Origin of the sequence: Neorhizobium sp. T7_12, assembly GCF_002968535.1 — a bacterium.
Classification (GTDB): domain Bacteria; phylum Pseudomonadota; class Alphaproteobacteria; order Rhizobiales; family Rhizobiaceae; genus Neorhizobium; species Neorhizobium tomejilense.
Genome location: NZ_PVBK01000009.1, coordinates 1 through 230686 on the forward strand (window position 1 = coordinate 1; position 230686 = coordinate 230686).

The following is a 230686-nucleotide window of genomic DNA, read 5'->3' on the forward strand; positions in this document are numbered from 1 at the left end:
CCCGCAAGGATCCCGACCCCCGCCGGATCGCTGGCTGGATTGGCATTTCCCACGGTCACGTCACGTGCTGTTCGACGAAGTATCGCTTTGATGTCGCTTGGTGACAGCTTGGCGTTTGCCTGCAGCAACAACGCGCAGAGACCAGCCAACTGAGGCGCGGCGGCCGACGTCCCGCTGAACACGCCCCATCCGTCAGTCGGACCCGTACTGTCATAACTTGAGCCGTCTCGATCGATCGCGCAGCCTGAAGGTATAGGTAGGGCAAGATAGTTGGCGTGCGGCAGCAGGCCGACCAGCCCGCAAACGTCGGGAACGCTGCGCCCACTGTATATCAGGCTTTGAAAGGCGCTCGCGTAGTTGGACGCTCGCATGGCGCCCGCCGCGTCAACGTAGACACCTCCAGCGGAAAGAACATCAGGCATTTGGCCTGGAAACGAATAGTGGCCGTTACCGGCCGAAAAGACGATGACCACACCTCGTTTCACAGCGGCTTGAATTTCCGCCTCCAGAGCAATCAGGCTGTTCGGCAGACGAGGTAGAGGCGAGTTGCCCGGCCCGCGAAGGTCATATCCAAGACTGACGGAGATGACGTGCGGATCGTGCTTTAGGGCTTCTTGCAGTCCCTCCAGGACCGATGCGCCGGAATCGGGATTAGCTTCGTTGTCGAGCTTGATGCCGATAAAAGTTACGCCGGGGGCAATGGCAAAGACGTTGGCGGACTCGCCGGTTCCATGACCATTCCCATCGACAGCACGGTCTGCTGCACCCGGGGCGAGAACCACGGAAGAGGAATAGCCGTTCGCCTTGAAGAATGGGTGACCGTGCGCGAACCCGCTGTCGATCATTGCGACACGAATTCCCTTGCCCGTGATACCTTTGAGATGGGCCTGCGTTGCATTCATCAATCGCGCTATGTCTGCCGGCGCGGTCAAATGGTAATATGGAATTGGTGGCGGAGCGGCGGTAGGAAGAGAGGCAGCGGCGCTAGCAACGCCACTGGCTTTGGATGGCTTTGCTGCCTTTGCCATGTAAATGTGTGGCCACTGAATGTATACGTCGTCCAGCAAGGCTTGCAGGGCTGGATCAGGATCCCAAGGCGCGCCGTCAGGCGGAAAAAGGACAGAGCTCATTTGGGCGGCGGAGCCGCCGGGAACGGGCATGCGCTCGAGCTTCGTCCTGAAAAGGTCCTCAAATGCGGCCTTCGTACACCGCATCGAAGCTGAGAGTTCGCCACGGCCTGTCAGCTTGAAGCCGCGTCGTGCAAGCTCTGCGATTGCGAGATCAGCGTCTGCGGGTTCAGGCCTGAAACTTGCAATCGTATCCGTGGACATGCGAGCACCGAACTTTGTCGGTCCCGTTTGTTCGCCCGGGCGGTTGAACGTCACGGCGACCCGGAGCAACTCATCCTTTGGGCCACGGCGAACTGGTTTTGTGGTCAGATCCTTCTCGTCATATGCTTTCATCGCACCCGTCCCCCCGACTATTCGAATGAAAGATGTTCCGGCGCCTCACTAATGGATTCAACAAACGGTTTAAGCTGCTCAGGAACCGTAAGTTCGCCCTCTGGCGATGACGAGAACAGCTTTTCAAATTCCGAATTCGGCATTCGGACCGAAAGGGTCGCGACGCCTTCCCCGCTCAATGTCATCCCGGCTTGTGTCGCGGCATGAATGGCAGCAGCTCGCGCATCGTCCGTACGACACGTTTCGTGCAGTAGGACTTGAAGACGCTTTTGTTGTCGCAACTCACTGGCCATGATCTCACTCGGACCGGCAGATTAGGCAGCGCATGCACTCATAAGCTTAGTAAAATGAAACCTATACTCAACTTTCTTGATACTCAACTGAAAATGGTTGCTAGCCAACAATTCTTCGCTCTTCAGTGGCCAACTCTCACCTCACTTTGCTGGCTAGACCCTCTAGGAAAACCTCGAACCGCTTCTCATCGTAAAGAAAGCCCATCTGGTGAGTTCCAGGGCGTGTTTTACCCCAACTCGCAATCAAAGCTCGTGCATTGCGTCGATATCGGCCCAGGTGCTCCAAATCCCCGTAATGAACGGCACCACAGGCAAGAACAATCTGACCGTAGTGGCTTAGCTCTTCCCCTTCCTGTGCCTCAACATCGCTCGCCAGTTCGCGATAAGCGGCTTTCGCAAGGCGCTGGAGCGGCTGATTGGAAAGCTGGAGAAGACCAAGGCTGATTAGATTGATCCTGCTTCGCCGGCGGATGGTTTCAAGCACCGACGCGCGCGCGGCTCGTTCTGGTCGGCCAACTTCACGTCCAACCGCTGTGCTAAGCTCTTCGAACTCTGCTGCCAGATGCAATATTTCGTCGTGATCAAACGCTTTTGTATCGAGCCAGCGCAACATCATCACGGAGTATCGCAAAGCGAGTTGTTCGCTCGCAATCCGCTCAGTGACGGGATCCAGTTGAGGATCAAGCTTGAACTCATCAAGCATGATCTTCTCGGCGTATGTTAGTAAGTCGGATGCTTTCGCGAGATCTTCAACGCTCCGCGCCAGATTACGACGACAAAAAGCTTCCAAATAGGAGGCTTCGCGCCCATTGGGGCCATGCCGCTTCAGTCCATTCTTCGTCTTTTCCGCATCCCCATTGGACCGCGCGTGTGCGCACAGAAATGCCGCAGAAGACCAATGTTGACCTTGGGCCAAGATATAGGCGACGACCATGACAAAGTTGTATCCAGAACGATCGGCTTCTTCGACAGCGGTCTTATGAGCCGCAAACGCCGCAGGGTCGAACAGTTCAGGCTTCGCCATCCAAGCTTCAGCGTCGCGAAGAAATCTTTCGGCCTGAGGGCCTTCTAGGCAGAGGCGAGGCGCATGTCGTTCCGGGCTTGCAGGATTTCTGACGAGCCCGATAAGAAACCGGACCTCCGTGAACGCTCGCACGCATCCTCGCCATGCCTCTTGGACCTCCTCCTCGATCCTGGGCATCCATCGATCGATGAATTCGCGTAATACCACGCCGGTGCTTTGATTCACCTGCTCGACTTCTCGCAGGTAGTTGGCATCTGCGAGCGTGGCTAATTCTGTCCCCTTTGCAAACTCGTCCCACCTGTTGAGCACATCCGCGTAGAGATCTGGACTTTTGGTCGCGACCCTCGCCACTGCCCCTTTTATACTGTCGTCAAGCTCGAACCGCACCTTGGTCCATTGGCCAAGAGGCTCATCGCGGTCCTGAAAATCGCCGAGCAAGAGGCCGAGCCAGGCACGTATTGAGGACCCTGTGCGGTTATATTCAGGATCGGACTGGCCAGGCCGAAGGACGGCCGCCCTGTCGAGAAAACTGCGAGGATGGCGAAGATACGCTTTGCGAAAGCTGGCTCCATATCGAAGCGCATGAGAGTCGGGAATCTCATTGTTAGCCGCAATTTGCAAACGTTCTGCTGCGATAAGAAGGGAGCTGTCGCTCGTGATGTATACTATCCGACTGGGCGGATTTAATCGTGCCAGCTGCTCATTCCAAATCTGGAGGTTCGCCATCGCTGAAGCATCACGTTCAAGTCGTATATCGTCACGCCTTCCAAGTTCTAGTAGGCTCTCGTGCCACGAAGTTCTTACATCAGAAAGCTGGGCCATGTCTTTAAAGACTGTGGGAGGGCGCATCACCCTGCACATCTCTGGTGAAAAAATGTCCGGATGCAGGTCAGCGTCGTCGGCACTTATGTAACGACCTCTTTCGACCAGCTCCATCATCCGCCGAGCCTTGTTCACGGATGTCAGTTTGGACGCCAGTACGCGGGCTGCATTATCGGCAATTGCTTGGTCTTGGCTTGCGAGGTTCTCAAAGAGGGAGCTCGAAGAAATGGCGCCGTCATAAGAAGCGCTGAGACCAAGAGCACGTTTGAGTGACGCCAGAGTCTCGGCTGCCGAAAGCGTGTCACGCTCCGCAATTGCGCGGAAGAGATCCACTTCTGCCGTTACTGGCGGTATGACGATTAGCGGAACATCGTTTTTTACGAGCTCGAACCAGATAAACCGCGCGAGCGCGGTCGCGATAGCCACCTTGCGCTCTGGCGGGTCGGATTGAAACACCTCTCCAAAGCCAATACGGTTTTCGATGCCGCTGGCACTGCCGCTGCTTGGTTTGATATGTAAGCCGAAGATATTGCTGTCGACTGCGTATAGGATTTTAAAGGTCGTCTCCGACTGGTCTATAACGTCCGCCTGCATAAGGTCGTGCTGGCCGGCCGCGTCGGCTACGAGGGCAACGAGTGAGCCTTCGCTTGCGTCTGCCATCGTCAAGCCTCTTCCAGTTCGCGTTCCGCAAACAATTCATTTGCCTCTGCTTCGTCTTCAGCGTCAACCAAGCCTTCTTCCACCAAATCGTCCCTGGTCTTAAGAGGCCCGGCAGTCGGGCGGGGGAACGGCTTTTGAATTGGGCGGGAAGGCTCGGCGGCGGACTGCTGGCTGGAGAGACCATATTTCCCCAGGAAATCCATGATCGCTTCGTCTTCGAGCGCTGATGCCCACCAGTCGTACTGAAGCGCTCGGCTATTCGGAGCTTCGCCTTGCGGTATCCGCCTTACCCAGTCCTCGAACGAGGCCACAAGATGGGCCGGGTCCTGTACGATTGCAATTACTTCCTTGACCCTGCGTTGCCGCTCATTCCAGCGCTGGCCTTTTATCGGCCGGCACAGGTGTGAAGCGTAGCGACCATGTAGAGGTCGCGCCAGAACGCGAAGGTATTCGCTCAACCCGGTAGGATCTGCCTTGCACAGCGCCGGTAGTGCGCGGCGGGCGTGAAGTTCACCGAAACCATTGGCATGAGCCAACCGCATCAGAACCTGACGGGTCTCCTGGTGTAAAACCATCGGCCATGCAGCGACCGCCTCCACCAGAGAGAATATCAGATCGCTGTTCCGTTCATCCTCCCTTTCCGGGTCTACCAGATGTGCAAGGACAAGGATGGCGCGGCGAATGCCAAGGACCGCGGCTAGGGACAACAATCGTTGAGCAAGGATGAAATCCTGTTTATCGCTGAGATCCAGTCGGCGCATAGCCTGCTGAGCCCGAACGCAAACTCTTCCTTCTCGGTATCTGCAAGGCGCGAGTAGATATCGGTGAGAGACTCCTCCAGTTGTTGCCAGGGATGGATCAGATGCTGTGCACCGGGAAATGGGTCCCGACCTGGCACATTGTCACCGAACTCATAGGCCCGAAGACCCACTCGCAACCAAGATGCGAACCAGCGCGCGTCATGGCCGACAAATAAAGGCTCTGGCCGTGCATCTTCGTCCATTGACGGTCGCTCACTCATACCGACGCGCCCAGGCGTTCTGCAAAACGTTTATCACCGATTCTATGGCGAGTTTTCAATTCACCGAGGAGCGTAAAGCTTACTTCAGAGCCTTTCATGTCTTCTTCCCATATCTGGTTGGACACGCGCTCGGGCGCTCCTCTGACGGGTTTGCTTTCGCTCTGGATGGAAGCAAGGTCGGCCGTGCGTCCCCAATGCAATTCCGGAACGCCCTCACTTTTATTGCGAGGAACCATGAAACGAGAATTGTCCAGCGAGTCGAAAGCGCTCGGTCGATAGTGACCGACTCGATCGGCAATCACACCGGGGAACCGGAGACTGAAAAGATATAGCGGGATATCACGCCCCGCTGGCTTCAAGTGTACCAATCCAAGTCGATCCCGGGACGCCTGCGCTCGCTTCTCGCTCGGACCATCGATGGAATCGTCGGGCATATCCTGCGCCCGCGTGAACCAAACAATACCGTTGGACAGCCGACCATTGGTCGGAAGCTTGAAGCGCCTTTCATCATCCGGCAAGGAGCCCAGTGCTTCGCACCATTCCCTGATGTCAACTTCCTTGGCGTTCCGCGGCAGAGGCTGCAGGTCCAGATTGGCAACCGCACGCTTTCGCCAGTAGCTGTGATCGATCAAATACATCAGGCTTGTATGAGGCACGACGCGGTAGAGAGTCTCCCCATCGAGACGTTCAGCATTGCTGAAAGCGCACGGAAAGATATTGTTCAAAGCGTTGACGCGTCTTTGCTCGGTGTCGTCGCTACCTGGTCCTGAATATCGCTTGCGCCGCACGATATCAGTGTAGGCCGTCGCGAGTTGCGATTTCGCACTCGAAATCTGCAGGGCGGATTCGTTAAGCTTTGGGAGAAAGTCGCAGGTCTTCGAGAATGTGAAAATGTCTTGGTAGGTATGAAGCCCAACCTCGATGCCCGCCGCGAGGTTCAATTGCAATATTCGCCAACGCGACAGGTGATCAGCAAGAGTTCCCAGCGACCTAGATAGCCCCATACATTCCCACCATCGCTATGTATTGCCCCCCGTAATTTCTACCCTGGAATGCAATGGTTCTGTCAAGGACTTTCGTAATATAGCGGCGGCGATACTCCCAAAGGGCGTAAATGAGACGGGTTTGACCTCATTCAATCACTTGAAGTGGTCATCTAGCGCGCGAAGGATACTTGAAAAGCCACGGCCTTGCGCATACAATAGCGTCCGATCCTCACGGTGTTCGCGGATGAACTCCGTGGCGGCATGTTTCGCGGAAAGCCAAGTCACAACAAAAATGTCTGCGTTCTCAGCCAAGGCCTTTAGACGCACCGATCCGCCATGATCTGCAGCACAATCGACGACCGCGGTTGGGGCCATTTCCTCTATGGCATTCTTGGCCTGGCGGCTCGATGTCTCTGTTAACGAATAGATCGCGATCCGCAACCCTTCCAATTTATGGCTTACGTCATCGTTCGATTCGGGTTCGACGCTCACGCCGAGTGCATCGAGCGACCAGCCAAGTTCGCCGGCGAGGCGCTTTACGGCTGTCCGTTGCAGGGTACTCAACCGCCCGTAAAGAGGTGCCGTCCTAGCGAGGATGCTGTGAAGGAAGGCTTCACGACTCTTGGCGTCCGGTGCGCTGGCCCGCATGAAGCTCTCGATCGTGTCGAGAACCCAGTAGATCATATCGATGCCAAAGGCTTGCCCTGCCAATTCATTTATATCAGCGATAAGTGATGCGTAATTCGCCTCGTTTACTCCTACTGTCAGGAGGGCCTCCACCAATACCTGGCTGGATTCATAAACCGATCCACCGCGCGTTGAGTTCAGCGCAAACAAGGTAAGGAGGCTCGAATAGACCGGCGCCATGGTAGGGGCGGGGAACGCAGGGTCTCGCTGAAGCCATGCCACAAGGAAAGGGAGCGCTTGCGCGGTCCGTTCCGATGCGAGCGGGTCGTCCTGCGCAAGATTGAGGGCCGTCACGAACGCGGCAACATGAGAAGGATCGCTCGTTGACGATTGAGCAGACCACTCATCTTTCCCGTGACGGGCTATCTCGAGAGCGTTGGTGAAGGACGGATCAGCTGTTTTTTCGAGCCATTCGATCCATGATGATGGCACACCGCCTGGAGCGTTTGCCTCGATAAGGCGAACGGCGGTGCTGAAGGGTTCGGCATCCCGAAGCAAAGCGAGTTCCGCCGGCGCGAGCTTCGCCAGTGCGGCGAATGCCGCAGCAACGTTGTCGACAGCCTCTACAGCATCCACCTGAACCAACGCGGCACGAGCATCGTCGAGCGGCGATGAAGGTGGCGTCGAGGTCGATTGAGGCGAGACAGCGCTCGGCCGGGTATCCAATTCGTCCGCAAGCCATTCCAATGAAGAATGGTTACCGGAGAGCGCCTCCTTGATATCTGACCGCGATGACGACGTCAGAAGTTCCAGGGCGTAGAGTTTCAAGCCGCCGGGTGTCAGAGTTGATGGCAACGGCACAGAAAGCAAAGGTTGAGCCAGGTCGTGCACGGTCGTTTGGTAGATTTCATAGACGCGGCTGCGATCGATGGCGTCGAACAGGTCGGCCAGATGCGTGCGGTAGAGCGCCTCCAACAAAAGCGCGGTGATTGCGGGAGGTCTGCGGGCGAGCCGCAAGCTGCCAAAGCCGGCCAGCGCGACGATCGCTGCCCAGTCGCCGAACGTAGCAAGGAGTTGAACCTCTAGGAACTTGGTATTCAGCGCATCGAGCCGCAGGTCACCCTTGAGCCGATCCAGAATAGCAGTCGCGGCGTCCCGACGGCCGACATTGAGATTATCTTGAAATCTTGCCAGCAACCAACTTGTCGGTTCTGAGACCGCGGATTGAAGATCGGGAGCACGGGCGATCGTTTCGCGGACGCGCATTAGCGCGCGCAAAGCCAACAAGACACTTTTGCGGTCTTGCGGGATTTGAATGACGCAGGTCGCGGCGGGCCGTGTCTGAGCGAGCCTTTGAGCTGTCGGTTCGCCGGGAGGGAGTGGCGCAGTGATACCGTTGAAGGACGTGATGGTCGGTCCCGCAAAGGCCTTTAGGACCGGCGCCAGCCGGCGCCAGGCCATCATTGTTGGCGCGGCGACCAAGATTTGCAGCCGACCGGCTGCATTTGTAACCGGGACAAGAGCGCCTGGAAACGCAGCATCTACAATAGTCGTGCGAAGCTGCCTGCAAACGTCCTCGACGTCCGGACCGAAGGTCGAGGTTGTTGAGATCGTTTCGAGATCAGAAAGAATGGTTTGTGCATCTGCCATATCAGAGCCAATCATTTCAGGAGCCCCTCCCAACGCGACTCCAATTCGATCGTCTGCTCCGCAACTGAAGCCGGATCTGTCCGGAGGACAAGGTGTTCTCCGTTAATGGATATTCCGTTTAGGGTGAGATTCATTGACCCGCTCAAGAAGTAGTCAGCGCCAAGAAGGCCCTTCGCGTGGAAGTCTTTTTCGATTGTCCACCGCACCTGATCCCCGAAGATTGCTTTCAAGGTCTGTAACTTCGCGATGAAGTATTCATTGTGGCCGTGCTCGCGAATGATCAGGCGAACCTGCTGGCCGCGCGACAGGAGCGCCCGCAGCACCTCGGATAATCTTATCGATGCGCTCGGCCAGTCCGGTTGGATCGACGCAAACTGTCGGGCAGAATTATCGATGACCTCGATGTCGGAAATCCATGCAAAGAAAAACCAGAGCTTCGGGCTAGGGCTAATCAACTCGGCTATGAAAAGGCTCTGAAAGAGATCGCGAACCGCGCGCGACTGGGCGGGACCATGCAGGTCACGTGAAGGTCCGAGCATCAGATTTGCTCCCGCAGTGTCAAGGTGGAAAGGATCCGACCTGATGCTCGGTCGATACGTTCGACGACCGGGAAGAACTGCAGGACCCCGACATTAATCGGCGTTGCCGCGAGAAGCACCATCGCTTCGCGTAGCGCCCCCGCATTTTCCGAAGCGGCGGCCAACTGGCAAACCCCATGGGTTTCGAACGCTTGGCTCAGTTGGGCAAACCAGTCGGGGGCGGCGAGTTCGACAGTTGGCGTCGATCTCGTCAGCACCACTTGGCGGACCAAAGCCGGGTCGGTGGTGCGCGCCTGCCGATAGGGATTATACGATTGAAGCGAGCGCAGCCTCACCTCTTCGGCCCGCGGCCAAAGCAAACTGGTGATGGCCGCCAGGACCGTGACGTTTCCGATCGCTGCCGCTGGTAGAGTGGCCGACAAAAACGAACGAACAGCTGACGACAATGCGGCGTCCTTGCTGCAAATGTAGGCGAATTCTCTGAGCCCGATCGACATCGAATATCGACCCTCGAGGAGGTCCCAGTGAGATTGCAGATCGAGCAGAAGCTGGTCCAGTTGAGGTCCGCTACCGGCGCGCAGAAGGCGAACGTTGAGGGATACGGAAAGCGCATGGCTAACATCGATCCCGCCCAGTCGTGTGAGGCGTTGGGACAGGGATCTCCAAAGAACAGCGCGCTCGCCATGCGAGTTGGTGGCACGCAATTGCGCAATTTCTCCCGCGACGTTCGGGTCATTGAGGGCGAGACGGAGGATCTGGCGAAGGCCAGGATCAACCAGTTCCAGGTCGGTTGGAGCGAGAGAAGCCTCTAGCGCTGTAAGGAAAATCTGCGGTTCGGATGCGAATTTTTCGGCAAAGGCTTGGAGGACTCCTGCCCCTCCCAGTGTCGCCTCTGTTATCCAGACGCTTGTCTCGCCGCTCTCATGGTCGTCACGGATGTCAACCAGAAGCGTGTCGACTGTTGCGTGCCGCGGTGCAGAGGAGATGCACGCCTGAAGCATTGCCTCTCCGAGCGTTTCCAGAACGAGAGTCCGAAGCCATGCACCGAACGCGACCGGATCCGGTTCCCAAAGGAGTTGCGCGATCATACGCATACGTTCTCGAACAATCGGAAGGCTGATCTGGTTCGAAAGTGCCTGTTGCAGCCGTCCCGGTCCTCGTCGCCGTTGAGCCGGCGGCGCGCCGTCGCCGTCGTTGTTTGCGGCTTCGTCGCGATCATCGCCGTCGCCGTCCTCGTCATCCGGAACGACAGGCGGCATCGCACCGAACAACTCGCTCATTGTGTCGTGAAAGACGCCTTCGAACCGAGGTTCGCCTAACACATCCGAAGTGACCTCCGGCAAGGAACGCTCTGTGTTGGCGGCATCCGCCAAAAGCGCTGAGACCATGATCTGGAAAAGCCATTCGCGCTGGAATGGATTGAGGTCGGCAGGAAGGTCCTGGTCTTTCTTGAAAGTGTCCCGCGCGAAATTCACCTTACTCGTCGCGAGCAGCGATGCGGGAAGGGAATTTGCCGCATCCTCGAAGCCTTCAGGCAGCCTCACATCGATCCGAAGGCCGTCAACCTCAAGCTCAAAACCAAGTGCGGCCGGGCGACCATCATCACTTTTAAAATGCACCGTAACGGGAAAATCATCCTGTAGGGTCCGCACATTTGCATGCCCGGTCGATGCAAACCTGCGCACGCTAACGCTTGATCGAAAGCGGTGAAGATAGAAGTCGACGGACCCAACCAAGCGGCGCCAGCTTGAGCGAGGCGGTATGGGGACATTAAGCGCATCGCCGTTCACAACGATGTCGGTTTGCCAGGCGAGTCTTGCGTTGCTGCTCGGGAGTGCGTCGCTCCGGGTAGCCTTTGTCAGGCGCACGGTCCAGGGACGAAATACAAGGACCGGTGCTGCGCCCACGTGGTCGTTGAATCGGCCAGCGAACTCTCCGACAAACTCGTGTTCTTCTGCGTAGTCGCTGATCCGGCAATCTTGTTCGGGATGCGAGGGGTCGATCGACACCCAATGCGACAACGCGCCCCGCTCAGGCGCAAACCGGCGCGTGACACGCCCAGGCGCCAATTGATTGAGGCCTTGGAGAATGGGCATCATCTCCACCCGTTCGACGTGATTTGCCGTTGCCGGGGGCAGGATAATTTTGATTTCCGGCAGGCTGAGGTCGCTAAAAAGGCTCCTAGGGACGAAATCTGGAAGAGGGTGATAGTCGGTCTTCAGATCGAATTCACCCATTTGACTTGGAAAAGCCAGGCGCCAGTCGCGAAATAAGCGTCGGACCAGTGTTGGGATTGCCTCGAGTAGAAGCGAGCGTGGCGGTTCCCAAAGCAAGGTATTGGCCGCGGCCGCATCAATGCCCAATGCTGACGTGAGGTGTCGGGCGAGGTCGTCTACAGTGACTTGATTGCCCTGAATGAGGTCGGAGAGGATCGCCTTGGTGCGTTCCAATACGGTCCGGACAGCCTGGCTGGGATTGTCCTGTGGTCGGCTCAGCAAGTCCCACTGCCACGCCTTCTCGTAGCCTGCTGTTCGCGCGGCCACCCAATCGAACATGGCATAAACGGCCTGGATTTTCAAAACATACGGGTTTCGGATCGGAAGGTTCTGCGGTTCGAGCGCGGGATCAAACAGGTGTTCGTACGCCTGATAGAAAGCCCGATCGCGTCCATAGTCCGACAGGACCGTAAGCGTGATGGGACGCATCGCTCGCGCACGGCCGGCGCGACCCTTTCGCTGCAGGAACGATGCCATGCCACGCGGGGCCTTGTGTTGGATAATAGCGCCGACGGTGGGATCATTGAAACCAACCTCGAGCGCGGTCGTGGCGACCACAACATTGGCGGACTGATTGACTCCGGCGTCTTGAGACGTCGTGCGACCTACAACCAGCCGTCTGTCGAGAGGATGATGACCGATATCTTCGCAAACCCTCCATCGCTGTCCATCGACATCACGCAGTGCAGCGTCACCGCCGTCGCCGCGCAACGCTGCAAGCGGGCGACGTTGATTGTCTGGTTGACCGAAAATGTTGTAGGCCTCTGCATCGCGCAGGTCGTCATAAAGTCGGTTTGTTACGTCGAGATCATCCGTAAACAAAAACGCGCGGCGGCCAAAAGCCCCGGAGACATCGGCTGCTCCTGGCGGATCGAGGAGGCGCGGTAAGAGCATCGCCGTCTGGATCGTGGTCGAAAGCAATGACGCGCGCGAGGTCGGATCGCCCCGGAGCAAGATCTGGTACTCGGCGCCTTCCTCGTCATATTCCGTCAGCGCCGGTGTGATCTCGACGACGCGATCGGGATGCGCGCCCGTCAGATCAGCAAAGAAATGCGACGCGTTGCCCAAGGTCGCCGACAAGCCGACCCAGGATATCGGCGACGCCAGCAGATGCCGCCATCGCCTAAGCGTTAGAGCGGCCTGAGCGCCTGATATGCCTTCATAGGTGTGGACTTCGTCAAGAAGACCAAAGAACGGGCGTTTGGCCTGGGGTAGACCCACGCCAAACAAGCTGCGCATCCAGGGGTCGGAGAGTCGCTGATTCAGCATTTCGGTCGTCGTGAACAGGATATCTGGCGGTTGGCGCTGCATCCGTTCGCGTGTGAGCACGATTTCCGATTCACTCACCGCCCCGCTGCACTCGGGTCGCGCACAGCCGAGACGCTCCCTTGCTGCCTCGATGTCGGCCCGTCGCCAGATCAGTTCGTTCGCGCAGGTCGGGCAGCGCAAGAAGGGGCAAACGAAGTCTTGTCCCCGTCGGCTCCATTCCTTGTCAGCGAGTTCCTTCTCGGTGGCACGTCGTGGTGAGGATCGAAACAATGCGCCGATTTTCATTGGCCGGCGCCCATGCTGCGCCAGCGCTCCTGCGACGGTACGGGCCATGCGGAACGCTTCACCGAACTGGTCCTTAAGCAGTTCGGTTCGGGGGTATATCGCAACCGCCTTGACCCAGTGGTCCGCGCCGATCGCTTCGCCGATCCTGATCATCGCCGGCAAATAGAACGCGATCGTCTTGCCGCTACCGGTGCCGGCAGTGACGATCGTACCGCCATCGTCGGTCGGAACGGTTAGCCTGACGGCGGCGCGTTCCTGAAAGGCCGCCAATTTCATGTCGGGCAGTGAGGTCAACGACCGAAAGAGATCTCGGCGCAGCGGGGTGGACGCAAGGATCGCGGCATGGTCGGTCAGAATCGCTTCCGGCAATCGATCACGCTTGGGAAATCGCCGTGGCCGCCGGTCAACACGGAAATCAGAGACAAGATGCGGTGCGCCCTGCCATGGCTTGTTCGGGAACAACTGACGGTTCGCCGCTGCCAAGCGCACCATTTCGCCGAAACGCGATCGCAACCGGATCTCGCCGCCCGGATTTTGCAACTCGAAGACAACACGGGCGGCAATCAATTCTTCAATGGCATCATCCGCTGCTGACGCGTTTCCGGCCGTGACCACCGATCTCGCCAGCGCGAGCACTTCACTTTCGCTCAGAAAACCGTCCGTAAAACCCCATTCAAGCGACCGCATTTCGATCGCTTCGATGAGATCCAGTAGCTTGGCTGCATTGAGCGAGAGCGCCATCAAACTTACCTACTTAAGCCGTATGCGGAACGATGCGATGAGATTTTGGTCATCAAGCCAATGTCTTACCTCATCAGAATAAGAGGCGAGGGAGGCCCCATCATTGGCAGCGTCGCGGATAAACTTGACAACACTCGCTGGAATATCCTTCGCGGAAAGTTCGGACCAGGACTTCTCATGTTCAGCCACCAGCGCGTCCAGCCTCGACACGATCGCCTTCGGATCGTCGGGGACTGTCTCACCCAAGGCTTCCACCGCGGCCCGGCATTGGCGTATACGGTTGACGCTTGAGCGGAATTGCGGGATAGCGGCGAGGGCGTCGAGGATGTCGGACGAACCGAACTCGGCCCGTTTGCGAACGTAAGACTTCCATGACGCCGAAATCATCCGGTCTGCCGCTGAGGCGATGCCGGCCAGACGGTCCAGAAATTCATACTTCAAATTTAAAGACGGTTCGTTGATCACAGACGGGTTTCCCGACATGGCGGTTCGAAGATCCTTCGCCCGTTCTGCAAGCGTTGATCCGTCGGAAGGCACGAAATCGACCTCGATGGCAGCATCTCGCATTTTTCTCAGAGCTTTTCGGGCGGATGAAAGCTTCTCGGATGCGATCTTCAATTGGTTGGCGCGCGACTGAAACTGCAGCGCTTCGTCACCCGCTGTTTTGAGCGTTTGGTATTGATTGATCTTGTCGGCTAACCCGGCGGCTCTATCAAGCAGCATTGGAGGCTCCCCCAGACGTGTCGTCCATCATTCGCAGATCGGTTTCGATCGCCTCCAATGCGCTATGGATCGAGCCGATGCTCAACACGATCGCGCTGTGCTTTGCATCCTGACTTTGGCTGTTGGCTGCGACAGTTTCATCAATCGCGTCCAGAAATGCCTTGGCGGCGTTTGCCAGCGCGCTTCCGGCCTCTACCCCGTTCCGTCGCCCGCGTCCAAAATGGCTAAGTGCCGATAGACCGTCGTCGAATTTGGCGAGACTGCGCGCGGCAGCCAATGAATCGTCGAAATTGACGTTGCGGATCCGCTCAAGAGCATCGGCGAGTGGCTTGGCAGTATTGTTCGACCCTACTCCTGCTTCAGAGGCCGCAACGTGTGCCTTTTCCAAAGCGGCAGCAATGGCCGACCGGGAGGCTCCCTCACCAAACGCTGTGTCCATTTCCTTGAGCCATTGGCTCCGGTCATTCATCTCCGCCGTTGCAGCAGCCGGGAGCGCTTCCTGTATGCGGCGGTAAAGGGTTGCAAGTTCGGTCCGGTCGTCGTTCGGAGGGACAAGCGCAAGGCGCCACTTCGATTGCCGGATATTCCGAATAATCGAGACCACCCGGCTCGGAGCGAGCATTGCACCGGCTTGTCCGCCTTTCATGCTGGATATCTGAAAGCGGGCCAGCTGTGCCACGGTCTGGCGCCCGTTCAGCAAACTGTCATAAACGTCTCTCATCTCCTTTGAGCGGCTGGCGCATTCTTGCGGCCAGGAGCTAAACGCGCCGTCGAGAAATTCCGCAATCGTCGCATCGGGCTTAATCTTTCCTCCGATTGCCGCACCGGCGCAGAGCAGTTCCATGGCGGCACGGGCCTGGCTCCAATCGGGCGTGGGATTGCACAATGCAAGCAACTGCGCTTCAACGCTACGCGCCCATACCGCGACGCAGTCCATAAACGCAGCAAGCATTCTGTCGCCGTTCTCGAAATCCCAGTTGAAGTCCCTTTTCGAGGCTTTCAGCAATCCGACGAGGGCAGCACCTGCCAAGGCGGGGCTCAATGTCCCGGGTATTTCCAGTTTGACGCCGAGATCGGAACGAACAAGGCTGGCTTGCCGCGCAAAGCTAATGCTGCCGCGCTGAAACGGGCGGCCAGTGGAAGCGTTCGCAAAGCCCGATTTGGCGAGGCCGAGCATATCCCAGTCGATCGTGTCTGAAACCGCCGAGAAAATGAGAATACGCAATTGCGTTGCGAGCGTCGTGTCGAGATCGCCGCCCTTGCTCCAGTTTTGAAGCTGGACCTCTTCACGGCTCGGGGCCGGTTTGTTTTTTTCAGCCGGTTGTTCGACCGCCTCGTCGACGGCAACCCGAAGAGCAGCACTTGCCCCTGGGATTTCCGGTACGTCGAACGCCTCCCTTAGTTTCGCGTCCAGATTCCTGATTTCGCCGGAGCCGTCATATAATTCGAGAAACGCTTTCCAGCGTCCGGCATATTGCGGGTTTCTGGCCTCAAGTTCCAGCTCGGCCGCAACGGGAAGAAGTTTAACGCCCTTGAGTTTTTCCAGTAACTGGAACGGGGGAAATGTCCCGGTGCGGATGCTATCACCATAATTATCCAACACCTCGACCAGCAGATCATTCTGAAGGATACGAGGGTTGAGACTTTCCGGTAGCGTGTCATTGGCACGTTGCGCAGAGTTCCACAGCGCACGGGGCGTAAACGGATAAAGTCCGTAGCCGTCCACCTCACCGAAGATCGAATGACAGTCGCTGCGGTGAGGGCACGTGGCACACCTCGACGGAGGATTGTCAGGGGCCGACGGATCGTTCGCCCAAAGATCAATGTCTGCCCGTCCAAGCCTGACCGCGTTGAGATATCGCGACGCGAACCGAGCGAGGGATTCGCTTGTCACCAAATGTCCCTCCGCCCGCCCGGCAGAACGATCCATATCGACAATATGCGTGGTTCGCATATAGGCCGTTGCCGCAACACTTTCAAAGAAGCCTGTCGTAACAGCGATGGCTGAGCGCATCCTGCACAAGCGCTCGTCACCATGGGATGTAATCGACTGAAGAAGCGCTCGGTCGATCCCCTGCAGGCGCGCAAATTCCTCGACAAGAAGGACAAGCTCTCGGCCTTGTACCTTCAGGTGCGCCCGCAATCGGGTCATCAGTTCCTCGACACGATCACTTGAGAAACTCAAGGTTCGGGCGATCGCCTTGTCGAGGTTGTCATTGATGATGTCGACCGCAAGTTGCGTGTGCTTTTCGGTGTCCAGCGCGATGATTTTCATCGCGTCCTGCGCCAGTTTCGAAGCGCTCGCGAAATCCAGACCACCAAGGGGAAGATCGCTGACCTCGAAGCTTCGTCGCGTTTCCGGACGATCCTGAGCGTTTGAAGGCGCGAAAATATGATCAACGATTTCGGAAATGACGGTTTGGTCGCCCAGAAAATGCGTCGCCCGCATATATGGGTCCTGGAAAAGATGCGGGAGATACGACGCCAGTTCTTGCTCCATTTCGTCGGCGTCTGGAGAGAGGACTCCCTCCCTTATCACCTGCGCTAGGTCGTTGAGTAGTTGCTGTTTTTGTCCGGCACGGGTCTGCGTGCCGTCGCCCGCCGACTGCAAGGTTTCCAGAAAGCTTCTCTGTTCATCGGCCGGAAGCTCGTCGATGATCATTTTCACGATCGCCCGCAAACTCGTTCCTGATTTCGGAACGAGCAAGACAAGACGCTCGTCATCGGACCGGATGTGAAACCGCATCCAGTGGACAAGATGCGATTTTCCAGATCCAGTATCGCCAAGAATCGCGGCGAGCGCGTGCGGCCGTTCATTGCTCAAGAAATCCGCCAGAAACTGGCGCTGGCTCATCTTGTCCCAGGAGGCATCGGGGATCGCCTGAAACTTCATTCCGACCGGCGGGGAAACGTTGAGGTCCCAGTCGCTGTGCACCGCCTTGAAGAGGCTGTCCGGCATATGTTCGGCAAAGGGATTGATGACCTGACGAACCGCGCCGGGATCCCAACAAACGACATTACGCATCAGTTGCTCCCCCGCAGGCCAATGTGGCTCACCCGGTCTTCACGAACGCCAAAATCAAGGATTCTGTCCGGTGCGTCAGCCACGCTTCTCATCGCCAAACGCTGTCGGTCCGCAAGCCTCTGCAGGGCGATACTCGTCGTGGCAGAAAGCCGCGTTTCGGCACCATTCAACGGAATGAGCCGCATCGCATTGAAGCGCTCCCAAACGCTCCCTTTCTCGAAGACCGGATAGATCGCGGCCAGTCGCGCCAGAAACGTCTCTACCGGAAGCTCATAGCCGTCGGCGAAGATTGCCGGAAGCGCGTAATCGATGGCGTTAACAGGGTCGGGTATGACCCGCCTTGAAGATCCGACGCCAACCACCGTCGCAAAACCCAAATATCGCGCCCAATAGAGCATGTTTTGGTAATTCAGCGCGATGGTGCAATCGGTTTTTCGGGCATTGTCCCCGAGCGTCATCTTGATAGCAGAATTCGGATCGTCGGTGAAACTCATTGGCTTGAGCGGGTTCGTGTTCAGGAGCCAGGTGAGAGCCAACATGAATGAATCCTGTTGTGTCTCCTCCGCCCGGATCGGGTCGAACAATGTGCGAAGCAAATAGCTGCGGAAATAGGCCTCGCTTCTTTCCCCCTTTTTCCCTCCGCCCCGGGCGTCTGCCGTCAATTGCAGTTTGTCGTCGATCTCCTCAACGAGGCCGATCCTGCGTGCCTCTAGCAGAGCATTGACGAACAGTTTCGTTGGCGATCCGCCGCTATCTTCCGTCGTATTTTTGAGTGACGGTGGCGTAGCCCAGGATTCCAAGCGGTCCTTCGCCTCTCCATTTTCAATGTCGAACAGCGAAGAGTATATTGCGTAGAGCCGGCTCGGGACCGCTTCAACGGTTGTGATAATGCTCACCGTGATACCCTTTCATTGAATTCTTCAAAGGTCAGGACGCGTCCGCCGAAAACATCACGCAGCCGCCGGCCGTCGGGAGCAGGTTGCCCGAGCGGCGCTAAAAGAATACGCGGCGAATCCGGGCGGCTGGTGAGATTTTGTTCCTCCAGGGTCTGACCGCGCCCGATCAGTACGATCTCCGGTCCCTTTGGCAACCGGGATATCGCGAGCGATGCCACGTCGCTGACAAAAAACGGCGTGTTCGCGGAGAATTTTAGGACCTGGTCCATGTCAAAGGTCTGCTGGCCAAGCAGTAGAAGCTTTGCCAGATTCATTCGTTGCAGTCTTTGGAATGTCTCACCCAGTCTTCGTGAAGCCGCTCGCGGCAGGCTGTCGGGCTGGTATGTGACAAGCAGCTTCAGGTTATTGTCGAAAAGCCTCGCCAGGGAGGGATGAAGTGGGAGCAACCACGGTGCGATCGGTTCGCCGACGGTCTTTCCGAGGTGGCGTTTGCCCGCGTCCAGCCGGCACCGCTCGCAGCGACTGCAAACTCGGGCCAATCGTTGCGCGCCGTACAACTCCTCGAAGATTTCGGCGGGACAGCGCTGGTCGTTGAGAAATTCTCGCATCAAATCGAGATTCCTCTTACTCGCGATCCAGTCGCCAGAGCGCACCAATTCGACTTTATCGGCCCAGATGCGCAACTCCAGATGGTGGTCATCAAGAACGGCGACTTCAAGCCAATCTCCTTCTTTCTGGACTGGTGGATAGGGTGTCCCCATGAGCTTTATAAGGCCGGCACGGGCCATGAGCGCCAACGTCCGCAGGTTCCAATCCGTGTTGGTCTCGCCGAACATGTCGATATCGCGCTCGTCTGCGCCTGGGCGGCCGTCCACTTGTACGGCAAATCGCCCATTTCCCAGGGACACTTTTCGAGTGAACATCGTGGACCACCGGTGAAGACCACGATCAACGCTGATGACCTGTTTGGCGTTGATCGCTTCGGCGATGGAGAAGTCTTTTGCCGATGGGATTGCCAGGGACAGGGAGACCATACCGTCTCTACCGCCGCGACCAACCTCCTGGTAGAAACGGTCGAGCGTTTCTGGAACGCACGCATGGACAATGCTGCGGGCATGGGCATAGTCGATGCCCAGGCCGAACGCAGAGGTCCCGACCACGATATCAAGCGCGCCGTCGCGCCATTCCGAAACGATGTGCTCGCGCTCGGCTCTGCCAGTCTTGCCATGGAGTTTGCGAACCCGCCGAAATCCTTCCTTGACAAGCCTGCGATACCAGGCCTCGGCTTCGCCAACCTCGGTCACATAAAGAACCGCTGGCCGCGGCGCATGATGCAGTGCTTCCAAAACACGCTCAACCCGAGTGGCCTCATCGGTGATCGGCGCAATCCAGTAGTCGGGCTCTGGCCGGAGTTGGACGGCAGACATGCTCCCGAATTCATCATCCGCACCGAACAGCATGCGAAGCGTTTCCAGGGAGGAATCCGTCAATGTCGCCGAGAGCAACACGGTTCTCAGACGGTGCTCTGGGGGCGCGGCACTTATAAGCTCGCGCCTTAGTCCGCTCAATTCCTGAAACTCACTCCGAAACCCGGTGCCCCACTGATCGACAAGATGTGCCTCATCGATCACAAGCGCTCGCAACAAGCCGGCTTCGGCGGCACGCCGCAAGGGATTGCGCAGTCGATGGCACGCAGCCTCCGGCGATACGAAACAGATGCCTTGCGAGCCATCCGCGATACGGTCGGCGATGATGCTATTCTCGGCATCGTTCCCGCCTTGAAAGGCTAACGGACGAGCGAGGCCGCAAACCTTGACGGCCTCCTGCTCATGGTTGACGCCCAACGCCACAGTCGGAACGATCACCAGCGTGACACCCCTTGTGTCGGGAGTGCCGCCAACAAAGCCGACTTTCTGAGCGAGTTGGAAGATCATGCTCTTTCCCTCGCCCGTCGGCAGGGCGACCACCAAGGTCGCGCCGGCTGGCGTCGAGAGTGCGGCGCGGACGGCGGCGCGTTGTCCGGGACTGCGGTACGAAGAACGGCCAACAGACTGAAGGAAAGGGTCGCCTTCCGTTCCCTCTGCATTGAACACACGCCGGACGCTCTCGGACGATGCCAGCGTTTCGACGCCTTGGCCATCGCCTTTCGACAACCAGTTCGGCTGCCATGTGCGGGCTGTGATCAGCACGCCGTTAGGCGATTGGACCGCCGCAACCCCGACCTTCTCCCATCCTTGAAACTGCGCTAGTTTTGGATGCGCGATGCGCAAGGTGGGAGAGACCTCGTAGGCGCGCCGCGCATACTCATGGATCAAGACCTGGCGCACGAGTACGGCGAGGTCGAGAACGCTTGCGTCATTGCCCGTATCGCAAAGTGCGGCGCGAAGCCGCTCAATCGCCGGGGATTCCCCGTGCCAAGCTTCACCATCGCCTATGCCTGCCAGCAGTTGCGAGATTGCCGTAAACGCTGCGTGCCCGCGTAAATTATCCATTAGGCGGACTCTTTGGCGCATGTTGTGCGACAATAAAACAACCCATCGCATCCAACCGAATTGAAGGCTGACGAATGGACCGGAGGATCGATTTCATTGCGTCGATATCCGGCTGCGCCGAGGGCCTGTCGCTCGAAATTCCTCGCATTATCCGCCGCTCTTGGCGCCCGAGGTCTGTTTCCGCCATCGTGACGGCACGCGCGACGGCAGAGGCAATTTCATCCGTCGAGGCCAGGCGCTCGCGCGCGGCATCGCGGATGGAGAGACAGATTGTCTGATAGGCTGAAGAATCGATGATGTCCGCAAGCAATTGCGGCCGGCTGCCGAGGTTGATGTCCTTCGGGAAGCCGTCAACCGGTCTGTCGGAATATCGCCGGCTAATAATAGCGATGATTTCCGGATTTGTGACCTCAACGCCGTTGAGGTCGATGTAGACGGTATGCGCGGTTGGCGCCAGATACCGTTGGGCGTGCCGCCACAAGGCCAGATCCGATCGGGAAGGGGCGAGGAAATCGGTGAACTCGATCTGCGGTTCGACGACGAAACACAGCTTGAACCCGATCCATATCTCGTCGTTCCAATCTGGAACCACGCGGTATGTCGCAAACGCCGTTCCCCGATCGTCCCACCGCGTGAACCGCTCAAGCGAGTCGAGCAGTGGCATTCCCGGCCGCAGAAGGTTGGCCTCATGCCGGTTCGTGACGACCCGTCGTCTCCAGGTCAGTGCCGTGGAATGGTCGATGTGAAGTTCCGATTGCCACGGGATCCGCGGAATCAAGGTGTGGCTGGTGGTCACCAACTTGAATGGGTCCTCCTCCGGCCATTTGAACGGCTGCTTGCGGATCTGAAGCGTTTCCACAAGCCATCCATCAACGGCGCGTTCGAGCGCCTCTTCGTCCTCCTCGGCGTCCTCCAAAGCTTCGATGAACGTTTCTACCCGCTCCTCAGCAAGCGTGATACGGTCGAGTGCATATTGCTCGTCTTGCGATTTACGCTCATCGGCGATTTGGGACCGAAGTTCGCCGGTCATGGCCCTCAGCGCGTCGGGACCATGTTGGAGAAGGGTTTCAAAGACTCGGATCTCCAATCGTTCCAGGAGAAACTGGATATCGCTTGTCGAGCGGTTAAAGGCCATAAAGCCGTCGGCAACCATCTCGAACCACGCTCTCCAAGGACTGGCATCTTCCTCAGACGGCAGCAGAAGACGATGGCGTATCGAGTTCTTCCGCCGCCCAAACCGATCCAGGCGGCCGATCCGCTGTTCGATCCGTGCCACGGCCATTGGCAGGTCGAGATGGACGATTGCATCTGCGAAACTTAAATTGAGGCCCTCCTCACCGGAACGATCCGTGACCAGGATCGACGACGCGCTGCGTCCGCTGAATTCCAGCGCAATTTTATCTGCATCAGCGGAACCGCTGGCCAGCAAATACGCGGTCGTCCCGTCCCCGTCGGTTTGGAAGACGTCATGAAAATGGCGCGCCACCCGCTCGCTAGACGCAAACACCACCACTTTGGGAAATTGTGCGTCGGGCCTGATCGCTTTGATCAACCGGGTCGTGCTCTCGACCATTGTCTCGATACGGGGACGATCGTCCTGTTTTTCCGCAATGGCACCGAGCGCGGCAAGGAGTTCCTCTTCACCGTCGAAAATCGGCTCAGCGTCTCTCAGCCAGCCTCGCAAGGCATCGGCACCCTCACTCACTGCACCGAGCAAGTCTCGGTATCGAAGCGCAAAGCGTGCTGTCCCGCCGTCGTCGCTGATCGACGACTCAGCGGCGCTGAAGCGCCAATCTTCTAGGGTCGTCAGCAGGGCCGACGCGATGTCGGCAGGATCTTCTTCGATTTTCACATGTGAGAGGACGGGTTCGCCGTCGGTGATCGGCCCCCGCGGGACAAATTCCCAACCTGCTGCATCCACACGGCGCGATCGGATGAGGCGCTGATGGATGCGATAGCTGTTGGCGATATGGTCCTTCAGCACCGAACATAGGTGTGTCAGATCATTGGAGGGGTCTTTCGCAGCCTCGATCAGCTGCGGTGCAAACTCCTGCACGATTTCATCCGATGGGAACGACCGCATCAGTTCAGCGCCGCGCTGCCGAAGAACAATGCGTGGCCCATCTGGAGACAGGCTCAGGAGCAACCGCCCAATCTCGCGTCGTTGCTCAAGCTTAACTTTAAACCCGCTCAAATCCTCGATCGGATGATTGATCGGATCAAGAAGGTTGAGGAGCGCCAGAAATTTGGCTTCTTCGCCGAGAGCGGGAGTCGCAGAAAGCAAAAGGAGGACAGGCACCTGTTGGCTGAGGACGCGCAATCGGTCGGCGGCAGGCAGGAGCGGACCGGCATCGATGCCCACGAGGTGATGGGCTTCGTCGATGACCAGGATATCTGGCACCTGCGAAACCTGGGCCAGATCGGCATGACCGCAGCACTCGAACCCTTTCGCGAACTGATCGAGCCGAATCTTGGCGACCAGTTCGCGATGCCATTGCCCGACGAGGTGGTCTGGCACACAAACCAGGACGCGGGTCTCGGGATTGTCGATTAGATGCTGGCGGATGATGAGCCCGGCTTCAATGGTCTTGCCCAATCCAACCTCATCGGCGAGGAGGTATCTCTGGATCGGATCGCTCAAAACACGTTTGACCGCCGCAACCTGGTGGGCGACGTAGTCGACGCTTGCCGATGGCACGGACGTGAGGCTCTGGGAGGCACTCCTCAGTTTGAGCAGCGCCCCCATTGCATCCTGTCGGCGGTCATGAAGGAATTGTGTTTCCGATGCTCCGATCGCAAGCATCTCGGCTGGATCTTCAGGAGCATTCCAAGGCCTAACCTGCAATGCCCTTTCGTTTAGATCCTCCGCTCTCCCATTAGGAAACTGAATCTCGTAGTCTATGTAGCCGTTCGCGGTTTGTGAAAAACCGATGACACGTCCCACCCGTGTTCGCCCACGCCCTGGAACATAAACGCGCGTATGCGGGCTTAGATAACCCCGCTCAAGCTGTGAAAGCTCAAACTCTAGCGTCTCCACATTACGGATCGATCGGTAAACTGTAACTGTCGAGATCCGGCCGGAAACAGCTTCAAGCTTTCCCAGACCCTTGCCGCCAGGCAACTCAACAAACATGCCGAGGTTCAGCATGCGCGTAACCAGTTCAAATGATTTTGCGTTGCCGGAACCCGCTCCTCCGCAACAAGCGACACATCATGCACTTATGCCCACCTCGAAAGGTGCCGAACCCCCGATTCGGCAATACCTAAGTGTGACATATATCTAGGTTGCAGGTTAAGGTTTGATTGCAATCTCCGTGATTACTGCCCAACAATTTCGGTTGAACCGGATGTTGCCGATAGAGCTAAATTTTGCCGCAAGATGAGGTCGTTGTTATGCAGGCAGTTAAATGCTGCAGTTGCCGCAATCATTTGCGAGTATCTCCCGCTAGGCTTGCTGCTGTCCAACGGTCGGCAAATCTCGCTTTGTCAGATCTGCGATGTCGCGCTACGCAGGAATCAGACCTAGATGCTTATCGCGGCTTCGAATCCAGAAAAGCACGGGGAGAGCAGCAATCACCATGATCGCTTTGCCGACAACCTGTCCCGCCAGGAAATCAAGCGACCCGAATGCCAACCACAGAAACATGACGCTGTCGACGATAAGGCCGGCAATACTGCTTGCCAAAGCGGCTTTCACCAAGCCCTTCTTCTGCAGGGGCGTGAACACTAGCAGGTCGGCGACTTCGGACGAGAGGAAAGCTGCGGCGGAAGCGAAGGCAAGCGCAGGAGCAGTGAACGTCGTTGAGAGCGCTGCTCCCACTATGATGGCTCCGAAAGCCCATGCCAGCCCAAGCCGCCGCTGCACCAGATCACGTAGCACCAGAGCAAGGCCGACCAGCAATACGCCACTTGGTGCCGTCAGACCGGGGCCGACCGGTATGATGCACGGCCCATCGGGGACACACACGGTTCCCACGTGGCCAATCATGTAGTTCGCCAAGGGAATGCAGGCCATGAAGCCGGCCAGGAAGAGGAATCCTTCAATGCGTTGTCTGCCCGTCGCGATCATCTCTTCGCCCTCGTTTCAAACCTGCTCTGCAACAAATCGCTGATATCCATTCGCCCGCAAATCGCAGGCGGGGCACGTTCCGCAACCATATCCCCAGTCATGAAGGTCGCCGCGCTCACCCAGATAGCAAGTGTGGCTTTCCTTCACGATCGCTTCGACGAGGCGAGAACCTCCGAGATCCTCCGCCAACCGCCAGGTGTCGGCCTTATCAAGCCACATCAGGGGTGTGTCGAGAACAAACCGCTTTTCCATGCCGAGATTGAGCGCGACCTGCAAGGCTTTGATCGTGTCGTCGCGACAGTCTGGATAACCGGAGTAGTCTGTTTCACACATGCCGCCGACGATGTGTTTTAGCCCCCGTCGATAGGCGAGTGCCGCAGCAAAGGTCAGGAAGATTATGTTTCTGCCCGGAACGAAGGTGTTGGGAAGGCCTGTGTCTTCCATTTCGATAGCGATTTCACTCGTCAATGCGGTCTTGGAGATCTCTCCGAGCGAGGCCAGCGAAATCGTGTGATCTTCGCCCAACCGCTGTGCCCACGCCGGGTTGATGGCACTGAGTTCCCGACGCAGAGTGTCACGGCAATCAAGTTCAATCCGGTGCCTTTGACCGTAATCGAAACCCACCGTCTCGACCCGCTCGTATCGATCGAGGGCCCAGGCAAGGCAGGTCGAGGAATCCTGACCTCCGGAAAACAGAACAAGCGCTGTCGACGTCATGGTCTTCTACCTCTCAATTGCCATCGTATTCAGCCCAGCACATGGGCGTCTCGAATACCTTCACCGAACTCAATTCAGGAAGGAGCGGGCGAACCCTTGTCCAGATCCATGTCGAAATGTTCTCAGCAGTCGGATTTTCCAGCCCCTCGATCTCGTTGAGGGTGTGGTGATCGAGTTGTTCAAGAAGAGGGCCGAAAGCCTTTTCCAGGTCGAAAAAGTCGATGACGAACCCCGTGTCCGGGTTGACCTTGCCGTCGAGTTGCAGTTCGACCCGATAGGAGTGACCATGCATCCGATGGCACTTGTGGGTCGCTGGGACGTTCGGCAGGCGATGGGCCGCCTCGAAGGTGAAAGCTTGGGTGATTTTCATGGGATTCCGATCATCTTGTGCGTTTGTAGCGAAAGGCGCCACTTAGGATGTTCCAGACAGTACGCGGTCACGGCGACCGTGTTTTCAGCCCGACGCGGCCCGTCCATTGGCTGCAGAAAATAGTGCTCGAAGCGCAGGTCCGGCAGTGCCTCAGGCAAAAGGTCCGGCTGAGGATAGACAAGCTTTAATTCGCTCCCAGCTCGCAGTTTCAAGGGCGCTCCTGCTTTAGGGCTGACGCAAATCCAGTCAACGCCGGATGGTGGCTCAAGCGTGCCATTTGTCTCAATCGCGATTTCGAAGCCTTGCCGGTGAACTGCCGCGACAAGCTCGTCATCGAGTTGCAGTAAAGGCTCGCCGCCAGTAAAGACGACGTAGCGGCGGTGGGCGGTTTCTCCCCAGGTCGAGGCGATCGCCACTGCAAGCGTCTCCGCGTCTTTGAATTTCGCCCCACCGATGCCGTCAGTGCCGACGAAATCGGTATCACAGAACTGGCAGACGGCCTGGTCGCGATCCTCCTCACGTCCCGACCAGAGATTGCAGCCGGCAAACCGACAAAACACGGCCGCCCGGCCGGCTTGGGCGCCTTCGCCCTGCAACGTCTTGAACATTTCCTTGACCGCGTAGCTCATCACATGCTCGCTTGATTCGGTTCGACATTTACGGCGCGACGGCGTTTGACGTCGGCGCGCACGATGCCGATAAGGTACTGCGCCAGGGTCACGATATCGCGGTTGACGTTCTGCACCGACTTCCAGTGCCGGCGATCATTCTCGCCAAAGTTCCATTCTCCTGACGTCCAGGCCGTATTGTCGACGAGGCACGCCAACCCTTTGGAGAAATCTTCCCAGGTTCTGGCGCCATCCAGCAAGGCGAGCACTTCCATGACGTAGCCCAGCGACATGATGCCGGCGCCGTGCACGAGCCGTGATGTTTTTGGCGTATGACCTTCCCACTCGTCGCGAAACACAAACTGGACGGCCCGGTAGAATTCGCTGATGAGGCGGAAGCTGAGATCGGCGCCATCCGGTTCGCGGATCAACTCGCGCATGACGCCATCGCTCATCGAGTTGATGACGACACGCTGGATGGCCGTGTCTCGTATGATCCCGGTCGGATTGGTATGCTGGTAGATCTTGCCTTTGAGCGAGGAGCCGTCATCGTAATTGAGGCGCGCTGCGAGATCCGCCGCGACCGAACGATCGCCCAACCGCCGCGGCAAGCCCCGAACGGTCGGCAGGAGTTCATAGATCAACGATTTCGGAAGCGGCCGCGTGTTGTTGATGAGTACGAACTGGCGCCGCAACTCTTCCTCGTCTTTACAAACTATGGCTGAGACGAAGACCTGGAAATCCTTTTCCTCAACCTGGCTGAGTGCAGTCAGACGTTGCTGGCCGTCCACAACGAGACCGGGCACACCGCCCGTTACGTCAATCTCCACCACGCAACGGCCGTCGGCGGCTTCATCGGAGATCTTGATCCCGGTGGTGAACGCGACCACGATTGGGTTGGGAAGTATGGCTTCTGGCTTTTCCAGATAATCACGGATTTCGCGGATGTGACCGGCAATCTGCGGACGCTGAAAGCCACTCAGTGCGCCATCGACGTCGCGAGCGACACGCTCAATCACAGCGAAATTCTTGAGGTCAGACGCTTTCGCTGCAAACGAAAGAACCGTGTGCGTCTCGCTCTGTCTCGCTCGGATGGCTGGAAATTTGTATAAGGTCATTGTCATCGCTATTGCTTGGAAGTTGATCGACGAGGGCGTTGTAGACGCCAAGATTATGGATGCCGCGGCGCTTATTGCGGTTGCTGGCGCGAAAGAGCATCACTTCAATGGAAAGAGCCGAGCAGATCGGGCAGGAGCATTTTTTCCAGGGGCGGTCGACGAGAGTTCGCTTGTACCGTTCCCGAAGATCTTTGATTGCCTTGGCATCCGGCATTTCTTCGACTGGTGATCCAGTTACGGCAGGCGCCGAGTAAGCAATTACCGTATCAAGCGTTTCGTCGAGCCTGGCTTCGCCGCGGTCGTAGGCACGCAAAGCCGCTAGGGCATTCTTCTCCATCTCCACCAGCGTTTCCTGATGCAGTGCTCCACGCTTGGCCAAGCGCATCAGCTTGGGATTTTCCAGAGCCTGTGGCACGCGGATCGCGGTGTAATAGTCGAGTTTGCCGCCCTTGTTCGGCAGGTAATAGTTCGCCTTAGCATCCTTGAAGGCGCGGATCAGGGGCGAGGTCGTATCGAAACTCGTGATGTTGAACGAGCCGAAGGTATCAATCTCGTCGGCCTTAGCAAAACCGAGAATATGGATACGAGTGGATGCCGGGATGATGTCGCGGATAGCAGCCAGACACGATTTAATCTGCGAGGCTTTCAACGGCACGGTACCGCCGAGTGCGAGATAGTCGTAACCCATCGCCACGAGCCGGCGAGCGCCTTCCGCCATGCTGCCGGGTGACCATCCCTGGATAACTCCCATCGGCGTGAACCGGGCCGACATATGTGCGGTCGCCGTCCGAAAGGCCGATGCATTTTCCAGGGTGATTTCGAAGCGGCGGCGCGCCTCCTCGGTGCCTCCATCCAAGCCCTTCAGGCCTTCATCGAAATCGAAGATGATATGGTCGACGGAGCATCCGTGCGTAAAGCGTGCGTCGTCATAGAATTCTGCCGTGTCCTCCGGCGTGTAAGGTGGCTTGTCTTCCTTGTGATAGGTGAAGGCGCCGCAGTCGCCGAAAATTGGCAGGTGCTCGAATTGCGGCTTATCCAAGCGCAGGAACTCACGGGCACCAACCCGCCGGAAGCGCATAGCCTGCGCTTCAGTGTATTTGCCGCCGACCGCCACGCCGCCGACGATGCCCCTAGAGACCAGCATGCCTTTATAAGGGGCATAGCCCATGATTTCATGCGGGTAGGCGTCGTCCCAATAAGGGGTCCGCCCTTCGGAATACCGGTCGCGCAGGAAATCGTAGCCGGGGTCGACGTGGTCGAGGCTGTCTGCGAAAATAAACTTCATCGGGTCGCCTTCGATAGCTTGCGATCCAGCAGGATCAAATGTTGCGTGAGGCGTTCGATGTGCACTTGCGTGCCTTGCACTTCATTCCATTTCCAGCCCAGTTCGTCCCATTTGCCTGATGTCCAGCAGCAATGATCGCGCAATCGAGCGAGCGATCGGCGGATGTCATCTTCGCCGTCACTGACGCTATCCGCGCGCACCATGATCGGATCCATCAAAGCGCCCATTGCTCTAATGCCCGCCATATGCATCAAGCGGCTCTTCTCCGGCGCCAGTCCCCATGCGTCCGGAAACGTATCGCGGACAGCCGACCAATATTTGACCAGGACATGAAACATCTCGTCGGCGTCGCAGGCGCCGTCGACGCCAAGATATTGGCTGAGCGCGCTTGAGGGCGTTTTAAGGTTGATCTTGATCGCGGCGATCAGCGCGGAGTCGCTTACAACGGCGGATTTCGCCTTTTGGTCGGAACGCCGCTTTATCAACTGAAAGAAAGGAGAGGCCTTTTGACTGTTGAGCAGATTGCACAACTCGCTTGGCAGTTTGTTGGCCGCGAGGTCACGCGGAAGCAGTGAACTAACTTCCGGCAAGAGTTCGTTGATAAGCCTCGTATCGAGCGCCTTGACCTTGTTGACGAGGATGAACTGCTGGCGCTGGACTTCCAGATCTTGCGAAACGAAAGCTATGACCGGGACCGGGATGTCCTTGTTTTCGGCACGCGAAAGGGCGATCGACCGCTGCTGTCCGTCGACTATCCAGGCGATCTTTCTCCCGTCTTTACTGAGCGGTAAATGGAGCGTACCCGATGTTCCGATCTCGAGAATATCGGACGGCTTGCTCCCGCGTGCAGCCTTGAACTCGACCGCTTCCGACAATGCGAGAATAATGGCATTTGGAAACAGAACCGGCCCGCTGTTCAGAAATTCGACAATAGAATTTACATGGCTACGGATTTCCTGTCGCTGAAACCCGTGCAGTTCAGCTTCGTCGCGCTTTATGCGACTGATCTCGCCGATCTGCATGACCGCTGAACCAGGCAAAAAAAACGCATATACGTCAGTCCCGTATCCCTGTTGGGTCCGAACCGCTCGGACAACCATCGACTTTGCCTGTGTCATGGCTGTGCCCTTTCGGCGCGAACCGTCGCGGCTAGTCTGGCAAACCGGCCCTGTTCGCAGGCGATTCCGAGTTCATCGCGCATTTTGCGGAGGAGTTTAGTAGAACTGCCCTGTACAGTATCCCACTCCGTCCGAATGGTCTTTAATAGCTCGTCATCGTCTAGACGGATGCCTGACTTTGAGACAGGGCGTTTCCAGCCGGCTTGTGCCAAGGTTACTTGTTGCGCATGACCTTTCGCATCTTGCGTCGGTGATATGGGCAGGATTCCGGTCACGAAATGTCGAAGTGCACGCTGGGCGAAGTCTCCGAGGGTGCCGGGAGCAGGACCGCCATCAAGCCGCCGATCGTAAGGCATATGATACGGCTTAAGCTCCGGGTCGATCTCATAGTGCTCGGATCCAGTGAAAATGCGTAGTCGGCCCTCTTTGAACACGGACAACGCTTTGAGGAAGCCCCCGAGCATCTTGAGGTAACTAGCCGGGAGCGCGACAAGAAGGTGGGTCTGGTCTCTGCTTAGTCGAGCGTCGAACCGGGCAACCCCATCCTTCATTGCAATTTCACCCCACCAACCTTCCTCGGTCGTGCCAAGAGGCAGCTTAGACATGATCGAGGATGGAAGGCCCTTGGCTACGGTAAGATCGTAGCTCGGGATCACATCGCTCGCGTCGACCAACCCGAGACCGGCCGACGCGATGAAAAGGGATGCGCCGGCCTCGGCCGCCGCTTTTTGGGCTTCCATCATGCCGCGTCCCGCATAGACATTCCTGGCCTCCGCAATGCCGACGGCCTCAGCAACGCGATTGCGCCAGTCCTGGCCTACTGAATGAAGGCTCCCCTTCGATAGCGATGCCGCGATTAGAGCGGGATCTGGGGAAAACCGTTTGCGCATGGTGCAAGCTGTAAGGATGACTGTCATGCTATGAGCTCACACAAAAATACTGCAAATCACTTTCGGGTTGCAAAATAACTGTACGCCGAACTCGATACAAGAAATAACTGTTAGCCTCCCTGTAAGCTCCCCAGAAAACTGCAATCCAGCGCAGATGCCAGCCGTTGTTGGCAATCGTGCCAACTGCGCCGGCGGCGCCTCCCTAGTGACAGGCCGCCGATGATGTCTCGTTGCGGACGTTGGTCCTACCGGATGCCGCCGGCCACGCAACAGCTACGCTGTCCTTCTCTTCGTTTCGGCCCTTCGGGTGCGTGTGCCTCAGCGGCACCCGGTTGACGGACCTCCGTAACGAGCCGCGATTGGCGCGGTCTCCGGACGGAGATGTCGAAATGAGAAAAGAAGAAGAAGTAACGCGCGCTGGCCGCCCGACGCAGGTCCCTTCTCGTAGGCTTTTGATCCTGGCCTGCTCCGCAACGAAGAAAGATGGCCCAAGGTACCTTCCAGCCGTGGAGCGATACAACGGGCCACTATGGCAGACCCTACGCGCGACCGATCCTAAGGGGGAATTGGCTCAGGCTGCATTTTTGTCCGCTCACCTTGGGTTCCGGGCGGCCAGCACGCCGATAGCATCCTATGACGTTCCAATGACGCCCCAAATTGCCGCGGCGATGAAAGCCGGGGATCTTGGGACCCGTTGGCCACAGCAAAAGACGAAAAAACGTGTGATGCCCTCAGGGGAGCATCCCGGCATGCATATCGCGGGCATGACTGATTTTGGCAGCAGACCTTTCGCGTCTGTCGCTCTTGCCGGTGGCTATCGTTACATCGAAATTATGCAAAAACTTCTGAGGCTCTTCCAGGACGGCGGCTTCGTGGAAGACGACGCCGTCGTCACCGTTATCAACGGACCAATCGGCAAAATGCGCGTTGACCTCCGTAATTGGTTGGTTGCTGCACATCTGGAAGAAGGTGGTGGATAACGTCCAGGCAAGCACAGTAGAGAGCAAGTGGGCGCCCCCTTGAATGCCAGAAAAAGATAGCGTATTTTCTGACATATGAAAACGACTGTTACCTCTGTTCCCGATCGGATCATGAAGCGCGTGCGGGGAACCGGACGCGGTAGCGTATATACGCCTAGTGATTTCCTCGACGTTGCAACCCGCTCGACGGTCGATCAGGCGCTCTCGCGGCTCGTGAAGGCTGGCAAGCTGCGCCGGCTTGCCCGTGGGCTTTACGACTACCCCAAAATCCACGCCCAGCTTGGCCTTTTGTCCCCTGCGCCCGATGATGTCGCTCACGCTCTCGCTCGTGAAACAGGGTCGCAAGTGCAGATCGCCGGAGCCCGCGCCGCAAACGCCCTCGGCCTCACCACCCAGGTGCCAGCGAAGAGCACCTATCTGACCGATGGGCCATCCCGCCGGGTCGTGCTTGGCAAGCGTGTGGTTGATCTCCGGCATGCCTCGCCAAAGCATCTGATCGCGCCAGGCAGCCCTGCCGGCACAGTGGTCCAAGCGCTCCGCCATGTCGGCCAGGTTCGCGCGGCTGACGTGGCTGAGGTGGCAGCTCACAGATTGTCACCGAGTGACAAGCGCACGCTCGCGACTTCCGCTTATCAGGCGCCCGCGTGGATGCGGCCAACTCTCGTTTCGATTGCAAACGCCGGGGCGCCGGGCATCGATGGATAACGTTGCAAAGCTCGCTGCGAAAGATCGTGCGGCCCTCTTTGGCGAAACCGGAGCGATGCGCGGCGTCGCGGAAACGATCATCGAGAAGGACTTCTGGGTCTGCTGGACGTTGCGGCGCCTCTTCGCGTTGGCCGGCGAAGACGCCGCCAGTCTCGTCTTCAAGGGTGGAACGTCTCTTTCCAAAGCCTATAGCGCTATTCGACGCTTTTCGGAGGATATCGATCTGTCCTTCGACCGGGCCGACCTCGGCTACACGGGAGATCGCGATCCGGAGAAGGAGGGCATGAGCAGGAAAAAGGCCCGGCAACTGATCGACGATCTCGTCGCCGATGTCGAGCGACACATCGCGGAAAAGCTGCTGCCGGCTCTTCATGCCGCCATCACCGATCAACTCGGCGAGTCGGGGACGGGCAAGTGGACGTTGGAGATCGATTCCACCGACGCGCAGACGATCAATTTCCATTACCCGACGGCGCTGCCATCGTTAGAATATGAAGGCATGGCTTACATCACGCCTCGCGTGAAACTTGAACTCGGCGCACGCGGTGATCCTTGGCCAACGGAGAAAAAGACGATCCGGCCCTATGCCGCCGACGACTTTCCCAACTTCTTTAAAGCGCCCGACAGCGAGGTCACGGTCTTGTCCGCGCGCCGCACATTCTGGGAGAAAGCGACCGCGCTTCATGCGGAAGCACATCGGCCGAAAGAGTCTCCGACACCGCAATATTTTTCACGTCACTATTACGACCTCGCCATGCTCCTCGAAACTGCCGAGGGTCGGGAGGCGGCAGAAGATTTTGATCTTCTTGCGCAGGTTGCGAAACACAAGAACATATTTTTCCGTTCAGCTTGGGCAAACTATGACACCGCCAAGCCTGGCACACTATGTCTCGTGCCAGAGGAAGCGCGCATCAAAGACCTTCGAACTGACTATAAAGCGATGGAGCCAATGATGTTTGATGAAACGCCACCGGCTTTCGATGCCGTCCTCGCGATAATTGAAACTCTGCAGGCGGCTATCAACAAATAACAAAACTAAGCGGCTCTACCTCACTTTGTGTGGAGCCGTGCAGCATTCGTGCCTTCAGCAGTTCGGGACCTGCCCTACCATACATCGAGCGCTTGAGGGTCTTGAGGCGGTTGATCTGGCCTTCGGCCTGTCCGTTGCTCCAAGGTAGCTCGATGGCGTTGTTGACGGCATCGAGGTCCCCGCGCAGGACGCGAGCGAACCGCATGATCGGAATGAGTTCGGAATCGATCGCATCGTCGATCCACGCATCCAGTGGCGCCGACGTTTTGCCGCGAAGGATGCCGTTGAAGCGCATCGCCAGGCGCCGCATCTCGGCGAACCCCTCAGACCCTGCTTCAGGGCATCGACCTTCCTTGCCTGCCAGTCCGTCAGCAGGCCTCGCGGCTTGATGCACAGCGCTGCGGCAACCACTGGCGAAATCGCATGACCGGTGTCCGGATCTCGAACCGCTTCCGGCGTCGACGCGACTGGCGGAACATCACTGCCCTGTCCCCTTTCGGCCCGCCGCCAAGCTCCTAGCAACCGCTCCAGATTGGCGAAACTGCCGGTATAGCCGCTCTGCTTGACGTCATGAAACAGATGCCGTCCGCGCCGATTCCCATCCTTCCAGCATTGGGCAAGGAAGCTTCGAAATACCATGGTGATGTGGGGTTCAGTGCCGACCGTCGCCTGTCTGGCGGAATCTTGAACTTGAGCCACTTCGTTACGCTGCGACGTTCATAGCCGGTCCGTCTGGCGATCTCGCTATAGGGCAGCCCTTCCTGGCGCAAAGCATGAAGCATGTCGAATATTTCCTGGCGGGATTGCCTATGCGAAAGACGGGCGCGCCGGCGATGCGTCGCAGCGTCAACAATTGCGTCCTCCGAAAGAATTGCTCTGCCGGTGGCACGCCCGGAAAGGCTCATCTGTTCTTCGATGGCCGAGCGAAGGTTCTGGACCAGATGAAACCGATGGGCGACCTGCTTGGCCTTCGGTGCGCCTTCACGGGTGGCCTGCGCATACAGGCCGCAGCGGTCGCGACTGACGACCTCGATGGAGGGATGGTCACGCAGCCACTTGGCGGCACTCTCGACGCTGCGATCATCCAGTATGTCGATGACCGAGCGTCGCTCGAGATCGACCATGATGGTCCCATAACTCGTCGCCCGCCGCCAGCTCCAATCATCAATACCGACCACCCGTATCTCGGAACTCCATTGAGCCGCCGCAGCATCCCGCTTCAACTGCCGCAGAATGGTGTCGTCGCTGACCGGCATGCCGAGCCGCTCCATCAACCGCTCGCCAGGACGGCCGCCGGCGCTGTGGCCCAGCAAGCCGACAATCTCCCCGACCCTTCTCGTCAGGCGCGCATAAGGAGCAGCGATCGTCGGCAGTCGGCCGGTGAACGTTCGTCGTGCGCAGTCCCCATGTGCACATCGCCAGCGGCTCACCAGGAGTTTCACTGTCACCGACTGACCCTGGACCGGCAGATCCTGGAGACTACGGCGGGACCAGCCATGCCTACTTCGGCTTCGCCGTCCACAATCGGGGCAGATGCCGATCGCGGATCCAGCGGCGGAAACAATCCACCTGTCGTCAACAGTGAGCGCGACACCCAGTATCTTGACCCCTGGGCCGGGCGACCATTTCGAATTTGTTCGCATGCCCGCCCATAGCGACAACCTCGCTAACGACAGGTGAACCACACAAAGTGAGGAAGAACCCCTTTAAAGGGGACCAGTTCCAACCGTACATTTGCCGACTGATAGAATACGCTAATCGCTATTTCGCTCAAGCATTTTAAGGTGCTCCGTGCATACGTCTATGACCAACTCCAGCAATACGGCGGCCCGCTCTCCCAGCCACGAGAGCGCCTCCTCGCTGATCTCGTAATGTTTGGAGTACCGTGCCTTCACATAGGCTTCGTTCAGCGTGTTGAACCAGGCACGCTCGCGGTGCTGATCGCGCGGGAACGCCTCGGCCAGGCGCCGGTCCTGTTCCTCGGCAAGCGAGCGCAGAAACTTGATGTTGTGGGAAGGCGGGCCGTAGTTCGTCAGCGTGAGGAGCACGCAGGAATAGGCCTGCTCAAGCGATTGATGGAGAAGAAACGCGGCCTCGTTGGTCATACCGGCTTGAATCGCTGACATCGCAAGAGTCTTAAGATTCCGCGCTGTCGTAGATCGCTGTTCGAAATGCTCCCTTGCGACCCGCAGCCGATCCACCGGCGACAGCGGTTGCGGCTCCGCCAGCGGCTCGTCATCCAATTCATAGAGAATGATGCCTTCCTTGCGGATGTCGGAGAAGAAGTACTGTCCCTCTTTCAGGTAGGTGTTCACCTCGCGCCTGGAATGGACGATGAAGCTCACCGGCGTCTCGATCGATTTGTCGCGGATCAGCCGGTCGGCGGCCTTGTACCAGTAGTCGGCGAATTCGCAGAGCCTGCGGTCGTTGACGATGATCAGCAGATCGAAATCCGACCGATAGCCTTTCATGGTGAACGGCTCGTCGACCCATCCACCCTTGGCGTAGGAGCCGAACAGGATGATCTTCAGGATCCGGCCGCGCTTCTTGAACTCGGCCGTGCCCTCCTTCAGCGCGTCCTCGAATTCTTCGTGGAGGATCTCCAGAACCTGGGCAAGTTCGCGTTGTTTGCGCGGTGGCATGTGATCGAGGGATGACTTCATCATGGACGGCGATGATCCTCAGAAAGGACAGGAGCTGCACTTGCAATACGAATGGTTGCGTCGTTTGCTTCTACACACACGGCACGGCGCACGGAAGAAGGGATCGGCAAAGAAGACAGGGTCAGGCGGTAGGCTTTCATCGCCCCCCTGCGCATGATCGAACATCCCCTTAAATTCCGGGTCGACCATAATAGTGCGGCTTGCCCGCCCTTGCGGGCCGTTCTCCCTGTAACGTAAGGTTTGAGCAAGGTGAGGCGCGGACCGATGTCATTCGAGCGGCAGGATCAGGACGTCACGAGCGGGCACCTCGATCTTGCCGCCGTCATGGGTGTCTCCGATCGGCCAGACCGCCTTTCCAGTAGCGAGCCGGCCATGGTCTTCGGCGAGCTTCACCTCGGTCGCCTGCACCGCGCGGGTCGGGTTGACGAGCCAGAGGAAGCTGCCTTTTTCGCTCTTGTGGATACGCGCGAACAGCGCCTTGTTCGACAGGGTCGCATGCGGCGAGCAGCGGCTCCAGCGCAGCAGTTCGGCGAAGAAGGTACCGTTCGCCTTGCCCTGCGACTTGTAATAGGCGACCGATGGATTGGTGCCGATCAGCAGCGTCCGGCCCTTGCCATAAGTGTTCTCGACCACGGCAAGTCGTCCGTCGTCGAAATTGCCGCGCGCGGTGCCACCGGCAAGCACATAGGATTGCAGGAAACCGCCGCCATCCACCGCCGCCCAATCCAGCTTGAAATGGATGCGGTCGCCGATATCCGGCATAAACTCGACCTGGTCCTCGCGAGCGCCGAAAACCTTGTCGAGGCCCATGTTCGGCTGCACCTGGCCGACATGGCCACGGTCGCCGAAATAACCGGGGCAGGCTTCTGCGATCAGCGTGCCGCCGTTTTCCACCCAGGCGGCGAGGCGTTTTGCCTGCTCGGCGGTGAACATGATCGGATAGGGGAAATAGAGGCGGTCATAGGCGTCGATATCGTCGATATGCACCCAGTCCGGCTGGACGCCGTTTTCGAGGAAGGCGCGATAGGCGCCCCACATGGCTTCCGGATAGGGTTTTTCCTTGCGGTCGTAGTTCAAGAGGTAATCCCATTCCTGCGTCTCGGGAACGACCAGGATGCCGATTTCGCCGCGCACCGGCTTCGCCTCCCAGAGAGCGCCCTGCGCCGGGTCGTTCGCCCATTTCGCCATGTCGCTCTGCAGTTTCGAGCGGGGCGTGCGGGCGCCGTCCATGCCGTATGCGCCGAACGCACCGAAGAGCGGCCCGTCGAGCAGCGGCCGCCAGCGCAGGTTCAGCACGCCGCGGGCGCCGCCCGCAAACGAGGTCATGCTCCACAGGCGGATATCCTCGGGCTCGGCGACGCGGCCATCATCCTTGTCACGGCCGATCACCTGCGGCTGCAGCCAGAGCGGTCCGCCCTGTCGTTCGGCATGCCAGAAGGGTTTTCCACGGGCCGCGGCGCGGTTGATATCGACGCCGTACCAGTTCTTCCAGGCTTCCGTACCCTTGCGCGCCTGGATCCAGGTGAACCCGTAGATCTCGACCTTGGAGGCGGCCAGCCAGTCGTCGCAGCCGTTCGCGGCCATGTTGGGGATGGCGCCCGAAATGCCGTGGGCGGCGATCGTGTTCTTCGGATCGACGGCGCGGATCGTGTCGATCCGCCATTGCATCTGATCGTAGAAATTGTCGCGCTTGAACTGCAGCCAGTCGATGCATTCCGGATAAGGCGCCATGTGGACCGGCGGCTCCACATCCTCCCATTCCGCGTAGCTGTAGCGATGCCAGGCCTTGCCGAGCACTTTCAGCGTGCCGTATTTCTTCTCCAGCCACTTCCTGAAAGCCGATTTGGCATAGCTGCTGTAGTCGACATCGGCGGAATAGTTGCACTCGTTCCAGACGTCGTAGCCGAAGATCGCCGGATGGTCCTTGTAGCGGGTGGCGAGTGCGGTCAGGAACCTGCCGGCCGCTTCCTTCACGTCCGGGCAGTTGAGCGTCAGGGCGCCGGCGCCGCCGCCATTGTTGGAAAAGCCGCCGGTCGCCGCCGAGACGCCCATATAAGAGCCGAGCCTGGTGCCGTCGGCGTTGACCTGCAGCGCATCGGCATATTTGCGCACCGCCCAGTCAGGCACGGCATGGATGAGCTCGGCAATCACCGTCTTGATGCCGTTCTGGGCGGCGAGGTCCATCTGCCGGTCGTATTCCTCCCAGTCGTAGACACCCGGCGCGGTTTCGATGGCGCTCCACATGAACCAGTGGCGGAAGATGTTGAGGCCGTCCTCGCCCGCCGTCGTGTAGTCACGCTCCCAGTCTTCGCGGGGCGGATTGGACTTGCGGAAATAGACGGCGCCGTAGGGGAATTGAATATCGTTTCTGAGCATGGTCCTGTCCTTCTTCATCGACATGCGGACATGGCTCCGCCCTCCGGAGAAAAGCTCCGGTATGGAAGCGGCGGAGATGGCGTCCGATCAGTTGGGAAAAGCGTTGATCTTAACGGGGCCCTCCGGAAAGATGGGGCTTCATCCACCCAAGGCCCTCGCAGGTGCCGGCCTTCGGTCGGTATTCGCAGCCGACCCAGCCGTCGTAGCCGAGGCGGTCGAGTTCGGAGAGTATGAAATCGTAGTTGATCTCGCCGGTGCCCGGCTCGTTGCGGCCGGGATTGTCGGCGATCTGCACATGGGCGATCTTCTCCTTCAGGCGGGTGAAGGCCGGGATCAGGTCGCCCTGCATGATCTGCATGTGGTAGAAATCGTACTGGATGTAGAGATTGTCGGAGCCGACCCTGTCGAGGATGCGTTCCGCATGATCGGTCGTCGACAGGAAGAATCCGGGAATGTCGCGCAGGTTGATCGGCTCGATCAGCAGCTTGACGCCGGCATCGGCGCAACGCGGCGCGGCATATCTCAGGTTGCCGACCAGCACCTCTTCCAGAACATCGACATCCGCACCCTTCGCCACGAGGCCGGAGATGACGTTGACCTGTTTGCAATCAAGTGCCTTGGCATAGTCGAGCGCCAGAGCCACGCCGTCGCGGAATTCCTGGACGCGATCCGGCAGGCAGGCGATGCCGCGCTCGCCGCCGGCCCAGTCGCCCGAAGGCACGTTGAAAAGCGCCTGGACGAGGCCGCTTGCTTTCAATGCATCGACGACCTTCTCTTTCGGCTCGGCATAAGGGCCGAGATATTCGAGCCCGCCGAAACCGTCCTTCGCGGCAGCGGCGAAGCGATCGAGGAAGGGCAGGTCCTGGTAGAGGAAGGAGAGATTGGCGGAGAATTTCGGCACTGGCACTGTCCTCAGAGTACGGGTGCGACGAAGCGGTGCCGGTGCAGCATGCGCTTGTCGCGGGGGTCGGGATTGGGAACGGCGGAAATCAGGCTCTTGGTATAGGCCTCCCGTGGCGCGGTGCAGATCTGCTCGGCCTCGCCGAGCTCGACGATCTTGCCGCGATGCATGACCGCGACACGATCGCAGAAATAGCGCACCACCGAAATGTCATGCGAGATGAAGATGAAACTGAGGTTCAGCCGCTGGCGGATGTCGAGCAGCAGGTCGAGGATTTGGCTGCGGATCGACACGTCGAGCGCCGAGGTCGCCTCGTCGGCGATGATGATGCGCGGATCGAGCGCCAGCGCCCGGGCAATGCCGATGCGTTGCCGCTGGCCGCCGGAAAAGGCGTGCGGATAACGTTCCATGCCCATCGGATCGAGCCCGACGAGGCGCATCAGTTCGGCGACACGTTCCTCGAGCGCCTTGCCCTTGGCGAGGCCATTGATGATCAGCGGGTCGCCGATCACTTCCTTGACCGTCATGCGCGGGTTGAGCGAGGCGAACGGATCCTGGAAGACGAGGCGGACTTCCCGGTGGAAGCCGCGCAGCTCCTTTTTGGTCAGGCTGGTGACCTCGACGTCGCCGCCATCCTTGTTGCGGTAGACGACGCTGCCGGTCGTCGGCTCGACCGTGCGCAGGATCAGCCGGCCGAGCGTCGTCTTGCCCGAGCCGCTTTCGCCAACGATACCGAGGTTCTCACCGGGATAGAGATCGAAATTGGCGTCGTCGACGGCGCGCAGCGAATTGGTTTTTCCGTGCCAGCCGAAGGTCTTGCCGAGATTGCGGACCGAAAGGATCGGCTGCAGTGGCTGCGACGACGCGGCCACCGCCGGCACCCTGCCTTCGACATGCCGGGTCAGTTTCACCGTTGAGGCGAGAAGCTGGCGCGTGTAGGGGTGCTGGGCGTCATGGTAGATCGCATCGACCGGGCCGCGCTCGACGATATGGCCGAAGCGCATGACGGCGACGTCGTCCGCCACTTCGGCGACGATGCCCATGTCGTGGGTGATGAGCAGCATGGCCATGCCGCGTTCCACCTGCAGCCGCTTGATCAGGTCTAGGATTTCGGCCTGGGTGGTGACGTCGAGCGCCGTGGTCGGCTCGTCGGCGATCAGGATGTCGGGATTGCCGGCAAGCGCCATGGCGATCATCGCCCGCTGACGCATGCCGCCGGAAAATTCGAACGTGTAGCGGTCGGCCATCTGGTCCGGATTGGGGATTTCGACCTGGCGCAGCAATTCGACCGTTTTCGCCCGCGCGGCGCGCTTGTCGAGATCGCTGTGCAGGCGCACGGCTTCGGTGATCTGCGAGCCGATGGTGTGGACCGGCGACAGCGAACTCATCGGTTCCTGGAAGATCAGGCCGATCCTGCGGCCGCGAATGGCGCGCATGGCTTGGCCATCCGGATCAAGCCTGGCGATATCCGTGATCTCGCCGGCGTTTCGCAAAAGGATGCGCCCGCCGACGATGCTGCCGGGCCTGTCGACGATCTGCAGCAGCGAGCGGGCGGTGACGCTCTTGCCCGAACCGCTCTCGCCGACGAGGCAAAGCGTCTGGCCGCGCTTCAGCTCGAAACTGACATTCTCGACCGCATGCAGGATATGGGTCCGCAACCGGAAATCGATCGAGAGGTTTTCGACGGAGAGGACGGCGTCTTCGGCAGGACCGGTCATGGTTTCCTCCTCAATTGTCATAGGGGTCGGCGGCATCGCGAAGGCCGTCGCCGAAGAAATTGAAGGACAACACGGCGACGATCACCGCGAGCGAGGGCCAGATCAGCAGCCATGGTGCGGTTGCCACCGTGCGGATGTTCTGGGCGTCCTGCAGCAGCACGCCCCAGCTGACGACCGGCGGCTTCAGGCCGATACCGAGGAAGGAAAGCGAGGTTTCGGCAACGATCATCGTCGGCACGGCAAGCGTCACGACGGCGAGAATATGGCTCGTCAGGGACGGCAGGATATGGCGGAAGATCAGGCGCTTCTCGCTCGATCCGTCGAGGATTGCGGCGGTGACGAAGTCTTCGCTGCGAAGGGCGAGGAAACGGCCGCGCACCTCACGGGCGAGGCTGGTCCAGCCGAGCAGCGAGACGATAATGGTGATGACGAAATAGACGTTGACCGGCGACCATGTGAGCGGGATCGCCGCTGCGAGGCCCAGCCATAGTGGGATGGTCGGCATGGCGCTGACAACCTCGATCATGCGCTGGATCACCGTATCGATCCAGCCGCCGTAAAAGCCCGATATCGAGCCGAGCACGACGCCGAGGACGAGCGACATGACGACGCCAACGAGACCGATCGACATGGAAATCCGGGTGCCATAGACCAGCCGCGAGAAGACGTCGCGCCCGAGGCGGTCGGCGCCGAGCAGATACATCGGATCGCTTGGATTGATCGGGCCGATCAGGTGGCGGTCCATCGGGATGAGGCCCCAGAGTTCGTAGCGCGGGCCTTTGACGAACAGGCCGACCGGCACGACCTTGGTGTCGTCGACGACGAAGGTGCGCCGCAGCGCCACCTTTTCGATCTCGACCTTGTAGCCTTTCACATGGAAATTGAACTCGGAACTGCCGTCCGGCTTTTTGACGAAGAAGCTCAGGCCCTGCGGCGGCGCATAGGTATATTGCGGCCGCGAGGTGGCGGGCAGGCTGGGTGCCAGGAATTCGGCGAACAGGCCGATCAGATAGAGGATCACGATGACCGCGCCGGCAAACATGGCCACCTTCTGGCGGAGAAGCTTTCCCGCAATCAGCCTCCAGGGGCCGACCGTTGCGGTCGAAACGGTCTTTCCGGCTTTGAGCGGACTGATCGAGGGGCCGTCGGCGACGGTGTGGGCGGGGCCGGAATAGGTTCCGAATGTATCGTGCGTGCTCATGCGGCCTCCCTCAATTGAACCGGATGCGCGGATCGAGCAGCGCCAGCAGCAGATCCGATAGCAGCATGCCGACAAGGGTGAGGGCACTGAGGAGCAGGATGAAACTGCCGGCGAGATACATGTCCTGCGATATCAGCGCTCGGAACAGCAGCGGCCCGGCGGTCGGCAGGTTGAGGACGATGGCGGTGATCGTCACGCCGGAGACCAGATGCGGCAGCACCCAGCCGATCGCCGAGACGAACGGATTGAGGGCGATCCGCACTGGATATTTGAGGATGACCTTGTATTCCGGCAGGCCTTTGGCACGCGCGGTGATCACGTAAGGCTTGTGAAGTTCGTCGGTCAGGTTGGCGCGCAGGACGCGGATCAGCGCCGCCGTTCCAGACGCGCCGATGATGATGATCGGGATCCACAAATGCGCAAGGAAATCGCCGACCTTGGCAAGGCTCCAGGGGGCTTCGGCATATTCGGGCGAGTTGAGGCCGCCGACGCTCTGGCCGAGATAACGGTAGGCGACATACATCAGCACCAGCGCCAGGATGAAGTTCGGCACCGCAAGCCCGATGAAGCCGAAAAAGGTGAAGACGTGGTCGCTGATCGAATGGCGACGGACGGCGGAATAAATGCCGATCGGCAGCGCGACGATCCATACGAACAGGAGGCTTAAGAGCGAGATGACCAGGGTCGAACCCATCCGGCCCCAGATCAGGCCGGAAACGGGCTGGTTCCATTCGAATGAATGACCGAAGTCGCCACGACTGACGATGCCCCAGATCCACTTGAGATACTGGATGTAGAAGGGATCGTCGAAGCCGTAGATTTCCTTCAGCCGCTCGATCTGGGCCGGATCGACGGTCTGGCCGCTGTCGCTCATCGTGGCGATCATCGACGTCAGGTAGTCACCCGGCGGCAGCTGGATGATCAGGAACGATATCAGCGACATGCCGAACAGGGTCGGGATCATGTAGAGCACGCGCTTGAAGATGTAGCCAAGCATCGGAATAGTTCTCCTCCCGTTGAAAGCGCCGTTTAGGCGCCACCTTCGGATCTTCATCCGCCCTCGGCCCCTCCAGGCCGAAAGCGTTCCTCCATTTTAGTCTCCCACCTTATTTCCAGGTGAGATGCAGCACTTCCAGCCGCTCTATTCCCGGCACGTCCACCTCCGCGCGTCCGTCCTTGACGCTGAAGCTTGCCGCCCTGTCCGCAACGACCAGCCAGGCTTTCGCAACCGATTTGCCGCTCGGAACTTCCACCGAAACGGTCTGGGCCGCCAGAGGATAATTTTCGCGTATCGGCCCTTTCATCATCATCGGGTTGGTGAGGTTGAAGAGGCTGAGCGCGATACCCTCGGCGTTTTCCCTGAGGGCGAGGTCGATGACGCCCGGGCCTTTGACGGTGACGCGCGGAGTCTTGCCAAGCGCCCAATGGACGGCGTTGGACAGCAGCCGGGCGTGATCGACGGCAAACACTTCCCAGAAGATTTCGCCGATATTCCAGGGAATATAGACAGTGCGGCCACCCATGCCGGTTTGGCGGGCGATGACGGCCGCCCCTTCCGGGTCTTTACGCGGATAGACCTCCTCCATCGGAAGATCCGGGAAATCGGGAACGTAGAGGACCGGCGTTGCAGCGCCCGCAGCCGGCTCGACATGGATGAGCCTTGTGCCGCCCATGATCCGCTCGGCGCCGTCAAAACCCTTGTTGACCGGGTGGTCGCCGGACAGCGCGACATAGGTGTTCTTGACGATGCCGCGCGGGCCGGAGACGAATTTGGCGCCAAGCACGTCCGACAGCCCGAATTCGGAACGCGCCTTGCCGAATTCGTCGCGAAGCGAGGTCTCGTAGGAGGCGACGACGCTGCCGCCGCGCGCCACATAGGCCCGGATCGCCTCGTTCTGCGCATGCGAAAGGCAGGAGGCATTGGCAAGGACGATGACCTTGAAGCGGTCGAGATTGTCCCGGGTGAGCACCTGGTCGGACAGAAGCTCGAAGGGCAGGCGAGCCTCGACCAGGGCATGGTAGATGCCGAGGTCGTGTTTCTCCGCCGCGTGGCGGTCTTCCGGCGCCCAGTGACGCAAGGTGGTCGACGGGTCGATCACGGCGATCTCTGCCGTCGGCCTCATGCTTTCGAGGACCGGCTCGACGGCCGACTGCAGCACGAAAGCCTCGGCGACCGGATCCACCCAGCGCTTGTCGGGCACCACGCCGTTGAATTTCGTGAACCAGGCGAAAAGCCCGTGGGCTGTGCCGTTGTTGATCCAGAGCTGCATTTCCTCGCCCGAGGTCACCGCATCCTTCCAGCGGTATTCCTCTTCCGGACCGATCGAGGTGATCAGCACCACCGGACGATCGGCAAAGGTGGCGCGGATGCGCTTGCCGTTGCGCCCCGCCGACCAGCCGAGCTCCAGCCCCTTGCGGCCCTGATGGTCGACGACGAGGAAGGGGCAATGTTTGGTGATGACCGAGAGGTCGAACTCCATCAGCGACGCGCCGCTCATGTTGGGGATGAAGCTCGCATGCGGCCGGATGGCTTTGACTGCGTCGTCCCACTGGGCGATCATATCGGTCAGCACCCGGCGGCGCCATTGCAGCCAGGCCTGCCAGGCCGGGTCCTCGGCATCCGCCCTTCTGGGCAGCGCATGGCCGGTCATGTCCTTGAAACGGCGGGCGCTGTCTTCGCTGTAGTCGACGCCGTGGCCTTGCCAGCGATTGGCGAAGATCGCGTCGATATCGTATTCGCGGACGATCTCCTTCACGACCTCCGGCATGAATACCGAGTTGTAGTCGCCATAGGCATTGGTGACCCAGACATCCGGATAGGCCCAGTGGCGGCGCGGCGTGCCGTCGGCATTGATCATCACCCATTCCGGATGAGCCCTGGCCGCATCGTCATGGATGGCGTGCGGATCGACGCGGGCCATGACATGCATGTCGAGCTTGCGGGCGGCATCGACCAGCGCGCCGAAAATGTCCCTGTCACCCAGATACTGGCTGACGTAGTGATAGGGAACCTCGCTTGGATAGTAGGCGATGTAACCGCCGGCGCTGAGGCATAGGGCGTTGGATTTGGTGCGCTTGAAGACGTCGATCCAGAAGGCCGGGTCGTATTTTTCCGGATCATCCTCCACGAAGGTCAGCTGGGTCCAGCGCGTCGCGGTCCTGTACCAGTCGGGAGTCCGCAAGGTGTCGGTGTTCTGTCGTCTCGCCTCGAGCATGATAGCATCCAGTTATCGGAAAAAGGGGCCCCATGGCGCCGGCCGGCTTGCGCCGGCGCCCGGAAAAACATCGCAATTGGCGAGGCCTTCAGACCTTGTAGAACTGCTCCGGCATGGTCGGGGCAGGGGTCGGCCAGCCGAACGAGTTCGGCATGGTCTTGGTGATGTTCCTCATGTTGTTCTTGACGATGCCGTAGCCGTCCGGCGGCTGCGAAATCCCGAAGACATAGAAGTTGTCGGCGGCCCCCTGGAGGATCTGTTTCATGATCTCGCGCTGGCCGGCCTGGTCCGATGTCGCCTTCAGCTTGTCGTAGAGCGCGAGCAGCTTCTTGGTCTCTTCCGGCGGCTCCTCGGCATTGGCGTTCTTGGGATCGAGATACCAGAGCTGCCAGGCCGGGGCATACATCGCGTTGCTGTCGGTCGGCACGTAGTAGCGCGGATCGAGCATCGCCGCGACGCCGCCATTGGCGCCGAACTGATGCGCGGTCGCGTCGAAATCGCGGCCCTGGCGCACGCGGGTCTCCCAGAGGGAGCGGTCCATGGTGCGCATCTGCGCATCGATGCCGACCGCCTGGAACATCGGGATCGCCAGCTGGAAGAGATCGAGGAAGATTGGGCGGGCCTGGTCGATCTCGAAGATGATCGTCAGCCGCCGGCCCTTCTCGTCGAGACGGAAATTCTGGCTGTCGCGCTTCGGGACCAGCTCGTCGAGCATGGCATTCGCCTTGTCGACGCTGTACTCGGTGAACTGCTTGGCGAGCTGATCGCTATAGAGCGGATCGCCTTCCTTGATCGACGGCTGGGCGGCCGCGCCCTGGCCGACCAGCACCGCGTCGATCAGCGTCTGCCGATCGAGCGCCGTCGACAGGGCCGCGCGGAACTTCTTGTTGCGGAAGAGCTTTCGCTTCGTCTCGTCATTGTGGTTGAGGTTGAAGATGAAGTTCATGACGTTGGCCTCGGTCGAGGTCAGCGTGTAGAAATCATAGTCGCCCTGCTTGCGCGCGTCGTAGAGAACCGACTTGTTGTTCGGTGTGGCGATATACTGGTCCATCAGGTCGATTTCGCCCTGCATGCATTTCAACAGCAGTACCTGCGGATCGGCGACCATCTGGTAGACGATGCGGTCCATATAGGGCAACTGATTGCCCGCGGTATCGACCTTCCAATAGTAGGGGTTGCGTTCGGCCACCACGCGCTCGGTGTTTTCGCCAGGCGCGATCGTGAAATACCAGGCGTTGAGGCAAGGCTTCTTCGACGAATTGAGGAAGAAGGCGTTGTCGTCCTGGAAGCCGGAGGCGGACTGGAATGCGGCGATCCAGCTCTGGAAGCCGCGCTGCTTGGCCAGCTCGTCCGCTTTCGGATTGTAGTCGATATGGAACTGCTCGAGATAATGCTTGGGGCAGCGCGTGGTGTGATCCCAGTTGGACCAGGCGACCTGCAGCGGGAACATACCGTTAGGTTTTTCAAAGATGACCTTGAAGGTCTGTTCGTCGACCACTTCCAGTTTGGCGGGCTTGCCGGCGGTCTTCCAGTGGCCCTGGCTGGTGACGGCGACGCGTTTGTCGGTCAGCACGGTATCGTACCAGAACTTGACGTCGGCGGTGGTGTAGGGATGTCCATCGGACCACTTCATGCCCTTGCGCAGGCGAATGGTGTAGACGGTGGAATCTGCATTGCCTTCAAAGGCTTCCGCGACATTGAGCGTCACCCCCGACCAGTCGGGCGTGTAACGCAGGAGAGGCTCATAGGCCTGGTAGCGGAACAGCATCGAGAGCGAACCGCCGCCGACCAGCGCCAGCTTCCAATCGCCTCCGTATTTACCAACACTTTCAAGGGGTTTGATGACAAGGGGGTTGGCGGGCAGCCGATCCTTGAGGGGAGGAAGGGCGCCGCTGGCGACCTTATCCTTCAAGAGACCGGCTTCCTTGTAGTCGACGGCTAAAGCCGGCAGGGCCGGCAAAATCAAAACGGCCGAAGTCCCGGCCAGAAACGCGCGACGTTTCAGCTTGATCATGAGTGTCTCCTCCACACGCAGTCCCCGCCGTTACCTATTATTTCCCTTGGGCGTGGATAACGGAAAGTTTGCATTCGAATACTGTTAGGTAAAGTGTTATGTAGGCTTGTTTGGGAAAATTGCGTTTTGCAGTGCGGCAGTGCCGCCAGGCGGCAATGCAGAGAGGGCTGGAATGAAAAACAGGGGGCGGGTCACCTTGCAGACCATCGCGCGCGAGGTCGGCCTTTCGAAATATGCCGTGTCCAGATCGTTGTCGGGCAAGAGCGGCGTCAGCGAGGAAACCCGCGAGCGGATTCGCGAAACAGCCCTGCGTCTCGGCTATAGCAAGCCCGCCCGCCAGACCGCGCCGGGCGATATCGCGGTGGTGTTTCACGACCTCGACCCGGTCAACAGCGAGCTGCACATGCAGATCCAGAACGGGGTCCAGGCAGAGGCGCACAGGCTCGGCATGGCTCTCAGGATGTTATGGACCCACAGCCAGGGACAGCTTGAAGAACTGGCGCGCACCTGCGCCGGACTGTTGCTGGTCGGACCGCACGACCGCGAGGCGATCCGCGCCGCGATGGCGACCGGCACTCCGATCATCCGGTTCGGCTGGGTCGATCCGCTCGAAGATGCCGATCAGGTCTCCGGCACCGACCATGAGGCAGGGCAGGCCGTGATCCAATACCTGGTAGACCTCGGTCACCGTTCCATCGCCTATGTCCATGGCACACCCGGTTATCGCGGCCGCCGCGAGCGCTTTTATGGCGCGCGCGAAATCGCCGAGCGTCACCCGGATGTCACGTTGCATGTCCTGCAGTTCGAGGAGGAGAATGGTTTTGCCGAAACCTATCGCGCACTGAAGGAAAAAGGTGCTCGGCCGACCGCCTTCTTCTGCGCGCATGACGGCTTGGCGCTCACCGTCGTTTCCGAACTCCTGGGCCAGGGCTATCGCATTCCCGATGATGTCTCGGTGGTCGGTTTTGGCGATTTTTCACCGGCAAAGCAGATCTCGCCGGCGCTGACGACGGTGCGGATGGAAGGCCAGGAATGCGGAGCCGTCGGCCTGCGGCTCCTGCTCGAGCGGATCGAGAACCCGCGCCAGTCCGGAACCCCCGCCCGCAGGGTCCAGGTCGCGTCGAGGATCATCGAGCGCCGCTCCACCGGTCCATGCAAGGACACCGTGCATCCCGGTGATCGCACGGTAGTTCGGCAGGAACCGCGTATAGTGCCCGTCTGACGGTTCCCGCCGCCGCCCGTCCGAGCATCGCTGCTCCGGTGGCAAATGGACTTCGGCGGCTTATTTGAGGCTCTTCATATCCACCATGTCCATGTCGGTGAAGGACTGGTTGTCTCCGGCCATGCTCCAGATGAAGGCGTAGGCCCCGGTGCCGGCGCCGCAATGGATCGACCAGGGCGGCGAGAGCGCGGCCTGTTCATTGCGGATGATCAGATGGTTGGTCGCCGCCGGCCGGCCCATCAGGTGAACAACGAAGGCGTTTTCCGGGATCTCGAAATAGAGATAGGCTTCCATCCGCCGGTCATGCAGATGCGCCGGCATGGTGTTCCAGACGCTGCCGGTCTCCAGCCGGGTCAGCCCCATCAGCAGCTGGCAGGTCGGCAGCACTTTCGGATGCAGATACTGGTAGAGCTTGCGCTTGTTCGACGTGGCACTTTCGCCGAGATTGTTCTCGATCGCATCTGCGCTGCTGACGATCCGTGAGGGTAAGGTGGCGTGCGCCGGCGCACTGTTGATATAAAATTTCGCGGGTGCCGACGGGTCGTGGCTTTCGAAGAAGATCTCCTTCGTTCCCATGCCGAGATAGAGCCCGTCCATTGGCAGGAGTTCGTAAGCCTTGCCGTCGGCGATGACGCGGCCCGGTCCGCCGATATTGATGAGGCCCAGCTCGCGGCGCTCCAGCAGGTAGTCTGCGCCGACCAGTTTGGCCAGTTCGCTGCCGACGCCGAGGCTTGCCTGCGTCGGTGCCACTCCTGCCACCAGCATTCGGTCATAGTGGGTATAGACAGCCTGCAGCGTCCCCGCGACAAACAGATTCTCGATCACGAAATTCTCGCGCAAGTCCGCGCTCGTCATACGCTCCGACTGGCTGTAGTGAACGGCATGGCGCGTCCGGACATCGATCGTCATGGTCTGTTTTCTCCTGTTTCTCGGCGCGAGCGCGCCGGGTAGTGTCTCAGTTTGAACTTCGGCTTTCGACCCGGATCCGAAGTTCGATCTAACCGGGTTGGTGTCCCGTGCGGACGCGGCACGCCGCTTCTATCCGGGCCTGGAACTCTATCTTCGTCGCGCCCGGCTCGCCCGAACGCTCAGCCACCAATCATCGGGGCTCCCGACGCACCGACGTACGTCGCTGACGATCCAGCCGGCCTCTGTAAGTGCAGTTCGCAGGGCAGGCTCGCGCCAGTACGTTTCGACATAGCGCCGAGGCGCTGCAGCGCTGCCATGTGTGGACATTTCCTCCCCATCACCCTCTCTGACAGAGGCGTGCAGCCGGCCGCCGGTCCGGGTCGCCTCGGCAAGTCGTCCAAGCACCACGCGCAAATCTTCGCGCGCGACGTGAATCAGGCAGGCGCAGGCCCAGACCCCGTCATACGGCGTGCCGGGACGCTGCGGGTCGGCCAGGTCTTCGGTCAGCGGGTCCAGCAGGTCGGCCTTAAAGCCATTGTCGCGAAGCAGTTCGACGAAACCCTTCGAAATGTCGGTGCGCCGGACGCTAACCCCCCGCTTCTCAAGCTCAAGCGCATCTCGTCCGCCGCCGCTTCCGATCTCCAGCACTCTGCCCGAGCCACCCAGCGCAGTCACGAACGCATCGATCTCTGTCGCGACCCATTCGGGCATCGCCGCCGCTTCAGCAGCGTACTCCGCCGCGACCGTGTCATAGGACCGCACAGTGTCCCTGTCGGTGCTCATCTTAGCGCTCCTCCCCCAAGACAAGGGCCCCCCAAACGAGCGAGAGGCCCACCTCCCGACCATAGCAGAAGTTCGATCTGAGACACTGCCGGGCGTTGCTATCGTTTGACGGCGGCGCTGAGCTCGACCTGGTCCCCCAGCCGCCCAGACTGGGACATCATCGATTGTGTGTCCAGCAGCGTTTCCGCATAGGCCATCATCAGTGGCCCGACACCCTTGATGTCGTCGGGGCGGATTTCCTCGGAAAGATAATAGCCGACGGTGCCGTCGCGATAGCGGCCGTTAAAGCCTCCGAGGCCTGCGACGCAACAGATGTTGTGAAGCCTCGGCCGTCCATCAGCATCCCGCCGCAGCTCCTGTCCCGTCAGCGATTGCAGGCTCGCTCGACCGGCCTCGGAAACGCCGGGGGGGCCGCCAAGCCGCGCGAGCTTCTGGAGGAAATAGGAGAACATCGCCGTGGCCGAGCTTTCGGGATAGTTCTGCGCTTCGTCCGGCCGGTCGATCACCTGCAGCCAGCGGTGATCCGCGGTGCGAAGGGCAATGATCCGGGACGCCAGCGCCGCGGCGCGGTCGGTGAGCTCCCGCCGCGCTACGCCGGCGGGCAGGTTTTCGATGATGTCGACGAAGGCCATTGCCAGCCAGCCGATCGATCTTGCCCAATGGGCCGGCGAAAGGCCGCTTTCCGCATCCGCCCAAGCCTGTTGCCGGGCCTCGTCGTAACCGTGACGATAAAGATCCGCCTGCCGGTCATAGGTGAGGTCGAGCGCCGTCGTGAACTGCCGGAGCGCTTCCTCGACGGCCTGGGGCTTTGAGACCGCCTGGGCGTATTCCACCTTGAACGGCAGCGCCATGTAGAGCCCGTCCAGCCAGATCTGATGCGGGTAACGCAGCTTGTGCCAATAGACGTCGCTGCCGGTGCGCGGATGCGTTTCGAGCTGTCGCGCCAGCGGGGCGGCGGCATCAAGCCAGCGGCTCTCGCCCGTCAGCCGATGGAGAAAGACGAGCGCCCGGCCGGGCAGGATGTTGTCTATGTTGAATTCGTCGATCGCGTAGCCGACAAGCCGGCCTTGCGCGTCGATCTGGCCGCTCACCAGACGGATGAGATGATCCAGCCACAGGCGCTCGCCGGTCGCTTCGTAAAGCGCGATCAGGCCGCGGTAGAGGCAACCGTCCTCGTAACACCAGGCGCCGCCTTTGTAATATTCATAATCGCGCGCGTAATTCTCGAAGTAGTCCTGAAGCATTGGATTTCAGTCTTGAGCTGGATGAATGGAAACCGGAGAAAGCCGCGCAAGGCGGCTGAAAACGGCGTTTTCCGCAACGATCCCGGCATGCCGGAGCGGCAGGAGTAGAGAGGCCATTTCCGGCACTTCGGCCTCGGCATCCGGCGCGAAGGAGACGGTGTAGTTTTCGAAGGCAATGTCGCGGATCGCGGCTTCCGGCAGGCCATAGAAGACGGCGGCCGCCGTTCGTGCGCCGGTAACGGTAACATTCTCGACGGAGATCGAGCTTATGCTCGGCGTCTCCAGGGAGACCGGCAGCGGCGACCGGGACTGGACGTAATCGGACCGGCCGTCGGCATCGCAGAAATAAAAGGAATTGACGGCGACCGGGGTTGCGACGTCCTCCATCAGGCTGTCGGCGAGCCGGATGTTGGCGACCGTGCCGCCGCGTCCCCGGCGCGTCTTGATACGCAGCCCCCGATCCGTTCCCTTGAAGTGGCAGTTTCGGATAGCGATGTCGCTGATGCCGGCGCTCATCTCGCTGCCGATGACCACCGCGCCATGGCCGCGCTCCATCAGGCAGTTCTCTATCCGCACATGATCGGTCGGGCGGTCCGGCCCACCGAGCAGGCTGCGTTTGCCGGCCTTGAGGGCGATGCAATCGTCGCCGACCGAGATATGCAGGCCGACAAGGCGGATATCGGAGCTGCTTTCGGGGTTAAAACCGTCGGTATTCGGGGAAACCGGATCGTTCTCAATCGTGAGATCCGCGGCGATGAGCCGTCTGCAGAAAACCGGGTGGACCGTCCAGGACGGCGAATTGCGGATGGTGAGGCCGGAAAGGGTGACGTCCTCGCATGCCGACAGGAAGATGGTGCGGGGGCGCCTGGCGCCCTGGCGTGTTTCCTTCGGCCACGACCACCAGTCGCCACGGTCGCCGCCGCCGTCGATGGTGCCGGTGCCGGCAAGATGAACATTGCGGCAGTCGATCGCGTTGACCAGGCTCGCATAACAGGCCTCGGCCACGCCTTCCCAGGTGCCGAGAATGCGGCCATCCGCATGGCGCGCCGGCAGGATGGGAAAGTCTTGCCTGTTGGCGATCGCCGCGAGCTCGGCGCCGTCTTCGAGAAACAGGCTCATGTCGCTCTTGAGGAAGATCGGTCCGCTCAGCCAGCGCCCGCCCGGTATTCTCAGCGTGCCTCCGGGAGCGAGCCCCGCGATGGCCCGCTGGATCGCCGGCGCATTGTCCTGTGCGTCCGTCGAGGCGCCGAAATCGCGGATGTCGATCGCGGCGGTTTCCCGCCGTGTGGTAAATTCGAGCCGGGCATCACCTGCATGGAAAAGGTAGGTTGTGCCCGGCTCAAGGGAGGCGACCGAGAAGACGACAGTCCGTGTCGTCCCCTCGGCGACCAACGCGCCGCCGATCTCCCGAACCTGCCAGGCAAGCGCGTCATCGCGTGTGTGAAGATGCCTTTCGGCATCGACGCGGAAGGTCGCGTTGCGGGGGCCGGCAATCAGGAGTTCGATGGCGACGTCCGTCACGTCCTCAGATCCCCGTCAGCGCTTGGTTGATGCCGGCGATGATCTCGGTTGCGGCATCCTTGGAAGATTGCTGGCCATAAGCGAAGGCTTCGAAATTGGTATCGAAGACTTCGGTGACGCGCGGATGCTCGTTGAGCGGCGAGACGCCGGGGCTGGTCGGCTCCATCACCCGCTTGTAGGCTTCCAGCTGCACCGGCTTGATCTTGCCTTCCTTGGTCAGCGTATCGAGCGCCGCCTTGCTGGAGGGAATGCCGCGCGTCGCCCCCATGATCTTGACCGCTTCCGGATCGTTGAGCAGGCAGTTGAGCACCTGCGCCGCGGCCTTCGGGTCCTTGCTGTTCCGGGAGATCGAAAACAGCATGGAGGGCTTGCGGTAGACGCCGTCGGTCTTGGCGCCCTCGATCGTCAACAGCTTGACGGGCACGAGCTCCTGGCCCTTTTCCATCGGAGTCGCGATCTTGCCGTAGGTGCTGTCCCACTGGTAGGTGCCGGCGACCTGGCCCTTGGCCCATTTCTGGTTTTCATGCAGCGGCGTATTGCCGCCGGCGGCCACCTGTTTCCAGCTCTCGATGACGCCCTTGTCGACCAGCGTCTTGTAGAATTCCAGGCCTTCGGCGAGTTCGGCTTCGCTCCAGGCGACCTTGTTGGTGGCCGGGTCGATCAGGTCCTTGCCGGTCTTCTGGGTGGTGCGCAGGATCACCATCAGGCGGGCGTCGAGAGCCGCACCCTCGAACGGATAATACTCCTTGCCAAGCTTTTCCTTCATCTTCGGGGCTGCGGCGATCAGCTCTTCCCAGGTTTTCGGGATCGGGACACCGGCCTTGTCGTAGGTCGTCTTGTTGAACATGAAGACGCGACCGGTCGTGGAGACGGAAATGCCGTTCAGCTTGCCCTTGACGGTGCCGCTGTCGAGATCCGACTTCGACCACTGGCTGAGGTCGACGATGTCCTTGTACTGGTTCAGGTCGGCAAAGCCGTCGCCGTTCTTGGTGAACAGCGGCAGCCAGGGCCAGTTCACCTGCATGATGTCGGCCTCGGTGCGGCCGGCGAGCTGGGTGGCGATCTTTTCCTGATGGCCCTGGAAGCCGGTGAATTCAGGTGCGATCGTGTGGCCGAATTTCGCGCCGCAGACCTTCAGGGCCTGCTGGGTCGCGACATGGCGGTCGTCGCTGCCCCACCAGGACATGCGCAGGTCCGCGGCGAATGCGGTCGAAAGGCTGGTGGCGGCAAACAAAGCCGCCGTCATGAACATGGTTCTCATTTTGGCTCCTCCCAAGTTGGAACGATGAAGTTTCAAATCGCCAGGCTGATGTTCTCCCCGGACTGGCGGTCGAACAGATGCACTCCCTTCGGGTCCGGGCTCAGCCAGACCCAGTCGTCGCGAAGCGCGCCGCGGTCGTAGGACGCGGACGGCACCACGGCGATGAGGCGTTTCGGGCCGATGTCGACATAGAGGTAGACTTCGTGGCCCATGAACTCGATATGGGTAAGCTTGCCCTTGATGGTGCCGGGCGTTTCGGCCGCGACGATGTGCAGGTGCTGCGGCCGGATGCCGAGCGTGACGTGCTCGCTGCGCCCGGAAATCCGCTTGGTGAACTCGTCGCCGAGCACGATCACCTGCTCCGCTGCCCGCACGCTGTTCTCTCCCTCGAACGTGCCGTCGAGGAAATTCATTTCCGGGCTGCCGATGAAGCCTGCAACGAATGTATTGGCCGGGCGGCTGTAGAGCGTCACCGGATCGGCGACCTGCATGATGTGGCCGTCCCTCATGACGCAGATGCGGTCGCCCATGGTCATGGCTTCGGTCTGGTCGTGGGTAACGTAGATGACGGTCGCCTGCTGGCCGTCCGCCTTCAGCCGCTTGTGCAGGTCGGTGATGCGCACGCGCATCGAGGCGCGCAGCTTGGCGTCGAGGTTGGAGAGCGGCTCGTCGAACAGGAAGACCTGCGGTTTCTTGATCAGCGCCCGGCCAACCGCGACGCGCTGCGCCTGGCCGCCGGAGAGCTGTTTTGGGAGCCGGTCGAGCAAGGGGTCGATCTCGAGAAGATTGGAGACGTGGCTTGTGGCCTGTTCGATCTCGGCGGCCGGACGGCGCTTCAGCCGCATGCTGAAGGAGAGGTTCTTGTGGACCTTCATATGCGGATAGAGCGCATAGTTCTGGAAGACCATGGATATGCCGCGGTCGCCAGGTGTCTTGTCGTTGACCAGTTCGCCGCCGATGCGGATCTCGCCGCCGGTCACCCGTTCCAGCCCGGCGATCATCCGAAGCGTCGTGGACTTGGCGCAGCCGGACGGGCCGACCAGCACCATGAACTCGCCGTCTTCGACATCCAGATTGATGCCATGCACGGCGCGGAACGAACCGTAGTCCTTTTCGAGGTTTCTCAGTTGAAGACGCGCCATGTGACTATCCTTTGATCCCGCCGGAGGAGATCCCGTCGATGAAATATTTCTGGGCGAGGAAGAAGACCGCGAGTGCCGGTGCCAAGGACAGGACCGACATCGCCAGGACCCGGTTCCATTCGAAGGCTTCGGTCGTGTCGATCGACAGTTTCAGCGCCAGCGAGATCGGGTATTTGTCGACCGAAGAGATGTAGATCAGCGGCCCGAGGAAGTCGTTCATCGTCCACATGAACTGGAACAGGCAGACCGAGATCAGCGCCGGCATCAGAAGCGGCACGACGATGAAGATCAGCGTCTGCCAGGTGGTCGCTCCGTCGACCCGCGCTGCTTCCTCCATGTCGCGCGGAATGGCACGCAGGAACTGCACCAGCATGAAGACGAAGAAGGCATCGCCCGCCAGCGCCGAAGGCACCCAGAGCGGCAGGTAGCTGTCGAGCCAGCCGAGATCGCGGAAGATCAGGTATTGCGGAATGCGGGTGACGACGTTCGGCAGGAGCAGCGTCGCGATCAGCGCGGAAAACAGCACCTTCTTGAACGGGAAATCGAAGCGGGCAAAGCCATAGGCGACCGCCGTGCAGGAAATCGCCGTGCCGATCACCTTCGGGATGACGATCCACAGCGTGTTGATGAAGAACGTGCCGAAGGAATAGGGCGTCGAGGTTTTCCAGCCCCTGATATAGCCGTCGAGCGTCGGGTTCTCCGGCCAGAAGCCGGGATTGGAGAAGATCTCCGAATTGGTCTTGAACGACGCCCCGATCAGCCAGATCAGCGGATAAAGCATCAGCAGCCCGACCGCGGTCAGCAGAGCGTAACGCAGCGCGGCATTGAAGCGGTGGCGGCGCGTTTCGCGGCTGCGGACGATGTCGATGTCGCGGGCGGCCGGGGAATTCTGGGAGAGGATGTGATCGGTCATGGTCAGCTCCTCTTGTCGCCGGCGTAATAGACCCAGTGGCGCGAAGACCAGAAGGCGATGAGGGTGAGGGCCATGATGATGAGGAACAGGACCCAGGCGATGGCCGAGGCATAACCCATGTCGAAGCGCTTGAAGGCCTCGTCATAGATGTAGATCGGCAGGAGATAGGTGGATTTCAAAGGCCCCCCTTGGGTGATGATGTAGGGTCCGTTGAACTCCTGGAAGGCCTGGACCATCTGCATGATCAGGTTGAAAAAGATGACAGGCGTGATCAGCGGCAGGGTGATGTAGACAAAGCTCGTCCATTTGCCGGCGCCGTCGATCGAAGCTGCCTCGTAGAGAGTCTTGTCGATGCTCTGGAGGGCGGCGAGGAAGATCACCATGGCCGAACCGAACTGCCAGAGGCGCAACAGCGTGATGGTGAACAGCGCATTGGTCGGGTCGCCGAACCAGTTGACCGGCTCGAAGCCTATGAGGGCGAGGCCCATGTTGACGAGACCGACATCGGCGAAGATGTAGCGCCACAGAACCGCGATGGCGATCGAACCGCCGAGGATCGAGGGCACGTAATAGGCCGTCCTGAAGACGTTGATGAACCTCAGCTTGTAATTGAGGATCACCGCCATGAAGAGCGCGAAAGCGAGCTTCAGCGGCACCGTCGTGAATACGTAGACCAGCGTCACCCAGAGCGATTTGCGGAACGTCCGGTCGTTGGTGAACAACCGGATATAGTTCTGCAGGCCCGTGAAGACCGGCTCGTTCATCAGGTTATAGTTGGTGAAGCTCAGATAGAGTGACGCAAGGAAGGGCAGGGCGGTGAAAACCAGGAGCCCGATGATGAAGGGCGACAGATAGATAAGCCCAAGGAACTTGTTGTCGCCGCTCATGCCGCCCGCCCCAGTCTGGCCAGCGCTTCCGGCAGGCGGTTCATTCGACCGGCATGTGCGGTGACGGCTCGGTCACAGGCAAGGTCGCCCGTGAGGTTCGTCGCGCAGTTGAGCGAACCACCGCCGATAGAGGCGATGTTGAACGAAGAGACACTTGCTTTATTGTGCATCGCGACTTCTGGCCCTTCGATTTGCGCGCACACCTGATCCGTCAGGCTCCCGCAATTGAAGCGCCATTTCCTCCCATTAATGTCTCAGGCGTGTTGAGTTCTTAGCTCCCGGGCTGATATTCTCACTTTGCCAGCGAGATCAAATCGACGAATTCGGGGAAAAGGATGGAGAAAATCGAAGGTAGCGTTCTGTCTGCCATTCCGATGAACGCGATGGCGTTGACGTTGACGCGCTCAACCATAAGGATGCAGCACTCGCATACCTGGGGCGTGGACAAATCGAACAGCGTGCATGACCTGATCATCTGCCTGACGGGCTCGGCTCGTTATGAAGTCGGGGGCGAGACGATCGACATGGCGCCGGGCAGGGCGATGCTCCTGCCTGCGAATACGTGGTTTTCCGGCCGTTCGACCTCGTGGGAGGCCTATACCGGCATCGCCCAGCATTTCACGCTCGACCTCTTCGGACGGCTCGACCTGATCGCTCAGATGAACCTGAAACACGCCGTCACGCTCGCCCGCTGGGAGATGATGGAGCCGCTGACGCGTTATTACCACGACAATTCGCCGCCCTATTCGACGACGCTGCTTCAGCATCACCTCTTCATGTTCCTGTTGATCGAATTCATCGAACAGGCTCATACCGGCTGGAGGGAGCAATCGGTCGGCAACGTCAACAATCCGGATGCGCTGTCCTTTTCGGTCATGGTGGCGGCGAGCCAGATCGCGGCCGATCCGCTGGGCGAGGAGATCGTCGGAAGAACGATCGATTCGGTGCCCTACAATCCGGATTACTTCAAGCGGGAGTTTCGCAAGCGCGTTGGCTGGACGCCGGACAAATTCCAGGAGTTCAAGCGGATGGAGCGGGCCATGGGCCTGATGGCCGGCGGTTGTACGGTGAAGCGCGCCGCCGAGCTTTCCGGCTATACGGACGCCTACTATTTCTCCCGCATGTTCAAGCGCTATATCGGCATCAGCCCGCAGGGCTATCAGCAATCAGAAAAGCGCAGCCGCGAGGGCGCCTTCCCGAGAGGCGAGGAGGATGGCCAGCTCATCTATCCGCTGACCCGCTGAAGAGGTCGAAGCCTTTGGGCCGGGTTTAATGGCTGGTTCCCGTGGGTTCCAGGCCGACCTTGCCGCAGATCGGCAGGCCCGGCGCCGGAATTTCTTCCGGCGCCGGGCGATCGTTCACGCGAGCTATTTGCCCGCCTGCCTGGCCGCACGGTCGATGACGTCCGCGACCTTCTCCGGCTGGGAGGCGAAGACGGCGTGGCTTGCCTTGATCTCGGTGATGTCGCTGCCGGCTCGCCGGGCCATGTCCCGTTCCAGTTCCGGATTGATGGAGCGGTCCTCTGTGGCGACGATCGACCAGCTTTTCCTGGTATGCCAGGCGGGATTGCCGATCTTGGCGGCGAAAGCCTCCTTGGCGGCAAATACCTGCGACCGGGCGAGAAAACGGGCCTCGTCCTTCGGCAGGTCCGCCGCGAAATCGCCCGGGAATGCGGCCGGGTCGATATAGAGATATTTGCCGTCCTTCGTCTCGCGGATGTTCATGCCGCCCGCCGGTTTCGAGCTTGCGAGGCTGAGCAGGCTTTCGCCCTTGTCGGGCTGGAATGCCGCCACATAGACGAGGCCGGCGACATGCGGGTTGTGTCCGGCTTCGGTAATTACCATGCCGCCATAGCTGTGTCCGACGAGCAGGGTCGGGCCGTCCTGGAGGTCCAGCACCCGGTGGGTGGCGGCGATATCGTCGGCAAGCGAGGTGATCGGCTGCTGAACGATCGTCACGTTGAAGCCGCGCCTTTCGAGGATTTCGGTTGCCTTGCGCCAGCTCGAGCCATCGGCCAATGCGCCGTGGACGATGACGATGTTCTTGACATCCGCGGCCTGCGCCGCAAACGCGATGACGCTGGTGGCAAAGGCAAGTGCGAAGGTGGAAATACGTCTTTTCATGAGTTTAACTCCTGTCAGTTGATGTGGGATGAGTTGGGATGGGGTCTAACCGAAGGTGAAGGCGTAGGCTTCGACACCCGGATCGAGGAAGCGGATCTCGAAATTGCGCGCCTCGACATCGCCGGCCTGACGAACGAGTTGGTAGAGCTTTGTCGCCGTCACCGTGCCGTTGCCGTCTGCGTCGATATCGGCGCCGTGGCTCGTTCCCGGCGCCTTGCCGTCGATTGTCACCTGGAAGCGGACCGGCTTGCCGGCAGCGCCGGGACCGAGGACGAGATGCAGATCGCGGGCGCTGAACCGGTAGGCGATGCCGCCGCCCGGCTGACTGAGCGTCGCCTGTTCCGCGCCGACGGTCCAGGTGCCGGAGAGTCCCCATTCGTTGAGGCTCGGTTCGTCGATCGAATAGTCGCGGGCGGCGTCGGCGTGCAGGGTTTCCCGGGAGGCGAAATTGGTGGCGCGCTTGTAGCCGAGATAGGTTTCGCCGGAGCGAACGTTGCGCAGATCCGGGCTTGTCTCCGCGCCCTTGGCGTCGGGCACGACCGGCGCGCTGGCTGCCATCTCGCTTCCGGCCTCGCGCAGCAGATCCTGGATCGCCTGCTCGGACTGTTTGTAGTTGCCCTCGCCGAAGTGGTGATAGCGGATCTGGCCCTTGGCATCGATCAGGTACTGGGCGGGCCAATAGCTGTTCTCGAAGGCGCGCCAGATCTTGTAGTCGTTGTCGATTGCGACCGGATAGCCGATCTTGAAGTCGCCGATGGCCTTTTTGACATTGTCGATCTTCTTCTCGAAAGCGAATTCCGGAGCGTGCACACCGATCACCACGAGGCCCTGATCCTTGTACTTTTCGGCCCAGGCACGGACGTAAGGCACGGCGCGGATGCAGTTGATGCAGGAATAGGTCCAGAAATCCACGAGTACGACCTTGCCGCGGAGCTGCTCCGAGGTCAGCGGCGGCGAGTTCAGCCACGCGACCGCGCCGTCGAGCGAAGGTGCACGGCCCTCGACCGGCAGGGTGCTGCGGAACGGCCGCGCGGGATCGGCTGCGGCGCTCGCCATGCCATTGCCGGCGATTTCCGAAGGCGTGCCGGTTGCGGGCTTGGAATGCAGCCTGTCGAGCACCGCCTGTTCGAAGGAGGCGGTGCTGGCATAGGACAGACGGGCGAGCAGGCCGGTATCGAGGCCAAGCGCAATGACCGCGACGCCGGCAAGCACGGCGGCACCCAGGACCTGGCGGATCCGTTCACTGACACCGAGCGAATGCTTCATTCCGGCAAAGACCTTTCCGCCGACGGTGAGCGCAACGGCGAGGGAAGTTGCTGCGCCGGCGGCATAGGCGACGAGCAGGAATGTCGTTTCGAGGTTCGCGCCCTGCAATGCGGCACCGGTGAGGACCAGGCCGAGAATGGGGCCGGCGCAGGGAGCCCAGAGCAGGCCGGTCGCGACGCCGAGAACCAGCGAGCTCGTCACCGTGGGTACCGTACCGGGTGTGCCCGAGGCATTCAGGAGCCGGTTGCCGAAATCAACCACCGGACGGGTGACGAAGCTTGCGACACGCGGCGAAAGGAGGCTGACGCCGAAGATTGCGAGCAGGAGGATGGCGGCGAGCCGGCCGTATTCGTTGGCGTGGATCGCCCAGCTGCCGCCGACCGCCGCAAGCGTGGCGACCAGCGCAAAGGTGGCGGCCATGCCGATCAGCATCGGCAATGTGCTGCGGACGAACGGCTGTCCGGCGCGCGCAAAGACGAAGGGAAGAATGGGGAGAATACACGGGCTGAGGATCGTCAGCGCGCCTCCGAGATAGGCAATGATAAGAAGCGTCATCATCGTTTCCTTTGACACCGGATGTTCGGGTTCTGGGCGGCGGTGCGCTCGACCAGCAACGGGCCAATCTGGCCGGCGCGACGTATCCCGGATGTGTCCGGGTTCGCGGGAAAATGTACCGAAGTGTAGGAAACCGCCCGGTGCGCTACAGAGCGACACAAGTCGCCAGGCGCGGCGGAAGGTGGCCGGATCGGCGCTGCCTGAATTGTATCAGAACGTATCCCGGCGGCCGGATGCTACATCCGCATTCAAAACCCGCGGCTCGGGACATATCGGGGATACATGGCTCCGGCTTTTTTCCGATCGTGATCAACACGAATTGGAGAGATCGATGTCCGACCGAATCAACCACCAGCGTCGCCGCTTCTTCGGCGTTGCCGCCATGACCGTTGCAGCGGTCGAATTCGGAATGACCGGCACTGCCGGCGCCCAGTCTCCGCCGCCTGCCGCGACGCCATTGACCGCCGTCAAGGCCGGCACCAACACGTCCTTCGCAGCGCTGAAGCAGGTCAGGGCGGGCGTGCTCGATGTGGGTTATGCCGAGGCCGGTCCGGCAGACGGTCCCGTTGTCCTGCTGCTGCATGGCTGGCCCTACGACATCTACAGCTTCGTGGATGTCGCGCCGCTGCTCGCTTCTGCCGGTTACCGGGTCATCGTGCCCTATCTCAGGGGCTACGGCACGACACGCTTTCTGTCGAAGGATACGCCCCGCAACGGCCAGCAGTCGGCCATTGCGGCCGATATGATCGCGCTCCTCGATGCGCTCGGGATAGACAAGGCGATCGTCGGCGCCTTCGATTGGGGCGCCAGGACCGCCAACATCATGGCGGCGCTCTGGCCGGAACGCTGCAAGGCGATGGTATCGGTGAGCGGCTACCTGATCGGCAGCCCGGAAATCAACAAAAAACCTCTGCCGCCGAAAGCCGAGCTTGCATGGTGGTACCAGTTCTATTTCGCCAGCGAACGCGGCCGGTTGGGCTACGAGCAGAACCGGCGCGATTTCAACAGGCTTATCTGGCAGACGGCGTCGCCCACCTGGAAATTCGACGACGCGACCTTTGAAAGATCGGCCGCCGCATTCGACAATCCCGACCACGTCGAGATCGTTGTCCATAACTACCGCTGGCGGCTGGGTCTTGTCGAAGGCGAGGCCCGGTTCGATGCCTTCGAACAGCAGCTCGCCATGGGGCCGATGATCTCGGTGCCGACGATCACCATGGAAGGCGATGCCAACGGCGCGCCGCATGCCGATCCTTCTGCCTATGCGGGCAAGTTCTCCGGAAAATACGAGCATCGCACCATCACCGGCGGCATCGGCCACAACCTGCCGCAGGAGGCCCCGCAGGCCTTTGCGCAGGCTGTTCTGGACGTCGACCGGTTTTGAGCCCCAATGGCTGCCGCGGAGATAATTCTTGGCTTCGCGGCAGCCATCCTGCGGTTTAAAGAAGGAAGGGCGGTGCGATACCGTTCTCATCAGACAAGGATTTGAAGCCCGAAAATGGATCATATCGACCATATCCTGATCGTCGATGACGACCGCGAAATCCGTGAACTGCTGTCGAGCTACCTGAAGAAGAACGGCCTCCGGGCGACGGTGGCCGCGGATGGCCGCCAGATGCGCAGTTTTCTCGAGGCCAATACGGTCGACCTGATCGTGCTCGACGTGATGATGCCGGGCGATGACGGGCTCGTCCTGTGCCGCGAGCTCAGGGCCGGCAAGCACAAGGCGACGCCGATCCTGATGCTGACTGCCCGCAGCGACGAGATGGACCGGATCATCGGGCTCGAAATGGGTGCCGACGACTATCTGCCGAAACCGTTTGCCGCGCGCGAATTGCTGGCGCGCATCAAGGCCGTCCTGCGCCGGACGCGCATGCTGCCGCCCAACCTGCAAATCAGCGAGGCAGGCCAGCTGCTGAGCTTCGGCGACTGGCGGCTCGATACGGTCGGCCGCCATCTGCTCGACGGACAGGGCACGGAAATCGCGCTGAGCGGTGCAGAATACCGGCTGCTGCGCGTCTTCATTGACCATCCGCAGCGTGTGCTCAACCGCGACCAGATCCTCAACCTCACGCAAGGCCGTGATGCGGACCTGTTCGATCGGTCGATCGACCTTCTGGTGAGCCGGCTTCGCCAGCGGCTCGGCGACGATGCGCGCGAGCCGACCTATATCAAGACCGTGCGCAGCGAAGGTTACGTCTTCTCGGTTCCCGTCGAGATTTCGGAGCCGAAGCCGTGAGCGCCAGCGTCTCCCGTTTTTTAGGAAAATTATGGCCGAGCACGCTGCGTGCCCGGCTTTTCCTCATCCTGTTTACAGGCCTCGCCATCGCCTACGGGCTCTCCTTCAGCATCCTCTTTATCGAACGTTACATGTCGGCAAAGGCCGTCATGCTCGGCACGCTTGAAAATGATCTTGCGACATCGATCGCCATCCTCGACCGGCTGCCGGCCGGCGAGCGGGCCGATTGGCTGGATCGGTTGAGCCGCGGCAACTACCGCCTGGTGCTCGGGCCGGGAATTGCCGGCGTGCCGGAAATGTCGGGCCGCGGCGCCGAGATTACCGGCAAGATCCAGGAGGCGGTGGGGCATCGGTTCCCGCTGCGGGTGGAGTCCATCCCCGGTGACGTCAGGCGGCTGCAGGGTCACCTCACCCTTTCCGACGGCTCTCCACTCACCATCGACGTCACGCCGAGGGGTGTCATGCCGATCGCCGAGTGGCTTCCTTACGTGTTCGCTGTCCAGATGGCGCTGCTGGTGATCTGCACCTGGTTTGCGGTCCGGCAGGTGATCCGCCCGCTCGGAGACCTTGCGGCCGCAGCCGATGCGCTCGATCCCAACAGGAAAGGCCCGCCCTTGAGCGAGGTCGGCCCGAGCGAAGTCGCCCATGCGGCACGGGCCTTCAACGCCATGCGCGAGAGGATCGCCCATTATCTCGAGGAACGGGTGCAGATTCTCGCCGCCATCTCCCACGATCTCCAGACGCCGATCACCCGCATGCGGCTGCGCGCCGACATGGCGGACGATTCGCCCGAGAGGGACAAGCTGGTGCATGACCTCGGCGAGATCGAGCGGCTGGTGCAGGACGGCATAGCCTATGCGCGCAGCGCGCATGGCAATGGCGAGAAAGTTTCCCGCATCGATCTTGCCTCGTTCATCGACAGTATTGCCTATGATTATCAGGACACCGGCAAGGCGGTGACCGTCGCCGGCGTGGTACAGGGCACCGCGTCCACCAAACCGCACGCGCTGCGCCGCATCCTCTCGAACTTCATCGACAATGCGGTGAAATTTGCCGGCGCGGCCGAGATCAGCGTCGAGCGAAGGAGCGAGGGTGACATCGTCATCACCGTCCTCGATCGCGGGCCAGGGATCCCCGAAAAAATGCTGGAGGCGGCCATGCAGCCATTCTTCAGGCTGGAGCAATCCCGCAACCGCGAAACCGGCGGCTCGGGGCTTGGTCTTGCCATCGCCCAGCAGCTTGCCGCAGCACTCGGCGGTTCGGTGAGGCTCTACAATCGCGCAGGTGGCGGGCTGGCTGCCGAAGTCACCATCCGCTGATATCGGAGATCGGCCGATTTTCGAAGCGTTTTGTATGAAAGGATGTCCTGCGAGGTCCGCGCTACGGTTCGATACATTTCCGGCGATTCTGGAAACATGCCGGATACCTCCGCCCGTCAAACCACTCCCGTCAACCGATGTCGCAACCGGCGACACCAACAAAGGAGTGTTCCATGACCAGGATCGACAAGGTTCTCTATACCGGCAAGACCCGCACGACCGGCGGCCGCGACGGGTTCTCGCGCAGCGACGACGCCCAGCTCGACGTCAAGCTTTCACCTCCCGGCAGCGCGCATGCCGGCACCAATCCCGAGCAGCTCTTCGCAGCCGGATGGTCGGCATGTTTCATCGGCGCCATGGGTCTTGCCGCAGCTAAGCGGAAGATCAAGTTGCCCACCGAGACGGCGGTCGATGCCGAGGTCGACCTCGGGACGACCGAGGGCGCATACTTCCTGCAGGCCCGCCTCAACATCAGCCTGCCGGGCATCGATCCGCAACTTGCCAATGAGCTTGTCGAAGAAGCTCACCAGACCTGCCCCTATTCGAAGGCGACCCGCGGCAACATCAATGTCGAGCTGATCCTCGCCTGAGGAAACGCGGTTTGCGCGTCGCGCCGGATCGGCGCGACGACAGGCAGGAACCGATAACCGGACGAGGCGGGCGCCTCGTCCCTGGAGAACCCCATGAGATTGGTGATCATCTGCATCCTGGGAGCGGCCGTCTTCGCGGCGCCCTGCATATACGACGTAACCTCACTGGAGCCATCGGCCTTGGCCGGTCTGCTGGCTGCAGGTTCCTCGTTCTGAAATCCCGTCCGGGAAAAAGCGGCGGCCGGAAGCGCGAACCCGGTCGCCGTCGTCACATGCTTCGCGATCCCGACCCGCACTCGACCACGCGACCGTAGTGGTCTACTCCTCGGAATGCGCGTGTCCGCCATGCCGGTGAAACGAATATCGTCATGCTGTGGCCCTGTCGTTTCAAGCAAACTGCAACGGACGCGCGTTAGGCAATGTGGGATATCGCGCTCGCAGGAATGCGGGCGGCTTTTGGAGGGAGCTTGGGCATGAGCCAGCCAATTCTGATCTGGGGCGCCGGTGCGATCGGCGGCACGCTGGGTGCGGCTTTCATCCGCGCCGGCGAGGATGTGATCTTCGTCGACAACGTCAAGGACCATGTCGATGCGATCAACGAGAAGGGACTGAAGATCGTCGGCCCGATCTTCGAAGATACCGTCCAGGCCAGAGCGTATCTGCCGGAAGAGCTCGAAGGCCAGTATCAGCGGACTTTCCTCTGCGTCAAAGCCCATCACACGGAGGCGGCGGCAAGGTCTCTCGTCCAGCACCTCCCCGCAGACGGATATGTGGTCTCCGCCCAGAACGGGCTCAACGAACGCGTGATTGCCCGCATCGTCGGAGAACATCGCGTCATCGGCTGCTTCGTCAATTTCGGCGCGGACTACCTGGAACCGGGCGTCGTGCAGTATAGCGGCCATGGCGCCGCGGTGATCGGTGAACTCGACGGGCGTTTCACCGATCGCGCCGAGGATATCTATCAGCTGATGCGGCATGTCGAGCCGAAGGCCCTGATCACCAACAATATCTGGGGCTTCTTGTGGGGCAAGCTCATCTACGGTGCGCTGCTGTTCGGCACGGCTCTCACCAATGACAGCATCGCCGATGTACTCGATAATCCAATCGCCCGCCCGGTTCTGCGCCGGCTCGCGCTGGAAGTCGCGACGGTGGCGGCTATCAACAACATCCGGCCGGAAGCCTTCGACGGGTTCGATCCGGCTGCCTTCGGGCCGCTGGCCTCGCCGGAGCAGACCGACACGTCGTTCGACGACATGGTGGCGCATAATCGCAGGTCGGTGAAATCGCATTCCGGCATCTGGCGCGATCTCGCCGTGCGCAAGCGCAAGACCGAGGTGGACGCCCAGGTGATGCCGGTCGTCGAGATCGGCAGGGAATCACGCGTTCCGACGCCGCTTGCCGCCCGCCTGATCACCATGATCCACGAGATCGAGGACGGCAAACGCCCGCTCGACATGGCCAATCTCGAAGAGCTGGCGACGGTCACGGCATGAACATTTCGTTCGACGGCAAGGTGGTGATTGTCACGGGTGCTGCCCACGGTTTCGGTCGGGCGATCGCGCGAGGGTTCGCGAGCCGCGGCGCGGCGGTGCATGCCTGCGACATCGATGCGGCGGGGCTCGATGAAACGGTCAGGCTCTGCGGGCCCAAGGCCGAGGCACATGTGCTGGACGTCGGCAATCGCAGTGCCGTGCAGGAGGCCGTCCGGGCGATCGAGGCAGCCTCCGGCGCGCCGGACGTCCTGATCAACAATGCGGGCGGCGTGCGCGGGCAGGTGGGCCGGCCGATCGAGGAAATATCCGAAAGCGACTGGCAGACGATCTTCGACGTCAACCTGTCCGGCGCCTTCTTCATGGCCCAGGCGGTTGCGCCGGGCATGAAGAGGAAAAACGCCGGGCGCATCATCAATATCTCCAGCGGCGCCGGTCTTGGAATTTCGCTGACGGGCATCCAGGCCTATGCCAGCGCCAAGGCCGGCCAGATCGGGCTGACGCGCCAACTCGCCCATGAACTGGGGCCGTGGGGCATCACCGTCAACAATGTCGCGCCCGGCTTCGTGCGCTCCAACCCGGCGACCGAGCGCCAATGGGAAGCGATGGGCGAGGAAGGGCAGGCGCGGCTCCTGCAGAATATTGCCCTGAAACGCCTTGGTACGCCTGACGACATCGCGGCCATGGTGATGTTCTTCGCGTCCGACTTCGCCGGCTGGATTTCCGGGCAGATCATCAGCGTGGATGGCGGCAAATGAGCGTCGGGGGCCTATCTCGACGCGCATGATCAGGCCTGAAGAAGGGGCTCATTTCCGTTTCGCAATCTGCCAGAGAAAAAACGGACCACCGACGAGGGCGATCAGCAGGCCGACAGGCACCTGCCAGGGAAAGATGATCGTCCGGCTGAGCCAGTCGGCAACCGCCATTGTGACGCCGCCGAGGAACGCGCTGACGAAAAGCTGAGGCAGCGGCCGATGATAGCCGAGATAATCGGCGGCACGTGGCGCGATCAGCCCGACGAAGCTCAGCGGGCCGACAAACACGGTTGCGGCAGCCGCGCAGAGCCCGGCCGCCAGGAGGATGGAGAGCCGCACGGTTTTCAACGGGATGCCGAGCGACATCGAGGTCGCCTGGCCGAGCGGCAGGATTTCCAGCCAGCGCGACATAAGCGGTGAACCGGCCAGGATGGCGAGCAAGATGCAGCCCGCCGTTGCCGCATCGCCGAGAGTCGCCCGGTAGGTCGAGCCGGAGAGCCAGGCGAGCAGGAAATCGATACGCGGATCGCCGCTTGCCAGGACGAGCGCGGCAAGCCCCGTGCCGATGGCTGACAGGGAAATTCCCGCAAGCAGGATATGGTCGGGCGAAAAGGACGCCCTTGCCGCCATCAGCACGATTGCCCCGAGCGTCAGCAATGCGCCGGCCGCCGCCGCCAGGATCATGCTCGTCCGGTCGAGTTGGATACCGATCAGAAACAGCAGGATGATGCCGATCGCGGCCCCGGACGATATGCCGAGCACCTCCGGCGAAGCCATGGGATTGCCTGTCAGGCGCTGTATCAGCGTACCGGATACGGCAAGGATCGCCCCCGCCGACAGGGCCACCAATGCGCGCGGCAGGCGTAGCGGCAGGAAGGTCGCAAGTTCGGCTCCGGAAGCCCAGTGCCACCCATCGACACCGCGTGCGAGAAGCAGGCTGAGGGCGATCGTCACGGCAATCGTGGCTGTCGCCGCAAACGGCATCCACCAACCGATCACGTGGCGAGGCGACGCCATGCCGGACCCGCCCTGCGTCGGCATGATTGCCCGCATCCGCGGCAGAAGCAGGAGAAGCAGAGGAGCGCCGATGAGCGCCGTCGCCGTGCCTGTCGGCACTTCTTCCGACAGTGGCAGAACCTGCACGAGCTGGTCGGTGAACCAGAGGAGCAATGCGCCGCCTGCCGACGCTGCAACCATCCGCCCCGCAAAAGTGCGCGCGCCGAGCGCCCCTGCGATATGCGGCGCGGCAAGTCCGACGAAACCGATGACACCGACCGCGGCAACGACGGCCGCGCTTAGCCAGACGGCGACGGCCAGACCGGCCAGCCGGAGTACTGCAGGGGAAAATCCGAGGCTGCGGGTGCTTTCGTCATCAAGCTCGAGAATGCGCATCGGTCGGATCAAGCCTGTCGCCAGGGCAAATCCGATCAGCAGCTTGACCGAAAGGTTCGTCACCACGGCCGTGCCATTCTGGATGAGAGACCCCGTCTGCCAGATAAAAAGCTCCGTCATGTAGTCGCGGTCGAGGACGACGAGGAGCGCACTTGCCGAACCGCAGACCAGGCTGACGACGAGGCCTGCGAGCACCAGCAAAACCGGCGAGAGATGTCGGCGCCAGACGATGAGGATGACCGCCGCCGTCGCCAACGCGCCGCCGCCGATCGCCACCAGCTCGCGACCGGTCTCCAGCAGGAATGGCGCAAGGATGGCGGCTGTGCCGAGCGCCAGGTTGGCCCCGGCTGCCGTGCCGACGGTTGCAGGTTCTGCGAGCGGGTTGCGCAGGGTCTGCTGGAAGATCGCCCCCGCAAGGCCGAGCGCTGCGCCGGCGACGATGCTGACCGCCACACGGGGAAGGGCGGAGTGATGGAAAAGCAACTGCCCGACATGGGCCGTGTCAGGTGCGATCAGTGCGCTCCACCAGAGGTTCAACGGCAGCAGCTCGGTTAGCCGAAGCGAGGTCAGGAGAACGCAAAGACCAGTAAACGCCAGGAGCGCGGGGATGGCGAACGGTGTTGATCTCCGCTCCAGCGAAGCCTGCCAGCCTGTTGTCATGCCGAAACCAGATTGTCGGCGAGCAGCGACGCGAAGCGGGCCGCTACATCCAGCCCGCCGAACGGCCAGAGGGTCGGAATGGAGGTGATCGGGTGGGCGCGCACGGCGGGCAGGTTTTGCCACAATGAACTTCTGCGCATCATCCGCACCGCATGCGGCATGATCGGCTCCAGACAAACGAGCCGGGCCTCATCGATGGTTGCGAGCTGCTCCACGCCGACCGTCGAAATCCCCCATTCGCTTGTCTCGCGGTCCCATGCGTTCCGAAGGTCCAGCCGGTCCAGCACATCCTGAAGCAGGCTGCCGGCACCGTAGATGCGCAGGTGCCGGTTGTCGAAAAAGGTGAAGAGGCAGAGAGGGGCAGCCTTGCGGTCCGCGAGCCGCAGGCGCGATTGGTTGATCGTGCGTTCCGTCCCAAGAAGAAGAGCTTCGGCCTCGCGCTCCCGCCCCAGGCGCTCGCCAAGCCTTTTTGTTTCCAGCCTGGCCTGCGCATATGGCGAGGTTTTATCGGCATAGAGGGGGAGATCGTAGGTCGGCGCGAAGCGTTCAAAATCGCTAACCTCCAATCCGTATCCGTAGGTTGCGATGATCAAGTCCGGATCGAGCTCTTCCAGCAGCTCGAGGCTGGGCTCGCCCCGTGACCCGAGGTCGAGCGTCCTCTCCGGCAATGTCGGCTGATCGACCCACTGCCTATACCCTTTGAGATCGCCGACGGCGATCGGCGCAAGTCCAAGGGACATCACCATCCCGGCCGCCGTCCACTCCAGGCAGGCGACGCGCCGGGGAGGGGATGACGCGAAACCGCGGAACGGGAAGGCGGCAAAGGCGCCCGTCCCGCCCAGGAACGCGCGCCTTGTCGGATAGTGGAAGCCAGCGCTCAAGTTGCCTTCCTTACCAGGTAACCCGCACGGAGGCCGTGATCCGGCGCCCCTCGCCATAGAAGCAACCGAAGCCGTCGGCAAAGCAGGAGGCAACGTAATCCTTGTCGAAAATGTTGCTGACGTTGAGCGAAAGTGTCGTGTTGTCCTTTTTGTAGCTGAGTGCCGCGTCGGCGAGCACATAGCTGGGAACCTTGAAGGTATTGGCGTCATCGCCCCAGGTCTTGCCCACATATCGAACGCCGCCGCCGATGGTGAGGCCTTCCAGCGGGCCATTCTGCAACTCGTAGTCCGCCCAGAGCGAGACACGGTGCCGGGCGACGCCGAAGGGCGTCTTGCCGACGTCACTTGTTCCGGCGCCGGAATCCCCGTTGGTTTCCTTTGTCACTTCCGTGTCGAGATAGGTGTAGGCAAGCCGCATATCCAAACCGGAATCAAGGCTTGCCACACCCTCGAGTTCAATGCCGCGCGAGGTGATTTCCCCCGTCTGCGAAATTGTCGCTCCGCCCGGGCCACTATGGCTCACGACATTCTGGCGGGCGAGATCGAAGGCCGACACAGTCATGAAGGAGTTTGAACCCGGCGGTTGATACTTGATGCCGACCTCATATTGGCGGCCCGTCTCCGGTTCGAATCCCGCCTGGGTGATCGGGTTGAAGGATTCGGTATAGCTGACATAGGGCGCCAGGCCGCTGTCGGTGAGATAGACGAGGCCGGCGCGTCCGGTGAACGCGTCGTCTTTCATGTTCACGTTATTGTCGGATTCGACGGCATCGCGAGCCGTTCCCCATGCCCAGTCGTAACGTCCGCCCAATGTCAGCGTCCATCGATCGAGCTTGATCTGGTCCTGTCCATAGATGCCAAGCTGGCTCTGTACGGTTTCAGTGTTCCGGTAAGGCGCCATCGCGCCGATCGGGCTGCCGTAGACGGGATCGAAGATATCGAGCGGATCCACGTCACCGCTCGATGCGTAGTCGCGATAGTAGTGGCGCTTGAAGTCGATACCGGCGAGCAGGGTGTGCGCCAACTCACCCGTATCGAATTCGCCGATGATCTGCGTGTCGATCGTTGCGCCCTGGAGATTGGTGCTGCCGCCGTCGGCATAACGATCATAGGTCCGGCCGTCTGCCTGCAATCCGCCGCCGAAAACGCCTTGCTCCTCATGGGTCAGCCAGACATAGCGCGCGTTCTGGCGGATCTGCCAGGCATCGTTGAAATGGTGTTCGAATTCGTAACCGACGGAGCCGAGCGTGTTGTTATATTCGTCGAAAGCAGGCTCGCCGACAAAACGGCTATTCGGGATCTTGCCAAAGAGATTGCCGGAAACAGTGCCCGATGCCGGAAGATATTGCATGGCCCAGCCGGAGCGATCACGCTGATACTGGCCGAGAACGGTGAGCTTTGTGTCTTCGTCCGGCTTGAACGTGATCGCCGGCGCCAGGAAGAGGCGGTCGTCGTCGACGAAATCGATCTGCGTCGAGCTCTCGCGCACAACGCCGGTCATGCGATAGAACAGCGTGTCGTCGTTACCGAGAGGTCCGCCGAAGTCGAACCGGCCCTCATAATGCTCGAAACTTCCGCCGACGATCTCGACCTCGCGCAGCACCTCTTCGGTCGGCCGTTTGCTGACGTAGTTGACCAAGCCACCGGGTGTGGCCTGTCCGTAGAGAACGGAAGCCGGGCCGCGCAGGACCTCATAACGCTCGGCGCCATAGGACTCGATGGCGTTGAACATGGCGAAATTGGAATCCTTGAGCTGCAGGCCGTCGCGGTAAAACACACCACTATTGCCCGTGCCCATGCCGCGAAGCTGGACCCCGAGCCCGCGATTGTCCGTACCGTAGAGGTCGCCGCTGGCGCCCGGGGTATAACGCAGCGCGCTGTTGAGGCTGTTGACCCCCTGCACGTCCATCTGATCGCGCGTAATCACCGAAATAGACTGGGGGGTCTCGATCAGCGGCGTATCGGTCTTGGTGCCTGTTGCGCTACGGGTCGCCACGAAGCCGTCCACCGGCCCCCAGGCGGTCTCCGAGGTCAATATGATCGGAGCGAGCTCTGTCGCGCTGCCCGACGATGCGGCGGCACTGGTCGCGGTGGGATCCGTCAGCACGACGGTGTTGGCACCCTGGAACCGCCAGGAAAGGCCGCTTCCGGCGAGCAGCCGACCGAGCGCTTCCTCCGGGGATGCGGAACCGCTGAGACCCTGCGTGCGAGCGCCGGCCGGCAGGGTGCCGTTGAAAAGCACGTCGATACCCGTCACCGAGGAGAAACGCACCAGAGCGGAAGAAAGGGGCTGGGCAGGGATCGAGAACGTGTAGGACGGTGCCGGAACCTGCGCCGCTGCCGACATTGCCTGAAAGAGCGGAATGACGCAGGCGGTCGCCAGAAGCAGCTTGCGGAACGATCCTGCCGACATGCCTGGCAGATGGCTGTTGATGATACGACGCGACACGAAAATCCCCCTTAGGCAACGCGACAGACCAGCGCGATACACACGCTCTGATCATGGGGACGAACGTTTTCCCAAAAAACCTGAGTGAAATTTGAAATATTTATCTCGGGTAAATAAAGGTCAGCCATGGCGATAGGGTCTGGACCTTGATCGGCAGGCCGAGCGCCAGCGTGTCGAGGATGGTATCGGACCGCTTCACGTCGACGATGATCGTCACCCGGCTCTGCGCCAGCCTCTCGTCCATGACGATGATCTTGCCGGTGCGCCAGCGGGAGAGAGACGATATGACGTCCCGAAAGGGGGTCGAAAGGAAAACCAGCTTGCCGCTCCTCCAGGAAAGCTGCGTCTCGACGTCCGCTCCGACAGGCACCGACATCCGCCCGTTCCTGTAGATCAGGCTCTGCCCCTGCTCAACGCGCTGGAATTTGTCGCGAGTGGAAACGCTGACCGCATGTTCGGTGACCGTCACGGCGATCCCGTCTTCCTGGAAGCCGACCGAAAAGGCTGTGCCGAGCGCTGTTGAAAAGAGATCCGAGGCCTCGACGACGAAGGGGCGGGATGCGTCCGGTGCGACCTGGAAAAACGCCTCGCCTTTTTCAAGGACGACCCGGCGCCGTTCGGCATCGAAATTGAGTGCCAATGCGGTCCGGGTCGATAGCGTGGCAATAGAACCATCGGGCAGTGTCACCGAGGCGGTCTCACCCGTCCCGGTGCTGTAAGCCGCCGCCGGACCCAATAGGCGCATGCCGCCCCAGGCGGCGCCGGCGAGCACCACGGCAGCCCCGCCCGTTTTCAGGACGGTTCGCCGCGATGGGGACTGCGCCTTGCCGAGGTCATGGACTATGCCGGCCCCGGACCATAACCGTTCCAGATCGGAATAGGCCTTGGCGTGTCTCTCGTCGGCCAGCAGCCATTCCCGAAGGCGCTGGCGGTCGGACGCAGTCTCGCTGCCATCCAGCAGAAGCGCGAACCACTCCGCTGCCCTGCGTGAGATCTCATCCTCTGCCTGTCTGTCGCCGTCCGGCGCTTCTTCCATGAGACGCGATTCCTCAAAACCCATGAACAGAACGAATAGGAGGGGGAGAAATCTGGTCCGGCATCATGAAAGAACTGCTTACATTCCGGCTTTCAACCGTTCCAGCGCAGTCACCATATGGCTGAAGACCGTTTTGGGAGAAATGCCGAGCTTTGTGCCGATCTCGACATAGCTTAGCCCTTCTATCCGCGAGAGCAGAAAGACCTGCCGGCACTTCGGCGGCAGCGAATTGACGATTTCCTGCAGCTTTTTCAATTCATCGCGGGTGAGAACCACGTCTTCGGCAGAAGGACGATTGTCTGCGACGTATTCGAGGTGATCGACGCCGGCGACGAAAGGTGCGATGCGCCGGCGACGTTCATGGTCGGCAGCCAGATTACGTCCGGTGGTCACGAAGTAACCGGCCAGGTCGGAGACGTCGCGCAGAAGACCAGGTCGCTCCCAGAGCCTCAGGAACGTATCTTGCGTGAGATCGGCTGTGGTCGCCGCACATTCCACCCGCCGTTGGATGGCGGCGGCCAGACGTTCTCTCACAGAGAGAAAAACCTCGAGAAAATCGCGTCTACGGATATCGTCCATGCCTCCGACTATACCGGCGCCCGGGGTGGCGGCAAGAGGCCTATCTAAAAATCATGACTAACTTCATCAGGTTTTTCAAGATCACGCATGACTCGAAATCGACGCGGGTTGCTGGTTCAACGAATGGGCGAAGCCGTCGTCGATCGCGCTTGATGAACCCTGACTGAGAGCGTCAGCGCAAGCGGTCCCCACCTTCGGGATCCAGCTCTATCAGGAAAACTTCCGAGTCCCCGGAGATAACCAGATCGTCCGCCGCTTCGGCGCCGAAGGTCAGGCAATCAAGTGGCCCGAGGTCAAATTTCTCCGAACCGAATACGATCGTGTGTTTTCCTGTGGCAAGGACGAATCTCAAAAATGCCGCCGGCGGCAGCGACACGGGCGTCGGCTGCCTGATGACGCGGTGAGAAAATCGGCCGCGCCGCGTCATCACGTTGAGGTCCGTCGTCACGCCATTGACCAACGTGGCAAAAACCGGCCTGTCGGCAGGAAACGGACAGGGCTCCGAATCGAGCTCGAGAGTGACGGACAGGCCGCCATCGATTGTCAACTCCATTCCGGCACCGGAGAGGATCGACAGGGTTCGGTCCACGTCCGGAAAGATCGAGAACGGTCCGTCGGAGGCGACGGTCGCCATGCTGATGCGCCAGTCGAAGTCCTCGATCGATGCGTCGGCGGGAAAGACGGCGATCTCCACCGTCTCGCCGCCTCCGTTCTTCCACGGCATTCGCTTGTGGTCGGATGCGCGCAGGATTTTCATGGGTCAGTTCCCGAGAATGCCGGGCAGGCGAAGTCCGTTTTCCTGTGCGCAATCCACGGCGATCTCGTAGCCTGCATCCGCGTGACGCATGACGCCGGTGGCGGGGTCGTTCCAGAGCACGCGTTCGATGCGGCGGTCGGCGTCCTCGCTGCCGTCGCAGCAGATGACCATGCCGGAATGCTGCGAATAACCCATGCCGACACCGCCGCCATGATGCAGCGAGACCCAGGTCGCACCGGATGCCGTATTCAGCAGCGCATTCAGGAGCGGCCAGTCGGATACCGCATCCGAACCGTCCTTCATCGCTTCCGTCTCGCGGTTAGGCGAGGCGACCGATCCGGAGTCGAGATGGTCGCGGCCGATCACGATCGGCGCTTTCAGCTCGCCATTGCGGACCATCTCGTTGAAGGCGAGGCCGAGCTTGTGGCGCACGCCGAGGCCCACCCAGCAGATGCGCGCCGGCAGGCCCTGGAAGGAAATCCGCTCGCGCGCCATGTCGAGCCAGTTATGGAGATGCGCATTGTCCGGCAGCAGTTCCTTCACCTTGGCATCGGTGCGGTAGATATCTTCCGGATCGCCCGAAAGGGCGGCCCAGCGGAACGGGCCGATGCCGCGGCAGAACAGCGGGCGGATATAGGCCGGCACGAAGCCCGGGAAGGCGAAGGCATTTTCCAGCCCCTCGTCCTTGGCGACCTGGCGGATGTTGTTGCCGTAGTCGAGCGTGGGAATGCCGGCGTTCCAGAAGGCGATCATCGCCTCCACATGTTCGCGCATCGATGCGCGGGCGGCTTTTTCCACCGCCTTCGGATCGGTTTCTCGCTTGGCCTTCCATTCCGCGATCGTCCAGCCCTTCGGCAGGTAGCCGTTGATCGGGTCGTGGGCCGAGGTCTGGTCGGTGACCATGTCCGGGCGGATGCCGCGGCGGACCATTTCGGGAAGAATTTCCGCGGCATTGCCGAGCAGGCCGACGGATTTTGCCTCGCCGGCTGCCGTCCAGCGGCCAATCATCTCCATGGCTTCATCAAGCGTTTCCGCCTTGGCATCGACATAGCGGGTGCGCAGCCGAAAATCGATGCTGTCCGGGTTGCATTCGACCGCCAGGCAGCAGGCGCCGGCCATGACGGCGGCAAGTGGCTGGGCGCCGCCCATGCCGCCAAGCCCACCGGTCAGGATCCACTTTCCCTTGAGGTTGCCGCCATAATGCTGGCGTCCGGCTTCCACGAAGGTCTCATAGGTGCCCTGCACGATGCCCTGGGTGCCGATATAGATCCACGACCCGGCGGTCATCTGGCCATACATGGCCAGTCCCTTCTTATCGAGCTCGTTGAAATGGTCCCAGGTGGCCCAGTGGGGCACGAGGTTCGAGTTGGCGATCAGCACGCGCGGCGCGTCCTTATGAGTGCGGAAGACACCGACCGGCTTGCCCGATTGCACCAGCAGCGTTTCCTCCTCCGTGAGCGTCTTCAGCGTCGCGACGATCCGGTCGAAATCGTCCCAGGTGCGGGCAGCGCGTCCGATGCCGCCATAAACGACCAGTTCATTGGGGTTTTCCGCCACGTCGGGATCGAGATTGTTCATCAGCATCCGCAGAGGCGCTTCCGTCATCCAGCTTTTGGCGTTGAGCTGGTTGCCGCGCGGGGCGCGGATTTCGCGGATATTGTGGCGGGGATTGGTCATCGGAACGTTCCCTTTATCGGTTGTTGTTTTTCTGCGACGCGAGGCCGAGGGCGACCCGCTCGATCTGCGTCAGGATATCTTTGAGATGGACGCGCAGCCGCTCTGCCTTGGCCGGATGATAGGCAAAGGGCAGGGCCTCCGCCGCAAGGTGGGTGGACTGGGCAAGTTCCATCTGGATCGCGTGGACGCCGGTTTCCGGCCTGCCGTAAAACCGCGTCGTCCAGCCGCCCTTGAAACGGCCGTTCAAGGTGCTCGTGTAGTCCGAAACCGCAGTTGCCACATCGAGCACCGCCTGTTCGATTGCCGGGGCGCAGGTCCTGCCCATGTCCGTGCCGATGTTGAAATCGGGCAGGGTGCCCTCGAACAGGAACGGGATATGTGAGCGGATCGAGTGGCAGTCGTAGAGCACAGCAATGCCGTGGATGGATTTTACCCGTTCGATTTCGGCTGCAAGCGCCGTGTGATAGGGCGCATGGAAATCGCGCAGCCGCTCGGCGATGTCGGCCCCGGTCGGCGCGGCACCCTGTTTCCAGATGCTCCTGCCGTCGAAATCCGTTTCCGGAACGAGGCCGGTAGTGTTCTGGCCGGGATAGAGGCTGGCGCCTTGCGGATCGCGGTTGGCGTCGATCACGTAGCGGTGGAACGTGGCCCGCACCGTCGTCGCATCCGCCAGAAGACCGTCATAGAGCTGGTGGATATGCCAGTCGGTATCGGCAAGTAGGCGACCATTGTCGTTCAGCCGGTCCCAGATCGCCAGGGGCACATCGGTTCCCGTGTGTGGAAAACCGAGAATGACGGGGGAGGTGCCCTGTCTGGTTTCAGCAATAGCCATTCACGCCTCCAGGACCGGCAGGATGTCCGCTGAAACGGACGCGGCGAGCGCGCCCGAAGCGACGAGATCTGTCGCCGCCTTAAGGTCGTTTGCCATATAGCGATCCTCTTCCAGGCTCGGAACAACGGAGCGGATGGTGGCGATCACCTTCTGGAGTTCGGAGCTGGTCGTCAGCGGCTTGCGCAGTTCCACGCCCTGCGCCGCCGTCAGCGCCTCGATGCCGATGATGGTCGCGAGATTGTCGGTCATCTGCAGAAGCCGGCGTGCGCCATGGCAGGCCATCGAAACGTGGTCTTCCTGATTGGCGGAGGTCGGCGTCGAATCGACCGAGGCCGGATGCGACATCTGCTTGTTTTCCGACATCAGGGCAGCGGACGTGACTTCCGCGATCATCAGCCCGGAATTGAGCCCCGGCTTCTTCGCAAGAAACGCCGGCAGTCCATAGGAGAGGGCCGGGTCCACCAAAAGCGCAATGCGGCGCTGGGAGATCGCGCCGATTTCGCAGACCGCAAGCGCGATCTGATCGGCGGCAAAGGCCACCGGTTCGGCGTGGAAGTTGCCGCCGGAAACGACGGTGTCATCCGAAAGCACCAGCGGATTGTCGGTGACCGCATTGGCTTCGATCTCGAGCGTGCGGGCGACCGAGCGCAGGAGATCGAGGCAGGCGCCATCCACCTGCGGCTGGCAGCGGATGCAATAGGGATCCTGCACCCGTTCGTCGCCCTGCAGATGGCTTTCGCGAATGACCGAACCCGACAACAACGCGCGCAGAGCCGCGGCGGCATCGATCTGGCCCTTGTGGCCGCGAAGTGTGTGGATATCCGGATGGAAAGGCGCGGAGGAGCCCATGGCGGCATCCGTCGACATCGCGCCGGTCACCAGCGCGGTCTGGGCAGCCCGATGGGCGCGGAACAGGCCGGCCAATGCCAAGGCCGTGGAGGTCTGGGTGCCGTTGATCAGGGCAAGACCTTCCTTGGCGGCCAGCACGACCGGGTTCAATCCGGCCTTCGCAAGAGCCTCGGCGGCGGGCAGCAGATTGCCTTTATAGAAGGCCTCGCCTTCGCCCATCATCACGGCCGCCATATGCGCGAGCGGTGCGAGATCGCCCGAGGCGCCGACCGAGCCTTTTTCCGGGATGAGCGGAATCACGCCCTTTTCCAGCATCGCCTCGATCAGGCGTACCAGCTCGAGCCGCACGCCGGACGCGCCGCGCCCAAGCGAAACGAGTTTCAGTGCCATGATCAGCCGGACGATATTTTCGGCAAGCGGTGCGCCGACACCGCAGCAATGCGACAGGATCAGGTTGCGCTGGAGCGTGGCGACATCGGCACTGTCGATCTTGATCGACGCCAGTTTTCCGAAGCCGGTGTTGATGCCGTAGACCGGCTCGTTGCCGGCTGCGATCTGGGCGATCCGTGCGGCAGCCTTCTTTATCCCCGCGTCGAACGAAGCATCGATCCGCGCCGGCGTGCCGTTCCAGTAGATGTCCTGAAGCTCGCGAAGGCTCACCGAGCCGGGTGTCAGAACGATGCTCATGCGGAAACCCTCTTGCCGTTGTAGATCCGTGCTGCCAGCGGATTGAAGCCGATGCGATAGACAAGCTCCGCCGGCCGCTCGATATCCCAGATCGCGAAGTCGGCAGATTTGCCGACTTCGAGCGTGCCGGTTTCTGCTTGAAGGCCGAGGGCGCGTGCTGCCTCCCGCGTGACGCCGGCAAGGCATTCCTCGACCGTCAGGCCGAACAATGTCGCGCCCATGTTCATGGTCGTGAGCAGCGAGGTCAGCGGCGATGTGCCGGGATTGCTGTCGGTCGCCAACGCAATACGAGTGCCGGCGTCGCGTAGTGCCTGGACGGGCGGTGCCTGCTTTTCGCGAAGCGTATAGAAGGCACCCGGCAGTAGCACCGCGACGGTTCCTGTCTGCGCCATCGCCCCGGCATCCGCCGCCGAAAGATATTCGAGATGGTCGGCCGACAATGCGCCATAGGCGGCGGCGAGGCGCGCGCCGCCGAGATCGGAAAGCTGTTCCGCGTGCAGCTTGACGGGAAGGCCAAGCGCTTTCGCCTTGTCGAAAACCCGGGTGATTTCGGCCGGCGAGAAGGCGATGCCTTCGCAGAAACCGTCGACCGCATCGACGAGTCCTTGCGAATGCGCCGCCTCAAGACCCGGCAGGACCACGTCGGTGATATAATCGCCGTTGCGGCCCTTGTACTCCGGCGGTGTCGCATGCGCAGCAAGCCAGCTCGTGACGATCCGCACCGGCCTGATGTCGCCAAGCCTGCGGGCCACCCGCAGCATTTTCAGCTCGCCCTCGATGTTCAGCGCATAACCGGATTTGATCTCGACCGTGCTGATACCCTCGGCCAGAAGCGTGTCCAGCCGGCGAAGCGCCTGGTTGAGGAGCTCGTCTTCCGAGAGCGCATTGGTTGCCTTCACCGACGAGATGATGCCGCCGCCGGCCCGTGCGATCTCCTCGTAGGTCGATCCCGCCAGGCGCATTTCGAATTCCATCGCCCGGTCGCCGCCGAATACCAGATGGGTATGGCAGTCGATCAGGGCCGGGGTGATCCAGCGCCCGCCGCAATCGGTTTTGTTTTCGGATTTCTCAAATTCGGCAGGCAGGTCGGCTAGGGCGCCGATGAAAGCTATCCGCCCGTCGCGCACGGCGATTGCACCGGCTTCGATCATGCCGAGGCCGGATGCCGACGGAGCAAAAGTGACGATCCGCGCATTGTGCCAAAGCGATGCGGAGCCTGCTGCAGATTTTGAAGAATCTTCCCCATCCATAAGCTTTTCGCCTTTCCTTATGGGCGAACATGTATATACATAATAATCCGAGTGACAAGAAGAATTTTGGTCTCCGCGAGGAAAAGGGAAGGGCGTCCATGGTCACGCTTCATGCGCAATTGGCTCTTCTGCCGGATGGCTGGCAGCAGAATGTAAGGTTGACGATCGAGGCGGACCGGCTCGCCGGAGTCGAGGTCGGCATCGAGGCGGCGGCCGAAGACGAGCGTCATAAGGTGCTGATGCCTGCGATGCCGAACCTGCACAGCCATGCCTTCCAGCGCGCCATGGCGGGTCTCACGGAAGTTCGAGGCCCCGGCGACGACAGTTTCTGGAGCTGGCGGACGCTGATGTACAAGTTCGCACTGTCAATCACGCCGGAACAGGTCGAGGCCGTCGCCTCGCAACTCTATATGGAAATGCTGGAGGCCGGCTTTTCGCGGGTCGGCGAATTCCACTATCTCCACCACGACAGGGATGGCAGCCATTACGCCAATATCGCCGAGATGGCCGAACGCATCGGGGCTGCAAGTACCGAGACCGGTATTGGCTTGACGCTGCTGCCGGTCTTTTATGCGCATTCGGGCTTCGGTGGTGCGGCGCCGATCGAGGGTCAGCGCCGTTTCATCCACTCGATCGACGATTTCGCCAGGACCATAGACGGCTGCCGTCGCCTGACCGCGGCCATGCCCGGTGCTAAACTCGGGGTCGCGCCCCACAGCCTGCGAGCCGTGATCCCGCAGGAGCTCAGGCAGGTCGTGCCGATGGCGGGCGACGGGCCTGTGCATCTCCATATCGCCGAACAGGTGAAGGAGGTCGAGGAGTGCCTCGCCTGGTCCGGCGCCCGACCCGTCGACTGGCTGCTCGCAAACATGCCGGTGACCGAACGCTGGTGCCTCATCCACGCAACGCATATGACCGAGGATGAAACCCGCCGCATGGCGGAAAGCGGCGCTATCGCCGGGCTCTGCCCAATCACCGAGTCCAATCTCGGCGACGGCATTTTCCCCGGTGAGCTTTTCCTCGGGCAGAACGGCCGCTTCGGCATCGGTTCGGATTCGAACATACTGATTTCCGTGGCGCAGGAGCTGCGTCAACTCGAATATTCCCAGCGCCTCGGCCTGAAGAGGCGCAACGTCCTGGCAAAACCGGAAGGTTCGACGGGGCGGCGGCTGTTCGAGACGGCGCTTTCGGGTGGCGGTGTGGCGCTCGATGCGGCTGTCGGCCTGGCTCAAGGCAATTACGCCGATATCGTCTCGCTTGATGTGAAAGATGTTCCCTACCTTGCCGCCGATCAGATTCTCGACCATTGGATCTTTGCGGGCGGAATTGCCGTGGATTGTGTCTGGGCGCTTGGCCGCAAGCAGGTCGAAGGCGGAAAGCATGTCCGGCGGGATGCGATCGGCCGGCGGTTCAGGACGGTAATGCAGGAATTGCTGACACTATGACCAATGGCGGCAAGGAAGCCACCCTTCATCATCGGATTCTGAGCGATATAGAGGGGCGGATCGTCTCCGGCGAATGGCCTCCCGGGTATCGCCTGCCTTTCGAGGTCGATCTTGCGGTACAATACGGCTGCTCGCGGATGACGGCCAACAAGGTGCTGACGCATCTGGCGAGGACCGGGCTGATCGAGCGCCGCAAGAAGTCCGGCAGTTTCGTGGCGCAACCGGTGACGCAGGCCGCAGTGCTCGAAATCCATAGTATCGAGGCGGAGGTCCGCTCCCTCAAGCTTCCCTATTCCTACCGGCTGGAGAGGCGGGTTCGACGCGAGGCGAACCCCGTCGATCGGCAGCACCTGGAGCTTTCGGAAACGGCTCCGGTCCTCGATCTCGTCTGCCTTCACCATGCCGGCGAGCGGCCGTTCTGCCTTGAGGAGCGGCTGATCAACCTGACGACGGTGCCCGAAGCGGAAGGCGAGGATTTTTTGGAGTCGGCGCCGGGGACGTGGCTGATCAGCCAGATCCCGTGGAGCGCTGCGGAGCATCGTATCTATGCCCAGTCGGCCAGCGCGGAGGTCGCAAAGACGCTCGATATTTCCAGGAACGCGGCCTGTCTGGTCATCGAACGGCGGACCTGGGGCAGCACCGGCCCGGTAACATTCGTGCGTTTCACCTATCCCGGCGACCGGCACGCATTGGTCGCCCGGTTTACACCCGGCGGAGAGAGCTAGTCGACGCCACTGCGCTATCAATACCCTTCGCCGGTCAGGGCGTCAGAGGCACAATGATCTCGAATTCAGTCCCTGCGCCGGTCGCCTGCCGCAGGTGAATCGTGCCGCCGTATGATCCCAGCATGGTGCGGACGATGTCGAGGCCCATCCCGGTGCCGCCCTGTTCGCGACGGGTCGAAAAGAAAGGTTGAAAGACGCGTTCCGGGTTTCCCTCCGAAATGCCGCTGCCGTTGTCGCGCACCAGAATGGTGGCGGTTCGCGCGTCGGCCGCCACAACCAGTTCCAGTCTGGTGGCGCCGTGCTGAGCCGCGTTTTCCGCAAGATTGGCGAGGACGATGCCGGCTGCTTCGAACGGCAGGGCGACGGTACTTTGCGTGTCTCCCAAGCCGAAAATTTCAAGACCGGGAAACCGTTTGCGCAGCAGGGGCAGGATATCTTCGACGCTCGTTTCGCCCTGAGCCATGGGAAGCTCCGCCTGAGCCAGCTCCCTCAACCTCGACAGCAAGGCGTCGAGCCTTTCCGCATCGGCGATGATATTGTCGAGAAAACGCAGGCGTTGCGCTGTCGTCATCGGTAGATCGGCCTGGTCGTCGCGCAGCAGTTCGGCAGCGCCCCGGATCGCGGTCAATGGCGATTTGAGTTCGTGGGAGACATGCGCGGCAAAGGAGCGGACATATTCGGTGCGGTCGACCAGCCTGCCCGCGAGGTCGAGGAAGCTTTGCGACAGTGTCGCGATCTCGCGCGTTCCATAACGTTCCAGCGGCCGGATTGCCGCCTTGCCGCCACGGGCGATCTCCTCGGTACGGGCGATCAGCGCATTGATGGGGCGGGTTATGGTGCGGGCAAGCACATAAGCGACCGCGAGCGTCAGTGTGAGGACGACGACCAGTGCCCCCGTTTCGGCGGGCGTCATCCGGATCGAGGTCGTTTCCGTGGCACGAAACCAGATGATGATCAGGACCGGCAGTGCCATCACGGCCAGAAGCACCGCGTACACGATCAGCGCCAGCGGCGGCCGCCATTTGGTCCGCACCCTTGGCGCCGTCATCACGCCTTCCTCCCGAGATCGCTGCCCAGCCTGAAGCCGACACCGTGAACGGTAGCGATAATGCCGATCGCGCCTGCCGCCGAAAACTTGGCCCGGATGTTGCGGATATGGCTGTCGATCGTGCGATCCGCCACGTGGATGCCGGGGCCATAAGCCGCCGCCATCAGCTGCTCGCGGCTGAACACCATTTCAGGGCGGGAAAGCAGCGCATCCAGAATGGAAAATTCGAGCGCGGTGGTCGTGACTACGGAGCCGCCGAAGCTCACGGTCCTGCCGGCCCGGTCGAGACTGATCTCTCCGGCGACGAGGATATTCCCGCGGTTGTCGAAACCGCCGCCATTGCCACTGCGCTTCAGGATCGCCTTGACGCGGGCGATCAGTTCGCGGGGGCTGAAGGGTTTTGTGACATAGTCGTCGCCGCCGATCTCAAGCCCCAGCACCCTGTCGATCTCCTCGTCCCGGGCCGATAGGAACAGGATCGGAAGCCCGGAGGTCCTGCGGATCTGGCGGCAGACCTCCAGGCCATCCATTTCCGGCATGCCGATATCGAGAACGACGAGGTCGATGTTTCCTCGATGGAAGGCCATCATTGCTTCGGTGCCGTTGCGGGCGGTCGTCGACACCATGCCGGCGCGCTCCAGGGCAAAGCAGATCACGTCGCGGATATGAGGTTCGTCATCGACGACGAGGATGCGATGCGCCATGATGGGTCCTGCAGAAATTTACCGCCGCTGTTGTTATCGTTCTTCTTCTATCTTGCAATGGTTGCAGGTGAGCGAAGATAGGCTTCGATCCGCTCCGCGCGGAAACTCCAGTTCCGCCAGTCACGCGGCCGGGCGGCAAAATCATGGCCAAGCGACTGCCTGACCAACAGCGCCCTGTGCTTCTTGTCGATCGCCTCGTCGGGCAGGGCGGAGAGATAGAGATCAAGCGCCGGGATGGCGGAGGGGCCGAGCGACGACAGGTAGTCGACATCAAGCGGGACGCCCTCATGGCTCAGTTCCAGGCTGTGCGTGACGTTGAAACGGGCGATGAAGGCGGAAAAATCGATGAAGGCACTGAGATAGAGCACGCCTGCCAGCACGGCTATATTCGTGGCGATCAGCCATTGGTTGGATTGGCGCAACACGATCCGCAGCAGGATCAGGACAAGTCCGACGGCAACCAGGCCCATCCATATTCCGGCGGCAACGCGCAGTTCCGTCAGCGAATACATCTCGACATAGAGGTCGAGCCGCAGGATCGACGACAGGCAGAGAAGCACGTTCTGGCCGATCCAGACATGCACGAGGCCGCGGATCAGAGGGCTTTTGTCGCCGGGGCCGCCGCGACGCATGGCGATCAGAACGAAGGCTGCGGCAAGCAGAGCCGTGGCGATCAGCGGATAGGCGCCGCGATGGGCATATTCCGCATGGGTCATGCCATCCGGGAGATCGACACCGCCCCAGAGATAGAGGAGATCCAGCAAGGTCTGCATCGCAAAGAGCGCATTGAAGAGGAGCAGCGACCGCAGCAGAGAGGCATGGGTGAGAAACGGAATTTCGGTTGGATCCGCGGCCGTGTCGTCTGCCCGGCGTCGAGCGATCCTGCGCTTGAGGCGCGGCCGCAGCATGGCCCAGACAAAAGCGGCCATCGCCAGCCAGAAGCCGATCCGCCAGAGATCCATGAATTGCAGCAGGAATGCGAGATCGATGCTGCGCAGCGCGTCTTCGATCAGCGGATTGGCGACGGCGAAGAGAAGCAGGAAAACCGAAGCGAGAATGAGCGGCACCATCCAGATGCCGAGGTTGCGCCAGATTGCGGCAAAGGACGAGCGTTCAGCCCGCAAGGCAAGATGTTTTTGGAAATCCCGGAGAAGTCGTAACGGGACAACCAGGACAAAACGAAAAAGGACCGCGGGAAGACCGCTCGGCCGCTGCGGCACGAGCCCAACGCTCGCCAGCGCAACACACATGATCGCGCCAAGTGAAATCGCGATGCCCATTGGTGATGGGGTTTCGATAAGCGGCGCCGAGGCGAAAGCCGAAAAACCGAACAGGAGGGCCGCCGTCAAGGGCTGCGCGCGCCGCCTTGCCGACAAGAGAATCGCGGCGGTTACCAAAATCGCAAACAGGAAGAGGTTGAGCCCAGGCGCCTGACCGAAGATCAGGAAATCCGAAATCGCCACGACCGCCAGAAGTGCGGCGATCCGGTTGGCTCCGCGTGCCCTGGGCATCGGTGCCGTCAGCTTGTCAGTCATCTGCACTGCTGGTCCTCTCTCTGACGCCGCCTTCGATCACAATGAGCATGGTCGCCGGACGCCGGTCAGGAGGAATTCCTTCGGGTTGGCGATCGTCCACCAGCCACCATCCGTCATGGCGGAGGCGATCTGGCAGTGTCGAGGGAGTGATGTGGAGCGGGGTGCTGCTCTTGTTCATGACAAGAGAATGCCGGACCGGATTGCAGAATCTGTGCAGGTGGCAAGGAGTAATTCAGGAGAGTGGCGAGGCCGCGGTCCGCGCTTTCGTAGTGCGGCCATCCAGCGAAGAAGCATGGTTCATCGCTGGATGATTTCATCCGAAATCATGGATACGAAGGATCAGACCACTGGTCGCGTGGCCTGTACCGGCTCCTCGATCGCCTGGATCGCTTCATAGGCGGAAAGCACGGTCTCCATCTGCGCCGTGTGGCCCTGAATGAAGGCCGGACCATAGATGGTTTCGTCCGGATATTCGGTGATCAGCGTCAGCGGAACCGTGTGGCGGTCGTCGATCGAGATCAGGCAGGGGAAACCGTTGATGATGCGGAAGCCGGTCTCGCCGGCATGGGTTTCGAAAAGCTTGATCTGTGCGGCATTGTAGGCGACGAGGCCGGGAATAGCGGCGAGGTGGCGGCTGACGCGGTCGATCAGGATTTCCGCCTGCGCCGTCCATTCGGCGTGATGGCGCATGATGAGGAAAAAGCCCTTCGGCACCGTCCACATGGCGAATGTGCGCGGCACGTAGCCGGAAAGCGGCCGCGTCCATTCATGCGAAGGATAGCCGTGCAGATTGACGTGCAGCTTCGCACCGCTCAGCCTTTCCGCTTCAAGGCGGATCGCCTTTTCGAACAGCTCCTTGCCCGAGCGGTATTCGAGATCGTCGCCAAGCGCGGTATACCGCGCCGCATGGTGCATGTGCAGCGGGTTGTCAGTGCGAAGTCGCCAGTGCACCTGATAACCGTCGGGATTTTCGAGCGGCGATATGACGAAATGCGCGTTCGGTCTTGAACTCAGCGTCTGCGCGGCACGCAAAGCGCCGACGATGCCGGTCGTCTCGTTGGCATGCTGGCCGCCGCTGATGATGACGGGCTTGTCGCCGCCGGCGTGATAACGGGCCTCCACGGCGCGGCCGGTCCGCGAACGGGCTTCGAAGGCGACGCCATCTATCGTAGTGAGTTCCCGGCGGATCTGCGCCACTGAGACGGGCGACACGGCGGAGGCGAGGCGCTGCGGCTCGGTTATGGCCTCGGAGGTCCAGAGCGGGCGCGTTTCGATGCGGACGGAGACGGTTTCTCCGTGACGAATCTCCGGGATGATCTGCCCCGGCTGCAGGCCCCGGTCGCCGATCGGCCGGCCGGACTTTTTCTGGAAGATTTCCAGAAGCGTGAAATAGAAATCCTCGTGCAGCGCCTCGCGCAGGCTGACGACCTCTTCGCCGACGGCCAAACGCCGGTCTTCGGCCGGCAGGGTGACGGCGATATTGAGCTCGTCGAAATAAGGTTCCGTAGCCCCCCAATCATGGGCCGCGACGGCTTCGACGGCCGAGGAGAACAGGAGTTCGTAGTCGGTCTCCAGCCGTTCGCCGGCTCCGCCGTCGAGGCACAGCCAGCCGGTCGGCGACAGCAGCGTTTCGCCGATGAAATCCGTATGGAGCCGGTTCGGCGCGAAGACTTTACGGGTCTCGAGGCTGCCGTCCCTGGCGGTCAGCGTCACTACGTAAAAGGCATCTTCGGACCCGGCCTCGAAGGTCAGCCGCGCTTCGTTTACAAGACCGGCCAGAGGATAGGCTTCGAGCAGGAAACGGTTTTTCGGGCAAGCCCGATGAACGGGGTAGACGATATGCAGAGCCGAAAGGCTCTCGAGATCGACCTCCTCGAGAAAGAAATGCAGCAACGGCTTGTAGGCGCTGCGGAACTTCGCCTCGACGCCTGCGGCGGCAAGTATCGCCTCGGCCTTCCCGCGGCTCTGTTCGTCGTCGAACACCCAGGCTTCGATCCTGGTCCCCTTGGCGCTGGAAAAGCGCGCGACGAGGGTGTCGAGCGTGCGACCGACCTGCTGTTCGTGGATCAGTGTCATGCGGAGGTTCTGCCTGTGGGATCGAGACTGTCGCGCAGCCAGTCGCCGAGGAGGTTGAGGCCAAGGACGGTGAGGAGGATTGCAAGGCCGGGGAAAACGCTGACCCACCAGGCGGTCTGCAGATAGGTGCGGCCTTCGGCGAGCATGCCGCCCCAACTCGGGATGGTCGGGTCGATGCCGAGGCCGAGGAAGGTGAGGCTCGATTCGAGCAGGATATTGGTGGCGACGTTGAGCGTCATCAGCACGATGACCGGTCCGATAAGGTTGGGCAGCAGGTGCTGGACGATGATCCGCCAGTCCTTGACCCCGATCGCGCGGGCCGAAAGGATGAACTCCCGCTCGCGCAACGTCAGCACCGAGCCGCGGACAAGGCGGGCATATTGCACCCATTGCGAGAGGATCAGCAGGATGATGGTATTCGCCAGCCCGCCGCCGACGATGGCGATGAAGGTGATGGCGAGCAGGATGAAGGGCATTGCCAGCTGGATATCGGCAAACCGCATCACCAGCATGTCCCAGATGCCCCGATAATACCCGGCGATCAGCCCCATGACGACGCCGATGGTGACGCCGCCGGCAACCGAGACGAAGCCGACCAGCAACGAGATCTTGCCGCCGGCCATGACGCGGGCGAGCACGTCGCGTCCGAGCGGATCGGTGCCGAAAACATGTGCCGGCCTGACGAATGGCGGTACGAGGCGCGACATCAGGTCGATCTTTTCGGCGCCGCCCGGAAAAATCACGCCGGAAAAGATGACGGCAATGCCGATGACGCCGACCAGCAGGGCACCGAGGACAAATTCGAGTTTCAGGAAATTCGAGGAAGCAGTGCGCGAGGCCATGGCTCTCACTCCGTCCGGATGCGGGGATCGACAAGGCCGTAGGCGATGTCGACCAGAAGGTTGATGCCGATGATCATCAGCGACAACACGGTGATGACCGCCTGCAGCACCGGATAGTCCCGGGCGCCGACGGCGTCGAAGGCAAGCGTGCCGAGGCCCGGCCAGTTGAAGACGCGCTCGACGACGACGATGCCGCCCAGCAGGCCGCCGAACTGCAGGCCGAAATAGGTGATCAGCGGAATGGCGCAGTTCCTCAGCGCATGTTTGTAAAGCACGGCGTTTTCGCTGAGACCCTTGGCGCGGGCGACCATGATATATTGCGAGCGCAGCGTCTCCAGCATGGTGGTGCGCACCAGGCGGACATTGGTCGCGGTCAGGATGATGCCCATGGTGACGGCCGGCAGGATGAAGCTTTCAAATCCGTCCATGCCGCTCGGCGGCAACAGAGGCAGGGCGATCGCGAAAAGCAGCACCAGCATGGTGGCCAGCCAGAAATTCGGGAATGACAGGCCGACGAGCGACAGGATGCGGATCATCTGGTCGGCCCACTTGCCACGCGTGGTGGCGGCCTTGATGCCGAGCGGGATGGAAATCACGATCGAGACGATCAGCGAGGTGAAGGCGAGCGCCAGCGTCGCCGGCAGCGCCTTGCCGATCAGCAGCGACACCGGCGTGCCGCCGAGGAAGCTGTTGCCGAAATCAAGCGTGAATATGCCCTTGAGGAAATTGAAGTACTGGACGAAGAACGGCTCGTTGAGGCCGAGGCCCTCGCGGATTTTCACGAGATCGGCCTCGGTGACGCTGCCGGCTCCCTGCGTCAGCATCAGCGCCGGGTCACCGGTGAGACGGATCGCGAAGGCGACCGTCAGTGTCACGGCGATCACGACGAAAATCGCCTGAGCCAAGCGTTTCAACAGGAATGCGGCCAATCTCTCGTTCCCTTGTTTTCTTGTTGGAGCCGCCGCCCCCAGTCGAAGGCGGCGGCTCGCGAAGTTTTAGTCGACGGTGACGTCGGTGAACTTCAGGCGGCTATCCGGCACCGGCGTGAAATTCTTCACCCGCTTATTGATGCCGAAGATGGCCTTCAAATTGTAGAGCGGCATTTCCAGCGCCCGGTCGGCGGCGTAATGGGCGATTTCCTGCAATAGCTTTTCGCGCTGGGCAACGTCGGTGACGGTGCGCTGCTTGGCAAGCATATCGTCCATCTTCGGATCGCTGTCGTAGGGGTTCCACTTTTCCTTGGTCTTGTACATCGAGACCGCAGTGTTGTCGTAGTCGAGCGTCCAGCCGCCCCACGACTGCTGGAACATCGCTCCCGTCTTTCCATTCGGGATGATGTCGTTCAGCAGGACGTTTGTTTCATAAGGCTTGATCGTCGCGGTGATGCCGATCACCTGCAGATAGGCGGAGATCGCCTGGGCGACTTCGATGAAGGTCGCCTCGTTGCCGCGTAGGTCGATCTGCAGGGCAGCGCCCGGAGCGACGCCGGCTTCCTTCAGGAGCGCCTGGGCCTTGGCCGGATCGAAGGGCAGCGGCTTCATGGCCTTGTCGAAGCCGAAGGACAGCGGTCCCTGGAAGCTTGCGATCGGTTCCGCCTGCCCACCGAGGATCGTCTTGATGATCGCATCGCGATCGACGCCCATGATCAGGGCCTGGCGGACCTTCGGATCCTTGGTGATGCCGTCGCGCGTGTTGAAGCGCAGTGCGTAGACTGTCGGGCCCGGCGAGGTGACCACGGCGAGCTTGGCATTGCCCTGGATGGTCGGGATCATGCCGATCGGAATGGTCGGCGGAATGACCAGATCGACGCGGCCGGCCTGCAGTTCGGCAACCGCTGTCGCCGGCTCGGAGATGAACTTGTATTCGAGATCCGAAATTTTTGGCGCGCCGCCGAAGTAGTCCGGGTTAGCGGCGAGGACGATGTTCACCTTCGGCTCGTAGGAGACGAATTTGAAGGCGCCGGTACCGACCGGATGGGCGTTGAAATAGGCGTCGCCCTTTTCGGCGATATATTTCGGCGGAACGATCATGCCGCCGTAACCGGCGAGCTTGGTGAGGATGACCGGATCGGCGACTTTCATCTTGAACTCGACGGTGTTGGCGTCGATGATCTCGACGCTGCCGATCGAATTGTAGTTGGACTGTTGCGGACCTTTGGCGCCTTCGGCTCCGAGCAGGCGGTCGAAGGTGAATTTGACGGCATTGGCGTCGAAAGCCTCGCCATTGTGGAATTTCACGCCTTCACGCAGCTTGAAGCGGATGCGCATGCCGTTGTCGAGCACTTCCCAGGAAGTCGCGAGACCCGGGACGAGCTTCAGGTCGGGGCCGCGATAGGTGAGGCCGTCAAAGATATTGGTCGAGACCGAGGCCCAGTTGACCAGGAATGTGTCGATCGGATCCCAGCTGCCCGGATCCTGCGGCGAGGACACCGTCAGCTTGCCGGCGGCGAGAGCCGAGACCGGCGCGAATGCCGTGCCTGCGAGCGCCATCGCCACGAATGCCGTCCGCAAGCCCCTCTGCATTTTTATCATCGTTTTTGCTCCTGTTGAAAAACCGAATGTCAAATCGTCACGCGCTGCGCGCCACGTAATGTCCGGGCGCGATCTCCTCCCGGGCGAGAAGCACCGGCTCGTTGCCGACAGCCCTGACCGGGCTTGGAATGTCTCCCTCGATCATCGCCAGCGGCTTGCGCCGGCGCGGATCGGCGACCGGCACGGCCGAGAGAAGCCGGCGCGTATAGTCGTGCGACGGCGTTTCGAAGATCTGGCGGCGATTGCCGAATTCCATGATCTGCCCGAGATAGAGCACCGCCACCCGGTGGCTCATCTTCTCGACCACGGCCATGTCGTGGCTGATGAAGAGGTAGGCGAGGCCGCGTTCTTCCTGCAGGTCCATGAACAGGTTGATGATCTGGGCCTGGATCGAGACATCAAGTGCGGAAAGCGCCTCGTCGGCGATGATCAGCTTCGGTTTCGAGGCGAGCGCGCGGGCGATACAGACGCGCTGGCGCTGGCCGCCGGAGAACTCGTGCGGATAACGGCGGGCATGCGCGGAGGTGAGGCCGACCCGTTCGAGCAGGGCATCGACGGTTTTTGCGATCTCCTTCTCGTTATCGAGAAGGCCGTGGGTGCGGATCGGCTCGGCGATCGAGAAACCGACCGTCTTGCGCGGATCGAGCGAGGCGAACGGGTCCTGGAAGATATATTGCACGTCCCGGCGCAGGTTGTGCCGTTCCGCCATGCTCATCGCCGACAGTGGCTTGCCCGAGAAGGTGATATTGCCGGCCGTTGCCTTTTGAAGCTGCTGGATGGTACGGCCGATCGTCGATTTGCCCGATCCGGATTCGCCGACCAGCGCCAGCGTCTCACCTGGATGGATGTCGAAAGAGACCTTTTCCACCGCATGGACGCGGTGAGTGACCTTGCCGAGCAGGCCCTTCTTGATGTCGAAACGCACCACGAGATCGCGCACCGACAGGAGCGGAGCGGCATCGTAGCGGGCAGTATTCTGGATGCGCTCGACACCCGAGAGCCTTGGTTCTCCGTCTTCGAGCACGGTCAGCGGCAGGCGCTTGGGAAACTCTTCGCCGGTCATGCTGCCGAGCTTCGGCACTGCTGCGAGCAGCGTGCGCGTATAGGCATTGGTCGGCCGTTCGAAAATATCGAGAGCCTTGCCCTTTTCCACCGCCTTGCCCTTCCACATCACCACCACGTCGTCGGCCATCTCGGCGACGACGCCCATGTCATGGGTGATGAAGATGACGGCGGCGCCGAGTTCCTTCTGCAGGTCGCGCAAGATATTGAGGATCTGCGCCTGGATGGTGACGTCGAGCGCCGTGGTCGGCTCGTCGGCGATCAACAGCCGCGGCCGGCAGGCGAGTGCCATGGCGATCATCACCCGCTGGCGCATGCCGCCCGAAAGCTGGTGCGGATAACGGGTCAAGAGTTCCGCGGCATCCGGCAGGCGGACCATGTCGAGCAGCCGCTTCGCTTCGGCGAGTGCCGCGCTGTTCGACTTGCCCTCATGCAGTTTCAGAATCTCGGCTACCTGGTCGCCGATCGTGAAGACGGGGTTCAGCGAGGTCATCGGTTCCTGGAAGATCATCGAGATCTCCTTGCCGCGAATGCTGCGCATCTTCTTCTGGTCGAGCTTCAGCAGATCGATCTCGCCGGCTGCGGTCTGGAACAGGATGCGTCCGGTCGGATAGCTGGCGCCGAGCATGTCAGCAAGCCGCATGATCGACAGCGACGTCACCGACTTGCCCGAACCGGACTCGCCGACGATTGCGACCGTCTGGCCGGCTGAGACGGAGAAGCTCAGGTTCTCGATGACGCGGGAAGCGCCGAACTCGACCGACAGGTCGTCCACGGCCAGAAGAGGGGTGGAGGCGGTTGGCGTCACGCGGGGAACTCCCTACCGATTGCGGCGGCGCAGGGCGCCTGATTGAAGGCATCGGCAGCGAAATTCACGAGATGCTCGTGACGTCTGGCGTGGCGGCTGCCGGCAGCCACCCCCATCGCTACCCGCCTGCTTTCCCGGCTCCGAATTTCTTTCGGTCTTTCCGTCAACTGCCTCATCCCCGCCTTGATAAGAATATGTCATCACTTTGTCGACAATTTGTCAACGGCGCAACGAGCTGATATTCCCGGCGGTCGGATGGCGAAGGTTCAGATGGTCTCAACTCCGGGCAGGTTCACTTGTTTCCGCCCCGTTGAAGGTCCCGGCCTAGCGGAAATGCAAGACAACCGGCGTATCGTCGAACGTTTCCACCCGCATCTCGAAACCGAAGATGGCTTGCAGGGTGTTGGGCGTCAGCAGGTCGGAAGGCGTGCCGTCGGCGACAATCCGGCCGGCTTTCATTGCCACGATCCGGTCGGCATGGGCACCCGCCTGGTTGATGTCGTGCAGCACGATGACAATGGTCTTTCCGTTTTCATCGGCGATCCTGCGGAGCGAACGCATCAGTTCCCGGGCGAAATACATGTCGAGATTGTTGAGCGGTTCGTCGAGCAGCAGATAGTCCGTCCCCTGGGCAAAGGCCATCGCCACCAGGGCTCGCTGCCGCTGGCCTCCGGAAAGGGTTTCGATGAAGCGGTCGGAAAGATCCGTCAGGTCGAACTGCTGCAGCGACTGGTCGATGATGGCGTAATCGTCAGGCGTCAGGCGTCCGCGTCCATGCGGAAAACGGCCGAAGCCCACGAGTTCGCGCACGCGCAGCCGGCTGGTGACGATCGAATCCTGCCGCAGGATGGCGAGGATTCGGGCGAGATCGCGGTTCGGTGTCGTGTCGACGGGGAAACCGTCGACACTGATCCTCCCGGCCTGCAACGGCTGCAGCCGGGAGATGAGCGACAGGAGCGAGGACTTGCCTGCGCCGTTCGGGCCGACCAGAGCGGTGATGCCGCCCTTCGGGATCGTCAGCGAAATGTCGTGGAGGATCTGCGTCTGGCCGTGCCGCAGCGAGACGTTTTCTATCCGGATCATTTGCGGCTCCCGAAAACGAGCAGAACAAGAAAGGCGAAGCCGCCGACGAATTCGATGACGACGCCGAGTGTCGAACTGCTGCCCAGAGCATGCTGAAACAGCGTCTGTCCGCCGACGAGGATGATGACGGCCGTCAACATGGTGGCCGGCATCAGAGCTGCGTGGCTGCGCGTATCGACGATGCGTTCGGCAAGCGCCACGACCAGTAGGCCGAAAAATGCGACAGGCCCCACCAGCGCCGTCGAAACGGCGACAAGCGCCGAGACAAGCAGCAGCAGCCCGGTGACGCTGCGCGACCAGCTGATCCCGAGCCCGGTCGCCGTATCGGCGCCGAGCGCAATGACATCGAGCACATGCCGGGCTCTCCATGCGATCACCATGCCGGCGATTGTGAGGATGGCGGCGAAGGCAAGAAGGTCGGTGCGGACGTCGTTGAAGTCGGCGAAACTCGCGCCCTGGACGACGGCGAAGTCATTGGGATCGATCAGGCGCGCCAGCAGCGAATGCAGGCTACGAAACAGGATGCCGAAGATGATGCCGGCGAGCAGCATCAGACCCATGTCGGTGCGGCGGCGGAGCATCGGCAGGAGGAGGCCCGTTGCCAGTGCCATCAGTACGACAATCTCGCCGCCGAACTTGAGCTGCGCGTCGAGCGCCGCATAACCGAGCCCGCCGAGCAGGAAGACGAGCAGCATCTGGCCGAACAGGTAAAGCGCGTCGAGACCCATGATCGACGGTGTCAGGATACGGTTGTTGGTGACGGTCTGGAAGATCACCGTCGAGACGGCGATCGACACGCTCACCTGCAGAAGGGCGGCAAGCTTCATGGCGCGCAGGGCGAGCACGAAGCCGATATTGCCGCGCAGCCCGATCGTCATGAAGGCGACGATGCAGAGGAGGGCTGCCCCGGCAAGCCAGAGAAGCCGGCGATCGGGCATGTGCCGGCGCTCAGACATGGGAAGGCCGCCGGAACAGAAGCCAGAGGAAGATCAGTCCGCCGACGCAACCCATCATCGTCCCAACCGGAATTTCGTAAGGATAGCGGAGCAGCCGTCCAAGGATGTCGCAGCCGAGCACCAGGATCGCGCCGCTGGCGGCCACGAAAGGCAGCGTGCCGCGCATATTGTCGCCCATCAGCCGAGAGACGATGTTCGGCACCACGAGGCCGACGAAGGGGATCATGCCGACGACCACGACGCTCAAGGCCGAGATGACGGAAACGATGATCAGCCCGAGCTGCAGCATGCGCGCATAGTCAAGGCCGAGCCCGATGCTGGCGTCGCGGCCGAGCGCCATGATCGTCAGCCGGTCGGCGACGATCCAGGCGACCACCACCATCAGTGCCCCGAGCCATAGAAGCTCGTAACGGCCGCGCAGGACGCCGGAAAAGTCGCCATTGGTCCAGACCGAGAGATATTGCAGAAGGTCGGCCTGCCAGGCGACGAAGGTGACTGCCGCGCCGATGACGCCGCCATAGACGAGCCCGAAGAGCGGCACGAGAAAAGGCTGCGTCGGCGGAAGCCGGTGCGCCGTCATCAGGAAGAGCGAGGTCCCGAGAAGAGCGGCGGCACTCGCCGCCAGGCTTTTGAACAGAAGGCTGGCGGAGGGAAGGAGTAAGGTGACAAGCAGGATCCCAAGTTCGGCGCTCTGCGCGGTTCCGGCGGTGGAGGGCTCCACATAGCGGTTGCGGGCAAGCGTCTGCATGATGAGCCCGGCGATCGCCAGGCCGGCGCCGGCGAGGATCGCCGCGAGTGTGCGGGGCAGGCGGCTGACGAGCAGGAGTTCCAGCGCCCGCCCGTCCGAGAACAGCCGGCTGATCGGCATGTCGCCAACCCCGACGCAAAGGCTGAAAACAAAAAGGATCGCAAGCATCAGGCCGGCGATCCACCCCGTTTTCGACGATTGTTTGGCGGCGGCGATGCTCATCTGGCGGCGGTGAACGCCTCAGCGACAGTCGCGACAACCCGCTGTATCGACTGCACCCCGCCGGCGGCGATGTAGAATTCTGCAGCTGGCAGATAGATCATCTGGTTCTTCTTCCAGGCTGTCGTCTTGGCGACCAGTTCGTTGTCGAGCGTCGTCCTGGCGCCCTGTTCGCCGGAACCGATCGCGGCGGCGCGGTCGAGCACCAGAAGCCAGTCGGGATTTGCCTTGGCAATGAACTCGAAGGAGATCGCTTCGCCATGATTGGCGGCTTCGATGTCGGGCACCGCCGCCGGCAGGTTCAGCGCGGCATGCACCCAGCCGAAGCGCGAGCCGGGACCATAGGCGGTGACTTTCGGCCCGTTGGTCATGATGATCAGGCCTTTGCCCTTGCCGGCAATCGCTGCCTTGGCGGCTTCTATCCGGGCATCCAGTTCCTTCACGGCGGAAGCGGCTTCGTCCGTCTTGCCGAAGAGCGCGCCATAGGCAGCCAGCCGTTCCTTGGCCTGGGCAACGAGGTCGTCGCCATCCATGGTCATGTCGATGGTCTGCGCAACCTGCGCGGTCGCCGAAGCCTTGGTCGAGGAGCGGCCGCCGACGATGATCAGATCCGGACCGAGCGCGCTGAGGGCCTCGAGATCGGGCTCGAAGAGATCGCCGACGACTTCCGCGCCCTGTTTCAGAGGCTCCAGTTGCGGGAGGTATAGCTTCTGCGGAACGCCGGCTGGCTTGATGCCGAGGCGATCGAGCGTATCGAGCGCCGCGATATCCAGGACCGCGATCTTGGCGGGTGAGGCGGCAACCTGCACCGGGCCCTTGGCAGTCAGGATATCCACCGCTTGCGCGGGGAGGGCTGAAAAAGCAAAAGCGGCAAAAGCCGCGATCGTCCTCAAGTTCATTCTCTCACCATGTCTTGACCGTGGGCCGAATGCTCGATCAGGCCTCAGGCGGCCCGATCCGGCCGCTGCCATTGCAGGCTTTCCAGATTTTCACGGAAAGCGAAGCGCACGAGATGCCTCTCGATCACCGATTCCGTTTCCGTCAGCTGTTCCTCGTCGGCTGCCGTCGCGAGGATCCTGAGGCCGCCGTCATCCGCATCGAGAATGGCGGTGCCGCAGGCAAAGCGGCACTCCCCATGGGTCTCGGAATAGGAGACGTCGATCTTGTGAGCGAAATGCTTGCACAACTGGACGAGGTATTTTCCGCCGTGTTCGGTGCGCCATTCCGCAGTCGCCTGTAACAAAGCCCTCTCCTTAAGATGACTGTCGCTCTCCACTTATCTCACCCCTGCTGCCGCGGCAACGGGAACGCGGTTGCTGCACGGTCATGTGAACGCATGATCATGTTCTTCAGAACGTCGCCTTGGCGGTCAGAAGGAAGCTGCGGCCCGGTTCGTAAAGCGGGGTCACGTTGCCGAATTCTTGACCATAGGTGGCGCGGTCGGAATAGGTCTTGTCGAGCAGGTTCTGCACCTCGGCGCGGAATGTGAAGTTGGGCAGAGCTTCCGGCTTCCATTCTGCAAAGATATTGACGACTTCATAGGCCCTGAAGGGCGGAGAGCCTGACGTGATATGGTCGTATTCCGGAGCGATCTCGATGTCGCCGCCGATGATCAGCCCCCAGTCCGCGAATGTGTGTGCGGCGGTAACGGTGATGATGTCACCCACAGGCGTCGCGAGGTAGTTCCCCGTTTCGGAATCCGCTGGTCGGCCGTTGATGTCGACGTCGATATGGGCGTATTTCACCTTCACATAACCGCTCGACCACTCATAACCTGCACCGATCTCGAAACCCTTGGATTTCAGATCGTGATTGAGGAGCGCTCCGGCCGCAGCCGGACTGTAGCGGGCAACACGGGCATCGTTGATATCTGTGCGGAACAAGCTGGCTTCAGCGGTGAAGCCCTCATATTTGGCTTCGAGCCCGATCATGTAGTTGTCCGCCGTGACGACTTCCGGGCCATCGGGGCCGTAGCTCCAGAGCGGATTGATGTTGAAGGTCTCTGCCATCGGAACGCCGGCCCATACATGCGAGAAGCCGGCTTTGGCAGTCAGGAAATCGGTAAGATCGTATTCGCCCGAAATGTTGGCGCTCAAGCCGCTATTGTCGAAATCCGAGCCGTTGACGCCTGTGAACCATTGATGATCACCGCGGGCGCCGAAGGAAAGCCGGGTTCTTTCCCACGGCTCAAGCCTTGCCTGCGCATAAATTCCGATATTGCTCGCCTTTTCCCTTCCGGAATCCGTGGACGCTTCAAGCTCCGTCCGGTCATTGTAAAAGTCCACGCCGGCGGTAATGCTGCCGATCTCGAAAGAGAACTTGTTCTCGAACTTGCCGTTGAAACTCGTGGTCTCGCCGGTCGCGGTATAGAGGAAGCCCGGAGAACCATAAACGGGCACGCTGACTTCCGTCCCGCTATAGGCCAACATGATAGTCGGGTCCCACCAGCCTTCCGGGCTGGTGTCCGTGTAGGTGAGGACTGTATTTTGCCGTTCGAGACGATAGTCGCGAATGCGCGGCTCCCAGGGCCGGCCCGTATCGACGAAGCCGGCGTTTGCACGGAACGGGCGGGGCGCATCGTCGACCACGCGGTCGTGGCTGATCTCGATGCGGTCGCCGCTCTCGAATTCATAGGCAAGCTTGCCAAGGCCACTGATGATATCTGTGCTTGTCCCGGAAACCTCGCTTCCGGCGCCGCCGACAAAATCGTCGCCCTTGCCGAAGGTCAGGTAGCCGAGGAACTCGAAGCCCTCACGCTTGCCGTAAGCGGAAAGCCCGGTCGTCACCGTATCGCTGTTGAAATTGTAGGTCGACGTGACGAAGCCGCCGAAGGATTTGCCCGGCGCCAGAAGGTCGATCGCATCCTTGGTCTCGTAGTTGATCGAGCCGGCGAGGGCGCCGGGGCCGGCGTCGGCGGGCGCGATGCCGGCGTCCACGTCCACTGCCTTCAGCAGGCTCGGGTCGATCAGGTTGGTCGCGTTGTGATGGAAGACCTTGTTGTTCTGGCGTGCGCCGTCGATGCTGATGGCGAGATTGGTTTCCTCGACCCCATGGACATAGACCTTCTGCGACATGGGAAGCGAGCTGCCCACCTGTATGCCGGCCTGTTCCCGGAACACGTCAGCGAGGTCGGTCGGGTTGATGCGCTCGAGCTGCTCGGGTCCGATGACCGTTTCGCCGACATCGCCCTCGGCACCCGGTTGGCCTTGTAGGACGATCGGCCTCAGCGTCGTGGCTCCTTCGGTCGGCACGTCGCCGGACGCATTTGCGGGAGTGCCGATGACGGCCGTGCCGTTGGCGATCCTGTAGTTCACGCCCGTCCCTGCGAGCATGCGGGCGAGCGCCTGATCCGGCGTGAGATTGCCGCTGACGGCCTGCGCGGCGACGCCGCGGGAAGTCGAGGCAGCCAGCGTCACCTGAAGGCCGGACTGGCGGCCGAAGGCATTGAGAGCCGAAGCAAGCGGCTGAGCCGGGATATTGAAGCTGCGCGTCGCCGTCTGGGCGAGGGCCGGGGACGCAAAGATCGCGCTTCCGCCAATCGCGGCTGCTGCGACCGTTGTCATCAAGCTCAGTGCAAAAGCGTTCCGCTTGCCCTTTGCCCCCACGCTACGCACTACTCCACTCACCGGCAAAATCATCCGCCCCGTCTCCTGCTACACTGTGTTCGCCAAGGCCCCCCGGCCTGCGCTTCAGGGTAAAGACGACTGCGCCCGGCGCTTTTTTCACCGCATCGCAAAAATTTTCAGGAAATTTTAACGGCCTAGAAAAGCGCAAGCACCCTGAGATAGGGGGAGATGTGGTGCACCCTGCCGCCATAAGGCTGGACCAGCGCCTCGAGGGCCCGATCGGGATCGGAGAGATCGTAGAGGCCGGTGACGCGCCGATTGGCGAGATCGCCGCTCGGGATGCTGATCCACGCGGCATGATAGCGCTGCAGTTCCTCGGCGACCGAGGCGACGGTCACGTCGTTGACGAACAGCCGCCCGTTTCGCCAGGCCGCCATGTCTTCCGGCGCCAATCTTGCTCGCGACACCCGGCCATCGGTGTGGCTGACGGTCATGGAATCGCCGGGAGAAAGCTCGAAGGCGCGCGCCGCGCCGTCGATCGTGAGGCCGACCACGCCGCGAACCAGTTCCACCGTCGTATCTTCGGGCTTGATATGGACATCGAACGCGGTGCCGAGCACGGTGACCTTCACGCCGGCTGCGGTGACGGTAAAGGGCCGCGCCGGATCGTGCTTGACGTCGAAGAAGGCTTCGCCGGAAAGCAGCGTCACATGCCGTGCGCCGTTGGCAAAATCCGCATCAATCGCGCTTTCGGCGCCGAGTTCGACTGCGCTGCCGTCCTCGAGCGTGATCTTGCGCAGCTCGGCCGCTGCGGTCCTGAAATCTGCCCGGTAGCGAATGAAGAGGGAGGGGCCGGCCAATGCCAGCACAAGACAGGCCGCCAGCGCCAGCGCCGCGCCCGCACTCCAGACGCGCCGTCGGTGGTGAGCGGCAAGCATTTTCGCTTGGCCTGCCGGCCGCCAGAGGTCTTCGTGGATGGGCGTCGTCTCGCCCATCAGCTCCCAGGTCTTGCAGGCTTTCGTCCAGGCATCGCGATTTGCAGGCGACCGGTTGAACCAGAAGCTGAAATCGCGCTCGTCGGCGGCTGTACGATGTGGTTCGCGCAGGCGCAGGAACCAGTCCATCGCCTCCTCCAGAATGCTCTCGTCCGTTTTGTCGTGCCCTGCCAAGTCTCAACCTGCTTCGGATGTCTTGCGATCTCTATCCGAAATTCCCCTTCTTGCGTAGGAACGATTGGCTGGTCCGGATTTTTCGCATGTGTGGAGATATTCAGGCGTTTTTCCTGTCGAGCGCGGTGGCGATCTTGACCATGGCGGTCCGCACGTGGCGATGGGCGGTGGCGACGGAGATGCCCAGGTGGTCGGCTACGCCTTCGAGCGTATGGCCACCGAACCGGTACATTTCCACAGCAATCCGGATCTCGCTTGGAAGCGCATCGAGTGCCGCGGCCGCCACACGCACCTCGTCGCCGAACATCACCGTCTGTTCCGGATTGTCGGCGGCTTGTGGAATGGTCCAGAAGGGCGGGTCTTCGGCATGGCCACGATACTCGATCTTGCGGCGCTTCAGGACGTCGAAGGAGAGATTGCGGACGATGCGATAGAGATAGGCAAGTCCCTGGCGCGCTGATTCGCCGGGCGTCTTCCCCGGCGCGAAACGCAGATAGGCCTCCTGCACGATATCCTCGGCCGCCTCTCGGGAACCTAGGATTCGAGCGGCATAGTCGACCAGCGCCGAGCGGTGGGCGAGATAGAGGCTGTGACGACTTTCAGCTTCCAAGGTCATGGGGTCAGAGTATCTGAGCTCGTCTAATATGCTGACCCAGCGCTCGCCACGAGATGCAACGGATGGGTCGATGATATGAATGACATGGTTGGACTCCCTATCATGCGACGCATATCTACCATCAAAAACTTGAATGCAATAGTCATATTATGATGACGGCAGCAAAGGGCGGGTTGCCTTTGCCGCCGTCATCAGTCCCTCGGCCCCGCCGCGACACGTTGGGAGAAGCGAGGCGGGGAGAGATATGCATGTTTCAGCCCTATCCGGCCGCTCTTCTAAGTCTCGGGGCGGTGAGCGGTAGATTTTGGTCGCACCAATCGGAAAAGACCTCGCCAAGCCTGTCCTTCAGTTTGCGTTCCAGCCGGTCGGCCTCGTCAAGGCGTGCGAAGACTGCACCGGCCTGGTTCCTGTCGCCGGTCTGGCCGAGTTTCATGCAGGCGTAATGCAGGTTTTTCAGCGATTGGACGAGCGCTTCGATCTCCTCGCACCAGGTTTCGAATTCAGCGGATGGCAGTTTCAGGGCGCGCCAGAAGAAAGCGAAACCGTGCTCATAAGCATATTTGCGGATGGTGATCACCGGCAGTTCGCGAACCGCCGATGCCAGGTTCGCCAGCTGCAGTCCATTGCGGCCCTCGATATGGGCCGTGACGATGTCGCGCACGGCATCGGACAACGGATTGCGGTCAGCAACGAAGCAGGCCTCGAAATAATCCCTGAGATCTTCCGGCGCCGGATTGCGTGCCTGTGCGTTGTCGAAGACATAACCGCCACCCACCGTCGGCTGCATGATCGCATGGATCACCTTTTCCCGCTCGATCTCGCCTTCCCATCGGTAATCGGGATCGTGCACGAACCATTTGTCCGGGTCGGCGGTCTTCTGCAGCATCAGGTAGTGCGGGAAGGGGTTCTGGTTGAATTTGTTCTCGCGCTCGGGAAGGTGGAACATGTCGAGCATGACCATGACCGAGCCGGTCTCCGGGCGGCTGTCGACGAGGTCGAAAAGCGTGGCGAGGTTGTCGCTCTTCGATTTCGCCGGGTCGTACCACTCCCGGACCTGGACCTGGTAGAGCCGCCGGAACCAGTCGCGGAAGAAGTCCTGGGTAATCTCCGGCGAATGATAGAGGAGCTGAAAGCTTTCGCTGACGGTGAACCGCGCATCCCAGACCCCGAAATAGAAGGGCCGCTGGTCGAGCCCCTGCCGTTTCAGGCCGTCGCAGACGCAGCTGACAAAGCAATGCACCTTGATGTCGTAATAGGCCTCGCCGTGGACCCCCTCATCTGCGGTCCCGCCCGTCATCGGGAATGACGGAATGATGGCCTTCGGCACATAGAGCGCCACGAGGTCCGCAACCGTGTCGAGTTCCTGCCGCGCGATCGCCTCTTCCGGCATGGCAAGGCCGTATTCCAGCTCGAGATTGAGGAAGATCTGCAGGATCAGAACGGAATCGAGATAAAGATCCTCGTTGAGGCGGGCTTCCGGTGCGAAGCCACGCATATGCGGATGGGCCATGTGCTCGGAAAGCACGGCCCGGACGGCTTCGAGAATATCTTCACGGGTCATGAGGCAACTCCTGCTTCGGGGCCTGCGAACTCGCCGGCCGCATGACGGACAGCGACCTCGCGGCGGCTGATCTTGCCGTTCGCCTGGCGGGGGACTTCTGCGACCTGGATCATTTCCATCGGCAATTGGTGGCTGGCGAGATGGCGGCTGCACCATGCGCGGATATCCTGCGGTGCCATGGGCTGGTTGGCGCTGTAGAGCAGGGCCACGCGTTCACCGGCAAAACGGTCGCTCCTGCGGAAGGCGACGGCGTCGGTAACGCCGGGCATCGCCATCACCGCGTCCTCCACGTCACCGGGATAGACGTTGAGCCCCGACACGTTGATCATGTCGTCCATGCGCGACACGAAGACCAGCATGCCGTCTGTGCGGCGGTAGCCGAGGTCGCGGGTGTGGATTGCCGCGCCGCCATCGCTCCGGACGACGATCTCGCCGGTATCGTCGGAGCCCGTTCCGGTCTCGGCCGTCAGATGCGGCAGGACGAAACCCATGTCGCCTGCGGCTCGCATGTCAGGGTTGATGGCGATGCAGCCGGATTCCGAGCAGCCATATTGCTGGAAGAGATGCTCGCTCCTTGCGCGGATCTGCACGAACCACGGATCGGGAAGCAGTGTGCCGGAGGTCATCGCCGCATGAAGCTTTTCCCCCTCGGGCAAAAGCCGCGAGAGCGTATGGAGGATCGCCGGGGAGGAATAGAGGAGCGGCCGCCCGGTTTCGCGCAGCACTTTCAGGAGATATTTCGGATTGGCGGTCTCGACGATGACGGGGACCTGGCCGCGCTTGAGGGCCACGAGAATCCCGCAGATCAGCCCGTAGGAATGGGTGGTCGGGCAGGCGATCACCGGCGTCATGCCTTCGGGTTCGCGGAAGGTCGCGACATAGCTTTCGACCTCCCGGTCGATTTCGGCCCACGGCCGGGCGATGCATTTTGCTGCCCCGGTCGTTCCCGAACTCATGTGCAGCAGCCGACCCGGCTTTGGCGCCTCTTGCTTCGCGTCGAGCACTTCGGCCGTCAGGCTGTTGTAGAAAAGCCGGTCGCAATTGGCCGTGATCGCCAGTTTTCGGGCAGCGGCGTAGGGCGTGCCGGGATGGATCGGCAGCACGCTGGCGCCCGCCTTGCGGATGGCGAAGAACAGGGACAGCCATTGGGTCGTCTCGCTGAAGCAGACCGCGTAGCGTCCGCTGTCGTTTTCAGCAAGGCCGATCTGCGCGGCGATGCGTCGCGATGTTTCATCGAAATAGGTGTGATCGTAGAGCCGTCCATCGATCTGGATCATGGCTTTCTCCTTCGTTCAGACGTCCTGGCAGCCAAGGCATTCGGCACCTCGTGGTGATATTCCGGCTTCAGCGCGAGGAGCTTTCGGGTGATCAGGGATTCGGTGAGGATGAGCGCGCGGTCATGTCCCAGCAGCGATTGCCGGTGCTGCATGTCCTGCTCTTGCGCATAGGACGTGAGCAGGCTTTCGACCCGCTGCCAAAAGCGGAATTCCGGAAGTCCGTAACAGACGTCGAGAAGATGCGAGATCTCCGCCAGGTTGAACACGAACAGCGTGTCCATCACGAGTTCCCGCAGGGAATCGAGATTGTCCGTCCAGTAATACTGATCCGGTTCCGCATGGCGGTAGAGCGGGTTCAGCGCAGCGAAATCCGGAGCTCTCTTCGGCTCGTGCAGGAAATCGGGCGCAAATTCCACGCTCTCGTGGAAATCGCGCAGGATAAGCCGCACCGGCCAGCCGTCCCGGTGGACGAGCAGCATATTCTGGCCGTGGGCTTCAACGGCGATCCCATGGGCGACAAGGAGGTGCCAGACAGGCAGGACGGTGACCTCCAGCAGCCGGTTCATCCATGGCATGAGGCCGAAACGCTCGATCCACTCATCCGCAAAGGGCCTTCCGTCCGCTTCGATCATCATCAGGGCGTTGAAAGGGATGATCGCCTCGCCGGGTGACAGCGTCGCCTCGGCGTTTTCCCGCCAGATCGCACCCAGCTGGCCGGCCAATGGACCTCCGGCATCGGCGATGACCCCGGCATATTCCTGCAGGATGGTGAGGGGAAATTCCCGGCCAAACAACGGATCGTCGCGGACGATGCCGGCGATCCAGGCAGACAGCACCGGCGCCGTGCAGACCGAATGCGGCTCCAGCGTCCTGCGCGACGAGGTGTTGACGATGTTGAGCGGCAGCTTGATGCTTGCCGCGAGCGGCCGGTCGATATTGAACAAGGACCGGACCGATTGGCTCGCCACGTAGCGATCACCCGCGGGGCCGAGAGAATGCGCCTCTCCCGCGGCGATCCACCCCGTTCGCATGGTTTCGCCAACGTCTTTCCATTGCCACGGATGGAGAGGCACCAGCCCGAAATCTCCGGCCGGCAAGCCGAGCTGTTTCCGCCTCGCCTCCAACGCTGTCCACGTCTCGTCGCCGAGTTCGGTGCGCCAGAAGGCGTCGCTGCTGCCCGGAAGCGCCTGAGCGAGATGTTTTTGCGCGACGAGCAGCCAGACGAGCTGGAATGGCTGCCCGGCTTCCGGTCCGTAGGCGGCATGATCGGCAAACGAAAATCCGGTTCGGGCTCTGTAACAGGGATGGTACGGATGCCCTTCATCGACGGCACCTTCCAGTTCGACGAAGGAAAGGGCACGGCGGTTCTTCAGGGGCAGGTTCTGATGGTTCCATTCGGAAAAGGCGATCGTCTGCTCCAGCTCGCCGAGCAGCTTGCCGCGTGCGATCCCGGTGCCGGGCAATGACGGGATGATCGCGCCGAGCGAGGCGCTTTCCCAATGGCCATCCACGGCCCGTATCTCCACCGAACCCTTCGCGATCCGGGCGCGTCCGAACGGGCCGATCGTGCCGCGGCACCGGAATTCCCGACCACTGAGCATCCACTGAAATTGCGGCGCACCGCCACAGGCGCTTTCGCGCACCTCTATGACGCCCTCGAACAGCAGTGCCGCCACGAGCTGGCGGATGACGCGGTCGCGAGGTTCTGCCGCGGCTTCAAGAGGCAATGGCATGGCCGGTCCTCGGTGCCGCAAGCGCGATCGGAACCCTCAGCGGGTTCGGGATGGGCCGATAAAGGGAATGCACGCCGCTCGACTGCAGTTCGTCGACATCGAAAAGGCGGGTCGTGAGATTGGCCTTCGACGTGATCGTCGGCAGATCGAGAACATGCCTTGCAAAATCCCGGCCGGCGCCGGACATCGTTTCGGCGCAGTGTTCCAGATGCGCCCGCAGGGCAAATAGAAGGACACCCTCGTCGCAAAGTCCGTCATGGCCCATCCGGCTGATGACGGAAAAGACCTGGTTGACGATCAGGTAATAGGCGAACCGGTCACGGATTTCGGCATCCGCGAAATAGAGCGAAGCGATCGTTTCCGTTTCCGGCGCGTGCCCGGCAAGCAGGCTGCGATAACGCTCCGAAAGATAAAAGCCCTGGTTGTCGCGATAGTAGCTGGCGGCCGGATAACCCATGCCGATATCGAGGAGGGTGTTCTGCTGGTGGGCTTCGAGCGCCACCCCGTAATCGTCGTAGAGTCGGATCAATGGCTTCACGGCACAGCCGAGATAACGCCGGAACCATGCAAGCGCGGTGTTTGAAATGCCGTCGCCGCCCCTGGCTGCGAGCTTGCGGATGGTCCGCGCCAGTCTCGACAGATCGCCTGGAAGCGGGTCGGCGGTGAGGGCGGCGACCGTCACGACGCCCTGTGCCCTCGCGCCCTTGAATGGATTTTCGCGCAGGATGATTTCGAAACCGCTCTCCTCGCGACCCGGTATATCGAGGGTGATGTAGGCGGGATCCTGGATGATGCGGAAATTTTTTGAACGCTCGGCAAAGCCGAGGCCCTCTATCAGTTTTGCCATCGCTACCCCGGCTTCAAGCTCCGGCCGGCGATTGATGCGCACGGAATTGGTGATGCGCACGGGAAGCGAGAACTTCAGCATCCAATCGGAATGGGGGCTGTAGACGGTGCGTACCGACGACGTCGCGGTGAACAGAGATCCCGCGGGACCGAGATGACGCAGGCGGCCGTCGCGCTGCAGCGTCTGGATGCCCGGATCGAGAAGCAGCGCTTCGGCCTGTAGCGGGTGCATAGGTAGGAGGCATTCGTCCGGTTCGATGCCGAGATCGGCTCCGGATGCGCCGAGCTCCGCGCGGATGATTTCGTGCGCCTGCATCGTTCGCGCTGAAGCCTCGCGGACATGTTCTGTCCGGGCGGCAAAATACTGCAGCTGGAATTGTCCGCGCAGTTCCGGGGCGTATCGCTCCTGCTGCCAGAAGGTCATGCCCTGCCGGCTTTTTGGCGTCGGATGCTGCCAGTGGCCGAAGACGAGCGATTGTTCCGCCTCGATGAAATGTCCCTCGTCCGGCGGCGCGGGCGAGGCTTTTTCGAGGTAGAGCGTCATCTGCTGGTAGCTGTCGAGAACACGCACCAGCAGCTCCAGTTCAAAGCTGCGCAGGGCATCGGTCCGGTCGTCCTCCATTTGCCGGTAGGCTTCCTGGAGGAGGAGATGCAGCGCCGACATCGGCTCGGCCGCCCGCCAGGACATGTCGGACGCGGCGCGCGTCCACAACCTGCCGAAATGCTGCGGTCCGCAGACGGACGCGGAGACGATCTCTGCACGCAAGAGGATCTGCTGCTGCGGCAGGGGCCATTCGATGGCATCGACCGTCCCGCTCACGCTGCGGTGGACAATCCGGGTGCCGGAACTGACCTCCCGCAGATAGCAGTTCGCAAAACTCTGGAATGTCGCCGCTTCCGCGGTCTGTCTTGACGATTGCATATGTCTTCATCCCCGTTGCGCAAGCCGACGGCCACGCAATGGCTTTCCAGTCAGCGTCAGGCGGCCGGAGCCGGCAGCCTGTGCCGGTTTTCAGCCAGGCTTCCGCCGACAGTGATCTGGCTGCTTTCTCTGGATTGCCGGCTGCAGCGCCGGGGCAGGGGATTGTTTGAGTTTTGGCCCGGCAGGAAGAGCAGGAGCCGAGCGTCCCGCTTTGCTGCGATGCAACGGGCTCGTTTCGGCCTGCGGTGCCTGAAGCTGTGATCTCATGGCGGCAAACCCCGTTCCTGTCATCCGTTTTTGCGTGCCTTGCTCTTGCTCTGCAGGCGCTCGGTAACAAAGACGATCTGTCCGCACCTTTTTTTCACCGCTTTCAGAATTTTTGATCCGCGCCGGCAGGCTCTGCTTTGATGATTATCCTGTGGGCGACAAAATCGCGGGTCTTGCCTTACCAAAGGCCAAGGCCTGTGGTTGAATTTGCAAGGGAGGCAACATGAAGATCACCAAGCTTGAAACTGTGCGCGTCGCAGAGCGTGCGAACCTGTTGTGGGTACTGGTCCACACTGACGAGGGTATTACCGGCCTTGGCGAAACCTTTTTCGGGGCACAGACCGTGGAGAGCTATATCCACGAATACGTGGCTCCGCGGGTCATCGGCCGCGACCCGCTGCAGATCGACCTCCTGGCGCAGGAACTGGTCGGTTATATCGGTTTTCGTTCCTCAGGCGCGGAAGTTCGCGGCAATTCGGCGTTCGATATTGCCCTTTGGGACATTTTCGGGAAGGTCACGAACCAGCCGATCGCCCAGCTGCTCGGAGGCTTCAGCCGCAGGGAAATCCGCACCTACAATACCTGCGCGGGGACCGAATATATCAAGAAGGCGACCGGCCAGGCGACCGCCAACTACGGTCTGACCGGTGGCACCAGCTATGACGATCTGAACGGCTTTCTCCATCGTGCCGACGAACTGGCCGAATCGCTGCTCGAAGAGGGCATCACCGCCATGAAGATCTGGCCGTTCGATGCGGCCGCGGAAAAAACCAAAGGCCAGTATATCTCGATGCCGGACTTGAAACTTGCGCTTCAGCCTTTCGAGAAGATCCGCAAGGCCGTCGGCGACAGGATGGATATCATGGTCGAGTTCCACTCCATGTGGCAACTCCTGCCGGCCATGCAGATCGCCAAGGCCCTGACACCGTACCAGACCTTCTGGCATGAAGATCCAATCAAGATGGACAGCCTGTCGAGCCTGAAGCGTTATGCGGAAGTGTCGCCGGCGCCGATCTCAGCCTCCGAGACGCTCGCGACCCGCTGGGGTTTTCGCGATTATCTGGAAACCGGCGTTGCCGGCGTCGTCATGCTCGACATATCCTGGTGCGGAGGTCTTTCGGAGGCCCGCAAGATCGCGTCCATGGCGGAAGCCTGGCACCTGCCGGTCGCCCCACACGACTGCACCGGCCCGGTCGTTCTTTGCGCATCGACCCATCTGTCACTCAACGCGCCGAACGCGCTGGTGCAGGAAAGCGTGCGCGCATTCTACAAGACGTGGTACCGGGACCTGGTGACGGCGCTGCCGGAGGTGAGAAACGGCATGATCACCGTGCCGCCAGGCCCGGGTCTCGGGATGGAGCTCAATCCCGAGCTCGATCGAGCCTTCACCGTCAGCCGGTGGACGTCCGACGCCTCCATTCTCTAAGGTGCAATTGAAATGACCATATCCTCGGCGACCGTGCTCAAGACCGCGAGCATGACCGGCCCGATGCTGATGCTTCTCGGCATGCTGATGTTTGCTCTCAACGACGCCATGGGCAAGTGGCTCGTCGCGAATTACGGGCTCGGTCAGGTTGTCCTGATCCGCAGCCTGGCAGCACTGATCATTCTCGTGCCGATGGTCTGGAAGGCAGGTTTTAGCAATCTGCTGACCGTCGAACGGCCCGGCATGCAGTTCTTCCGCGTGGCGTTTTCAACGGCTGAAGTGTTCTGCTTCTATTATGCGGTCATGTACCTGCCGCTCGCCGACGTCATGACCTATTGGCTGGCTGCGCCGATCTACGTTGCGGCGTGCTCGCCCTTCCTGCTCGGCGAAAAGGTCGGCTGGCGGCGCTGGACGGCGATCGCCGTCGGCTTCGTCGGCGTCATCATCACGCTCGAACCCTCGAGCGCCATGTTCAGCATGCCGGCCGTCATTTCGATCGTCGGCAGCGCCGCCTTTGCCTTCATGCTGATTTCCGGGCGGTTCCTGCGAGGCACGCCGGATAGTGCGCTGGTCTTCTTCCAGGTCGTGGGCGCCGGCGTCGCCGGCCTTGCCTTCGCGCCCATGGACTGGTCACCGATTGCATCGAGCCGCGATCTTCTTCTTCTCGGGCTGCTCGGTATCGTCGCGATGGCAGCTCATATGCTGGTCAACCGCGCCCTCAAGATCTCCGATGCGGCGACCGTGGCACCGCTTCAATATACGCTGCTGCTTTGGGCCGTGATCTTCGGCTGGATGTTTTTCGGCGACATCCCACGATTCGGCATGATGGTCGGGGCCGCCCTGATCGTCGCTTCCGGCCTCTTCATCTTCATCCGGGAGCAGATGCTCAAGAAGCGTGAGAGCGTGCTTCCCGCTATTCCCGAATAGAGAAAAGCCCGCGATCACTCGCGGGCTTTCCCAAATGGTCGCTGTCGCGCGAAGCCTTCGGCTTACTTCTTGCGGACTTCCTTGAGCTCGGCGACGATGCCATCGACCACCTCGGCGCCAATGACAGCCTTGTGCTTCTCATAGACGACCGCGGACTTTTCGCGGATGCGCTGCTGCTCTTCCGGCGAAAGCGTGTTGACCTGCAGGCCGGCCGCCTTGATCTTCTCAAGCGACTTCTTGTTGAGATCGCCGATCACCTGGCGTTCCACATCCCGGCCGACGACCGCGCAGGCGCGAAGGGCAGCCTGCTCGTCAGGGGCATAGGTGTTGAAGATTGCCTTGGAGAACAGGAAGAGGAACGGCGTGTAGGCGTGGTTGGTCTCGGTGACGTATTTCTGGACCTCGAAGAACTTCGAGGTATCGATCGTCACATAGGGATTTTCCTGTGCGTCGATCGCCTTGGTTTCGAGCGCCGAGAAGACCTCGCCGAAGGCCATCGGGGTGGCGTTGGCACCGAGATTCTGGAAGGTGTCGAGGAAGATGTTGTTCTGCATGACGCGAACCTTCATCCCCGAGAAATCTTCCCATTTGGTGACCGGGCGAACCGAGTTCGACAGGTTACGGAAGCCGTTTTCCCAGTAGGCGAGATTGACGAGGCCGGCGGCATCCAGCTTCTGGTTCATCATGTCGCCGAACTTGCCGTCGAGGACCTTGTGGGCTTCCTGCGGATTGCCGAACAGGAAGGGCAGGTCGAAGACGCCGAGTGCCGGAACGATGCCGACCAGAGGCGACGACGATGTCACCACGGCTTCCTGGACGCCGGAGCGCAGGGCCTGGGTGGCCTGCAGGTCGCCGCCGAGCGCGCCGCCCCAGAAGGCTGTCAGCTTCATCTTGCCGCCGGACTTCTCGTCAAGGCACTTCTGCATGGCGGCGATGCCGTTGCCGACCGGATGGTCGGCGTTGATGCCGTTCGAAACGCGGATATTACGCGCCTTGAATTCGGCGAAGGCCGGTGCGGCCGATGCGCAGGCGATGGCAAGTGCAGTAGTTGTGAGTAGCAGTTTTCTCATATTATCCTCCCATGGATGTGTGAGACGGGGTTAGCGGAGCCAGCGTGCAGGGACGAGCACGAGGTCTGGAAACAGGACCAGCAGGAACAGAACGATGGTTTCGGCGATCAGGAACGGCCAGACCCCGGCCGTCACCTTGCCAAGCGGAATGCGCGCTACGCCGCTGACCACGTTCAATACTACGCCGACCGGCGGAGTGATGAGGCCGATGGAATTGTTCATGATGAAGAGCACGCCGAAATAGACCGGGTCGATGCCAGCCTGCTTGACGATCGGCATGAGGACCGGCGTCAGGATCAGGATGGTCGGCGTCAGGTCGAGCGCAGTGCCGACCACGAGCACCAGGATCATGATAGCGAACATCAGCAGCATCGGGCGATCGATCAGTGGCTCGATGTAACCGACGATCTCGGCCGGGATGTTGGCCGCGGTGATCAGCCACGAGGAGACCAGCGCCGCTGCGACCAGGAACATGATGACCGAGGTGGTCTTGGCGGCCTGCAGGATGACGTGCGGCAGGTGGCTTGGCTTCAGCTCCCGATAGATCACCATGCCGACGAAAAGCGCGTAGGCGGCGGCGACGACGGCGGCCTCGGTCGGCGTCATGATGCCGGCCTTGATGCCGCCGAGGATAATCACCGGCATGCCGAGCGCCCAGGCGGCCTTGCCGGTCACACGCAGCCGCTCGCTCATCGGCGCCTTCGGCAGCGGCTGGACATTGTCCTTCCGCACGACGATGAGCCAGGCGATGACCAGCGCAACGCCCATCAGGATGCCGGGAAAGATGCCGGCGAGGAAAAGTTGGGTAATCGACACGTTGGCCGCGACGCCGAATACGATGAAGGCCATGGACGGCGGAATGATCGGCGCGATAATGCCGCCCGCCGCTATAAGGCCGCCGGAACGGGGTACGTTGTACCCAGCCTTGGCCATCATCGGGATAAGGATGGCGGCAAGGGCTGCCGTATCGGCAGCGGCCGAGCCTGAAATACTGGCCATGATGACGGCTGCCATGATCGCAACAATGCCGAGGCCGCCGCGGATATGGCCGACGCAGGCAATGGCAAAATCGATGATCCGGCGCGACAGGCCACCCGAGTTCATCAGCTCGCCGGCCAGGATGAAGAATGGAATGGCAAGCAGGGTAAAAGTGTCGACACCGGCGATCATGTTCTGGGCGATGATCTGGGTGTTGAACATGTCCATGTACCACATGAGCACGACGCCGCAGAACATCAGCGAGAACGCGACGGGCACGCCAATCGCCATGGCGCCGAGAAGCGATACGATGAATACGATAAGTGTCATCAGGTACGCTCCGCCATCTGCTCGATCGTCAGGTTTTCACCGGCAAAGATGCTGATCTCCTCCGCCGTCGCGCGGCCGGTGACATAGCGGAACAGCCGCTCCAGCGCGATCAGCGACAAGCCGGCGCCGGTAAACAGGCCGATGCCGTAGACCCAGATCATCGAAATGCCGGTCACCGGCGCGCTCATGCTGGCGTTGATCTCGAACTGCTGCCAAGTCCCCCAGAAAAAGATCATCGAGCAAGCGAGGATGACGAGGTTAGAAAGGATCATGCAGACCAGCCGGCCCTTGCGCCCGAAAAGCGCCACGACGCTTTCGACGCCGAGGTGGCCATGTTCGCGAAATGCGACGACTGCGCCGACGAAGCTCAGCCAGACGAAGAAGTAGCGGGAAAGTTCCTCAGAGACGGACATGCCGGAATTGAAGGCGTAGCGAAGCACCACATTGGCAAACACCATGATCGCCATTGCTGAAAGCAGCAGGATCAATAGGACTTCCAACGCCTTGAAAAAAAGATCGATTGCCTTTTGCATGTTCCCCTCCGAATTCTTACAAGAGCCCGCGCCAAGCGGAGGTCTTCGACACCGTCGACAACCCCAAATTCCGCTCCGGGTGTTTGCTCCCATGATCCGCTTCTTCGACCAGCGGCTCAAGCGGCAGCCTGGACGTCACGATGCGGTTTCCTATTTGGTATGCGATCAGACTCTCCTCCATCGCAAAGATCTCTCCCGCGCTCCCTCAATTGTCAGGATGTCTGACAACCTCCACCTGCGGTATCTCTAAAGAGAGTTTTACTCGCTGTCCAGCGGCCCCTGACCGCTTTCGGGAAATCCGCTGGATCGATCTAACGAGGCGGCTGACTGGAAGCTTAGTAAACTTTCAATTGAAGGTCGAGACGGCTTGCCGCACCGTGAAGATGATGGCGCATCGCCTCCCGGGCGCGGATGGGATCGCGGCCCACAAGCGCATCACGGATTGCGACATGTTCCGCGATCGTCACTTCGACGATCTCAGTCAACACGGCTGCCTCCCTGGCCGTATTGATGGCCAGATGAATTCGCTCCGCGATAAAACCGAGGAATAGCAGGAAGTATTCGTTATGCGTGGACGCCGCGATCTGGCGATGGAAGGCAAGATCGGCGAGGACGCCTTTCTCGGTCCACTTCTCTCCGCCCGTCATCTGTTCAAGCGCTTCGTCGAGTTTCACAAGGTCTTCGGCGGTGTGATTGACGGCTGCGAGACCGGCCGCTTCGATCTCGAGGGGCAGCCGGAGCTGAAACAGGCTTTGAAAACTCGCGTGGTCGGCAAGATTGCCCTGTTCGATGCGAATCGACTGCCTGTGCTCAAAATCGGTGGCGAACGCCCCCACACCTTGCCGGGTCTCGACCAGACCCTCGTTGCGAAGCTGCGCGATCGCTTCGCGCACGACCGAGCGGCTGACGCCAAAGGTCTTCGCCAGAATGTGTTCCGTCGGCAGCTTTTCGCCGGGCGCGATCCGGCCATCACTGATCTCGCGTCCGATTTGCGACGCGATCCGCGCGGGCAGATGCTCGTTTCGTCTGATCTGGCTGAAGTCCATTACCACGGCGCCGCCCCTCCCTTGTGACGCTCTTCTACGACTTCCCGGTAAAATTCAACTGGCAGCCCGGATTCATCACCATGTCTGGATCGATGGCATTCTTGATGGCCGTCAGCAGCCGGCGCTTGGTTTCCGGAAGGCGCGCATCGAAATCCGCCCGCTTGAGGCGGCCGATGCCGTGCTCGGCGCTGAGGCTTCCCTGGAAGCGGTCAAGTACCTGGTTCAGGATGGTTTTCGACTGATAGATTCTTTCGAGCCGCTGCTCATGGGGCAGTTCCACGGATGTCAGAACGTTGAGATGGACATTGCCATCGCCGACATGGCCGTAGGAGACGCAAACGCAGTCGGGCAACGCGTCGTGGATCGCCTTTTCGGCCTCGGCGACAAAGGCGGGCACTTTGGAGAGCGGAACCGAAACGTCGCTGCGCATGTGGACACCACGTTTCGCCTGGCCTTCGTTCATCCCTTCGCGGATCAGCCACAGGTTTCGCGCCTGGGCCTGTGACGAGGCGATCGCGCCGTCGAGGACGATCCCGTCCTCCATGACGCCTTCGAGGAACCGCTGCATCAGGTCGCCGATATCGACGAGGCCCGACCCGGAAACCTCCATGAGAACATAGCAGGGATAGTCGGTGGCCATCGGGATCGGCAGGTCCGGGATGGCTTCCCGGGCGAGCGTGAAGGCAAGGGGCGGCATGAATTCGAAGGCGGACATCAAATCGCTGCAGTCGCGCCGGGCACGGCGATAGAGGGTGATCGCATCCTCCAAGGAGGCGAGGCCGACAAGGGCGGTCGCCACCTGGTCGGGATTGGGCGTCAGCTTGATCGACACGGCGGTGACGATGCCGAGCGTGCCTTCGGCGCCGATGAAGAGCTGCTTCAAGTCTATGCCGCGATTGTCCTTCCTGAGCGTCGAGAGGCCATCGAAAATCGTACCGTCCGGCAGCACGACCTCCAGGCCCAGCACCAGTTCGCGTGTCATGCCGTATCGAAGCACGTTGATGCCGCCGGCATTGGTCGAGACGTTGCCGCCGATCCGGCAGCTTCCCTGCGCGCCGAGCGCCAGCGGGAAGAACATTCCCTCTGCGGCGATCGCTTCCTTCAGCTCCCACAGGATGCAGCCCGCCTCGACGACGGCCGAGAAATCGTCGACATCGATCTTGCGGAGGCGGTTCATGCGCTCCAGGCTGAGAACGACTTGACGCTCCGGCGCATCGGGAATGCCGCCCAGCACCAGGCCTGTATTGCCGCCCTGCGGGACAATCGTGAGGCCAAGGTCGCGGCAGGTTTTCACGCAAGCCACCACGTCATCCGTCGATCGCGGCCTCAGGACGGCAACCGCAGCACTTGTCACGTCGCCGTGCCAATCGCGACAGTATCGCGCCATCGCATCCGTATCGGTCAGGACAAGGTCCTCGCCAAGCATCGATCGCAGGAGGAGGCGAGGCTCTCCGGCCGGGTCAGTTTGCAGGCTCGTCATTCTCGGTGGTTCCTTCGGATGATCCGTCCCCTAGCTGGATAGTTTCGTTTGCCCCGCGCCTTGTCCCGGCGCACAACTATCCTGTTTGCAACGGAAGCATATAAGGTTATCAGACAACCGTACAATATAAATTTGGCGTATCCGGGCAGTCATGTGCTTCGGTCGAAATGGGAGGAAGCATGCATATTCTGATCATAGGCGCGGCCGGGATGGTGGGCCGCAAACTGACGGCGCGTCTCATCGCCGACGGTGGCGTTCTCGGCAAGCCGATCGATAAGCTGACCCTCGTCGACGTCGTGAAGCCCGATCATCCGGAGGGGTTTTCCGGATCCGTGGTGACGAGCGACGCCGACCTCTCGATGCCGGGCGAGGCCGAGAAGCTCATCGGGTCCCGCCCCGACGTAATTTTTCATCTTGCCGCGATCGTCTCGGCGGAGGCGGAGCTCGATTTCGAAAAGGGCTACCGGGTCAATCTGGATGGCACCCGCTACCTGTTCGATGCGATTCGCCTCGCAAACGGCGAGGATGGCTACAAGCCGCGGGTCATCTTTACGTCATCCATCGCTGTTGCGGGTGCTCCCCTGCCGTTCCCCATTCCCGATGATTTCCATCTGACGCCGCTTACCAGCTATGGCACCCAGAAGGCCATTTCGGAGCTTCTCCTCTCGGACTACACCCGCCGGGGTTTCTTCGACGGCATCGGCATCCGGCTACCGACCGTGTGCATCAGGCCCGGCAAGCCCAACAAGGCTGCATCCGGCTTCTTCTCGAACATTCTGCGGGAGCCGCTGATCGGGCAGGAGGCGATCCTGCCGGTATCGGATGACGTGCGTCACTGGCATACGTCGCCTCGCTCGGCTGTCGGATACCTCGTCCATGCGGCGAATATGGATCTCGAGCGGGTCGGCCAGCACCGCAATCTTTCCATGCCGGGCGTCAGCGCAACCGTCGGCGAGCAGATCGATGCGCTTCGCCGCGTGGCCGGCGAAAGGGCAGTACATCTCATTCGTCGCGTCCCGGACGAGATGATCATGAGAATGGTTGCAGGCTGGGCACCTGGTTTCGAGGCAAAACGCGCGACCGCCCTCGGCTTTACCGCGGAGAGAAATTTCGACGAGATCATCCGCGTCCATATCGAGGATGAGCTTGGAGGCCGCCTGTGATGGGAAATCCGCGAGTGGACTAAGGGGCTTGCCTCAAAAACGAACGGCGGTCCTCGCTCAGATGTCGGAATCCCTCGGAGCGAGGCCGCGTCATTTATATGTGGCGTTTGAACTTTAGCGATTTATTTCATTCTTGCCGCGTATCCTCCATCCGTAGATTTTTCCCAGGCAGATTGGCAGTGCTTGAGGGGGCTATGCTTGGTGCGGAAGTGATGACCCTGCTGGAATCCTGTCCGCTTGCCGCGCTCATTGTGAACGCAGCGGGCTTCGTCACCTTTGCGAATGCCGAGGCAAGAGCGCTCTTTGGCGCAACCGACACTTTGCATGGCACAGCCATAACCGATCTCCTGCCCGGGTGGCCGCTGGACAATCCCGAGGGTTCGCCGGTTCTCTTGAGCAGCAGGGCAGGGGAAGCTCGGACCTGCAATATCAGAGTTTCGCCATGTCCCGGCTCGGATGAGCCGCTCACCATGATCTGGATCGATGCCGGCGGCCAGGAGAAATCGGCGGGGCTCGCCGCACGGGAAGCCAATCTTCGTCTGCGATATGTCATCGAGATGTTGCCGCAAGCGGTCTGTGTCTTCGACGCCAAGGACCGTTACGTCCTATGGAACCAGAAATACGCCGATCTCTATGCCGATATCGCCGAATACCTGACGCCCGGAATTCCGTTCGAGGAGATCTTGAAGATCAGCCTTGCAGGCGGCAGCATCCAGGAAGTGGTGCCGGACCAGGACGTCTGGCTCAGCGAGCGCATGGCGAAGTTTCGACAGCCCGTTTCCCAGGAGGAGCGGCAAATGAACGACGGGCGATGGTTGCGCTATGACGATCGCCGCACGCCGGATGGCGGCGCCATCGGGATGCGCATCGACATCAGCAGCCTCAAGCAACGGGAGGAGTGGCTTCGGCAACTGTTCGACGCCAACCCGATGCCGATGCTGCTCTGCGACGGGGACAGCCTTGCGATCCTTGAAGCCAATCACGCGGCGCTTCAGTTCTATGGCTACGATAGATCGGTCCTTCTTGCCAAAGTCGTTTTCGACATGCACGCCGAAGGCCAGGGTGAAGAGTTCGCCGCGAGGCTCCGCAATCTCGACGGCAACTGCGAAGCGCGCACCGTCTGGCGCCAGCGAACGGCGGAGGGCCGGGAACACCATGTCCTCATTTATGTCCGGTTGCTCTACGACGGCGGCGATCGACGGCTCCTGCTGACGATCGCGGATGTCAGCGACCGGGTGCTGGCGGAAGCGGAGGCCAACAGGTTGGCGCATCATGATATTCTGACCGGCCTGCCGAACCGTATGCAGTTCTACAAAGCGCTCGATGAAGCATTCAAGACTGAAGCGACCGAGGGCGCCGTCATCGTCTATTGCCTCGATCTCGACGGATTCAAGCCGGTCAATGACACGTTCGGCCATGCCGCCGGCGACGAGGTCCTGCAGCTTGCCGGTGAGCGATTGCGTTCGGCGGCAGGCGGACATCTGGTGGCCCGCCTCGGCGGCGATGAATTCGCAATCCTCGTGAAAACCGAAGACCAGGCGGATATCGGCCTTGCCGATCGGTGCATATCGGCCTTGAACGCACCCTTCCGGATCAAGGGATTGTCGATCAGCATCGGGGTCAGCATAGGCGTAGCCGCTGCAAGCGTTGCCGCCGGCGATCGGGAAACGCTTGTCCAGGCAGCGGATCGTGCGCTTTATCGGGCAAAGTCGGCCGGCCGCAACACCTGGCGGATGGCCGAAGACGAGATTATGCCCTTGGCTGTCACGGTTGGCTGAGGCCACAGGCAGACCCGCATCATCGCTTGGCACCTGGTCTTGAGAACGCGGCGGCTCCGGCGGGTTTAAACGTCATTCTCAGGATTGGCTGCCGTGGGACATCTCATGTTCGTAAAGCTGTTCCATGCTCAAGGATGCAACCTCGGCAAAGGGCGTCTGATTGCGGACGCGGCCGGCACCGAGAATGACGACCTCGTCGCAGAAGGAAATGGTGCTGTGGTGATGGCTGACGACGATTGTGGTGCGGCGCCCGGCTCTTAATTTCAACGTCTCCACGATCGATGCCTCGGACAGGCCGTCCATGGCATTGGTGGCCTCGTCCAGGATCAGGATTTCCGGATCGCGGACCAGAGCTCTTGCCAGTGCGATCCGCTGTCGTTGACCGGCCGACAGGCTCGCTCCCCGGTAGCCGACGACAGTTTCATATCCGTCAGGCAGCTTCTCGATGAATTCATGCGCTTCGGCAAGCCTCGCTGCGCTTTCCGCCGCGGGGAGGGACGTATCGTGGCCGTAGACAATGTTCTCGAAAATGGTGCCATCCACCAGTTCAAGATCCTGGCTGGCAAGCGCGATCTGTCGGCGCCATGCAGCAGGATCGATTTGATCGAGTGGAATGCCGTCGACAAGAATATTGCCCTGATCCGGCTCCACAAACCGGCATAGGAGATTGACGATCGTGCTCTTGCCGGCGCCCGACCGCCCGACAATTGCGGTCGAGCGGCCCTGGCGAATGTCGAAGCTTACCGAACGCAGGACCACGGGCCGCGTGCTGGAGCCCGGATACCTGAAGGTCACCTGGTCGAACTTGATCTGCTGGCGGAGCCCCTGGATCGGGTGGCTACCCTGGGGCGCCGCTGGTTTGTCGGAGGAATCCAGTAGCCATCCGACCTCTTCCAGCGACCCGCTCCATCCCTGGATCTGGCTCCAGGCCATCTGCAGCGCGCGGACATGCGGTTGCAGCCGATAAAGCAGGACGACGAAAGCGACGATGACCGGGAACCCGACCCCGACCTGCCATGCGCTGACAACCACGCCCAGAAAGAGGGCGGAATGCAGCACTTCGGTTAGTGGCGGGAGAGCTGCCTGGCGGCTGTTAAGAACGAAGCCAGCCTTCCGCACCGCATTTGAAGCCGCGTCGAAGATCGTTCTTTCACGCAGTTCCTGTCCGAATGCGCGGATCAGGCGCCCGGCGTGAACGAGGTGAAGCATTCTCGCGGCAAGTTCACTGTTGAACGACGTGACGTTGCGGCTCGGGCCCTTCAGGCCTGCCGACAGCAAGGCATGGATAGCCTGGATCAGGACAAGCCCAAGCGTGACGCACAGCGACATCTGCCACGAAAGAAGCAGCAGAAATGCGAGCAGGATAACGGCCGCCGATGCATTCACGATCGCGGCAAGGATGGTCTGGACCGCGTCCGAAGCCCGCCAGGACTCGTTGGAGACGATGTTCAGCAGCCGCCCCGGGCTTTGCTGCAGGAAGAACGGGTAGCCGATCGTCAAAAGCTGGTCGGCGAGACGGTGCCGGATCGAATGACCGGCCTTGCCATAAATGAAATTGGCAAGCACCGCGTTGGCAAAGGCCAGCACGTTCTTGACGGTGATCAATCCGAGAATGGCGGCCGCGATGACGATTAGCCGCGTCTGGTCGTCCAATCCGGTTCCCACCCGTTGAAAAACGGCGGAAAGGCCGGCCATTCCCGAAACATCGTTCTCACCGGCAATGATGCTGAGCATCGGGATGACAAGACCGATGCCGGTGCCTTCGAGCACGGCGCTGCTCAGTCCCAGGACAACCACGACAGCCAACAGGCCGGTGTTTTTCCCCAGAGCCTCGCGCAGGAGGTGAGAACTCGATGTGAGGAAATCTAGCATGGCGGCGTTCCCCGTTGCGGGCGGGGCAGACGGCTGGTCGTGTCGGTATCCGCCTGTCTTGGCCACCGGACGGCGAGCAAGGCAAATTTGGCTGCTCCGACCAGGTTCATGGCCACGATCGTCAGGTGGGACAGGGAAATCTCCGGATCGAAACGGTAGCCGCCGAACAGTTCCCGCCAGGCCGATCGGGTCGTCCAGCAGAAATGGCGAAGCAGCCAGGGGGCCTTGAAGGCATGCTTGACGCAAAGGCCGCCGTTTCCAAAGCTGTAATCCCGGTGAAGCCGTTCGATGGCATCGCGTGTGGTTCGCCCGTGAAAATGCTGGACCGTCATGTCGGGAACATATTCGATTGGAATGCCGAGCTGATGGGCACGAACGAGGTAATCCGTATCTTCTGCGGACCGCAGCGGGCCGCCGGCCCCGAACCGCTCGTCAAAGCGCCCGATGCGGGCTGCCGCTTCTCGGTGCATGGTCATGTTGCAGCCGAGCACGAACCCGCCGGGATGAACATCCGGCGTGAAGCGGGCCCGGAATCGCGACCGCTTGATTGTGAAAGGAAGATCGTGCGGGCTGCCGAGATCAACGCGGCCACCCCGGACAATACACCGTTCACCGGCCGAATAATGGCGGTTCAGATCCTGGAGGTACGAGCTCTCGACGACGCAGTCATCGTCGATAAAGATCAGCAGCCGGCCTCGCGCCCGCTCCATTCCCGTGTTGCGCGCGGCAGCCAGGCCAGGCCGCAGCTCCACCATCCACCTGACGGGAACAGCGGATTTCGCCGCGATGCGGGATAAACGCGCGGCTGTATCGTCGGTGGATCCATTGTCGACCACCACCAGCTCGCAGCTTAGGGAACAGGCTTTGCAGGCGGCTTCGATCGAGCTGATACATGCCTCGAGCGCGGCCGCCCTGTTGCGGGTGCAGACGATAAAGCTTGCGTCAACAGGGTGATGCGCGTCGGGGGACGAGGCGGGGCTGGCGCGTATGGGTTGCTCGTGCTCCCTGGACATCAGGCGAGCCCTCGAAGCGGTAACACCGTTTTGGCCGGCACCGATTGATAATACCGTGCCAACCCATCGAGCCTCCGGATCGCCTCTTCCGACATGCGGCTCAACCAGGGTGCAGCGACGGCGGCTCGAAGGCCGTAGCGTTCCCGCCGCCGGATGACATCCCATTTTCCCGTTCGCATGAGAAATGCGTGGGTCAACTCCGGACGCTGCTCGTCAGCAATGAATTGGTAGAGAAAATAGAAGAAGCACAGGGCTCCTTCTGCGTAGCTGCTGGCGCTCGTACCCACCTGCTCGGCGACCTTTCCTTCGATCGCGAGCATGCAATCGGCGGCTAGCCGCACCGTATCCGGCGTAACGGCTGCGCCGATAGCAAGAAGAGCATCGGGATCGTCGTTGAGAGCCTGCCGTTCGAGGTTCTCGGCGACGATCTTCAGGTGGGTTCGGCGCATTTGCCGCCTGTGCTTGTTGGTAACGCTGTCGCTGTGGATACGATAGGCGATCAGGCTCTCATCGATCATCGCCGCCGGAAACTCACGGGTAATGCGCCTGAAGAGATCGAAATCCTCCGCGTGGACATAGCTTGCGTCATAAACCAGCATATCCTCGGGAATGATGTTGCGATTGTACATCACCGTCGAATGCAGGAAGATCGTGAAGAACAGCGACAATATGTGCCAATCCCCCGACTGATAAATGGGATTTGGCGTGCTGCGCACGACGCGGCTGCCGAGAAGCCGATCGACTTCCGTTCCGCAGATCGCAAGCTGAGGCTGCTGCTCAAAGAGCGCGATTTGACGGGAAAAGCGGGTTGGATAGGAGATATCGTCCGCGTCCATTCGGGCGATCAGGTCACCTCTAGCCAGGGCTATGCCCTCGTTCAAGCTCGCGATCAGTCCGCGGTTCTCGCGCGAGACGATGCGAACGCGATCGTCAAGCTTCTGATATCGGTGCAGAATATCCAGCGAGAGATCGTTCGAGCCGTCATCGATGGCGACGATCTCAAGGCGCCTGTAGTCCTGCCGCAGGATGCTCTCGACCGCGGCAGCGAGATAAGCTTCGCCGTTGTAGACGGGCAATACGACGGAGATCAGCGGGGAGGACATCGTTCGACTCGCAATGGCGTGGCAAATCGGAGTTCCTGCATTTGCGCAGCCTCCGAAATGGCTGTGGCAGACGGCGCGTCACACGTCGGGTCAAGCTTTCTTGGCGGGACGTACGGGAAATAGCGCTTGAGCTGGTTGAGTGGTTTTTCGAAGGCCAGCCACGAGATCGCGGCCAACGCCAACGTACCCGTGGTTCCTAAGATGAGGCGTCCGAAACCCTGTTCCGAGACGTTGAACGGAATCCACGGCTGTGCGCTTACGACGAAAGAGAGGACGATCGGATGGAACAGATACACCCCGTAGCTGACACGTCCGATAGCGGTGATCGGGGGCAATTCCAATAGAGGGCCGGGAGCTCCCCGCAGACCCGACGAACAGTATCCGACCAGGGCGGTGAGCGGGATAAGAGGAAGAACCTCCAAGCCGATCCAATTCATCCAGGCGAGCGTCGGTGACAGGGGGAGCGGTTTCAGCCACATCAAAATGGCTGTTGCAACAAGCAAGGGTGCCGAACTTAGCCGCATCCAGTGCGGCAATGTCTGAGATCGCGTGCGATGGAGCGCAAGGAGCGCGCCCGCCACCAGCGCGTCCATCGACGCCGGAGGAAGAAGATCCCGCGCGAGCGAAGGGGTCCCCGTGAACGGCCAATAGAATCGATAGGCAAGCGAGCATGCGATGAGAGCGATGCAGATCGGCTCAAGCCAGCGGCGCGAGGCGAGCAGGATGACGAGCGGCCACACGATATAGAACTGCTCTTCGATGCTCAGGCTCCAGGTGTGACAAAGCACCCAGGGCGTCCATTCATCGCGAAGGGCGTACCAGAAATTCGAGAGGTAAAGGGCGTGCCATTTGATGCTACCGCGGGCCTGCTCGAGGTTGACCAGCCAGACGAAGCTGAGCACCGCAAAGTACGGTGGGAATATGCGGAGCGCCCGGCGAATATAGAACGATCTTATCGCGGTGCCTGGTTCGTACTGGGTGGCAGAGCGCGCTTCCAGCAAAAGCCGGGTTATCAGGAAACCGCTGAGAACGAAGAACAGGCGAACGCCGATATGGCCCCAGTGCGACCCATCGGCCGCGAAAAAATGCGCGTACAGAACCATCGAGACGGCAAGGGTTCTAAGGCCATCCAATTGTCGGTCGCGTGCATGAAGCATGGAGCCCCCCAGTTGCGCAGAACTTGTGATAACTCCCGCCTCGCTCGAATTTTGCCGCCGTGCTTTTGTTTGGAACCCCAAGGAACTGTTTTGGCAGCCCGAAAAGTTCAGGTGGAATCCGACCAAACTGTGGCCGCCACTACTTTTCAGACTTTAGCCCCGCAATAGGGCAGCCTTTAGTCCTATTTGAAGAGGCAAGGTTTTCGACTGCACGTTGTGCAGGTCCATTCCGGGACCATTGCCCGGTGCATCGTCCGACCGACGATGCGTAGCAGCGACCTGGCGCTCCGGTTGATACCGACGGCCGCCGAAAGGCAGGCCGTCGGGCAGGATCGTTAGCCCTTGATGGCGATCCGCTTGACCTGCGACTGCGCCTTTTCCGTCTTCGGCAGGGTCACAGTCAGAACACCGTTGCGGAAGTGGGCGTCGCCCCTGTCTTCCTCCACCTCGACACCAAGCGGGATGCGGCGTTCGAAGCGGCCGTAGAAGCGCTCGGAGAACTGGCGGTCCTTGCTCTCGGTTTCGGACTGCTTTTCGCCTTTCAGCGTCAGCACGCCATCGTTGAGCAGGACTTCGATATCCTTTTCCTCCAAGCCCGGAATCTCGGCCGTCACCTTGACCTCCTTCTCGTTGTCGGAGATCTCGACGCTCGGCCATCCACCGCCGAAGCTGTTGGCTGCACTCAATGACGACAGGCCGGAACCGAAGCCACGGAAGACGTCATCGAACAACCGGTTTACCTCGCGATGCAAAGACAGGAATGGGTCGCGATCATTGTCGCGCAACAGACTGGGAACCTGATTGCCATTGTTGCGGCCCCAGGGAATGAGATCACGAACACTCATGGTTCTTCTCCTTTCTGTTGGTTCAGTTGGCATGATTTTTCCGCCGGCACCGGGGGCGGCCCGGTACCTTCGATCCTCCTTGGAAACAACATGGATACAAGAGGCGCCAAAAAGCGATCAGCGCCTCCCGGACTTACGCCAGGCCCTCACAAGGAGGCCCACATAACTGATTTAATTCAGGTGGTTACAGTTTCAAGAGGAGCCTGATCTTAGACATCAGGAATGGAAAATTTCGCCTCCGTTTCGGTATGGGGCGGATGAATTTTTCATAGGGGGCGACATGATGAGCAGTAGCCGGCGAGGGCGCGCTGCCTCGTCAGGGGCTGAAGCAACCTCGTGCTTGGCCGCGCATCGCCATTTCAACGACGCGTGCAGCGATACACTTTTATACAAATTCGGACGCCCGCGGCACATCTGTGCGACAAACCTTCGGTAGGTCTTCCATGTGATCGATGGTGCCGGCGCAATAACGTGCTGGCGCCGGTGATAACTCAACATGGGAGAGGTTTCATGGCTCGGCTTTCTATAAACGATATCATCCGTGACGTTGACGTTGAGCCTGACACACCGCTGCTATGGGTCATCCGCGAACAGGTCGGGCTGACCGGTACCAAATACGGCTGCGGCATTGCGCAATGCGGTGCCTGCACGGTTCATATCGACGGAATTGCGACGCGCTCCTGCGCCATTCCGGTCTCCAGCGTGACCGAGCAGCAGAAGATCGTCACCATTGAAGGCCTTTCGCCGGACCTGACGCACCCTGTTCAAAAGGCATGGCTGGAACTTGACGTGCCGCAATGTGGCTACTGTCAGTCCGGCCAGATCATGGCGGCGACAGCCCTGCTGAGCGCCAATCCCCGGCCGACCGAGCAGCAGATCCGTGACGAGATGACCAACATCTGCCGCTGCGGCACCTACAATCGGATCAAGGCCGCGATCGAGCTTGCATCCAACACCATGGCCGGCTGAGGAGGACACCATGAACACGATCACTGTTTCCCGCCGCGGCTTCCTTGCCAGCGGCGCTGCGGCCGCCGCGGGCCTCACGCTCGGCTTTCACGTACCCTTTGCCGGTGACGCTTCTGCACAGTCCGTCACACCCGAGGTCAATGCCTGGGTGGTTATCAGGCCCAACGACACCGTGGTGGTGCGTGTCGCACGCGTCGAAATGGGGCAGGGCACGCTGACAGGTCTCGCGCAACTCGTTGCCGAAGAGCTTGAGTGCGACTGGGACAAGGTCACCTGGGAGTATCCGACGCCTGGCGAGAATGTCAGACGCGGCAGGGTCTGGCAGAACTTCGGCACTGCCGGCAGCCAGGGCATACGCCAGTCCAACGAATATGTGCGCAAGGGCGGCGCGGCGGCGCGCATGATGCTGGTTCAGGCCGCGGCGAATGAATGGAAGGTGCCGGTTGGCGAATGCACCGTCGCCAAGGGCGTCATCACGCATGCGGGCACGGGCCGCTCGACCAGTTATGGCAAGGTTGCAGCGGCGGCTTCCTTATTGACGCCGCCCGCGGCTGACAGCATCACGCTGAAAGATCCGAAAACCTGGACGATCGCCGGCCGGCCGTTGAAGCGTCTGGACACGGCGGAGAAATTGAACGGCCGCCAAGTCTACAGCATCGATATGAAGCTGCCGGGCATGCTGAATGCCGCGCTGAAGGTCTGTCCGGTATTCGGTGGCAAGATCAAGAGCTTCGATGTCACCCAAATCGAGAAGATGCCCGGCTTCAAGAAAGCCGTAAGGCTGGGTGATACTGGCGTCGCTGTGATCGCCGACACCTGGTGGCGCGCCAAGACCGCACTCGACGCCCTGCCGATCGAATGGGATGAAGGCCCGAACGCCAACGTGCAGCAGGCCGATATTCTTGCGGCACAGCAAGAAGGGCTGACGGCCCGCGAAGCCATTCTCGGTAGCAAGAACGGCGATGTGCCGGCGGCTCTCGCGAGTGCCAGGCGTACCGTCGAGGCCGTCTATGCCGTACCGCACCAGCACCACGTCACGATGGAGCCGATGAACGCGACGGCGCTCTGGACGGCTGAGAAATGCGAGGTCTGGACGGCCACCCAGAACGCCGAGGCAGCTCTCGCCACCGCCGCGGAGGTTTCCGGCCTGCCGATCGACAAGAACGAAGTCTACCGGCTGCATCTGGGCGGCGGATTTGGCCGGCGCTCGTCGAGCCACGATTTCGTGCGCTACGCCGTGTTGATCGCGAAGGAGTTGCCGGGCACGCCGATCAAGACGATCTGGTCGCGCGAAGAAGATATGACCCATGGCTGGTATCATCCCGCCACGCAGTGCCGCCTGGTCGCAGGATTTGACGAGCAAGATAATCTGAGCGCGTTGCACATGCGAATTTCCGGTCAATCGATCCTTGCAACCCTCAATCCTGACCGTCTGCAAAATGGCCGCGATGCGGCGACATTCCAGGGTCTCAACCCCCAAGGGCCGGAAAGCCAGTTGGGTTATACCGTTCCGAACCTGCTGATCGAGCACGCGATGCGGAATCCGCACGTGCCCGCAGGCTTCTGGCGCGGCGTCAACAATAACCAGAACGCCATCTATCTGGAATGCTTCCTGGATGAACTCGCGCATTCGTCGAAACAGGATCCGCTGGAGTTCCGCCGCAAGTTGATGGCGAACCATCCGAAACATCGGGCGGTGCTCGACGCTGTCGCAGAGAAGGTAGGATGGGGCACGCCGGCGCCTGCCGGTGTCTATCGTGGCATCGCACAGCAGATGGGCTTTGGCAGCTACGTCGCGGCCTGCGCCGAAGTCTCGGTAAGCGAGGCCGGCATCTTGAAGATCCATCGCATCGTCGCAGCGACGGATTGCGGCCATGCCGTCAATCCGCAGCAGATCGCTGCGCAGGTCGAAGGCTCATTCGTCTACGGCCTTACCGCAGCGCTCTATGGCGAGATCACCGTCGCCAATGGCCGGGTCGAGCAGGAGAATTTCGATACCTACCAGATGCTGCGCATGGACGAGATGTTCGACGTCGAGACGATCATCATGCCGTCCGGCGGCTTTTGGGGCGGTGTGGGCGAGCCGACGATTTTCGTCGCGGCACCGGCGGTGCTGAACGCCATTTTTGCTGCAACCGGGATAAGGGTGCGGCAGGTTCCGCTGTCGAAAACCAGTCTGAAGAAGGCGTAGGCACACCAACCGTCGCAAAGTGAGTGGCATCGATGAAGCGGGTGCGGCGCATGAGGGAAGTTTGGATCTCGATCGGTCTTCTAATGGCGTCATCTCCCGCGATGGGGCAGCCGGCGGTTAGTCCGGCTGCGGCGCCTCCGGGCGCGTCATCCTGCTCGGGTTGCCATGCACCGTCAGCCGTCGGCCATTCGATCGGTTCGCTGCAGGGTCTTTCCGCGCCCGACATCCTTGGCGCTCTGCAAGCCTTCCGCAATGGCGAACGCGAGGCAACGGTCATGGGTCGTATCGCAAGGGGCTTTAGCGATGGCGAGATGCGGGCCATCGCGGAATGGCTGGCAAGGGGAGAGGAATGACACGAGCTTCCTTCAGTCGTCGCGCAGTGCTTCAGGCTGGTGCGGCTCTCGGCGCAGCCGCGGCACTGGCGCGGCCGGCGATTGCGCAGTCGGCTGGCCGCGTCGTGGTAGTCGGCGGCGGCTTTGCCGGGGTAACCTGCGCGCGCGAACTCAAGCGCGGCGGTTTCAACGTGACACTCGTGGAGCCATCGGCCACCTACACGGCATGCCCGTTCAGCAACGGAGTGCTTGCCGGCTTGCGGCCGCTGTCGCGGCAGCAGTTCACCTATGACGCACTCAAGAAGGACGGGTTGGCGGTTATCGCGCAGCGTGCGACAAAGATTGACGGGCAGCAGAAACGCGTCTCGTTGTCGGATGGCACGATACTCGGGTACGACCGCCTCGTGCTCGCGCCGGGCATCGACCTGCGCTTCGACGCACTGCCCGGCTACTCGGAAGACGCCGCACAGATCATGCCGCATGCCTGGAAAGCCGGTGAGCAGACCTCGTTGCTGCGCAGCCAGCTGGAAGCGATGCCGGATGGCGGCACAGTGATAATCTCAGTGCCGGCAAATCCCTATCGGTGCCCGCCGGGACCGTATGAGCGGGCGAGCCTGATCGCGTATTATCTCAAAACCCAAAAGCCGCGCGCAAAGCTCATCATCCTCGACGCCAAGGACACATTCTCGAAGCAGGGACTGTTTCAGGCGGCGTGGAAGGCGCTTTATCCGAACCTCGAATGGGTCTCGATGTCGTCCGGCGGCAACGTCATCGAGGTGGATGTCGGGCAAAGGGTACTCGTCACCGAGTTCGGCCGCCACAAGGCCGACGTCGCCAATGTCATTCCGCCGCAGCGCGCGGGCGAGATTGCCGCACTTGCCGGTGCCACCGACCGCAGCGGTTGGTGTCCGATCGATCCGGTCACCTTCGAGTCGCGACAGCAGGCGGGCATTCATATCATCGGCGACGCCTGCATCGCCGGCGGCATGCCGAAATCGGCGTTCGCAGCGAATGCGCAAGCGAAAGTCTGCGCCGTGGCGATCGCAAGTCTGCTCGGTGGCCAGGCACCGCAGACGCCGAAATTGATCAACACCTGCTACAGCCTCGTTGCGCCCGATTACGGCATCACGGTCGCGGGCGTCTATCGGCCCGTCAACGGCGTGCTGACTGACGTGGAAGGGGCAGGCGGTGTCAGCCCGGCCGATAGTTCAGCCGCCTTCCGCTCGCTGGAAGCCTCGCACGCCGATGCCTGGTTCCGCACCATCACGGACGAAGTCTTTGGTTAGATGGCTGTTCCTCATTGCTGCGTTGTTCGTCGCCCCGCCGGCGATAGCGCAATTGCGGGCTTTCACTGTGGTCGGCGACGCCATTCCGCAGTCGCTGACCGGACAAGCCGGCGCCGCGGCGCGGGGCCGTACCGTCGTCACCGACCGCCAGAAGGGGCTTTGCCTTCTGTGCCATACCGGACCTTTCCCCGAACAGCGGTTTCAGGGCAATCTCGCGCCAGATCTTCGCGGCGCCGGCAGCCGGTGGGATGAGGGGCAGTTGCGATTGCGTCTGGTCGACAGCAGCAAAGTGAATCCGTCGACGATCATGCCGGCCTATTATCGTCTCGATGGTCTGACGCGCGTCGGAGGCGCCTGGCAGGGCAAGCCCGTCTTGTCGGCTGAGGAAGTCGAGGACGTCGTGGCCTTCCTGCTGACGTTGAAGGATACGCCATGACGGAGAGATCGGTCCAACCAAAGCTTTCTCGCCGCGCCGCACTTGTCGGCGGCCTTGCACTGATCGTGGCGCGGCCGGCGCGTGCCACGCCGGAGGCTATGCAGGACGCCATCCGCGATTTCATCGGAAGTGCCTCGGTCAAGGCTGGCCGTGTGAAGATGGACATTCCCCCGCTCGTTGAGAACGGCAATTCCGTGCCGCTTGCGATCACCGTCGAAAGCCCGATGACAGAAGGTGACTTCGTCAAGGCGATTGCGGTCTTCAACGAGAAGAACCCGCAGCCGAACATCGGCGTTTTCCATCTAAGTCCTCGATCCGGCCGGGCGTTCGTATCGACACGCATCCGGCTCGGCGATTCCCAGAACATCACGGCGATTGCCCAGATGAGCGACGGCAGTTTTTGGTCCGGCTCGGTTGAATTGATCGTCACCCTTCCGGCCTGCGCGGAGAATTAACATGGCTCGCGTCTTGATCAATCTGCCAAAGGCGAAGCGGGGCGAGATTGTCGAGATCAGGACGTTGATCCAGCATCCGATGGAAACCGGCTATCGCCCGAAAGGGGATGGCACGTCGTTCCCCCGCGACATCATTCGGAATTTCGTCTGTAAGCTGAATGGTATCGAAGTTTTTCGCGCCGATCTATTCCCGGCAATTGCCGCAAACCCGTTCATCGCGTTCACGATCAAGGCAGAAGAGGGTGGCACCATGACCTTCTCGTGGATCGACGACCGCGGCAGGTCGCAAACAGAAACCGCAGATTTCATCGTCGAATGATGCCCTCCGTCGCCTTCACCTCGATGCTGTTCTGCGCGGTGGCGGTTTCAACCGTCATTGCCGCCGCCCAGACACGAGACCCCCGGCGGTCGGGGTTTGAAGACATGAGCCGAGAATCGCAGGCAATGCAGCGCGACGATACTGCCAATCCCGGCATGTTTGCCGTATTGGAGGGCGAGGAATTATGGAGGGCGAAAGTCGGCAGCCGGAAAACGTCTTGCGCCGATTGCCACCAGAATGCCGAGGTCAGCATGAGTGGCGCCGCCGCACGCTATCCCTCCTTCAGCACGGCACGGAATGGGCCGGTCGATCTGCAGGGACAGATCAATCTCTGCCGCGAGACCCGTCAGAACGCGCCGCCGTTTCCGCTTGAGGGACCGGAATTGCTCGCGCTCTCGGCCTATGTCGGCAAGCAGTCGCAGGGTATGCCCCTCACGCCGCCGGACGATGCGCGGCTCGAGCCGTTCCGCAGGCAAGGCGAAGCACTCTACAACATGCGGCAGGGACAGCTTAATTTCTCCTGCGCCAACTGTCATGAGGATCATGCAGGGCAGCGCCTGGCCGGCTCGCTCATCCCCCAGGGGCACCCGACCGGTTATCCGCTCTATAGATTGGAGTGGCAGGGTATCGGATCGTTGCAGCGGCGGCTGCGAGGCTGCCTTATCGGGGTCCGCGCAGAGCCTTACGCCTATGGCGCGGAGGAATATATCGCGCTTGAGTTGTTTCTGATGTCTCGGGCAAAAGGCATGGCGGTCGAGACGCCCGCTATCAGGCCGTAACTGTACCAAACGACGCGTGTTCACCTCGCGTCGAGGCAACGACGCGCCGCCCCGACAACGGCTACTGTCTTTTGCCGGATGCGTCGAATTGCTTGAGATAGGCGATCAGGTCGGTGATCTGGTCGGGATTCTTGATCCCCGCATAGATCATTTTGGTGCCCGGGATCTTTGCCCTTGGGTTGGTCACAAACTCACGAAAGCTTTCATCGGTCCAGGTGATTCCGGCATTTTTGTTTGCCGCCGTATAGGCGTAGCCTTCCACGCTGCCGCTGGTGCGGCCGAAAAGCCCGTTGAGGTGAGGACCCGTAACATTGCGTGCGGTCTCACCGACCTGGTGACACGCCCGACATTGCACAAAAACGCGCTCACCGGCTTCGGGACTCTGTGCCAGCGCGCTGCCGGGTTGTAGGAGAAGTCCGACAATCAAAACAACAGCAAGCCGCTGCATGCCCTCACGTGTGGTGTTTCGGCGCGCAGCGCCCGGGCGTTCGGTATTCTCTCGGTGTGGGACTGCCATGTTTGCTCTCTGTTTAGCTTGGGAAGCAATGCGTCGGGGCGCGTCAGAACAAATGCTCGCCCTTCCAGCTGGTCTGCCGATTGATACTTTACCCCTGTCGCACAACTGTGCCGTCAGGCAGGAAATTTGTCGCAAGATGTCGCAAAACTTGGTGGTTGGTCTTGCGCCTCTGCAACCTTCTCCGATCCGCGAAGCCGCGCATGACTGCCTAAAAGAACGATAAAGCCCGCAAAGGGGCGGACGAAGGCGTTCCGGAACGTCCCCTAAGGTCATCGGAAGGTCAACGGAACGTCGCCGCCGGACAGCAGGCTTGCGAAACTTTGATACACTTTTCTTGGTGCAGGAGAGGGGGATATTCTTATATAGAATGCTGAACAGAGGTTACGCAAAATGCATGACTTGGCGCATGTCGTGGTCGTCGACGATCACAGCGATATCCGGGATCTCGTTCGACAATATCTCGAGCAGCAAGGCTACAAGGTCAGCGTCGCCGAGAGCGGCTCGGTGCTGCGGCGGGTGCTCGAACACCATACCGTCGATCTCATCATTCTCGACATCATGATGCCGGGTGAAGATGGGCTTTCGGTCTGTCGGCAGGTTCGCGCCACGCTAGACGTTCCGATCATCTTCCTGACGGCGATGGCTGAAGATACCGACCGGATCCTCGGCCTCGAACTGGGGGCGGACGATTACCTCGTGAAACCATTTAATTTCCGCGAACTGCTGGCTCGTGTTCGGGCTGTCCTGCGCCGGGCTGCCAATCCCGCGGTCCCGGCCGCAGCACGGCAGTCCAAAAAGCTGCGCATCGCGGGATGGCGGGTCGATATGGGTCGCCAGGAAATTTCCGGAGCAAACGGCGTCGGCATACCTTTGAGCACGGCAGAGTTTCGCTTGCTGAAGGTCTTCATCGAACGGCCGGGCATGATCTTGAGCCGCGAACAACTTCTGGACCTCACCACCGGAAGAAGTGCCGATATCTTCGATCGCAGCATCGACAACCAGGTGAGCCGCCTGCGCAAGAAGATCGAGGAAAATCCAAAAAACCCTTCAATCATCAAAACCCATTGGGGCGGCGGGTACAGCCTGTCGGTCGAGGTGGCATTCGAATGATCAAGCTCTGGAAAAAAAGCCTGGCGGCGCAGTTCATAGGACTGATGCTTGCCGCCCTGATCATCTCGCAGGCGCTGGCTTTTCTGATCTCGTGGGACGAGCGCACAATGGCGTTGAGAGCCGCGGCGAAAAGCGAATTCTTCAGCCGGGGCGCGTCTATAACCCGGTTGGTCGAGTTGATACCCCCGGAAATCCGCGCGCAGGCTCTTTACGCCAGCGAAACCAACTACTCGAAAATCTGGCTGACAGACCAGGAACCCGAGAAGGCCAGCGCTTGGCGCCTGCAGGCGGTGGGTCAGCTTTCCCGCCAACTCGAAAACTTCGTCGATCTATCAAAGCAGGTTGACTGGACCGCTCCCTCCAAGCCGCAATTGCCCGATCCGAAGGAAGTCGCGCGTGAAAATACGGACGAGGAATGGGCGAGCCCGCCGCCGATCCTGTGGAACCTGCCGCAACCCGCGAAATTCACCTATTTCGACCGGCGCAGAGGGTTTGGCCTTGCGGTCCAGCTTGGCGACGGACGCTGGCTGAACTTTGCTTCGTACCAGGAAAACACCGGCCGATGGTGGAATTCCAAGTCCCTGACCTCGGTCGGATTGACAGCGCTGATCCTGGCGTTGATCGGGATCTTCATTGCAAGCCGCATTTCCCGCCCCTTGCGCAATCTGGCGCGGTCGGCGGAGGCGCTTGGGCGGGGAGAAAACCTTCCGCCTATTCCCGAGGGCGGGCCGGGAGAGATCCGGCGCACGGCGGAAGCCTTCAACAGGATGCAAAGCCGCCTCCACCGTTTTGTCGAAGACCGGACCAAAATGCTTGCGGCGATCGGCCACGATTTGCGAACGCCGCTGACCTCGCTTCGTTTGAGAGCAGAATTCGTCAAGGATCAGGAAACACAGCAGAAGATGCTGTCTACCATTGACGAAATTCAGGCGATGACGGAAGCCGCCATTGCGTTTGCGCGCGGGGAATCGACGGTAGAAGAAACCCGTGACATCGAACTCGATGCTCTTATCGGCAGTATCTGCGACGACCAGTCGGACCTTGGACATCCGGTCAATTACGTGGAGGCGGAACAGACGCCTTATCGCTGTCGGCCGGATGGGCTCCGCCGTGCGGTCCGAAACGTCGTGGAGAATGCCGTACGATATGGCGGTGAAGCCAAAGTCTTCATCCGGCACACGGCAACCACAGTCGATATCGTCGTCGAGGACCGCGGACCGGGGATACCCGAGGCCATGAGGGAAAAGGTTTTTGCTCCCTTCTTCCGTCTTGAAGTATCGCGGAACAAGGATACGGGCGGTATCGGCCTGGGGTTGTCGATCGCCCGTGCCATCGTGCGGCAACATGGCGGCGACATTTCTTTCCTCTGCGGTGAAAGAGGAATGCAGACGATCATCTCCCTTCCGCGAGAAGGAATAGTCGATCCGGTACCCCTTCACCAAGGCCGCGGGTGGAAACTGACGCGAGCGCCGACTTCTTCGCAAACCGCGGGAATACCCGGTAAAATTGCTTCTCCGTCGCGGCGGTCCGCTTAGTCCCGCACGAGGGTCGTCGCAGATGCAGGAGCCGGTGGTTTCCAAGCTCTTGGGCGGCCTGGCGGGATTGATCCGTAAATCCAATGGCGCCGCGCCGGGGTGTTGCATCAAGACGGCGATGGTGGGGGCATACGAGACGTGCTTTCTCGGACTATAAGCTCCCATTCGACAAGTGTCGTATAAGGCGTGACGTCATTGATCCGCGAGACGATCGCCTCCGCCGTCAATCTGCCGATGCGTTCGCGGTCGGGGCGAACTGTCGTCAGCGAGGGGCTGACGCAGCTCGCCGCCTCGTTATCGCCGAATGCGATGACACCGATGTCTTCGGGTACGCGCCGGCCGAGTTTCCTGAGCGCGCGCAGCACGCCGAACGCAACCACATCGCTGTTGCAGGCGATCGCATCGATCTCCGGATGGCTTTGCAGAAGCTCGGTCGCGAGCCGCTCTCCGAGTTCCGGATTGCCGCCCTGCTGCGCCGTATGCTTGACGACGTCGGGGAGCGAGGCCTTGGTTGCTGCGGCTTCCAGCCCGCTCAGGCGCTTCTGGGCGCGTTTATCGTTTTCGCGGACACTGCCGACGAAGGCCAAGCGCCTATATCCTTGAGCTATCAGATGGTTGGCCTGGGCCGCCCCGACGCTTGCGTGGTCGAAACCGACAGCAGTATCGATCACGTCTCCGCCCGTGTCCCACATCTCGACAATCGGGATGCCGGCTGCCTTGAGAAGCTCGACGACTTTCGGCGGATGATCGACGCCGATGATGGCAACCGCCGCCGGGCGCCAGCTCAGGATGGAGCGGACGAGCCGCAGCTCCTGGTCGGCATTGTACCTGGTATTGGCGAGCATGACCTGCAGGTCATGCTCCAGCAAAGCCAATTGCAGCGAATCGATGATGTTGGCGAATTCCGAGTAGTAGAGTGAGGTTACCACGACCCCGACAATGTCCGATCGCGTCCCGGAAAGCCCGCCGGCAAGCCGGTTCGGCACGTAGTTCAGCTCTTCCATGGCCGCATTGATCCGGCGACGTAGCTCGACCCGGACCGTGTTTGGAGCGCGCAGCGCGCGCGAGACGGTGTTGACCGAAACGCCCACACGCTCGGCGATCGAAGCAAGGGTCGGGACGGTGCGCCCCGCACCCTCGGAAAGGTCCACTGTCATTCGGCTCTAAAAAATCCTGTGAGTGATCGTTGCGTTAACGGTAACTTTATGCCATCGTTTTGAAGGAGAGGCAAGCGAAAGACCGAACACCGGCGCTTTCTTTGGATGGAAAACGACGGCACGGTTGACAATCACCGGCGTGGAGGCGGGACATATGGCTGAAAAGCCAAACATCATTCTGATTATGACGGACCAGCAGCGCTACGACTCGATCGCTGCGCTCGGATACCCCTATGCCGTGACGCCGAATATCGACGCGCTCGTCGAGAAGGGCGTGGCGCTCACCAATTGCCACATCACAGCACCGAGCTGCGTTCCGTCTCGTGCGAGCCTGTTCACCGGTTATTATCCGCATACGACGGGTGTTCTGGCGAACGGCCAGAAATGGCAGCATACCTGGGTCGAGCAGCTTCGCGATGCGGGCTATCGTTGCGTCAACGTCGGCAAGATGCATACGATTCCATACAATTCGGATTCCGGTTTCCATGAGCGCTATGTCGTGGAAAACAAGGACCGCTACATGGAAGGCCGCTGGTATTTCGACGAATGGGACAAGGCGCTTGCGGCCAACGGCCTCGTCAAGCAGCAGCGCGAACTTTACCGTGAGCTCGAGGATTACCGCGACCGGTTGGGCTGCTTTGAATGGGAACTGCCTGAGGCGCTGCATTCCGATGCCTTCGTCGGCAATATGGCGAAGTGGTGGGTCAATACCTATCCGCCGACCGAGCCGCTTTTCCTTCAGGTCGGTTTTCCAGGCCCCCATCCGCCGTTCGATCCTCCTGCTCGTTATGTAGAGCCCTATTTGAAGCGTAACGACCTGCCGCTGCCGAAGCCGACCAGGGAAGAGCTGGATTCGCTTCACCAGGAGCTGAAGGAAAAACGCCAGCACGACGTCGAGGTTGATCATGACTCCGTCGTCTGGAGCCTTGATCCGAGAGAAGACCAGATGCAGCGGCTGTGGGCGCACTATCTCGGCAATGTCACCCTGATCGATGAAAAGGTCGGCGAATTGCTCGAAGCGCTCGAAGCGCGCGGCTATCTGGAGGATGCGATCGTTATCTTCACCTCCGACCATGGCGAATGCCTCGGCGAACACGGGCTGATTCAGAAATGGTCGATGTACGACATAGTCACCCGCGTGCCGACCATCATCTGGTCGACGGCGAACCGGTTCGAGGGCGGCCGCACCGTGGACGGGCTCTGCCAGCTCTTCGACCTCGGCCCGACGATCCTGGAATATGCCGGCATCACGCCGCCGATATCCTTCGAAGCGCAAAGCCTGAAGCCTGCACTGGAGGGCGAGGACTGGAAGCCGCGCTCCCATGTGTTCTGCGAGCAGATCGGCGACGTGGCGATGGCAGGCGGTGTCGAGTTCATGACCGGCGTCAGAAGCGACCGGTGGAAGCTCGTTCACTTCAAGGGCTCAAGCGACGGGCAGCTCTTCGACCTCGAAAACGATCCGAAGGAAGTGAAGAACCTCTGGAGCGATCCAGGCTGTGTCGAGCAGAAGCGCGAACTTTTGGATGTGATGCGCGACTGGTTGATCGAATCGAATTTCAAGACACGCGACGTCACGGTGGGGATGCGATGAACCACCGATATCAGCAGAACCGGCAAGTTTTCGCGAGGGAGGCATGACCTTGTCAATTTCAACGGTTGAGGAAAAGCCCGAACGAGCTCCGCGGCGCTCTTTGCTGTCGCACCCGATGGGCATGCTGGCGATCAATTTCGCCGCAGTCATCTTCGGTGTACTGGTCTGGGCCACCGTAACGGCGCAAGGCATCGTCGGCCTGCCGACACCACTTGCCGTGGCGACGCAAGCGGTGATCCAGGCCAAGAGCGGCCTCCTGTGGTCCGACGCCCTGGCGAGCCTCGGACGCGTTTTTACCGGTTTTGCGTTCGGCATTGCGGTGGCAATCCCGGTCGGTTTCCTGATGGGTTGGTACCGCATCGCCCGCGGCATCATCGAACCCTATGTCCAGTTCTTTCGGACGATCCCGCCGCTTGCGATCATTCCCCTGGCGATCGTCACCATGGGTATTGACGAAACTCCCAAGATCTTCGTCATTTTCCTGGCGTCTTTCCTGTCGAGCGTTGTCGCGACATATCAAGGTGTCGTCAACGTCGACAAGACGCTGATCAATGCTGCCCGTGTGCTCGGTGCCAACGACTTCACCATCTTCCGGCGGGTCATCGTCCCGGCATCGCTGCCCTATATCATGGTCGGCGTCCGGGTCGGCCTCGGTTCGTCATGGGCGACCGTCGTGGCGGCGGAGCTGATTGCGGCGCAGTCTGGCCTCGGTTTCCGAATGCAGCAGGCGCAGCTCTATTACGATCTTCCGACAATCTTCGTCAGTCTCATCGCGATCGGTGTGCTTGGTCTCATCATGGACCGCATCGTCATCGCATTCGATGGCGTTCTGACCGCATGGCAGGAAAAGCTATGAGCATCAAGATCTCGTTCCAGAACGTCACCAAGACGTTCATCATCGCCGGGCAGACATCCTTCAATGCGCTCCAAGGTCTCAACCTGGACATTGAAGACGGAGAGTTCATCACGGTGGTCGGGCCGTCCGGCTGCGGCAAGTCGACTGCCATGAACATTGCCGCAGGCCTCACAGGTCCGTCTTCAGGGCAGGTCCTGGTCGACAACGTTCCGGTCAAGGGACCCGGCCCCGAGCGTGGCGTGATCTTCCAGCAATATGCGCTTTTCCCCTGGCTGACGGTCCGCGAGAACGTCGAGTTCGGGTTGAAGATTGCCAGATACCCGAAGGCGGACCGCCGCAGGATCGCGGACCGCTTTGTGGACCTCGTCGGGCTCTCCGATTTTGCCGATTCGCTTCCGAAGACATTGTCCGGCGGCATGAAGCAACGATGCGCCATCGCCCGGGCCTATGCCGTCAATCCGAAGATCTTGCTCATGGACGAGCCATTCGGCGCGCTGGATGCTTTGACCCGCGTGCAGCTTCAGGGCCAGCTACTGGCCACCTGGAGCAAGGAGCGGCGTACGGTGATGTTCATCACCCACGATGTAGACGAGGCGGTCTATCTCGCGAGCCGCGTCGTCGTCATGGCCGCCAGGCCCGGCCGGCTTCACAGGATCATTCCGGTCGATCTGCCCTATCCGCGCACCGAGGAGATGCGCCTTTCGCCGGAATTCACGGCTTTGCGCAACGAGGTATGGCGGTCGGTCTACCACCCGGCCGCGGCCTGAAACCTGCAATCACTATCGGCTGTTACAAGGAGGAGATGAACATGCTGACGAGACGAACCCTGGTGAGGACGACGGCGGCCTTTGCCGCCGCGAGCGCTTTTTCCATCGGAGGAAAGGCAAGCGCCCAATCTGCCGACATGACCATCGGATATATTGCCGACTTTCCGAATGCCAGTGTCCTGGCGATCGCGCAGGATCAGAAACTCTGGGAAGCGGAAGGCATCACGCCATCCGTCAAGGTTTTCACCAACGGCCCGATCCAGATCCAGGCGATGGGCGCCGGCAGCCTGAATTTTGGCACGATCGGGCCCGGCGCACTCTGGCTGCCCGCCAGCGGTCGGGCCAAGGTGATCGGCGTCAACGATATAGGCTTCTCCGACCGCGTCATCGTCCAGGGCGGGATTGCCTCGATCGCGGATCTGAAGGCCAAAAAGGTTGGCGTCCCGCAGGGCACGTCCGGCGACATGATACTCCGGATGGCGCTGACCAAGGCCGGCATGACCATAGGCGACATCCAGGTCGTGCCCATGGATCCGTCCACGGTGGTTGCCGCCTTCACTTCCAAGCAAATCGACGGGGCCGGCATCTGGTATCCGCTGATCGATACGATCAAGCCGCGCGTGCCGGATATGAAGGAGCTGGCTTCGAACCAGGATTTCTACCCGCAGACCTCGTTCATCAACACCTTCGTCGCCCGCAATGAGATCGTCCAGCAGAACCCGGATCTCGTGAGGAAATTCCTGCGTGTCATGAAGAAGGCAATGGACTATCGCGTCGCAAACCTCGATCGATCCATCCAGATCACCACCGCATTCCTCAACGCTCCAGTGGAGGTGACCGAGAAGGTGGCGCGCAGCCGCAAGATGCTGACGAGCAAGGAACTGGACGCCTTCACGAAAGACGGCACCGTCGATAAGTGGCTGACGGAATTCAACAAGATGTTCCAGGAGTTCGGCACCATCAAGGAGCCGCTGCCACCGGCACAATTCTATACAGGCGATCTCTTCACCAGCGCCTGATCGTTAGGCCTTTGACTTTCCGCCGGTGACGGCGGAAAGTTCTCCTCGACGAGGGTTGCGGGAAACCATCGGGCTTGAGCGACTCGTTTCGATCGTCGATATTGATATTCGTCCGCTAGGCAAAAACTAGAGCGTCCATTGGGCGGCGATTTTTTCTCGCGGCCGTCGAGCCGCCGGTGACAGTTCGGGTCGCTCTATGACGGGAAGAGAGATCGAGGCTCTCAAGCCCGGATTGTTCGAGGCAAGAACGATATCCCCGCCATGGTGGCGAACGATCGCTCTTGCAATTGACAAGCCCAGACCGACACCGCCAGTTTCACGGTTGCGAGACTTCTCCAGGCGGAAGAAGGGAGAGAAGACCTTCTCGCGCATCGCATCAGGGATGCCGGGGCCGGGATCCTCCACGACGATTTCAGTCGCGGATGGCGATTGGCGCACGAAGACCTTGGCCTGCCCGCCATAGCGGATCGCGTTTTCGATGAGATTACGGACGGCGCGGCGTAACCCGTCGGGGCGGCACCTGTAGGTTATCTTCCTGCTTTCGACATACTCAACCCGTTGGCCCATTTCTTCCAAGTCGGCACACAGGCTCTCCACCAATGCGTTGAGATTGACCGTTTTTGTTTCCTCGACCGTCGCCTCGCCCTTTGCGAATGCGATCGTCGCCTCAGTCATGACCTGGATCTCGTCGATCGTGACCAGCATCTTCTGCTGAAGTTCCGGATCCCCGACAAACTCGGCGCGCAAACGCAAGGATGTCAGCGGAGTACGCAGATCATGGCCGATTGCGGCCAGCATCCGGGTCCGGTCTTCCACGAAGCGGTGAAGGCTCTGCTGCATGCGGTTGAATGCCTCTGCGGTCCGTCGGATATCGTCGGGCCCTTCCTCCGGCAGGGGCGGGAGAGACTCTCCGCGGCCTAAAGCCTCCGCCGACACGGCAAGCCGTCGAAGCGGTCTTGCGATACGGTTTGCCGTCAAAACCCCGATGACCGAGAGGACAAGAGCCGTTATCGACAAAGTGAAGAGGGATTGTGAAGTCCACCAGTTGTTGGGAATGACTTTGTAATAGGCGGAGTTCAGCCACCGCCCGTCTTGAAGCTGGACCGCAAGACCAAACCCGTCCCACTGGCCGATATAGGCGAACTTCGCCGGCTGTGGGAGACTCCACAAACCAGAGGCGGGCGTGACCCAGGCCTCGCCGGCGTTTTTCGCAACAATCCTCCTGCGCTCCTCCGGCCTGTCGATGGCTGCCGGCTGAACGCGCCATTCTGGCGGAAAATTCGGGAGGTTCGGCAGGGGACGTGCAAGCTCCTCGACGGCACGACCCCGCCAGGCATCGGGGTCATCTGGAGCCTGCTCGCTCAGCCAGAACCGGGCATAGCTGGTTTCGCTGGCGGCGAGGACGTCATGCCTCAGATTGAGCGGAATCGACTCCATGAGCCTGGTAATGGTCGCCGTGCGGCTGAAGAACTCGCTTTTTGATACTGCCTTGAGCGCCTTGTCGCGTTCATCCCAGGAGATCAGGAACGACAGTGCCTGGGAACACGCGAGCGCGAGGAGCATGAAACCGATAAACTGCGCAGCGAGACTTCTGGTCCAGAACCGTATCATTGCAGCACCACATCGGTGGAAAGACTGTAGCCGCCGCCCCAATGGGTCTTGATGATTGTCGGGTTCTTGGGATCGGCCTCGATCTTCTTGCGCAAGCGGCTGACCTGGTGGTCGATGCTGCGGTCGAAGATCTCCGCGGCTTTGCCGGCAGTCAAGTCGAGGAGTTGGTCGCGCGTGAGAACAAACCCGGGATGTTCGAGAAAAGCCTTCAGCAGACGGAATTCCACGGTGCTCAGGGACACGACAACGCCGTCCTCGTCGGTCAGTTCTTGCCGGCCGACATCAAGCCGCCATTGGTCGAACTTGATGACTTTTGCCTTGATGTTGTCGCGTTGCTGCGTTGGCAGGGTGGTTGCTCGCCGCAAGACGGCGCGGACGCGGGCGAGCAGTTCCCTGGGATTAAACGGCTTTACGACATAGTCGTCCGCTCCCAATTCCAAGCCGATGATACGGTCGGTATCATCCGCCATGGCGGTCAGGAATATGATGGGCACATCCGTCGTGCTGCGTATGTGTCTGCAGACCGAGAGGCCGTCTTCACCGGGCATCATGATGTCGAGAATGATGAGATCAAGAGCGTTCCGCTCGAGGATCTTGCGCAGGGCGGCGCCGCTGTCGGCCGAGCTGATGCGATAGCCTTGCTGCCCGAGATATTTCCCGACCAGATCCCGGATGTCCTGATGATCATCGACAACTGCGATATGGGATGATGCCTGCATGAACTGCCCTCTACACCCGGAAATTATAGCATTGCATCGGCAAGCCCTTCCATCGAATTCTCTAGCAAGTTCCCAAGGCCCGGCTCCCATGACGTGCCGCAGGATCGGACGTGAGATGGGATAGGGTGGGGTGGGACTGCAGCGAAATTGATAATTTTGGCTCCCGCTCATCCGCCTGAATTCAGACCGGAGAGGGGCCGCCGCGGCAATATTTGCGACCTTGCCGCGGACGGTGCCTTGAATGAACTGCGAGCTGTTAGTTCGGACGGTTGGCGCCCTCATAGTAGTCGCCGCTGTCGAACGGGCGACGATCATCGCGGGTGGTCTCGCCAAACACCGACTGGCCGGTCTGGTTCGGATAGCCGAAGGTCCTGGTGCTGTCGGCCCGCAGAGGATTGGCAGAACGCGAAGAAGCACCGCTCTTGGAGGCGCCTTCATAATAATCACCCTCGGCAAGTGCCGGGACGGCGAACGTGGCCGAAGCCAGCAGAGCAGCGATAGCGGTGGATAGGAAGATCTTGGTCATCAGTTTCTCCTTCAGTTTCGATAGCGTCTCCTTGACGCATCCCAAACATAGAAGGTGTTTGTCGCACGCGTATGCCGCAGAACAGGGAAATTGTCGCAAAGTATCGCAGCGCAACATTCCATTCCTCAACGTGGAGACAGACGATTTTACGCGGACCGGCTTGCAGTCGGTCCAGGCTGAGAGACGTCGCCAGGCTGCCCGTGAGGGCTCAAAAGCGGTCTGTGCCGCTCCATTTAGTGGGGGCCGCGCCTCTTGAGGACCTGACGCACCAGCGTCCCGTAACATTTCTTAATGTGACTACACAGTGCGGCTCCGCCCCATCGCTATCGTGTGACCAAACAAGCCAGGGCGCTCTGCGGCCCACTTAAAAGGTCCACTCAATGATCGCGTTATCGACCGTATCATCCACGCTTCGACGCTGCTGCTCGCTTTTCGGTAAAGCAGCGACGCTCGCATGCGTGTTTTCGACCGTGGCGTCCGCAGACGCCCAAATGCCGGTAACGACGATCGTCGCCAAGCGAGGTGCGCTGACGGAAAGGATCGAGGTGGTTGGTTCGCTCGCGGCGCGGGAAGAGATCGAAGTCTATCCCGCCGTCCTCGGCAAGGAGGTGCGGCAGATCTTGGTAGAGGCCGGACAACATGTTGAACGCGGCCAGGCGCTCGCGGTCCTGGACACGACCGAAGCCCTGATGTTGCTGGACAAGAACGCGGTGAGCCTCCTTCGCGTGCGTGCTGCCGTGGCGGTCGAGAGCAGCAAGATAGACGTGGCAACGGTCACCGAAGCCGAAGCGCGCAAGAAGCTTGAACGCAGCCGCTCGCTACAGCCAAAAGGTGCGATCGCCGACAACGTCCTCGAGGAAGACTTGAACGCTCACGCCCGAGCCGTCGCGGAGTTGCGACTGGCGCGCCAATCGTTGGAGCTCGCCAACGCAGATCAACAGCTGATCGCCAGCGAGCGGCGGGAAATCGAACTGACTGTTCAGAGGAGCACCCTGCGGGCCCCCAGCTCGGGTCGAATCTTGAGCCGGAAAGCGCGTGTCGGTGCGATGACATCGAGTTCTGCCGGACCTCTTTTTGTCATCGCTGACGATGATGACATCGAGTTCGTGGCGCAGGTGACGGAGACAAGCTTCGTTCGGCTGCGCGAAGGCATGAGCGCCGAAATTACCTTGCCAGGACGCGACCAAGCCATCGCAGGAACCGTCCGGCTGAATGCCGCGCAACTCGATCCCAAGACAAGAAGCGGGACGGTGCGGATCGAACTTGCAGACAAGGCCAGACTTGTCCCAGGCGTCTTTGCGCGCGGTAGCATCAGTGTCGAAGACCGGCAGAATGTTCTCCTCCCGGGAACGGCCGTCAAAAGCACGGCGGCCGGCAACAACGTTTACGTCGTTTCAGACGGGCTCGTGGATATCCGCCCGGTCCGCATCGGATCCCAGCAAAGCGGCTTCGTGGAAATCCTCGACGGCATCCGCGAGGGAGAGGAGGTCGTCCTGAAATCAGGTGCCTTCCTGAAGGCACAGGAGCGGGTGAGGCCGGTATTGGCCGCGACGCCGGCAACGCGTGCCGACGCGTCTGCATCTACCCAAAATCGGCTCGGAGCTCGACTTCAATGAACATATCGGCCTGGGCAATTCGTAATCCGCTTCCCTCGATCCTCCTATTCCTAATCCTTGTCACCGCCGGTCTCTACAGCTTTTCACGGCTGCCCGTCACTTACTTCCCGACCATCGACGAGCCGGCTGTGAATGTGATTATCGACCAGCCCGGGGGAGCGCCGAGTGAGTTGGAGACTGAAGTTACGCGTCTTGTTGAAGACGCGGTAGCGTCTCTTGCAGGCGTAGAAGAGATCAAGTCGACCGTCACTCAAGGCCGTTCCGTTACCGCTGTCGAATTCGAGTTGGGCGTGATTTCGCCAGACCGCGCCATGGGTGACGTCCGCGACGCGGTTGCCAAAATCCGCAGCGACCTTCCCGATGGAATAGATGAGCCTGTGATCGAACGGGCCGAGGAGGAAGCACAGGCGGTGGTGACCTATGCCGTGACAAGCCAGGACATGACCGTTGCAGAGCTTTCGTGGTTCGTCGACGATGTTGTTGCCCGGCAGTTGCAGGGTCTGAAGGGCGTTGGCCGCATTGATCGTGTCGGAGGTGCTGACAGGGAAATCCATGTCGAACTCGATCCTTCGCGATTGCAGGCGCTCTCCCTGACGGCGAATGTTGTCAACGAAAGCCTCATCGCAAGCCAGTTGGATCGTTCCGGGGGCCGCAGCAACCTGAATGGCCGGGAACGGACGCTGACGACCGCCGCGGCGGCGCAGACGATTGCAGAACTTGGTGGTTCTCGCATCCTCCTGTCGGACGACGCCAGTGTGAAACTGGAAGATGTCGGAAACGTCCAGGATACGATCGCCGAAGCCCGCGCCTTTGCGACTCTGGATCAGGAGGACGTTGTAGGTTTCGCGGTCTATCGCTCAAAGGGTTCGAGCGAGCTCGCTGTTGCGAAGGAAGTGGCCACCGCACTGGAGAAGCTACATCTCGAACAGCCGTCGATCCGCTTCAAGCTGGTCGACGACAATATGTCCTACACGGCGGGCAACTACAACTCGGCCATGGATACCCTCTATGAGGGCGCGGCATTATCAATCGTCGTCGTATTTCTATTCCTGCGCGACTGGCGGGCTACGGTCGTAGCCGCAATCGCGCTTCCGCTTTCGATCATCCCGACCTTTTTTGCCATCGATCTCCTGGGCTTTTCCCTCAACATCCTCAGTCTGCTTGGGATCACCCTGGTGACGGGAATTCTCGTGGACGATGCGATCGTTGAAATCGAAAACGTGGTGCGTCACCGCGACATGGGCAAATCCGCCTACCGGGCTGCATTGGACGCCTCCGACGAAATAGGACTTGCTGTCATAGCCATATCCGCAACGATCATGGCTGTCTTCACACCCGTGGGCTTCATGAGCGGCGTGGTCGGACTGTACTTTCGAGAATTCGGGCTGACCGTTGCGATAGCGGTGTTCTTTTCACTTCTGGCGGCCCGCTTGATCACCCCAATCATGGCTGCATACATTATGACGAACGCTCCTCAGTCGCACATTCGGAAAGGGCGCCTGGTGTCGGCGTATGAGGGACTGCTGAAGGTCAGCCTGCGGTGGCGATGGATGACAGTCGGATCCGCATTTGCAGCTTTTGCACTGGCTTTATACGCCCTGACCTCCCTGCCGACCGCGTTTTTGCCGGAAGAGGATACGGGGCGGTTGACCCTTTCGGTGGAGCTGCCCCCTGGGGCGGCTTTGCAGGAGACACGAGCAGCGACGGACGGAATAGCCGCCCTGATCCGGCGGGATTCTGCGGTGGAAGGCGTATTCGTCAGGGCGGGGTCGAGTACGGTCGGACGGGAAGACATACGATATGCCGTCGTCCTGATCGATCTGCTCCATAAATCCGAGCGCGACCGTTCATCGTTCTCGATACAAGCCGATCTTGAAAAGGCGCTTTCCTCCATTTCGGATGTCAGGCTGCGCTTTCTCAACACCCGCGGTGGGCGGGACATATCTTTCGCTGTCCTGTCCGCGGATGGCGCTCTGGCTCAGCGAACAGCAGATGACATATTGCAGGAGCTCACCGCCGACAGAAACTTCGTCAACCCGACCGCCGACAACGCGGCAACGCGACCAGAACTGCGGGTGAAAATCGACGCGGACAAGGCTTCAACAATCGGTGTATCTCCGGCAGAACTTGCCCGCACGATCCGCGTATCGACCGTGGGCGACGTCGACAGCCGGCTGCCCAATTTCATCGACGGCGGCCGACAGATTCCAATCCGCGTGCTGCTCCAGACGCATGCTCGCGACGATTTGCCAACCCTTGAAATGCTGTCGGTACCGACGACGAGAGGGACGTCGGTTCCGTTGTCTTCGGTCGCCGACGTCAGCTTCGATGAGAGGGTCGCCGCCATCGAGCGATTTGATCGCCAGCGTCGCATCGAAATCTCAGCGGATATGGCTGACGGCATGACGTCGGGCCAGGGTCTCGACAGGCTGGCACAGCTCGATAGCGTCAAGAGCCTGCCGGCGGGCGTGCGCATTCAGGCGACGGGGGATTCCGATACCGAAGGCGAGGTGTTCTCAAGCTTTGCGGTGGCGATGGGATCGGGTGTCATGCTTGTGCTTGTGGTTCTCATCCTCCTCTTCGGAAGCGTGTTGGCGCCCTGGACCATTCTGGCCTCCCTTCCCCTGTCGATCGGCGGCGTTGCAGCTGGCCTCATGTTAAGCGGCAACGCCGTCTCGCTTCCCGTCGTCATCGGTATCCTGATGCTGATGGGGATCGTGACGAAAAACGCCATCATGCTCCTGGACTTTGCCATTGAACGCGAAGCCCATGGCTTGTCTCGGGTCGATGCGATCGTCGAAGCCTGCTCGGAGCGGGTTCGCCCGATCATCATGACCACGTTTGCCATGATCGGGGGAATGGCCCCCTCCGCGCTCGGGGTAGGGGACGGAGGCGAATTCAGGGCGCCGATGGCAATCGCGGTGATTGGCGGCCTGCTCGTGTCTACGGTTCTATCGTTGATCGTCATCCCGTCGCTCCACCTGATGGTTTCCGACTTTGGCGATCGTACCGCTCGGATCTTCAAGCCCTTCCTCCAGTCGGCCGAGATCTGAAGGTTGCAGGCGCCGCAAGGACGCTTGCACCACCAGCGGAGGGCCGGCCAACCACCTGGCCGGCCCTGCCGTATCGCCGAGCGGTTGCGGCGCTTATCGCCATGGCTGGGCACGTTTGGTATCACTGCGAGCAGCGATCGTAACAAAACTTCATAAAGCGAAATATTCGAGGACCAGCAGCCCGCCCATTGTAGGGTCCTCAAACAGGAAAAGACCTATGCAGCCCAATTCAGCATCCGCGAAGATATTGATCGTGGAAGACGACTTCGAAATCGGCAATCTTCTGGCGTCGACAATTCAGGAAAGCGGAATGCTGCCGACTGTCGCTGAGGACGGAAACGTGATGCAGTCGCTGCTTCGCAGCAATTCCTATGACCTGATCATCCTCGATGTCATGCTGCCGGGCGAAGATGGCTTGAGCATTTGCAAACGCATCCGTTCGGAAAGAACGATCCCGATAATCCTGCTGACGGCACTCGGAGAGGAGGTCGACCGGATCGTGGGACTGGAAGTCGGCGCCGATGACTACATTACGAAGCCCTTCAGCCCGAGAGAAGTGATCGCCCGGATTCGCAGTCTCCTGCGTCGCGCCTCTTACGGCCTGACAAGCAGCTCTGCTCAAAGGAAGCTGCGCTTCGACGGATGGGTGATTGACCCGATGCGGCGCCGGCTTCACGATCCCGGCAACGCTCGCATCGCTTTGACAACAACGGAATTCGATCTTCTGCTGGCGTTCTGCAGAAATCCGGGCAGGGTCATCACCCGCGAGGAGCTGCTCTTGTTTACCCATTCCGGGCTGGCTGGGCCGATCGAGCGCAGTATTGATGTGCATATCAGCCGCCTCCGCCAAAAGATCGAGGCCGATCCTCGCGAGCCAACGCTCCTGCAGACAGTCAGGCTGGGAGGATATACCTTTACCGCGTCGGTGGAGGAAGTCTGAAGTAGAGGCCCCAATCCGGCCGCGATCGCAGGGCCAGCACAAATAATCGAACAAGATCGCTTGGTGCAAGCCCGATGCTATGACTGGGAGCCGGCGCTTGGATGCCCGCTCCCAGCTGCCACGGCATTGCATCTTGCAGTCAAAAATATTGCGCAAGGCAACGCGTGTCGCCTGCTGGATCGGAAGCGATCCGTGCAGGCGACACGTCATTTATTTTCTCTCCCCGGTTTCAGAACTTGTAGCCGACAAAAGCAGAAACGGAAGGCTGGATCTTCTTCTCGACGATCGGGCTATCCGCGGCATCTCCGGTGAGCACGCCGATGCCTGCTTCACCACGCACCAACCAATGATCGCTCAGTGCGTATGTGGCGGAGGCAGAGAAATCGACACGCTTCAGGCCCGCTTCTGCTTTATATTCAGGCAGGCCTGAACGTGCCGATTGAGCGGCATTGACGCCAAAATAGGCCTGCATGTGCTTGCCATCGGCCACGGTGGCTTCGGCGCGTGCGCCCAGAATGAGACGTTCCGTGACCGGGGCCGAGTATTCTACCCCAAACTTTCCAATCAGGCTTTCGCTGCCGCCGATGGTCTGGTCGACGCTCGCATAGATTTCGACCGGGCCCCAATCATAGCCGACTTTTGCACCGACTGTCGCGGCGAAGTCGATGTCGCCGAGGCCGCGGAGGCGATCGCCGTCACCGTCATCCCGTCCCGATTCGTAACCAACTTCAGCGGAGATGGAAAATCCGTCGTGATCCAGGACAGTGACGCTGATCCCACCTGGATCGATTTCCAACCATTCGCCATAGGTGAACACCACGAAGGGAATAGGGCTGACTTCAAATTCATCGCTCCCTTCGTATTTGGGGTCGTAAGAAGCGCCGGCACCAATGATCAGGCTCCAATTGCGCTCCGGTTGGCGTTTGTCGAAACGCTGCTTGTCGAAAGGTGGCTCCGGCGTCTGCTCCGTGGCGGTCTGGTCGGCGCCATAGGCGTTTGGGGAAAATCCCGCAACGCTGATTGCGGCGCATAAGGCGAGGGGCGAAAGACGCCGCTTGGCTTTTTTAAGATGTAGCATGAGGGCTCCAGAACAGGTTATCAGTCCCCCCAATAGAGGAGCCTGTGACGGCTTGTGTTTCATGCCAGAGCCCTCCGGTGCGTGTTTTTTTGTTACGCTTTGTTGCAACTCGCCGCGATCAGCAACGAGGCGGCCCCGCCGTAACAAAACGTAATAATCGCGCAGCAGGAAACGCGGGATCTTGTGAGGGAATTCGCCTATATTTCTGCTTCGCCGAGCGACCTCGGCTCAAGCGCGCTTCACAAGCCAAACGAGTGCTCATGTTTTTCCGCCGGCTTCCAGGCCTATCGACGATCCATAGTCAGATCACGGGCGTTATTGTTCTCGGCCTCACCATCACCGTTTTAGGCGGCTCTTTTCTCGAGCAGCGTGTTGGAAATGGATATCCGATGGTTGACGTTGAGGAACTCGCCGATAGTGTGTTTACGATAGGTTCCATCCTCAAAACGGCCACACCCGAAGAGCGCGACATCGTTCTTCGTGCAGCCAATCGTGCCGGTTGGGATCTCAATCTGCGACCGCGCGCCTTGGCGGAAACGTTCAAGAACTCATCACCGCAGGAAAGCGTTCTGGACGCGACGATAGATTGGCTTTTTTCCCCCGACGGGAGGCAGACGCCACTCGGTGGCTGGCAAACCTTTGTTGATGACAAGCGCGTCGTCTCAACCGAGGTTGATGATAAAACAATCCTCGTTCTGGGCGGCCTTCCAAGCACGGCGTTCTGGAGTGAGGTCCTAGTCCGGGCGCCACACTATCTACTGGCACTCATCACCTTGATCGTGCTGTTTTCTTCGTTCGGGGTCTGGGCGATCACGCGACCGCTGCGGAAGATTGCTTCAGCGGCTGCGAATGCCGACCTCACGTCCGGCCGGGTAATCTTCGAAGAGGAAGGCAGCGTGGAGATCGTCGCTGTTGCACGCTCCTTGAACGGGATGAGCGATCGTATCACCGATATGATCCAAGGCAGGACGCGGATGCTGCGTGGGGTGAGCCACGATCTGCGCACGCCACTGACGAGACTGAGACTTCGAGTAGAGCGGGTCGGCGACGGGCAATTGCGCGATATGTTGCTGGCGGATATCTCTCGCATCGATAGCCTTCTCAAAGAGAGCCTCAGCTATCTGCGTGACGACCATCATCGTGAGCAGGTGGAAACGATCGACCTGGCAACGACGCTGCAGACGATTTGCAGCGAATTTGACGATGTGGGCCACAAGATCAATTATATCGGCCCCAATCATCTGTCCGCCAATTGCAAGCCTCTCGCGATAACGCGAGCAGTGACTAACCTTTGCGAAAACGCTGTGAAATTTGGCGATAAGGTCGCAATCGAGCTGAAGCGAAGCGGAGACAAGGTGGTTATCGACGTATCGGACAATGGCCCCGGGATACCGAAGCAATCACGTGCGCAGGTATTGGAGCCATTCTTCAAGCTGAATGCGGCCAGGACTGATGGCAACGCCGGGTTCGGGCTGGGATTGTCCATCGTTGCGGAAGTCGTGCAAGCCCACCGGGGGACGCTGGAACTCTTGGACGGGGAGCCATCCGGGCTCTTGGCGCGGTTGACGTTTCCAGCAGATCTCCAGGCTGACGGCGTCACCGCGCAGGTTCGGTGAACGCTTGCGCGAATGGCTTTGATCGGCCTGCGGGCGTGTTTTCTGGCTTCGCCTATCTGCGTGATAACCTTAGCTATTGCTATAACTCGGCGTTTGCCCGCTCCAGGCCGGCATTTGCTGTGGAGGCATGGGCCCCGGCGTCGAAATTGTCTGCGGCATTGGCGAGAGAAGCCAGCATCGCGTCCGCCTGTTTGAAGTATTGTTTGATCCATGGGACCGGACCGACGCCAAATCGCCTTTTCGATCCCCATCGCTGGCCTTCTTCGACCATCGTATCCCAGGGCCTCGGTTTTCCGTGGAAGACGATGATTTTCGCGTTCCGTGGCTGCTTGATCCTCGGCAGGAGCAGATTGATCGGAAAGTATTTCGTGCAGCTTCTCTTGAAGCTGACGCAGAAACCTGCCGGCCAGTAACTTTTTTGCCGCACCGCATGCGTCAGGTAGGACTGGTCGTTCTTGAATTGCGCGATGATCGCGTCGGCTTTGCTTACGAAATCGTGGTAAATTCCATCGACATTTCCTGCATGAAATCCAAAGACGGATGACTGGGCACCCCTGTCCGGCCTGAAGCTGTTTGGGAGCAGGCTCCAGAGATCCGGATTCCATTCCCGCTGGATCACAAAATGACGGCGCTCCCGAAGCAGACCGATCAGCGGGGCGAGTGATCGTTGGACCATGATGTCGAGATCGAGGAAAAGCACGACGTCTCCGGGCGGGAATAGACCCGGGGCAAACACGCCGATCTTGGGCCAGCACCCTCGTCTCCACGCCTGCTCAGGCAGGCCAAGGTTCGGGATATGACGAGTGAGAATGCTGGAAGCAAGGCCGCGACGATCGTCCGTCAGGCAGACAAAGTCGAATGGCTCCTCCATGTTGCGCAACACACCGGCATAAAGAGCATTGACATGGCTGGCGGTGAAAGCCGTACCCCATTTCATGCAAACAATCGTAACCAACATGCCGCTCCATCAATAATCTGGAGACGGTTTAAGCGACTTTGGTGCGGGTGATTGTTTATAGTTGTTATATGATGTTGCCGAATATTGTCATTGATGTCGGCGGTGCGGCTGAACCGATAGTGCCGCGGCTGAAGATACGTGCGATCAATTTGCTTCGGCCCATACTGGCCAAACAAGGTCAGATCGGCCGACCCCGGTTACCGGAAAACTCGCTCTCACTAAATCAAAAATCTTGATATAGATGAAGGGCAACGGCATGATCTGAAGTATGAAGCCGAATTTTCTCTCAATATCCGCCAACACCGGCAGCCTGGTTCTCAAGGGCCTGGCGTCACCCATCCGGGTCAACATCCTTCAACTTCTCCATGATCGGGGAAAGCTGAACGTCAACGAGATCAGCGCGGCGCTCTCGCTGCCGCAGTCGACGGTTGCCGTGAACATTCTGACCCTGGAGGAGGCCGGCCTCATCGAGACCTCTTCCGTCAAGGCGACCAAAGGCAATCAGAAGGTTTGCAGCGCCAAATACGACGAGATCATCGTTCGTTTCGACACCGCTGAAAAAGCGACCAGAAACAACCAGATCGAGGTCGCGATGCCTCTCGGGCTCTACACGAGTTGCGAAGTTTCTGCACCATGCGGGCTTTGCTCGCCGGAAGGTGTCATCGGCCTGCTGGATGTTCCCGATTTCTTTCTCGATCCCGGCCGGGTGCAGGCAGCGTTGATCTGGTTCGGCCGCGGCAATGTCGAATACAAATTTCCGAACAATGCCAAGCTTGTTAACTCGGCGGTCGAGGCGATCGAATTCTCGATGGAGCTCTCGTCGGAAGTGCCCGGCACGAACGTCAACTGGCCGTCCGACATAACGCTGTGGATCAACGAACATCGCATCGGGACCTGGACGTCACCCGGTGACTATGGCGACAAGCGTGGGGTCTACACGCCGCAATGGTGGAAGCTTGAAGGTTCTCAATACGGCAAGCTGAAGACTTGGCGCGTCACCAGGCATGGATCATTTATCGACGGCGTATCGATCTCCAACGTCACAATCGACGACATCGGCCTGGCCGAGCATCATTCGATCCGGATGAAAATCGGCATAGAAGAGAATGCCCCCCACCCGGGGGGCATCAACGTCTTCGGTCGCGGGTTTGGCAACTACGACCAGGACATCATCATGCGGCTCTATCTTGCCTGACGGCAGGTAGGAGGCGCTACGACCCCGTCCTCGACTTCGGCTTCACAGGGAAGCGCCAAACCGGACGACGCTCCAGGACGCGGGAGGAACGGTGACCGTGACGCTGCCACTCGTCACGTCTATCTCCCTCAGATCGTGAGGCGCCACCTTGTTCGGTTCATTCTTGGTGTTGCTCGCCTTGAGGTCATGGTGATGCAGCGAATGTGCTCGCTGCAGCTTCAGCCCGCCAAAGCCGGTTGCCGCGACGTCAATCTGCATATCGTCGGAAAGGTGCCGGTTCAGGATGAAGAGGGTAACCGTCTTGTTCTCCTCCGAATGCACCGCCGAGAACTTGAGGTAAGGAACGGCGTCGATCTTGTCGTACAGGTCTTCCGTGTGCGTGGGGTCGTAATAGCGAGTGGCATAGGTCGGCGTATCGACGCGGGTCCTGAGGACGCTGCCCCTGCCAAGATTGCTGAAGTCCGAGAAGGGCCAAAAGATCGTCTGCCGCCAGGCCGGACCACCGGTTTCCGTCATGATGGGGGCGATGGCGTTTACAAGCTGGGCGAGGCATCCGGCCTTGACGCGGTCGGCGTGATTGAGGAGCGAGATGCATGCGCCGCCGAAGGCAAGCGCATCCTGCATGTCGTATTCCTCCTCCAGTATGGGTGGGGCAACAGGCCAGCCTTCCTTGACGCGGTTCTGTTCGCCGCGCCGGGTGCGATACCAGACATTCCATTCGTCGAAGCTCAGCATGATGCGCTTGCGGGAGCGACGTCGGGCCGCGACAGCATCGGCAATCGAAACCACCTCTTCGATGAAGCTGTCCATCAGGTCGGGGCTTGCCAGGAACGAAGGCGTATCGTCGGCATAATTGTTGAGATAGGTGTGGAGCGATATGAACTCGACATGATCGAACGTGTGTTCGAGGACGATCCTCTCCCATTCGCCATAGGTCGCCATTTTTCGTCCGGAGGATCCGCAGGCCGCCAGTTCGATCGTCGGATCGGTCATCCGCATCATCTTTGCCGTCTCGGCGGCGATCCGACCATACTCTTCGGCCGTTTTCGCTCCCATCTGCCAGCCGCCGTCCATTTCGTTGCCCAGGCACCAGAATTTGATGTCGTGCGGTTTCTCCCAGCCATGCTGTTGGCGAAGTTCGGAAAGGTGGGTTCCGGAAGGATGATTGCAATATTCAAGCAGATGGCGGGCTTCGTCCGGTCCGCGCGTGCCGAGGTTGACAGCCAGCATCGGTTCGATACCGGCAACTCGGCACCAGTCCATAAATTCGTTGGTTCCGAACTGATTGGTGTCGACGGATTTCCATGCCAGGTCGAGGCGGCGTGGGCGCTGCTCGACCGGCCCCACGCCATCCTCCCAATTGTAACCGGAAACGAAATTGCCGCCGGGGTAGCGCATGATGGTGGGATTGAGCTCGCGCACGAGCTCCAGAACATCCCGCCTGAACCCCTTTTCGTCAGCCGTTGGATGTCCAGGTTCGAAAATGCCGCCATAGACACAGCGGCCAAGATGTTCGACGAATGCACCGAACAGACGGTTGTCGGTTTCACCAATGATAAAGTCCCGGTCGAACCGGGCTTGGGCCTTGATCATCTCTCAAATCTCACTTTGCTTCAGGAAACGGGTAATTTGCCGCTAATGCGGCTGCAGCTCTGTCTCTTCGGTCGACGGCTGGGGTGATGCGCGCGCTTGCTGGGACGCGGCGCTGTCGCCGGTCAGCACGCCGCGACCGTTCGGGTCGGGAGACAGGATGGCGGACTTCAGGAGTTGCGAATACGGATGCTGGGGGTTGTCAAGGACCGAGCGAGCCTCGCCGCTTTCGACGATTTCACCCTTGCGCATGATGATGATCCTGTCGCTCACGTAATAGGCCGTCGCAAGATCGTGCGTGATGTAGAGGATCGAAACCTTGAGATCATCGCGCAGGGCACGAAACAGATTGACGATCGACATTCTCAGCGAGGCATCGACCATCGAAACCGGCTCGTCCGCGACCAGCATCGACGGGCCGGGGATAAGCGCCCGGGCAATCGCCACCCGCTGGAGCTGACCTCCGGAGAGCTCATGGGGAAACCGGCCGCGGACTTCGGCAATCGACAGGCCGACGTTGTTCAGCGCCCTGTCGGCAACGGCTTCCAGCTGCGCGGGTGAATGGGCGTCAGTGAAATTTTTTGCCGTCATGAACAGATAGCGATCGACGCGTTTCAGTGGATTGAACGCTTCGAAGGGGTTCTGGAAGATCGGCTGGACCTCTTTCATGAATCTTCGCCGCGCTCCCGTCCCACGGATCGAAGCCAGGTCGCCGCCCTTGAAGAAGATCGTCCCCGCGCTTGGCCGGACCATGTTGAGGATCATCCTCGCAAGTGTCGTCTTGCCGCTTCCGGATTCGCCGATGATCGTGAAGACCTGAGGTTCATCGCCCTCCAGGCGGAATGATACATTGTCGACGGCCCGGAATTCCTGACGGCCAAGCAGGCCGCCTCGTTTGTAGAGCCTGGTGACGCCGTCGAGATGCAGAAGAGGAGCCGTCATCGCTCTATCTCCAATTCCTCGTGCCGGTTTGGTTTTCCATCAGGTGTCGGCAGGACGTCCGAGCTCGCTGCGAAACATGCCACCCTGTGATCTTTGGCGAGGGTGGTAAGGGCGGGATTCTCATGTCGACAAATCTCCATCGCCAGTGGACATCGCGGATGGAAGCGGCATCCTTTTGGAGGATCGGCGAGGTTCGGCGGGGTTCCGTGAAGCCCGTCGCGTGTATGCCTGTCGCCGAGCGTCGGCAGGCTGGCGATCAGATGGGCCGTGTACGGATGCAAAGGGTTGGCAAAAACGTCGGCGGTTCGCCCTTCTTCGACAAGCCGGCCGGCATACATGATGCCGAGCCTGTCAGCGATATTTGCATGAACCGTCAGGTCGTGGGTCACGAAGATCATCGACGATCCGAATTCATGTTGTGTTTCCCGGATCATCGCCAGGACGTCTTTCTGGACGACAACATCGAGCGCGGTCGTCGGTTCGTCGGCGATGATGAACTCCGGCTTGCAAAGCGTTGCGAGCGCGATGCAAACGCGCTGTCGCATCCCGCCCGAGAGTTCGTGCGGATAGGAGCGGAGGATCTCAGCAGGAAGGCGCAGCCGTTCCAGATGGCGGCGCACCTCCTGGTCGAATTCGGCGCGTGGCAAATGCATGTGCCGGAAGGCGAAATCCTCGAACGTTTTGTGAATGCGACGAACGGGATTGAGCACGTTCATCGAGCCTTGCAGGATGTAGGAGAGGTGCCGCCAGCGTATGGCCGTGCGTCGTGCCGGGGGCAACGCATAGAGATCATCGTCGATGAAGCTGTAGTTCACCTGGCCGCCGACAATTTCCAACGGAGGCCTGATCGCAGCCGCGATCGCTTTGATGAACGTGGTCTTGCCGCAGCTGGATTCACCTGCAATGCCATAGATCTCGTGCTTGCGCACATGCATCGAGATCCCGTCGACAGCCCTTACCTCGCGGTCGATCCCGAAATATTTCATCCGGTAGTAGGCGCGAAGATCGCTCGTTTCCAGAACGTGGGCGTGCTCGCGGCCGGCTGAGGCTGAGATTTGCGTCATCAGGAATTCCCCATCCGATCGAGCCGGCTTCGCGGATCGATATATTCATTCATCGAGATGGCCAGCAGGAAGAGCCCGATGAACGTCAACGTCACGAAGAGGGTGGGAAAGAAGTACCACCACCAGACTCCGGACACCATTGCGCTGTGCTGGTTGGCCCAGAAGATCATGCCGCCGATGGTAGGGGTGTCGACATCTGTAAACCCCAGGACAGCAAGCGTGACTTCGAGCCCGATCGACCAGTTCATGTTGTTCATGAACGTCGAGAAGACGATCGGCAGCACATAGGGTAGATGTTCCTGCGTGACGATCCTCGGCATAGACATGCCGGAGAAAACGCTGGTGTTGGTGAATTCACGGGTTCTGAGGCTGATCATCACCGATCGAATAAGCCGCGCGTCATAGGCCCATCCGAGGCCCGCCATGACGAGCGCAAGCACGAACCAGGTCATGTCGTCCCGCAATACGAAATAGAGCAGGACCAGAAGCGGGAAGAGCGGAATGACAATAAAGGTATCGTTGATCGACATCAGGATGCGGTCGACGATTCCGCCGACATAACCGGAGATCAGTCCGATCACCAGGGAGAGTATCCGGCTGATGAGCGCCACGATGAAGCCGAAGGCGAGGGTATTGCGAATCGCAAAGGTCAATTGCCAGAAAATGTCCTGACCGCGCGAATTGGTGCCGAATACATATTCCAGCGACGGTGGCGCATCCAAGGCCACAAGGTAGGAGTCGATCGGCTCGTAGGGGGAGAAGAAGGAGGCAGCGGCGATGCCGAGGATGATCGCCATGATCATGCATCCGATCGCGAACTCGCCGTTATAGCGGAACAGGTCTCTCAGGACGGCAATCATTGGGTCACCTGTACGCGCGGGTCGATCAGGGGATAGATGATGTCGATGATGAGGACGGCTGCCGAGACCGCGATGATGGCAATCGACGTGATCCCCAGAACGAGCGAATAATCTGCTGCATGAACTGCCTCGACCAGGAGGCGGCCGATGCCCGGGTAGCCGAAAACCTGTTCGGTGATCACCGCGCCGTTGAATATGGCGCCGATCGACATCGCAAGGCCGGTGATCTGCGGCAGGAAGGCGTTGCGCATGACGTAGGACGTTACGAGTTTTTTGTCCGGCACGCCGGCGAGTGCAGCGTAGGTGACATAGTCGTCGGTAACGATATTCGAGACCAGCGCCCGCATTCCCATGAACCAGCTGCCGACACCGACGAGGATGAGGGAAAGCGATGGCAGAATGGAGTGCAACAGCGCGCTGCCCGCGAATTGTGGCGTCCAGCCGGTCGCAAGGTTCATCTCATAGCCGCCGCTGCTCGGCAGGATCGGCAGGAGGAATGTGAAGACGATCAACAGGACGAAGGCAACAATGTAATAGGGCACCGGATGGAGCCCCATCATGATCATGCCAAGGATCCGAAGGATACGATTGCGGCTGTAGTAGCCCGCCAGTCCGCCAAGGATATTGCCAATAAACCAGCTCAATATGGTGGACACTGTCAGGAGACCAATCGTCCAGGGAATGGCTCTCCCGATCAGTTCACTCACGGGCGTCGGAAATGCCGACAGCGAGGGGCCGAAGTCGAGCATGGCAAGTCGACGCCAGAAAATCAGATACTCCTCCCACAGATTGTCTCCGACGCCGTAGAGTTCCTTGAGGGACTGCCGAAGAAGCTCGATGGATTCGGGGCTGGAAAAGCCAAATGTGCTCACTTGTGCGACGGCATGCTCGACCGGATCTATCGGCGTAAGATGCGTGATCAGAAACGTGATGCTGATGCCGACGAAAACGACCAGCGCGAACTGCAGGACGCGCTTGGCCACGTAGATGGCGTAGGATCGCATTGATGCCTCGTATTTCGGGATGAGGTCTCCGCCCGGTGCCTTGGAGGCTCCGGGCGGCAGTTTCTCACTTTGCCGGCTTGGTCGGCTTCAAATTGACCATCATGTATTTAGTGTTGCCCCAGTTGGCGACCGGGTTCGTGTATGGCTTCGTTGCGAGGCTCGGGAAACCGGTCCAGTAGGTCGTGTCCATGGTCGCGAAGACGTTGTAAGCCATGAGCGGAATGATCGGCATTTCTTCCGCGGCCAGCTTCAGATAGTCGAGACCAAGCTCGACCCCACGGGGATCGTCGAAATCGATCGTGCGGATCTCCTCGATGATCTTGTCCAGCCTCGGTTCTTTCCAACGTTGCCAGTTTCTCGGCGGTTGCACCTTGCCGACATCGACAACAAACTGGGAATGCCAGCTGTCGAGGAAGAACGACAGGTCAGGGTGACCACCCCAGGTCTCGACGCTCCAGCCTATGAAGGTGTCGAAGTCGCCGACGCCTCGCCGGTCAAGCATCGTTCCCTGGGCGACGTCGATATTCGCATCGATGCCGAAACGCCGCCATTGTTGCGCGATGATCGATCCGGCGCGCGTCATGACCGGCCGGAGATCGCCTTCGACCATGACCTTCACCGAGAACGGTTGCCCGTTCGGTTGAAACCAGCGGTCCCCCTGTTTGGTGAAGCCGGCTTTCTGGAGAAGTTCGGTTGCCGCCTCCGGATCAGGTTTCCACCATCCCCTGCCAAACGCGGTCGCAATATCTGCCGGGTCCGTTGGTATCTGGTCCTTGAGGGACGGACGCAGCATTTCTGCGATCTGTTTGCCGATCGTCGGATCGTAGGGCTTGATCTTCCGCTTGCCCGTGTCGAGCTCGAAACCAGTCAGCCACTGCTCCATGGGTGCGAAATAGTATTTCGGATAAAGTCCGGTGGGCGGCACCCCGATCGCGGAGATGGTGGCTGCGCCGCGATAGGAGGCCATGCTGACGGCCTTGATGTCGATCAGCAGCGCCAGCGCCCAGCGGACGTCCTTGTTCTGGAATTTTTCCAGCCGATTGTTGAAGATGACCGAAGGCAATGTCGGATCAGGATGTGCATAGGGGAACCCCTTGAACCAGCTGACCGACGAGGGCGAGTCCTTGGCGAGCGTGAACATGCCCTCGGGGGACAGGTCATGGATGACGTCGAGACGATGATTGAGCTGCTCGATAACCCGCTTTTCGGGCGGTCCCGGGTCAATATAGGCGAGGTAACCGGGGCCGGGTTCGCCGAACCGGGCGACCGAGGTACGCTTCCAATCCTCGCGTTTCTTCCAGATGAACCACTTGCCGCCGCGGTCGAAATTGTGGAGCGTATAGGCACCCAGCCCAACCGGCGGGTTGAAGTCGAACTTGAGAACGTCGCCGACCTTCTCAAACACGTGCTTCGGCATCATCCACATGGCGTTCCAGCGAACCGTAAACAGCGCATGGAAGCGTGAATTGGGCTTTTTGAGTTTGAAGAGCACTTCCGTCGGGCTCTTCTTCTCGATCGCCGCGACGTTGATCTGGACCGGTGCACTCCAGCGCAGGCCGCTGGTCTTCATGTGGGTCTCGATGGTGAACACCACGTCGTCCGCGGTGAACTCGATGCCGTCGCTCCAGAAGACGCCGGAGCGGAGCTTCACGGTCATCTCCGTGAAGTTCTTGTTATAGATCGGCTTTTCGGTCGCAAGGGAATTGTCCCAGACGCCGTCGATGCCGTGATCGGGGTCGATGTACCAGAAAGTGTCCATCACGTTCTGATGGAGACCCGTCGATTGACCGCCGGCGTTGATGGCCCAGATGTTGAACCATCCGGCGTTTTTGATCGTCCCTTCCGGGTTTTCGAGAATCAGCAGCTGTTCTCGGGGCAAATCGTTACTCGGCACTTGCCCAAGCGCCGGCCTGGTCGCGAGAAAGGTCCCCGCGAGCCACATAAACGTCCTTCTCGAAAGCATGCCGTTATCCTCCCAGTTCCAGCGTGCTAATCGGCTATCCGAATGGCCTCGATACTGCCTGAGCGACTAAAAATGTCAACCGAATTTGTGATCTATATCATATTTGCGGATATAGTTCCGTTTGCACGGCAAAGGTCACGGGTGGGTGGAAGGGGACGCGCAAGCGAACTATGGCCAAAGGCATGTCTCATTTTCCCTCATGAACACGAGATGTTGCTTGTTCATCTGGTTGCCAAGACGGCATCATTGTTGCACCAACATTGCGTAGTATAGACTCGATTTTGCAAATGGGATCAAAGCTGAATGCGCATACGATATGGTTTCCTTGGCCTGTTCCTTGCAATCGCACCGTCGGCCTACTCCTTGGAACTTGGACCGCCGCCGGTCTTGTCGCCGCTGCAGGAGCAGGCGCAAGCCGCTCATTTGAGCGCACAGTTCCTGACGCGATATGCTTACAAGCCTGTTCCGCTCAACGATGCCTTGTCGGCTAAAATCATGGATCGGTTTATCGAGTCTCTGGATTCCGACCGGAGCTTTTTCCTGCAAGCCGACATCGACAAGTTCGCGGCCGACAGCACCAAGATCGATGATGCCATCGTCGGCGAAGACCTGAAGGTTCCGTTTTCGATTTTCAACGTCTATTCGCAGCGAGTTGTGGACCGCATGACATATGCGCGCAACTTGCTCAAACAGGGCTTCGATTTCAGCGTGCGGGAAGACTATTCCCTGTCGCGCGACAAAGAGCCCTGGCCGAAATCCGAAGAGCAGAGCAATGACCTCTGGCGCAAGCGCGTCAAAGGCGACTGGCTGCGGTTGAAACTGGCAGGCCAAGCCGACACGGCTATTCGCGATACCCTCGACAAACGTTACAAGAATATCCTGGAGCGCGTTTATACCTACAAGAGCGACGACGCGTTCCAGTCATTCATGGGCGCCTACACCACGTCCGTTGATCCGCACACGGACTATTTCGGCGCCGCCGCTTCGGCCAATTTCGACATTTCGATGAAGCTCTCACTGGTCGGTATTGGCGCCGTACTGCAGGAGCGCGATGGTTACACGACGGTCCGTGAGCTCGTGCCGGGTGGGCCTGCGCAATTGTCCGGAATGCTGGCGGTCGGCGACCGCATTGTCGGTGTTGGTCAGGGCGATGATGGCGCCATAAAGGAAGTCGTGGGCACGCGCCTTGATGAAGTCGTGCAAATGATCCGCGGGGCGAAAAATTCCGTTGTGCGCCTGGATGTCTTGCCGGCGGATGCCGGAGAGAACGGAAGCCGCCGCGTCATCAGCCTGGTGCGAGACAAAATCAGCCTCGAAAAACAGGCCGCAAAAAAGACCATCCTGCCCTTGGAGGACCGCGGTGTCGCGCGCAGAATTGGTGTGATCACCTTGCCGGCGTTCTATGAGGACTTCGAAGCGCGGCGAAAAGGCGAGAAAGACTACAGAAGCGCAAGCCGAGACGTTGCCAAGCTTCTTGGCGAACTGAAACGGGAAAAGGTCGACGGCGTCCTGATCGACTTGCGCGACAACGGTGGAGGCTCGTTGGCCGAGGCGATTGACTTGACAGGCCTGTTCGTCGGGAAAGGCCCGGTGGTTCAGCAACGCGACGCCGATGGCAAGATCAAGGTAGAAAGCGATGATCTGCCGACGCCTGCGTGGGCGGGTCCGCTCGGGGTATTGATCAATCGCGGCTCAGCGTCGGCCTCGGAGATTTTTGCCGCAGCGATACAGGATTACGGTCGCGGCGTGATCGTCGGCGAACCTAGCTTCGGTAAAGGTACCGTGCAAACGGTGGTCGACCTCGATCAGGTGGCCCATAACAGCAAACCAAAATTCGGCCAATTGAAACTGACGATCGCCCAATTTTTCCGGGTCGACGGCGGCACGACACAGCTGCGCGGCGTGACACCCGATATTAGCTTGCCGGGCCTCTCGGACCCGAAGACCCTTGGTGAAGCGAGTTATGACAATGCGCTGCCTTGGGGTCAGATCAAGCCTGCGAATTATGCGGCCGCAGGCAACAGGAGCGGGCTGCTGCAGCAACTGCAAGGCCGGCATGATACTCGGGTACAAAGCGATCGGGATTTTCAACGTTTCGCAGAAGACGCCGCAGAGCTGAAGGTGCAACGTGAAAAGCGTGTCATCTCCCTCAATGAAGTTGAACGTCGGAACGAACTCACTGCTCTTACGACCCGTCTCAAGGCGCGCGAGCAGGCAAACGATGGTTTGGTTCCCGATAAAGACGATGGCCTGCAAGCAAATGAGCGGAGCCTGAATGCTGATATCGCGATTGAAAATGCCCGCAAGAACGCCAAGGACGTCTTGAGAAACGAAGCAGCCTCAATTGTTGCCGATCAGGCCGATTTGGCTGAAAATGCGCGAAAGACCGGCACCCGATAAATGGGGGATGCCTACACCCAGAGCGTGGGCTTCTAAACCCCCGAACGGAAAGCGTTCCGCCTTGGGAGAAGTCCTTTCGTAGGGGGACGAAGTCAGATTGACCGGCCACCCGACGCACCTGAACAGACGGGTCAAGTCAGCAATAGACCGCGGCGCAAAATTAGGCCAGTTTGCTGCTACCAAGCAGGAGTAAGCTGCCCTTCATCGGCCGGAGAATAAGAGGCTCGAAAAGAGCCCCACTCAGCCATCGATCGGCCGTTATCAGCAATCGTTGGAGGTTGAATGGCTGGTCGTCTGGACGGTAAGATCGCGCTCATCAGTGGCGGCGCGGGTGGGTGCGGCCTTGCCGCCACCGAGCTTTTTGCGCGAGAGGGGGCGGCTGTGGGGATTGTCGATCTCCCGCATAGCCAGGGGGCGGCTGTCGCAGCACGGCTGCGTGAAGAAGGCCTGAAGGCTGCGTTTGCACCCGCCGACGTTTCCGACGAACTGCAGGTGAAACAGGCGGTAGACGCAATTTCCGGTGAACTCGGACCGATAACGGTGCTGTTCAATCATGCCGGAACGATCATCGTCCGGCCGTTCCTCGAAACTTCTGTGGCGGACTGGGACCGGCTGATGGCCATCAATGTCCGCAGCATGTTCCTGATGACCCGTGCGGTCCTGCCGCACATGATCAAGGCGGGTGGCGGGTCCATCGTCTGCACGTCGTCGATCTCGGCGGTCGCCGCGACACCGATGGAAGTTCTCTATGATACGACCAAGGGCGCCTGCCACATGTTTGCCCGGGCGATCGCGGTCGAATTCCGCGACCGCAACATCCGCTGCAACGCGGTTTGCCCCGGCTTCATCCAGACGCCACACGGCCAGAAGGAGGTCGAGGAACTGACCCGCTACGGCGTGGACGTCTCGGATGCAGCGATCACGGCTCAGCAAGGCAGGATGTGCCGGCCGGACGAGGTCGCCAAGGCGGCGCTCTACCTGGCGAGCGACGACGCCAGCTTCGTCAGCGGGACCCACCTGTTTGTCGATAATTGTTTTACAGCGATGTGAGGGGAAAACATGGCTCTGGAAAAAGGCGGCCTGTGGCGCAACTGGGTCGGCAATCAATATTGCGTTTCACAATTCAAAGCTTCGCCGGAAACGGAGGCTGAAGTGGCGGAGCTTGTCCACGAAGCCGACAGGCGTGATCTGGCAGTGCGTGTTTCGGGCTCTGGACATTCCTTCACACCCGTCGTCGGCACCAACGGGCTGTTGCTGTCGCTCGCAAACCTGCGCGGCGTGCAAAACATCGACCGTGATCGAAAACAGATCACGGTGGCAGGCGGAACACGCATCAACGAAGTCGGGAGGACGCTGAAAGAACACGGTCTTTCATTGATCAACCAGGGCGACATCGACAGCCAGGCTGTTGCCGGTGCGTTTACGACCGGGACCCACGGTACCGGGATCAAGCTCGGAAACCTGGCCTCATCGATTGCCGGCTTGCGTATCGTCACCGCGACCGGCGATGTCCTCGATATCGACGGTCGCGACAGTGACAGGCTGCACGCAGCCCAGGTCTCGGTGGGAACGCTCGGCGTTATCTCCTCGCTGACGCTCAACGTCATGGACGCCTATAATCTGCACGAGCGTCTCTGGCGGGACGATTTCGAGACCTGCATGGAGCGTCACGACGAGTTGGCTTCCAGGCACCGCCATTTCGGCTTCTTCTGGTGCCCGACGCCGGAAAGCCGTCATCTGTACTGCCTTCCCGACACGTCTGCGGTGTCGAGCACGAACAAGCTGGCCGATGTCTGCGAGATGAAGGTGATGGACATCACCGACGCCGCGCCGATGGAGAGCGAATTCGAAAAGATCGCCTACAGTTCCGAAGTCTATCCGATCGAATACGTGCCGAATTTCGTCGAACTGGAATATGCCGTTCCCCTCGAACACGGCAAGGCCGCGATAAGGGCTGTCCGGGATCTGATGCTGAACAAGCACACCAACTGTATCTATCCGATCGAATACCGCTTCACGGCCGGCGATCCGGCATGGATGAGCCCCTTTCATCGCCAGGACAGCATCACCCTGTCGGTGTCGGGTGGCCCAGGTATCGATTACTGGCCCTTCCTGAAGGATGTCGATCAAATTCTAGGCGGATACAATTCTCGCCCGCATTGGGGAAAGATGCATTTCCTCGACACGGACGACGTGACAAGGCTTTACCCTCGCGCCAAAGAGTTTCGAGCACTGAGACGGGATTTGGATCCGAAGGGCCGGTTCCTGAACGATCATTTGAAGATGTTGTTTGGATAGGCGTCAAGCTAGGCGAGCCTCGACTTGGCGCTTCGGCCGACCCGCTATCGTGGTGGCCGCGGCACATCCCATCAGTGCGGCAGGATCAGAGTTCGGGCCGGGTATCGCCCATGGGTCTGGACCGCCGGGGCGATAGGGGTTATCTGCAGGGCTTGTCGCGATGCTGAAAGCGTCGCCGAAACATCACCGCAGACACCCAAGGCCTCTTAAAGTGAAAAAAGTCCAGCGCAGCTTTGCCGTCGAGTACAGATCGGGTCGGCGAAAACTCAATTCCAATCCGAACTCGATCTGGGGAGACGTGGATCTCAAGTCCGTGGCGCAGGATCTGCAGGACGAGGCAATGCCGTTCCTTCCGGAAACGTCCCAGGTTCACAGCGCCGGAATGTCTTTCGCCGGCGAACAACGGGCCGCGGCGTTGTTGACACCGCCGATCGAGCAGGAGACAAATGCAGCGGCTTTACAGGAGACCATAATGGCCGACGAAAACAATACGATGACTGATGCTGACACGCCGACGGTTGCGGCGCCCGCACCGAAGAAGGAGCGCAAACCTCGCGCCAAAAAGGCGGCCGCTGAAACGGCCTCAGCCGCAGTTTCGGCGCAACCGGCAGCGGCTTCGAATGCCGCAGCGGTCAAGCCGAAGAGAGGACGCAAGGCAAAGTCCGACGAAGGTGCGCCAAGCGCCAAACGTGCGCCTGTCAAACGGGCTCCGAAGGCGGTGCAGGCAGCGACCGCTCCGTCGGTGGCGGCGGTCGACGAGTTTGCGGATCTCCTGCAGCTGGAAGAGGAAAACCAGAGACTGCGCAAGCAGCTGGCCGAGAAGCTGCGTGCTGAAAATGCCGATCTGCGAAAGCGGCTCAACCTCGGTTGATCGGCAGCCGTCGGTCAAGCGCTGGCCGCATTCTCAAGGCTATATCGAGACGAACATCTTGGCGGCGGCTGGTCCTGCCGCCAACGCTTTTGCTCGCAGCCTGCCTGCGGGGTAGAATACGAGGTCGAATAAAATGGCGTCTCCATGGAAACTTCTTGCCCGGCTGGTGTCACCGCGACGTCAGCAGCGCCAGGAACACGGCCCGACCGATGACGTGAAGCCGGACATATTGGCCATCGCCAAACCGGTTGAAACGGCCACCGACAACGGATTGAACGCCGCGGATGCTCCGGTCGACGAAAAGCCGGTCGCTTACGAACAATCGGAGGCGGTGCCAGCGGCCCCGGATCATTCCGAAGAAACGGCAAGCGGTGTTCACGGCACGGCGGATATCGACGGCGCCAGGCCCGTGGAGGCGACTGATACAGCCTTGTCCGATGAGGCCGGTACGGCCGCACACGACGCACTGAAACCCTCCCAGGCGGGCGAAGGTGCAACGCGAAAACGCAGCACCCGGGGCAAGAAAACGGAACCGATTGAAGCCGTTCCGCCACCCTCTCCAGGCGTTCCCGCCGTTTCCGACGATGCAATCCGCCTTGATGAAGAGATCAGGCTGCTGCGGGACCAGTTGGCGCGCAAGCTTCAGCTGCAAAATGCGCAACTGAAGAGGATGCTGGAGCGGTTCGAACGCTGAACGTGCCGTTATCCATCGCACCCTAACCCAGCCAATGCAACTTGGCCAAGCTTCATGACGACCCCACAAATCCTCATACTCCCCAAAATTGCACTTGATGGTCCCCGTTGGTCCGCTACAAAACGACGACGATGGCCACGAAGCAAAGAATTTGGGATGCATGGCAAAAAAGGCAGATAACGGAACGTCCAAAGTCGATCGCGCGGATGAGCCGCGGGAGCGCATTGTTGCGGCCGCGCGCGAAGTATTTATCGAGCAGGGATTCGATCTGGCAACCGTTCGCGACATCACGAGGCGGGCCGATGTGAATGTTGCTGCCGTCAATTATTATTTCGGCTCCAAGGAGGAGCTCGTCAGCGAGGTGCTTAACCTGATGATGGAGCCCTATACCCATGCCCGGATAGAGGCTTTGGAAAAATGCGAGGCCTCAGCCCGGCCGGGATTCCCGATTTTGGAGGAGGTCGTCGGGGCTCTTGTCCGGCCGATGGTACAATTCAGCCGTGACGCCTCGGGCGCCCGTCCTTTGACGCGGCTGATCCTGCAGGTCCGTTCGCGGCCGCGTGAATCGACCAACCGTTTTTTCATACGTCGCGTCGATCCTGCCGTGTTCCGTTTTATCGATGCCTTTAGTCGAGCACTACCGGATATGCAGCGCCGCGATATTTTCTGGCGTTACAATTTCTCGATTGGCGCCATCATGCAGGTCCTGATCGATTCAGACCCGGCATCGTACCGCCTCAAGCAACTGTCCGGCGGCCTTTGCGATACCGATGACGACGAAGAGATCATCCGTCAGCTCTCGCGGTTTATCTGCACTGGGTTCCAGGCGCCTGCCGTCGCGTGATGATGCCAAATCTCGAACTTACAGCTAGAAGCTGCTTAAGCTAAGATATACTTCAGTTTCTATTTAAAATCGGATCTACGCTGGATAATAATCTTTTTTATTGCCTTTTGAGAAAAAGGTTGGGGCTAATATTTCAAGATTAGACTGTCTTTCCGGTTATCCCTTCGATCGCATGCGGGTTTTTCCAAAATCGCCGGCCGCTGCTTGATTCTTGGGCGGTCTGACCGATTAAAGTCATTGACTCCGCCTCGTCTCAAATTATGTTTCAAACATCGTTTAACATTCCTGGAGTCGTGCAATGACTGCTGCTGCCCCCAAGATCACCGGATCCTTCGTTGCCTTGATCACACCGTTCGACAAGTCGGGCGCCGTCGATATGGGCGCATTCCGCGCATTGCTTTCCTTCCACGAGGCGAACGGCACCTCTGCCGTCTTGATCATGGGCTCGACCGGCGAGGTATCCATGCTGTCGGCTGACGAGAAAAAGAAAATCATCGTCGAGACGTCGAAGATGAAAACGGCCAAGATGCCGATCTTCTTTGGCTGCACTGGCAACAACACGGACGTTACGATTGAAAATGTGAAGTTCGCCAGGGATAACGGCGCAGACGGCGCCATTCTCGCTGCGCCAGCGTATATCTGCGCCCCGGAAGCCGACATCGAAGGTTATTTCCTGGAGGTCGCCGACGCGACCGACCTGCCTCTCGGGCTCTACAACAACCCGCCGCGCGTCAAGAGCGACCTGCATTGGGATCACCTGCTGCGCATCTTCAAGCATCCCAACTACGTCATTCACAAGGAATCCACCGCGCGTGTCGGCCAGGTTGCCCAGGTTCTCGCCGCGCGTCCGGATGTTTCGGTCATGTGCTGCGACAGCCCCAATCTCGGCCTCGTCGTGCCAACAATGAGCCTTGGTGGTCATGGCACCGCCAATATGGGCGGTAATATTGCCCCGGCCGAAGTGGCGGTGATGTCACGTCCGTGGACGAGTTATGTCGAAGCCGAAGGGTTCCGCGACACCTATTTGAACCTTCTGCCGCTGCTGCATTACAATTACTCGGCCATCAATCCGGTGGCCGTGAAATCGCTGATGAAGGCTGTCGGACTGCCGGCTGGCGAACTGCGGCGGCCATTGACCGGCCTTGAAGGCGAAGCGCTCGCCAAGGGTATCCGTATCGTCCAGGATCTCGGCCTCGACAAGAAATACGGCTGGAAGCTGAAGCCCGCTTCGGCCTTGGCCGCCTGAGGCTCGGCCGATGGATCTCGGGATCTCCGGTCGGAATGCTATCGTTACCGGCGCAAGCCGGGGCATGGGTAAGGCCGCCGCAATGGCTCTCGCGCGGGAGAATGTGGATCTGACCATCATCGCCCGCACGCCCGAAACACTGCAGGCGACAGCCGCAGAAATCCGAGCGGCTACCGGCGCCCGCGTTACCGCTGTCGTCGGCGATATTACCACGCTTGCCGGTCGTGAAGCCGTTCTGTCTGTCTGCCCAAAACCGGACATCCTGGTCAACAACGCCGATGGCGAACTGCCCGGTGATTTCCGCAACTGGTCTCGTGAGGACTGGTTGCGGGGCATTGATCGGATGATGCTGACACCGATCGACATGATACGCCTGACTGTCGACGGAATGATGGAGCGCGAGTTCGGCCGCATCGTCAACATCGTGTCGCGGAGCGTCAAGATCGCCCAGGCCGAGCTTGGCATGTCGAATGCGGCACGCTCCGGCCTCGTCGGTTTCGTCGCGGGCCTGGCTCGGCAGACGATCGCCCATAATGTGACGATTAACAACATGCTCCCGGGCATTGTTGCTTCGGATGGCCAGCGCCAGCATGTCGAGGTACTTGCTCAGGAAAGCGGTCGTTCTTTCGACGAAATATGGGCCGCCCGTGCGGCACAGAATCCGGCTGGCCGTTACGGACGCCCCGAAGAAGTTGGCGCCTACATTGCCTTCCTCTGCTCGGCGAATGCCGGCTTCGTCACCGCTCAGAACCTGCTGATCGATGGCGGGCAATATCCCGGAACGTTCTGAGGTCGGAGCGGATTGCTGCTCGCCGCGAAGGATCCGCGATGCATAAAATGACTTTCGACTGCATACATCCTCTTGGAGCCAGAAGGAATCCATCTATGAACCGCTTCGCAACAGCATTGCTTTTTCTCTCGGTGACGCTGCCGGTGGCCGGCCTCGCCAAGGCGGACGACTATCCCAGTCGGCCGGTATCCATTGTCGTGCCTTATCCGCCGGGCGGTGCAGTCGATGGCGTTGCACGCGTTCTTGCCGCCGCGCTTTCGCTCAAGACCGGCAAGACCTTCGTGGTCGATAACCGTGCGGGCGGTGCCGGCGGCGTGGTCGGTTCGTCCGATGTGGTCAAGGCTGCTCCCGATGGCTACACCCTGCTGCTGAATGCGTCGATCCATGTGGTCACGCCGCTGATCAACAAGAACGTGCCTTTCGATGTCGTCAATGACTTCACGCATATCAGCGGCATCGCGGCTGGCCCGCTGCTGATCACCACCAATCCGTCGGACAAGGCCAACACGTTGAAGGAATTCTTCGCCGAGGTGAAGGCAAATCCGGATTCCTACAACTTCGCCACCTCCGGTTATGGCTCGGCCGGTCATCTGGCTGTGGAAGTCCTGAAGGGTGAAGCTGGCGTCGATACTGAAGTGGTCACCTACAAGGGAGCCGGTCCGGCCCTGACCGACATGATTGGCGGCCAGGTGCAACTGATCGCCGACCCGATCCTGTCGTCGCTGCCGCATGTCAAGGCAGGCCGGCTGAAGCCGCTTGCGGTGACCAGCCTGACCCGCTCGCCCCTGGCACCGGATGTCCCGACCGTTGCCGAGAGCGGCATGCCTGCATTGGAAATGCTCTCCTGGTACGGCGTCTGGGCGCCGAAAAATCTTGATCCAAAGGCGGCGGAATATCTCGGCAAGGTCCTGCAGGATGTTGTCACCTCCACCGAATTCAAGGACAAGCTGACGGTCTTCGGCTTCGAGCCGATGTACAAGACCAGCGCCGATCTGAGGACCTTCGTGGTTGACGAGACAAAGCGGTACCGTGAGATCGTCAAGACGGCCGGCATCAAGGTGGAATGAAGATGACGAAGGCTCCGAAAACGACGCAGCATTCGGAGCCTTCGGCAGGCCAGCGCCATGTCGGAACCCATTGGGGGTTCTACACGCATGATGGCTTGCAGGGCGCCATTCGTCCGATGGCGGGCGACCCCGACCCGGTGCAATTCGGTGGCGAACTTCCAGCCGACAGGCTTGCGCCGTGCCGCATTCTCAAGCCAGCAGTCCGGCGATCCTTCCTGGAAAATGGACCGGGCAATCGTGCCGGCCGGCGGGGAGCCGAGGCATTTGTCGAGGTTTCCTGGGAGGAGGCAATCGAGCTGGTTGCCGGCGAAATTCGCCGCGTCAGGGACGAGCATGGCAACGGCGCGATTTTTTCCGGTTCCTACGGCTGGTCGAGCGCCGGACGGTTTCATCATGCGCAAAGCCAGCTGAAGCGCTTTTTCAACATGAATGGCGGTTCGGTTCGTTCCGTCCAGACCTACAGCTATGCCGCTGGCGAGGTCATCCTGCCGCACGTCATCGGTTCCACCGATGGGCTGATCTCCGGCCACAGCCCATGGAGCCAGATCGTCGGCCATGCGGACCTGATCGTGATGTTCGGTGGCACGCCGCTTCGAAACGCTCAGGTCAATGCCGGCGGCGTTTCCCGCCATGAAACCCGACGGTATCTACTCGACTGCAAACACGCAGGCGCCCATTTCGTCAACATCGGACCCGTCCGGGATGATGCCGCAAGCGAACTCGATGCCCAATGGATGGCTCTGAGACCCGGTACCGACGCCGCCCTGCTGCTGGCCATCGCCCACGTGCTGATCCAGGAGGATCGTCACGACGCGGCTTTCGTCGAACGTTACACCGTCGGCTTCGAGACATTGCGGGATTATCTGTTCGGAAAAGTGGACGGCGTCGTCAAGGATGTCGCCTGGGCAGCCGGCATTACCGGCCTTGAAGCGCAGGATATCCTCACCCTTGCCCGAACCATGGCCTCGAAAAAAACCTTCATCATGATGGCATGGGCGCTGCAACGCGCCGACCATGGCGAACAGGCCTATTGGGCGGCAATCGCGGTGGCATCGCTGCTGGGTCGCATCGGTCTGCCCGGCGGAGGATTTGGTTTCGGTTATGCATCCATTTCGGGCATCGGCCAGCCGGCGCCGGCCGTGAAATGGCCGTCGCTGCCGCAGGGGCAGAATGCCATCTCCGACTACATTCCGGTTGCGCGGATTGCCGACATGCTGCTTTCGCCGGGAGCGGAATACGACTACAACGGCAAAAAACGGATCTATCCGGACATGAGGCTGATCTATTGGGCTGGTGGCAATCCTTTTCACCATCATCAGGATCTTCATCGGCTGGTCGAAGCTTGGCAGAAGCCGGAAACGATCATTGTCCACGAGCACTGGTGGAATGCCAATGCCCGGCATGCCGACATCGTGTTGCCGGCCGCGACATTTCTCGAACGCGACGATCTGGTTGCCAGCGGCCGCGAGAGTTTTCTCGGATATTCGACACACGCGGCAGCACCACCTGCGGACGTATTGTCGGATCACGAGATCCTGCGTCGCATTGCCAAAAAGCTGGGGACTGAAGCGGCGTTCACGGGCGGATTGAGCGAACCCGAATGGCTGGAGAAGCTTTATGCCGACGCGCAGGCGAACGCTGCGTTGCGCGACATTTCCCTGCCGGACTTTCCCACGTTCCTGAATACGGGACTGATCGAGGTGGAAAGCCAAAACGCGGACAGGCCTTTCCTTTCTGCGTTTCGCGCGGACCCGGTTGCCCATCCGCTGCGCACGCCGTCCGGTCTGATCGAGCTCTCCTCGGAGCTCATTGCCGGCTTCGACTATGCCGATTGCCCCGGCCATCCGGCATGGGTGGAACCGGCCGAATGGCTGGGGGGCAAACTGGCGGCCATCTATCCACTGCATCTCCTGTCCTGCCAGCCGCATGACAAGCTACACAGCCAGTGGGACCATGCAGCACCGTCGCGCCGGACCAAAAGCGGCGGCCGTCAGCCGGTGCGCATTCATCCCGACGACGCTTCGGCTCGCGGGCTGGCGCAAGGCGAGGTGGCGACCATTTCCAACGCCCGCGGTGCGTGCCTGGCGGTCGTAGCCATTACCGACGCCGTCATGCCCGGCGTCGTGCAGTTGGCGACGGGCGCCTGGTTCGATCCGGCGGACCCCTCGAAGCCGGGTTCGCTGGAACTGAACGGCAATCCGAACGTACTGACGCCGGACCATGGAACTTCCCGTCTCGCACAGGGGCCAAGCCCGAACTCATGCCTTGTCGAGATTTCCCGCTTCGTCGGCACGCCGCCAGAGGTGCGGGCCTATCGCCCGCCTGATCTGGTTCCCGATCCGCGATCGAAAGCGTCCAACGGAAAGGAATGCCCGTGACCTCACGTGTCAATCCGCAATTGATTGCAGGGCTCCTGTTCGTATTGATCGGCGCGGCTTTCTTGTTGGGCAGCCTCGATCTCTCCTATGGTACCTGGCGCAAAATCGGCCCCGGTGCATTTCCGGGCCTGGTAGCCTCGGGCCTGATCGCCATGGGCCTTGTCGTCGCCTTTACGGCCGAGAAACATGACACCGGCAAAGAGCAACCGAGCCTTCATTCCTCGAAGGTCACGTTCATCATTGCAGCGATCGTGGTGTTTGGACTGGTCGTTCGCGGCGGCGGATTGCTGCCGGCGATCTTCTGTTGCTGCTTCATCGCCTCGTTTGCCTCACGTCCTTTGCAGCCGGCGAAATCAGCGTTGTACGGGCTCGGGCTCGGTGCAGCCTGCAGCCTTGCCTTCATCAAGGGGCTCGGCATGCCGATTGCCATTATCGGCCCCTGGTTCGGGTTTTAAGGAAGATCACATGGAGACGCTGAACGCCCTGCTGCTCGGCTTTGACCAGGCAATCCTGCCGACGAACCTGTTCTGGTGCCTGATTGGCACGCTACTCGGGACCCTTGTCGGCGTCCTGCCAGGCCTCGGGCCCGCCGCGACCATGGCCGTCCTCCTGCCTTTCACCATCGGACTTGAACCGGTGACATCGCTGATCATGATGGCGGGCATCTATTACGGTGCGCAATATGGGGGTTCGACGACGGCCATCCTTCTCAATCTGCCCGGCGAAGCATCGTCCGTGGTTACGGCGATCGACGGTTACAAGATGGCCCGCAACGGACGTGCGGGCGTGGCACTGTCGACAGCGGCGATCGGCTCCTTTTTTGCCGGCACCGTCGCCACGCTGTTGCTGGCATTGTTTGCGTCTTCGCTTGCCGAAATCGGATTGCTGTTTGGCCCGGCGGAATGCTTCTCGTTGATGATCCTCGGGCTTGTCGCCTCTGTCGTGCTTTCGCGCGGATCGCTGCCGAAGGCACTTGCCATGGTCTTCGTCGGCATTCTGGTCGGCCTTGTCGGCCAGGACGTGCAAACTGCCGTGCCGCGTTTCACGCTCGGTTTTGAAGAAATGTCGAGCGGTATCAATTTCGTCGTCGTAGCGATGGGATTATTCGGCATCGGCGAGTTGATCAAGGATCTGGAAACCCCGGAAAGCCGCACGGCCATCAACGCACCGTTCTTCTCGATGATCCCATCGCGGGAAGACTGGCGCCGGATGGTTGCGCCGATCCTTCGCGGCACGGGGATAGGTTCGGTGCTGGGACTTCTGCCGGGCGGCGGCGCGCTTCTCGCCGCTTTTGCTGCCTATGCCGTCGAGAAACGCGTTGCCAACCCGCCCGAAGGTTTCGGCGGTGGTGCGATCGAAGGCGTAGCAGCGCCCGAGAGCGCCAACAATGCCGGTGCACAGACCTCGTTCGTCCCGCTGCTCACGCTCGGCCTGCCAGCCAATGCCGTCATGGCCTTGATGTTCGGCGCCCTGATCATGCAGGGTATCGCACCGGGCCCGACGCTGATTTCCGAACATCCGGACGTGTTCTGGGGCGTCATCGTGTCGATGTGGGTTGGCAATGTCATGCTGCTGGTCCTGAACCTGCCGCTGATCGGCGTCTGGACGCGCTTGCTGACGATGCCTTTCCACTATCTCTTTCCGGCTATCGTGGTGTTCTGCTCGATCGGCGCGTTCTCGCTCGGCAACTCGGTCTTCGATATTTGGCTACTCGGCGCCTTCGGCGTCGCCGGCTACGTCTTCGCCAAGCTCGATTGCGACGCGGCACCGCTGGTGATGGGCCTCATTCTCGGGCCGATGATGGAAGAAAATTTCCGTAGAGCCATGTTCCTCGCACGCGGTAATCCCAGCGTTTTTGTCGATCGTCCGATTTCGGCAGGTCTGCTTGTCCTTGCTGTGCTCGCCATCGCCCTGGTCGCCCTGCCGAAGATCAAGGCCGTCCGCGAAGAGGCATTTCAGGAATGAACCGGCTTATTCCAGTCACGCAGAGTGAAACGCCATGCATGTAGTGGTCATCGGAGCGGGTATCGTCGGTGCATCGACGGCACTCGAACTGTTGAACGACGGGCACGAGGTCACCATCGTCGAACCGGAACAGCCCGGTGGTCGCCACGCGGCGAGTTATGGTAACAGCGGCTGGCTGAGCCCCGCCTCGATCATCCCGATGTCGATGCCCGGCCTCTGGAGGAAGGTGCCCGGCTATCTTTCCGATCCCTCCGGGCCGCTGACCATCCGCTGGCGGCATCTGGTACGCCTCGCACCCTGGTTGCTGCGGTTCATGCTGGCCGGCTCGACTGGATCCAAGGTCGAACGGACCGCGAGAATTCTGGCGAGCCTCCTGAATGATGCGCCATCCCGGCATGCGGCACTGGCGGGAAAAATCGGACGGCCGGACCTAATCCACCGCAAGGGCCTGCTCTACGTGTACCAGGATCGCGCGGCTTTCGAGGCCGAGGCTTTTGCGTGGCGCCTGCGACGCGACAACGGCGTTTTCTATCGAGAGCTATCCTCAGCCGAACTGCACGAACTCGAGCCCAATCTTTCATCCCGCTACTCCTTTGCTGCCTTCGTCGAGGATGGCGGTCATTGCGTGGATCCGGGAGGCTATGTCGCAGCGATGGTGGATCATGCGGTGGACCTTGGCGCCCAGCGCATCAATGCAAGGGCGACCGGTTTCATTCTTACCGGCAACCGGCTTTCGAGCGTCCGGACAGAAGCGGGCATCGTGGCGTGCGACAAGGCCGTCATCGCTGCCGGAATACATTCGAAAAAACTTGCGGCGCTCGCCGGTGACACAATCCCGATGCAGAGCGAGCGCGGTTACCACGTGGTCATCCCCTATCATCTGGGCAAGGGGGAGATGCCGATCATGCCGAGCGACGGCAGGATGGGCAACAATCCGACGCTTGCCGGACTTCGCATTGCCGGACAGGTCGAGCTGGCAAGTGTCGAGGAAAGACCGAACTGGACCCGCGCCGACATCCTGTTGAAACACGCGAAAGGAACCTATCCGGCACTGTCGGATATATCCGAGGACAGGAGTATCGAACGTTGGATGGGGCATCGTCCCTCGACTGCGGACGGCCTTCCGGTGATCGGTTTTTCGCGGTCTTCCGAAGATATCGTTCATGCGTTTGGCCACGGTCATGTCGGCCTTGCAGCCGGACCGGTTAGCGGCGCGCTTGTTGCAGGCCTGATCGCCGGGCGCGAATGTGCCGTCGATCTATCGGCGTTGTCTGCCGCCCGTTTTCGCTGATCTGCAACGGCTGACGCGCCATGAGCAACGGCCGAAATTCGACGGGATGCCCGATCGTCCGCACGGATGCCGGAACTGAGCCGGTCCATCAAAAGTTCGTCTGACCCCATCGGCGGCGCGATCGTGTTACGCAACGTTACCGTATCACGCGACTTGATCTCCGAAATCGCGCGGCGGCATTCGAAATACCGAGCGCGAATATGGACCTCTCGAAGATCAAGACCCTGATCGACTTTGTCGGCCGATCGAGCATCACCGAACTCACCGTGACCGAGAAGGACCTGACGGTCCGGATCTTCCGGTCGCAGCCAATGGCGGGAGAGGCCTCCGCCGATTCGGCGCGGGGGCAACAGTCGGTTACGGGTGCGTCGATCACCTTGGGACCTGATGAGCTGCCGGCTATCGGCCGGACGTCGGCCATTCCCGTAAAAGCGCCGGTCTCCGGCGTGCTGCATCGCAGTTCGGCACCGGGCGAGGGGCCGTTCGTCAAGCCGGGAGACGAGGTGACGGAGGGGCAGACTCTCTTCATCATCGAAGCGATGAAGGTCTTCAACAAGATCGCCGCGCCGCGGTCCGGGCGCATTGTCAACCTGACCGAAATCGACGGCGGCGAAGTCGAGACGGGTGATCTGCTCGCGGAGATCGCGTGATGCCGCAGACATTCGACAGTCCCCCGCGTTTCGATACGGTTCTGATTGCCAATCGCGGAGAGATCGCGACCAGGATCCAGAAAGCCTGCCGGGAACTGGGTCTCAAGACGGTCGTCGTCTATTCCGAAGCGGATCGGCAGGCGCCCTATGGCAAGACCGCCGATAGCGCCTTGTGCATCGGCCCTTCGAGCGCGGCAAAAAGCTACCTCAACAAGGATGCTCTTCTTCTGGCGGCGCGCTTGACGGGCGCCGGCGCCATCCATCCCGGTTATGGTTTTCTCTCGGAAAATGCCGCATTCGCCGATGCCGTCGAAAAAGCCGGACTGGGGTTCATCGGTCCGAGCGCGTCGTCAATCGAGGCGATGGGCGACAAGATCTCGGCAAAGAGGGCAATGATCGCAGCCGGAGTTCCTTGTGTCCCGGGACCGGATACGGCGCTTTCCGACGATCCGGCCGCCGTCGAGCGCCTGGCCCTGGAGATCGGCTATCCCGTCATCATCAAGGCTGCCGGCGGCGGCGGCGGGCGGGGCATGCGTGTCGTGCCAGAGGCCGGTCTGCTGCAAGAGGCGGTCGCGCTCACCCGGGAGGAGGCGCGGCAGGCTTTCGGCTCGCCGTCGCTCTACATGGAAAAATTCCTCCAGCATCCGCGCCATATCGAAATCCAGGTCCTTTGCGACACCCATGGCAATGCAGTCTGGCTCGGGCACCGGGATTGCTCGATGCAGCGCCGCCATCAAAAGGTCGTGGAAGAGGCTCCGGCACCGGGGATATCGCCGGATGTGATCCGGCCCGTCGGGAGAGCCTGTGTCGAGGCCTGCCGCCAGATCGGCTACCAGGGCGTCGGAACCTTCGAATTCCTCTACGAGGATGGCGCTTTCTATTTCATCGAGATGAATACCCGGCTTCAGGTCGAACATCCGGTCACCGAAATGACAAGCGGGGTCGACATCGTGCAGGCGCAGATCAAAGTGGCTCAGGGCGATCCGCTCGAACTGGCCCAGGCTGACGTGAAATGCGAGGGCCATGCTTTCGAATGCCGCATCAATGCCGAGAATCCCGATACGTTCCTGCCGTCAGCCGGCGTCATCACCAGTCTCGCCCTTCCCGAAGGGATGGGCATCCGGGTCGATACCCACATCCATGCGGGGTACAAGGTGCCACCCTATTACGACTCGCTGATCGCCAAGCTGATCGTTCATGCGCCGACGCGGGCGGAGGCAATGGCAAGGATGCGCGAGGCGCTTGCCGGAACGCGGGTGGACGGAATTTCCACGAATATTCCCTTCCTGCGTGCGCTCATCGAGGACAGCGCGTTTGCGCGCGGCGAGACGGATATCCACTATCTCGAGCAATGGCTGAAACAACGGAGAGCGCCATGAGCGCGATCGATTTCAGCGATCCCGCGACGATCGCGTTTCTCACCGAGGCGCTGACGGCAGCCGGGGCAAGTGGCCTGGAAATCTCCTGGCCCGGCGGACGGTTGCGCATCGTCATTGCCACGGGGAATGAAGCCGGGGTCGATGTGTCCGTGACCCCTCGGCCAGCCCCGACGGCTCAGCCGCTGGTGGTCGTCAAGGCGCCGATGGCCGGCCATTTTTACCCAGGCAGCCCATCGCGGCAGGCAGCCACCGATCGTATGCCGCGATCGGTTCTCGCGACAGACCTCCTCGGCTTCCTTCGCGTTGGCCCTGTCCTGCTTCCACTTTGTGCCGGCCGCGCAGGTACTCTGACCAAGCAGCTTGCCGAACCCGATGCGCTGGTCGGCTTCGGCGATCCCCTGTTCGAGATCGAGCCTCAATCATGATTGCCACAATCAACAGCCATGCACCGCTGCGCGAAATCCTGCCCGCCACTCACGGCCGGGCTCGGGTTTCGTCGATCGGCGCGAGGTCCTTCCTGCTGGAGGCGCCGGGAGAATTCGATCTCGCCGCACAGCGCCGGATTTGGGCGCTCTCCCAGGCGGTCCGAGGCTGGCCGGATATCGCCGAAATCGTTCCGGGAATGACCAACCTTCTGACGATATTCCAGGAGGCGCCGCAGGATCCCGAGGCCGTCGTGGCGCGGCTGCTGAAGGCATGGGACAATGCCCGCAGCATCGATCTGGACGGAAAGACGATCGAAATCCCTGTTCACTACGGCGGGGAGCATGCGGCGGACCTGCCCGCGCTTTGCGATCTTGCCCGGCTCAGCGACCGTGAGATCGTCCGTATTCATCACGAAGCGACCTATCGTGTTTTTGCCCTGGGCAGCGCTCCAGGCTTCGGTTACCTGCACGGCCTCGATCCGCGCATCTACATGCCGCGAAAGACCGTGCCGTCGCTGAAGATGGCGAAGGGCTGCGTGACCATCGGCGGCATGCAGACCGGCGTTGCGATGCTCACCGGCCCGAACGGCTGGAATTCCATTGGTTTCGCAGAATTGCAGATGTTCGATCCGACGTCGCCCAAGCCGGCGATGATGGCGCCGGGCGATACGGTGCGGTTCGTGCCGGCTAGGATCGAGCTATGATCGAAATTGTGGAAACCGGCCCGTTCAATACGGTTCAGGATCTGGGGCGACCGGGGTATCGCGACATCGGCGTTTCCGCCAGCGGCGCGATGGATCCGCTTGCCGTGAGGATCGGCAATATCCTTGTCGGGAACGACGAGGGTGCGGCTGGGATAGAGGTGCAGACCTTTCCGTTCAGCCTGCGTTTCGACCGGCGGACCGTCTTTGCGGTCACGGGCGCCGATGGCGATCCGATACTGGACAGATTGGAATTGCTTCCCTGGTGCGCCTATACCGCCGAGGCCGGACAGGTGCTCGAGCTGAAGCATCCTCCGACACTTGCGCGCGCCTATGTTTCCATCGGCGGGGGCTTGGATGTTCCATCGGTGATGGGATCGCGCAGCACATCCCTGCGCGGCAGCTTCGGCGGCAATGCTGGTCGGCCTTTGGTAAAAGGTGACCGGATCGCGCTCGGTGACTGCGCCAATTTTGCCCCGGTTCCGGCGAACGGCCTGGCCGTCATCGAGCCCGCCGTGGCGCTCCGGGACGTCTTTCCGGATCTCGTTGACGGCGCGCTGCCGGTCCGTGCATTGCCCGGTGGCGAGCATGCCCTGTTTCCCAATGACGGCGACGCCTTCTGGAGCCAGACCTGGAAGATTTCTTCCCGTAGCGACCGTACGGGCTATCGTCTGTCGGGCGAGCCCATCAAGCCGACGGCGTCGGTTGAGATGCGTTCCCATGGGATCGTGCCCGGTGTGATCCAGGTCCCGCCCGGTGGGGAGCCCATAGTCCAGATGAGCGATGCGAACACGGCGGGTGGCTATCCGAAGATCGCCGGCGTGATCGAATGCGACCTGTGGCGGCTTGGCCAGGCCCGCATAGGCAGCCGCTTGCGGTTCGTGCGGTCCACGCACGCGGAGGCGCGCGCGGTGGAGCAGGCGGTCGCGCGTTATGTCGAAGACGTCCGGACCACATCTGAGATGGTCAAACGCGCCTTGAAGGCGATGGCCTGAAATACGATCGGTCAAAGGGAGTTGCCGATGAAAATCGATCTGAATTCCGACATGGGCGAAGGGTTCGGCCCTTATCGGCTATGCGACGACGAAGCGATGATGAAGGTCGTGTCGTCGGCCAATATCGCCTGCGGTTTCCACGGTGGCGATCCGGATACGATGGCGCGCATGGTGCGGCTTGCCAAGGCGAACGGGGTCGGCATCGGCGCACATCCGGGCCTGCCCGACCGGCTCGGCTTTGGACGGCGCGAAATGCCCTTCCAGGCGGATGAGTTGCGCCAGCAGATGCTCTACCAGCTCGGTGCGCTGATGGCGATCGCCGCGAGCGAGCGTGTCACCGTCGGGCATATCAGCTTTCACGCCGCCATGGGCAATATGGTCAACCGCGACCCGGTGCTCGCCGATCTGATGATGGATGCCATTGCGACGGTGGCGCCGGGTCTTGTCGTGTTCGTGACGCCGGACAGCGAAATAGAGCAGGCGGCCAAACGGGCGCGGCTGAAGACGCTGGCGCTTTTCCTGGCCGACCGGGCCTATGATGCCGAAGGCAGGCTTGTTGTCCGCGGCCTACCGGGCGCCGTGATCAAGGATGAGGCTTCGGTGCGGGCAAGGGTGCGCCGCTTTCTTCTCGACGGAACCGTCGAAACCATCGAGGGAGGCGTCATAGCGATGCCGGCGCGGTCGATCCTCGTGCACAGCGACACGCCGGGTTCCCTTGAACTTGCGCATATCGTCCGAAGCGAGATCGAAGCCTCCGGCGCGATGCTCGCGCCGGCTGCCGAACTCGCGCTTTGACCCACCGGCTGCCTGGTCGGCCGTCTCCCGTCCCAATCTTCGTCGAAAGTTAATGCCGATGTCTTCTACAGCCGATCGCCTGAAAAACGTCTCCATATCCGCCTCCGCTGCCATGACCCAACGCGCCCGGGAACTGGCCGCAAAGGGTATCAAGGTTGTCAGCCTCTCTTCCGGGGAACCGGATTTCCCGACGCCGCTGCATGCCATCGAGGCGGCCCATGCCGCGGCGCTTGGCGGTGATACGAAATATCCGCCGATGGACGGCACACCGGCGCTCAAGGCGGCGATCAGCAGGAAGTTTAAGCGGGACAACAATCTGGATTATGATGCCAGTCAGATCGTCGTTTCAGCCGGCGGCAAGCAGGTGATCTTCAACACGATGCTCGCCACCTGCAATCCCGGCGACGAAGTTGTCATTCCAACGCCCTCGTGGGTCAGCTATGCCGATATCGTCAAGTTTGCCGGTGGCGTTCCGGTGGCGGTGCCCTGTTTCGAGCAGGCCGGCTTCAAGCTGCGTCCGGAGGATCTGGAAGCCGCGATCACGCCACGCACCAAATGGCTGGTCCTGAATTTTCCCAACAATCCGACCGGTGCGGCCTGCTCCCGCGCCGAAATGGCGGCGATCGCGCAGGTCATGCTGCGCCATCCGGGCGTGTGGATCCTGACTGACGATATCTATGAACATCTGGTCTATGACGGTTTCGAATTCTGCACCATCGTGGACGCGGAACCCCGGCTCTATGATCGTGTCCTGACCATGAACGGCGTGTCAAAGGCTTACGCCATGACCGGCTGGCGGCTCGGCTTCTGCGCCAGCGGCTCCAAGGAGCTCATTGGTGCGATCAGCAATGTCAACGGGCAGAACGGCGGTGGCATCAGCACGGTGACGCAGGCGGCGGCCATCGCGGCGCTGGACGGGCCTCAGGATCTCCTGAAGGAGCGGGCTGCGATCTATCGCGAGAGGCGCGATTTCGTCCTCGACCGCTTGTCAGAGGTGGAGGGATTGCGTTGCCACAAGCCCGAGGGCGCGTTCTACCTCTATCCCAACATGTCCGGCTTGATCGGCAAGACCAGCAAGGGCGGGCGGAAGATCGAGACCGACATCGATTTCGTCATGGCTCTCGTGGACGAACATCATGTGGCGACGGTGCAAGGCGCAGCTTACGGCATGAGCCCCCATTTCCGCATTTCTTACGCAACGAGCATGGAAATGCTGGACGAGGGATGCGCGCGGATCGCCCAGTTCTGCAGGGACATGCGTTGACGCGTCTTCGATGATTCGGCGTGGCTGCGTCGTGCCGGAACTCGCCTTATGCTCTCAGCCGCGCGGTCAGCTCGAGAAGGATATTTTTGACCGCCAATGCCGGCTCGGACAGCGAGTTCTGTTCGGCAATGCAGAGTGACAGGGTTTCCTCGATCCGCGGGGAAACGAGCCGACAGATCAGCGGCTCGCCCGATTCCGTCACGATACGGTCGGCGATGGCTTTCGGCATGATGGTCGCTCCCAGACCGCTGCCCACGGCGCGCGCCAATGTCCTGACGATTTCAACCTCCGCCACGACTTTCAGGTTAATCCGGCTGCGCGTGAACGCGGTATCGACCGCACGGCGAACGAAGTTGTAAGCGGGCGGCATCAGAAGCGGCAAGCCGTCGAGAGCGGTAACCGGAATGGGCTTGCTGTCCGCTTCGATCGCAAAATCGCGGTGGGCGACGAGATAGAACTCCTCGCTGAGAATCGGCTCGAACCGTACGCCCTTGATCGGCCCGGCCCCGTGGATCAGCGCCATTTCCAGACGACCGTTCATGATCATCTGACTGTAGGTCTGGCCGACGCTTTCCGTGAGATGGAGCAGGATGCCGGGATGGCGCCTGCGCGTCTCGGCCAACAGATCGACGGACAGCGTGGCGGCGCTGCTGAACGGCACGAGCCCCACGGAAACGCGCCCGGCAAGTGAGTTGCCGGCCGCGGAAGCGTCCGCCTGCGCCTGTTCCATCTGGCGAAGAATGATCTGCGCATGGCGGTACACTGCATGCCCCGCATCGGTCATGCTGACGCCCTGCTGGCTGCGGATCAGCAGCTTCTGACCGAAATGCTCCTCCAGCGCCGCCAGCTGCTGGCTGAGCGCGGGCTGCGCGATATGCAGCAGGTCGGCGGCGCGCGTGATGCTGCCGCTGTCGACGATCACGATGAAGGATTTGAGGCGTCTGATGTCCATTCGGATCTTTGTCTTTTTGTCTTGAGCAGACGTATGTTTGCAGACGCGATCTTCTTTTGCAACGCCGCCGATTGCGATCCCGCCCGGTGATGGTCACCTGCCGACATTCCGGGGCCGAGCCTCCATAGCCGTTGCTTATTGCTCCACAAATAATCGGTCTTAGGCAAGAGATTAAAGGTTCGCTACTGTCGGCGGCAACAACAAGGGGATCCGAATGCCATTCTCCGATTACAAGACCGCACTGGTTACCGGCGCCTCCTCCGGTATCGGCGCCGCTGTGGTGGAGCGGCTTCGGCGTGAGAATATCGAGGTCCACGCGATCGCCCGCAGCGGCGATGCTCTGCAGGATCTGGCCAAACGCACGGGCTGCATCGCTCATGTGATTGATGTCACCGACCGTCCGGCACTCGTCGAACTCACCGGCCGCGTCGAGTTCGATATCCTCGTCAACAATGCCGGCGTCGACCGGCCGAAGAAATTCCTGGAAGCGGACGAGAGCGATATCGACCTTCTTGTTGATGTCAATCTCCGTGCCGTCCTGCACATTTGCCGTTTGATCGTGCCGGGAATGGTCGCCCGCGATCGGGGCCATGTCATCAACATCTCCTCGATCGCCGGCAACTACAATTTCGGCGGCAACTCCATCTATCACGCAGTGAAAGCCGGCGTCGCCATGCTGTCGAACCAGCTGCGCATCGATGCTTTCGGTAAGCGCGTGCGGGTGACGGAAATCTGCCCCGGGCGGGTCGCGACCGACATTTTCAATCACGTGCACGGCGACGATCCCAGTATTCGCGAACGGTTCATCGATGGGTTCGAGCTGCCCCAGGCAGCCGATATCGCCGAAGCGATAGCATTCGCGATCGGCGCGCCGGTGGCCGTCAATATCGGCCACATGGAAATCACGCCGACTTTGCAGGTCATGGGCGGCCTGCAGACAGCCCGGCCGCAGCCGGCTCCCGCAGGTCCGGACAGTTCCAGGGAGCCGGGGCGGTGAACGGATTCGATCTCTGGGCCGTCCTGAGGAACCCTGAATATACCGCGATGCTCTTGCACGGCATCGAGATGACCTTTATCATCTATATCGGGTCGTGGCTGCTGGCCATGACCCTCGCGCTGCTGCTTCTGTGCATCCGGTTTTCGCCGCTCCGCTTTGGCGACAGGGCCGTGGCCGCCTATGTCTCCTACCATCGCAACGTGCCGACCCTCGTGCAGCTGATGCTGTGGTATTTCGGCATATTCACGCTGTTCCCGCCAGGCCTGACGTCCTGGCTCGCGGCCCACAATGCCGAAACGATCTTCGCCGTCATCGGCCTCGGCCTGTGCCAGGCAGCTTATTTCAGCGAGGACCTGCGGTCCGGCCTTCGCTCCGTAAGCCCGGGCCAGATGGAAGCCGCCAAGGCTCTCGGGCACAGCTATGTCTCGGCGATGCGCTTCGTAGTCATGCCCCAGGGTGTGCGCAATGCGCTTCCGCCGCTCATCAACCACAGTGTTTCCCTGTTCAAGAACAGCAGTCTCGCCATCGTTATCGGTGCGTCCGAACTGACGCATGCCGTGAAGGAAGTCGAAAACCTGAGCTTCCGCACCTTCGAAATCTACCTGGTCGGTACGGTTCTTTACCTGTTCTTCTCGCTCCTGATCATGGGCGCCGGCGCCTATCTCTCGATGCGCGCCGATCCGGCCCGGAGTGCGCGCGCATGATCAACGATGTCATCGCCATCATCCAGGACTACTGGCTTCTGCTGCTGATCGGTCAATATCCGAACGGCCCGCTCGGCGGGCTTGCAAACACGCTGATCCTGTCGGCGCTCAGCATCATGCTCGCCTTCCCGGTCGCCATCCTGCTGGCACTCGCGCGCCTTTCGAAATGGCGACTGCTGCGGTGGCCGGTCACCGCACTCGTCTATATAACCCGCGGTGTGCCGCTCCTGATGCTTATCCTCTGGAGTTACTTCCTCGTGCCGCTCTGGACAGGCGCAGACGTTCCGAGCTTCGTGACGATGCTGACCACGCTCGTCGTTTACCAGGGCGCCTTCCTGAGCGAGGTCGTACGCGCCGGCATTGTCGCGCTCGGCAGCGGCCAGATGGATGCCGCCCGTGCCCTCGGGCACAGCTCTCTCGGAGCGATGCGCTTCATCATTCTTCCGCAGGCGCTCTACAACATGATCCCGAGCATCATCTCGACCTTCGTCTCGACGATAAAGGACACGACGCTCGGATATGTCATCAATGTCCCGGACCTCACTTTTGCGGCCAGCCAGGTCAACAACCAGCTTCTGACGCAGCCCTTCCAGGTCTTCCTCATCCTCGCGGTCGTCTACTACGCGATCTGCTGGAGCCTGACGCATGTCGCCAACATCGTCGAGCGCCGCATCACGCGCCGCCGCGCGGGTCTGTCCGGCGGCGCAGCGCCGGTGGCCCTCGTGCCGGCCAAAATCATATCGGAGCAGCTATGAGCACCTCAGCCGCGTGGACCCAGCAGTTGCAGACAATCCACCTTTCGGACGTCTGTAAGAGTTATGGCGATTATCCGGTCCTCAAGAACATTGACGCCGAAGTTGCCCGAGGCGAGGTCGTGGTGATCTGCGGACCTTCCGGTTCGGGGAAATCCACCCTGATCCGTACGATCAACCGTCTTGAGGAGATCAACAGCGGATCGATCACCCTGGATGGTCAGAACATTCATGCGGCAATGCGGACGAGGGAGCTCAACCTGCTGCGCAGCCGGATCGGTTTCGTGTTCCAGAACTTCAACCTGTTCCCGCACCTCTCCGTGGTCGAAAATGTGGCGATGTCGCCGATCCGCGTGAAGGGCGTGGCGGCGAATGTCGCCCATGAGAAGGCGCTGAAGCTTCTCGATCGCGTTGGGCTCGCCGACAAGGCGCGGGCTTATCCCGGCCAGCTGTCGGGTGGGCAGCAACAACGGGTGGCGATAGCGCGCGCACTCGCCATGGAGCCGCCGGTCATGCTGTTCGACGAGCCGACCAGCGCGCTCGATCCGGAAATGGTCGGCGAGGTGCTGGCGGTCATGAAGAGCCTGGCATCGGAGGGCATGACCATGATCTGCGTCACACATGAAATGGGCTTCGCCCGCGATGTCGCCGACCGCATCTGGTTCATCGATGCGGGACAGATTCTCGAAAAGGCCCCGCCCGACGAGTTTTTCAAGACCCCCCGCCATCCCCGTGCTCAGCGGTTCCTCGCCGATCTGCGCCATTGACACTCACCACCAATAACAAAGGAGAACAGCAATGAACTGGAAATACGCAACTCTTACCGCCGTGCTGGCAGGTGCCTCGGCGGCCTTGCCGGCAAAGGCGGATCAACTCGACACGATCATGTCGGCCAAGACGCTTCGCTGCGCAACGTTTGCCGACGTGGTGCCTTTCGCGGCACCCGACCCGAAGACCCGCGAGATGGCCGGCTTCGACGTCGATCTCTGCAATGCGATCGCCAAGGAACTGGGCGTCAAGGCCGAAATCAAGCCGGTCTCGGTCGAAGCTCGCGTGCCGGAAGTCAAGCTCGGACGCGTCGACATCACGGTTGCCAATCTGGCCTATACGCTGAGCCGCGCAGAGCAGATCCAGTTCAGCGATCCCTACTACCTTGCCAAGGAAATGCTGATCGTTCCGGCTGATGATCCCGGCAAGAAAAAGGTCGATTACGAAGGCCAGCGCATTGCCTCGACCAAGGGCTCGACTTCCGAAATGTCGATCAAGCTCAACAAGTCCGACCCGCTGACCTTCCAGGATACCGCGTCCGCCTATCTTGCCGTCCAGCAGGGCAAGGCGCGTGGCATGGTGGCGAACACGATGACGACGACAAAGTTCGTCAACGAATCCAAGACCAAGGGCAAGGAAATGCGGATGATCGAGGATCCGATGCTGTTCCAGCCCATCGGCATTGGTATGGCAAAAGACAATCCGGCACTGACGACGAAGATCAATGAGGTGCTCCGCAAGCTCGACACGTCGGGCGATCTCAACAAGATTTGGGACAAGTGGCTTGGCCCGAATACCGAATACAAGATGACGCGTAACGACAAGGTCGTGCCGCTCTCCGAACTGAAGTTCGACCCGATCCCCTGAGGCCTTTGGTCCGGGTACTCCATCCAATTGCAAATCATCGAAGACTGCAGGCGGCGGGACGTGCCCGCCGTCGGCCTAACCGTGGGAGGTTTCCATGATCCACATTAAAGACATCGCCGAACGGCCGAGCAAAGCCGACATCGAGGCACTTTCCAAATTTTCGCCGGCGACCATCCACGAAGCGCAAGGACGCCGCGGAGCACTCTCCTCACGCCTGAAGCCGGTGGATTACCGGATGAAGCTGTGCGGTCCGGCCTTCACGGTCAAATGCGCGCCGCGTGACAACATCATGCTTCAGCTCGCGATCAACTATGCCAAGCCGGGCGACATCATCGTCGTGTCCGCCGGCGAATACGAAGAGGCAGGCTCGTTCGGCGACGTACTTGCCAATGCCTGCCTGGCAAAGGGCATCGGCGGCCTGGTGACCGATACGGGCGTGCGCGACACGCTGCAGCTGAGGGACCTCGGCTTTCCGGTCTTTTCCCTGAGCGTCTGCATCAAGGGTACCGTCAAGGAAACCATTGCGGCGGTGAACGACACGATCATCGTCGGTGGCGAGACGATCAATCCGGGCGACATCATCGTTGGCGATGCCGACGGACTGGTCGTTGTCCGCCGCGCTGAAGCACAGGAGGCCGCCGTGCTTTCGCAGGCCCGCGAGGATGCCGAAGCCGGCTATATAGCTGCCTACAAGCAGGGCAAGTCGGTGATCGAGGTCAGCAAGCTGGAGCCGGTGCTGAAGGCCAAGGGCCTGATCGTCGATATCTGAGCCCGGCCGCGATTGTCACGCGAAGCGCCGGGCTTTCTTTTTCGGAAAGAGGTTTGAATGACCTTCCCATTATTTGATCTGGCTGGCCGGCGTGCGTTGGTGACAGGTTCGTCGCAGGGCATTGGGCTGGCGATTGCGCGGGGGCTTGCGCAGCATGGGGCTTCGGTCGTGCTGAACGGCCGCGACCCTGTGAAGCTTCAGGTCGCCGCCGATAGCCTGGAGAATGAAGGTTATGAGGCGAGGGCTGCCGACTTCGACGTTACCGATCCCGATGCCGTCAGACGCGGTGTCGAGGCGATCGAGCGCGGGATCGGGGCAATCGACATCCTGATCAACAATGCCGGGATGCAGTTCCGCAGTCCGCTGGAGGAGTTTCCGGCCGATCGCTGGGAGCAGCTCATGAAGACCAACGTCTCCAGTGTCTTCTACGTTGGCCAGGCAGTGGCGCGCCACATGATCGGCCGAGGGCAGGGGAAGATCATCAACATCGCCTCGGTGCAGAGCGAGCTGGCACGCCCGGGAATCGCTCCATACACGGCCACCAAAGGCGCGGTGAAGAACCTGACACGCGGCATGTGCGCGGACTGGGCAAAGCACGGCCTGCAAATCAACGCGATTGCACCCGGCTACTTCAAGACACCCTTGAACCAGGCGCTGGTCGATAACCCGGAATTCTCGTCCTGGCTTGAGAAACGCACACCGGCAGCCCGCTGGGGCGATGTCGAAGAGCTCGTCGGGGCAGCGGTGTTTCTCGCCGGCAAGGCTTCCTCCTTTGTGAACGGGCACACGCTCTATGTCGACGGCGGCATCACAACCTGCCTCTAGGGAAGCCCGCCACACGGGTAGCGACAACCCATCATCTACATCACAATGGAGGAATTCGATGGCCAAGCCGGACATCCTGCTCGTCGGGCCTTACCCCGAATGGGATCTCGTCGAGCTGGAAGCACTGTACAACGTGCGCAAGCTCTACGAGGCTGAAGATCGCGATGCATTCGTTCAGGATCATGCGGACGACATTCGCGCCATCGCCACGCGGGGTGAGCTCGGCGCCTCTGCCGAACTGATCGCCAGGCTGCCGAAGCTGGAGATCGTCTCGGTCTATGGTGTCGGTTATGACGCAGTCAATCTCGACGCCTGCCGGGCGCGGGGCATTAGCGTCACCAATACGCCCGATGTCCTGACCAACGACGTGGCCGACCTTGGCGTCGCGATGATGCTCGTCCAATCGCGCGGCATGATCGGCGCCGAGCGCTGGGTGAAGGATGGCAGCTGGGTGGAGAAGGGCCTCTATCCGCTGAAGCGCCGCGTCTGGGGGAGAAGAGCGGGCGTGCTCGGCCTCGGCCGTATCGGCTTCGAGGTCGCCAAGCGACTCAAGGGCTTCGATATGGACATCGCCTACAGCGATGTGTCGGAAAAAACCTATGCGGATGGCATGACCTTCATAGCCGATCCGGTCGAACTTGCCCGGCATTCTGATTTCCTGTTCGTGACGCTGGCGGCCTCGACCGTCACGCGCCATATCGTTTCGAGGCATGTGATTGCGGCGCTCGGCCCGGAAGGCATGCTGATCAACATCTCGCGCGCTTCCAATATCGACGAGGAAGCGCTGCTCGCCGCACTCGAAAGCGGAGCGCTCGGATCTGCGGCACTCGACGTGTTCGAGAGCGAGCCGAAGCTCGATCCGCGTTTCCTCGAACTCGGCAACGTGCTGGTGCAACCGCATCACGCGTCCGGCACGATCGAGACCCGCAAGGCGATGGGCAAGCTGGTGCGCGACAATCTCGCCGCCCATTTTGCAGGCGTCGCCCTGCCCACCCCCGTTATCTGAGGATATGCCCGTGAAAGCCGTCGTCATTCATGCCGCCAAGGACCTGCGCGTCGAAGAGAGGGAGGTCGAGGCGCTCGGGCCCGGACAGGTGGAGGTCGCCATCGAGGCCGGCGGCATCTGCGGCTCCGACCTGCACTATTACAATCACGGCGGCTTCGGCACCGTGCGGGTGCGCGAGCCGATGATCCTCGGCCACGAGGTTGCAGGAACGATTAAGGCGTTGGGGGCGGGGACATCGGGCCTCGTTGTCGGCGACCGGGTGGCGGTGTCGCCGAGCCGTCCCTGCAATGCCTGCGACTACTGCCTGAAGGGGCAGCAGAACCATTGCCTGAACATGCGCTTCTACGGCAGCGCCATGCCGATGCCGCATATCCAGGGCGCGTTCCGCCAGCGCCTGGTTGCCGAACGGTGGCAGTGCCACAGGATAGCGGACGGTGTGTCGATCAACGAAGCGGCGATGGCGGAGCCGTTCGCGGTCACGCTGCATGCGGTGGCCCGTGCCGGGTCGCTTACGGACAAGCGCGTGCTGGTCACCGGCTGCGGTCCGATTGGTGCATTGGCGATCATCGCTGCCCGTGCCCATGGTGCCAGAGAGATCGTCGCGACCGACGTCATGGGTGCGGTCCTCGACAAGGCGCTGGCAGTCGGTGCCGATCGGGTCATCGACGTCGCCAGCAATCCGGAACAGCTTGTGGCCTATTCCGCAAACAAGGGCTATTTCGACGTTCAGTTCGAGGCTTCCGGCAACGAACGCGCCGTACGAGCCGGCCTGGAAGTGCTCCGGCCCCGCTCGACGGTGGTCCAGCTAGGTCTCGGCGGCGACGTCGCCATCCCGCAGAACATCGTCGTCGCCAAGGAAATCGAGATGAAGGGCACCTTCCGTTTTCATGAGGAATTCGGTCTTGCCGTGGACCTTATCGGAAAACGCCGCGTCGATCTGAAGCCGCTGCTCACCGGCATCTTTCCGGTCGACAAGGCCGTGGAGGCTTTTGAGACTGCCGGTGACAGAACCCGGTCGATGAAGGTGCAACTGGCTTTCTAGCAATCAAACCGGGGCCGACAGGATTGGCATCGGATGAATTGAAACAGCACCTCTGCCAGGACAACAAGAGTAGGAGGCGGCTTTTGAGAAGCCGCCTCCTACATTCTTGGGTTCAATACCTGCAGAATAGGATGCCTTGACCTGCCGAGGCCCGGGCGAGAGTTCAGACAGTCTTTTTCTTGTACAGCAGTGTCGCCAGAGCCAGAACGCAGCCCACCGCGCCGACAGTCGCGAAGATGTAGAAATTCCATTGCGGTGCAAGTCCTGCTCCGAGGACGGCACCGCCGATGGCGGGGCCGATCATTCCCCCGACGCGACCGATGCCCAGCGAAAAGCCAAGGCCGGTGCCGCGAATTTCGACCGGGTAAAGATTTCCGACCAGGACATTGGCTAGAATCTGCGTTCCGATCGTTCCGGTTCCAGCCAGCGCGACCAGACCATAGACCTGAAGGCCCTGGCCTACCTGGGTCAACATCCAGATCGAGCATGCGCCGAGGAGGAACATTCCAGCCACGACCATCTTGACGTTGCCAAGGTCGGCAATTCTCGCGCCGATCAGCAGGCCGATTGCCGCGCCAAGATTGAGCGTGACGGAGAAGAGAAGGGCGGAACCGAGGTCGTAACCCATCTTGTTCATGATCGTCGGCAGCCAGTTCACCATGCCGAAAGTAAGCAGAAGCGAACAGAAATGGATGCCCCAGGCGTTCAGGGTCGGCAGCAGGCGGCCTTCGGAAAACAGCGACTTGATGCCTACCTGACGCAGAGCAGCAGGCCTTGGATTGGGATTGGGCAACCCATACTGATCTGCAATCCGATTGGCTTCTGCCTGGCGGTTCTTGGTCGCCAGCCATTCCGGCGATTCCGGGAGGAGGCGCAGGAACAGCGGAAGAAGCAGTATCGGTGCGCCGCCGATGAACATCAGCACGCGCCAACCGTAAGTCTCGATCAGCATAATGCCGAGAATGCCCGAGATGATGCCGCCGGCGAGATAGCCGAGAAGCGCCGTCGAGTAGGCCATGGCTTTCCGCTTGGGCGGAGAAAACTCGATGATCAAGGCAGTTACCGTCGGGAACAGCGCGCCCAGGCCAAGACCGGCGAGAAAACGGGTTCCTTCGAAAATCAGGAAGCTCGGAGCCAAACCGCTGCCGATCATCATCACCGAAAAGCTCAGGAGGCTCCCGATTATGACTTTGCGGCGGCCGATCCTGTCGGCAAGGGTTCCGGCAATCAGGGCGCCCAGCAGCATCCCGAACAGGGTGATTGACGCGGCTCTTCCGACCATGCCGGGCGTCAGAGCCCAGCTTGCCTCTCGAAGCAGCGAAGGTGCGACCGCACCATAAACGATAAGGTCATAACCGTCGAAAAGGATCAACAGGCCGCATAGGGCGATGATCATGTTCGGGCTGCGGACGCGTTCCTTGGCGATAGCGACATCTTGTATGGTCATTTTCCCTCCCCACACATTTGAGTACAGGAAGTACGCTCCCGCCATCGGCAGGCCAGCATCGATCCATGTACAAATCCTCCGGATCGTCGTCGGCGTGTTTCCTCCCACACCGGACCCTCATCCCGAAGAGAGATGATGCCAGGACAACGATTGACGCGCCATTAAATACTTGCAGATAAAATATTTGCAAGTGCAAAAGTTATTGGTCGCTGGTTTTCCCTTTTCCGGACATGGCCGGCAGATTGCTGTGCATCCGCTTCAACGCACTTTTCAGGGCGGTGACCTCCTCTTTGGACATGCCCTGCACAGCCGTGGCCTCGAGTTCCATGGCAAGCGGCATCAGCTTTTCGGTCAGGGCCTCTCCCTGTGGGGTCAACCGAACGATGACGATACGGCCATTGTCCTCGGGACGGGTTCTGGAGACCAGCTTGCGTTTCGCCAGAGTGCCGACGAGCCGCGAGAGGGTGGAGATCTCAACCGAGACGACGTCGGCAAGGTCCCCAAGCGTACTTTCCTTGCGTTCCCTCAACATTGCCAACACTCGATACATGGCAACGCTGAGATCGTTCTCGGCAATTCGTTGTGAGAAGACCTCGGCGATACGCACGCCCGCACGGTTGAGCAGGTAGGGAACTGAATCGGTAAGTTTGTACATGTCTCAGTCTGCTGGCGAAATCTCGTGTGCGGCTGACCGCGGCTTGTTCCGACATGCACCTAAATGGCCCAAATGACAACACGAGCCGCTGGATCACTTCGCAAAAAGGATCAGCGTTGAACGAGAAATTGCCTGCAGTCTAAAATTTGCATTGACAATAGTTGCGTTTGCAATAATTTAACCCCAAGGAGACTCGGGAGGAACTCATGTCTGCCACAGCTGCCGCCGGCCTCATGCCGGCAATTCCGCCTATCAGCGATGCGTTTCGCGCAACCATGCGCAGGTTTCCGGCGACGGTTACCGTGATATCCGCCTGTCGCAATGGAGCCGACCACGGCATGACCGCAACGGCGGTGACATCGCTTTCCATGGATCCGCCGTCGCTGATTATCTGCCTGAACAACCGCACTTACCTGCACGACATGCTGCTGGAAGTGCCGGAATTTGCCGTCAGCGTTTTGACGCACGAACAGGTTTCCGTATCGGAAGGGTTCAGCGGAAAGATCGCTCCGGAACGCCGGTTCGAAGCGGCCGATTGGGTTCGCCATGAACGGGGCATGATGGTCCTGGATTCGGCCCATGCCGCCGTGATTTGCCGTCGCATGGGTGCCGTTCCCTATGGAACGCATACGATCTTCATCGGCCAAGTGATAGACACCCGTCTTTCCAACGATACCACCCCGTTAATGTACGAAAACTCGAATTATTGCGCGCCACAGCACGCGCCTTTTACCTCCCATAACTGAGGGCAGTTCCATGAACAGTACAGCAGCCTTGTTTCCCGCTTCGATGCGGGCAGAAAACGCATGTCTTGCCCAGCGCATCGCGCCGGTTCTTGATGAGATCCGCGCCACTGCTCGTGATACCGAGAAGGCGGGGCGCGTGCCGGCCCGCAATATCGACCTGCTGCGCGGCGTCGGGTATTTCGATATTGTCAAGCCGGGCCGTTTCGGCGGCGACCAGGGCTCCTTTGCAGAGCTTGTCGATGCCAATATCGAGCTGTCGTCGGCTTGCGCCTCGACCGGCTGGGTTGCGGGACTTCTCTCTGCGCATCAGTGGCTTCTTGCGATGTTCGACGAACGGGTTCAGCAGGAAGTCTGGGGCACGAACGCCGATGCACTTGTATGCGGTTCCTATGCGCCGACGCGCATGGCGGAGCGCGTGGAGGGCGGCTTTCGCATTTCCGGCGACTGGGCCTTTGCGAGCGGTTGCGAAAATGCGCAGTGGGCATTGTGCGCTGCCATCATCCCGCCAAAAATCGAGGGAGACCGCGCCGTCCCGTCCTTTCTCCTGGTGCCTGCAAGCGACTACACGATCGCCGAGACGTGGGACGTCGTCGGTCTGGCCGGTACCGGTTCCAAGAGCCTGATCCTGAAAGACGTCTACGTACCCGAGCACCGTGTCCTGGCTTTCCCGGATGCGACTGCGGGCAGAACGCCGGGTGGGCGGGGATACGAGGGCATCGGCCTTTTCAACATTCCGCTCCTCATGGGGATTCCGTTTTGCCTTGGCAGCGCTGCCATCGGTGCCGCAAAAGGCGCTTTGACCAGCTATCTCGACCATATGGGCACGCGGATCACGCGCGGCGCGGTCGCCGGGGGTAACAACAAGATCGCCGAGTTTCCGACCATCCAGCTGAGGGTAGCAGAGGCATCGGCATCTATCGACGCAGCACGCGAAATCATGCTGCGTGATGTGGCGAGGGCGCAGCAGCTGGCGCAGGCACGCGAAAACGGCACGGTCGAGATCACCGATGAAGACAGAATTCTGGCACGGCGCACGCAGTCCTTCGCCGTCAGCCTGTCCCTTCAGGCGGTCGAAGCCTTGAACGCCTCCACGGGCGGTCTCGGTCTTCAAATGTCCAATCCCGTCCAGCGGGCATGGCGGGATGCGAATGCCGTCGGACGCCACATTTCGATGAACTGGGACGCCGTTGGGACCATGGTCGGCCAGCATCTCTTAGGCCTGCCGCCCAAGGGTCAGTACTGATCCGTACACGTCCATTCCAGATTTGAGACAGGAAAGAGAGAGTATCGTGCAAGGTAAAATAGCGCTTGAAGAACACTTCGCCATTCCCGACACGCTGCAGGATTCGGCAGGTTTCGTGCCTGGAGACTACTGGACGGAACTATCGGCCCGCCTTCTGGACATCCAGGACAATCGCCTGCGGCTGATGGACGCCCACGGCATCGACAAGATGATCCTTTCCCTGAACGCTCCGGCCGTGCAGGCTATCCCGGACAAGGCCAAGGCTCTGGAGATCTCCCGCCGCGCCAACGACTTCCTGGCGGAGCAATGCCTCAAGAACCCCGACCGCTTTCTGGGTTTTGCGGCGCTCCCCCTGCAGGATCCGGATAAGGCGATAGAGGAACTGCAACGCTGCGTGAAGACGATGGGCTTTGTCGGCGCGCTGGTGAACGGGTTCTCGCAGGAAGGCGACGGCTCTAACCCGCTTTACTACGACCTGCCCCAATACCGCCCGTTCTGGGCGGAGATGGAAAAGCTCAACGTTCCTTTCTATCTCCACCCGCGCAATCCGCTGCCGCAGGACAGCCGGATCTATGCCGGCCACTCCTGGCTGATGGGCCCGACCTGGGCCTTCGCACAGGAAACCGCCGTGCATGCGCTGCGGCTCATGGGGTCCGGCCTCTTTGACGAGCATCCCGGCCTGCGCATCATTGTCGGCCACATGGGCGAGGGGCTGCCCTATATGATGTGGCGGATCGACAACCGAAATGCTTGGGTCAAGGTCGAAAAGAGCTATCCCGCCAAGCGCCGCATCGCAGATTACTTCAACGAGAACTTCTACATCACCACGTCGGGGAATTTCCGCACCCAGTCGCTGATCGATGCCATGCTGGAAATCGGCGCTGACAGGATTTTGTTCTCCACCGACTGGCCGTTCGAGAATATCGACCACGCCGCCGACTGGTTTGATAGCACCACGATCTCGGAGGCAGATCGCCTGAAGATCGGCAGGACCAATGCACTTTCGCTGTTCAAGCTCGATCGTTGAACATGGCGCAACGAAGACGGAGTTGATGGGTGTGGTAGCGTCCTTCCAATACAATATCGGTCCGGCAAGGGTCATTTTCGGGCCCGGCTCGCTTGGCCAACTCGCCGACGCAATCACGGGGCAGGGCTGCAAGCGCGCCCTGATCCTGTCCACCCCACATCAAAGTGCGGAAGCCGAAGGTATTGCCGCCGTCCTCGGCCCGCTTTCGGCCGGCCTGTTTACCGATGCCACGATGCATACGCCGGTCGATGTGACCGAGCGGGCGATGGCAACTTATCGTGCCGCCGGAGCCGATTGCGTCGTTTCCCTCGGGGGTGGATCGACGATCGGGCTCGGGAAAGCGATCGCCTATCGCAACGATGCGCCTCAGATCGTGGTAGCGACGACTTATGCCGGCTCGGAAGTGACGCCGATCCTCGGCCAGACGGAAAACGGTGAAAAGACGACCGTCCGGGCCGCCAGCATACTGCCCGAGGTCGTCATTTACGACCCCGAATTGACCGTCGGATTGCCGGTCGCCATGAGCGTGAGCAGCGGCCTCAATGCGATGGCCCATGCCGTAGAAGGTCTCTACGCACGGGATCGCAATCCGATCTCCTCGATGATGGCAATGGAAGGTCTGCGCGCGCTGAAGCAGGCATTGCCACGGATTCTGAACGAACAGCAAGATCTCGGCGCGCGGGGGGACGCACTCTATGGTGCGTGGCTTTGCGGGACGGTGCTCGGCACCGTTGGCATGGCCCTGCACCACAAACTCTGCCACACGCTGGGTGGCAGCTTCGACCTGCCGCATTCAGAAACCCATGCGATCGTGCTTCCGCATTCAGCCGCCTACAACGCGCATGCAGCGGCAGAGGAACTGAAGTCGGCGGCCGACCTCTTCGGTGGCTCGCTGGGAGCCGGTCTCTACGACTTTGCCGCGTCGATCAACGCGCCTACCGCGTTGAGAGATCTCGGTATGAAGGAAGCAGATCTCGACCGTGCAGCCGATCTGGCGACCCGCAACCCGTACTGGAACCCGCGTCCTATAGAGCGCCAGGCGATCCGCGCCCTGCTGCAAAACGCCTGGGAGGGCGCGCGGCCGCAATAACGCATTCGGAGGAGTTTCAATGTCTCGATATTTCAGCGAGGAAAAATCCGCAGAAGCGGTCAACGCACGCATGGCCCAGGACATAGCGCCACGGCTGGCCGAGGTCATGGCATCGCTTGTCACGCATTTGCATGCCTTTGCAAAGGATGTCAGCCTTACCCAGCAGGAGTGGGAGACGGCAATCAGCTTCCTCACCCGGACAGGCCATCTTTGTCACGACGAGCGACAGGAATTCATCCTGCTGAGCGACGCGTTGGGTTTTTCCATGCTGGTCGATGCCATCAACAATCGCCGGCCGGAAGGGGCAACCGAAAACACTGTGTTTGGGCCGTTTCACGTCGAAGGAGCGCCAGTGCGCCAGATGGGGGAGACGATCTCCTTGGACGGCAGGGGCGAGAGTTGTCTTTTCACCGGCTGCGTGCTGGATCTTGACGGCCACCCCGTCGAGGGTGCGCTGATCGATGTCTGGTCGGACAATTCCGATGGGTTCTACGACGTCCAGCAGCCGGACATTCAGCCGAAATGGAATAATCGCGGGATCTTCGTGACAGGCGCCGACGGCGCCTATAGTTTCGTCGGCATCAAGCCGGTTTCCTACCCGATCCCCGATGACGGTCCGGTCGGCCAGATGCTGAGATCGCTGGGCCGCCACCCATATCGCCCTGCCCATACTCACTATATGATCACCGCGGAGGGATACCAGAAGCTCGTCACCCACACGTTTGTCGGCGACGATCCCTATCTGGAGTCGGATGCGGTCTTTGGGGTGAAAAACAGCCTGATCGCTCCCTTCGAGCGGATCGATGAAGCGACGATCTGGCGCTCCGATTTCAATTTTGTCCTGACTCCCTTGGATTACCGCGGCTGAACTCTCTAGCTTCGTAAGGCGGATAACCTCCGTCTGCTGCGAGCCGGGGTGATGCACTCACCCCGGCCGGCATTCACAGCCAGGCGGCAGCCTCGCTGCCGCTCTCGTTGCGGCTCGACGCCGCGTTGATAGTGTCAGACGGCAATCTTGCCGCCGCCCACCTTGGTGATCGCAACGACTGCAGGTCGCACTGGCATGTCGGGCTTGAAGTCCGGCCAGCGGGTGGAAAGGTCCTCGTAGTAGGACGGACGGCCATGGCCCGGCCAGTCCTCGCCGCCATCGGCCGGATGCTGGACGGCGACGAAAGCCGTTTGGTCATCGGGGGTGAAGAGCGGGCCGCACATCTCGGCACCGACGGGAACGCGGAAGAAGAGCTTGGACGTGGCGCGGGCTTCACCTTCCGTATCGACGGCCCAGAGACCGTCCGTTCGGCCGGTCGCCTTGTTGTTATTGCCATCGGTCGAGACCCAGAGCCGGCCAGCGGAATCAACCGCGCAGTTATCCGGCATGCCGAACCAGCCGTTCTTGGTGGTCTCGGTGGAGAAGGTCGCGCCGACCGCCGCAACGGAAGGATCGCCGCACTTCAGAAGCACTTCCCACTTGCCGGAGGTTGCGGTGAAATCGCCGTCGTTTTCGGCGATCTCGATGATATGGCCAAAGGCGTTTTCTGCGCGCGGGTTGGCGGCATTGACCTGGTCGGCCTTGCGGCGGGTGTTGTTGGTCAGCATCACGTAGACCTTGCCGTTGACGCCGTTCGGCTGGACGTCCTCCGGCCGGTCCATTTTCGTGGCACCGAGCACGTCGCCCGCGCGCCGACATTCGATCAACACGTCCGCCTGGCTGTTAAATCCGTTGGCGGCGGTCAGCGGCCCCTGGCCGTGGATCATCGGCAGCCACTGCATGGTGCCGTCTTCGTTGAACTTGGCGACGTAAAGCGTTCCCTTGTCGAGCAGGTTCATGTTGGCTGCGCGGTCGTTCGGGTTGAACGTGCCTTCAGTCACGAACTTGTAGACATAGTCGAACCGTTCGTCGTCACCGAGATAGAAGACGACCTTGCCGTTCTTGGCGACGATCGATTCGGCGCCTTCGTGCTTGGTGCGGCCAAGCGCGGTGCGCTTTTTCGGCATGGAGGCTGGGTCCATGACATCAACCTCGACGATCCAGCCGAAGCGGTTCGGCTCGTTCGGTTCCTTGGCGAGATCGTAGCGGTCGTAGAAATTGGCCCACTCGTAGCTGCCTTCCGGAACGCCGTAACGCTTGTAGTTGGCGGCCTCTTTGTGGCCTTCCGGCAGCTTACCGGAGAAATAGCCATGGAAATTCTCTTCCGCCATGATGTAGGTGCCCCACGGCGTGACGCCGCCGGCGCAGTTGTTGATCGTGCCGATGGCGCGCGTGCCAGACGCATCGACATTGGTTTTCAGGCGATCATTGCCGGCGGCCGGGCCGGTAATTTCCATCGGCGTGTTGGCAGTGATACGGCGATTGTATTTGCCGTCGGTGACGACCTGCCACTTGCCGCCGGCCTTGCGGATTTCGACGATGGTGCCGCCATGGGCCGCCATTTCGACATCCACCTGCTCCTTGCTGAGCGTGCCCTGCTGGATCTTGCCATCCACGACCTTGACGAGGCCTGGGAACATCAGGTGCGGATTGGTGTATTCGTGATTGACGACGAGCAGGCCGTGCTCGCTCGAACCTTCGAGCGGAATGTAGCCGACATAGTCGTTGTTATAGCCGAACTGCTTGCTCTGCGCATCGGCCGTCTGTTTGGTCGGATCGAATTTCGGCGCGCCGGGCAGGACGGCATCGCCCCAGCGCAGCAGGATGTCGGCGTCATAACCATCGGCCACGTGGTGGCTGGCATCAACGCCGGCTTCCACTTCGGTAAACTTGAAGGCGGAGCCGCTCTTGTCCTGGGCACGGGCCTCGTCGGCGCTCATCAGGGCGACGGGGCTGACAGTTGCCGCGATAGCCGAGACGGCGAGTGAACCCTGCAGAAAATTCCGGCGCGAGAAACGCTTGCCGATGATTTCACCCATGGTCGGGTTGACGCTCGTGTTGTGGCCATCGCCATCCGCGTCTTCAAGCTGAGTCGTCGGGAATATCTTCTGGGAAGTGTGCTCGTTCATTGGCTCGCCTCTAAGTTAGGATTTGCCCCAAGTCTGGAGCCGTTCTAACCTAAAGTTACACTATTACAGGTATGCGACAGGCATCGCCGCGCCGTCCATCTCTTGTCTGCGCGCGAAGCCTTCAAAGAAGCGAATGTCGGGGGAGGGCGGAGCCTGCCGCGGGTAAGCAAGTTCTCGATGCGGCAGCCTATGCCGAACAGCGCCTCAGCCACCGTCCTGTGTGCGTCAGTGGGCGAAAAAGATCGAAAACCGGCCGGTTCGGACCCATCTTGATCTCGGTGGGGTCATATCGACTTGGGCATTGCGCTCTGTGAATTTACGATGAACTCGCATATAAGGGCGGCGCATTCCTGATGATGCGTCTCAAGCAGAAGATGCGCCCCGTCGTAAATATGCATATCCAATCGGTTGAGCTCGCGGGCATAAGCCATTACCTCATCGAGCTCGAAATAGGGGTCGTGCCGCCCCCAGATTAGCAGCGCCGGCGGCTGATGGTCGCGATGATAGGCCGAAATCTCCGGAAAGCGGGCGACGTAGCGGCCATAGTCGCTGAAGATGCGAAACTGTATTTCGACCAGTCCGGGCCGGCTCATCCGTTCCCAGTCGAGATGCCAGCCTTCCGGCGCGAACTGCGGTTTGAGCCTATCCGGAATGTCGCCGACATATGTGTGCCGCACCCCTTCGAAATTCAGCCATTCGGGCAGGTTCGCGCGGTTCTCCAGGGTAGGTTCCGCCCAATAGGCTTTGCTGGCCTCCCAAACTGGACCGAGGCCTTCCTCATGGGCATTGCCGTTCTGAATGATGAGCCCAAGCACCCGGTCGGGTCGCGCCAGCGCCAGATAGTAGGCGACCGGCGCCCCGAAATCGTGGATGTAGAGGAAGAACCGCTCCAACCCGATCTCCCTTGTTAAGGCATCGACCGTCCGCGCCATGGCGTCGAACGTGTATTCGTAGTCGTCGGGTGCCTCCGTGAAACCGAAGCCGGGCAGATCGGGCGCAACGACCCGCGCGACGCTCGCCAAGGGGCTGATGACGTCGCGGAAACTGTAGGATGAACTGGGTTGGCCATGGAGCAGCAGCACGCCGGGCGCATCGCGTCGCCCCGCCTCGCGATAGAACAGGTTGACCCCATCTACTGTGACCGTCTGATGCTTGGCCTTTTGCACGTCAAGCATGTGACCTCCTCGTTTTTCTGACCCACATGTCAACATTCAAGGAGTGAATTGGTTCACCTGAAAAATCCTGCCGGCCGCCCCGTCTTGACCGTGTCTGGCTGGATCGGGGCATCTCCGACCAGCGCTCCAAGGTGGAGCGTTGCCATTTATCATCTGGCGCGCCACATTGCCGCCACCGCTATAGGAGGAGTTCCATGCATACCGGAAGTGCCAAAGCAGGCCAGAACCTTGCCGGACGCAGGGAATGGATCGGGGTCTGCGTGCTCTCGATTGCCTGCCTCATCTATTCGATGGATCTGTCCATCCTGTTCCTGGCCATTCCCGCGATCGTCGCCGACCTCGACCCGTCGGCCTCCGAACTCCTCTGGATCAACGACATCTACGGCTTCATGGTTGCCGGCTTCCTGGTTACGATGGGCACGCTGGGAGATCGGATCGGTCGTCGCCGCGTGCTGCTGATCGGAGCAGCCGCCTTCGGCGTCGCCTCGGCGCTTGCGGCTTTTTCTACCACCGCGCAACAGCTCATCGTGTCGCGGGCGCTTCTCGGCATTGCCGGAGCGACGATCGCACCCTCAACTTTGTCGTTGATCGTCAACCTGTTCAGCAACGAGGCGGAGCGTAACCGCGCCATCGGCATCTGGGGCACGGCTTTCGCCCTGGGTGGCCTGATCGGGCCGCTTCTGGGCGGCTTTCTGCTACAATATTTCCACTGGGGGGCGGTATTTCTCATCAACATCCCGGTCATGCTCATCCTGCTGATAGCAGCTCCCATCCTGCTGCCGGAATACAAGAGCGCGGACGGCGCCAGGCTTGACCTCCTGAGCGTACTGCTGTCGCTCGCCACCGTGCTGCCAATCATCTATGGCTTCAAGCACGTGGCGGCAGACGGTTTTGACATTCGTCATCTGCTTCCCATCGGCGGCGGGCTCATTGTCGGCTGGCTGTTAGTGCGCCGTCAGAAAACCCTGCCGGATCCCCTGATCGATCTGAAGCTCTTTGCTCTGCCCGCCTTCACGGCCTCGCTTCTGGTAAACCTTGCCGGGATGTTCTTCGTGTTCGGCGTCTTTCTTTACCAGAACCTGTTCCTCCAGTTCGTGCTTGGCCTCACACCGCTCGAAGCGGCTCTCTGGTCGGTTCCCTCATCGATCGTCTTCACAGTCATGTCCTTGCAAGCCTATCGGTTCACCAACCGTTTCGGCCCGGTCCGTACCGTATTGCTGGGCCTGCTGATAAACTCTGCGGGCATGTTTCTGATGTCGATCGCCGCCTATTGCGAAAGCCTGTTCGGGGTTCTCGGCGCAACCATGGTGATCGCCGTCGGTTTCGTGCCGGTCGTGCTGACGACAACCGGCCTGATCGTCGGAAGCGCGCCGCCGGAAAAGTCGGGCTCCGCCTCGGCGATTTCAGAGACAAGTGCCGAATTCGGTGGCGCGCTGGGCATCGCATTGCTCGGCAGCCTCGGCACCTTGATCTATCGCATGCTGATGGACGGGGTGAATGTTGGAGGCCTCGATGCCGCTGAGAGGGCAGCGGTGAAAACGACGATCGGTGGTGCGGTCGAAACCGCAAGGGCTCTTCAGGAGAGCGTCGTGCCGGCCTGGCTTGACGCGGCCCGCCAGTCTTTCTCAACAGGCTTTGCCAGCTGTTGCCTAGTTGGGATGGTGACGCTGCTCGTGCTCGCGGTCATCGCCCGAAAGATCTATGCCCGCGCAAATATCGACGAGCAGGCCGTTGCGTCTGCTCATTGAGAAAAAAGGTCATCACATCGCCGAGCCGATGGGTTGCTGATCCCGTCATCGAAAGTCAGCTGAGAACTTACGTTCGAGCGCGCTCGCCTGCTGCATCCCAGCGGATGTCTGGCGCCGAATAGTGCCGCTACCCTTGCCGACTGAAAGCGCTGCTGGCGAGAGCCCACGGCCTCTGATTTTCTAGCAGGCCAAAGAGAGCTTTGAAGGCAGGCTAGCGAAAGTCGACACTGCAATGGTCTCGATAAGGGCAAGTATTGCATCCCTACCGGTGGCGCAGCACAAGCTCAGGCTGAAGCGGACTTCGCCTTGACCCGCACGCTGCGGGTATCTTCATATCCGACGCTGCTCTACATCGATGGCACCAGCGTTCACCAGCTTCCCGCCACCGGTACGCCATTGGCCACGCTGAACGGCATCCTTGACGAACTGCTCGCGGAAAAACAGGCGGCCACAGCGACAGAACCGCCTTCAATATTGGCCACCCTCACTGGAGCCGAAAGGTAGCCATAACTAGCCCTTGTATTGCCGGCGAAAGCCAATCGGGGTGCGGTCCGTTTCACGCTTGAAGAACTTGGCGAAGTTGGTTGCTTCCTCGAAGCCCAGGCCCTCGGCGATAAGGTAAATGGGCCGGTCGGTGTGAACGAGGAGCCGTTTTGCCTCAAGGGCAATACGAGCCGTGATGACGCTCTTGGCGCTCTGGCCGGTGGCCTCCAACGCCGCTCGCGTCAGGCTTTTCTCCGTACAGCCCAGAGCCGACGCATAGGCGGATACCTGATGCCAGCCAGCATAGTTCTGCTCGACCAACCGGCGAAACTTGGCGAAACGCTGCACAGCCAAGCTCCCCGCGTCGGCACCGCCCACCTGCCGGTCCTGCAGAATTGTCAGGCGTAAAAGCAGTGCGCAAAGCTGGTATCGCAGCAGGGCGTGGACATCCTTGGCCATCGCGTCGATCGCCACATCCAGCTGCATCCTGGTGATGATCTCGCTGACGGCATGAAAGTCCGCGGTCGACAGCGACAAATGATCCGGCAGCCGGTCCAGACCGAGAGCCGGCAACAGATCGGCGGCCGTCTGCGCTTCTGATGGCAGGAATTCGGCCCGGAACAGCACCATCCATCCATCCCACCCTTCATCACTGCCAAAGCTGTGAACCTGCCCTGGCCTGAGCACGAGGAGGGATCCGGCTGAGCAGGTGACCGGCTGAAAGTCCACCAGCTGGGTCACCGCACCATCGGTGACGCAGATCAGGGTGTGAAAGGTATAGTGGTACAGCGCCAGGATTTCCGCGCGGGCGACCCGGCGCCGCAAGTCAGTGAAGCGGAAGACCTCGACGTCGAGCTCGCGACCCCGCGGACGGTACGCGAGTTGATCCACCTTTGATGCGTTCCTTGCCATGTTTCGCCCTCCTCAATCAGCAGCGATGTCCATTAAGTATCAGATTTTGGCCCGTATGCACCACGACAGCATGGCACATCGCCCGTTATTACCACTCCATGAATGGCGCGGTTTCTCCGCGGCAGGTTTAACATCGGCAATGAAAGATAGAAAATGACCAATATCGATATCGCACAGAGCTACATCGAAGCCGTCCAGACCAACGATCAGGCCACGCTTGGCAGCCTGCTTTCCCCGCAGGTTATCTGGCATCAGCCGGGCGCCAACCAGTTCTCGGGCACCAAGAATGGAATTGCCGAATTCGGCGCCATGATGGGTGCCATGATGGCCAGGTCTGGCGGCAGTTTCGCCATCACCCATGCCCATCGCTATCTCGCTAACGGCAACCTGGTGGCCATTGAGATCGAGTTCGCCGGCCAACGTGAAGGCGCCCAGGTCAACCAGCCCGGTATTGATCTGCTGCGCATCGCCGACGGCAAGATCGTCGAAGTGTGGCTGTTCTCCTCGAACCCCGAGCAGGAAGACGCCTTCTGGGGCTGAAACGTCACCGAGCCACGGCGGCGGACCAAGGCGTCCCCGCCCATACCGTTTTTCCAAATTCCACGAGTTTTACGATGACCGCGAACAACAGGCAGCTCGTCTTGACCGCCTATCAGCGCATTTCGGTGATCTGGATATCTCGGTCGTAGAAGAACGCAGTGGACCTGGCCTGGGAAGAACTCAGGCGCATGCCGTGCGACAAGGGCGAGGGCACTTTTCTGCTCAGCTCCGCGCTAAAAGGGCACCGTGAGACGCTGCGCAATCGTCGAGAAACTAATGGTCAAGCACGGCCTGAAGCTTCGCTTCGAAGAAGTCATCTACCACGACGAGTTCCAGGTCAGGTACGCGATGTGAAGCGTGAGCCAAGCGTCCCGCCAGCCGCGCAGAGGCAGGCGGTACGCGAGCCCACAATAGCTACTTCAGGAAATCATCGGCTGCGACGACCTTGCCATAGGCGAAGCCAAGTGCCGCCATAAAGGCCGCGTGGACCTGGCCCGCCGGCACGATCATGCCGTTGAACTCGGCGTCGCGCGTGGCTGCGGCGTCTTGGACGACCGTTACGTTGTAGCCGTGGTCAGCGGCAGCTCGGGCGGTTGCGTCGATGCACATGTGCGTCATGGCGCCAACAATGATCACATCCGTGACACCCTCAGCATCGAGCTTGGCCTTGAGGTCAGTGTCCCGGAACGCGTTCGGATAATTCTTCACCACGACCTGCTCACCGTCGTTGGGACCGACTGCCGGAATGATCTCTGCGCCGGGAGAGCCGGCGACGAAGAATGGCGCGCCCTTGGGGCTCTCATGGCGCACGTGGATGACAGGCACACCCTTGGACCGGGCACGCTTGATCACCTCGGCCGCCTTTTTTACGGCGGCGTCAATACCAATCAGCGGCCAAGATCCCGAGGTGAGATAATCGTTCTGGAAATCGACGACAACGATTGCTTGCTTGTTCATGGAGTTCATCCTTTCGAAGCGTCTCTTATGGACGGCAACCAAAGATGACGCTATTGGCGGTAATGACAAAGAACGGGTTGGAAACGACATATGCCCGAAACCATCGACATCGGCTTGCTAGAGTACCCTGGCGCGCAGGAGGCCGCTCTACTCGGCCTTACAGACCTATTTGAGATCGCCAACCGCCCTGACCGACCGACCCTGAGAGTGACGAGATGGCGGATCGAGAGCGATTATCTGGTCCCTGCCGAACCGAGCGGCCACCCAAGCGTGGTCATCGTTCCTTCGGGCAAAGGGGGACCAGTCCCTCCCGAGGTCGCCCGCACTTTCGCAGCGGGTTTGCGACGACTGCATTCAGCCGGCACGATCTTGGCCTCAGTTTGCGTCGGCGCTTTCATTTTGGGCGAAACCGGCCTGTTGAACAGGCGGTCAGCCACCACTCATTGGGGCGCTGCTGAGGCATTCGTGGCGCGCTTCCCCGACGTCAATCTAGACGTCGACCGGCTGATTATCGATGACGGCGACATCATCACCGCTGGCGGCATGATGGCCTGGACGGATTTAGGGCTGAAGCTTGTCGATCGCTACCTCGGCCCCACGGCGATGATGGAGACCGCAAGCATACTGCTCATCGATCCTCCCGGCCGGGAACAGCGATATTACAGTACCTTTGTGCCTAGCCTGAACCACGGTGACACGGCGGTGCTCAGCGCGCAGCACTTGCTTCATGCGTCGTTCGCGGACGACATTACGCTCGCCGACCTGGCGAGCAAGTCGAGGCTCGAGGAAAGGACCTTCCTGCGCCGGTTCCGCAAGTCAACGGACATGACGGTCACCGGGTACCTCCAGCGGTTCCGCATGAACAAGGCACGCGAGTTGCTCCAGTTCGGCAAGTATCCCGTAGAAGTGATCGCCTGGCGCGTTGGGTACACGGATGCAAGCGCGTTCAGGAAGGTGTTTCAGAGGATCGTAGGTCTGTCGCCATCCGAGTACCGGCGCCGTTTCCGTGCGTAGTATCCGCTTTTGATGAAGGATAGGGGCCTGATGCACTATAGACCAGCCGCCGCTTAAGCAGCAGCTCCCGGTTTGGTCCGCCATCATTCCAGCCGGCCCAAAGCAGACGTTCTGGAATCGGCCCCATAAAAGACCTTCCGAGCGTTACTTGGGTGCGGCCAATCCGGGAGCAAGGTGATGCCGAACCTTGGCGCGGCCTCGCGGAGACGCTCGATCTCCTCAGGCGTCGGCGGTCCTACGTCTTCGTTCGGTTGCAGTTGGTGGCCACCCTCCTCGAGAAAGCGTTCAAATAGTGCGGGGGTCCCGATCAAGATGTATCTGCAAGGATTGCCGCTCATGTTCGTAAGCTGGTGTGGAATGCCGCGGGGCAGGAAGATGCTCTCGCCCGAAGTCAGGCGTCGAGGCTGGCTATCGAGCACCGCAGTCAGTTCGCCTTCTATGACGTAAACCGTCTCGTCGTCCCTGGTGTGGACATGGATCGGTGTCTTCGTGTTTCCGTCACTCTTGTTCTCGAAGAGGCAGAACTGGCCGGCGGTCTGCTCTCCGGACAACAGGCACTTCATGACGATGCCTGCAAGAACGAACTCCTTGCTTTCGATGTCGCGCATTGTCTGCTCCTTCCTCGAACGAATCGCCCAGGCAAAGGGTTGAGGAAACCATTCGATGCCTGGAGGACCTTCAAGCCGCTTTTCGCGCTTGGTAGGCTTCGATGACCCCGCTGGCAGCTTCAGTGTCTTCTATCCAGGGGAAGAGATTCTGCGGCCTCGAGAAATTCCCGAAGAGCTTCTGGTCTGCGAACAGCCGATTGCGGCCGCATTCTCCCAGCACCGCGGCTGCCGGTTCCGTAAGCGGCTCCAGGAACATCTTGGTAAAAGCATATGCCCACCGACCGTGGAACTCCCACCAGGCCTCAGACACTCCGGTCATCCACGCGGCGTCGAAATGGTCGCGCCGGGCAATAACGGCATCAGCAACATACTTCGCCATGCGGTTGGCGTTGTTTGCTCCTTGTCCGGCGATAGGATCGAAGGTGATTGCGGTGTCTCCGAGCGGCATGAGCAGGCCTCCGGACGGCAGGAGGCCGAAAGCTTGGCGCACGGTCGGCGTGACACGCCCAACGAGCCAAGCGTGTTCGTCTCCATCAAGGAATCTCATGTCCTTGACTGCATCCCAATCCCAAAATGCATGTGCCTGGAGCAAGCTGCGAGAGATGTTGACCACCTCCTCGCCGGATTTGGCCTCGGTGAAACGGTCAAGGCAGGATCCAGGCTTTGCTTCCCACAGAACGCACCAGGTCGGACCGGCGGTCTTGTGGGTGTACGGCCCGAAGAAGACTTCCCCAGCGTCACCGTATATATTGAATTTCACCGGAACGAAGTCGACGAAATCATCCCAGCCTCGCACCCCGCTGACAATCGCCATTGCGAGGTGGCGTTGCGGCGCGTCATAGACACTCCTTCCCGGATCGCGCGGAACAAGGTCGGCCAGCTCGGATTGACCGGCTGCCAGTACGGTGAGATCGGAATGGGTCGCAATCTCGTCAATTCGTTCGGCCGTAACGGACTCGACAATCAGTCGCCCACCGCGACTCTCCAAGTCACTGAGCCAACGATGGATGCGCATCCGCATGTCGATGGCACCTCCGTACGATCCAAAGAAGCCGGCAACCATCATCCGTTCGGATCCTTCGATGGCCGGCTTCATGTGGACCAGCGCGCCGCTCGCGCCCAACATGTCCTGTGACCAGTAGTCCATGCCCAGCTCGCGTTCGACGTCGATCGTCTCGCCAAAGAGGAAGGCGTTTCCCGTTGGTTTCGAATGATTGAGCCACTGGTCGGGTGTGCGATCGGAATACACCGTCACTTCATATCCCTTGCGCAACAATGCGTAGGCGAAGATTAGACCGGCCGTGCCTGCGCCGATCACTGAGATTTTTGTCATCGTATCAATCTCCTGGTCGATTGGAGGCATGCGCGAAAACCGCGCTGTTCATGGCGTCGTGAGGACGATTCCCACGCGGGCGTTTTCTTCCGGGCTGGCATTCCAGTAGCCGTAACGCTTCGAAGCCTGAAGAAAGCGTTCGAACGGGTCGAACGGCCGGACCTGAGGACCGTCACGTACCGGCGAACCTACTTCTTGGAAGAAGCGCCCGATCCTGTCGGTGCTGACGATGAGCATGATGGCCGGTTCGCCTGTCTGGTTGCGAAAAGCGTGCATGGCTCCGCCGGGCACGTGGAAGATGTCGCCCGGCCGGACCTCAATCCATTCGAAACCGTCTGCGGAATGGCTGAGTCCTTCCACGACACCGAAAATCATCATGAACGTCTCCGGGTCAGCATGAGAGTGAAGCGGCACCGAAACATGCGGCGGGATCGTGCCCCGCATGATGCACGGTTCTCCATCCCGCGGCTGTGTCAGGTATTCCACTGTCGGGCCGAAGACCTCGAAAGCCTCAATGTCTTCGCGCCTGATAACGTGCGCAACAGGTTCTATCGATGTAGTCTCACGCATTTCATCGCTCCTCGTTGAGTGGGACGTCCAGGCGTGTCCACGCGCCCACGAGTGGCGGCGGCATGATGCAGGCTGAATTCTCAGTGGCCTCGGCGCGCAATCGATCCGCGAGCGTATCGAGTTGCACCTCCTCGGACGAAGCAATCCCAAGCCGCTCCATGAACGGAAGCAGACTGCGCAAGGTTTCCGCGACATAGTCGTAGACGAAGGATTGCGGACCGCCTTCGACGCGCCCGGCAGCGATCATCTGCGGTGCCGGCAGTCCTGCTTCGAGAAAGGTCGTATGCAGCTTTGGCCCCATGTCCACCTCGAAGCCGCCGCGCTCGAAGGTTTCCAGAATCCAGCGCCTGCAGCGGCGGAACTCCGACCCGTCCGGGACGCTTCGCACCGAAGACATCGCCATTTCCTGAAATGCCACTATTCCGCCGGGCCGAAGGCGATCGGCGAGCCGCCGCAGCGTCGCCCCGGGATCCGGCAGATACATCATGATCAGACGGCCGATGATCGCGTCGAACTTCCTGTCCGGATCGAAATCTTCAAGTTTGGCGACGTCGAACCGAACCCAATGGCATTGCCCACCTTCCACCGCCCGCTTTTCGGCGATCTCGATGGCTTCCCTCGAGCGGTCGACGCCCAGCACCGCCCCAGAAGGCCCGACAATCTGGCCTGCAATCAGCGACACGTCGCCGACCCCGCAGCCCAGATCGAGTACCTGCATGCCACGCGCAAGCCCGGCTCGCCGCAGGAAATCTTCGGTGAGATCGCGAATGAACTCGGCCTGCAAGGCAAGCCGCCTGAGTTCGTGTTTCGAATAGCCCAGCGCATAGGAAGCCTCGTCATACGATCCAGGCCCGATGCCGTTTGGACGCCTATGATCAAGAAGAGCCTTCTGCATGGTTCCCTCCCGTGTTCGTTTTTGGTTGGCGAAAGCCACCGCCAACTCGGTGAGACAATGTCGCACGTGTCTGCTACGTCCCGATTTCAGCGGCGAGGAATGAGGGTTACAGCTGCAACAGCGGCGCTCTGCGCCCAAGTCCGCGTGAGACGGGAAGCAGTCGAACCTCATGCCCACGGGCCAACCGCATTAACCCGGCGCCTGCGGCACCATGACGATGTGGGGCGTCGAGGGACGCTGCCCGGGCGGCACGAAATCGGGAACGCTGCGATTGTCTTTCGGTAGCGAGCGGATGTAGCGATGCATCGCGCGCAGGTCGTCTTCCGCAAAAGCCTGCAGATTGAACCAAGGCATCGGTGGCCGCGTCTGCAGCGAGCGAGCATACCCCACCCATTCGTCTTCGGTCATTTTCGCGAGCAAACCGCGTAGATTGGAAGGGTAGGTGGTACCCCAGGGACCGCTAAATCCAATCGCATCTCCAACAAGCCAGTTTTCCTCCGGCACCTTGCCTGCAGTCGTAAGATATCCAGGGGTATGGCAATCGTTGCATCCGCCGATCTTCACGAGATAGCGACCGCGCTCGATGTCGGTTGATTGGGCCATGCCCTGAACCGACCCGACGATCGCAAGGCCGAGAAGCCCGTACAGAACGCGGCTCGTACCCAGTGTGGCGTAGCGGATCATCATCGGCTCCTTTCAAAGCGGTTGAATAGGCTACGGCTGGCCGACGTCGCGTTGCAGGCCGACACGTGGCGATCTTACGGAGACGCGGCTACCTGGTGATTTCAGCGAGAGGCAGTTGCGTTACGGATGTAACGGCGGAAAGGGTTCGTCGCCGGTAGTGAGAACGTTGTTCAGGCGGGCAGTTGACGTGCGAGGCAATCGCCGAGCTCTCTCGAGAGCAGCGGCTTCTTCAGTACTTCGCGTATCCCTGCGGCCTGCAATCGCTTAGGCTTGAGGGTCCTGGTATATCCCGTCATCAGCACGACCGGGACGTCGGGACGGATGGTGTGTATGACACTTGCGAGCTCGGTGCCTCTCAACTCCGGCATGATCTCATCGGTGAGAATGAGATCGAAGCGTTCGGGATCGGCGCGGAATGCTGACAGCGCTGCCTTGCCATGTCCGAAGCCCACCGGCTCGTAGCCGAGCGCCGCGAGCATGTCTTCGCCGAGCAGCATGAGCGGCTCGTCGTTCTCGACGATCAGGATCGTCTCGCCGTGACCGTGCGGGACGGATCGGTCGTGGTCAGGCTCCGGGTGCACCGTCGCTTCGATTTGCGGGAGGTAAACGGAGAATGTCGCGCCTTGTCGGGGTTTGCTTTGCACATCGATGGCGCCGTGGTGCGCGGAGACGATTCCGTGAACGGTGGAAAGCCCCAGCCCAGTGCCCTGGCCGGCAGGCTTGGTGGTGAAGAATGGTTCGAAGATCCTTTCCATCGCTGCGGGGTCGATGCCGGAACCGCTATCCGAGACCTGTAGCAGGACATGGCGCCCGGCCTGCGTCGAGCCATGCGACAGCTCGCGTTCGTCCGGCATGAAGACGGTTTTCAGAACGACCCGGACCGCGCCGCTGCCGTTCATGGCCTGAGCGGCATTGGTCGCGAGGTTCACGACCACCTGTTGCAGCTCCGTTCCATCGCCCATGACGGCGGCATCGTGCACGGCCAAATCGACATGAAGGGATATGGTGGCGGGCAGCGACGCCCGCACGAGATCGACGGCCTCTGCCACGACGGTTCGCGCATCAAGGAGTTTTTGTTCGCGTTCGCGAAGGCGACCGAAAGCCAGGACTTGCTCGACGATATCCTGCGCCCGTTCGCCCGCCTTCATGATCTGCAGCACATATCTGCGTGCGCGCGAATCCTTAATCAGGATGGCCAGGGCCATTTCCCCGTAGCCGCGGATGGCACCCAGTATGTTGTTGAACTCATGGGCGATCCCGCCCGCCAGAGTTCCGATCGCCTCCAGCCGCTGCGAGCGATTGAGCCGCAGTTGCAGGTCTTCGCGCTCGGCCTCGCTGCGTTCACGGATCGTCGCATTGGCGAACACTTCAGCCACAGTACGAAAGAGCGCGACGTCGTCCTCCCTCCAGGCATGCGGGCGCTCGTGGAAAAGGAATACCGCACCCCGGCCTCTTGCGGCCATGTCTATTGGGATCGAGAGCAGGGACCGGATCCCAAGATGCGCCAGCGCCTCTTTCTCGTAGCCGTCAGGGAGTCTTGCGATGTCCGGAACATGAATGCTGGCTTGCGTTTCACGGCCATCCACGCGCCAGTTATGGATAAGTCGAGACAAGCTTTCGGTCCGGGCGATGCCGTCGGCAGGTTCGTGCTGAACGCCGTCGTATTCGTTCGGTTCAGGCAGAACGAGTTCGGCTCCAGTGATTTTCAGGTGAGATGCCAGATGCGCAAGCGCCCCCTGCGCTGCAGGCTCGATTTCACTGCGTGGCAAATTGATGAACCGGGTAGAGATCTCGGCGACTAGCCGCTCCAGTTCAAGCCTCGCCTTGAGCCGATCTCTGTTGGCGCGCAGCTGGACGAACAAGTAGGCGACATAGCCCATCAATACGACTGCGACGCCGTAAAGCAGGCTCATGAAAACGTTGGCTCGCCTGGTCGCGCGGGAATGCGCTTGGAGATAGGAGTCCTGGAGCAACCGTGCGGCACCGCCCAGCGGGGCAGACTGAATGTTGGCAACGAGACCGTCGACGCGCGGCAGTGTGCCAATGATGAGTCGGGCGTGGGAAATCAGCGAGTGGACGTCGCTTGTTGCTTGCGGCTCCACTGCACGACGCTCCAACGCATTGATCGAACTCGTGACTTCTTCCGCAAGATCCCGCTGGGGCGCGTTGATGAATCGAAGCATGGCTGCCGTCAGCATGCCGATCTCGCCCGCTACGCCCGCTTGTCCGTTTCGAGAGGTCAGGCGCTGGCTGAGGTGATTGAAATAGGACAACGAGTTCTGCAGCAATGCGTTGTCCGACTTGAAGGATTCGACGAGCGCCTCCTGCTCGGCGACCGCTCTGGCGACCTCGGCGGTCTTTTGCCGTATGTCGGAGCTGGCATTTCCAATCCAACCGTCGTCGGAGGGTAGGTCGGCCGCAGCCACCCGCAAGTTGTTCATCGACCCGACAAGTGGGTCATAGTTCGGCAACAGCCCCGCCCGTCCGAGCAGCACGTCCCTTTGAAGCTCGGCGTCATACAGGATGACCGATTGTAGCGCGTCCGCGCGTTCGTACCGCGGAGCATTGAGGGAAGTGCCTTGCGCCAGGAAATAGGTCAGGACAACGAGGAACACCACCAGTGTGGCGGCGAGGAACGGAAGTCGTCTCATGGCTTTCGCCCTTCGCCAAGACGCCGCCCACGGTACTCGCCCGTCAGCGTGTTCAGGAAACGAGTGATCGATGCGATGTCGTCTTGCGGCAATTCGCGACCCAGCTGCGCGCGCGCCATGATGCTGATCGCTTCCTCGAGCGAAGCGGTGCGGCCGTTGTGGAAATAGGGCGCCGTGAGCGCGACATTGCGAAGGCTGGGAACCCGGAACACATGACGATCTTGCTCCAGGCCCGTGACGGTAAAGCGGCCAAGATCACTGTCATCTTCGCTCGCGCGATCCGCGAAAGGATCGGCAAAGACGCCGAACCGCTGGAACAGGTTTCCGCCCACATTCGCCCCCTGGTGGCAGGCGATACAGCCATATTCCTTGAAGAGCTCGTAGCCGCGCAGTTCCTCGGAGGTGAGCACACCCTTTTGGCCCATAAGATGCCGGTCGAAACGCGCGTTGACAGTGATGAGGGAGCGCTGGAAGGTGGCCAGTGCGTCGAGGACGCTGTCCTTTGTGGGGGCGGAACTGTAAGCAGCCGCAAATCTCCGGAGATAGCCAGCATCGCCCTGCAGTCTTCGAAGCAGTTCATTCCAGCTCGCGCCCATCACGTCGGGATCGAGCAGGGCAGCCTCGTTCTGCTCCTCGATCCTGCGGAACTCGCCGCGCCAGTTCAGGCGAAAATTGCGCGAGACATTGAAGATCGTGGGGGCGTTGAAATCCAGCAGTTTGCCCTCGGCCCCGGCGGGACGCTCGAGGCCGTCGTCTCCTCCGGCGGTTAGGTCGTGGCAAGACGCGCAGGCGGCCGTCCCGTCACCCGACAGACGCGCGTCGTGAAAGAGCAACTCGCCCAGCGACACCCTGGCGGCATCCCTTGCCTCCGAGGGCTGTAGGGGCGCGATGGGTTCTCCGGCATCCTGCGCGGTCTGGCCGAGCGCCGCCATCGGCGGCCATGGCATCAAAGCGGTGACGCAAAGAAGCAAGAGTCCGGCACCGGCCACGCCGATGGCCAGTGTTCTCATCGCCCGGTCGATTCGGGAGCCGGGCTGCAACCAGGCGAGGTGCATGACCATTTCAACACGAAACCGCCAAAAATCGGCGCTTTAATGGTAAAAGCGGCGCGAGCGATCGGAGCAATCATCATGACCTCCTCCGCAGCGAGCCATGTGCTGATCGTTGATGACGATCCGGACATGCGCAATATGCTCGCCGAGTACCTGGAAGGAGAGAACTTCACCGTCAGCGCAGTTGCCGACGGGCAGGCGATGGAATCGGTCCTGCGGGAAAAGCCGGTCGACCTGATTATCCTCGATATGAAGCTAGGAGGCGAGGACGGGCTCGATCTGATGCGTCGCCTCGGCAGTCCTCCCGAAGCTCCGATCATCGTCGTCACCGGACACCGCCGCGAGGAAACGGACAGGATCGTCGGTCTCGAACTCGGAGCCGATGACTATCTGACGAAGCCCTTCAGCCCCCGTGAACTGCTGGCGCGCATGAGAGCGGTGCTACGCCGTTCCGCCGCCGCTCAGCAGCGCCTGCGCAGCAACGAGCGCCGGGTCCGCTACTGGTTCGCCGGCTGGCATTTGGACATGCGGATGCGCCGCCTCGTTTCTCCAGAAGGAAAGCCGGTTCCGCTGACCGCGGGCGAGCTCAATCTGCTGACGGCATTCCTGCGTTCTCCGCAGCAGATGCTCACGCGTGACCAATTGCTGAGCGCCAGCCGCGTGCACGACGAGGAGGTTTTCGACCGCAGCATCGACGTGCAGATTCTGCGTTTGCGCCGCAAGTTGGAGCAGGATCCCAGCGACCCGAAGCTGATCGTCACAGAGCGTGGAGCAGGCTATTTGTTCACGACCCCCGTAACAATCTCCTAGCTAGGCGTGAGCTTTCATTGGGTTGGTCCATCCGGTCTCGACCGGGAAGCTGAGGTTGTCGAAGCTTCAGTGGTTCTCGGAGGACCGGATGAAAGTCCATAAGAATGCCCGGCTGACGCCACGCGATCGAGAGCCAAATGTTATGCAGGTCGAGAGCGGACAGACGCTCCAGGCGGTTGCGAAGACCGCAGGCGTCTGCCCGCGAACGGTCCGCAAATGGCTCGACCGGTATCGCCGCGAAGGATCGGCGGGATTGCCGCCCCCACAGATGTGGGCTCAGCCGGGCGGCATGGATTGTGCCACCGATCATTTGATCGCCGGTTGTCGGCCGTCGGAATTCGGTTCGCTACTTCATCGACATCAGGTTGGTGATCAGACATGGCTTGATTTCAAATACTGGCGCGGGAACCTCGGAACAGCCGATATCTCTCAGCTGTTCGGGGGACAAATGCGCGATTGCCCGACGTCTTGTGATGGTCAGTTGCCAGGTTATGAGAACCCGGATTACAGCCACTGTGGTTTTCAGCGCGAATCCAGGCGGGCGCACTCTCGACAACTTACGGCTGCTGCGGGTTTCGGTGTGAGGCATTTCGGCCTCCCATTTTTCCAGATCAGGGGCATATTCTTGGGGGTGGACGGCAGAACGCCTATTCCACTCCGTTTTTACACCTTACGGCTTGCGGCCGATTACGCCGCCGCTGGCGGCGGGCGCGTCGAACCAGACCGTCTCGACGTGCCTAAATCCGGCTTCCTCGATCCATGCCGAATATTCGGCCGGCGTGTAGTTTGGTCCTCCTTCCGTCTCGATCAGCATGTTGAGGCTCATCAGCGCGGCCGGCACTGGCCCGGTCTTTTCGTCATCGACAAGAAGCTCGCTGATGACGACTGCACCGCCGCTCGGCAAAGCCTCGAAGGACCGGCGCAGCAGGGCGCGGTTCGTCGCCTCGTCCCAGTCGTGCAGGATCATCGACAAAAGATGTACGTCATGCCCGTCCGGAAGACCATCGAAGAAACTGCCGCCGACGGTATCCACGCGGTCGGCCAAGCCGGCCTCGGCAACCTTGCCTGCTGCGATCTCGGCGACATGCGGCAGGTCGAACACGGTCGCACAAAGCTCGTTATATTGCTTGCAGAGCTCGATGTCGTAGGCGCCCGATCCGCCGCCGATGTCCAGGAGGCGGCGGAAATGACCGAGATCCACCGCTTCGCCGAGCTTGCGCGCACTCATCGTGGACATCGAATGCATCGCTTCCCAGAAGTACGCCAGCATTGTCGGGTCCTCGCCGTCGAACAGCGAGGATTGTACCTCCGGGTCCCACGTGGTTGGCCGGTTCGTTCGCAGCGCTTCGGTAAGTTTGCCCCAGCCCGCGTAGAGCCGCTTGTCGGCCATCTGCACGAAGCCACCGAAGTAGTTCGGTTTCCCGCGCACTAGATAGGCTTCGCTTAACGGCGTATTGCGATAGCGGCCGTCCGTTTTCTCCAGAAGCCCGAGTGCAGCGCAGCCGGTCAACAGCATCTCGGCCGGGCGTGGATGTAGACCGAGCGCTTGCGCCAGCTCGCCGGCAGTCGCGCCCGGGCCGCCCGCAAGGCGGCTGAAGAGGTCCAGCTCGTGCGCAGCGGCCAGGGTCTTGAAGGCCCAGAACCCGGTCGAAAGCGCCATCAGCGGGACGGCGGAAGGAAGCTCCGGCGTAGCAATCGGCTGGACGTTCGTATGCTTGGCCGGACGTGCTGCCTGCGAAAATTGACTGACCATGATCACCTCTTTTTCAGAGCATGTCACAGCCGCAACCGGCTGGCTTGTGGCCATCCATTCGGCGAACTGTGGCTCCTGTCTGCTCAGGTGCGAATCTGGGCGCGCAGGGCTACGCTACGATTTCAGAAGGAGAAAATTTGGTTACGGTTGAAACTTATATCATTTGGCCGGAGCCGGCTGACTTGCGCAGCAATTCTGCGCCGTAGGGTGCGCCGCTGGTCAAGTTTCGACCGGGGGTGTATAGTCTTCAGGCGTGCAGGTTCAGTCCTATGGCGCCGTTCCTAACGCGGGTATCCGTTGTGGTCGTTGTTGTCTGTGACAAGAATGGAGAGGAATTGTTATGGCACATTTTCACGTGATCGCGGGAGGCGCCAGGAAGGCGGCCTATCCCACCGTGCGGCGCATCAATGTGGCGGATGTCTTCACCTCGCTGCGTCAGGGGTTGGATGATTTCTGGACCAAGCCGTCGCACTACGTCTTTCTTTGTCTGATCTACCCTATGGCCGGTGTGGTCCTGGCGTATTGGACATCCGGTGCCAATGCGCTGCCGCTGCTGTTTCCGCTGATGTCAGGCTTTGCCCTGATCGGTCCGATAGCGGCGCTGGGCCTTTATGAAATCAGTCGTCGGCGGGAGCTTGGCCTTGACACCTCCTGGCAGCATGCGCTCGAAATCAGGCATTCCCCGGCGGTCCCGGCAATCCTTGCCATCGGCCTTATGCTGGCGGTGATTTTTATCCTGTGGCTTCTGACGGCGCAGTCGCTCTATGTCAGCCTGTTCGGGCCGGAACGGCCGGAATCGCTGTTGATTTTCGTCAACGAGGTGTTTGCGACGAGCAGGGGTTGGCAGCTGATCCTCTACGGCATTGCCGTCGGCTTCCTCTTCGCTCTGGCCGTGCTTTGCACCACAGTCATTGCATTTCCGCTGCTTCTTGATCGCGACACCGGTGCGGCGGCCGCGGTTTATACTTCGATGAAAGCCTTCGCGGTCAATCCCATGGAATTCATGCTCTGGGGTCTCGTCGTGGCGGTGCTTCTGGTCGTCGGCTTTGCGATGTTCTTTGCGGGTCTGGCTATCGTGATCCCCGTACTTGGGCACGCGACCTGGCATCTGTATCGCAAGGTCGTTGAACCGGAATCCGTCTCGGGGAGCGGCACCGGTCGGTAGGTCGGAAAACCGGCTTCGGCACTGCCCGTCAGGGACCAGTGCCGAAGAAGGCGAGGCGGGTGAAGATCGTATAGTCCGCTTCCGATACCATCAGCGCGACGAAAACCAGCACCAGCAGCGGCGGCAGCAGGATGGCGTAGACGAGCGCCAGCCGTTCCCAAGCCATGTGCATGAAGACCGCAACGATCAGCCCGGCCTTCGCCAGCATGAACAGCAGGATCAGTGTCCATCTGAGATAGCCCTGGAGGCCGAGATAATCGACCATGTAGGAAAAGGCGCTGAGTACGAAGAGCAGGCCCCAGACGAAGAGGTAGAGCCGGATCGGATGCTGCTGCCCGGTTTGGAGCTGCTGTCCAGATTGGATGTGTGCATGCGCCGTTGTCTCGTTCATGACGACCTCACCACAGATAGAAGAATGCGAAGATGAAGACCCAGACCAGATCGACGAAGTGCCAGTAGAGGCCCATGATCTCGACGGCCTCGTAGCGGCCTCTCCGGCTGGTGAAGAAACCGCGCCGTTCCTGGTCGAAATCGCCCCGCCAGACCTTGCGGGCGACGATGAGGAGGAAGATGACGCCGATCGTGACATGGGTGCCGTGAAAGCCGGTGATCATGAAGAAGGTGGATCCGAACTGTGCCGCCCCCCAGGGGTTTTCCCAGGGCCGCACGCCTTCGGTGATCAGCTTCGTCCATTCGAAGGCCTGCATGCCGACGAAGCCTGCCCCGAGGAGCGCCGTCAATAGCATCAGCATTGCGGTCCTGTGGCGTTCCCGGCGATAGCCGAAATTGACCGCCATCGCCATGGTGCCGCTGCTCGAGATCAGCACGAAGGTCATGATCGCGATCAGGATCAGCGGCACGTCCTGGCCGCCGATATGCAGCGCGAAGACCTCGCTCGGATTGGGCCATGCGACCGGCGTCGACATGCGGGCGGTCATGTAGGCAATCAGGAAACAGCCGAAGACGAAGGTGTCGCTCAAGAGAAAGATCCACATCATCGCCTTGCCCCAGGAGGCGGTCTTGAAGGCGCGTTGATCCGACGCGAAATCGGCGGCGACACCGCGCAGGCCCGCCGGCCTGAGGTCTGGCTCGCCATGTGTCCCGATAGTCTGTGCCATCTGCAAATCTCCTGGTTGAGCTCCCTTGGTTCGGCCCCTAGGTCAGCAATGTGCGGCAGAGATCGAAGAAGTCATTCGCCCAGCCGGCAAAGAGCGCAAAGAGCAGGAGCCAGACGGCGAGCATGAAATGCGAATAGATGGCGGAAAGATCGATGCTGAGGCGCAGCCTGTCCGGCTGAACGTCGCTCGCGAATGCCCTGACCGTCGTGTGAGCGAGCACGGCGAGCCCGCCGAGGATATGCAGGCCGTGCAGGCCGGTGAGCATGTAGAAGAAGCTGTTGGCGGGATTGTCGGCCAGCACATAGCCGGCCGCCGTCAGTTCCCGCCATGCCTGGACCTGTCCGACGAGAAAGAAGAGGGCAAGCGCAAATGCGGCGGCAAGCACCGGCCGCAGGCTCTCCATGTGGCCGTGCCCCGCTTCTCTTCTCGCCCATTGCAGCGCGACACTGCTTAAGGCCAGTGCTGCGGTGTTGACCCAGAGCAGCCGGGGAACCGGTGTGCCCCACCAGTCCGTCGATGCCATGCGCATGAAATAGGCGCTGACGGCAAGACTGAAGAGTGCGCCGACGACGCCGAGAAACACGAAGAGGCCGATTTTCACCGCCGGTACGGGCGGCTGTTGCCGATCGGTGCCGTGATGATCCGGCAGCTGCACGGACCCGGTTTCGAGCCAGGGTTTCGAGGCCAGCCGCTGTCCGGAAAGCCACCAGACGATGATGGCGGCGATAACGGCAAGGAAGATCAGCGTGACGCTCATGCCGGAACCTCCCGTGTAACGCCGCCATCTGCCGGCACGGTCTGCGGAATGAAGTCCTCGGCCGCTCCCGGCACGCTGTAGTCATAGGCCCAGCGGTAGACTACCGGCAGCTCCTTGCCCCAGTTGCCGTGGGCAGGCGGCGTCTGCGGCGTCTGCCATTCCAGCGTCGTTGCCCGCCATGGATTGCCGCCTGCCTCCCTGCCGCGGAAAAGGCTCCAGACCAGATTGAACAGGAAAACCATCTGCGCGGCCCCGACGATCAGCGCCATCACCGTTATGAAGATGTTCAGCGTGTGGGCCGAAGGCGGAACGAAGGCCGTCTCTCCCATCTCGAAGTAGCGGCGCGGCACGCCGAGCAGGCCGAGGTAATGCATCGGGAAGAAGATCGCATAGGTGCCGAGGAAGGTGGTCCAGAAGTGGATCTGGCCGAGCGTCTCGTTCAGCATGCGTCCCGTCACCTTCGGATACCAGTGACAGATCGCCCCGAAGATGACGAGGATCGGCGCCACGCCCATGACCATGTGGAAATGCGCGACGACGAACATGGTATCCGACAGTGGCACGTCGACGACGACATTGCCGAGGAACAGGCCCGTCAGGCCACCATTGACGAAGGTGACGATGAAGGCGAGCGCAAAGAGCATCGGCAGCGTCAGGTGGATATCGCCGCGCCATAGCGTCAGCACCCAATTGTAGACCTTGATCGCCGTCGGGACGGCGATGATCAAGGTCGTGGTGGCGAAGAAGAAGCCGAAGGCCGGGTTCATGCCGCTGACATACATATGGTGCGCCCAGACGATAAAGCTGAGCGCGCCGATGACGACGATCGCCCAGACCATCATGCGATAACCGAAGATGTTCTTGCGCGCATGCGTGCTGATCAGGTCGGAGACGATGCCGAAGGCCGGCAGTGCGACGATATAGACCTCCGGATGGCCGAAGAACCAGAACAGGTGCTGGAACAGGATCGGGCTGCCGCCGCCATGTTGCAGCTGCTCGCCCATTTCGACAATGGCAGGCATGAAGAAGCTCGTGCCGAGCAGGCGGTCGAACAGCATCATGACGCAGGCGACGAACAGGGCAGGGAAAGCGAGCAGCGCCATCACGGTGGCGGTGAAGATGCCCCAGACGGTGAGCGGCATGCGCATCAGCGTCATGCCGCGCGCGCGTCCCTGCAGCACCGTCACCACATAGTTCAGGCCACCCATGGTGAAGCCGATGATGAAGACGATCAGCGAGGAGAGCATGAGGAGGATGCCCCAGTCCTTGCCGCCGGGCGTACCTGACAGGACGGCCTGCGGGGGATAGAGCGTCCAGCCGGCACCTGTCGGGCCGCCGGGGGCGAAAAAGCCCGCGGCCAGGATCAGTACGGCCAGCAGGTAGATCCAGTAGCTCAGCATGTTCGCATAAGGGAACACCATGTCTCGCGCGCCGACCATCAGCGGAATGAGGTAATTGCCGAAGCCGCCGAGAAACAGCGCGGTCAGGAGATAGATCACCATGATCATGCCGTGCATGGTGATGAACTGATAATAGTGATCGGCATCGATGAAGGCGAAATAGCCGGGAAAGGCAAGCTGCAGACGCATCAGCCAGGAGAGCACCAGCGCCACGAGGCCGATCGCGATGGCGGTCAGCGAATATTGCACGGCGATGATCTTGGCATCCTGGCTGAATACATATTTCGTCCACCAGCTTTTCGGATGATAAAGCTCGACATCCTCGACCTCGGCGGAGGGGATGGCGCCTGCGCTGCCGGATGGAATCTCGACCATGATGTCTCTTCCCTTTCCTTCCGATGCTGCCTGAAACCGTTTCACCGGTTCAGTTTGCCGGTCGCGGCTCTCCCGATGCCATAAGCTGGGTGAATGTCTGCTGCTGCCCGAGCCAGGTCTGATAGTCCGCCGCTTCCTCGACGACGACGGTCCCGCGCATTTGCGCATGGCCGATGCCGCAGAGCTCGGCACAGAGAATCTCGAAGCTTCCCGTCCGTGTCGGCGTGAACCAGAAATAGGTGATCATGCCGGGGATCATGTCCATCTTGGCGCGGAATTCCGGCACATAGAAATCGTGGAGGACATCGACGGAGCGCAGCAATATGCGCACCGGCTTGCCGACCGGCAGATGCAGCTCGCCGCCCTCGATGATCACGTCGTCGAGGCCGCTTGCGTCGTTCTTGTTCAGGCCGAGCGGATTTTCGGGGCTGACGTCGCGCGTCTCCGCACGGCCGAGCTTTCCGTCCGCGCCCGGCAGGCGGAAACTCCACAGCCACTGCTGGCTGACGACCTCGACCGGTACGGCATCGTCAGGCACCGTGATGAACTGGTTCCACACCACGAGGCCGGGCGCCAGCATCGCCGCGACGCCGACTGCCGTTCCCGATGCCAACAGCCATTCCAGCCTGCGGTTTTCAGGCTCATAGGCCGCCTGGCTGCCTGGCTTGTGCCGGAAGCGGAAGACGCAATAGGCCATGAACGAAACCACCGCCACGAAGACGATGCCGGTGATCCAGAAGGTGATGACGAGTGTGCTGTCGATATAGGTCCAGTTGGACGCGATCGGCGTCCACCACCACGGGCTCAGCACATGGAACAGCACGGAGCCGACGACAATCAGGACGAGAATCAGCACAACAGCCATTTCCGCCCCTCCCTGAGCAGGTCGACCGTGAAACCACATTCTGCAGAAATACCGGGTTATTATCGCACGAATGGAAAAGATGGGCAATTACTGCAATTTAGGCATGTCCACCCGGTCGTCTCTCAGACTGTCACTGGGAATATTGCTTGAGATAGGCGATGAGATTGGTAATCTCCTGCTCGTCCTTCACACCGACGAAGGCCATCTTGGTGCCCTTCACCTTCGCTTTTGGATTGTGCAGATAGTCGCGCAACGCCGCCTCGTCCCAGACAAGACCGCCGTCTCCGGCCGCCTTCATCCCGGTCGAATAGGCGAAATTGGGATGCGTTCCGGCCTTTCGGCCGAACAGCTTGTTCAGCGACGGACCGACCTTGTTCGTATCGGAATCGACGACATGACAGGTCGCGCATTTCTTGAAAACGGTGGCGCCCGCCGTCGCGTCACCTTCCTGAGCTAGGGCATCAAGCGACGAAACGGCGACGATGGACGCGCCGATCAACAGAACAACACGATAGGTCATGGCAAACCTCATCCTCCTCAAGGTTGCCCAATTGCCACATCATCCGCCGTCATCTTCGCGCGGATATGTTTGCGATCACTAAAAGAGTAGTCCTCCGGGTTGGCAAGTCAACCGGCCCCACAAGAGGTTCGCGGATCATATCTGGCTCAATGGCCCTTTGAGGATGCGATCAAGAAAGCCTGGACCTGTGACGGCTGGAAGCCCCGAGGGGTCCGCGCCGTCTGCCAGGAGGCCTTCAACGCGGGACCGACACGCAGTGCAGCATGAGATCAATCAGCGCTCTATGTGAGTAGATAGACAAGGATTGCGGCTCCCAATGACCAAAGCCCGCTCAGAAGGCCTAGAGAAACAGCAACCGTTCTGCGGTCAACTTGAACCCACGGCCGCTGTGGACCGCGCAGGCTCATGGCAGACGTGTTATTGGGCGTGGTCACTCCGAAGGCCGATATGCTTTCCTCAGCAGAAGATGCTTTTGATGGTCTCGCGTTCATGCCAGTCTCATCCAATTTTGTCCGTGATTTTTCACCGAGTCCAACCAAATCCATTCGATTTCTCGACTTGAGGGCAATGGCCCCCTGAACACGCCAGCGACGATTGCTGACCCGAGAGAGAGCTTGGCGGTCTCAAGCAATGTTGTGGCGCTGACCAAAGATCTCACCGCCGATCTCCGGAAGCTTCTCGTCAATTTTTGATGGTATTCCGCCGGAGTTGATTGCCGGCGCGCTGACCCGGTACGCCGACGAGATCATGCGCCTGCAAAAGTTGTCCCAGTATTCGTCGGTTGTGGTAGAAATTTGCCGGATATTCGCTACACTTCCCGACCGAACTGGACGACAGCGACAGCTGTGTGGAAGTTCCACTGCCGCAGGGCCGCCCCCAGCGGTTACCCCCACTGCGGCGAGGGCTCGACGTGCTTCCATACCGCCCGTCGAGCCCTTCGTGCCGCCCCCACTGCACCGTTCAGCGACCTCAATCGTCGACCATGATCCGATCGCGGTTTCCGCCTATTGATAGGTTTGACTTGATGTTTTGCGTGAGTGCTTGGTCGCCGTAACATCCAGGTCACCAGTAAGCTCCTTGGTGATCGCTTCAAGCGTCACGGAAAGTCCAGCCTCGACCTCGATCGATTTGAGGCCTTTTGCGATCTCTCGCGCGTAGATCACCAGTCTCGCCAGAGCGACGAGTTCTACTTCCATTTCAGTTTGCAAATCCGAGTATGCCATGCACCGACCTCCAACTTGTGTGGGCAATCTAAAACGCTTTGAGGGTCGTCGGGCGTGACATCGGCGTGACACAACGCATGGCTGATGACGCTAGCCATCACGCCAGAGAGACGTTCGGTTAAATTCAAAGTGGGTGGAGGGAGAATACGTGTCTGCCCGGCGCAGAGCGTCGATCAGGGCCATGGCGTCGGCTCTTTTTTGGTCCACGTAGTTGTGGCGAAGAATTCGCAGCAATTCGTTGGCGCGCCCACTCGTAATTTCCGGGCAGTTTGCCATGATCGCGTTCCAGCTACGGACCTTGAAAAACAAGGGCCGCGCGCTTTCTTTGAGATGCCGCGCCTCCCGACCGTCGATCAGGCCGTGCGCGCAACAGCTGGTGACGGTCGCGTCGACATTGACCATCGGGATGGTGACGGCGACATATCCAAGCTCTTCCGGTCCATGCAGCAGTGCGACATCCGCATCGTCGACACGGGTTTCGCTCGCATAGGCCGCAAAGATTTCGCCAATGCCAGTCATGCCGAAGGCGTGACACTCTGCCGCCCGCAAGGCACCCATGCTCGCCGCTCCAAAGACCGCAACGCCTTTTGATAGACCGTAGAGAATTTCCTTGTGCCAGACGGGGGCGACATATTCGAAGGCGCCGTCGATCAATCCGATGGCCCGCGCACCTTCGTCGACCGCCAGCCGCACATCTCCCTGCATCGCCGGCGGCTTTACAATTATATCATCAGTGACGAAACGTCTTGCCTCCGGAAGGCTTGGACCGACAAAGAGTACTTTCATGAGGTAAACGATGCTGTCATCGCCCTCTCGCCAAATCTGCGCCGGCGCTCTCCCTCAGGGCTTTCCAGTCCGGGCACCAATATCTTGACGACCGCAAAAGGTGATGTCGGCTCGCTCAATCGAACGGCGATTGCTTGCGTGATATCCGACCGCTTCAAGTTCCCCAAGATTCCTGCAAGGTCGTTCGGACCGGGCAAGGGCACGCCGCGTGAAGGATCAGCAGAAAACAACTTTAACAACCTCTCCGGCAGTGGTCGTCGATAGGTCTCATGGAATACGTCGTCACGTGCGCCACTGATATAAGTGACCCGGGACTGTGCAGCTTCCGTCAGCGCGCGCACTGCAGCGCGCTCGGGGGATGGATGAGCGCCACAGCCGAACGTCACGTCGACATACCGTGGCGCACGGGACGCGAGCGCGGTTTTCGCCGCAAGGAAGGCGCCGATACACGGTATGCCGATATCGCTTGTCATGTCGAACATGCGCAGCAGGATGCCCGCATCCTCGATTTTCGCGATAAGGGACCTAACGTCCTCATCGCTGAATGCGTCGGGTTCCAGACACCTGGAGTGCTGGCCAGATTCAGGAAGAACCTGCCACAAGACATGAGCGTCGCGTTCGATACGCTCGAGAAGGCCGTGGAAAATTGCCTCGTCATGCGTGTTGCCCGATGCAAGGCCATCCGAAGATTGCCAGTACCGGCAGTTCGACAGGCTCCGATCGAGCGACGCGGCTTCGGCCGGAACGTAGACGCGATCAAAACTGAAGAGGTCTTCTCCCGCCGCAAATGCCATAATGTCGGTTGCCCGGGGAGGGGACTGATTCCGGCCAAGGAGCGGCACAAGCAAGTCGACACGCTCGCCGGCATCCGAAAAAGCTGACGCGGAAACATTCCTGATTGACAGGAACGGATCGCAAGCGACAGCCCGCTCTATGGCCTCCATGACCGCGGATGTTCTCGCATCGGCATCGGTAAGCCCTTTGCCTTGAGCAACCACGATCGATTTGGCGTTTGGAGTATAGGCGCACCAGACCGGAATGCCGATGTGATCGAGTCCGGTCTGGCGGCCAATGCGGGTTATCCCGAGCGTCTTCAGAAAAGGACGCACCCGCTCATAGGTCTCCTCGGGCGAGCAGATGCGGTCCATCGTTTACGCCGTCGGCAGCTTAGCCATCGAAGACACCAGAGAAAGCCTGTTCAGAGGAAGAGACTGCAACCGCCAAATTGACGTCTTTGACAATTGTTCCCCCTGCATTTCTAAGATCGTTTGCCGCAGCCAGCGGCCCGGAAACGGGTGGCTGCATCGGCAGGACCGTTCCCGCATCAATGTCCGCCAGGTAAAGCTGATTGTCTCCAGGCAGCCCGATTATCACAACTCTTGCCATATGTTACCCCCTTGGTTTTTGGTACTAAAAAATCTAAAAACCGGCTTTCACCAGGCCTTCCCGGTAGAGTTCCTTCTGCCATTGCTCTTTGACCGGCAGCACGGAGAGCCATTTGTCGAGATCGAATTGCGGGTTGAGCTCCTGAGCCCTGCGGCGATGGACGCGTGCCTTCGCGGTATCGCCAGCCATAGCGTAACTCGCCGCAAGCAATCGCCGGGCCGACGAGGAGTCGCCCATTCGGTCGATGTAGCCGATCGCTTGATGAAACTCGCCTAGGAAATAGCTGGCGCCGGCCGCAATCCAGAAATAATCGTCGGGGCATATCGGATTTAAGCGGATCGCTTTGTTGATCTTTGCCAACCCATCGGCGGGCTTCGATGCATGAACCAGAGCGTCGGCATACCCGCATATTGCGTCGGCAAGGTGTGGGCTTAATCCCTCCGCGCGATCGAATGCCTCCAGGCTCCCGTCGACATCGCCGCGGTAAAGCCTCGATAGCCCAAGCTCGCGGTGCGCCGATGCCAGTTCCGGCTCCAAGGCCACCGCTTTTCTTGCCGTTTCCTCCGCCTGAACCAGCAGTTCGGTCTCTCCCCGTGCCGTCAAGACCCATTCCCAGGAGTAGGTACGGGACAAACCCGCCAACGCCGGCGCGAAATCCCCGCGCATTCGCAGCGTTTCTCGAAATGCATTTCTAGCCCGGCGCACGTCAGGGAGCGTGAACTTGTTGAGATGCTGGGCGCTTGCAAGATAGGACCTATAGACATCCGGATGAGCACGGTAATCGGCGAGCACAATTTCGGTGCGCTGGAGGTGGCCGCTGATGGCCATCACGATCATCTGCGCCACTTGTCTGCGGTGTGAAGCAAGCGAGCTGGCATTGAGGCGGAAGCGTTCCGCCCACAAAACGCTGTCCGAGGGAAGGAAGATCATCTGCACGAAGAGACCTTCGCTGCTGATGTTGGTGTCGAGGACGTAGGAGATGGAATGTCTCTCCAGCTGAGCCATCTTATCCGCATCCTGCCGGATGCGGGCAGCCGTATACGGAGCAACGACCGCCACCGTCCTCAAGGAGCAAAGACTTATCGTGATATCTTCCATCAATGCGCGGGCTGGATAAGCCGCGTTTTGCTCTGCTTCCTGGGGGGGAAGCAATACCAGCCGGGGCAGTTCCGTGGGCATTGAGGGGACGATCGCTGTCCCTACGGGCAACGTGAACTCAGCTCGACTGATCGATGATCTAGAGGATCCAATTTGGTCTTCATGACGATGCGCCCCAAGCAGCACCTCGCGTACGGCGGAATCGCCCGGATCGTGTTCGAGGAGTTGTTTTGCGCTATCCTTGACATCGGCCCATTCCGACCGACTGGCCGCTGCGGCTTGTGCCTCGAAGAGCCCCGCGCGAAAACGTTGCCACTGGACCGACCGTTGTTTCTCGACCCATGGTTTTAGGCCGACAGGTAAATTGGCTTCATCCATAAACTGCCGCGTCATCAATTTCGACATTGCGTTCAATCGCGGCAGCGCTTCAAGATCACTGGAGAAGACGGAGAAATCCGCCTCAACGGGCTCGGCGGATAGCTGTACGGTCGAAGCCGTGAAATCGAGTGGCGCGGGCCAGCCGTCCACGGCGCATTTGCGCACGCGCTCGGTCATTTTTCGAAAGTTGATCTTGGCGGCGTCTTGATCGCCTGCCCAAAGCAGTCGCGCCAGATAATCTCGCGGCAGTTCAAATTCACCGCTGGCCAACATATAGGCGAGGCCGAACAGTGCCTTCTGTGGCAGTGGCAGCGTCCCTCGGTCCTCGTCAGCAAGCCAAAGGCCTCCGAATGTCACAAGCCGGAGCATCGGAATGATCCGCTAACGCGTTGCGCCCGGATCCGCGTGATCGCGATCCAGACCTGACGGGGCCCCCAGGGATTTGACCAGTTGAACGATGTTTTGGCGCAGCTTCGCATTCGCCACCCTCTGGAATGCCAGATTGAGTTCCACCCCCTCGCGGGTTGCCAGAAAGGAGGTCACCGCATCTTCCTCGTGCACGACAGGCTTGCTATCGGTCGTCGATGACGGGATTGGCGCATCGGCAAAGAAATAGCCAACAGGCGTGTCCAGTATAGTTGCAATCATCTGAAGACGACTGGCGCCAACCCGATTGGCTCCCTTTTCGTATTTCTGCACCTGCTGGAAAGTAATCCCAAGCCCGTCGGCCAGTTTCTCCTGAGACATCTTCAGCATGGCCCGCCTCAGCCGGATCCTTGATCCAACATGTATATCAATCGGGTTCGGCTTCTTCTGATCCATCACTGCACCCTCTGTCACCGCTACACAGTGGTATAAACGGAGACTTCGTGCAACTGGGACCTGCCGGCAAAGGTGTGCACTATGTAGATTCATGGCAAACCACGACCTGCGCGCCT

Annotated in this window: 197 protein-coding genes and 2 pseudogenes; 78 read left to right on the forward strand and 121 right to left on the reverse strand. The window is 60.5% G+C overall.

The genetic code is table 11. The features are described 5' to 3' along the window. The 21 genes from C5J26_RS19055 to C5J26_RS19155 all read right to left on the reverse strand — a co-directional run. A partial coding sequence (locus tag C5J26_RS19055) for a S8 family serine peptidase (RefSeq protein WP_105403195.1) occupies window positions 1–1463 on the reverse strand: 1463 nt, incomplete at its 3' end. 17 nt (window positions 1464–1480) lie between these two features. Beyond that, complete coding sequence (locus tag C5J26_RS19060) at window positions 1481–1756, reverse strand: hypothetical protein (protein ID WP_105403196.1); 276 nt, start codon at window positions 1754–1756, stop codon at window positions 1481–1483. Window positions 1757–1892: 136 nt separating this feature from the next. Further along, window positions 1893–4262, reverse strand: coding sequence for a hypothetical protein (locus C5J26_RS19065; protein ID WP_105403197.1), 2370 nt, complete (start codon window positions 4260–4262; stop codon window positions 1893–1895). Window positions 4263–4264: 2 nt separating this feature from the next. Further along, window positions 4265–5023 (reverse strand): hypothetical protein, encoded by a 759-nt coding sequence (locus tag C5J26_RS19070; protein ID WP_105403198.1) that lies wholly within the window; start codon window positions 5021–5023, stop codon window positions 4265–4267. A gap of 256 nt (window positions 5024–5279) precedes the next feature. Next, window positions 5280–6224 (reverse strand): hypothetical protein, encoded by a 945-nt coding sequence (locus C5J26_RS19075; protein ID WP_105403199.1) that lies wholly within the window; start codon window positions 6222–6224, stop codon window positions 5280–5282. Window positions 6225–6422: 198 nt separating this feature from the next. After that, window positions 6423–8561, reverse strand: coding sequence for a protein DpdD (gene dpdD, locus C5J26_RS19080; protein ID WP_105403200.1), 2139 nt, complete (start codon window positions 8559–8561; stop codon window positions 6423–6425). Then, the gene (gene dpdK / locus C5J26_RS19085; RefSeq protein ID WP_105403201.1) at window positions 8558–9085 is read right to left on the reverse strand and encodes a phospholipase D-like domain-containing protein DpdK; all 528 of its coding nucleotides are present in this window, start codon (window positions 9083–9085) and stop codon (window positions 8558–8560) included. Before dpdK ends, dpdD begins: the two co-directional genes overlap by 4 nt. Beyond that, on the reverse strand, window positions 9085–13656 hold the full coding sequence (dpdJ, locus tag C5J26_RS19090; protein WP_105403202.1) for a protein DpdJ: 4572 nt from the start codon (window positions 13654–13656) through the stop codon (window positions 9085–9087). Before dpdJ ends, dpdK begins: the two co-directional genes overlap by 1 nt. 9 nt (window positions 13657–13665) lie before the next feature. Continuing rightward, entirely contained in the window at window positions 13666–14379 is a 714-nt protein-coding gene (locus C5J26_RS19095; protein WP_105403203.1) for a hypothetical protein, read from the reverse strand. Next, window positions 14369–17404, reverse strand: coding sequence for a protein DpdH (dpdH, locus tag C5J26_RS19100; protein ID WP_105403204.1), 3036 nt, complete (start codon window positions 17402–17404; stop codon window positions 14369–14371). The genes C5J26_RS19095 and dpdH overlap by 11 nt, the downstream gene beginning before the upstream one ends. After that, window positions 17404–18300, reverse strand: coding sequence for a protein DpdG (dpdG, locus tag C5J26_RS19105; RefSeq protein WP_105403205.1), 897 nt, complete (start codon window positions 18298–18300; stop codon window positions 17404–17406). Before dpdG ends, dpdH begins: the two co-directional genes overlap by 1 nt. After that, window positions 18297–20792, reverse strand: coding sequence for a protein DpdF (gene dpdF / locus C5J26_RS19110; RefSeq protein ID WP_172745935.1), 2496 nt, complete (start codon window positions 20790–20792; stop codon window positions 18297–18299). The genes dpdG and dpdF overlap by 4 nt, the downstream gene beginning before the upstream one ends. Continuing rightward, on the reverse strand, window positions 20785–23940 hold the full coding sequence (gene dpdE / locus C5J26_RS19115) for a protein DpdE (RefSeq protein WP_105403207.1): 3156 nt from the start codon (window positions 23938–23940) through the stop codon (window positions 20785–20787). The genes dpdF and dpdE overlap by 8 nt, the downstream gene beginning before the upstream one ends. Window positions 23941–24297: 357 nt before the next feature. Then, complete coding sequence (locus tag C5J26_RS19120; RefSeq protein ID WP_105403208.1) at window positions 24298–24861, reverse strand: VUT family protein; 564 nt, start codon at window positions 24859–24861, stop codon at window positions 24298–24300. 15 nt (window positions 24862–24876) lie between these two features. Continuing rightward, window positions 24877–25578: a 7-cyano-7-deazaguanine synthase QueC gene (gene queC, locus C5J26_RS19125; protein ID WP_105403209.1), complete on the reverse strand. Its 702-nt coding sequence runs from the start codon at window positions 25576–25578 to the stop codon at window positions 24877–24879. A 13-nt stretch (window positions 25579–25591) separates the two neighbouring features. Further along, on the reverse strand, window positions 25592–25948 hold the full coding sequence (queD, locus tag C5J26_RS19130; protein ID WP_105403210.1) for a 6-carboxytetrahydropterin synthase QueD: 357 nt from the start codon (window positions 25946–25948) through the stop codon (window positions 25592–25594). After that, window positions 25945–26577 (reverse strand): 7-carboxy-7-deazaguanine synthase, encoded by a 633-nt coding sequence (queE, locus tag C5J26_RS19135; protein ID WP_105403211.1) that lies wholly within the window; start codon window positions 26575–26577, stop codon window positions 25945–25947. Before queE ends, queD begins: the two co-directional genes overlap by 4 nt. Continuing rightward, window positions 26577–27680 carry a DGQHR domain-containing protein DpdB gene (gene dbpB, locus C5J26_RS19140; RefSeq protein WP_371681934.1) on the reverse strand — a complete coding sequence of 368 codons (1104 nt, stop codon included), beginning with the start codon at window positions 27678–27680 and terminating at the stop codon, window positions 26577–26579. Before dbpB (C5J26_RS19140) ends, queE begins: the two co-directional genes overlap by 1 nt. Continuing rightward, on the reverse strand, window positions 27592–28959 hold the full coding sequence (dpdA, locus tag C5J26_RS19145; RefSeq protein WP_105403213.1) for a tRNA-guanine transglycosylase DpdA: 1368 nt from the start codon (window positions 28957–28959) through the stop codon (window positions 27592–27594). The genes dbpB (C5J26_RS19140) and dpdA overlap by 89 nt, the downstream gene beginning before the upstream one ends. Beyond that, complete coding sequence (dbpB, locus tag C5J26_RS19150) at window positions 28956–30077, reverse strand: DGQHR domain-containing protein DpdB (RefSeq protein WP_105403214.1); 1122 nt, start codon at window positions 30075–30077, stop codon at window positions 28956–28958. The genes dpdA and dbpB (C5J26_RS19150) overlap by 4 nt, the downstream gene beginning before the upstream one ends. Then, window positions 30074–30994 (reverse strand): hypothetical protein, encoded by a 921-nt coding sequence (locus C5J26_RS19155; protein WP_105403215.1) that lies wholly within the window; start codon window positions 30992–30994, stop codon window positions 30074–30076. Before C5J26_RS19155 ends, dbpB (C5J26_RS19150) begins: the two co-directional genes overlap by 4 nt. Window positions 30995–31356: 362 nt before the next feature. Here C5J26_RS19155 and C5J26_RS19160 point away from each other — a divergent pair, with 362 nt between their 5' ends. From C5J26_RS19160 to C5J26_RS19170, 3 genes are all read left to right on the forward strand, one after another. Then, window positions 31357–31947, forward strand: a complete 591-nt coding sequence (locus C5J26_RS19160; protein WP_105403216.1) for a hypothetical protein — start codon at window positions 31357–31359, stop codon at window positions 31945–31947. 111 nt (window positions 31948–32058) lie between these two features. Next, a complete protein-coding gene (locus C5J26_RS19165; RefSeq protein ID WP_105403217.1) occupies window positions 32059–32652 on the forward strand; it encodes a DUF6088 family protein in 594 nt (197 codons plus the stop codon). Next, window positions 32645–33682 carry a nucleotidyl transferase AbiEii/AbiGii toxin family protein gene (locus tag C5J26_RS19170; protein ID WP_105403218.1) on the forward strand — a complete coding sequence of 346 codons (1038 nt, stop codon included), beginning with the start codon at window positions 32645–32647 and terminating at the stop codon, window positions 33680–33682. Before C5J26_RS19165 ends, C5J26_RS19170 begins: the two co-directional genes overlap by 8 nt. 20 nt (window positions 33683–33702) lie before the next feature. On the opposite strand, the pseudogene C5J26_RS19175 reads toward C5J26_RS19170, so the two are convergent. From C5J26_RS19175 to C5J26_RS19215, 9 genes and pseudogenes are all read right to left on the reverse strand, one after another. Further along, window positions 33703–35247, reverse strand: a pseudogene (locus tag C5J26_RS19175) (ISL3 family transposase). Between the two features lie 189 nt (window positions 35248–35436). After that, a complete protein-coding gene (locus C5J26_RS19180; RefSeq protein ID WP_172745936.1) occupies window positions 35437–36348 on the reverse strand; it encodes a nucleotidyltransferase and HEPN domain-containing protein in 912 nt (303 codons plus the stop codon). Between the two features lie 264 nt (window positions 36349–36612). Then, window positions 36613–38721 (reverse strand): beta-galactosidase, encoded by a 2109-nt coding sequence (locus C5J26_RS19185; protein WP_105403373.1) that lies wholly within the window; start codon window positions 38719–38721, stop codon window positions 36613–36615. 109 nt (window positions 38722–38830) lie between these two features. Then, window positions 38831–39622: a 2-oxo-tetronate isomerase gene (gene otnI / locus C5J26_RS19190; protein WP_105403219.1), complete on the reverse strand. Its 792-nt coding sequence runs from the start codon at window positions 39620–39622 to the stop codon at window positions 38831–38833. A gap of 11 nt (window positions 39623–39633) precedes the next feature. Further along, entirely contained in the window at window positions 39634–41340 is a 1707-nt protein-coding gene (locus C5J26_RS19195) for an ABC transporter ATP-binding protein (protein WP_105403220.1), read from the reverse strand. Between the two features lie 10 nt (window positions 41341–41350). After that, window positions 41351–42541: an ABC transporter permease gene (locus tag C5J26_RS19200; RefSeq protein WP_105403221.1), complete on the reverse strand. Its 1191-nt coding sequence runs from the start codon at window positions 42539–42541 to the stop codon at window positions 41351–41353. A 10-nt stretch (window positions 42542–42551) separates the two neighbouring features. Then, a complete protein-coding gene (locus C5J26_RS19205) occupies window positions 42552–43538 on the reverse strand; it encodes an ABC transporter permease (RefSeq protein ID WP_105403222.1) in 987 nt (328 codons plus the stop codon). Window positions 43539–43647: 109 nt separating this feature from the next. Beyond that, entirely contained in the window at window positions 43648–45756 is a 2109-nt protein-coding gene (locus C5J26_RS19210; RefSeq protein WP_105403223.1) for a family 10 glycosylhydrolase, read from the reverse strand. An 88-nt stretch (window positions 45757–45844) separates the two neighbouring features. Beyond that, the gene (locus C5J26_RS19215; protein WP_105403224.1) at window positions 45845–47770 is read right to left on the reverse strand and encodes an ABC transporter substrate-binding protein; all 1926 of its coding nucleotides are present in this window, start codon (window positions 47768–47770) and stop codon (window positions 45845–45847) included. Between the two features lie 172 nt (window positions 47771–47942). Between C5J26_RS19215 and C5J26_RS19220 the strand changes: the two genes are divergently transcribed. Then, the gene (locus C5J26_RS19220; protein WP_105403225.1) at window positions 47943–48992 is read left to right on the forward strand and encodes a LacI family DNA-binding transcriptional regulator; all 1050 of its coding nucleotides are present in this window, start codon (window positions 47943–47945) and stop codon (window positions 48990–48992) included. A gap of 60 nt (window positions 48993–49052) precedes the next feature. Here the strand turns inward: C5J26_RS19220 and kduI are convergent, their stop codons facing one another. From kduI to C5J26_RS32785, 9 genes are all read right to left on the reverse strand, one after another. Continuing rightward, on the reverse strand, window positions 49053–49901 hold the full coding sequence (gene kduI, locus C5J26_RS19225) for a 5-dehydro-4-deoxy-D-glucuronate isomerase (protein ID WP_105403226.1): 849 nt from the start codon (window positions 49899–49901) through the stop codon (window positions 49053–49055). Between the two features lie 147 nt (window positions 49902–50048). Beyond that, window positions 50049–50684 carry a bifunctional 2-polyprenyl-6-hydroxyphenol methylase/3-demethylubiquinol 3-O-methyltransferase UbiG gene (locus C5J26_RS19230; protein WP_105403227.1) on the reverse strand — a complete coding sequence of 212 codons (636 nt, stop codon included), beginning with the start codon at window positions 50682–50684 and terminating at the stop codon, window positions 50049–50051. A gap of 98 nt (window positions 50685–50782) precedes the next feature. Next, window positions 50783–51928: a glycoside hydrolase family 105 protein gene (locus C5J26_RS19235; protein WP_105403228.1), complete on the reverse strand. Its 1146-nt coding sequence runs from the start codon at window positions 51926–51928 to the stop codon at window positions 50783–50785. Window positions 51929–51934: 6 nt separating this feature from the next. Beyond that, window positions 51935–53449, reverse strand: coding sequence for a glycoside hydrolase family 28 protein (locus C5J26_RS19240; protein ID WP_105403229.1), 1515 nt, complete (start codon window positions 53447–53449; stop codon window positions 51935–51937). Window positions 53450–53453: 4 nt separating this feature from the next. Continuing rightward, window positions 53454–54710, reverse strand: coding sequence for an ABC transporter substrate-binding protein (locus tag C5J26_RS19245; RefSeq protein WP_105403230.1), 1257 nt, complete (start codon window positions 54708–54710; stop codon window positions 53454–53456). Between the two features lie 32 nt (window positions 54711–54742). Continuing rightward, complete coding sequence (locus C5J26_RS19250) at window positions 54743–55852, reverse strand: ABC transporter ATP-binding protein (protein WP_105403231.1); 1110 nt, start codon at window positions 55850–55852, stop codon at window positions 54743–54745. A gap of 4 nt (window positions 55853–55856) precedes the next feature. Continuing rightward, on the reverse strand, window positions 55857–56765 hold the full coding sequence (locus tag C5J26_RS19255) for a carbohydrate ABC transporter permease (protein WP_105403232.1): 909 nt from the start codon (window positions 56763–56765) through the stop codon (window positions 55857–55859). A 2-nt stretch (window positions 56766–56767) separates the two neighbouring features. Continuing rightward, on the reverse strand, window positions 56768–57652 hold the full coding sequence (locus tag C5J26_RS19260) for a carbohydrate ABC transporter permease (protein WP_046666067.1): 885 nt from the start codon (window positions 57650–57652) through the stop codon (window positions 56768–56770). Then, window positions 57649–57822, reverse strand: a complete 174-nt coding sequence (locus C5J26_RS32785) for a hypothetical protein (protein ID WP_172730192.1) — start codon at window positions 57820–57822, stop codon at window positions 57649–57651. The genes C5J26_RS19260 and C5J26_RS32785 overlap by 4 nt, the downstream gene beginning before the upstream one ends. A gap of 165 nt (window positions 57823–57987) precedes the next feature. On the opposite strand from C5J26_RS32785, the gene C5J26_RS19265 reads away from it, so the two are divergent. After that, entirely contained in the window at window positions 57988–58896 is a 909-nt protein-coding gene (locus tag C5J26_RS19265; protein ID WP_105403233.1) for an AraC family transcriptional regulator, read from the forward strand. Between the two features lie 123 nt (window positions 58897–59019). Here the strand turns inward: C5J26_RS19265 and C5J26_RS19270 are convergent, their stop codons facing one another. Then, window positions 59020–59775, reverse strand: coding sequence for an alpha/beta fold hydrolase (locus C5J26_RS19270; protein WP_105403234.1), 756 nt, complete (start codon window positions 59773–59775; stop codon window positions 59020–59022). 45 nt (window positions 59776–59820) lie between these two features. After that, entirely contained in the window at window positions 59821–61596 is a 1776-nt protein-coding gene (locus C5J26_RS19275) for a cytochrome c biogenesis protein DipZ (protein ID WP_172745951.1), read from the reverse strand. 331 nt (window positions 61597–61927) lie between these two features. On the opposite strand from C5J26_RS19275, the gene C5J26_RS19280 reads away from it, so the two are divergent. The 7 genes from C5J26_RS19280 to C5J26_RS19305 all read left to right on the forward strand — a co-directional run bounded on the left by C5J26_RS19280 (window position 61928) and on the right by C5J26_RS19305 (window position 67992). Further along, entirely contained in the window at window positions 61928–62980 is a 1053-nt protein-coding gene (locus C5J26_RS19280; RefSeq protein ID WP_105403236.1) for an alpha/beta fold hydrolase, read from the forward strand. A gap of 114 nt (window positions 62981–63094) precedes the next feature. Then, the gene (locus C5J26_RS19285; protein ID WP_105403237.1) at window positions 63095–63835 is read left to right on the forward strand and encodes a response regulator; all 741 of its coding nucleotides are present in this window, start codon (window positions 63095–63097) and stop codon (window positions 63833–63835) included. After that, the gene (locus C5J26_RS19290) at window positions 63832–65154 is read left to right on the forward strand and encodes an ATP-binding protein (protein WP_105403238.1); all 1323 of its coding nucleotides are present in this window, start codon (window positions 63832–63834) and stop codon (window positions 65152–65154) included. Before C5J26_RS19285 ends, C5J26_RS19290 begins: the two co-directional genes overlap by 4 nt. A gap of 173 nt (window positions 65155–65327) precedes the next feature. Further along, window positions 65328–65744, forward strand: coding sequence for an organic hydroperoxide resistance protein (locus C5J26_RS19295; protein ID WP_105403239.1), 417 nt, complete (start codon window positions 65328–65330; stop codon window positions 65742–65744). 93 nt (window positions 65745–65837) lie between these two features. Next, a complete protein-coding gene (locus C5J26_RS33545; protein WP_256386085.1) occupies window positions 65838–65960 on the forward strand; it encodes a hypothetical protein in 123 nt (40 codons plus the stop codon). Window positions 65961–66217: 257 nt separating this feature from the next. Next, complete coding sequence (locus tag C5J26_RS19300; RefSeq protein ID WP_105403240.1) at window positions 66218–67237, forward strand: ketopantoate reductase family protein; 1020 nt, start codon at window positions 66218–66220, stop codon at window positions 67235–67237. Further along, window positions 67234–67992: an SDR family NAD(P)-dependent oxidoreductase gene (locus C5J26_RS19305; RefSeq protein ID WP_105403241.1), complete on the forward strand. Its 759-nt coding sequence runs from the start codon at window positions 67234–67236 to the stop codon at window positions 67990–67992. Before C5J26_RS19300 ends, C5J26_RS19305 begins: the two co-directional genes overlap by 4 nt. Window positions 67993–68040: 48 nt before the next feature. Here the strand turns inward: C5J26_RS19305 and fhuB are convergent, their stop codons facing one another. From fhuB to hutI, 10 genes are all read right to left on the reverse strand, one after another. Continuing rightward, window positions 68041–70041 carry a Fe(3+)-hydroxamate ABC transporter permease FhuB gene (gene fhuB / locus C5J26_RS19310; protein WP_105403242.1) on the reverse strand — a complete coding sequence of 667 codons (2001 nt, stop codon included), beginning with the start codon at window positions 70039–70041 and terminating at the stop codon, window positions 68041–68043. Next, window positions 70038–70922, reverse strand: coding sequence for an ABC transporter substrate-binding protein (locus tag C5J26_RS19315; RefSeq protein WP_245441209.1), 885 nt, complete (start codon window positions 70920–70922; stop codon window positions 70038–70040). Before C5J26_RS19315 ends, fhuB begins: the two co-directional genes overlap by 4 nt. Window positions 70923–70932: 10 nt before the next feature. Then, on the reverse strand, window positions 70933–73371 hold the full coding sequence (locus C5J26_RS19320; RefSeq protein WP_245441210.1) for a TonB-dependent siderophore receptor: 2439 nt from the start codon (window positions 73369–73371) through the stop codon (window positions 70933–70935). 100 nt (window positions 73372–73471) lie between these two features. Further along, window positions 73472–74407 (reverse strand): FecR domain-containing protein, encoded by a 936-nt coding sequence (locus C5J26_RS19325; protein ID WP_105403243.1) that lies wholly within the window; start codon window positions 74405–74407, stop codon window positions 73472–73474. Between the two features lie 78 nt (window positions 74408–74485). Continuing rightward, on the reverse strand, window positions 74486–74941 hold the full coding sequence (locus C5J26_RS19330) for an RNA polymerase sigma factor (RefSeq protein ID WP_245441211.1): 456 nt from the start codon (window positions 74939–74941) through the stop codon (window positions 74486–74488). Window positions 74942–75158: 217 nt separating this feature from the next. Then, complete coding sequence (locus tag C5J26_RS19335) at window positions 75159–75743, reverse strand: HutD family protein (RefSeq protein ID WP_105403244.1); 585 nt, start codon at window positions 75741–75743, stop codon at window positions 75159–75161. A gap of 3 nt (window positions 75744–75746) precedes the next feature. Then, on the reverse strand, window positions 75747–77420 hold the full coding sequence (gene hutU / locus C5J26_RS19340; protein WP_105403245.1) for a urocanate hydratase: 1674 nt from the start codon (window positions 77418–77420) through the stop codon (window positions 75747–75749). A 13-nt stretch (window positions 77421–77433) separates the two neighbouring features. Continuing rightward, window positions 77434–78252, reverse strand: a complete 819-nt coding sequence (gene hutG, locus C5J26_RS19345) for an N-formylglutamate deformylase (protein WP_105403246.1) — start codon at window positions 78250–78252, stop codon at window positions 77434–77436. Next, complete coding sequence (gene hutH / locus C5J26_RS19350; protein ID WP_105403247.1) at window positions 78253–79788, reverse strand: histidine ammonia-lyase; 1536 nt, start codon at window positions 79786–79788, stop codon at window positions 78253–78255. Then, a complete protein-coding gene (gene hutI, locus C5J26_RS19355) occupies window positions 79785–81038 on the reverse strand; it encodes an imidazolonepropionase (protein ID WP_105403248.1) in 1254 nt (417 codons plus the stop codon). Before hutI ends, hutH begins: the two co-directional genes overlap by 4 nt. A gap of 98 nt (window positions 81039–81136) precedes the next feature. Here hutI and C5J26_RS19360 point away from each other — a divergent pair, with 98 nt between their 5' ends. Together C5J26_RS19360 and hutC are read left to right on the forward strand one after the other, a co-directional pair. Further along, window positions 81137–82483: a formimidoylglutamate deiminase gene (locus C5J26_RS19360; RefSeq protein WP_105403249.1), complete on the forward strand. Its 1347-nt coding sequence runs from the start codon at window positions 81137–81139 to the stop codon at window positions 82481–82483. After that, window positions 82480–83208: a histidine utilization repressor gene (gene hutC, locus C5J26_RS19365; RefSeq protein WP_105403250.1), complete on the forward strand. Its 729-nt coding sequence runs from the start codon at window positions 82480–82482 to the stop codon at window positions 83206–83208. The genes C5J26_RS19360 and hutC overlap by 4 nt, the downstream gene beginning before the upstream one ends. A 34-nt stretch (window positions 83209–83242) precedes the next feature. Here the strand turns inward: hutC and C5J26_RS19370 are convergent, their stop codons facing one another. From C5J26_RS19370 to C5J26_RS19465, 20 genes are all read right to left on the reverse strand, one after another. Next, window positions 83243–84256, reverse strand: a complete 1014-nt coding sequence (locus tag C5J26_RS19370; RefSeq protein WP_105403251.1) for a HAMP domain-containing sensor histidine kinase — start codon at window positions 84254–84256, stop codon at window positions 83243–83245. Then, entirely contained in the window at window positions 84256–84960 is a 705-nt protein-coding gene (locus C5J26_RS19375) for a response regulator transcription factor (RefSeq protein ID WP_105403252.1), read from the reverse strand. The genes C5J26_RS19370 and C5J26_RS19375 overlap by 1 nt, the downstream gene beginning before the upstream one ends. 47 nt (window positions 84961–85007) lie before the next feature. Continuing rightward, window positions 85008–86501, reverse strand: coding sequence for a DUF4173 domain-containing protein (locus C5J26_RS19380; protein WP_105403253.1), 1494 nt, complete (start codon window positions 86499–86501; stop codon window positions 85008–85010). 333 nt (window positions 86502–86834) lie between these two features. Further along, window positions 86835–88571: a M14 family zinc carboxypeptidase gene (locus C5J26_RS19385; RefSeq protein ID WP_105403254.1), complete on the reverse strand. Its 1737-nt coding sequence runs from the start codon at window positions 88569–88571 to the stop codon at window positions 86835–86837. Continuing rightward, window positions 88568–89413: an ABC transporter permease gene (locus C5J26_RS19390; protein ID WP_105403255.1), complete on the reverse strand. Its 846-nt coding sequence runs from the start codon at window positions 89411–89413 to the stop codon at window positions 88568–88570. The genes C5J26_RS19385 and C5J26_RS19390 overlap by 4 nt, the downstream gene beginning before the upstream one ends. 5 nt (window positions 89414–89418) lie before the next feature. Then, a complete protein-coding gene (locus C5J26_RS19395; protein ID WP_105403256.1) occupies window positions 89419–90342 on the reverse strand; it encodes an ABC transporter permease in 924 nt (307 codons plus the stop codon). Window positions 90343–90408: 66 nt separating this feature from the next. Beyond that, window positions 90409–91944, reverse strand: a complete 1536-nt coding sequence (locus tag C5J26_RS19400; protein WP_105403257.1) for an ABC transporter substrate-binding protein — start codon at window positions 91942–91944, stop codon at window positions 90409–90411. Between the two features lie 37 nt (window positions 91945–91981). After that, window positions 91982–93814: an ABC transporter ATP-binding protein gene (locus C5J26_RS19405; protein WP_105403258.1), complete on the reverse strand. Its 1833-nt coding sequence runs from the start codon at window positions 93812–93814 to the stop codon at window positions 91982–91984. A gap of 324 nt (window positions 93815–94138) precedes the next feature. Then, window positions 94139–94897 (reverse strand): ABC transporter ATP-binding protein, encoded by a 759-nt coding sequence (locus tag C5J26_RS19410; RefSeq protein WP_105403259.1) that lies wholly within the window; start codon window positions 94895–94897, stop codon window positions 94139–94141. Then, window positions 94894–95835: an iron chelate uptake ABC transporter family permease subunit gene (locus C5J26_RS19415; protein ID WP_105403260.1), complete on the reverse strand. Its 942-nt coding sequence runs from the start codon at window positions 95833–95835 to the stop codon at window positions 94894–94896. The genes C5J26_RS19410 and C5J26_RS19415 overlap by 4 nt, the downstream gene beginning before the upstream one ends. Before the next feature lie 10 nt (window positions 95836–95845). After that, a complete protein-coding gene (locus tag C5J26_RS19420; protein WP_105403261.1) occupies window positions 95846–96823 on the reverse strand; it encodes an ABC transporter permease in 978 nt (325 codons plus the stop codon). Next, entirely contained in the window at window positions 96820–97719 is a 900-nt protein-coding gene (locus C5J26_RS19425; protein ID WP_105403262.1) for a siderophore ABC transporter substrate-binding protein, read from the reverse strand. Before C5J26_RS19425 ends, C5J26_RS19420 begins: the two co-directional genes overlap by 4 nt. A 44-nt stretch (window positions 97720–97763) precedes the next feature. Continuing rightward, on the reverse strand, window positions 97764–98063 hold the full coding sequence (locus C5J26_RS19430) for a DUF2218 domain-containing protein (RefSeq protein WP_105403263.1): 300 nt from the start codon (window positions 98061–98063) through the stop codon (window positions 97764–97766). 106 nt (window positions 98064–98169) lie between these two features. Then, a complete protein-coding gene (locus C5J26_RS19435; protein ID WP_245441212.1) occupies window positions 98170–100383 on the reverse strand; it encodes a TonB-dependent receptor in 2214 nt (737 codons plus the stop codon). Between the two features lie 197 nt (window positions 100384–100580). Further along, on the reverse strand, window positions 100581–101555 hold the full coding sequence (locus C5J26_RS19440; protein WP_172724061.1) for a FecR family protein: 975 nt from the start codon (window positions 101553–101555) through the stop codon (window positions 100581–100583). Window positions 101556–101655: 100 nt separating this feature from the next. Further along, a complete protein-coding gene (locus C5J26_RS19445) occupies window positions 101656–102171 on the reverse strand; it encodes a sigma-70 family RNA polymerase sigma factor (protein ID WP_046634306.1) in 516 nt (171 codons plus the stop codon). A 259-nt stretch (window positions 102172–102430) separates the two neighbouring features. Then, window positions 102431–103732 carry a DUF6005 family protein gene (locus C5J26_RS19450; protein WP_105403266.1) on the reverse strand — a complete coding sequence of 434 codons (1302 nt, stop codon included), beginning with the start codon at window positions 103730–103732 and terminating at the stop codon, window positions 102431–102433. Then, window positions 103729–105009, reverse strand: coding sequence for an AMP-binding protein (locus C5J26_RS19455; RefSeq protein ID WP_105403267.1), 1281 nt, complete (start codon window positions 105007–105009; stop codon window positions 103729–103731). Before C5J26_RS19455 ends, C5J26_RS19450 begins: the two co-directional genes overlap by 4 nt. Then, on the reverse strand, window positions 105006–106742 hold the full coding sequence (locus tag C5J26_RS19460; protein ID WP_105403268.1) for an IucA/IucC family siderophore biosynthesis protein: 1737 nt from the start codon (window positions 106740–106742) through the stop codon (window positions 105006–105008). Before C5J26_RS19460 ends, C5J26_RS19455 begins: the two co-directional genes overlap by 4 nt. Continuing rightward, window positions 106726–108510, reverse strand: coding sequence for an IucA/IucC family siderophore biosynthesis protein (locus C5J26_RS19465; RefSeq protein WP_105403269.1), 1785 nt, complete (start codon window positions 108508–108510; stop codon window positions 106726–106728). Before C5J26_RS19465 ends, C5J26_RS19460 begins: the two co-directional genes overlap by 17 nt. A 490-nt stretch (window positions 108511–109000) precedes the next feature. Between C5J26_RS19465 and C5J26_RS19470 the strand changes: the two genes are divergently transcribed. Together C5J26_RS19470 and C5J26_RS19475 are read left to right on the forward strand one after the other, a co-directional pair. After that, the gene (locus C5J26_RS19470) at window positions 109001–110203 is read left to right on the forward strand and encodes a mandelate racemase/muconate lactonizing enzyme family protein (protein ID WP_105403270.1); all 1203 of its coding nucleotides are present in this window, start codon (window positions 109001–109003) and stop codon (window positions 110201–110203) included. Between the two features lie 12 nt (window positions 110204–110215). Beyond that, window positions 110216–111130, forward strand: a complete 915-nt coding sequence (locus tag C5J26_RS19475; RefSeq protein WP_245441213.1) for a DMT family transporter — start codon at window positions 110216–110218, stop codon at window positions 111128–111130. 62 nt (window positions 111131–111192) lie between these two features. Here C5J26_RS19475 and C5J26_RS19480 read toward each other — a convergent pair whose 3' ends face one another. The 5 genes from C5J26_RS19480 to C5J26_RS19500 form a co-directional block, all read right to left on the reverse strand. Further along, the gene (locus C5J26_RS19480; RefSeq protein ID WP_105403271.1) at window positions 111193–112200 is read right to left on the reverse strand and encodes a TRAP transporter substrate-binding protein; all 1008 of its coding nucleotides are present in this window, start codon (window positions 112198–112200) and stop codon (window positions 111193–111195) included. 30 nt (window positions 112201–112230) lie between these two features. Further along, window positions 112231–113508: a TRAP transporter large permease gene (locus tag C5J26_RS19485; RefSeq protein WP_105403272.1), complete on the reverse strand. Its 1278-nt coding sequence runs from the start codon at window positions 113506–113508 to the stop codon at window positions 112231–112233. Then, window positions 113508–114041, reverse strand: a complete 534-nt coding sequence (locus tag C5J26_RS19490) for a TRAP transporter small permease (RefSeq protein WP_046666103.1) — start codon at window positions 114039–114041, stop codon at window positions 113508–113510. Before C5J26_RS19490 ends, C5J26_RS19485 begins: the two co-directional genes overlap by 1 nt. 335 nt (window positions 114042–114376) lie before the next feature. Then, window positions 114377–115087, reverse strand: coding sequence for a FadR/GntR family transcriptional regulator (locus C5J26_RS19495; RefSeq protein WP_105403273.1), 711 nt, complete (start codon window positions 115085–115087; stop codon window positions 114377–114379). Between the two features lie 34 nt (window positions 115088–115121). Continuing rightward, window positions 115122–116567, reverse strand: coding sequence for an FAD-binding oxidoreductase (locus tag C5J26_RS19500; RefSeq protein WP_105403274.1), 1446 nt, complete (start codon window positions 116565–116567; stop codon window positions 115122–115124). A 179-nt stretch (window positions 116568–116746) separates the two neighbouring features. Between C5J26_RS19500 and denD the strand changes: the two genes are divergently transcribed. Together denD and C5J26_RS19510 are read left to right on the forward strand one after the other, a co-directional pair. Then, complete coding sequence (denD, locus tag C5J26_RS19505) at window positions 116747–117730, forward strand: D-erythronate dehydrogenase (protein WP_105403275.1); 984 nt, start codon at window positions 116747–116749, stop codon at window positions 117728–117730. A 194-nt stretch (window positions 117731–117924) separates the two neighbouring features. Continuing rightward, window positions 117925–119508, forward strand: coding sequence for a diguanylate cyclase domain-containing protein (locus tag C5J26_RS19510; RefSeq protein ID WP_105403276.1), 1584 nt, complete (start codon window positions 117925–117927; stop codon window positions 119506–119508). 78 nt (window positions 119509–119586) lie between these two features. Here C5J26_RS19510 and C5J26_RS19515 read toward each other — a convergent pair whose 3' ends face one another. The 5 genes from C5J26_RS19515 to C5J26_RS19535 form a co-directional block, all read right to left on the reverse strand. Next, window positions 119587–121380 (reverse strand): ABC transporter ATP-binding protein, encoded by a 1794-nt coding sequence (locus C5J26_RS19515; protein ID WP_105403277.1) that lies wholly within the window; start codon window positions 121378–121380, stop codon window positions 119587–119589. After that, window positions 121374–122393: a glycosyltransferase family 2 protein gene (locus C5J26_RS19520; protein WP_105403278.1), complete on the reverse strand. Its 1020-nt coding sequence runs from the start codon at window positions 122391–122393 to the stop codon at window positions 121374–121376. The genes C5J26_RS19515 and C5J26_RS19520 overlap by 7 nt, the downstream gene beginning before the upstream one ends. Then, a complete protein-coding gene (locus C5J26_RS19525) occupies window positions 122393–123496 on the reverse strand; it encodes a glycosyltransferase family 2 protein (protein ID WP_105403279.1) in 1104 nt (367 codons plus the stop codon). Before C5J26_RS19525 ends, C5J26_RS19520 begins: the two co-directional genes overlap by 1 nt. Further along, window positions 123481–124653 (reverse strand): acyltransferase, encoded by a 1173-nt coding sequence (locus C5J26_RS19530; RefSeq protein WP_105403377.1) that lies wholly within the window; start codon window positions 124651–124653, stop codon window positions 123481–123483. Before C5J26_RS19530 ends, C5J26_RS19525 begins: the two co-directional genes overlap by 16 nt. A 335-nt stretch (window positions 124654–124988) precedes the next feature. Further along, complete coding sequence (locus C5J26_RS19535; protein WP_105403280.1) at window positions 124989–125498, reverse strand: Hsp20/alpha crystallin family protein; 510 nt, start codon at window positions 125496–125498, stop codon at window positions 124989–124991. 510 nt (window positions 125499–126008) lie between these two features. Here C5J26_RS19535 and C5J26_RS19540 point away from each other — a divergent pair. From C5J26_RS19540 to soxA, 8 genes are read left to right on the forward strand one after another with little or no spacing between them, the layout of a single operon-like run. Next, complete coding sequence (locus tag C5J26_RS19540) at window positions 126009–126467, forward strand: (2Fe-2S)-binding protein (protein WP_105403281.1); 459 nt, start codon at window positions 126009–126011, stop codon at window positions 126465–126467. 10 nt (window positions 126468–126477) lie between these two features. Next, complete coding sequence (locus tag C5J26_RS19545) at window positions 126478–128658, forward strand: molybdopterin cofactor-binding domain-containing protein (RefSeq protein ID WP_105403282.1); 2181 nt, start codon at window positions 126478–126480, stop codon at window positions 128656–128658. A gap of 50 nt (window positions 128659–128708) precedes the next feature. Continuing rightward, window positions 128709–129011: a cytochrome C gene (locus tag C5J26_RS19550; protein WP_105403283.1), complete on the forward strand. Its 303-nt coding sequence runs from the start codon at window positions 128709–128711 to the stop codon at window positions 129009–129011. Beyond that, complete coding sequence (locus C5J26_RS19555; RefSeq protein WP_105403284.1) at window positions 129008–130276, forward strand: NAD(P)/FAD-dependent oxidoreductase; 1269 nt, start codon at window positions 129008–129010, stop codon at window positions 130274–130276. The genes C5J26_RS19550 and C5J26_RS19555 overlap by 4 nt, the downstream gene beginning before the upstream one ends. Continuing rightward, window positions 130236–130712 (forward strand): sulfur oxidation c-type cytochrome SoxX, encoded by a 477-nt coding sequence (soxX, locus tag C5J26_RS19560; protein ID WP_105403285.1) that lies wholly within the window; start codon window positions 130236–130238, stop codon window positions 130710–130712. Before C5J26_RS19555 ends, soxX begins: the two co-directional genes overlap by 41 nt. Beyond that, window positions 130709–131167, forward strand: coding sequence for a SoxY-related AACIE arm protein (locus tag C5J26_RS19565; RefSeq protein WP_105403286.1), 459 nt, complete (start codon window positions 130709–130711; stop codon window positions 131165–131167). The genes soxX and C5J26_RS19565 overlap by 4 nt, the downstream gene beginning before the upstream one ends. 1 nt (window position 131168) lies before the next feature. Then, window positions 131169–131486, forward strand: a complete 318-nt coding sequence (gene soxZ / locus C5J26_RS19570) for a thiosulfate oxidation carrier complex protein SoxZ (protein ID WP_105403287.1) — start codon at window positions 131169–131171, stop codon at window positions 131484–131486. Then, window positions 131486–132265 (forward strand): sulfur oxidation c-type cytochrome SoxA, encoded by a 780-nt coding sequence (soxA, locus tag C5J26_RS19575; protein ID WP_371681936.1) that lies wholly within the window; start codon window positions 131486–131488, stop codon window positions 132263–132265. The genes soxZ and soxA overlap by 1 nt, the downstream gene beginning before the upstream one ends. Window positions 132266–132326: 61 nt before the next feature. Here soxA and C5J26_RS19580 read toward each other — a convergent pair whose 3' ends face one another. After that, window positions 132327–132713, reverse strand: coding sequence for a cytochrome c family protein (locus C5J26_RS19580; protein ID WP_105403288.1), 387 nt, complete (start codon window positions 132711–132713; stop codon window positions 132327–132329). 459 nt (window positions 132714–133172) lie between these two features. Here C5J26_RS19580 and C5J26_RS19585 point away from each other — a divergent pair, with 459 nt between their 5' ends. Next, window positions 133173–133892: a response regulator gene (locus C5J26_RS19585; RefSeq protein ID WP_105403289.1), complete on the forward strand. Its 720-nt coding sequence runs from the start codon at window positions 133173–133175 to the stop codon at window positions 133890–133892. Next, entirely contained in the window at window positions 133889–135427 is a 1539-nt protein-coding gene (locus C5J26_RS19590; RefSeq protein WP_105403290.1) for an ATP-binding protein, read from the forward strand. The genes C5J26_RS19585 and C5J26_RS19590 overlap by 4 nt, the downstream gene beginning before the upstream one ends. 107 nt (window positions 135428–135534) lie before the next feature. Here the strand turns inward: C5J26_RS19590 and C5J26_RS19595 are convergent, their stop codons facing one another. Then, a complete protein-coding gene (locus tag C5J26_RS19595; protein ID WP_105403291.1) occupies window positions 135535–136584 on the reverse strand; it encodes a LacI family DNA-binding transcriptional regulator in 1050 nt (349 codons plus the stop codon). A 154-nt stretch (window positions 136585–136738) separates the two neighbouring features. Between C5J26_RS19595 and C5J26_RS19600 the strand changes: the two genes are divergently transcribed. The 4 genes from C5J26_RS19600 to C5J26_RS19615 all read left to right on the forward strand — a co-directional run bounded on the left by C5J26_RS19600 (window position 136739) and on the right by C5J26_RS19615 (window position 140817). Continuing rightward, entirely contained in the window at window positions 136739–138175 is a 1437-nt protein-coding gene (locus C5J26_RS19600) for a sulfatase (RefSeq protein ID WP_105403292.1), read from the forward strand. Window positions 138176–138290: 115 nt separating this feature from the next. Beyond that, complete coding sequence (locus C5J26_RS19605; protein WP_206051207.1) at window positions 138291–139031, forward strand: ABC transporter permease; 741 nt, start codon at window positions 138291–138293, stop codon at window positions 139029–139031. Next, on the forward strand, window positions 139028–139798 hold the full coding sequence (locus C5J26_RS19610) for an ABC transporter ATP-binding protein (RefSeq protein WP_105403294.1): 771 nt from the start codon (window positions 139028–139030) through the stop codon (window positions 139796–139798). The genes C5J26_RS19605 and C5J26_RS19610 overlap by 4 nt, the downstream gene beginning before the upstream one ends. A 41-nt stretch (window positions 139799–139839) precedes the next feature. Further along, on the forward strand, window positions 139840–140817 hold the full coding sequence (locus C5J26_RS19615) for an aliphatic sulfonate ABC transporter substrate-binding protein (protein ID WP_105403379.1): 978 nt from the start codon (window positions 139840–139842) through the stop codon (window positions 140815–140817). Window positions 140818–140943: 126 nt separating this feature from the next. Here the strand turns inward: C5J26_RS19615 and C5J26_RS19620 are convergent, their stop codons facing one another. From C5J26_RS19620 to C5J26_RS19630, 3 genes are all read right to left on the reverse strand, one after another. Beyond that, window positions 140944–142428: an ATP-binding protein gene (locus C5J26_RS19620; protein WP_105403295.1), complete on the reverse strand. Its 1485-nt coding sequence runs from the start codon at window positions 142426–142428 to the stop codon at window positions 140944–140946. Beyond that, window positions 142425–143147, reverse strand: a complete 723-nt coding sequence (locus tag C5J26_RS19625) for a response regulator (RefSeq protein WP_046637031.1) — start codon at window positions 143145–143147, stop codon at window positions 142425–142427. The genes C5J26_RS19620 and C5J26_RS19625 overlap by 4 nt, the downstream gene beginning before the upstream one ends. A gap of 256 nt (window positions 143148–143403) precedes the next feature. Then, window positions 143404–143673, reverse strand: a complete 270-nt coding sequence (locus C5J26_RS19630; protein ID WP_105403296.1) for a hypothetical protein — start codon at window positions 143671–143673, stop codon at window positions 143404–143406. 491 nt (window positions 143674–144164) lie between these two features. On the opposite strand from C5J26_RS19630, the gene C5J26_RS19635 reads away from it, so the two are divergent. The 3 genes from C5J26_RS19635 (at window position 144165) to C5J26_RS19645 (ending at window position 149282) form a co-directional block, all read left to right on the forward strand. Then, window positions 144165–145289: an efflux RND transporter periplasmic adaptor subunit gene (locus C5J26_RS19635; RefSeq protein ID WP_105403297.1), complete on the forward strand. Its 1125-nt coding sequence runs from the start codon at window positions 144165–144167 to the stop codon at window positions 145287–145289. After that, complete coding sequence (locus C5J26_RS19640) at window positions 145286–148342, forward strand: efflux RND transporter permease subunit (protein ID WP_105403298.1); 3057 nt, start codon at window positions 145286–145288, stop codon at window positions 148340–148342. Before C5J26_RS19635 ends, C5J26_RS19640 begins: the two co-directional genes overlap by 4 nt. 217 nt (window positions 148343–148559) lie before the next feature. Continuing rightward, on the forward strand, window positions 148560–149282 hold the full coding sequence (locus C5J26_RS19645) for a response regulator transcription factor (protein WP_046599364.1): 723 nt from the start codon (window positions 148560–148562) through the stop codon (window positions 149280–149282). A gap of 229 nt (window positions 149283–149511) precedes the next feature. Here the strand turns inward: C5J26_RS19645 and C5J26_RS19650 are convergent, their stop codons facing one another. After that, complete coding sequence (locus C5J26_RS19650; RefSeq protein ID WP_105403299.1) at window positions 149512–150360, reverse strand: MipA/OmpV family protein; 849 nt, start codon at window positions 150358–150360, stop codon at window positions 149512–149514. Window positions 150361–150620: 260 nt separating this feature from the next. Between C5J26_RS19650 and C5J26_RS19655 the strand changes: the two genes are divergently transcribed. Beyond that, window positions 150621–151976, forward strand: a complete 1356-nt coding sequence (locus tag C5J26_RS19655) for an ATP-binding protein (protein ID WP_105403300.1) — start codon at window positions 150621–150623, stop codon at window positions 151974–151976. A gap of 79 nt (window positions 151977–152055) precedes the next feature. Here the strand turns inward: C5J26_RS19655 and C5J26_RS19660 are convergent, their stop codons facing one another. After that, window positions 152056–152934, reverse strand: coding sequence for a glycosyltransferase (locus tag C5J26_RS19660; protein ID WP_172724062.1), 879 nt, complete (start codon window positions 152932–152934; stop codon window positions 152056–152058). A 268-nt stretch (window positions 152935–153202) separates the two neighbouring features. Here C5J26_RS19660 and C5J26_RS19665 point away from each other — a divergent pair, with 268 nt between their 5' ends. Beyond that, window positions 153203–154129 carry a transcriptional regulator gene (locus C5J26_RS19665; protein ID WP_105403302.1) on the forward strand — a complete coding sequence of 309 codons (927 nt, stop codon included), beginning with the start codon at window positions 153203–153205 and terminating at the stop codon, window positions 154127–154129. A 42-nt stretch (window positions 154130–154171) separates the two neighbouring features. Here C5J26_RS19665 and C5J26_RS19670 read toward each other — a convergent pair whose 3' ends face one another. From C5J26_RS19670 to C5J26_RS19695, 6 genes are all read right to left on the reverse strand, one after another. After that, window positions 154172–155719 carry an alpha-N-arabinofuranosidase gene (locus tag C5J26_RS19670; RefSeq protein ID WP_371674728.1) on the reverse strand — a complete coding sequence of 516 codons (1548 nt, stop codon included), beginning with the start codon at window positions 155717–155719 and terminating at the stop codon, window positions 154172–154174. Between the two features lie 45 nt (window positions 155720–155764). Continuing rightward, entirely contained in the window at window positions 155765–156661 is an 897-nt protein-coding gene (locus C5J26_RS19675; protein ID WP_105403304.1) for an ABC transporter ATP-binding protein, read from the reverse strand. Next, window positions 156658–157725 (reverse strand): ABC transporter ATP-binding protein, encoded by a 1068-nt coding sequence (locus C5J26_RS19680; protein ID WP_105403305.1) that lies wholly within the window; start codon window positions 157723–157725, stop codon window positions 156658–156660. The genes C5J26_RS19675 and C5J26_RS19680 overlap by 4 nt, the downstream gene beginning before the upstream one ends. Continuing rightward, window positions 157725–158585, reverse strand: coding sequence for an ABC transporter permease (locus tag C5J26_RS19685; RefSeq protein WP_105403306.1), 861 nt, complete (start codon window positions 158583–158585; stop codon window positions 157725–157727). The genes C5J26_RS19680 and C5J26_RS19685 overlap by 1 nt, the downstream gene beginning before the upstream one ends. Further along, window positions 158582–159589 (reverse strand): ABC transporter permease, encoded by a 1008-nt coding sequence (locus C5J26_RS19690; RefSeq protein ID WP_105403307.1) that lies wholly within the window; start codon window positions 159587–159589, stop codon window positions 158582–158584. The genes C5J26_RS19685 and C5J26_RS19690 overlap by 4 nt, the downstream gene beginning before the upstream one ends. Before the next feature lie 64 nt (window positions 159590–159653). Next, window positions 159654–161552, reverse strand: a complete 1899-nt coding sequence (locus C5J26_RS19695; protein ID WP_105403308.1) for an ABC transporter substrate-binding protein — start codon at window positions 161550–161552, stop codon at window positions 159654–159656. A 303-nt stretch (window positions 161553–161855) separates the two neighbouring features. Between C5J26_RS19695 and C5J26_RS19700 the strand changes: the two genes are divergently transcribed. From C5J26_RS19700 to C5J26_RS19795, 20 genes are all read left to right on the forward strand, one after another. Beyond that, complete coding sequence (locus C5J26_RS19700) at window positions 161856–163952, forward strand: carboxy terminal-processing peptidase (RefSeq protein WP_105403309.1); 2097 nt, start codon at window positions 161856–161858, stop codon at window positions 163950–163952. A 282-nt stretch (window positions 163953–164234) separates the two neighbouring features. Next, window positions 164235–165002: an SDR family NAD(P)-dependent oxidoreductase gene (locus C5J26_RS19705; protein WP_105403310.1), complete on the forward strand. Its 768-nt coding sequence runs from the start codon at window positions 164235–164237 to the stop codon at window positions 165000–165002. 9 nt (window positions 165003–165011) lie between these two features. Then, window positions 165012–166250, forward strand: coding sequence for a D-arabinono-1,4-lactone oxidase (locus tag C5J26_RS19710; protein WP_105403311.1), 1239 nt, complete (start codon window positions 165012–165014; stop codon window positions 166248–166250). Window positions 166251–166461: 211 nt separating this feature from the next. After that, a complete protein-coding gene (locus C5J26_RS19715; RefSeq protein WP_105403312.1) occupies window positions 166462–167121 on the forward strand; it encodes a transcriptional regulator in 660 nt (219 codons plus the stop codon). A gap of 133 nt (window positions 167122–167254) precedes the next feature. Beyond that, window positions 167255–167815, forward strand: a complete 561-nt coding sequence (locus tag C5J26_RS19720; protein WP_105403313.1) for a hypothetical protein — start codon at window positions 167255–167257, stop codon at window positions 167813–167815. Window positions 167816–167975: 160 nt separating this feature from the next. After that, window positions 167976–168659, forward strand: coding sequence for a TetR/AcrR family transcriptional regulator (locus C5J26_RS19725; protein WP_105403314.1), 684 nt, complete (start codon window positions 167976–167978; stop codon window positions 168657–168659). A 298-nt stretch (window positions 168660–168957) separates the two neighbouring features. Continuing rightward, on the forward strand, window positions 168958–169905 hold the full coding sequence (locus tag C5J26_RS19730) for a 4-hydroxy-tetrahydrodipicolinate synthase (protein ID WP_105403315.1): 948 nt from the start codon (window positions 168958–168960) through the stop codon (window positions 169903–169905). Window positions 169906–169915: 10 nt separating this feature from the next. Beyond that, window positions 169916–170695, forward strand: a complete 780-nt coding sequence (locus C5J26_RS19735; protein ID WP_105403316.1) for an SDR family NAD(P)-dependent oxidoreductase — start codon at window positions 169916–169918, stop codon at window positions 170693–170695. Between the two features lie 95 nt (window positions 170696–170790). Further along, window positions 170791–171762 carry a tripartite tricarboxylate transporter substrate binding protein gene (locus tag C5J26_RS19740; RefSeq protein WP_105403317.1) on the forward strand — a complete coding sequence of 324 codons (972 nt, stop codon included), beginning with the start codon at window positions 170791–170793 and terminating at the stop codon, window positions 171760–171762. 2 nt (window positions 171763–171764) lie between these two features. After that, a complete protein-coding gene (locus tag C5J26_RS19745; protein ID WP_105403380.1) occupies window positions 171765–174140 on the forward strand; it encodes a molybdopterin-dependent oxidoreductase in 2376 nt (791 codons plus the stop codon). Next, complete coding sequence (locus tag C5J26_RS19750; protein WP_105403381.1) at window positions 174137–174595, forward strand: tripartite tricarboxylate transporter TctB family protein; 459 nt, start codon at window positions 174137–174139, stop codon at window positions 174593–174595. The genes C5J26_RS19745 and C5J26_RS19750 overlap by 4 nt, the downstream gene beginning before the upstream one ends. Before the next feature lie 10 nt (window positions 174596–174605). Beyond that, the gene (locus C5J26_RS19755) at window positions 174606–176105 is read left to right on the forward strand and encodes a tripartite tricarboxylate transporter permease (RefSeq protein ID WP_105403318.1); all 1500 of its coding nucleotides are present in this window, start codon (window positions 174606–174608) and stop codon (window positions 176103–176105) included. A gap of 34 nt (window positions 176106–176139) precedes the next feature. Next, window positions 176140–177396 carry an FAD-binding oxidoreductase gene (locus C5J26_RS19760; RefSeq protein WP_105403319.1) on the forward strand — a complete coding sequence of 419 codons (1257 nt, stop codon included), beginning with the start codon at window positions 176140–176142 and terminating at the stop codon, window positions 177394–177396. Between the two features lie 200 nt (window positions 177397–177596). Beyond that, window positions 177597–178046, forward strand: a complete 450-nt coding sequence (locus C5J26_RS19765) for an acetyl-CoA carboxylase biotin carboxyl carrier protein subunit (RefSeq protein ID WP_105403320.1) — start codon at window positions 177597–177599, stop codon at window positions 178044–178046. Next, on the forward strand, window positions 178046–179425 hold the full coding sequence (accC, locus tag C5J26_RS19770; protein ID WP_105403321.1) for an acetyl-CoA carboxylase biotin carboxylase subunit: 1380 nt from the start codon (window positions 178046–178048) through the stop codon (window positions 179423–179425). Before C5J26_RS19765 ends, accC begins: the two co-directional genes overlap by 1 nt. Further along, window positions 179422–179850 carry an acetyl-CoA carboxylase gene (locus tag C5J26_RS19775; RefSeq protein WP_105403322.1) on the forward strand — a complete coding sequence of 143 codons (429 nt, stop codon included), beginning with the start codon at window positions 179422–179424 and terminating at the stop codon, window positions 179848–179850. Before accC ends, C5J26_RS19775 begins: the two co-directional genes overlap by 4 nt. Beyond that, window positions 179847–180554, forward strand: a complete 708-nt coding sequence (pxpB, locus tag C5J26_RS19780; protein WP_105403323.1) for a 5-oxoprolinase subunit PxpB — start codon at window positions 179847–179849, stop codon at window positions 180552–180554. The genes C5J26_RS19775 and pxpB overlap by 4 nt, the downstream gene beginning before the upstream one ends. Continuing rightward, complete coding sequence (locus C5J26_RS19785; RefSeq protein ID WP_105403324.1) at window positions 180551–181546, forward strand: biotin-dependent carboxyltransferase family protein; 996 nt, start codon at window positions 180551–180553, stop codon at window positions 181544–181546. Before pxpB ends, C5J26_RS19785 begins: the two co-directional genes overlap by 4 nt. 27 nt (window positions 181547–181573) lie before the next feature. Then, window positions 181574–182341, forward strand: coding sequence for a 5-oxoprolinase subunit PxpA (locus C5J26_RS19790; RefSeq protein ID WP_105403325.1), 768 nt, complete (start codon window positions 181574–181576; stop codon window positions 182339–182341). A 52-nt stretch (window positions 182342–182393) separates the two neighbouring features. Beyond that, window positions 182394–183605 carry a pyridoxal phosphate-dependent aminotransferase gene (locus tag C5J26_RS19795; protein ID WP_172745938.1) on the forward strand — a complete coding sequence of 404 codons (1212 nt, stop codon included), beginning with the start codon at window positions 182394–182396 and terminating at the stop codon, window positions 183603–183605. A 46-nt stretch (window positions 183606–183651) separates the two neighbouring features. Here the strand turns inward: C5J26_RS19795 and nac are convergent, their stop codons facing one another. Then, the gene (gene nac, locus C5J26_RS19800; RefSeq protein ID WP_046666147.1) at window positions 183652–184557 is read right to left on the reverse strand and encodes a nitrogen assimilation transcriptional regulator NAC; all 906 of its coding nucleotides are present in this window, start codon (window positions 184555–184557) and stop codon (window positions 183652–183654) included. A 214-nt stretch (window positions 184558–184771) separates the two neighbouring features. Here nac and C5J26_RS19805 point away from each other — a divergent pair, with 214 nt between their 5' ends. The 9 genes from C5J26_RS19805 (at window position 184772) to C5J26_RS19845 (ending at window position 192287) form a co-directional block, all read left to right on the forward strand. Next, the gene (locus C5J26_RS19805) at window positions 184772–185554 is read left to right on the forward strand and encodes an SDR family oxidoreductase (protein ID WP_105403326.1); all 783 of its coding nucleotides are present in this window, start codon (window positions 184772–184774) and stop codon (window positions 185552–185554) included. Beyond that, entirely contained in the window at window positions 185551–186258 is a 708-nt protein-coding gene (locus tag C5J26_RS19810) for an amino acid ABC transporter permease (RefSeq protein WP_105403327.1), read from the forward strand. Before C5J26_RS19805 ends, C5J26_RS19810 begins: the two co-directional genes overlap by 4 nt. Further along, window positions 186255–187013: an amino acid ABC transporter permease gene (locus tag C5J26_RS19815; protein WP_105403328.1), complete on the forward strand. Its 759-nt coding sequence runs from the start codon at window positions 186255–186257 to the stop codon at window positions 187011–187013. The genes C5J26_RS19810 and C5J26_RS19815 overlap by 4 nt, the downstream gene beginning before the upstream one ends. Next, complete coding sequence (locus C5J26_RS19820; RefSeq protein ID WP_105403329.1) at window positions 187010–187777, forward strand: amino acid ABC transporter ATP-binding protein; 768 nt, start codon at window positions 187010–187012, stop codon at window positions 187775–187777. The genes C5J26_RS19815 and C5J26_RS19820 overlap by 4 nt, the downstream gene beginning before the upstream one ends. Before the next feature lie 31 nt (window positions 187778–187808). After that, a complete protein-coding gene (locus tag C5J26_RS19825) occupies window positions 187809–188645 on the forward strand; it encodes an ABC transporter substrate-binding protein (protein ID WP_105403330.1) in 837 nt (278 codons plus the stop codon). Window positions 188646–188739: 94 nt separating this feature from the next. Continuing rightward, a complete protein-coding gene (locus C5J26_RS19830; RefSeq protein ID WP_105403331.1) occupies window positions 188740–189414 on the forward strand; it encodes a 4-carboxy-4-hydroxy-2-oxoadipate aldolase/oxaloacetate decarboxylase in 675 nt (224 codons plus the stop codon). Between the two features lie 57 nt (window positions 189415–189471). Continuing rightward, window positions 189472–190239: an SDR family oxidoreductase gene (locus C5J26_RS19835; RefSeq protein WP_105403332.1), complete on the forward strand. Its 768-nt coding sequence runs from the start codon at window positions 189472–189474 to the stop codon at window positions 190237–190239. A 58-nt stretch (window positions 190240–190297) separates the two neighbouring features. Next, window positions 190298–191245 carry a 2-hydroxyacid dehydrogenase gene (locus tag C5J26_RS19840; RefSeq protein WP_105403333.1) on the forward strand — a complete coding sequence of 316 codons (948 nt, stop codon included), beginning with the start codon at window positions 190298–190300 and terminating at the stop codon, window positions 191243–191245. Between the two features lie 10 nt (window positions 191246–191255). Continuing rightward, window positions 191256–192287 carry an L-idonate 5-dehydrogenase gene (locus C5J26_RS19845; protein WP_105403383.1) on the forward strand — a complete coding sequence of 344 codons (1032 nt, stop codon included), beginning with the start codon at window positions 191256–191258 and terminating at the stop codon, window positions 192285–192287. A gap of 163 nt (window positions 192288–192450) precedes the next feature. Here the strand turns inward: C5J26_RS19845 and C5J26_RS19850 are convergent, their stop codons facing one another. Both C5J26_RS19850 and C5J26_RS19855 read right to left on the reverse strand, forming a co-directional pair. After that, window positions 192451–193734 (reverse strand): aromatic acid/H+ symport family MFS transporter, encoded by a 1284-nt coding sequence (locus C5J26_RS19850; RefSeq protein WP_105403334.1) that lies wholly within the window; start codon window positions 193732–193734, stop codon window positions 192451–192453. 199 nt (window positions 193735–193933) lie between these two features. Continuing rightward, window positions 193934–194389 carry a MarR family winged helix-turn-helix transcriptional regulator gene (locus C5J26_RS19855; RefSeq protein WP_046627575.1) on the reverse strand — a complete coding sequence of 152 codons (456 nt, stop codon included), beginning with the start codon at window positions 194387–194389 and terminating at the stop codon, window positions 193934–193936. Window positions 194390–194595: 206 nt separating this feature from the next. Here C5J26_RS19855 and C5J26_RS19860 point away from each other — a divergent pair, with 206 nt between their 5' ends. Genes C5J26_RS19860 through C5J26_RS19880 form a run of 5 tightly spaced genes read left to right on the forward strand, consistent with a single transcriptional unit; the run spans window position 194596 to window position 199363 of the window. Next, on the forward strand, window positions 194596–195135 hold the full coding sequence (locus C5J26_RS19860; protein ID WP_105403335.1) for a flavin reductase family protein: 540 nt from the start codon (window positions 194596–194598) through the stop codon (window positions 195133–195135). A 10-nt stretch (window positions 195136–195145) separates the two neighbouring features. Then, window positions 195146–196378 (forward strand): flavin-dependent monooxygenase, encoded by a 1233-nt coding sequence (locus C5J26_RS19865; RefSeq protein ID WP_105403336.1) that lies wholly within the window; start codon window positions 195146–195148, stop codon window positions 196376–196378. A gap of 46 nt (window positions 196379–196424) precedes the next feature. Then, window positions 196425–197405 carry a gamma-resorcylate decarboxylase gene (gene tsdA, locus C5J26_RS19870; RefSeq protein WP_105403337.1) on the forward strand — a complete coding sequence of 327 codons (981 nt, stop codon included), beginning with the start codon at window positions 196425–196427 and terminating at the stop codon, window positions 197403–197405. Between the two features lie 25 nt (window positions 197406–197430). Further along, window positions 197431–198495 carry a maleylacetate reductase gene (locus C5J26_RS19875; protein WP_371681935.1) on the forward strand — a complete coding sequence of 355 codons (1065 nt, stop codon included), beginning with the start codon at window positions 197431–197433 and terminating at the stop codon, window positions 198493–198495. A gap of 19 nt (window positions 198496–198514) precedes the next feature. Then, a complete protein-coding gene (locus C5J26_RS19880; protein ID WP_105403338.1) occupies window positions 198515–199363 on the forward strand; it encodes a dioxygenase in 849 nt (282 codons plus the stop codon). Between the two features lie 134 nt (window positions 199364–199497). On the opposite strand, the gene C5J26_RS19885 is transcribed toward C5J26_RS19880, so the two are convergent. Together C5J26_RS19885 and C5J26_RS19890 are read right to left on the reverse strand one after the other, a co-directional pair. After that, window positions 199498–201492, reverse strand: a complete 1995-nt coding sequence (locus tag C5J26_RS19885; protein WP_105403339.1) for a PhoX family phosphatase — start codon at window positions 201490–201492, stop codon at window positions 199498–199500. Window positions 201493–201776: 284 nt separating this feature from the next. Then, window positions 201777–202667 (reverse strand): alpha/beta fold hydrolase, encoded by an 891-nt coding sequence (locus tag C5J26_RS19890; RefSeq protein WP_105403340.1) that lies wholly within the window; start codon window positions 202665–202667, stop codon window positions 201777–201779. 194 nt (window positions 202668–202861) lie between these two features. Here C5J26_RS19890 and C5J26_RS19895 point away from each other — a divergent pair, with 194 nt between their 5' ends. Together C5J26_RS19895 and C5J26_RS19900 are read left to right on the forward strand one after the other, a co-directional pair. After that, a complete protein-coding gene (locus tag C5J26_RS19895; protein ID WP_105403341.1) occupies window positions 202862–204415 on the forward strand; it encodes an MFS transporter in 1554 nt (517 codons plus the stop codon). A 306-nt stretch (window positions 204416–204721) separates the two neighbouring features. Beyond that, the gene (locus C5J26_RS19900) at window positions 204722–204919 is read left to right on the forward strand and encodes a hypothetical protein (RefSeq protein ID WP_105403342.1); all 198 of its coding nucleotides are present in this window, start codon (window positions 204722–204724) and stop codon (window positions 204917–204919) included. Window positions 204920–204925: 6 nt separating this feature from the next. Here the strand turns inward: C5J26_RS19900 and C5J26_RS19905 are convergent, their stop codons facing one another. Further along, entirely contained in the window at window positions 204926–205810 is an 885-nt protein-coding gene (locus C5J26_RS19905; protein ID WP_105403343.1) for a helix-turn-helix domain-containing protein, read from the reverse strand. Between the two features lie 153 nt (window positions 205811–205963). On the opposite strand from C5J26_RS19905, the gene C5J26_RS19910 reads away from it, so the two are divergent. Further along, entirely contained in the window at window positions 205964–206350 is a 387-nt protein-coding gene (locus tag C5J26_RS19910) for a nuclear transport factor 2 family protein (protein ID WP_105403344.1), read from the forward strand. A gap of 414 nt (window positions 206351–206764) precedes the next feature. Here C5J26_RS19910 and C5J26_RS19915 read toward each other — a convergent pair whose 3' ends face one another. After that, on the reverse strand, window positions 206765–207307 hold the full coding sequence (locus C5J26_RS19915; RefSeq protein ID WP_105403345.1) for a cysteine hydrolase family protein: 543 nt from the start codon (window positions 207305–207307) through the stop codon (window positions 206765–206767). A gap of 90 nt (window positions 207308–207397) precedes the next feature. Between C5J26_RS19915 and C5J26_RS19920 the strand changes: the two genes are divergently transcribed. Then, window positions 207398–208321 carry a GlxA family transcriptional regulator gene (locus tag C5J26_RS19920; protein ID WP_105403346.1) on the forward strand — a complete coding sequence of 308 codons (924 nt, stop codon included), beginning with the start codon at window positions 207398–207400 and terminating at the stop codon, window positions 208319–208321. A gap of 83 nt (window positions 208322–208404) precedes the next feature. Here C5J26_RS19920 and C5J26_RS19925 read toward each other — a convergent pair whose 3' ends face one another. The 7 genes from C5J26_RS19925 to C5J26_RS19955 all read right to left on the reverse strand — a co-directional run bounded on the left by C5J26_RS19925 (window position 208405) and on the right by C5J26_RS19955 (window position 216117). After that, complete coding sequence (locus C5J26_RS19925; RefSeq protein ID WP_105403347.1) at window positions 208405–208929, reverse strand: cupin domain-containing protein; 525 nt, start codon at window positions 208927–208929, stop codon at window positions 208405–208407. A gap of 70 nt (window positions 208930–208999) precedes the next feature. Beyond that, window positions 209000–210262: a styrene monooxygenase/indole monooxygenase family protein gene (locus C5J26_RS19930; RefSeq protein WP_172745955.1), complete on the reverse strand. Its 1263-nt coding sequence runs from the start codon at window positions 210260–210262 to the stop codon at window positions 209000–209002. Between the two features lie 48 nt (window positions 210263–210310). Next, window positions 210311–210706 (reverse strand): cupin domain-containing protein, encoded by a 396-nt coding sequence (locus C5J26_RS19935; protein WP_206051204.1) that lies wholly within the window; start codon window positions 210704–210706, stop codon window positions 210311–210313. Between the two features lie 127 nt (window positions 210707–210833). Then, entirely contained in the window at window positions 210834–211727 is an 894-nt protein-coding gene (locus C5J26_RS19940; protein ID WP_172745940.1) for a trans-aconitate 2-methyltransferase, read from the reverse strand. Window positions 211728–211916: 189 nt separating this feature from the next. Further along, the gene (locus C5J26_RS19945; RefSeq protein WP_206051205.1) at window positions 211917–212414 is read right to left on the reverse strand and encodes a hypothetical protein; all 498 of its coding nucleotides are present in this window, start codon (window positions 212412–212414) and stop codon (window positions 211917–211919) included. Window positions 212415–212581: 167 nt separating this feature from the next. After that, window positions 212582–215062 carry a two-component system VirA-like sensor kinase gene (locus C5J26_RS19950; RefSeq protein ID WP_105403351.1) on the reverse strand — a complete coding sequence of 827 codons (2481 nt, stop codon included), beginning with the start codon at window positions 215060–215062 and terminating at the stop codon, window positions 212582–212584. Then, window positions 215059–216117 carry a cytochrome-c peroxidase gene (locus C5J26_RS19955; protein WP_172745942.1) on the reverse strand — a complete coding sequence of 353 codons (1059 nt, stop codon included), beginning with the start codon at window positions 216115–216117 and terminating at the stop codon, window positions 215059–215061. The genes C5J26_RS19950 and C5J26_RS19955 overlap by 4 nt, the downstream gene beginning before the upstream one ends. Window positions 216118–216192: 75 nt before the next feature. Between C5J26_RS19955 and C5J26_RS19960 the strand changes: the two genes are divergently transcribed. Continuing rightward, a complete protein-coding gene (locus C5J26_RS19960; RefSeq protein WP_105403386.1) occupies window positions 216193–216924 on the forward strand; it encodes a response regulator in 732 nt (243 codons plus the stop codon). 88 nt (window positions 216925–217012) lie between these two features. Further along, window positions 217013–217171, forward strand: a pseudogene (locus C5J26_RS33550) (helix-turn-helix domain-containing protein); the annotation flags it as partial. Window positions 217172–217594: 423 nt separating this feature from the next. Here the strand turns inward: C5J26_RS33550 and C5J26_RS19975 are convergent. Next, window positions 217595–218677 carry a methyltransferase gene (locus C5J26_RS19975; RefSeq protein ID WP_206051206.1) on the reverse strand — a complete coding sequence of 361 codons (1083 nt, stop codon included), beginning with the start codon at window positions 218675–218677 and terminating at the stop codon, window positions 217595–217597. 340 nt (window positions 218678–219017) lie between these two features. Here C5J26_RS19975 and C5J26_RS19980 point away from each other — a divergent pair, with 340 nt between their 5' ends. Further along, window positions 219018–219842, forward strand: coding sequence for a DUF2189 domain-containing protein (locus tag C5J26_RS19980; RefSeq protein WP_105403354.1), 825 nt, complete (start codon window positions 219018–219020; stop codon window positions 219840–219842). A gap of 28 nt (window positions 219843–219870) precedes the next feature. Here C5J26_RS19980 and C5J26_RS19985 read toward each other — a convergent pair whose 3' ends face one another. The 12 genes from C5J26_RS19985 to C5J26_RS20040 all read right to left on the reverse strand — a co-directional run bounded on the left by C5J26_RS19985 (window position 219871) and on the right by C5J26_RS20040 (window position 230570). Beyond that, the gene (locus C5J26_RS19985) at window positions 219871–220233 is read right to left on the reverse strand and encodes a cytochrome C oxidase subunit IV family protein (protein WP_105403355.1); all 363 of its coding nucleotides are present in this window, start codon (window positions 220231–220233) and stop codon (window positions 219871–219873) included. A gap of 7 nt (window positions 220234–220240) precedes the next feature. Next, on the reverse strand, window positions 220241–220960 hold the full coding sequence (locus tag C5J26_RS19990) for a heme-copper oxidase subunit III family protein (protein ID WP_105403356.1): 720 nt from the start codon (window positions 220958–220960) through the stop codon (window positions 220241–220243). A gap of 37 nt (window positions 220961–220997) precedes the next feature. Beyond that, the gene (locus C5J26_RS19995; protein ID WP_105403357.1) at window positions 220998–221717 is read right to left on the reverse strand and encodes a cytochrome c oxidase subunit 3; all 720 of its coding nucleotides are present in this window, start codon (window positions 221715–221717) and stop codon (window positions 220998–221000) included. After that, window positions 221714–223492: a cytochrome c oxidase subunit I gene (locus tag C5J26_RS20000; RefSeq protein ID WP_105403358.1), complete on the reverse strand. Its 1779-nt coding sequence runs from the start codon at window positions 223490–223492 to the stop codon at window positions 221714–221716. Before C5J26_RS20000 ends, C5J26_RS19995 begins: the two co-directional genes overlap by 4 nt. Before the next feature lie 49 nt (window positions 223493–223541). Continuing rightward, on the reverse strand, window positions 223542–224357 hold the full coding sequence (locus tag C5J26_RS20005) for a cytochrome c oxidase subunit II (RefSeq protein ID WP_105403359.1): 816 nt from the start codon (window positions 224355–224357) through the stop codon (window positions 223542–223544). Window positions 224358–224487: 130 nt separating this feature from the next. Next, window positions 224488–224877 carry a cytochrome c family protein gene (locus tag C5J26_RS20010; RefSeq protein WP_105403360.1) on the reverse strand — a complete coding sequence of 130 codons (390 nt, stop codon included), beginning with the start codon at window positions 224875–224877 and terminating at the stop codon, window positions 224488–224490. 1004 nt (window positions 224878–225881) lie between these two features. Further along, window positions 225882–226100, reverse strand: a complete 219-nt coding sequence (locus tag C5J26_RS20015) for a hypothetical protein (protein ID WP_105403361.1) — start codon at window positions 226098–226100, stop codon at window positions 225882–225884. A 90-nt stretch (window positions 226101–226190) separates the two neighbouring features. Further along, window positions 226191–226886: a TfuA-like protein gene (locus tag C5J26_RS20020; protein ID WP_105403362.1), complete on the reverse strand. Its 696-nt coding sequence runs from the start codon at window positions 226884–226886 to the stop codon at window positions 226191–226193. Beyond that, on the reverse strand, window positions 226883–228034 hold the full coding sequence (locus tag C5J26_RS20025; protein WP_105403363.1) for a YcaO-like family protein: 1152 nt from the start codon (window positions 228032–228034) through the stop codon (window positions 226883–226885). The genes C5J26_RS20020 and C5J26_RS20025 overlap by 4 nt, the downstream gene beginning before the upstream one ends. Window positions 228035–228053: 19 nt before the next feature. After that, entirely contained in the window at window positions 228054–228272 is a 219-nt protein-coding gene (locus C5J26_RS20030) for a hypothetical protein (protein ID WP_105403364.1), read from the reverse strand. 33 nt (window positions 228273–228305) lie between these two features. After that, window positions 228306–230117, reverse strand: a complete 1812-nt coding sequence (locus C5J26_RS20035) for a peptide antibiotic resistance protein (protein ID WP_105403365.1) — start codon at window positions 230115–230117, stop codon at window positions 228306–228308. A 12-nt stretch (window positions 230118–230129) separates the two neighbouring features. Next, window positions 230130–230570 (reverse strand): helix-turn-helix domain-containing protein, encoded by a 441-nt coding sequence (locus C5J26_RS20040; protein ID WP_105403366.1) that lies wholly within the window; start codon window positions 230568–230570, stop codon window positions 230130–230132. Between the last annotated feature and the right edge of the window lie 116 nt (window positions 230571–230686).

Coding starts and splice junctions, on each gene's coding strand:
- C5J26_RS19450 (WP_105403266.1), bottom strand. CDS start 103,732: ATGACCCGTGAAGATATTCTCGAAGCCGTCCGGGCCGTGCTTTCCGAG.
- C5J26_RS19360 (WP_105403249.1), top strand. CDS start 81,137: ATGGTCACGCTTCATGCGCAATTGGCTCTTCTGCCGGATGGCTGGCAG.
- C5J26_RS19435 (WP_245441212.1), bottom strand. CDS start 100,383: ATGACAACGGTCGCAGCAGCCGCGATTGGCGGAAGCGCGATCTTTGCG.
- dpdD (WP_105403200.1), bottom strand. CDS start 8,561: ATGATTGGCTCTGATATGGCAGATGCACAAACCATTCTTTCTGATCTC.
- C5J26_RS19060 (WP_105403196.1), bottom strand. CDS start 1,756: ATGGCCAGTGAGTTGCGACAACAAAAGCGTCTTCAAGTCCTACTGCAC.
- C5J26_RS19975 (WP_206051206.1), bottom strand. CDS start 218,677: ATGGTCAGTCAATTTTCGCAGGCAGCACGTCCGGCCAAGCATACGAAC.
- C5J26_RS19545 (WP_105403282.1), top strand. CDS start 126,478: ATGAACACGATCACTGTTTCCCGCCGCGGCTTCCTTGCCAGCGGCGCT.
- C5J26_RS19095 (WP_105403203.1), bottom strand. CDS start 14,379: ATGCTGCTTGATAGAGCCGCCGGGTTAGCCGACAAGATCAATCAATAC.
- C5J26_RS19710 (WP_105403311.1), top strand. CDS start 165,012: ATGGCTCTGGAAAAAGGCGGCCTGTGGCGCAACTGGGTCGGCAATCAA.
- dpdH (WP_105403204.1), bottom strand. CDS start 17,404: ATGCGTAATGTCGTTTGTTGGGATCCCGGCGCGGTTCGTCAGGTCATC.
- C5J26_RS19390 (WP_105403255.1), bottom strand. CDS start 89,413: ATGGCCTCGCGCACTGCTTCCTCGAATTTCCTGAAACTCGAATTTGTC.
- C5J26_RS19700 (WP_105403309.1), top strand. CDS start 161,856: ATGCGCATACGATATGGTTTCCTTGGCCTGTTCCTTGCAATCGCACCG.
- C5J26_RS19300 (WP_105403240.1), top strand. CDS start 66,218: ATGAGCCAGCCAATTCTGATCTGGGGCGCCGGTGCGATCGGCGGCACG.
- C5J26_RS20035 (WP_105403365.1), bottom strand. CDS start 230,117: ATGCTCCGGCTTGTGACATTCGGAGGCCTTTGGCTTGCTGACGAGGAC.
- C5J26_RS19515 (WP_105403277.1), bottom strand. CDS start 121,380: ATGCTAGATTTCCTCACATCGAGTTCTCACCTCCTGCGCGAGGCTCTG.
- C5J26_RS19185 (WP_105403373.1), bottom strand. CDS start 38,721: ATGCTCAGAAACGATATTCAATTCCCCTACGGCGCCGTCTATTTCCGC.
- dpdJ (WP_105403202.1), bottom strand. CDS start 13,656: ATGGCGCTCTCGCTCAATGCAGCCAAGCTACTGGATCTCATCGAAGCG.
- C5J26_RS19990 (WP_105403356.1), bottom strand. CDS start 220,960: ATGGCACAGACTATCGGGACACATGGCGAGCCAGACCTCAGGCCGGCG.
- C5J26_RS19530 (WP_105403377.1), bottom strand. CDS start 124,653: ATGCTTCATGCACGCGACCGACAATTGGATGGCCTTAGAACCCTTGCC.
- denD (WP_105403275.1), top strand. CDS start 116,747: ATGCATATTCTGATCATAGGCGCGGCCGGGATGGTGGGCCGCAAACTG.
- C5J26_RS19895 (WP_105403341.1), top strand. CDS start 202,862: ATGCATACCGGAAGTGCCAAAGCAGGCCAGAACCTTGCCGGACGCAGG.
- C5J26_RS19375 (WP_105403252.1), bottom strand. CDS start 84,960: ATGGCGCATCGCATCCTCGTCGTCGATGACGAACCTCATATCCGCGAC.
- C5J26_RS19260 (WP_046666067.1), bottom strand. CDS start 57,652: ATGAGCGGCGACAACAAGTTCCTTGGGCTTATCTATCTGTCGCCCTTC.
- C5J26_RS32785 (WP_172730192.1), bottom strand. CDS start 57,822: ATGCACAATAAAGCAAGTGTCTCTTCGTTCAACATCGCCTCTATCGGC.
- C5J26_RS19935 (WP_206051204.1), bottom strand. CDS start 210,706: ATGCGGGGCACGATCCCGCCGCATGTTTCGGTGCCGCTTCACTCTCAT.
- C5J26_RS19805 (WP_105403326.1), top strand. CDS start 184,772: ATGCCATTCTCCGATTACAAGACCGCACTGGTTACCGGCGCCTCCTCC.
- C5J26_RS19465 (WP_105403269.1), bottom strand. CDS start 108,510: ATGCAATCGTCAAGACAGACCGCGGAAGCGGCGACATTCCAGAGTTTT.
- C5J26_RS19270 (WP_105403234.1), bottom strand. CDS start 59,775: ATGAAAAGACGTATTTCCACCTTCGCACTTGCCTTTGCCACCAGCGTC.
- C5J26_RS19370 (WP_105403251.1), bottom strand. CDS start 84,256: ATGACGGCGCCAAGGGTGCGGACCAAATGGCGGCCGCCGCTGGCGCTG.
- C5J26_RS19420 (WP_105403261.1), bottom strand. CDS start 96,823: ATGAGCATCGCCGCCGCCAAACAATCGTCGAAAACGGGGTGGATCGCC.
- C5J26_RS19500 (WP_105403274.1), bottom strand. CDS start 116,567: ATGACGAGCCTGCAAACTGACCCGGCCGGAGAGCCTCGCCTCCTCCTG.
- C5J26_RS20025 (WP_105403363.1), bottom strand. CDS start 228,034: ATGGACCGCATCTGCTCGCCCGAGGAGACCTATGAGCGGGTGCGTCCT.
- C5J26_RS19555 (WP_105403284.1), top strand. CDS start 129,008: ATGACACGAGCTTCCTTCAGTCGTCGCGCAGTGCTTCAGGCTGGTGCG.
- C5J26_RS19680 (WP_105403305.1), bottom strand. CDS start 157,725: ATGACGCAAATCTCAGCCTCAGCCGGCCGCGAGCACGCCCACGTTCTG.
- C5J26_RS19565 (WP_105403286.1), top strand. CDS start 130,709: ATGACGGAGAGATCGGTCCAACCAAAGCTTTCTCGCCGCGCCGCACTT.
- C5J26_RS19840 (WP_105403333.1), top strand. CDS start 190,298: ATGGCCAAGCCGGACATCCTGCTCGTCGGGCCTTACCCCGAATGGGAT.
- C5J26_RS19490 (WP_046666103.1), bottom strand. CDS start 114,041: ATGCAAAAGGCAATCGATCTTTTTTTCAAGGCGTTGGAAGTCCTATTG.
- C5J26_RS19835 (WP_105403332.1), top strand. CDS start 189,472: ATGACCTTCCCATTATTTGATCTGGCTGGCCGGCGTGCGTTGGTGACA.
- C5J26_RS19610 (WP_105403294.1), top strand. CDS start 139,028: ATGAGCATCAAGATCTCGTTCCAGAACGTCACCAAGACGTTCATCATC.
- dpdF (WP_172745935.1), bottom strand. CDS start 20,792: ATGGATAATTTACGCGGGCACGCAGCGTTTACGGCAATCTCGCAACTG.
- C5J26_RS19630 (WP_105403296.1), bottom strand. CDS start 143,673: ATGACCAAGATCTTCCTATCCACCGCTATCGCTGCTCTGCTGGCTTCG.
- C5J26_RS19160 (WP_105403216.1), top strand. CDS start 31,357: ATGAGAAAAGAAGAAGAAGTAACGCGCGCTGGCCGCCCGACGCAGGTC.
- C5J26_RS19335 (WP_105403244.1), bottom strand. CDS start 75,743: ATGAAAATCCTGCGCGCATCCGACCACAAGCGAATGCCGTGGAAGAAC.
- dpdE (WP_105403207.1), bottom strand. CDS start 23,940: ATGCTGAACCTCGGCATGTTTGTTGAGTTGCCTGGCGGCAAGGGTCTG.
- C5J26_RS19425 (WP_105403262.1), bottom strand. CDS start 97,719: ATGAACTTGAGGACGATCGCGGCTTTTGCCGCTTTTGCTTTTTCAGCC.
- C5J26_RS19475 (WP_245441213.1), top strand. CDS start 110,216: ATGACCATATCCTCGGCGACCGTGCTCAAGACCGCGAGCATGACCGGC.
- C5J26_RS19795 (WP_172745938.1), top strand. CDS start 182,394: ATGCCGATGTCTTCTACAGCCGATCGCCTGAAAAACGTCTCCATATCC.
- C5J26_RS19905 (WP_105403343.1), bottom strand. CDS start 205,810: ATGGCAAGGAACGCATCAAAGGTGGATCAACTCGCGTACCGTCCGCGG.
- C5J26_RS19820 (WP_105403329.1), top strand. CDS start 187,010: ATGAGCACCTCAGCCGCGTGGACCCAGCAGTTGCAGACAATCCACCTT.
- dbpB (WP_371681934.1), bottom strand. CDS start 27,680: ATGACAATGACCTTATACAAATTTCCAGCCATCCGAGCGAGACAGAGC.
- C5J26_RS19235 (WP_105403228.1), bottom strand. CDS start 51,928: ATGCTTCAGGACTACTTCGAGAATTACGCGCGCGATTATGAATATTAC.
- C5J26_RS19180 (WP_172745936.1), bottom strand. CDS start 36,348: ATGATGAAGTCATCCCTCGATCACATGCCACCGCGCAAACAACGCGAA.
- C5J26_RS20015 (WP_105403361.1), bottom strand. CDS start 226,100: ATGGCATACTCGGATTTGCAAACTGAAATGGAAGTAGAACTCGTCGCT.
- C5J26_RS19400 (WP_105403257.1), bottom strand. CDS start 91,944: ATGATAAAAATGCAGAGGGGCTTGCGGACGGCATTCGTGGCGATGGCG.
- C5J26_RS19855 (WP_046627575.1), bottom strand. CDS start 194,389: ATGTACAAACTTACCGATTCAGTTCCCTACCTGCTCAACCGTGCGGGC.
- C5J26_RS19880 (WP_105403338.1), top strand. CDS start 198,515: ATGTCTCGATATTTCAGCGAGGAAAAATCCGCAGAAGCGGTCAACGCA.
- dbpB (WP_105403214.1), bottom strand. CDS start 30,077: ATGACACAGGCAAAGTCGATGGTTGTCCGAGCGGTTCGGACCCAACAG.
- C5J26_RS19305 (WP_105403241.1), top strand. CDS start 67,234: ATGAACATTTCGTTCGACGGCAAGGTGGTGATTGTCACGGGTGCTGCC.
- C5J26_RS19655 (WP_105403300.1), top strand. CDS start 150,621: ATGTTTTTCCGCCGGCTTCCAGGCCTATCGACGATCCATAGTCAGATC.
- C5J26_RS19910 (WP_105403344.1), top strand. CDS start 205,964: ATGACCAATATCGATATCGCACAGAGCTACATCGAAGCCGTCCAGACC.
- C5J26_RS19850 (WP_105403334.1), bottom strand. CDS start 193,734: ATGACCATACAAGATGTCGCTATCGCCAAGGAACGCGTCCGCAGCCCG.
- C5J26_RS19385 (WP_105403254.1), bottom strand. CDS start 88,571: ATGACACTGATCCACGAACAGCAGGTCGGTCGCACGCTCGACACCCTC.
- C5J26_RS19155 (WP_105403215.1), bottom strand. CDS start 30,994: ATGACAGTCATCCTTACAGCTTGCACCATGCGCAAACGGTTTTCCCCA.
- C5J26_RS19675 (WP_105403304.1), bottom strand. CDS start 156,661: ATGACGGCTCCTCTTCTGCATCTCGACGGCGTCACCAGGCTCTACAAA.
- C5J26_RS19775 (WP_105403322.1), top strand. CDS start 179,422: ATGAGCGCGATCGATTTCAGCGATCCCGCGACGATCGCGTTTCTCACC.
- dpdA (WP_105403213.1), bottom strand. CDS start 28,959: ATGAAGTTTATTTTCGCAGACAGCCTCGACCACGTCGACCCCGGCTAC.
- C5J26_RS19595 (WP_105403291.1), bottom strand. CDS start 136,584: ATGACAGTGGACCTTTCCGAGGGTGCGGGGCGCACCGTCCCGACCCTT.
- C5J26_RS19735 (WP_105403316.1), top strand. CDS start 169,916: ATGGATCTCGGGATCTCCGGTCGGAATGCTATCGTTACCGGCGCAAGC.
- C5J26_RS19525 (WP_105403279.1), bottom strand. CDS start 123,496: ATGTCCTCCCCGCTGATCTCCGTCGTATTGCCCGTCTACAACGGCGAA.
- C5J26_RS19705 (WP_105403310.1), top strand. CDS start 164,235: ATGGCTGGTCGTCTGGACGGTAAGATCGCGCTCATCAGTGGCGGCGCG.
- C5J26_RS19585 (WP_105403289.1), top strand. CDS start 133,173: ATGCATGACTTGGCGCATGTCGTGGTCGTCGACGATCACAGCGATATC.
- C5J26_RS19170 (WP_105403218.1), top strand. CDS start 32,645: ATGGATAACGTTGCAAAGCTCGCTGCGAAAGATCGTGCGGCCCTCTTT.
- C5J26_RS19510 (WP_105403276.1), top strand. CDS start 117,925: ATGCTTGGTGCGGAAGTGATGACCCTGCTGGAATCCTGTCCGCTTGCC.
- C5J26_RS19925 (WP_105403347.1), bottom strand. CDS start 208,929: ATGCGCGACATCGAAAGCAAGGAGTTCGTTCTTGCAGGCATCGTCATG.
- C5J26_RS19220 (WP_105403225.1), top strand. CDS start 47,943: ATGAAAAACAGGGGGCGGGTCACCTTGCAGACCATCGCGCGCGAGGTC.
- C5J26_RS20020 (WP_105403362.1), bottom strand. CDS start 226,886: ATGAAAGTACTCTTTGTCGGTCCAAGCCTTCCGGAGGCAAGACGTTTC.
- C5J26_RS19415 (WP_105403260.1), bottom strand. CDS start 95,835: ATGCCCGATCGCCGGCTTCTCTGGCTTGCCGGGGCAGCCCTCCTCTGC.
- C5J26_RS19460 (WP_105403268.1), bottom strand. CDS start 106,742: ATGCCATTGCCTCTTGAAGCCGCGGCAGAACCTCGCGACCGCGTCATC.
- C5J26_RS19755 (WP_105403318.1), top strand. CDS start 174,606: ATGGAGACGCTGAACGCCCTGCTGCTCGGCTTTGACCAGGCAATCCTG.
- C5J26_RS19520 (WP_105403278.1), bottom strand. CDS start 122,393: ATGTCCAGGGAGCACGAGCAACCCATACGCGCCAGCCCCGCCTCGTCC.
- C5J26_RS19915 (WP_105403345.1), bottom strand. CDS start 207,307: ATGAACAAGCAAGCAATCGTTGTCGTCGATTTCCAGAACGATTATCTC.
- C5J26_RS19255 (WP_105403232.1), bottom strand. CDS start 56,765: ATGACCGATCACATCCTCTCCCAGAATTCCCCGGCCGCCCGCGACATC.
- C5J26_RS19245 (WP_105403230.1), bottom strand. CDS start 54,710: ATGAGAACCATGTTCATGACGGCGGCTTTGTTTGCCGCCACCAGCCTT.
- C5J26_RS19945 (WP_206051205.1), bottom strand. CDS start 212,414: ATGATGATCCGCTACGCCACACTGGGTACGAGCCGCGTTCTGTACGGG.
- C5J26_RS20010 (WP_105403360.1), bottom strand. CDS start 224,877: ATGACCTATCGTGTTGTTCTGTTGATCGGCGCGTCCATCGTCGCCGTT.
- C5J26_RS19930 (WP_172745955.1), bottom strand. CDS start 210,262: ATGACAAAAATCTCAGTGATCGGCGCAGGCACGGCCGGTCTAATCTTC.
- C5J26_RS19765 (WP_105403320.1), top strand. CDS start 177,597: ATGGACCTCTCGAAGATCAAGACCCTGATCGACTTTGTCGGCCGATCG.
- C5J26_RS19745 (WP_105403380.1), top strand. CDS start 171,765: ATGACGAAGGCTCCGAAAACGACGCAGCATTCGGAGCCTTCGGCAGGC.
- C5J26_RS20005 (WP_105403359.1), bottom strand. CDS start 224,357: ATGGCTGTTGTGCTGATTCTCGTCCTGATTGTCGTCGGCTCCGTGCTG.
- C5J26_RS19205 (WP_105403222.1), bottom strand. CDS start 43,538: ATGCTTGGCTACATCTTCAAGCGCGTGCTCTACATGATCCCGACCCTG.
- C5J26_RS19650 (WP_105403299.1), bottom strand. CDS start 150,360: ATGCTACATCTTAAAAAAGCCAAGCGGCGTCTTTCGCCCCTCGCCTTA.
- C5J26_RS19875 (WP_371681935.1), top strand. CDS start 197,431: ATGGGTGTGGTAGCGTCCTTCCAATACAATATCGGTCCGGCAAGGGTC.
- C5J26_RS19985 (WP_105403355.1), bottom strand. CDS start 220,233: ATGAACGAGACAACGGCGCATGCACACATCCAATCTGGACAGCAGCTC.
- C5J26_RS19950 (WP_105403351.1), bottom strand. CDS start 215,062: ATGAGACGACTTCCGTTCCTCGCCGCCACACTGGTGGTGTTCCTCGTT.
- C5J26_RS19860 (WP_105403335.1), top strand. CDS start 194,596: ATGTCTGCCACAGCTGCCGCCGGCCTCATGCCGGCAATTCCGCCTATC.
- fhuB (WP_105403242.1), bottom strand. CDS start 70,041: ATGACAACAGGCTGGCAGGCTTCGCTGGAGCGGAGATCAACACCGTTC.
- C5J26_RS19690 (WP_105403307.1), bottom strand. CDS start 159,589: ATGCGATCCTACGCCATCTACGTGGCCAAGCGCGTCCTGCAGTTCGCG.
- C5J26_RS19980 (WP_105403354.1), top strand. CDS start 219,018: ATGGCACATTTTCACGTGATCGCGGGAGGCGCCAGGAAGGCGGCCTAT.
- C5J26_RS19725 (WP_105403314.1), top strand. CDS start 167,976: ATGGCAAAAAAGGCAGATAACGGAACGTCCAAAGTCGATCGCGCGGAT.
- C5J26_RS19285 (WP_105403237.1), top strand. CDS start 63,095: ATGGATCATATCGACCATATCCTGATCGTCGATGACGACCGCGAAATC.
- C5J26_RS19665 (WP_105403302.1), top strand. CDS start 153,203: ATGAAGCCGAATTTTCTCTCAATATCCGCCAACACCGGCAGCCTGGTT.
- C5J26_RS19470 (WP_105403270.1), top strand. CDS start 109,001: ATGAAGATCACCAAGCTTGAAACTGTGCGCGTCGCAGAGCGTGCGAAC.
- C5J26_RS19485 (WP_105403272.1), bottom strand. CDS start 113,508: ATGACACTTATCGTATTCATCGTATCGCTTCTCGGCGCCATGGCGATT.
- C5J26_RS19265 (WP_105403233.1), top strand. CDS start 57,988: ATGGAGAAAATCGAAGGTAGCGTTCTGTCTGCCATTCCGATGAACGCG.
- C5J26_RS19215 (WP_105403224.1), bottom strand. CDS start 47,770: ATGATCAAGCTGAAACGTCGCGCGTTTCTGGCCGGGACTTCGGCCGTT.
- C5J26_RS19615 (WP_105403379.1), top strand. CDS start 139,840: ATGCTGACGAGACGAACCCTGGTGAGGACGACGGCGGCCTTTGCCGCC.
- C5J26_RS19455 (WP_105403267.1), bottom strand. CDS start 105,009: ATGATCCAGATCGATGGACGGCTCTACGATCACACCTATTTCGATGAA.
- C5J26_RS19760 (WP_105403319.1), top strand. CDS start 176,140: ATGCATGTAGTGGTCATCGGAGCGGGTATCGTCGGTGCATCGACGGCA.
- C5J26_RS19790 (WP_105403325.1), top strand. CDS start 181,574: ATGAAAATCGATCTGAATTCCGACATGGGCGAAGGGTTCGGCCCTTAT.
- C5J26_RS19940 (WP_172745940.1), bottom strand. CDS start 211,727: ATGCAGAAGGCTCTTCTTGATCATAGGCGTCCAAACGGCATCGGGCCT.
- C5J26_RS19070 (WP_105403198.1), bottom strand. CDS start 5,023: ATGCGCCGACTGGATCTCAGCGATAAACAGGATTTCATCCTTGCTCAA.
- dpdK (WP_105403201.1), bottom strand. CDS start 9,085: ATGCTCGGACCTTCACGTGACCTGCATGGTCCCGCCCAGTCGCGCGCG.
- C5J26_RS19280 (WP_105403236.1), top strand. CDS start 61,928: ATGTCCGACCGAATCAACCACCAGCGTCGCCGCTTCTTCGGCGTTGCC.
- C5J26_RS19275 (WP_172745951.1), bottom strand. CDS start 61,596: ATGACGCTTCTTATCATTGCCTATCTCGGAGGCGCGCTGACGATCCTC.
- C5J26_RS19210 (WP_105403223.1), bottom strand. CDS start 45,756: ATGCTCGAGGCGAGACGACAGAACACCGACACCTTGCGGACTCCCGAC.
- C5J26_RS20040 (WP_105403366.1), bottom strand. CDS start 230,570: ATGGATCAGAAGAAGCCGAACCCGATTGATATACATGTTGGATCAAGG.
- C5J26_RS19825 (WP_105403330.1), top strand. CDS start 187,809: ATGAACTGGAAATACGCAACTCTTACCGCCGTGCTGGCAGGTGCCTCG.
- C5J26_RS19295 (WP_105403239.1), top strand. CDS start 65,328: ATGACCAGGATCGACAAGGTTCTCTATACCGGCAAGACCCGCACGACC.
- C5J26_RS19120 (WP_105403208.1), bottom strand. CDS start 24,861: ATGATCGCGACGGGCAGACAACGCATTGAAGGATTCCTCTTCCTGGCC.
- C5J26_RS19995 (WP_105403357.1), bottom strand. CDS start 221,717: ATGAGCGTCACGCTGATCTTCCTTGCCGTTATCGCCGCCATCATCGTC.
- hutU (WP_105403245.1), bottom strand. CDS start 77,420: ATGACCAATCCCCGCCACAATATCCGCGAAATCCGCGCCCCGCGCGGC.
- accC (WP_105403321.1), top strand. CDS start 178,046: ATGCCGCAGACATTCGACAGTCCCCCGCGTTTCGATACGGTTCTGATT.
- C5J26_RS19605 (WP_206051207.1), top strand. CDS start 138,291: ATGGGCATGCTGGCGATCAATTTCGCCGCAGTCATCTTCGGTGTACTG.
- C5J26_RS19635 (WP_105403297.1), top strand. CDS start 144,165: ATGCCGGTAACGACGATCGTCGCCAAGCGAGGTGCGCTGACGGAAAGG.
- C5J26_RS19480 (WP_105403271.1), bottom strand. CDS start 112,200: ATGAGAAAACTGCTACTCACAACTACTGCACTTGCCATCGCCTGCGCA.
- C5J26_RS19535 (WP_105403280.1), bottom strand. CDS start 125,498: ATGAGTGTTCGTGATCTCATTCCCTGGGGCCGCAACAATGGCAATCAG.
- soxZ (WP_105403287.1), top strand. CDS start 131,169: ATGGCTCGCGTCTTGATCAATCTGCCAAAGGCGAAGCGGGGCGAGATT.
- C5J26_RS19230 (WP_105403227.1), bottom strand. CDS start 50,684: ATGAGCACCGACAGGGACACTGTGCGGTCCTATGACACGGTCGCGGCG.
- C5J26_RS20000 (WP_105403358.1), bottom strand. CDS start 223,492: ATGGTCGAGATTCCATCCGGCAGCGCAGGCGCCATCCCCTCCGCCGAG.
- soxA (WP_371681936.1), top strand. CDS start 131,486: ATGCCCTCCGTCGCCTTCACCTCGATGCTGTTCTGCGCGGTGGCGGTT.
- C5J26_RS19645 (WP_046599364.1), top strand. CDS start 148,560: ATGCAGCCCAATTCAGCATCCGCGAAGATATTGATCGTGGAAGACGAC.
- C5J26_RS19640 (WP_105403298.1), top strand. CDS start 145,286: ATGAACATATCGGCCTGGGCAATTCGTAATCCGCTTCCCTCGATCCTC.
- C5J26_RS19830 (WP_105403331.1), top strand. CDS start 188,740: ATGATCCACATTAAAGACATCGCCGAACGGCCGAGCAAAGCCGACATC.
- soxX (WP_105403285.1), top strand. CDS start 130,236: ATGCCTGGTTCCGCACCATCACGGACGAAGTCTTTGGTTAGATGGCTG.
- hutH (WP_105403247.1), bottom strand. CDS start 79,788: ATGAGCATCGTTCTGACACCCGGCTCGGTGAGCCTTCGCGAGCTTCAG.
- hutI (WP_105403248.1), bottom strand. CDS start 81,038: ATGGATGGGGAAGATTCTTCAAAATCTGCAGCAGGCTCCGCATCGCTT.
- hutG (WP_105403246.1), bottom strand. CDS start 78,252: ATGGCTATTGCTGAAACCAGACAGGGCACCTCCCCCGTCATTCTCGGT.
- C5J26_RS19785 (WP_105403324.1), top strand. CDS start 180,551: ATGATCGAAATTGTGGAAACCGGCCCGTTCAATACGGTTCAGGATCTG.
- C5J26_RS19720 (WP_105403313.1), top strand. CDS start 167,255: ATGGCGTCTCCATGGAAACTTCTTGCCCGGCTGGTGTCACCGCGACGT.
- C5J26_RS19325 (WP_105403243.1), bottom strand. CDS start 74,407: ATGGAAGAAGCGCCGGACGGCGACAGACAGGCAGAGGATGAGATCTCA.
- C5J26_RS19590 (WP_105403290.1), top strand. CDS start 133,889: ATGATCAAGCTCTGGAAAAAAAGCCTGGCGGCGCAGTTCATAGGACTG.
- C5J26_RS19600 (WP_105403292.1), top strand. CDS start 136,739: ATGGCTGAAAAGCCAAACATCATTCTGATTATGACGGACCAGCAGCGC.
- C5J26_RS19660 (WP_172724062.1), bottom strand. CDS start 152,934: ATGTTGGTTACGATTGTTTGCATGAAATGGGGTACGGCTTTCACCGCC.
- C5J26_RS19410 (WP_105403259.1), bottom strand. CDS start 94,897: ATGATCCGGATAGAAAACGTCTCGCTGCGGCACGGCCAGACGCAGATC.
- C5J26_RS19540 (WP_105403281.1), top strand. CDS start 126,009: ATGGCTCGGCTTTCTATAAACGATATCATCCGTGACGTTGACGTTGAG.
- C5J26_RS19865 (WP_105403336.1), top strand. CDS start 195,146: ATGAACAGTACAGCAGCCTTGTTTCCCGCTTCGATGCGGGCAGAAAAC.
- C5J26_RS19730 (WP_105403315.1), top strand. CDS start 168,958: ATGACTGCTGCTGCCCCCAAGATCACCGGATCCTTCGTTGCCTTGATC.
- C5J26_RS33545 (WP_256386085.1), top strand. CDS start 65,838: ATGAGATTGGTGATCATCTGCATCCTGGGAGCGGCCGTCTTCGCGGCG.
- C5J26_RS19625 (WP_046637031.1), bottom strand. CDS start 143,147: ATGCAGGCATCATCCCATATCGCAGTTGTCGATGATCATCAGGACATC.
- C5J26_RS19890 (WP_105403340.1), bottom strand. CDS start 202,667: ATGCTTGACGTGCAAAAGGCCAAGCATCAGACGGTCACAGTAGATGGG.
- C5J26_RS19955 (WP_172745942.1), bottom strand. CDS start 216,117: ATGCACCTCGCCTGGTTGCAGCCCGGCTCCCGAATCGACCGGGCGATG.
- C5J26_RS19815 (WP_105403328.1), top strand. CDS start 186,255: ATGATCAACGATGTCATCGCCATCATCCAGGACTACTGGCTTCTGCTG.
- C5J26_RS19550 (WP_105403283.1), top strand. CDS start 128,709: ATGAGGGAAGTTTGGATCTCGATCGGTCTTCTAATGGCGTCATCTCCC.
- C5J26_RS19200 (WP_105403221.1), bottom strand. CDS start 42,541: ATGAGCACGCACGATACATTCGGAACCTATTCCGGCCCCGCCCACACC.
- queE (WP_105403211.1), bottom strand. CDS start 26,577: ATGAGCTACGCGGTCAAGGAAATGTTCAAGACGTTGCAGGGCGAAGGC.
- C5J26_RS19620 (WP_105403295.1), bottom strand. CDS start 142,428: ATGATACGGTTCTGGACCAGAAGTCTCGCTGCGCAGTTTATCGGTTTC.
- nac (WP_046666147.1), bottom strand. CDS start 184,557: ATGGACATCAGACGCCTCAAATCCTTCATCGTGATCGTCGACAGCGGC.
- C5J26_RS19920 (WP_105403346.1), top strand. CDS start 207,398: ATGCCCGAAACCATCGACATCGGCTTGCTAGAGTACCCTGGCGCGCAG.
- C5J26_RS19065 (WP_105403197.1), bottom strand. CDS start 4,262: ATGGCAGACGCAAGCGAAGGCTCACTCGTTGCCCTCGTAGCCGACGCG.
- C5J26_RS20030 (WP_105403364.1), bottom strand. CDS start 228,272: ATGGCAAGAGTTGTGATAATCGGGCTGCCTGGAGACAATCAGCTTTAC.
- C5J26_RS19250 (WP_105403231.1), bottom strand. CDS start 55,852: ATGGCGCGTCTTCAACTGAGAAACCTCGAAAAGGACTACGGTTCGTTC.
- C5J26_RS19685 (WP_105403306.1), bottom strand. CDS start 158,585: ATGATTGCCGTCCTGAGAGACCTGTTCCGCTATAACGGCGAGTTCGCG.
- queC (WP_105403209.1), bottom strand. CDS start 25,578: ATGACGTCGACAGCGCTTGTTCTGTTTTCCGGAGGTCAGGATTCCTCG.
- pxpB (WP_105403323.1), top strand. CDS start 179,847: ATGATTGCCACAATCAACAGCCATGCACCGCTGCGCGAAATCCTGCCC.
- C5J26_RS19195 (WP_105403220.1), bottom strand. CDS start 41,340: ATGACCGGTCCTGCCGAAGACGCCGTCCTCTCCGTCGAAAACCTCTCG.
- kduI (WP_105403226.1), bottom strand. CDS start 49,901: ATGACGATCGATGTCCGGACGCGCCATGCCGTTCACTACAGCCAGTCG.
- C5J26_RS19580 (WP_105403288.1), bottom strand. CDS start 132,713: ATGCAGCGGCTTGCTGTTGTTTTGATTGTCGGACTTCTCCTACAACCC.
- C5J26_RS19740 (WP_105403317.1), top strand. CDS start 170,791: ATGAACCGCTTCGCAACAGCATTGCTTTTTCTCTCGGTGACGCTGCCG.
- C5J26_RS19165 (WP_105403217.1), top strand. CDS start 32,059: ATGAAGCGCGTGCGGGGAACCGGACGCGGTAGCGTATATACGCCTAGT.
- C5J26_RS19885 (WP_105403339.1), bottom strand. CDS start 201,492: ATGAACGAGCACACTTCCCAGAAGATATTCCCGACGACTCAGCTTGAA.
- C5J26_RS19695 (WP_105403308.1), bottom strand. CDS start 161,552: ATGCTTTCGAGAAGGACGTTTATGTGGCTCGCGGGGACCTTTCTCGCG.
- C5J26_RS19495 (WP_105403273.1), bottom strand. CDS start 115,087: ATGGACTTCAGCCAGATCAGACGAAACGAGCATCTGCCCGCGCGGATC.
- C5J26_RS19960 (WP_105403386.1), top strand. CDS start 216,193: ATGACCTCCTCCGCAGCGAGCCATGTGCTGATCGTTGATGACGATCCG.
- C5J26_RS19445 (WP_046634306.1), bottom strand. CDS start 102,171: ATGACCTTGGAAGCTGAAAGTCGTCACAGCCTCTATCTCGCCCACCGC.
- hutC (WP_105403250.1), top strand. CDS start 82,480: ATGACCAATGGCGGCAAGGAAGCCACCCTTCATCATCGGATTCTGAGC.
- queD (WP_105403210.1), bottom strand. CDS start 25,948: ATGAAAATCACCCAAGCTTTCACCTTCGAGGCGGCCCATCGCCTGCCG.